The organism is Pseudomonas sp. JL2, from assembly GCF_031570495.1.
Taxonomy (GTDB): domain Bacteria; phylum Pseudomonadota; class Gammaproteobacteria; order Pseudomonadales; family Pseudomonadaceae; genus Aquipseudomonas; species Aquipseudomonas rhizophila.
The window spans coordinates 1-227,590 of the sequence record NZ_JAKUDH010000005.1 but is presented as its reverse complement, the minus strand read 5'-3'; the positions used below and the strand labels follow the sequence as shown (position 1 = coordinate 227,590).

General features: G+C 60.8%; 216 protein-coding genes, 3 tRNA genes and 1 pseudogene (1 of these 220 cut by a window edge). 146 read left to right on the top strand and 74 right to left on the bottom strand.

Translation table 11 applies throughout. From position 1 onward, the window contains the following. The 6 genes from MKS85_RS10160 to MKS85_RS10135 form a co-directional block, all read left to right on the top strand. Positions 1-22 carry the end of a tetratricopeptide repeat protein gene (locus MKS85_RS10160; protein ID WP_047227479.1) on the top strand. Its footprint begins 620 nt before the window's first position, so the window shows 22 of its 642 coding nt (coding positions 621-642); the start codon falls outside the window, past its left edge; its stop codon occupies positions 20-22. Further along, complete coding sequence (gene bamB / locus MKS85_RS10155; RefSeq protein ID WP_047227480.1) at positions 15-1,166, top strand: outer membrane protein assembly factor BamB; 1,152 nt, start codon at positions 15-17, stop codon at positions 1,164-1,166. Before MKS85_RS10160 ends, bamB begins: the two co-directional genes overlap by 8 nt. Positions 1,167-1,365: 199 nt before the next feature. Beyond that, positions 1,366-2,838, top strand: a complete 1,473-nt coding sequence (gene der / locus MKS85_RS10150) for a ribosome biogenesis GTPase Der (protein WP_076386232.1) — start codon at positions 1,366-1,368, stop codon at positions 2,836-2,838. 237 nt (positions 2,839-3,075) lie between these two features. Beyond that, the gene (locus MKS85_RS10145; protein ID WP_139051094.1) at positions 3,076-4,224 is read left to right on the top strand and encodes a pyridoxal phosphate-dependent aminotransferase; all 1,149 of its coding nucleotides are present in this window, start codon (positions 3,076-3,078) and stop codon (positions 4,222-4,224) included. Continuing rightward, on the top strand, positions 4,212-5,003 hold the full coding sequence (locus MKS85_RS10140) for an amidohydrolase (protein ID WP_076386229.1): 792 nt from the start codon (positions 4,212-4,214) through the stop codon (positions 5,001-5,003). Before MKS85_RS10145 ends, MKS85_RS10140 begins: the two co-directional genes overlap by 13 nt. A gap of 70 nt (positions 5,004-5,073) precedes the next feature. Then, positions 5,074-5,490: a hypothetical protein gene (locus MKS85_RS10135; RefSeq protein ID WP_047227483.1), complete on the top strand. Its 417-nt coding sequence runs from the start codon at positions 5,074-5,076 to the stop codon at positions 5,488-5,490. Positions 5,491-5,695: 205 nt separating this feature from the next. On the opposite strand, the gene leuA is transcribed toward MKS85_RS10135, so the two are convergent. The 3 genes from leuA to xseA all read right to left on the bottom strand — a co-directional run bounded on the left by leuA (position 5,696) and on the right by xseA (position 10,046). Further along, positions 5,696-7,375: a 2-isopropylmalate synthase gene (leuA, locus tag MKS85_RS10130; RefSeq protein ID WP_047227484.1), complete on the bottom strand. Its 1,680-nt coding sequence runs from the start codon at positions 7,373-7,375 to the stop codon at positions 5,696-5,698. A 466-nt stretch (positions 7,376-7,841) separates the two neighbouring features. After that, positions 7,842-8,663 (bottom strand): peptidoglycan DD-metalloendopeptidase family protein, encoded by an 822-nt coding sequence (locus tag MKS85_RS10125; RefSeq protein ID WP_047227485.1) that lies wholly within the window; start codon positions 8,661-8,663, stop codon positions 7,842-7,844. A gap of 3 nt (positions 8,664-8,666) precedes the next feature. After that, on the bottom strand, positions 8,667-10,046 hold the full coding sequence (gene xseA / locus MKS85_RS10120) for an exodeoxyribonuclease VII large subunit (RefSeq protein ID WP_139051124.1): 1,380 nt from the start codon (positions 10,044-10,046) through the stop codon (positions 8,667-8,669). Between the two features lie 151 nt (positions 10,047-10,197). On the opposite strand from xseA, the gene MKS85_RS10115 reads away from it, so the two are divergent. The 6 genes from MKS85_RS10115 to tadA all read left to right on the top strand — a co-directional run bounded on the left by MKS85_RS10115 (position 10,198) and on the right by tadA (position 16,820). After that, positions 10,198-10,746 (top strand): sugar ABC transporter ATPase, encoded by a 549-nt coding sequence (locus MKS85_RS10115; protein WP_188251290.1) that lies wholly within the window; start codon positions 10,198-10,200, stop codon positions 10,744-10,746. A 243-nt stretch (positions 10,747-10,989) separates the two neighbouring features. Further along, positions 10,990-12,459, top strand: coding sequence for an IMP dehydrogenase (gene guaB, locus MKS85_RS10110; RefSeq protein WP_047227487.1), 1,470 nt, complete (start codon positions 10,990-10,992; stop codon positions 12,457-12,459). Positions 12,460-12,538: 79 nt separating this feature from the next. Continuing rightward, on the top strand, positions 12,539-14,116 hold the full coding sequence (gene guaA / locus MKS85_RS10105) for a glutamine-hydrolyzing GMP synthase (protein WP_047227488.1): 1,578 nt from the start codon (positions 12,539-12,541) through the stop codon (positions 14,114-14,116). A 137-nt stretch (positions 14,117-14,253) separates the two neighbouring features. Beyond that, complete coding sequence (locus MKS85_RS10100) at positions 14,254-14,778, top strand: AlpA family transcriptional regulator (protein ID WP_188251289.1); 525 nt, start codon at positions 14,254-14,256, stop codon at positions 14,776-14,778. Positions 14,779-14,946: 168 nt separating this feature from the next. Further along, on the top strand, positions 14,947-16,323 hold the full coding sequence (locus tag MKS85_RS10095; RefSeq protein ID WP_188251288.1) for a multicopper oxidase family protein: 1,377 nt from the start codon (positions 14,947-14,949) through the stop codon (positions 16,321-16,323). Beyond that, complete coding sequence (tadA, locus tag MKS85_RS10090; RefSeq protein WP_188251287.1) at positions 16,323-16,820, top strand: tRNA adenosine(34) deaminase TadA; 498 nt, start codon at positions 16,323-16,325, stop codon at positions 16,818-16,820. The genes MKS85_RS10095 and tadA overlap by 1 nt, the downstream gene beginning before the upstream one ends. Positions 16,821-17,080: 260 nt before the next feature. Here the strand turns inward: tadA and cmoB are convergent, their stop codons facing one another. From cmoB to MKS85_RS10050, 8 genes are all read right to left on the bottom strand, one after another. Beyond that, on the bottom strand, positions 17,081-18,037 hold the full coding sequence (gene cmoB / locus MKS85_RS10085; RefSeq protein WP_188251286.1) for a tRNA 5-methoxyuridine(34)/uridine 5-oxyacetic acid(34) synthase CmoB: 957 nt from the start codon (positions 18,035-18,037) through the stop codon (positions 17,081-17,083). Beyond that, positions 18,034-18,777: a carboxy-S-adenosyl-L-methionine synthase CmoA gene (cmoA, locus tag MKS85_RS10080; RefSeq protein ID WP_139051087.1), complete on the bottom strand. Its 744-nt coding sequence runs from the start codon at positions 18,775-18,777 to the stop codon at positions 18,034-18,036. The genes cmoB and cmoA overlap by 4 nt, the downstream gene beginning before the upstream one ends. A gap of 95 nt (positions 18,778-18,872) precedes the next feature. Then, complete coding sequence (locus tag MKS85_RS10075; protein WP_188251285.1) at positions 18,873-19,508, bottom strand: lysoplasmalogenase; 636 nt, start codon at positions 19,506-19,508, stop codon at positions 18,873-18,875. Between the two features lie 2 nt (positions 19,509-19,510). Next, positions 19,511-19,903: a protease inhibitor I42 family protein gene (locus MKS85_RS10070; RefSeq protein WP_188251284.1), complete on the bottom strand. Its 393-nt coding sequence runs from the start codon at positions 19,901-19,903 to the stop codon at positions 19,511-19,513. A 209-nt stretch (positions 19,904-20,112) separates the two neighbouring features. Further along, positions 20,113-22,527, bottom strand: coding sequence for an endopeptidase La (gene lon, locus MKS85_RS10065; protein WP_223194415.1), 2,415 nt, complete (start codon positions 22,525-22,527; stop codon positions 20,113-20,115). A 150-nt stretch (positions 22,528-22,677) separates the two neighbouring features. After that, entirely contained in the window at positions 22,678-23,991 is a 1,314-nt protein-coding gene (locus MKS85_RS10060; RefSeq protein WP_047227498.1) for an MFS transporter, read from the bottom strand. Between the two features lie 172 nt (positions 23,992-24,163). After that, complete coding sequence (locus tag MKS85_RS10055) at positions 24,164-25,405, bottom strand: HlyC/CorC family transporter (RefSeq protein WP_160891612.1); 1,242 nt, start codon at positions 25,403-25,405, stop codon at positions 24,164-24,166. Positions 25,406-25,417: 12 nt separating this feature from the next. After that, positions 25,418-26,230 (bottom strand): inner membrane protein YpjD, encoded by an 813-nt coding sequence (locus tag MKS85_RS10050; protein ID WP_047227500.1) that lies wholly within the window; start codon positions 26,228-26,230, stop codon positions 25,418-25,420. Between the two features lie 207 nt (positions 26,231-26,437). Here MKS85_RS10050 and ffh point away from each other — a divergent pair, with 207 nt between their 5' ends. The 11 genes from ffh to MKS85_RS09995 all read left to right on the top strand — a co-directional run bounded on the left by ffh (position 26,438) and on the right by MKS85_RS09995 (position 37,048). Continuing rightward, positions 26,438-27,814 carry a signal recognition particle protein gene (gene ffh, locus MKS85_RS10045; protein WP_047227501.1) on the top strand — a complete coding sequence of 459 codons (1,377 nt, stop codon included), beginning with the start codon at positions 26,438-26,440 and terminating at the stop codon, positions 27,812-27,814. A gap of 251 nt (positions 27,815-28,065) precedes the next feature. Further along, entirely contained in the window at positions 28,066-28,317 is a 252-nt protein-coding gene (gene rpsP, locus MKS85_RS10040) for a 30S ribosomal protein S16 (protein WP_003198088.1), read from the top strand. Positions 28,318-28,322: 5 nt separating this feature from the next. Next, on the top strand, positions 28,323-28,859 hold the full coding sequence (rimM, locus tag MKS85_RS10035; protein WP_047227502.1) for a ribosome maturation factor RimM: 537 nt from the start codon (positions 28,323-28,325) through the stop codon (positions 28,857-28,859). Then, a complete protein-coding gene (gene trmD / locus MKS85_RS10030) occupies positions 28,841-29,650 on the top strand; it encodes a tRNA (guanosine(37)-N1)-methyltransferase TrmD (protein WP_171061421.1) in 810 nt (269 codons plus the stop codon). Before rimM ends, trmD begins: the two co-directional genes overlap by 19 nt. A gap of 9 nt (positions 29,651-29,659) precedes the next feature. Next, entirely contained in the window at positions 29,660-30,010 is a 351-nt protein-coding gene (gene rplS, locus MKS85_RS10025) for a 50S ribosomal protein L19 (RefSeq protein ID WP_003175895.1), read from the top strand. A 131-nt stretch (positions 30,011-30,141) separates the two neighbouring features. Then, complete coding sequence (gene xerD, locus MKS85_RS10020) at positions 30,142-31,038, top strand: site-specific tyrosine recombinase XerD (protein ID WP_047227504.1); 897 nt, start codon at positions 30,142-30,144, stop codon at positions 31,036-31,038. A 321-nt stretch (positions 31,039-31,359) separates the two neighbouring features. Then, positions 31,360-32,091, top strand: coding sequence for a bifunctional protein-disulfide isomerase/oxidoreductase DsbC (gene dsbC, locus MKS85_RS10015; RefSeq protein WP_092402674.1), 732 nt, complete (start codon positions 31,360-31,362; stop codon positions 32,089-32,091). 132 nt (positions 32,092-32,223) lie between these two features. Beyond that, entirely contained in the window at positions 32,224-33,528 is a 1,305-nt protein-coding gene (locus MKS85_RS10010; protein ID WP_047227506.1) for a homoserine dehydrogenase, read from the top strand. Positions 33,529-33,674: 146 nt separating this feature from the next. Continuing rightward, positions 33,675-35,084, top strand: a complete 1,410-nt coding sequence (gene thrC / locus MKS85_RS10005) for a threonine synthase (protein WP_047227507.1) — start codon at positions 33,675-33,677, stop codon at positions 35,082-35,084. Between the two features lie 120 nt (positions 35,085-35,204). Further along, positions 35,205-36,575 carry a transporter substrate-binding domain-containing protein gene (locus MKS85_RS10000; RefSeq protein ID WP_188251283.1) on the top strand — a complete coding sequence of 457 codons (1,371 nt, stop codon included), beginning with the start codon at positions 35,205-35,207 and terminating at the stop codon, positions 36,573-36,575. Between the two features lie 185 nt (positions 36,576-36,760). Then, positions 36,761-37,048 carry a DUF3509 domain-containing protein gene (locus tag MKS85_RS09995; protein WP_047227509.1) on the top strand — a complete coding sequence of 96 codons (288 nt, stop codon included), beginning with the start codon at positions 36,761-36,763 and terminating at the stop codon, positions 37,046-37,048. A 332-nt stretch (positions 37,049-37,380) separates the two neighbouring features. Here MKS85_RS09995 and MKS85_RS09990 read toward each other — a convergent pair whose 3' ends face one another. Continuing rightward, positions 37,381-38,580 (bottom strand): CaiB/BaiF CoA-transferase family protein, encoded by a 1,200-nt coding sequence (locus tag MKS85_RS09990; RefSeq protein WP_188251282.1) that lies wholly within the window; start codon positions 38,578-38,580, stop codon positions 37,381-37,383. Positions 38,581-38,726: 146 nt separating this feature from the next. Here MKS85_RS09990 and MKS85_RS09985 point away from each other — a divergent pair, with 146 nt between their 5' ends. The 3 genes from MKS85_RS09985 (at position 38,727) to MKS85_RS09975 (ending at position 42,603) form a co-directional block, all read left to right on the top strand. Further along, complete coding sequence (locus tag MKS85_RS09985; protein WP_047227511.1) at positions 38,727-39,269, top strand: YaeQ family protein; 543 nt, start codon at positions 38,727-38,729, stop codon at positions 39,267-39,269. A 171-nt stretch (positions 39,270-39,440) separates the two neighbouring features. Further along, the gene (gene recJ / locus MKS85_RS09980; RefSeq protein ID WP_047227512.1) at positions 39,441-41,150 is read left to right on the top strand and encodes a single-stranded-DNA-specific exonuclease RecJ; all 1,710 of its coding nucleotides are present in this window, start codon (positions 39,441-39,443) and stop codon (positions 41,148-41,150) included. Positions 41,151-41,496: 346 nt separating this feature from the next. Next, positions 41,497-42,603: an NADH:flavin oxidoreductase/NADH oxidase gene (locus MKS85_RS09975; RefSeq protein ID WP_047227513.1), complete on the top strand. Its 1,107-nt coding sequence runs from the start codon at positions 41,497-41,499 to the stop codon at positions 42,601-42,603. A gap of 202 nt (positions 42,604-42,805) precedes the next feature. Here the strand turns inward: MKS85_RS09975 and MKS85_RS09970 are convergent, their stop codons facing one another. Further along, positions 42,806-44,431: a glucan biosynthesis protein D gene (locus tag MKS85_RS09970; RefSeq protein WP_139051083.1), complete on the bottom strand. Its 1,626-nt coding sequence runs from the start codon at positions 44,429-44,431 to the stop codon at positions 42,806-42,808. A 364-nt stretch (positions 44,432-44,795) separates the two neighbouring features. Here MKS85_RS09970 and MKS85_RS09965 point away from each other — a divergent pair, with 364 nt between their 5' ends. After that, positions 44,796-44,981 carry a hypothetical protein gene (locus tag MKS85_RS09965; RefSeq protein ID WP_047227515.1) on the top strand — a complete coding sequence of 62 codons (186 nt, stop codon included), beginning with the start codon at positions 44,796-44,798 and terminating at the stop codon, positions 44,979-44,981. Between the two features lie 267 nt (positions 44,982-45,248). On the opposite strand, the gene MKS85_RS09960 is transcribed toward MKS85_RS09965, so the two are convergent. Beyond that, positions 45,249-46,673, bottom strand: a complete 1,425-nt coding sequence (locus tag MKS85_RS09960; RefSeq protein WP_047227516.1) for a gamma-aminobutyraldehyde dehydrogenase — start codon at positions 46,671-46,673, stop codon at positions 45,249-45,251. A 196-nt stretch (positions 46,674-46,869) separates the two neighbouring features. Between MKS85_RS09960 and MKS85_RS09955 the strand changes: the two genes are divergently transcribed. The 15 genes from MKS85_RS09955 (at position 46,870) to MKS85_RS09885 (ending at position 63,454) form a co-directional block, all read left to right on the top strand. After that, positions 46,870-47,583 carry a tellurite resistance TerB family protein gene (locus MKS85_RS09955; RefSeq protein ID WP_047227517.1) on the top strand — a complete coding sequence of 238 codons (714 nt, stop codon included), beginning with the start codon at positions 46,870-46,872 and terminating at the stop codon, positions 47,581-47,583. 271 nt (positions 47,584-47,854) lie between these two features. Then, the gene (locus tag MKS85_RS09950; RefSeq protein ID WP_076386211.1) at positions 47,855-49,477 is read left to right on the top strand and encodes a methyl-accepting chemotaxis protein; all 1,623 of its coding nucleotides are present in this window, start codon (positions 47,855-47,857) and stop codon (positions 49,475-49,477) included. Beyond that, on the top strand, positions 49,477-50,013 hold the full coding sequence (locus MKS85_RS09945; RefSeq protein WP_076386210.1) for a chemotaxis protein CheW: 537 nt from the start codon (positions 49,477-49,479) through the stop codon (positions 50,011-50,013). The genes MKS85_RS09950 and MKS85_RS09945 overlap by 1 nt, the downstream gene beginning before the upstream one ends. After that, entirely contained in the window at positions 50,010-51,287 is a 1,278-nt protein-coding gene (locus MKS85_RS09940) for a protein-glutamate O-methyltransferase CheR (protein WP_188251281.1), read from the top strand. Before MKS85_RS09945 ends, MKS85_RS09940 begins: the two co-directional genes overlap by 4 nt. After that, the gene (locus tag MKS85_RS09935; RefSeq protein ID WP_047227521.1) at positions 51,284-51,955 is read left to right on the top strand and encodes a chemotaxis protein CheW; all 672 of its coding nucleotides are present in this window, start codon (positions 51,284-51,286) and stop codon (positions 51,953-51,955) included. Before MKS85_RS09940 ends, MKS85_RS09935 begins: the two co-directional genes overlap by 4 nt. Then, the gene (locus MKS85_RS09930) at positions 51,952-54,213 is read left to right on the top strand and encodes a hybrid sensor histidine kinase/response regulator (protein ID WP_310662820.1); all 2,262 of its coding nucleotides are present in this window, start codon (positions 51,952-51,954) and stop codon (positions 54,211-54,213) included. The genes MKS85_RS09935 and MKS85_RS09930 overlap by 4 nt, the downstream gene beginning before the upstream one ends. Beyond that, on the top strand, positions 54,210-55,220 hold the full coding sequence (locus tag MKS85_RS09925; RefSeq protein WP_188251279.1) for a chemotaxis response regulator protein-glutamate methylesterase: 1,011 nt from the start codon (positions 54,210-54,212) through the stop codon (positions 55,218-55,220). The genes MKS85_RS09930 and MKS85_RS09925 overlap by 4 nt, the downstream gene beginning before the upstream one ends. A gap of 46 nt (positions 55,221-55,266) precedes the next feature. Continuing rightward, positions 55,267-56,268, top strand: coding sequence for a diguanylate cyclase domain-containing protein (locus tag MKS85_RS09920; RefSeq protein ID WP_281459512.1), 1,002 nt, complete (start codon positions 55,267-55,269; stop codon positions 56,266-56,268). Positions 56,269-56,524: 256 nt separating this feature from the next. Beyond that, positions 56,525-57,620 (top strand): peptide chain release factor 2 gene (gene prfB, locus MKS85_RS09915; RefSeq protein WP_107321555.1). Its coding sequence is split into 2 segments (ribosomal slippage): positions 56,525-56,596 and positions 56,598-57,620, totalling 1,095 coding nucleotides; the frame shifts between segments, so codons are not numbered across the junction. A gap of 109 nt (positions 57,621-57,729) precedes the next feature. Beyond that, entirely contained in the window at positions 57,730-59,232 is a 1,503-nt protein-coding gene (gene lysS, locus MKS85_RS09910; RefSeq protein ID WP_047227526.1) for a lysine--tRNA ligase, read from the top strand. Between the two features lie 102 nt (positions 59,233-59,334). Beyond that, a complete protein-coding gene (locus MKS85_RS09905; RefSeq protein WP_047227527.1) occupies positions 59,335-60,051 on the top strand; it encodes a TetR/AcrR family transcriptional regulator in 717 nt (238 codons plus the stop codon). Positions 60,052-60,205: 154 nt separating this feature from the next. Further along, positions 60,206-60,760 carry a hypothetical protein gene (locus MKS85_RS09900; protein WP_107321557.1) on the top strand — a complete coding sequence of 185 codons (555 nt, stop codon included), beginning with the start codon at positions 60,206-60,208 and terminating at the stop codon, positions 60,758-60,760. Positions 60,761-60,796: 36 nt separating this feature from the next. Then, positions 60,797-62,074 carry a flavohemoglobin expression-modulating QEGLA motif protein gene (locus MKS85_RS09895; RefSeq protein WP_047227529.1) on the top strand — a complete coding sequence of 426 codons (1,278 nt, stop codon included), beginning with the start codon at positions 60,797-60,799 and terminating at the stop codon, positions 62,072-62,074. A 148-nt stretch (positions 62,075-62,222) separates the two neighbouring features. Beyond that, the gene (locus MKS85_RS09890) at positions 62,223-63,128 is read left to right on the top strand and encodes an alpha/beta hydrolase (RefSeq protein WP_139051075.1); all 906 of its coding nucleotides are present in this window, start codon (positions 62,223-62,225) and stop codon (positions 63,126-63,128) included. Continuing rightward, a complete protein-coding gene (locus tag MKS85_RS09885) occupies positions 63,125-63,454 on the top strand; it encodes a hypothetical protein (protein WP_047227531.1) in 330 nt (109 codons plus the stop codon). The genes MKS85_RS09890 and MKS85_RS09885 overlap by 4 nt, the downstream gene beginning before the upstream one ends. Before the next feature lie 178 nt (positions 63,455-63,632). Here MKS85_RS09885 and MKS85_RS09880 read toward each other — a convergent pair whose 3' ends face one another. From MKS85_RS09880 to MKS85_RS09870, 3 genes are all read right to left on the bottom strand, one after another. Further along, on the bottom strand, positions 63,633-64,421 hold the full coding sequence (locus tag MKS85_RS09880; RefSeq protein WP_188251303.1) for an OmpA family protein: 789 nt from the start codon (positions 64,419-64,421) through the stop codon (positions 63,633-63,635). Positions 64,422-64,472: 51 nt separating this feature from the next. Beyond that, positions 64,473-64,886, bottom strand: coding sequence for a DUF4398 domain-containing protein (locus MKS85_RS09875; RefSeq protein WP_047227532.1), 414 nt, complete (start codon positions 64,884-64,886; stop codon positions 64,473-64,475). 339 nt (positions 64,887-65,225) lie between these two features. Continuing rightward, entirely contained in the window at positions 65,226-65,570 is a 345-nt protein-coding gene (locus MKS85_RS09870; protein ID WP_047227533.1) for a hypothetical protein, read from the bottom strand. A 189-nt stretch (positions 65,571-65,759) separates the two neighbouring features. Here MKS85_RS09870 and ppc point away from each other — a divergent pair, with 189 nt between their 5' ends. The 7 genes and pseudogenes from ppc (at position 65,760) to MKS85_RS09835 (ending at position 73,101) form a co-directional block, all read left to right on the top strand. Further along, positions 65,760-68,390, top strand: coding sequence for a phosphoenolpyruvate carboxylase (ppc, locus tag MKS85_RS09865; RefSeq protein WP_188251277.1), 2,631 nt, complete (start codon positions 65,760-65,762; stop codon positions 68,388-68,390). A gap of 290 nt (positions 68,391-68,680) precedes the next feature. Beyond that, positions 68,681-69,331, top strand: a complete 651-nt coding sequence (adk, locus tag MKS85_RS09860) for an adenylate kinase (RefSeq protein ID WP_047227535.1) — start codon at positions 68,681-68,683, stop codon at positions 69,329-69,331. A 94-nt stretch (positions 69,332-69,425) separates the two neighbouring features. After that, positions 69,426-70,103 (top strand): tRNA (adenosine(37)-N6)-threonylcarbamoyltransferase complex dimerization subunit type 1 TsaB, encoded by a 678-nt coding sequence (gene tsaB, locus MKS85_RS09855; RefSeq protein ID WP_047227536.1) that lies wholly within the window; start codon positions 69,426-69,428, stop codon positions 70,101-70,103. A gap of 261 nt (positions 70,104-70,364) precedes the next feature. Beyond that, the gene (locus MKS85_RS09850) at positions 70,365-70,673 is read left to right on the top strand and encodes a hypothetical protein (protein WP_047227537.1); all 309 of its coding nucleotides are present in this window, start codon (positions 70,365-70,367) and stop codon (positions 70,671-70,673) included. After that, a pseudogene (locus MKS85_RS09845) lies at positions 70,673-71,533 on the top strand (DUF72 domain-containing protein). Before MKS85_RS09850 ends, MKS85_RS09845 begins: the two are co-directional and overlap by 1 nt. 31 nt (positions 71,534-71,564) lie before the next feature. Further along, on the top strand, positions 71,565-72,386 hold the full coding sequence (locus MKS85_RS09840; RefSeq protein ID WP_188251276.1) for an oxaloacetate decarboxylase: 822 nt from the start codon (positions 71,565-71,567) through the stop codon (positions 72,384-72,386). Between the two features lie 16 nt (positions 72,387-72,402). Then, the gene (locus tag MKS85_RS09835) at positions 72,403-73,101 is read left to right on the top strand and encodes an extensin family protein (RefSeq protein ID WP_107321563.1); all 699 of its coding nucleotides are present in this window, start codon (positions 72,403-72,405) and stop codon (positions 73,099-73,101) included. Position 73,102: 1 nt separating this feature from the next. Here MKS85_RS09835 and MKS85_RS09830 read toward each other — a convergent pair whose 3' ends face one another. Further along, positions 73,103-73,723 carry an energy transducer TonB gene (locus MKS85_RS09830; RefSeq protein ID WP_107321564.1) on the bottom strand — a complete coding sequence of 207 codons (621 nt, stop codon included), beginning with the start codon at positions 73,721-73,723 and terminating at the stop codon, positions 73,103-73,105. Between the two features lie 108 nt (positions 73,724-73,831). Between MKS85_RS09830 and MKS85_RS09825 the strand changes: the two genes are divergently transcribed. Next, positions 73,832-74,614, top strand: a complete 783-nt coding sequence (locus MKS85_RS09825) for a class I SAM-dependent methyltransferase (RefSeq protein ID WP_047227542.1) — start codon at positions 73,832-73,834, stop codon at positions 74,612-74,614. 120 nt (positions 74,615-74,734) lie between these two features. On the opposite strand, the gene MKS85_RS09820 is transcribed toward MKS85_RS09825, so the two are convergent. Continuing rightward, positions 74,735-75,379 carry a TetR/AcrR family transcriptional regulator gene (locus tag MKS85_RS09820; RefSeq protein ID WP_047227543.1) on the bottom strand — a complete coding sequence of 215 codons (645 nt, stop codon included), beginning with the start codon at positions 75,377-75,379 and terminating at the stop codon, positions 74,735-74,737. A 94-nt stretch (positions 75,380-75,473) separates the two neighbouring features. Between MKS85_RS09820 and MKS85_RS09815 the strand changes: the two genes are divergently transcribed. After that, on the top strand, positions 75,474-76,574 hold the full coding sequence (locus MKS85_RS09815) for an efflux RND transporter periplasmic adaptor subunit (protein WP_188251275.1): 1,101 nt from the start codon (positions 75,474-75,476) through the stop codon (positions 76,572-76,574). Between the two features lie 6 nt (positions 76,575-76,580). After that, a complete protein-coding gene (locus MKS85_RS09810; RefSeq protein WP_188251274.1) occupies positions 76,581-79,646 on the top strand; it encodes an efflux RND transporter permease subunit in 3,066 nt (1,021 codons plus the stop codon). Positions 79,647-79,782: 136 nt separating this feature from the next. Here MKS85_RS09810 and MKS85_RS09805 read toward each other — a convergent pair whose 3' ends face one another. From MKS85_RS09805 to plsB, 3 genes are read right to left on the bottom strand one after another with little or no spacing between them, the layout of a single operon-like run. Beyond that, entirely contained in the window at positions 79,783-80,472 is a 690-nt protein-coding gene (locus tag MKS85_RS09805; protein WP_076386199.1) for a DUF4197 domain-containing protein, read from the bottom strand. Positions 80,473-80,504: 32 nt separating this feature from the next. Then, on the bottom strand, positions 80,505-80,903 hold the full coding sequence (locus tag MKS85_RS09800; protein WP_047227547.1) for a YbaY family lipoprotein: 399 nt from the start codon (positions 80,901-80,903) through the stop codon (positions 80,505-80,507). Positions 80,904-80,954: 51 nt separating this feature from the next. Then, positions 80,955-83,456 carry a glycerol-3-phosphate 1-O-acyltransferase PlsB gene (gene plsB / locus MKS85_RS09795; RefSeq protein ID WP_047227548.1) on the bottom strand — a complete coding sequence of 834 codons (2,502 nt, stop codon included), beginning with the start codon at positions 83,454-83,456 and terminating at the stop codon, positions 80,955-80,957. A 226-nt stretch (positions 83,457-83,682) separates the two neighbouring features. On the opposite strand from plsB, the gene MKS85_RS09790 reads away from it, so the two are divergent. Then, positions 83,683-83,892, top strand: coding sequence for a cold-shock protein (locus MKS85_RS09790; RefSeq protein WP_003184959.1), 210 nt, complete (start codon positions 83,683-83,685; stop codon positions 83,890-83,892). Between the two features lie 178 nt (positions 83,893-84,070). On the opposite strand, the gene MKS85_RS09785 is transcribed toward MKS85_RS09790, so the two are convergent. The 3 genes from MKS85_RS09785 to dapE form a co-directional block, all read right to left on the bottom strand. Further along, the gene (locus tag MKS85_RS09785; protein ID WP_047227549.1) at positions 84,071-84,448 is read right to left on the bottom strand and encodes a hypothetical protein; all 378 of its coding nucleotides are present in this window, start codon (positions 84,446-84,448) and stop codon (positions 84,071-84,073) included. A gap of 82 nt (positions 84,449-84,530) precedes the next feature. After that, a complete protein-coding gene (locus MKS85_RS09780; protein ID WP_188251273.1) occupies positions 84,531-85,340 on the bottom strand; it encodes a putative RNA methyltransferase in 810 nt (269 codons plus the stop codon). Next, positions 85,340-86,491, bottom strand: a complete 1,152-nt coding sequence (gene dapE / locus MKS85_RS09775) for a succinyl-diaminopimelate desuccinylase (protein ID WP_047227551.1) — start codon at positions 86,489-86,491, stop codon at positions 85,340-85,342. The genes MKS85_RS09780 and dapE overlap by 1 nt, the downstream gene beginning before the upstream one ends. Before the next feature lie 376 nt (positions 86,492-86,867). Between dapE and tcdA the strand changes: the two genes are divergently transcribed. After that, positions 86,868-87,680, top strand: coding sequence for a tRNA cyclic N6-threonylcarbamoyladenosine(37) synthase TcdA (tcdA, locus tag MKS85_RS09770; RefSeq protein WP_003198205.1), 813 nt, complete (start codon positions 86,868-86,870; stop codon positions 87,678-87,680). Between the two features lie 117 nt (positions 87,681-87,797). Here the strand turns inward: tcdA and MKS85_RS09765 are convergent, their stop codons facing one another. The 4 genes from MKS85_RS09765 to MKS85_RS09750 form a co-directional block, all read right to left on the bottom strand. Further along, on the bottom strand, positions 87,798-88,202 hold the full coding sequence (locus tag MKS85_RS09765; RefSeq protein ID WP_188251272.1) for a SufE family protein: 405 nt from the start codon (positions 88,200-88,202) through the stop codon (positions 87,798-87,800). Next, entirely contained in the window at positions 88,199-89,404 is a 1,206-nt protein-coding gene (locus MKS85_RS09760; RefSeq protein ID WP_188251271.1) for an aminotransferase class V-fold PLP-dependent enzyme, read from the bottom strand. Before MKS85_RS09760 ends, MKS85_RS09765 begins: the two co-directional genes overlap by 4 nt. A 76-nt stretch (positions 89,405-89,480) precedes the next feature. After that, positions 89,481-90,515: a 2,3,4,5-tetrahydropyridine-2,6-dicarboxylate N-succinyltransferase gene (dapD, locus tag MKS85_RS09755; RefSeq protein WP_047227554.1), complete on the bottom strand. Its 1,035-nt coding sequence runs from the start codon at positions 90,513-90,515 to the stop codon at positions 89,481-89,483. Between the two features lie 32 nt (positions 90,516-90,547). Continuing rightward, entirely contained in the window at positions 90,548-90,910 is a 363-nt protein-coding gene (locus MKS85_RS09750) for an ArsC family reductase (RefSeq protein ID WP_076386191.1), read from the bottom strand. A gap of 310 nt (positions 90,911-91,220) precedes the next feature. On the opposite strand from MKS85_RS09750, the gene MKS85_RS09745 reads away from it, so the two are divergent. Further along, the gene (locus MKS85_RS09745) at positions 91,221-92,867 is read left to right on the top strand and encodes a Na+/H+ antiporter (protein WP_188251270.1); all 1,647 of its coding nucleotides are present in this window, start codon (positions 91,221-91,223) and stop codon (positions 92,865-92,867) included. Between the two features lie 9 nt (positions 92,868-92,876). On the opposite strand, the gene MKS85_RS09740 is transcribed toward MKS85_RS09745, so the two are convergent. After that, complete coding sequence (locus MKS85_RS09740) at positions 92,877-93,020, bottom strand: hypothetical protein (protein WP_223194414.1); 144 nt, start codon at positions 93,018-93,020, stop codon at positions 92,877-92,879. Between the two features lie 8 nt (positions 93,021-93,028). Then, complete coding sequence (locus MKS85_RS09735; RefSeq protein WP_262927074.1) at positions 93,029-93,196, bottom strand: type II toxin-antitoxin system PemK/MazF family toxin; 168 nt, start codon at positions 93,194-93,196, stop codon at positions 93,029-93,031. Positions 93,197-93,755: 559 nt separating this feature from the next. On the opposite strand from MKS85_RS09735, the gene MKS85_RS09730 reads away from it, so the two are divergent. Then, entirely contained in the window at positions 93,756-94,118 is a 363-nt protein-coding gene (locus tag MKS85_RS09730) for a DUF6124 family protein (RefSeq protein WP_188251269.1), read from the top strand. A gap of 317 nt (positions 94,119-94,435) precedes the next feature. On the opposite strand, the gene dapC is transcribed toward MKS85_RS09730, so the two are convergent. The 3 genes from dapC to map form a co-directional block, all read right to left on the bottom strand. After that, entirely contained in the window at positions 94,436-95,635 is a 1,200-nt protein-coding gene (gene dapC / locus MKS85_RS09725) for a succinyldiaminopimelate transaminase (protein WP_047227558.1), read from the bottom strand. 123 nt (positions 95,636-95,758) lie between these two features. Then, positions 95,759-98,461 carry a [protein-PII] uridylyltransferase gene (locus MKS85_RS09720; RefSeq protein WP_047227559.1) on the bottom strand — a complete coding sequence of 901 codons (2,703 nt, stop codon included), beginning with the start codon at positions 98,459-98,461 and terminating at the stop codon, positions 95,759-95,761. A 42-nt stretch (positions 98,462-98,503) separates the two neighbouring features. Beyond that, positions 98,504-99,286 (bottom strand): type I methionyl aminopeptidase, encoded by a 783-nt coding sequence (gene map / locus MKS85_RS09715; protein ID WP_047227560.1) that lies wholly within the window; start codon positions 99,284-99,286, stop codon positions 98,504-98,506. Positions 99,287-99,636: 350 nt separating this feature from the next. Between map and rpsB the strand changes: the two genes are divergently transcribed. The 23 genes from rpsB (at position 99,637) to ispD (ending at position 125,808) form a co-directional block, all read left to right on the top strand. Continuing rightward, positions 99,637-100,374: a 30S ribosomal protein S2 gene (gene rpsB, locus MKS85_RS09710; RefSeq protein WP_003198231.1), complete on the top strand. Its 738-nt coding sequence runs from the start codon at positions 99,637-99,639 to the stop codon at positions 100,372-100,374. 191 nt (positions 100,375-100,565) lie between these two features. Further along, the gene (gene tsf / locus MKS85_RS09705) at positions 100,566-101,432 is read left to right on the top strand and encodes a translation elongation factor Ts (protein WP_047227561.1); all 867 of its coding nucleotides are present in this window, start codon (positions 100,566-100,568) and stop codon (positions 101,430-101,432) included. A 210-nt stretch (positions 101,433-101,642) separates the two neighbouring features. Next, a complete protein-coding gene (gene pyrH / locus MKS85_RS09700; RefSeq protein ID WP_024779012.1) occupies positions 101,643-102,386 on the top strand; it encodes a UMP kinase in 744 nt (247 codons plus the stop codon). After that, a complete protein-coding gene (frr, locus tag MKS85_RS09695) occupies positions 102,383-102,940 on the top strand; it encodes a ribosome recycling factor (RefSeq protein WP_047227562.1) in 558 nt (185 codons plus the stop codon). Before pyrH ends, frr begins: the two co-directional genes overlap by 4 nt. A gap of 13 nt (positions 102,941-102,953) precedes the next feature. Next, the gene (gene uppS / locus MKS85_RS09690) at positions 102,954-103,709 is read left to right on the top strand and encodes a polyprenyl diphosphate synthase (protein WP_047227563.1); all 756 of its coding nucleotides are present in this window, start codon (positions 102,954-102,956) and stop codon (positions 103,707-103,709) included. Beyond that, positions 103,709-104,515: a phosphatidate cytidylyltransferase gene (locus MKS85_RS09685; protein ID WP_047227564.1), complete on the top strand. Its 807-nt coding sequence runs from the start codon at positions 103,709-103,711 to the stop codon at positions 104,513-104,515. The genes uppS and MKS85_RS09685 overlap by 1 nt, the downstream gene beginning before the upstream one ends. Further along, positions 104,512-105,702 (top strand): 1-deoxy-D-xylulose-5-phosphate reductoisomerase, encoded by a 1,191-nt coding sequence (gene ispC / locus MKS85_RS09680; protein WP_139051058.1) that lies wholly within the window; start codon positions 104,512-104,514, stop codon positions 105,700-105,702. The genes MKS85_RS09685 and ispC overlap by 4 nt, the downstream gene beginning before the upstream one ends. 52 nt (positions 105,703-105,754) lie before the next feature. Further along, a complete protein-coding gene (gene rseP, locus MKS85_RS09675) occupies positions 105,755-107,107 on the top strand; it encodes an RIP metalloprotease RseP (protein ID WP_139051057.1) in 1,353 nt (450 codons plus the stop codon). 74 nt (positions 107,108-107,181) lie between these two features. Continuing rightward, positions 107,182-109,557 (top strand): outer membrane protein assembly factor BamA, encoded by a 2,376-nt coding sequence (gene bamA, locus MKS85_RS09670; protein ID WP_139051056.1) that lies wholly within the window; start codon positions 107,182-107,184, stop codon positions 109,555-109,557. Between the two features lie 45 nt (positions 109,558-109,602). Next, positions 109,603-110,106, top strand: coding sequence for an OmpH family outer membrane protein (locus MKS85_RS09665; RefSeq protein WP_047227567.1), 504 nt, complete (start codon positions 109,603-109,605; stop codon positions 110,104-110,106). A gap of 3 nt (positions 110,107-110,109) precedes the next feature. After that, complete coding sequence (gene lpxD, locus MKS85_RS09660; RefSeq protein ID WP_139051055.1) at positions 110,110-111,165, top strand: UDP-3-O-(3-hydroxymyristoyl)glucosamine N-acyltransferase; 1,056 nt, start codon at positions 110,110-110,112, stop codon at positions 111,163-111,165. A gap of 108 nt (positions 111,166-111,273) precedes the next feature. Next, entirely contained in the window at positions 111,274-111,714 is a 441-nt protein-coding gene (fabZ, locus tag MKS85_RS09655; RefSeq protein ID WP_047227569.1) for a 3-hydroxyacyl-ACP dehydratase FabZ, read from the top strand. Continuing rightward, on the top strand, positions 111,711-112,487 hold the full coding sequence (gene lpxA / locus MKS85_RS09650) for an acyl-ACP--UDP-N-acetylglucosamine O-acyltransferase (protein ID WP_047227570.1): 777 nt from the start codon (positions 111,711-111,713) through the stop codon (positions 112,485-112,487). Before fabZ ends, lpxA begins: the two co-directional genes overlap by 4 nt. Before the next feature lie 2 nt (positions 112,488-112,489). Beyond that, the gene (gene lpxB, locus MKS85_RS09645; RefSeq protein ID WP_173407340.1) at positions 112,490-113,620 is read left to right on the top strand and encodes a lipid-A-disaccharide synthase; all 1,131 of its coding nucleotides are present in this window, start codon (positions 112,490-112,492) and stop codon (positions 113,618-113,620) included. Positions 113,621-113,631: 11 nt separating this feature from the next. Continuing rightward, on the top strand, positions 113,632-114,276 hold the full coding sequence (gene rnhB / locus MKS85_RS09640; RefSeq protein ID WP_160891751.1) for a ribonuclease HII: 645 nt from the start codon (positions 113,632-113,634) through the stop codon (positions 114,274-114,276). Positions 114,277-114,372: 96 nt separating this feature from the next. Then, positions 114,373-117,894 carry a DNA polymerase III subunit alpha gene (dnaE, locus tag MKS85_RS09635; RefSeq protein ID WP_188251268.1) on the top strand — a complete coding sequence of 1,174 codons (3,522 nt, stop codon included), beginning with the start codon at positions 114,373-114,375 and terminating at the stop codon, positions 117,892-117,894. A gap of 151 nt (positions 117,895-118,045) precedes the next feature. Beyond that, positions 118,046-118,993, top strand: coding sequence for an acetyl-CoA carboxylase carboxyltransferase subunit alpha (locus MKS85_RS09630; protein ID WP_047227574.1), 948 nt, complete (start codon positions 118,046-118,048; stop codon positions 118,991-118,993). A gap of 131 nt (positions 118,994-119,124) precedes the next feature. Further along, the gene (gene tilS / locus MKS85_RS09625) at positions 119,125-120,426 is read left to right on the top strand and encodes a tRNA lysidine(34) synthetase TilS (protein ID WP_188251267.1); all 1,302 of its coding nucleotides are present in this window, start codon (positions 119,125-119,127) and stop codon (positions 120,424-120,426) included. A gap of 298 nt (positions 120,427-120,724) precedes the next feature. Next, positions 120,725-122,356: a CTP synthase gene (locus tag MKS85_RS09620; RefSeq protein ID WP_188251266.1), complete on the top strand. Its 1,632-nt coding sequence runs from the start codon at positions 120,725-120,727 to the stop codon at positions 122,354-122,356. Positions 122,357-122,360: 4 nt separating this feature from the next. After that, positions 122,361-123,206 (top strand): 3-deoxy-8-phosphooctulonate synthase, encoded by an 846-nt coding sequence (gene kdsA / locus MKS85_RS09615; RefSeq protein ID WP_188251265.1) that lies wholly within the window; start codon positions 122,361-122,363, stop codon positions 123,204-123,206. 159 nt (positions 123,207-123,365) lie between these two features. Beyond that, a complete protein-coding gene (gene eno, locus MKS85_RS09610; protein ID WP_139051050.1) occupies positions 123,366-124,655 on the top strand; it encodes a phosphopyruvate hydratase in 1,290 nt (429 codons plus the stop codon). Positions 124,656-124,825: 170 nt separating this feature from the next. After that, the gene (gene ftsB, locus MKS85_RS09605; protein WP_047227579.1) at positions 124,826-125,104 is read left to right on the top strand and encodes a cell division protein FtsB; all 279 of its coding nucleotides are present in this window, start codon (positions 124,826-124,828) and stop codon (positions 125,102-125,104) included. Beyond that, on the top strand, positions 125,101-125,808 hold the full coding sequence (gene ispD, locus MKS85_RS09600; RefSeq protein ID WP_188251264.1) for a 2-C-methyl-D-erythritol 4-phosphate cytidylyltransferase: 708 nt from the start codon (positions 125,101-125,103) through the stop codon (positions 125,806-125,808). Before ftsB ends, ispD begins: the two co-directional genes overlap by 4 nt. 135 nt (positions 125,809-125,943) lie before the next feature. On the opposite strand, the gene MKS85_RS09595 is transcribed toward ispD, so the two are convergent. Beyond that, positions 125,944-126,840, bottom strand: a complete 897-nt coding sequence (locus tag MKS85_RS09595) for a LysR substrate-binding domain-containing protein (RefSeq protein ID WP_047227581.1) — start codon at positions 126,838-126,840, stop codon at positions 125,944-125,946. A 107-nt stretch (positions 126,841-126,947) separates the two neighbouring features. Between MKS85_RS09595 and MKS85_RS09590 the strand changes: the two genes are divergently transcribed. The 8 genes from MKS85_RS09590 (at position 126,948) to rpoS (ending at position 134,220) form a co-directional block, all read left to right on the top strand. After that, positions 126,948-128,060, top strand: a complete 1,113-nt coding sequence (locus tag MKS85_RS09590; protein ID WP_139051048.1) for an S-(hydroxymethyl)glutathione dehydrogenase/class III alcohol dehydrogenase — start codon at positions 126,948-126,950, stop codon at positions 128,058-128,060. Between the two features lie 82 nt (positions 128,061-128,142). After that, positions 128,143-128,997, top strand: coding sequence for an S-formylglutathione hydrolase (fghA, locus tag MKS85_RS09585; RefSeq protein ID WP_171061420.1), 855 nt, complete (start codon positions 128,143-128,145; stop codon positions 128,995-128,997). Positions 128,998-129,091: 94 nt separating this feature from the next. Further along, positions 129,092-129,565: a 2-C-methyl-D-erythritol 2,4-cyclodiphosphate synthase gene (gene ispF / locus MKS85_RS09580; RefSeq protein ID WP_188251263.1), complete on the top strand. Its 474-nt coding sequence runs from the start codon at positions 129,092-129,094 to the stop codon at positions 129,563-129,565. Beyond that, complete coding sequence (truD, locus tag MKS85_RS09575; RefSeq protein WP_047227584.1) at positions 129,562-130,620, top strand: tRNA pseudouridine(13) synthase TruD; 1,059 nt, start codon at positions 129,562-129,564, stop codon at positions 130,618-130,620. The genes ispF and truD overlap by 4 nt, the downstream gene beginning before the upstream one ends. Further along, the gene (gene surE / locus MKS85_RS09570; protein WP_047227585.1) at positions 130,608-131,357 is read left to right on the top strand and encodes a 5'/3'-nucleotidase SurE; all 750 of its coding nucleotides are present in this window, start codon (positions 130,608-130,610) and stop codon (positions 131,355-131,357) included. The genes truD and surE overlap by 13 nt, the downstream gene beginning before the upstream one ends. Positions 131,358-131,398: 41 nt before the next feature. Then, a complete protein-coding gene (locus MKS85_RS09565) occupies positions 131,399-132,034 on the top strand; it encodes a protein-L-isoaspartate(D-aspartate) O-methyltransferase (RefSeq protein WP_171061419.1) in 636 nt (211 codons plus the stop codon). A gap of 226 nt (positions 132,035-132,260) precedes the next feature. Next, positions 132,261-133,106 carry a peptidoglycan DD-metalloendopeptidase family protein gene (locus MKS85_RS09560; protein ID WP_047227587.1) on the top strand — a complete coding sequence of 282 codons (846 nt, stop codon included), beginning with the start codon at positions 132,261-132,263 and terminating at the stop codon, positions 133,104-133,106. 106 nt (positions 133,107-133,212) lie between these two features. Next, positions 133,213-134,220: an RNA polymerase sigma factor RpoS gene (rpoS, locus tag MKS85_RS09555; protein WP_047227588.1), complete on the top strand. Its 1,008-nt coding sequence runs from the start codon at positions 133,213-133,215 to the stop codon at positions 134,218-134,220. A gap of 497 nt (positions 134,221-134,717) precedes the next feature. Here rpoS and fdxA read toward each other — a convergent pair whose 3' ends face one another. The 3 genes from fdxA to MKS85_RS09540 form a co-directional block, all read right to left on the bottom strand. Next, a complete protein-coding gene (fdxA, locus tag MKS85_RS09550) occupies positions 134,718-135,041 on the bottom strand; it encodes a ferredoxin FdxA (protein ID WP_047227589.1) in 324 nt (107 codons plus the stop codon). A 142-nt stretch (positions 135,042-135,183) separates the two neighbouring features. Beyond that, entirely contained in the window at positions 135,184-137,763 is a 2,580-nt protein-coding gene (gene mutS, locus MKS85_RS09545; protein ID WP_076386171.1) for a DNA mismatch repair protein MutS, read from the bottom strand. Positions 137,764-138,422: 659 nt separating this feature from the next. After that, positions 138,423-138,782, bottom strand: coding sequence for a DUF6124 family protein (locus MKS85_RS09540; RefSeq protein WP_139051045.1), 360 nt, complete (start codon positions 138,780-138,782; stop codon positions 138,423-138,425). A 645-nt stretch (positions 138,783-139,427) separates the two neighbouring features. On the opposite strand from MKS85_RS09540, the gene MKS85_RS09535 reads away from it, so the two are divergent. The 38 genes from MKS85_RS09535 to recX all read left to right on the top strand — a co-directional run bounded on the left by MKS85_RS09535 (position 139,428) and on the right by recX (position 169,945). Further along, positions 139,428-140,162: an XRE family transcriptional regulator gene (locus MKS85_RS09535; protein ID WP_139051067.1), complete on the top strand. Its 735-nt coding sequence runs from the start codon at positions 139,428-139,430 to the stop codon at positions 140,160-140,162. Positions 140,163-140,677: 515 nt separating this feature from the next. Further along, positions 140,678-141,028 (top strand): phage holin family protein, encoded by a 351-nt coding sequence (locus MKS85_RS09530; RefSeq protein ID WP_047229987.1) that lies wholly within the window; start codon positions 140,678-140,680, stop codon positions 141,026-141,028. A 47-nt stretch (positions 141,029-141,075) separates the two neighbouring features. Further along, positions 141,076-141,588, top strand: a complete 513-nt coding sequence (locus MKS85_RS09525) for a hypothetical protein (protein ID WP_139051044.1) — start codon at positions 141,076-141,078, stop codon at positions 141,586-141,588. A gap of 3 nt (positions 141,589-141,591) precedes the next feature. Next, positions 141,592-142,203, top strand: a complete 612-nt coding sequence (locus MKS85_RS09520; protein WP_076386163.1) for a phage baseplate assembly protein V — start codon at positions 141,592-141,594, stop codon at positions 142,201-142,203. Between the two features lie 11 nt (positions 142,204-142,214). Further along, positions 142,215-142,547: a phage baseplate protein gene (locus MKS85_RS09515; protein WP_047229990.1), complete on the top strand. Its 333-nt coding sequence runs from the start codon at positions 142,215-142,217 to the stop codon at positions 142,545-142,547. After that, entirely contained in the window at positions 142,544-143,539 is a 996-nt protein-coding gene (locus MKS85_RS09510) for a baseplate J/gp47 family protein (protein WP_139051043.1), read from the top strand. Before MKS85_RS09515 ends, MKS85_RS09510 begins: the two co-directional genes overlap by 4 nt. Continuing rightward, positions 143,536-144,171 (top strand): phage tail protein I, encoded by a 636-nt coding sequence (locus MKS85_RS09505; RefSeq protein ID WP_139051042.1) that lies wholly within the window; start codon positions 143,536-143,538, stop codon positions 144,169-144,171. Before MKS85_RS09510 ends, MKS85_RS09505 begins: the two co-directional genes overlap by 4 nt. Further along, on the top strand, positions 144,172-146,316 hold the full coding sequence (locus tag MKS85_RS09500) for a phage tail protein (RefSeq protein ID WP_223194409.1): 2,145 nt from the start codon (positions 144,172-144,174) through the stop codon (positions 146,314-146,316). A 5-nt stretch (positions 146,317-146,321) separates the two neighbouring features. Further along, positions 146,322-146,723: a phage tail assembly chaperone gene (locus MKS85_RS09495; RefSeq protein WP_139051041.1), complete on the top strand. Its 402-nt coding sequence runs from the start codon at positions 146,322-146,324 to the stop codon at positions 146,721-146,723. Between the two features lie 100 nt (positions 146,724-146,823). Continuing rightward, on the top strand, positions 146,824-147,033 hold the full coding sequence (locus tag MKS85_RS09490; protein WP_139051040.1) for a hypothetical protein: 210 nt from the start codon (positions 146,824-146,826) through the stop codon (positions 147,031-147,033). Between the two features lie 2 nt (positions 147,034-147,035). Beyond that, positions 147,036-148,202 (top strand): phage tail protein, encoded by a 1,167-nt coding sequence (locus MKS85_RS09485; protein ID WP_139051039.1) that lies wholly within the window; start codon positions 147,036-147,038, stop codon positions 148,200-148,202. Beyond that, on the top strand, positions 148,202-148,708 hold the full coding sequence (locus MKS85_RS09480; protein ID WP_076386151.1) for a phage major tail tube protein: 507 nt from the start codon (positions 148,202-148,204) through the stop codon (positions 148,706-148,708). The genes MKS85_RS09485 and MKS85_RS09480 overlap by 1 nt, the downstream gene beginning before the upstream one ends. Positions 148,709-148,887: 179 nt before the next feature. Continuing rightward, on the top strand, positions 148,888-149,463 hold the full coding sequence (locus MKS85_RS09475) for a phage tail assembly protein (protein WP_139051038.1): 576 nt from the start codon (positions 148,888-148,890) through the stop codon (positions 149,461-149,463). 128 nt (positions 149,464-149,591) lie between these two features. Next, positions 149,592-151,751, top strand: coding sequence for a phage tail tape measure protein (locus tag MKS85_RS09470; RefSeq protein ID WP_139051037.1), 2,160 nt, complete (start codon positions 149,592-149,594; stop codon positions 151,749-151,751). Further along, positions 151,751-152,134 (top strand): phage tail protein, encoded by a 384-nt coding sequence (locus MKS85_RS09465; protein WP_076386147.1) that lies wholly within the window; start codon positions 151,751-151,753, stop codon positions 152,132-152,134. The genes MKS85_RS09470 and MKS85_RS09465 overlap by 1 nt, the downstream gene beginning before the upstream one ends. Beyond that, positions 152,127-152,339, top strand: coding sequence for a tail protein X (locus tag MKS85_RS09460; RefSeq protein ID WP_047230001.1), 213 nt, complete (start codon positions 152,127-152,129; stop codon positions 152,337-152,339). The genes MKS85_RS09465 and MKS85_RS09460 overlap by 8 nt, the downstream gene beginning before the upstream one ends. 9 nt (positions 152,340-152,348) lie before the next feature. Next, complete coding sequence (locus MKS85_RS09455; RefSeq protein ID WP_076386145.1) at positions 152,349-153,365, top strand: contractile injection system protein, VgrG/Pvc8 family; 1,017 nt, start codon at positions 152,349-152,351, stop codon at positions 153,363-153,365. A gap of 139 nt (positions 153,366-153,504) precedes the next feature. Continuing rightward, positions 153,505-154,089: a hypothetical protein gene (locus tag MKS85_RS09450; RefSeq protein ID WP_139051036.1), complete on the top strand. Its 585-nt coding sequence runs from the start codon at positions 153,505-153,507 to the stop codon at positions 154,087-154,089. Continuing rightward, positions 154,086-154,268 (top strand): DUF2635 domain-containing protein, encoded by a 183-nt coding sequence (locus MKS85_RS09445; RefSeq protein ID WP_047230004.1) that lies wholly within the window; start codon positions 154,086-154,088, stop codon positions 154,266-154,268. Before MKS85_RS09450 ends, MKS85_RS09445 begins: the two co-directional genes overlap by 4 nt. Beyond that, entirely contained in the window at positions 154,268-155,764 is a 1,497-nt protein-coding gene (locus MKS85_RS09440) for a phage tail sheath subtilisin-like domain-containing protein (RefSeq protein ID WP_047230005.1), read from the top strand. The genes MKS85_RS09445 and MKS85_RS09440 overlap by 1 nt, the downstream gene beginning before the upstream one ends. A gap of 67 nt (positions 155,765-155,831) precedes the next feature. Beyond that, positions 155,832-156,179 (top strand): phage tail tube protein, encoded by a 348-nt coding sequence (locus MKS85_RS09435; protein ID WP_003198314.1) that lies wholly within the window; start codon positions 155,832-155,834, stop codon positions 156,177-156,179. Next, positions 156,176-156,472, top strand: coding sequence for a phage tail assembly protein (locus tag MKS85_RS09430; RefSeq protein WP_047230006.1), 297 nt, complete (start codon positions 156,176-156,178; stop codon positions 156,470-156,472). The genes MKS85_RS09435 and MKS85_RS09430 overlap by 4 nt, the downstream gene beginning before the upstream one ends. 130 nt (positions 156,473-156,602) lie before the next feature. Next, positions 156,603-158,177 carry a phage tail protein gene (locus tag MKS85_RS09425; RefSeq protein WP_139051034.1) on the top strand — a complete coding sequence of 525 codons (1,575 nt, stop codon included), beginning with the start codon at positions 156,603-156,605 and terminating at the stop codon, positions 158,175-158,177. Beyond that, entirely contained in the window at positions 158,164-159,402 is a 1,239-nt protein-coding gene (locus MKS85_RS09420; RefSeq protein WP_076386137.1) for a DNA circularization protein, read from the top strand. Before MKS85_RS09425 ends, MKS85_RS09420 begins: the two co-directional genes overlap by 14 nt. A gap of 3 nt (positions 159,403-159,405) precedes the next feature. Beyond that, positions 159,406-160,446 carry a phage baseplate assembly protein gene (locus MKS85_RS09415; RefSeq protein WP_107321591.1) on the top strand — a complete coding sequence of 347 codons (1,041 nt, stop codon included), beginning with the start codon at positions 159,406-159,408 and terminating at the stop codon, positions 160,444-160,446. Positions 160,447-160,697: 251 nt separating this feature from the next. Next, positions 160,698-161,207 (top strand): phage baseplate assembly protein V, encoded by a 510-nt coding sequence (locus MKS85_RS09410; RefSeq protein ID WP_076386133.1) that lies wholly within the window; start codon positions 160,698-160,700, stop codon positions 161,205-161,207. Beyond that, positions 161,207-161,605 carry a phage GP46 family protein gene (locus MKS85_RS09405; RefSeq protein ID WP_047230011.1) on the top strand — a complete coding sequence of 133 codons (399 nt, stop codon included), beginning with the start codon at positions 161,207-161,209 and terminating at the stop codon, positions 161,603-161,605. Before MKS85_RS09410 ends, MKS85_RS09405 begins: the two co-directional genes overlap by 1 nt. Beyond that, on the top strand, positions 161,595-162,635 hold the full coding sequence (locus tag MKS85_RS09400) for a baseplate J/gp47 family protein (RefSeq protein ID WP_139051032.1): 1,041 nt from the start codon (positions 161,595-161,597) through the stop codon (positions 162,633-162,635). The genes MKS85_RS09405 and MKS85_RS09400 overlap by 11 nt, the downstream gene beginning before the upstream one ends. Next, positions 162,623-163,222 carry a YmfQ family protein gene (locus MKS85_RS09395; protein WP_139051031.1) on the top strand — a complete coding sequence of 200 codons (600 nt, stop codon included), beginning with the start codon at positions 162,623-162,625 and terminating at the stop codon, positions 163,220-163,222. The genes MKS85_RS09400 and MKS85_RS09395 overlap by 13 nt, the downstream gene beginning before the upstream one ends. Positions 163,223-163,233: 11 nt before the next feature. After that, entirely contained in the window at positions 163,234-164,403 is a 1,170-nt protein-coding gene (locus MKS85_RS09390; protein WP_139051030.1) for a phage tail protein, read from the top strand. Further along, positions 164,400-164,909, top strand: a complete 510-nt coding sequence (locus MKS85_RS09385) for a phage tail protein (RefSeq protein ID WP_139051029.1) — start codon at positions 164,400-164,402, stop codon at positions 164,907-164,909. Before MKS85_RS09390 ends, MKS85_RS09385 begins: the two co-directional genes overlap by 4 nt. Positions 164,910-164,936: 27 nt before the next feature. Next, the gene (locus MKS85_RS09380; RefSeq protein ID WP_139051028.1) at positions 164,937-166,037 is read left to right on the top strand and encodes a phage tail protein; all 1,101 of its coding nucleotides are present in this window, start codon (positions 164,937-164,939) and stop codon (positions 166,035-166,037) included. 7 nt (positions 166,038-166,044) lie between these two features. Next, entirely contained in the window at positions 166,045-166,605 is a 561-nt protein-coding gene (locus MKS85_RS09375) for a tail fiber assembly protein (protein ID WP_139051027.1), read from the top strand. Between the two features lie 76 nt (positions 166,606-166,681). Further along, complete coding sequence (locus tag MKS85_RS09370) at positions 166,682-167,245, top strand: glycoside hydrolase family 19 protein (RefSeq protein WP_139051026.1); 564 nt, start codon at positions 166,682-166,684, stop codon at positions 167,243-167,245. Further along, positions 167,227-167,763: a lysis system i-spanin subunit Rz gene (locus MKS85_RS09365; RefSeq protein WP_139051025.1), complete on the top strand. Its 537-nt coding sequence runs from the start codon at positions 167,227-167,229 to the stop codon at positions 167,761-167,763. The genes MKS85_RS09370 and MKS85_RS09365 overlap by 19 nt, the downstream gene beginning before the upstream one ends. A 69-nt stretch (positions 167,764-167,832) precedes the next feature. Then, the gene (locus tag MKS85_RS09360; protein WP_047230022.1) at positions 167,833-168,333 is read left to right on the top strand and encodes a CinA family protein; all 501 of its coding nucleotides are present in this window, start codon (positions 167,833-167,835) and stop codon (positions 168,331-168,333) included. An 83-nt stretch (positions 168,334-168,416) separates the two neighbouring features. Further along, positions 168,417-169,469 (top strand): recombinase RecA, encoded by a 1,053-nt coding sequence (gene recA / locus MKS85_RS09355; protein WP_047230023.1) that lies wholly within the window; start codon positions 168,417-168,419, stop codon positions 169,467-169,469. 8 nt (positions 169,470-169,477) lie between these two features. Then, entirely contained in the window at positions 169,478-169,945 is a 468-nt protein-coding gene (recX, locus tag MKS85_RS09350) for a recombination regulator RecX (RefSeq protein WP_107321595.1), read from the top strand. 46 nt (positions 169,946-169,991) lie between these two features. Here recX and MKS85_RS09345 read toward each other — a convergent pair whose 3' ends face one another. Further along, positions 169,992-171,110: a TIGR00730 family Rossman fold protein gene (locus MKS85_RS09345; RefSeq protein WP_188251229.1), complete on the bottom strand. Its 1,119-nt coding sequence runs from the start codon at positions 171,108-171,110 to the stop codon at positions 169,992-169,994. A 450-nt stretch (positions 171,111-171,560) separates the two neighbouring features. Here MKS85_RS09345 and MKS85_RS09340 point away from each other — a divergent pair, with 450 nt between their 5' ends. Next, entirely contained in the window at positions 171,561-171,755 is a 195-nt protein-coding gene (locus MKS85_RS09340; protein WP_160891688.1) for a hypothetical protein, read from the top strand. Here the strand turns inward: MKS85_RS09340 and MKS85_RS09335 are convergent, their stop codons facing one another. Further along, positions 171,756-172,178 (bottom strand): PA3611 family quorum-sensing-regulated virulence factor, encoded by a 423-nt coding sequence (locus tag MKS85_RS09335; protein WP_047230027.1) that lies wholly within the window; start codon positions 172,176-172,178, stop codon positions 171,756-171,758. A gap of 181 nt (positions 172,179-172,359) precedes the next feature. On the opposite strand from MKS85_RS09335, the gene MKS85_RS09330 reads away from it, so the two are divergent. The 3 genes from MKS85_RS09330 (at position 172,360) to MKS85_RS09320 (ending at position 174,413) form a co-directional block, all read left to right on the top strand. Next, positions 172,360-173,103, top strand: coding sequence for a tRNA-uridine aminocarboxypropyltransferase (locus MKS85_RS09330; protein WP_047230028.1), 744 nt, complete (start codon positions 172,360-172,362; stop codon positions 173,101-173,103). Positions 173,104-173,327: 224 nt separating this feature from the next. Then, complete coding sequence (gene erdR, locus MKS85_RS09325) at positions 173,328-173,981, top strand: response regulator transcription factor ErdR (RefSeq protein ID WP_047230029.1); 654 nt, start codon at positions 173,328-173,330, stop codon at positions 173,979-173,981. Positions 173,982-174,050: 69 nt separating this feature from the next. After that, positions 174,051-174,413 carry a diacylglycerol kinase gene (locus tag MKS85_RS09320; RefSeq protein WP_139051022.1) on the top strand — a complete coding sequence of 121 codons (363 nt, stop codon included), beginning with the start codon at positions 174,051-174,053 and terminating at the stop codon, positions 174,411-174,413. A gap of 11 nt (positions 174,414-174,424) precedes the next feature. Here the strand turns inward: MKS85_RS09320 and MKS85_RS09315 are convergent, their stop codons facing one another. After that, on the bottom strand, positions 174,425-175,351 hold the full coding sequence (locus MKS85_RS09315) for a LysR family transcriptional regulator (RefSeq protein WP_160891692.1): 927 nt from the start codon (positions 175,349-175,351) through the stop codon (positions 174,425-174,427). A gap of 121 nt (positions 175,352-175,472) precedes the next feature. Here MKS85_RS09315 and fpr point away from each other — a divergent pair, with 121 nt between their 5' ends. Continuing rightward, complete coding sequence (gene fpr, locus MKS85_RS09310; protein WP_003184787.1) at positions 175,473-176,252, top strand: ferredoxin-NADP reductase; 780 nt, start codon at positions 175,473-175,475, stop codon at positions 176,250-176,252. 206 nt (positions 176,253-176,458) lie between these two features. Here fpr and tsaA read toward each other — a convergent pair whose 3' ends face one another. From tsaA to rimO, 5 genes are all read right to left on the bottom strand, one after another. Beyond that, positions 176,459-177,157 (bottom strand): tRNA (N6-threonylcarbamoyladenosine(37)-N6)-methyltransferase TrmO, encoded by a 699-nt coding sequence (gene tsaA, locus MKS85_RS09305; RefSeq protein ID WP_047230032.1) that lies wholly within the window; start codon positions 177,155-177,157, stop codon positions 176,459-176,461. Between the two features lie 14 nt (positions 177,158-177,171). Further along, complete coding sequence (locus tag MKS85_RS09300) at positions 177,172-177,633, bottom strand: DUF1456 family protein (RefSeq protein WP_047230033.1); 462 nt, start codon at positions 177,631-177,633, stop codon at positions 177,172-177,174. A 62-nt stretch (positions 177,634-177,695) separates the two neighbouring features. Further along, positions 177,696-178,406, bottom strand: a complete 711-nt coding sequence (locus MKS85_RS09295; RefSeq protein WP_047230034.1) for an rRNA pseudouridine synthase — start codon at positions 178,404-178,406, stop codon at positions 177,696-177,698. Positions 178,407-178,479: 73 nt separating this feature from the next. Beyond that, positions 178,480-178,953, bottom strand: coding sequence for a GNAT family N-acetyltransferase (locus MKS85_RS09290; protein ID WP_047230035.1), 474 nt, complete (start codon positions 178,951-178,953; stop codon positions 178,480-178,482). Between the two features lie 157 nt (positions 178,954-179,110). Further along, entirely contained in the window at positions 179,111-180,451 is a 1,341-nt protein-coding gene (gene rimO / locus MKS85_RS09285; RefSeq protein WP_047230036.1) for a 30S ribosomal protein S12 methylthiotransferase RimO, read from the bottom strand. Between the two features lie 334 nt (positions 180,452-180,785). On the opposite strand from rimO, the gene MKS85_RS09280 reads away from it, so the two are divergent. After that, positions 180,786-182,627: a potassium transporter Kup gene (locus MKS85_RS09280; protein WP_370695188.1), complete on the top strand. Its 1,842-nt coding sequence runs from the start codon at positions 180,786-180,788 to the stop codon at positions 182,625-182,627. Positions 182,628-182,826: 199 nt separating this feature from the next. Here the strand turns inward: MKS85_RS09280 and MKS85_RS09275 are convergent, their stop codons facing one another. The 5 genes from MKS85_RS09275 to MKS85_RS09255 all read right to left on the bottom strand — a co-directional run bounded on the left by MKS85_RS09275 (position 182,827) and on the right by MKS85_RS09255 (position 187,643). Next, entirely contained in the window at positions 182,827-184,110 is a 1,284-nt protein-coding gene (locus tag MKS85_RS09275) for a virulence factor family protein (protein ID WP_188251228.1), read from the bottom strand. After that, positions 184,110-186,752 carry a bifunctional lysylphosphatidylglycerol flippase/synthetase MprF gene (gene mprF / locus MKS85_RS09270; RefSeq protein WP_188251227.1) on the bottom strand — a complete coding sequence of 881 codons (2,643 nt, stop codon included), beginning with the start codon at positions 186,750-186,752 and terminating at the stop codon, positions 184,110-184,112. Before mprF ends, MKS85_RS09275 begins: the two co-directional genes overlap by 1 nt. Before the next feature lie 152 nt (positions 186,753-186,904). Then, positions 186,905-186,981: transfer RNA gene (locus MKS85_RS09265), tRNA-Met, on the bottom strand. A 254-nt stretch (positions 186,982-187,235) separates the two neighbouring features. Further along, a tRNA-Met gene (locus tag MKS85_RS09260) sits at positions 187,236-187,312 on the bottom strand. A 254-nt stretch (positions 187,313-187,566) separates the two neighbouring features. Beyond that, positions 187,567-187,643, bottom strand: a tRNA-Met gene (locus MKS85_RS09255). A gap of 282 nt (positions 187,644-187,925) precedes the next feature. Between MKS85_RS09255 and dinB the strand changes: the two genes are divergently transcribed. Beyond that, the gene (dinB, locus tag MKS85_RS09250; RefSeq protein WP_139051016.1) at positions 187,926-188,987 is read left to right on the top strand and encodes a DNA polymerase IV; all 1,062 of its coding nucleotides are present in this window, start codon (positions 187,926-187,928) and stop codon (positions 188,985-188,987) included. A gap of 177 nt (positions 188,988-189,164) precedes the next feature. Here the strand turns inward: dinB and MKS85_RS09245 are convergent, their stop codons facing one another. From MKS85_RS09245 to MKS85_RS09230, 4 genes are all read right to left on the bottom strand, one after another. Continuing rightward, positions 189,165-190,118: a hypothetical protein gene (locus MKS85_RS09245; protein WP_139051015.1), complete on the bottom strand. Its 954-nt coding sequence runs from the start codon at positions 190,116-190,118 to the stop codon at positions 189,165-189,167. A gap of 17 nt (positions 190,119-190,135) precedes the next feature. Beyond that, positions 190,136-191,851, bottom strand: coding sequence for a proline--tRNA ligase (locus MKS85_RS09240; protein ID WP_047228431.1), 1,716 nt, complete (start codon positions 191,849-191,851; stop codon positions 190,136-190,138). A 130-nt stretch (positions 191,852-191,981) separates the two neighbouring features. Continuing rightward, a complete protein-coding gene (locus MKS85_RS09235; RefSeq protein ID WP_047228430.1) occupies positions 191,982-193,547 on the bottom strand; it encodes an AmpG family muropeptide MFS transporter in 1,566 nt (521 codons plus the stop codon). A 44-nt stretch (positions 193,548-193,591) separates the two neighbouring features. After that, the gene (locus MKS85_RS09230; RefSeq protein WP_171061418.1) at positions 193,592-193,972 is read right to left on the bottom strand and encodes an MGMT family protein; all 381 of its coding nucleotides are present in this window, start codon (positions 193,970-193,972) and stop codon (positions 193,592-193,594) included. A 137-nt stretch (positions 193,973-194,109) separates the two neighbouring features. Here MKS85_RS09230 and MKS85_RS09225 point away from each other — a divergent pair, with 137 nt between their 5' ends. Beyond that, positions 194,110-195,117 (top strand): DUF481 domain-containing protein, encoded by a 1,008-nt coding sequence (locus MKS85_RS09225; RefSeq protein WP_047228428.1) that lies wholly within the window; start codon positions 194,110-194,112, stop codon positions 195,115-195,117. Positions 195,118-195,309: 192 nt separating this feature from the next. Here the strand turns inward: MKS85_RS09225 and MKS85_RS09220 are convergent, their stop codons facing one another. Then, positions 195,310-195,519, bottom strand: a complete 210-nt coding sequence (locus MKS85_RS09220; protein ID WP_002554837.1) for a cold-shock protein — start codon at positions 195,517-195,519, stop codon at positions 195,310-195,312. Between the two features lie 354 nt (positions 195,520-195,873). On the opposite strand from MKS85_RS09220, the gene dcd reads away from it, so the two are divergent. Further along, positions 195,874-196,440, top strand: coding sequence for a dCTP deaminase (dcd, locus tag MKS85_RS09215; protein ID WP_003184751.1), 567 nt, complete (start codon positions 195,874-195,876; stop codon positions 196,438-196,440). A 102-nt stretch (positions 196,441-196,542) separates the two neighbouring features. Beyond that, positions 196,543-196,758, top strand: a complete 216-nt coding sequence (locus MKS85_RS09210; RefSeq protein WP_047228427.1) for a hypothetical protein — start codon at positions 196,543-196,545, stop codon at positions 196,756-196,758. A 36-nt stretch (positions 196,759-196,794) separates the two neighbouring features. Here MKS85_RS09210 and pdeM read toward each other — a convergent pair whose 3' ends face one another. The 8 genes from pdeM to MKS85_RS09170 form a co-directional block, all read right to left on the bottom strand. Beyond that, a complete protein-coding gene (gene pdeM, locus MKS85_RS09205) occupies positions 196,795-197,451 on the bottom strand; it encodes a ligase-associated DNA damage response endonuclease PdeM (protein ID WP_047228426.1) in 657 nt (218 codons plus the stop codon). Then, the gene (locus MKS85_RS09200) at positions 197,451-199,937 is read right to left on the bottom strand and encodes a ligase-associated DNA damage response DEXH box helicase (protein ID WP_188251226.1); all 2,487 of its coding nucleotides are present in this window, start codon (positions 199,935-199,937) and stop codon (positions 197,451-197,453) included. Before MKS85_RS09200 ends, pdeM begins: the two co-directional genes overlap by 1 nt. Before the next feature lie 223 nt (positions 199,938-200,160). Continuing rightward, entirely contained in the window at positions 200,161-200,925 is a 765-nt protein-coding gene (locus MKS85_RS09195; RefSeq protein ID WP_047228424.1) for an ABC transporter ATP-binding protein, read from the bottom strand. Between the two features lie 13 nt (positions 200,926-200,938). Further along, positions 200,939-202,057 (bottom strand): succinylglutamate desuccinylase/aspartoacylase family protein, encoded by a 1,119-nt coding sequence (locus MKS85_RS09190; RefSeq protein ID WP_047228423.1) that lies wholly within the window; start codon positions 202,055-202,057, stop codon positions 200,939-200,941. A 27-nt stretch (positions 202,058-202,084) separates the two neighbouring features. Next, the gene (locus MKS85_RS09185) at positions 202,085-202,795 is read right to left on the bottom strand and encodes an ABC transporter permease (protein WP_047228422.1); all 711 of its coding nucleotides are present in this window, start codon (positions 202,793-202,795) and stop codon (positions 202,085-202,087) included. After that, positions 202,792-203,520, bottom strand: coding sequence for an ABC transporter permease (locus tag MKS85_RS09180; RefSeq protein ID WP_047228421.1), 729 nt, complete (start codon positions 203,518-203,520; stop codon positions 202,792-202,794). The genes MKS85_RS09185 and MKS85_RS09180 overlap by 4 nt, the downstream gene beginning before the upstream one ends. Before the next feature lie 57 nt (positions 203,521-203,577). Beyond that, complete coding sequence (locus MKS85_RS09175; RefSeq protein ID WP_047228420.1) at positions 203,578-204,360, bottom strand: transporter substrate-binding domain-containing protein; 783 nt, start codon at positions 204,358-204,360, stop codon at positions 203,578-203,580. Positions 204,361-204,576: 216 nt separating this feature from the next. Next, a complete protein-coding gene (locus MKS85_RS09170) occupies positions 204,577-205,725 on the bottom strand; it encodes an acyltransferase (protein WP_139051010.1) in 1,149 nt (382 codons plus the stop codon). Positions 205,726-206,188: 463 nt separating this feature from the next. On the opposite strand from MKS85_RS09170, the gene MKS85_RS09165 reads away from it, so the two are divergent. Next, positions 206,189-208,099, top strand: coding sequence for a hypothetical protein (locus MKS85_RS09165; RefSeq protein WP_188251225.1), 1,911 nt, complete (start codon positions 206,189-206,191; stop codon positions 208,097-208,099). Between the two features lie 36 nt (positions 208,100-208,135). Here the strand turns inward: MKS85_RS09165 and MKS85_RS09160 are convergent, their stop codons facing one another. The 4 genes from MKS85_RS09160 to MKS85_RS09145 all read right to left on the bottom strand — a co-directional run bounded on the left by MKS85_RS09160 (position 208,136) and on the right by MKS85_RS09145 (position 214,257). Beyond that, positions 208,136-209,827, bottom strand: coding sequence for an ATP-dependent DNA ligase (locus MKS85_RS09160; RefSeq protein WP_188251224.1), 1,692 nt, complete (start codon positions 209,825-209,827; stop codon positions 208,136-208,138). Continuing rightward, positions 209,824-210,849 carry a ligase-associated DNA damage response exonuclease gene (locus tag MKS85_RS09155; RefSeq protein WP_139051007.1) on the bottom strand — a complete coding sequence of 342 codons (1,026 nt, stop codon included), beginning with the start codon at positions 210,847-210,849 and terminating at the stop codon, positions 209,824-209,826. Before MKS85_RS09155 ends, MKS85_RS09160 begins: the two co-directional genes overlap by 4 nt. 154 nt (positions 210,850-211,003) lie before the next feature. Then, positions 211,004-213,454 carry a penicillin acylase family protein gene (locus tag MKS85_RS09150; protein WP_310662819.1) on the bottom strand — a complete coding sequence of 817 codons (2,451 nt, stop codon included), beginning with the start codon at positions 213,452-213,454 and terminating at the stop codon, positions 211,004-211,006. A 158-nt stretch (positions 213,455-213,612) separates the two neighbouring features. Next, entirely contained in the window at positions 213,613-214,257 is a 645-nt protein-coding gene (locus MKS85_RS09145) for a glutathione binding-like protein (protein ID WP_047228414.1), read from the bottom strand. Between the two features lie 140 nt (positions 214,258-214,397). Between MKS85_RS09145 and MKS85_RS09140 the strand changes: the two genes are divergently transcribed. Beyond that, positions 214,398-214,955: a cysteine hydrolase family protein gene (locus MKS85_RS09140; RefSeq protein WP_188251300.1), complete on the top strand. Its 558-nt coding sequence runs from the start codon at positions 214,398-214,400 to the stop codon at positions 214,953-214,955. 181 nt (positions 214,956-215,136) lie between these two features. Here the strand turns inward: MKS85_RS09140 and MKS85_RS09135 are convergent, their stop codons facing one another. The 4 genes from MKS85_RS09135 to MKS85_RS09120 all read right to left on the bottom strand — a co-directional run bounded on the left by MKS85_RS09135 (position 215,137) and on the right by MKS85_RS09120 (position 216,887). Then, on the bottom strand, positions 215,137-215,340 hold the full coding sequence (locus MKS85_RS09135) for an SEC-C metal-binding domain-containing protein (RefSeq protein WP_047228413.1): 204 nt from the start codon (positions 215,338-215,340) through the stop codon (positions 215,137-215,139). A 5-nt stretch (positions 215,341-215,345) separates the two neighbouring features. Next, on the bottom strand, positions 215,346-215,831 hold the full coding sequence (locus tag MKS85_RS09130) for an LEA type 2 family protein (RefSeq protein ID WP_160891705.1): 486 nt from the start codon (positions 215,829-215,831) through the stop codon (positions 215,346-215,348). Between the two features lie 67 nt (positions 215,832-215,898). Beyond that, positions 215,899-216,375: a YchJ family protein gene (locus MKS85_RS09125; RefSeq protein ID WP_047228411.1), complete on the bottom strand. Its 477-nt coding sequence runs from the start codon at positions 216,373-216,375 to the stop codon at positions 215,899-215,901. Between the two features lie 14 nt (positions 216,376-216,389). After that, positions 216,390-216,887, bottom strand: a complete 498-nt coding sequence (locus MKS85_RS09120; RefSeq protein ID WP_047228410.1) for a DUF6231 family protein — start codon at positions 216,885-216,887, stop codon at positions 216,390-216,392. Between the two features lie 192 nt (positions 216,888-217,079). On the opposite strand from MKS85_RS09120, the gene MKS85_RS09115 reads away from it, so the two are divergent. From MKS85_RS09115 to MKS85_RS09100, 4 genes are all read left to right on the top strand, one after another. Beyond that, positions 217,080-217,775 carry an OmpA family protein gene (locus MKS85_RS09115; protein WP_047228409.1) on the top strand — a complete coding sequence of 232 codons (696 nt, stop codon included), beginning with the start codon at positions 217,080-217,082 and terminating at the stop codon, positions 217,773-217,775. A 90-nt stretch (positions 217,776-217,865) separates the two neighbouring features. After that, a complete protein-coding gene (locus MKS85_RS09110; RefSeq protein WP_139051004.1) occupies positions 217,866-218,591 on the top strand; it encodes an OmpA family protein in 726 nt (241 codons plus the stop codon). A 269-nt stretch (positions 218,592-218,860) separates the two neighbouring features. Further along, on the top strand, positions 218,861-219,133 hold the full coding sequence (locus MKS85_RS09105; RefSeq protein WP_139051003.1) for a DUF1145 domain-containing protein: 273 nt from the start codon (positions 218,861-218,863) through the stop codon (positions 219,131-219,133). After that, positions 219,126-219,884, top strand: coding sequence for a collagen-like protein (locus tag MKS85_RS09100; protein ID WP_310662818.1), 759 nt, complete (start codon positions 219,126-219,128; stop codon positions 219,882-219,884). The genes MKS85_RS09105 and MKS85_RS09100 overlap by 8 nt, the downstream gene beginning before the upstream one ends. 124 nt (positions 219,885-220,008) lie before the next feature. Here the strand turns inward: MKS85_RS09100 and MKS85_RS09095 are convergent, their stop codons facing one another. Beyond that, positions 220,009-220,473, bottom strand: a complete 465-nt coding sequence (locus MKS85_RS09095) for a CopD family protein (protein WP_047228405.1) — start codon at positions 220,471-220,473, stop codon at positions 220,009-220,011. 99 nt (positions 220,474-220,572) lie between these two features. Between MKS85_RS09095 and dinG the strand changes: the two genes are divergently transcribed. From dinG to pdxH, 4 genes are all read left to right on the top strand, one after another. Further along, complete coding sequence (gene dinG, locus MKS85_RS09090) at positions 220,573-222,717, top strand: ATP-dependent DNA helicase DinG (RefSeq protein WP_310662817.1); 2,145 nt, start codon at positions 220,573-220,575, stop codon at positions 222,715-222,717. A 161-nt stretch (positions 222,718-222,878) separates the two neighbouring features. After that, a complete protein-coding gene (locus MKS85_RS09085; RefSeq protein WP_047228403.1) occupies positions 222,879-224,024 on the top strand; it encodes a serine hydrolase domain-containing protein in 1,146 nt (381 codons plus the stop codon). 114 nt (positions 224,025-224,138) lie between these two features. Further along, entirely contained in the window at positions 224,139-225,251 is a 1,113-nt protein-coding gene (locus MKS85_RS09080) for an OmpA family protein (protein WP_173407316.1), read from the top strand. A 24-nt stretch (positions 225,252-225,275) separates the two neighbouring features. Next, positions 225,276-225,923, top strand: coding sequence for a pyridoxamine 5'-phosphate oxidase (gene pdxH / locus MKS85_RS09075; protein ID WP_047228401.1), 648 nt, complete (start codon positions 225,276-225,278; stop codon positions 225,921-225,923). Here the strand turns inward: pdxH and MKS85_RS09070 are convergent. Further along, positions 225,920-226,156 carry a hypothetical protein gene (locus MKS85_RS09070; RefSeq protein WP_107321608.1) on the bottom strand — a complete coding sequence of 79 codons (237 nt, stop codon included), beginning with the start codon at positions 226,154-226,156 and terminating at the stop codon, positions 225,920-225,922. The two genes, pdxH and MKS85_RS09070, sit on opposite strands and share 4 nt — an antisense overlap. Before the next feature lie 172 nt (positions 226,157-226,328). On the opposite strand from MKS85_RS09070, the gene MKS85_RS09065 reads away from it, so the two are divergent. Then, positions 226,329-226,793, top strand: a complete 465-nt coding sequence (locus MKS85_RS09065; protein ID WP_047228399.1) for a glycine zipper 2TM domain-containing protein — start codon at positions 226,329-226,331, stop codon at positions 226,791-226,793. The last annotated feature ends 797 nt before the right edge of the window (positions 226,794-227,590 follow it).

Genomic DNA, 227,590 nt, shown 5'->3' with positions numbered 1-227,590 from the left:
CCTGGCCAAAGGGGATGCGTGACGTGATCCGTTGGAAACATGCAGCATTGCTGGCTCTGGCCATTCTGGCCGCGGGTTGCAGCAGCAACAGCAAGAAAGAACTGCCACCGGCCGAACTGACCGACTTCAAAGAAGAAGTCGTGCTGCAGAAGCAATGGAGTCGCTCCATCGGTGACGGCCAGGGTGAAACCTACAACATGCTGGTGCCAGCCATCGATGGCGACACTATCTATGCCTCCGACGTCACTGGCGTGGTGATGGCGATGGATCGCACCAATGGCGACGTCAAGTGGGAGCAGGATCTCGAACTGCCCGTTTCCGGCGCTGTTGGCGTGGGTTACGGGCTGGTCATGATCGGCACGCTCAAGGGCGAAATCGTGGCCCTGGACGCCAGCAGCGGTGAAGAGAAATGGCGCGCTCGCGTGACCAGTGAAGTCCTCGCACCGCCGGCCACCAACGGTGACGTGGTCGTGGTACAGACCCAGGATGACAGCCTGATCGGTCTGGATGCCGCCACTGGCGAGCAGCGCTGGTTGTACGACAGCACCCCGGCGGTACTGACCCTGCGCGGCACCAGTGCGCCGATCGTCACCAACCGCCTCGCGGTGGCCGGGTTGTCGACCGGTAAAGTGGTGGCCCTGGATATTTCCAACGGCGTGCCGGTCTGGGAACAGCGCGTGGCCATCCCACAGGGCCGTTCGGAACTGGAGCGCGTGGTCGACATCGACGGCGGCCTGCTGTTGTCTGGCAGTACGCTGTACGTTGCCAGCTACCAGGGACGCGTTGCGGCGCTGGACCTGGAAAGCGGTCGCCCGCTGTGGCAGCGCGATGCGTCCAGCTACGCCGGTGTCGCCGAGGGTTTGGGCAGCGTCTACGTGAGCCTGTCCTCGGGCACGGTTGAAGGCGTCGACGAGCGTTCCACCACCGCATTGTGGAGCAACGACTCCCTGGCCCGTCGTCAACTGTCGGCCCCGGAAGTGTTCTCCAGCTACGTTGCAGTCGGTGACCTGGAAGGTTACCTGCACCTGCTCAGCCAGGTGGACGGTCGTTTCGTCGGCCGTGAGCGCATCGACAGCGACGGCCTGCGTGCCCGTCCGCTGGTGGTGGGCAACATGATTTATGTGTATGGCAACAGCGGCAAACTGGAAGCCCTGACCATCAAGTAAGACTATGCTTGGGTTAATCCCAAGCGGCTTCATTTTTGTGGGCGCGAGCCTGCTCGCGAATGCGGTGGTCCAGTGGCATGGATGTCGACTGATCCAACGCTTTCGCGAGCAGGCTCGCTCCCACAGGATGGCCCCCGAGCACCAGCCGCTGCCTCGCAGCGGCTTTTGTATTTTCTGAAATAACGAAGTGGAGAGCCGCATGGTTCCCGTAATCGCCCTGGTGGGCCGACCGAACGTCGGCAAGTCCACCTTGTTCAACCGCCTGACCAGGACTCGCGACGCCATTGTCGGCGACTTGTCCGGTCTGACCCGTGATCGCCAATACGGTGAGGCCAAGTGGCAAGGGCGTACCTATATTCTGGTCGACACCGGTGGCATCTCCGGTGATGAACACGGCATGGACGAAAAAATGGCCGAGCAGTCGCTGCTCGCCATCGAAGAAGCGGATGTGGTGCTGTTCCTGGTAGACGCCAAGGCCGGTTTTACCGCCGCCGACCAGATGATCGCCGAGCATCTGCGCAAACGTAACAAGCGTTCCTACGTGGTGGCCAACAAGGTCGACAACATCGACCCGGACATGGCTCGCGCTGAATTCGCGCCGTTGGGCATGGGCCAGGCGATCCCGATCGCCGGCGCCCACGGTCGTGGCATCACCCAGATGCTGGAAATCGCCCTGGCTGATTTCCCCAAAGACGACGAAGACGAACCGGAAGACGGTGAAGAAGAAATCGTTGCCGAAGGCGAGGAAGCCAAGCGCATTCCTGGCCCTAGCGAAAAAGACGGGATCAAGATCGCCATCATCGGCCGCCCGAACGTCGGCAAGTCGACGCTGGTCAACCGCATGCTCGGCGAAGACCGGGTCATCGTGTACGACCAGCCCGGCACCACCCGCGACAGTATCTACATCCCGTTCGAGCGTAACGAAGAGAAGTACACGCTGATAGACACGGCCGGTGTGCGCAAGCGCGGCAAGATCCACGAAGAAGTCGAAAAATTCTCCGTGGTCAAAACCCTGCAGGCGATCAAAGACGCCAACGTGGTGATCTTCGTGATGGACGCCCGCGAAGGCGTGGTCGATCACGACCTGAACCTGTTGGGCTTCGCCCTGGAAGCCGGCCGTGCGTTGGTCATCGCGATCAACAAGTGGGACGGCATGACGCCTAGCGAACGGGATTTCGTCAAGGTTGAACTGCAGCGTCGCCTGTTCTTCGTTGACTTCGCCGACATCCACTTCATTTCGGCCTTGCACGGTACGGGCGTGGGCAACCTCTACGCGTCGGTGCAGAACTCGTTCAAGTCGGCGGTCACCCGCTGGCCGACCAACCGTCTGACCCAGATCCTGGAAGACGCCGTCGGCGAGCACGCGCCACCGATGGTCAACAACCGCCGGATCAAGCTGCGTTACGCTCACCTGGGTGGTGCCAACCCGCCGATCATCGTGATTCACGGTAACCAGATCGAGAAGGTGCCCAAGTCGTACGTCCGGTATCTGGAAAACACTTATCGCCGCGTCCTGAAGCTGGTCGGCACGCCGATCCGCATCGAGTTCAAGGGCGGCGAGAACCCGTACGAAGGCAACAAGAACACGCTCACCGACCGTCAGGTCAACAAGAAGCGCCGCTTGATGTCGCACCATAAGAAGGCTGACAAGAAGCGTCGTGATAAACGCTGATCGATAGTCACCGCAGTTCCACTGTGGGAGCGAGCTTGCTCGCGATAGCGGCAGTACATCAACAGGGATGCATGCTGATCCACCGCCATCGCGAGCAAGCTCGCTCCCACAGGGTATGAGTTGTGTCAGCGTAAGAAGGGTGCCCTTGGTGGCACCCTTTTTCATGCCCGGCGATTGGGCTATCCTCGACCTCTCCCGCGCCGCACCAGAGCCGGGTGTAGACGCAGGGAACCCCCAATGATCACCAGCAAGTTGCCGAATGTCGGCATCACTATCTTCACCCAGATGTCCCAGCTCGCCGCGCAGACCGGCGCCCTCAATCTGTCCCAGGGGTTTCCCGATTTCGATGGTCCGCAGGCCCTGCGCGATGCAGTCGGCCGGCATGTCGCCCAAGGGCATAACCAATACTCGCCCATGACCGGTTTGCCGGCGCTGCGCCAGCAGATCGCGGCGAAGATCGCCCGCAGCTATGGCGTCACCGTCGATGCCGACCAGGAAGTGACCGTGACCCCCGGTGCGACCCAGGCGATTTTCTGCGCCATCGCGGCAGTGGTTCACAGCGGCGACGAAGTGATCGTGTTCGACCCTTGCTACGACAGCTATGAGCCCGCCGTCGAGTTGGCCGGTGGCCGTTGTGTGCATGTGCAATTGGGCCTGGATGATTTCGCCATCGATTTCCAGAAGCTCGCTGAAGCCCTGAGCCCGCGTACGCGCATGATCATTCTCAACACGCCGCACAATCCCAGTGGCGCGCTGATCAGCCGCGCCGAACTCGACCAGTTGGCGGCGCTGATTCGTGACCGCGATATTTACCTGATCAGTGACGAAGTCTACGAACACCTGGTGTTCGACGGCGTCGCCCACGCCAGTGTCCTGGCCCATGAAGAACTGTACCGGCGGGCCTTTGTGGTCAGTTCCTTCGGTAAGACCTACCACGTCACCGGCTGGAAAACCGGCTATGTGGTGGCGCCACCCGCCCTGACGGCGGAACTGCGCAAGGTGCATCAGTACGTCAGCTTCTGCGGCGTGACGCCGTTGCAGTACGCCCTGGCCGACTACATGGCCGATCACCCGGAGCACGTCGAAGAACTGCCGGACTTCTACCAGGCCAAGCGTGACCTGTTCTGCGATTTGCTGGCCCCCTCGCGCTTCAGTTTCAAGCGAGTACCCGGCACCTATTTCCAACTGGTGGATTACTCGCAGATCCGCCCGGACCTCAATGACGTCGACATGGCAGTCTGGATGACCCGTGAGCACGGCGTGGCGACGATCCCTGTCTCGGTGTTCTACCAGAACCCACCCGAAGGCCAGCGCTTGGTGCGCCTGTGCTTTGCCAAACGCGAGGAGACGCTGCGCGAAGCGGCGGAAAAACTATGCGTGATCTGAGTACCTTGCCCAATCTCAATGTTGCGCTGATCCAGACCACCCTGGCCTGGCACGATCGCCAGGCCAATCTGGAACATTTCGAGGGCTTGCTTGCGCAGGCGCGCGGGGCGGACCTGATTATCCTGCCGGAAATGTTCACCACGGGTTTTTCCATGGAGTCCGAGACCCTGGCTGAGCCGGAAAACGGTCCTTCGCACAAGTGGCTCCAGGCTCAGGCTGCGAAGCTCGGAGCGGTGATCACCGGCAGTGTGATTATCCAGGCCGCCGACGGCAGCCATCGCAATCGTCTGCTCTGGGCACGACCGGACGGCGAAGTGCTGCATTACGACAAGCGTCATCTGTTCCGCATGGCCGGTGAGCATAATCACTACACGCCGGGCGAGCGCCAGGTGCTGTTCGAACTCAACGGCTGGCGGATCCGCCCGCTGATTTGCTATGACCTGCGTTTCCCGGTGTGGAGCCGCGACGCCGAGGACACCGACCTGTTGCTGTACACCGCCAACTGGCCCGGCGCGCGGCGCCAGCATTGGAACCGTCTGCTGCCGGCCCGAGCAATCGAGAACCTGTGCTACGTGGCCGCGGTAAACCGCATCGGCCACGACGGCAAGGGCTTTGCCTATACCGGTGACAGTCAGGTGCTGGACTTCCAGGGCGAAACCCTGCTCAGCACCGGTGAGGCCGACGGGGTATTCACTGTGTGTCTGAGTGCGGCGGAGCTGGCGGCTTACCGCGCACGCTTTCCGGCGAACCTGGATGCCGATCGTTTTGAATTCATCTGATTGAAACGTTTCAGCCCTTCAGAAGCGCTGGTGTTTGCCGATAACCGGGGCAGCCAAGGAGAAGTCCCTTATGACCAGCATCAGCGCAATCACGGTAAATCCATACCCTCTCTCTGCACCCAAGGTTTCCATCAAGGGTGCGGAAGACGAAGCAGCAGTCAGCCCAGCGGTATCGACTGACGCCAGCGAAGACAAAGACCGCCAGTTGAAAGTTGACACCAGTGGCGCGAACATCGGCGGTGCTCCAGCCAGCGGCAGCGGCGATGTCATCGAGCAGCTGAAAAAACAGATAGAGCAAACTGAAAAGCTGCTGGCCGAGCAGCAAGCCCAGTTGGCTCGCGTGCAGAAAAGCCAGGCCAACCAGGAGCAGAAAGCCCAGGAAGCCATGGCGATCCAGACTCAGATCATGGCGACCCAGGCCACATTGCAGACCTTGCAGGCTGCTTTGCTGCAGGCGATGACTATTTCGATTGATACCCATGCCTGAGACTTGTATTGCCTGACAGGCCGCCATCGCGAGCAGGCTCGCTCCCACACTGATCTTCAGCGGGTTCAAAATCCTGTGCCCACCTCAGATTCCCTGTGGGAGCGAGCCTGCTCGCGATGAGGCCGGAACAGTCACCCAAGTCATCAGCCAAACAAAAAGGCCCCAGGGTTCACACCCCAGGGCCTTTTGCATTTCAGCTAAACCATCAGGCCGCTTTGGCTTCCGGCTGGCTCAGGGAGCGGTTCAGCGCGCTGAACAGGGCCTTGAAGCTGGCGGTGGTGATGTTTTCGTCGATACCCACGCCGTGCACCGCACGCTCACCGTTGACCCGCAGCTCGATGTACGCCGCAGCCTTGGCGTTGGTGCCGGCGCCGATGGCGTGTTCGTTGTAGTCCATGATCTCCACCGGAATCGGCAGCCCGGCCACCAGCGCTTCCAGCGCGCCGTTGCCCTTGCCGCGCCAGTGCAGGTTGGTTTCGCCCTGGCCCTTGCTGGCCACTTCGACTTCCACGGCGCTGTTGCCGTTTTCTTCCTGCAGACGATGGCTGACCAGCGCGTACGGGGTGTTGGCTTGCAGGTATTCGCTGTGGAGCAGGGCATGGATCTGCTGGGCGGTCATTTCCAGGCCCAGGCGATCGGTTTCGCGCTGAACCACTTGGCTGAACTCGATCTGCATGCGACGCGGCAGGCTGATGCCGTATTCCTGTTCCAGCAGGTAGGCGATACCGCCCTTGCCCGACTGGCTGTTGACGCGGATCACCGCCTCGTAGCTGCGGCCAATGTCGGCCGGATCGATCGGCAGGTACGGCACTTCCCACAGGGTGTCCGGTTTCTGCTGGGCAAAACCTTTGCGAATGGCATCCTGGTGCGAGCCGGAGAACGCGGTGTGAACGAGGTCGCCCACGTACGGATGACGCGGGTGCACCGGGATCTGGTTGCACTCTTCGACCACTTTGCGCACGCCGTCGATGTCGGAGAAATCCAGCTCAGGGTTGATGCCCTGGGTGTAGAGGTTCAGCGCGACGGTCACCAGGTCGACGTTACCGGTGCGTTCGCCGTTGCCGAACAGGCAGCCTTCGACACGGTCGGCGCCGGCCATCAGGCCCAGTTCTGTGGCGGCTACGCCGGTGCCACGGTCGTTATGGGTGTGCAGGCTGATGAGCACGCTGTCGCGACGGGTGATGTTGCGACCGAACCACTCGATCTGGTCGGCGTAGACGTTCGGAGTCGCGACTTCCACGGTGGCCGGCAGGTTGAGGATGACCTTGCGCTCAGGCGTCGGGTTCCAGACCTCGATCACTGCGTCGCAGACTTCCTTGGCGAATTCCAGCTCGGTGGCGCTGAAGGTTTCTGGCGAGTATTCGAACTGCCACTGGGTTTCTGGCTGCTGCGCGGCGTATTTGACGAACAGCTTGGCCGCATTCACCGCGATTTCCTTCACGCCTTCCTTGTCCTGGTTGAACACGATGCGGCGGAACGAAGGGCTGGTGGCGTTGTACAGGTGGACGATGGCTTTTTTCGCGCCGCGCAGGGATTCGAACGTGCGGGCGATCAGGTCTTCACGGGCCTGGGTCAGCACCTGGATGGTGGTGTCGTCCGGGATGTGGCCTTCTTCGATGAGGGTACGCACGAAGTCGAAGTCGGTCTGCGAAGCCGCCGGGAACGACGCTTCGATTTCCTTCACGCCCACGGCGACCAGGGTTTTCCAGAAACGCAGCTTCTTGGCGGCGTCCATCGGCTCGATCAGCGACTGATTGCCGTCACGCAGGTCGGAACTGCACCAGATCGGCGCGGCGGTGATGGTCTTCGACGGCCAGGTGCGATCCGGCAGGTTGATGGTCGGGAAGGCGCGGTACTTGGAAGACGGGTCTTTGAGCATGCTCATCGCAGAATCCTTTTATTGTCGTGGCCGGGAAAAGGCGGCCTGCCGGTGGTTCGAACGGGGTGGCTTTACAGCCGGAACGAGGTGCCGCGATTCAGCCCGGCAGTCGTGCGCTGACGAGGCACAGGCTGCGGTGCTGGCGAAGCTGAATGAGGGTGTGAGAGGTTTTCATGCCTTCAACCCTAACCGCGCGGAGGGCGGATCGCAAGCAGTCGGGAAAAATTGAGATAAGTTCTGTTTTTAGGCGGGTTTGCGCGATTTAATCGCGCAGGTTCGAAGTGTTGATCTTGGAAATTGCGTCGATGTTTTGAGCTTGGCAATTCGCTGGATGGTGGGGATGTGGCTGCCGTCATCGCGAGTAGCCTCGCTCCCACAGGGATTTTCTGTTGGTCACAAATGTTGTGTTCACAAGAGATCCAAGTGTGGGAGCGAGCCTGCTCGCGATGACGGCAGCTTCACCGCAAAAAACTCAGGGCTGGAATGCCCCGATAAAAATCGCCGGATCCACCCGCGCATCGTTCAGGCTGATATTCCAGTGCATGTGCGGGCCAGTTGCCCGGCCCGTGGAGCCGACTTTGCCGACGACCGTGCCGCGCTTGAGCTGCTGGCCGACCTTCACGTCGATCTTCGACATGTGGCAGAACATGCTGATGAAACCCTGGCCGTGATCGACAAACACGGTGTTGCCATTGAAGAAGTAATTGCCGGTGAGGATCACCTTGCCAGCGGCCGGAGTCTTGATGGGTGTGCCGGCGGGCACGGCGAAGTCCAGGCCTGCGTGGGGGTTGCGTTCTTCGCCGTTGAAGAAGCGCCGCACGCCGAACTTGCTCGACATCGGACCATTGACCGGCTTGTCCAGCAGCAGGTTGCTGGGGATGTTCGGGCTGAAGCTGCGATAGGCCTTCAGTTGCACGGCCAGTTCGGCGTTGATGCGTTTGAGGTCCGCCGGGTTCGGATTGACCTGGCGCTTGTTCTTCAGGGTGATGTGTTGCTCGGGGTACTTTTTATAGCCGACCACGAACGGCTGGGTGCTGCCGCCACTGCTGATCTGCTGGGTGCCGGGCTTGACCGTCAGCGGGATGCCGACAATCGCCAGCCAGTTATCCTTTTCCTTGACCACCAGCACCGGTTTGCCCTGGTAACTGGCTTTTGGCGCCTGGGCCGCGCTGCCCAGGTCCACCACGGCCACGCCGCCGGGCACCGGTTTGTTCAGCAGGCGGGTGATGTAACTGTCGGCGTTGGCGTTGAAGGTCAGGCACAGCAAGAGCAATGGGGCGAGATATCGCGGCATGAATCAATCCAATAGAGAAAGGGTGACCGGCGTCAGGTGATTGTCTTCGACCCGCACCAGCAGTTCGCCTTCACCGAGCCGCGCGGTCAGGCGCTGGCCGGTTTGGGTCTGCGCGGCGTTGCGGATCGCCTGGCCGCGTTCGTCCAGCAAAATACTGTAGCCGCGGCCGAGGGTCGCCAGGGGGCTGACAATGTGCAGCGTCTGCATCTGGTTTTGCAGTTGCAGGCGTCGCGCCTTCAGGCCCTCGCGCATGGCCCGGGGCAAGCGCGCGGCGAGGCTGTCCAGGCGTTGGCGCAGCAGTGCCAGGTGCCGCCCCGGATGTTGCCCGGCCAGGCGAGTTTCCAGGCGGATCAGGCGTTCGCGGCGGGTATTGAGGCTGCGCTCGAAGGCCCGGCGCATGCGCATGTCCAGGTCGTCGAGGCGCTGGGCTTGCTGGCGCAGGCGCTCACCGGGGTGGCGCAGGCGTCGGGTCAGGCCTTCAAGGCGCAGTTGATCGCGCATCAGGCGGTCGCGCATGCGCATCACCAGCCGCCGGTGCAGGCTTTCGACCCGGCGCACCAGGTCGCCGGCATCGGGGGCCAGCAGTTCGGCTGCGGCGGACGGGGTCGGGGCGCGCACGTCAGCGACGAAATCGCTGATGGACACGTCGGTTTCATGGCCGACGGCGCTGACGATCGGCGTGACGCAGGCGTCCACCGCCCGGGCCACGGCTTCTTCGTTGAAGCACCACAAGTCTTCCAGTGAGCCGCCGCCTCGGGCCAGGATCAGCGCATCGAACCCCCGGGCATCCGCCAGTTTCAGCGCGCGGACGATTTGCGCCGTGGCTTCGCGGCCCTGTACGGCGGTGGGGATCAGCGTCAGGGAAATCTGCGGCGCACGGCGGCGGAAGACGCTGATGATGTCGCGGATCACCGCGCCGGTGGGCGAACTGATGATGCCGATGCGTTGCGGATGGGCCGGCAGCGGCACCTTGCGCTCGGCGCTGAACAGGCCTTCGGCGCTGAGCTTTTCCTTGAGCGCATCGAAGGCCAGGCGCAGGGCGCCATCGCCGGCCGGTTCCACGGTGTCGAGAATCAGCTGATAGTCGCCGCGCCCCTCGAACAGTGAGACCTTGCCGCGTACTTTCACCGCCAGTCCGTCTTTGAGGGCTTGACGCACCCGCGCGGCATTTTGCCGGAACAGTGCGCAACGCACCTGGGCGCCGCTGTCCTTGAGGGTGAAATACACATGGCCGGAGGCAGGGCGGGCAAGGTTGGAAATTTCGCCCTCGACCCAGATGTTGCTGAACACGTCTTCAAGCAGCACCCGCGCACGGCCGTTGAGCTGGCTGACAGTCAGGACCTCGCGGTCCAGGCCCAGTCGGGCAAAGGGATCTTTAATCATGGGCAGCATGATAAGGGCATTCGCTGCTCAATCTCCATGTTCACCGAAAAACCTTCCGGGAATTGGCGCGGTACAATGCACCATTGCCCATAGGTTCAAGGTGGGCGCGGGCTTGCTCGTCGCCACCCGTAGATTCGCCGCAGGATGTCCCATGAATTCGCAAAGCATCATCGTCCCGAAAATTTCTACCCTGCCGGTCCACGAGCCTCGGGCCCGGGCGGTTGTGCGCTGGCTGGTGCGCAAGAATATCGTCGAAGAACAACTGACCACCTGCGGGCGTACCGGCAATCGCATGGCCCACGCCATCGCCCCCGGCGCCCGCGAGGTGGTCATGCACCCTGAGGCCTTGCCGTTTGGCGAACCGGTCAATGGCTTGGAAATCATCACCAAGCGCTGCATCTATACCCCGGCCAAAGGCTTTCTCGAGGAAGCGGGCTGCGCCGAATGCCGCAAGGAAATCGGCGAGGCGCTGTTCGAAAGCCTGGAAGACTGGATGCCGGCCCGCACCGACAACTTCACTTGCCCAGAGTGTGGGCATGAAGATGACATCAATGGCTTTCTGTTCCTGCAACCGTGTGGCTTTTCCAATTTGGGGTTTATCTTCAACAACTGGCTCGAGGCGGGGTTCAAGCAGGACTTTATCGACGAGTTCGCCGACTGGCTGGATCAGCCGGTGAGTTGGGTGAAGGTGGAGTTGTAAGAGAGCGATTCCCCCCCTGTGGGAGCGAGCCTGCTCGCGATTGGCGTCGGGTCAGTTGGCACGGTGTTGACCGATACACCGCTATCGCGAGCAGGCTCGCTCCCACAAGGGAATGTGTAGCAATCGGGCAGTGTTTAGCCCCTTCAATCACCCCGGCAATAATAGACAGAGTTTTACATTGAGCCAGAGGGGGTGCATGTATATAATGGCGCGCTTCCATTTTCCCGCTCGGGAGCCCCCGCGATGCTGCGTATCAGCCAAGAAGCTCTGACCTTCGACGACATTCTCCTAGTGCCCGGTTATTCCGAGGTACTGCCTAACGAAGTCAGTCTCAAAACCCGTCTTACCCGTGGCATCGAACTGAATATCCCGTTGGTTTCCGCCGCCATGGACACCGTGACCGAAGCCCGTCTGGCCATTGCCATGGCCCAGGAAGGCGGTATCGGTATCATCCACAAGAACATGACCATCGAACAGCAGGCCGCCGAAGTGCGCAAGGTCAAGCGGTTCGAGGCTGGCGTGGTCAAGGACCCGATCACCATCGAGGCTGACGCCACGGTTCGCGATCTGTTCGAACTGACCCGCATGCACAACATCTCCGGCGTTCCGGTGCTGCACGATGGTGACCTGGTCGGCATCGTCACCTCCCGCGACGTGCGTTTCGAGAACCGCCTGGACGCCACCGTCCGTCAAGTGATGACGCCTAAAGAGCGTCTGGTCACGGTCAAGGAAGGCATCGGCAAGGACGAAGTTCGCGAGTTGCTGCACAAGCACCGCATCGAGCGCGTGCTGATCGTCGACGACAAGTTCGCCCTCAAGGGCATGATGACCGTCAATGACATCGAAAAAGCCAAGGCTTATCCGCTGGCCAGCAAGGACGACCAGGGTCGTCTGCGCGTAGGCGCTGCGGTCGGCACCGGCAAGGACACTGGCGACCGCGTCGCGGCCCTGGTCAATGCCGGCGTCGACGTGGTGGTGGTCGACACCGCCCACGGTCACTCCAAAGGCGTGATTGACCGCGTTCGCTGGGTCAAGCAGAACTTCCCTGAAGTGCAGGTGATCGGCGGCAACATCGCCACCGGCGCTGCCGCCAAGGCCCTGGCCGAAGCTGGCGCCGATGCGGTCAAGGTCGGTATCGGCCCAGGCTCGATCTGCACCACCCGCATCGTTGCCGGTGTCGGCGTGCCGCAGATCAGCGCCATCGCCAACGTCGCCGCAGCCCTTGAAGGCACTGGCGTACCGTTGATCGCCGACGGCGGCATCCGCTTCTCCGGTGACCTGTCCAAGGCCATCGTCGCCGGGGCCTCCTGCGTGATGATGGGGTCGATGTTTGCCGGTACTGAAGAAGCACCAGGCGAGATCGAACTGTTCCAGGGTCGCAGCTACAAGGCTTACCGCGGCATGGGCTCGCTGGGCGCCATGTCCCAGGCCCAAGGCTCTTCCGACCGTTACTTCCAGGACTCCTCCGCGGGTGCCGAGAAGCTGGTGCCCGAAGGCATCGAAGGTCGCGTGCCATACAAAGGCACCCTGAGCGCCATCATCCATCAACTGATGGGCGGCCTGCGTTCTTCCATGGGCTACACCGGCAGCGCCAACATTGAAGAGATGCGCACCAAGCCGGAGTTCGTCCGCATCACCGGCGCCGGCATGGCCGAGTCCCATGTCCACGACGTACAGATCACCAAGGAAGCGCCGAACTACCGCGTAGGTTAAGGCCTTCAGCAAAACGTTAATCACCGGGGCTGTTCATTCAGCCCCGAGTTGTTTCTGATTCACTACATGAGAATGAGTCATGGCCCTCGACATTCACGCTCACCGCATCCTGATCCTCGACTTCGGTTCCCAGTACACCCAGCTGATCGCCCGCCGCGTGCGTGAAATCGGCGTGTACTGCGAATTGCATCCGTTCGACATGGATGACGAAGCGATTCGCGAATTCGCGCCTAAAGGCGTCATCCTCGCCGGCGGCCCCGAGTCTGTGCACGAAGCCGACAGCCCGCGTTGCCCGCAAGCGGTGTTCGACCTGGGCGTGCCGGTCTTCGGTATCTGCTACGGCATGCAGACCATGGCTGAACAGCTGGGCGGTAAGGTAGAAGGCTCCGACCTGCGTGAGTTCGGTTATGCCCGCGTCGACGTGGTCGGCAAGAGCCGCCTGTTGGACGGCATCGAAGACCATATCGATGCCGACGGCCTGTTTGGCCTCGACGTGTGGATGAGCCACGGTGACAAGGTCACCAAGATGCCGGAAGACTTCCACATCCTGGCCAGCACTCCGAGCTGCCCGATTGCCGGCATGTTCAACGATGATCGCCGTTACTACGGCGTGCAGTTCCACCCGGAAGTGACCCATACCAAGCAAGGCGGTCGCATCCTGTCGCGCTTCATCCTCGATATCTGCGAGTGCGAAGCCCTGTGGACACCATCGAAAATCGCTGAAGACGCCATCGCCCAGGTTCGCGCCCAGGTCGGCACCGACAACGTACTGCTCGGCTTGTCCGGCGGCGTGGACTCCTCGGTGGTTGCCGCGTTGCTGCACAAGGCCATCGGCGATCAACTGACCTGCGTCTTCGTCGACAACGGCCTGCTGCGCCTGCACGAAGGCGAGCAAGTGATGGCCATGTTCGCCGAGAACATGGGCGTCAAGGTGATCCGCGCCAACGCCGAAGAGCAGTTCCTGAACAACCTGGCCGGCGAGTCCGACCCGGAGAAGAAGCGCAAGATCATCGGCCGCACCTTCATCGACGTATTCGATGCCGAATCCTGCAAGCTGGACAACATCAAGTACCTGGCTCAAGGCACCATCTACCCCGACGTGATCGAGTCGGCCGGCGCCAAGAGCGGCAAGGCCCACGTGATCAAGTCCCACCACAACGTCGGTGGCCTGCCGGAAGAAATGAACCTCAAGCTGGTCGAGCCGCTGCGCGAGCTGTTCAAGGATGAGGTACGTCGCCTCGGCCTGGAACTGGGCCTGCCGTACGACATGGTCTACCGCCACCCATTCCCAGGCCCGGGCCTGGGCGTGCGGATCCTCGGTGAAGTGAAGAAGGAATACGCCGACCTGCTGCGTCGCGCCGACCACATCTTCATCGAAGAACTGCGTAAGGCCGACTGGTACCACAAGGTCAGCCAGGCGTTCGTGGTGTTCCAACCGGTGAAATCGGTGGGCGTGGTCGGCGATGGCCGTCGCTACGCCTGGGTCGTGGCCCTGCGCGCCGTGGAAACCATCGACTTCATGACCGCTCGCTGGGCGCACCTGCCGTACGAGCTGCTGGAAACCGTTTCCGGGCGGATCATCAACGAAATCGAAGGCATCTCCCGCGTGACGTATGACGTGTCGAGCAAGCCGCCGGCGACGATTGAGTGGGAGTGATCCTGACCAGGCCTTGATGACCTGAGCTGTATGGAAGAAAAGCCCTGTGGATAACTTTCCCAGGGCTTTTTTCATTTTCGCTGGCTTTACGCTTTCTTGCCGAAGCGCAGGGGTGGCGTGGTGCCGAGGACTAGGAAATGGAATACACCTTTACCTTGAAATATCAGCTCGCTGGTGATGACTGTCCCGCGGATGAACTGGTCGAGCGGCTGGGTGAGGCTGGCTGTGACGACGCTCTGGTAGGCATTGGGCAACCGGGGCGGCTGGCGCTTGAGTTCACTCGCGAGGCTGCGGATGCGATCAGGGCCGTGCTTAGCGCCCTGGGCGATGTCCGCCGCGCGGTGCCGTCGGCCAAACTGATCGAGGTTGCTCCTGACTGGGTCGGGCTGACCGACGTAGCCGAAATCGTAGGCGTATCTCGACAGAACATGCGCAAGCTGATGTTGGCTCATCCTGGCAGCTTCCCGACGCCTGTGCACGAAGGGAGTTCGTCTATCTGGCACTTGGCAGACATCCTGACCTGGCTGCAGGCCAAGGGCAGCTATTCACTTCCCAAGCACGTGCTGGATCTGGCGCAGGTGGCTTTGCAGATCAACGTTGCGAAAGAGGGGCGGCGGTTACCTGGCTTGGCTGTCAGAGAGTTGGAAGCTTTGGTTGGGTGACGGTCTGAACCGCTTGGGGCGCCATTAGGCGCCCTTGTCGCATCTGACGATCATGGCTCGACCGGGTGGCGCGACAATCCTTCACTTAATATTTCTCAATTGCAGGTGTATCGTATTCGCCTTTTGCGGGCCCACTGGTCCGCCGCAGATTCAAGAGGTGGTCGCTTCATGTCCTTTACCCGTCGCCAAATACTCGGTGGCCTGGCCGGTCTTGTTGTCGTTGGCGTAGGGGCGGGGGGCGCGTCGCGGTATTGGTTGGGCAAGATGGCCGATGCCGAGGCCGGTCACGACTATGAGTTGATCGCCGCGCCCCTGGACGTGGAGCTGATGGCCGGGCACAAGACCCAGGCCTGGGCCTTTGGTCCGTCGGCACCGGGTACTGAATTGCGGGTGCGTCAGGGCGAATGGTTGCGAGTGCGCTTCATTAATCACCTGCCGGTTGCGACCACCATTCACTGGCACGGTATCCGTCTGCCGCTGGAGATGGACGGTGTGCCGTATGTCTCGCAATTGCCGGTGCTGCCGGGTGAATACTTCGATTACAAATTCCGCGTGCCGGACGCCGGCAGCTATTGGTATCACCCCCACGTCAACAGCAGCGAAGAGCTCGGTCGCGGGCTCGTTGGGCCTTTGATTGTCGAGGAGCGTGCGCCCACCGGCTTCAAATACGAACAAACCCTCAGCCTCAAGAACTGGCATGTGGATGAGCAAGGCGAGTTCGTCGCCTTCAGCATTCCCCGTGAAGCGGCCCGTGGCGGGACGGCCGGGCGTCTGTCGACTATCAACGGCGAGCCGCTGCCGGTGATTGATCTGCCGGCCGGGCAGATCACCCGGGTGCGTTTGCTCAATCTCGACAACACTCTCACTTACCGCATCAACATCCCCGGCGTTGAAGCGCAGATCTATGCGTTGGACGGCAACCCTATCGAACCGCGCCCGCTGGGCAAGGAATACTGGCTGGGTCCGGGCATGCGCATTTGTCTGGCGATCAAGGCGCCGGCGGCCGGGGAGGAGTTGTCATTGCGCAATGGTCCGGTGCGGCTGGGCACTTTGCGCTCCGTGCCCAACAACGAGGCGCCGGCCCAGTGGCCGCCTGCGTTGCCACCTAACCCGGTGGCCGAGCCAGACCTGGCCAATGCCGAGAAACTCAACTTCAATTTCGAGTGGGTCGGTTCGGTGTCGGTCAATGTCGACAACGGCAAACCACCGAGTTTGTGGCAGATCAACGGCAAGGCCTGGGACATCACCGACAAGACCTGCGCCGATCGGCCAATCGCCATGCTGAAAAAAGGCCAGAGTTACATTTTTGAATTGAAGAACATGACTCAGTACCAGCATCCGATCCATTTGCACGGCATGAGCTTCAAAGTGATTGCGTCCAACCGGCACAAGGTCATCCCATATTTCACCGACACTTACCTGCTGGGCAAGAACGAGCGGGCGCAGGTCGCGCTGGTGGCGGATAACCCAGGCGTGTGGATGTTCCATTGCCATGTGATCGACCACATGGAAACCGGCCTGATGGCCGCCATCGAGGTGGCGTGATGCGCCAGATTCGCCCCGCCAAAATCATCGACCGCAGCCGTGACCAGGATTTCATGCGCGAAGCCCTGAACCTCGCCGCACAAGGCGCGGCTTTGGGTGAAGTGCCGGTGGGCGCGGTGCTGGTGCAGGACGGTGAGATCATCGGCCGCGGCTTCAACTGCCCGATCAGCGGCCACGACCCCAGCGCCCATGCGGAAATGGTCGCCATCCGCGCCGCCGCCCAGGCCGTGAACAACTATCGCCTGCCCGGCAGCACCCTCTACGTGACGCTGGAGCCGTGCAGCATGTGCGCCGGCCTCATCGTTCACTCGCGCATCGCCCGGGTCGTCTACGGCGCCCTGGAGCCCAAGGCCGGCATTGTGCAGAGCCAGGGGCAGTTTTTCAGCCAGGGGTTTCTGAATCACCGGGTGATGTTCGAGGGCGGGGTGTTGGCTGACGAGTGCAGTGCGGTGTTGAGCGAGTTCTTCAAGGCCCGCAGAGCCAGATCCCAAGACTGACGCTGTACCCTGTGGGAGCGGGCTTGCTCGCGAAAGCGGCGTGTCAGTCACATAGATGTTGAATGGTTCGCCGCCATCGCGAGCAAGCTCAGCTCCCACATGGGGTCCCGGGTGTCCACAGACCCTGCGTTCACCACAATCCCTGTGGGAGCTGAGCTTGCTCGCGATAGCGGTGGGTCAGCTTGCATTCATGTTGAATGTGCTGCCGCCTTCGCGAGCAAGCCCGCTCCCACAGAGGGGGTTTGTGGTACCTGGGCGATTTATTTCCGCGCCACAATCACCGCCCGCATTGGCGCCGGCAGTCCTTCGATAGTTTTGCTGTGGTCGGCGGGATCGAGAAAGTCGCTAAGCGACTGATACTTCATCCACTCGGTGCTGCGCTGTTCTTCCACGGTGGTCAAACTCACGTCCACGCAGCGCACATCGCTGAAGCCGGCGCGGCGCAGCCAGCGTTCCAGGGCCGGTACCGAGGGCAGGAACCACACGTTGCGCATCTGTGCGTAACGGTCCTCGGGGACCAGCACCTGATGTTCATCGCCCTCGATCACCAGGGTTTCCAGGACCAGTTCGCCGCCCTTGACCAGGCAATCCTTGAGCGCCAGCAAATGCTCGATTGGCGAGCGACGGTGGTAGAACACACCCATGGAAAACACTGTGTCGAAGCCTTCCAGCTCCGGCGGCAGCGCCTCGAATGGAAATGGCAGGTGCCAGGCGTTGGGCTGCGCGAGGTAACGCTGCACGGCCTGGAACTGGCAGAAGAACAGCCAGTTGGGATCGACGCCGATCACCGTGTCGGCGCCAGCGCCGAGCATCCGCCACATGTAATAACCATTGCCGCAGCCCACATCGAGAATGCGCTTGCCCACCAGGTCCAGGTGCGGGGCGACCCGCGACCACTTCCAGTCCGAACGCCATTCGGTGTCAACGTGCACGCCAAACAGGTCGAAAGGCCCTTTGCGCCATGGCGACAGGCCCATCAGCGCCGTACGCATTTGAGCTCGGGTTTCGTCGGAGCAATCGGTGTCGAGGGTCAGGCCGTTCAGCAGGTCGATCCGGGTCGGTTGCAGCACCGGCAAGGCATCGAGGGCGCTCTGCCAACGTTCCAGGTCGCCATGACCCTTTTCCATTTTGCTGTCCAGTTGCGTTTGCAACGTCGCGGCCCAATCGGCCAGAGGTGTGCCGGCCAGATGGCGGGCCAGGGGAGACAGATCAATCATGGCAGGGCAATCAACGAGGCAAAATTAAGACACTGGAACCACGGCACGACTTTCGAGAAGCCGGCCGCCAGCAGGCGTTCGCGGTGTTCTTCGAGGCTGTCGGGCTTCATGACGTTTTCGATGGCGCTGCGCTTCTGGGCGATTTCCAGCTCGCTGTAGCCGTTGGCGCGCTTGAACGCCACATGCAGGTCGTTGAGCAGCGCGTGCTCTTGTTCATCGTTAAAGCGCAGCTTCTCCGAGAGGATCAACGCACCGCCGGGCAGCAGGGACTGGCGAATGCGGCTCAACAAGGCGGTACGCTGATCCGGCGCGATGAATTGCAGGGTGAAGTTCAGCGCTACCACCGAGGCCGGCTGGAACGTCAGGGCGAGGATGTCGCCTTCGATCACTTCAACCGGCAGCAACTCCTGGAACATCGAGTCCTGGCCGTTAAGGTACTCGCGGCAGCGCTCGACCATGGCCGCCGAGTTATCCACCGCAATCACCCGGCAACCGTCGGTGCGCACATGGCGGCGCAGGGCCTGGGTCACCGCGCCCAGGGACGAGCCCAGGTCGTAGAGGACGCTGCCCGGCTGGGCAAATTGCGCGGCGAGCACGCCCAGGTTCTCGACGATGGTCGGGTAACCCGGCACCGAACGCTTGATCATGTCCGGAAACACCCGCACCACGTCCTCGTTAAAGGCGAAGTCAGGCACCTGGGCCAGGGGCTGGGCGAATAGACGATCGGGTTCTTTGCTCACGGCAGTTCCAGCGGCATGGGTGGTGAAAAGGCCGGCATTTTAACCAAAAAACCTCTGGGAGCGAGCCTTTGTGAGCGCCGGGCTTGCTCTCTGGTTCAGTGGTTTTTTTGGGTGAAGGCCGACGCCGCAATGCCCCACTGGCCCAGCCAATAACTGATGATGATCAGGTAAGGCGCGGCATGAAAGGGCGCCACGAACCGGTTTATGCCAATGACGCTGTCGGAAAACACAAACGCCAGAGCCCCGGCAGCGGCCAGCCAGGCCGAGCGCTCGGGGACTGCAGTGCCCAATCGCGCCAGCGCACGCCAGAGCATGGCGCTGATGGCCAGGCCGTAGACAATCACCGGGACGAGCAAAGGCCCCAGACCGCTCGATATCAGAATCCCCAGCAGCGTTGCGCCAAGCCCGAATGCCAAAGCCAGCGATAGCAACGCCGGACGGCGACAGTCGCTGAGGTAGGCTTTCAGATAGGCCAGGTGCGCCAGCAGAAACGCGCCAAGGCCGAACACGAACAGATCCCCGGGCCAAGCCAGCAGCACATCGCCCACCAGCGAGAAAATCAGGCCCAGGCTGATCCAGCGTCGATATTCGCTGGGTGGCGCATCGTGCAGCCAGCCGAGCAGGGCCAGCACCGGCATCGGCTTGACCAGCAGGCACAGCAGGGTGGCATGCACAGTGAGCCCGTACACATAGGTGGCCGCGCCCATCAATGCAAGGATCAGCCAACCCATGGTCAATTCACCGAAATGGCGCAGTCGAAGGTTTCCACCGGCGGCACTTCAGGTGCCCAGGGCTGTTGATAAGTCAGGCGCAAGCGACCGGTTCCGGCAGCAAATGCCTGGAAACGCCAGGTTGATACCCCGGCCGCGCCGACGATGCCGGCGTCTTCCGGGTTGCGGTAAACCTCAGGCCCCAAGGCCTTCAGCACGCCGCCAGCCGAATCCTGGACCGCCCAGCGATAACCGGTGCTGGGGTTGCTGGGCAAATTCAGGATCAGGTTCTGGCCGTTAGTGAGCTGCACCGGGCACTGGGTCAGTTTTTCCACGATCACGTTGTGTTTCGGTTGCGTGGCGCAGGCACTCAGCAGGGCGAGGCTGAAAGGGATGAGCAGGCGGGTGAGGGACATAAGGGCTCCGGCATTCACGACGAACGGCGAGCATAACCGAAGATGCTACTGGGTGTGTCAGCGGGGCATGTGTTGGATCTCATGGCCTTATCGCGAGCAGGCTCGCTCCCACAAGGATTTGGTGTGGATCACACATGTTGTGAACAACACAAAGCCACTGTGGGAGCGAGCCTGCTCGCGATGAGGCCCGCACAAGCGCTACAGGACTATCAGAACAACACCTTGGCCACATCGGCAAACCGCTTGGCGAAGTGCACGGTGACGCCTTCCTTGAGGTAGTCCGGCAGTTCTTCGAAGTTGCCCCGGTTGGCTTCCGGCAGAATCAACTCATTGATTTTCTGCCGTCGCGCCGCGATCACTTTCTCGCGCACCCCACCAATGGGCAGCACGTGCCCGGTGAGGGTCAGTTCGCCGGTCATGGCCACGCCTTTTTTCGGCGCCTGGTTGCGAGCCAGGGACAGCAAGGCGCTGGCCATGGTCACCCCGGCACTCGGACCGTCCTTGGGGGTGGCGCCTTCCGGTACGTGCAAGTGAACGAAGGCTTCGTCGAAGAACTTCGGATCGCCGCCAAACTGCTTCAAGTGCGAGCTGACGTAGCTGTGGGCGATTTCCGCTGATTCTTTCATCACCTCCCCCAGTTGCCCGGTGAGCTTGAAGCCGCGATTGAGCGTGTGGATGCGCGTCGCTTCGATCGGTAGCGTCGCGCCGCCCATGCTGGTCCAGGCCAGGCCGGTAATCACACCGATGCCGGACAGCACTTGCTCGTTGCGGAACACCGGCTTGCCCAGCGATGCCTCAAGGTCCTTGGGCCCAAGCTTGATCACGGCGTTCGGGTCATCGATCAGTTTCATCACCGCCTTGCGCACCAGCTTGCCCAGCTGTTTCTCCAGCTGCCGCACCCCGGCCTCACGGGCATAACCGTCGATCAGGGCCTTGAGGGCGCTGTCGGTGATATTCAGGTTGCCTTTGGACACGCCGGCCTTGGCCAGTTGTTTGGGCCACAAATGGCGCTTGGCGATAGCGACCTTCTCTTCGGTGATATAGCCCGACAGGCGAATCACTTCCATCCGGTCCAGCAGCGGGCCAGGGATCGAGTCCAGGGTGTTGGCGGTGCACACGAAGAGCACTTTCGACAGGTCCAGGCGCAGGTCCAGGTAGTGATCGAGGAATTCGACGTTCTGCTCCGGGTCGAGGGTTTCCAGCAGGGCCGAGGCCGGATCGCCCTGGTAGCTCTGGCCCATCTTGTCGATCTCGTCGAGCATGATCACCGGGTTCATCACTTCGACATCTTTAAGCGCCTGCACCAGCTTGCCCGGCTGAGCACCGATGTAGGTACGCCGATGGCCCTTGATTTCGGCTTCATCGCGCATGCCGCCGACGCTGAAACGGTAGAACGGCCGACCCAGGGTTTCGGCGATGGACTTGCCGACGCTGGTCTTGCCCACCCCCGGCGGCCCCACCAGCAGCACGATGGAACCGCTGATTTCGCCTTTATAGGCACCCACGGCGAGAAACTCGAGGATGCGGTCCTTGATGTCGCCCAGTCCGGCATGGTGCTGGTCGAGCACCTTGCGCGCGTGCTTGAGGTCGAGCTTGTCCTGGCCATACACGCCCCACGGCACCGACGTCGCCCAATCGAGGTAATTGCGGGTGACCGCGTATTCCGGCGAGCCGGTTTCCAGGATCGAGAGCTTGTTCATTTCCTCTTCGATGCGCTTTTGCGCCTGGGCCGGCAAGTCCTTGCCCTCCAGCCGTTGCTCGAATTGTTCGATATCGGCGCTGCGATCGTCCTTGGTCAGCCCCAGCTCCTGCTGGATGACCTTCAACTGCTCCTTGAGGAAGAATTCGCGCTGATGCTCGCCAATCTTGTTGTTGACCTCGGCAGAAATCTCCTTCTGCAGCCGCGCGACTTCAACTTCCTTGCGCAGCATCGGCAGCACTTTTTCCATGCGCTTGAGCATGGGGACGCAATCGAGCACTTCCTGCAACTCACTGCCGGTGGCCGAGGTGAGTGCGGCGGCAAAGTCAGTCAGGGGCGACGGGTCGTTGGGGCTGAAGCGGTTGAGGTAATTCTTCAGCTCTTCGCTGTACAGCGGATTGAGTGGAAGCAGCTCCTTGATCGCATTGATCAACGCCATGCCATAGGCCTTGACCTCGTCGGTCGGCTCGCTTGGCTGGTGCGGGTATTCGACTTCCACCAGGTACGGTGGGCGATGGTGCTTGAGCCAGGTGCGGATGCGCACGCGGGTCAGACCCTGGGCAACGAACTGCAGTTTGCCGCCTTCGCGACTGGCGTGGTGCACCTTGACCAGCGTGCCATACAGCGGCAGCGCTGAGGTGTCGAAGTGGCGCGGATCTTCCTGGGGCGTGTCCATGAAAAACAGCGCCAGGGAATGGTGTTCGGATTTGGCGACCAATTCCAGGGTTTCAGCCCAAGGTTCCTCATTGACAATGACTGGCAGCACTTGGGCCGGGAAGAACGGGCGATTGTGGATTGGAATGATGTAGACCTTGTCCGGCAGGTTTTGGCCGGGCAGGGCCAGGCCGGTGCCGGAGGAGGTGTGTTCGATGTGTTCGGAGTCGGCGTATTCGTTCGTGGCTTCAGTAGAGTGCTGGTCGCTCATGGGGCACCTGCGCAATGGAGTATGGGTCTTAGATGGGGCAGGTGAGGGGTGGTTTCAATGGTGGGCGATTGTTAGCTGTTATTTCATTGCAAGGCATTCAGCCTTGTGACAGGTTCGGTGCGGGCCTGTCGCCGGGCCCGCACCGAGGGTTCAGGCGACCCTGTTCAAATCGTTATGGCGCGTCTCTTTCAGGCACAGTACCGCGATCACGCTGAGCACCGCGGCCCCCGAGACATAACCACCGACGTAGCTCAAACCGCCCATTGCCACCAGTTTCTGGGCAAAGAACGGGGCGGCCGAAGCGCCGACGATGCCGCCCAGGTTGTAGGCGGCCGAGGCGCCGGTATAGCGCACATGGGTGGGAAACAGTTCTGGTAGCAAGGCGCCCATGGGGGCGAAGGTCACGCCCATCAGAAACAGCTCGATGCACAGGAACAGCGCCACGCCCAAGGTTGTGCCCTGGGTCAGCAAGGGCTCCATGAGGAAACCCGAGGCAATTGCCAGTACGCCCCCGATAAGCAATATCGGTTTGCGGCCGTAGCGGTCGCTGGCCCAGGCCGACAGCGGCGTCGCGGCGGCCATGAACAGCACCGCAAAGCACAGCAGGCCGAGGAAGGTTTCGCGGCTGTAGCCGAGGGTGGACACACCGTAGCTCAGGGAAAACACGGTCGAGATGTAGAACAGCGCATAACACACCACCATCGCCGCGGCACCCAGCAACGTCGGCGCCCAGTACTGGCTGAACAGCTCGACCAGCGGAACTTTCACCCGTTCCTGGCGGGCCATGGCATCGGCGAAGACGGGTGTTTCATGAAGCTTGAGGCGCACATAGAGGCCGACGATCACCAGCACCGCACTGAGCAGGAACGGGATGCGCCAGCCCCAGGAACGGAACTGCTCGTCGTCCAGGGTCATGGCCAGGGTCAGGAACAATCCGTTGGCCGCCAGAAAGCCGATCGAGGGCCCCAGTTGGGGAAACATACCGAACCAAGCGCGTTTGCCCTTGGGCGCGTTCTCGGTGGCAAGCAACGCTGCGCCACCCCATTCACCGCCCAGGCCCAACCCCTGGCCAAAACGCAGCACGCACAACAGGATCGGCGCCCAGGCGCCAATACTGGCGTAACCGGGCAGTACGCCGATCAGCGTGGTACACACACCCATCAGCAGCAGGGACGCCACCAGCGTGGACTTGCGCCCGATCCGGTCGCCGAAGTGGCCGAACAGCGCCGAACCCAGCGGGCGAGCGAGGAATGCGATGCCGAACGTCAGGAAGGACGAGAGCATTTGTGCCGTGCCTGAGGTTTGCGGGAAGAACACCGGCCCGATCACCAGGGCCGCAGCCGTGGCGTAGACGTAGAAGTCATAGAACTCGATGGCCGTGCCGATGAAGCTTGCGGTCGCCACGCGGGTGGCGGAGTTCGTCGGCGGGGCAGACACAGCTTCGTTGCAAGTGGTCGTTGTCATGCGGTTATCCCTGACAGTCATGTGCTCCGTTGGAGCTAATTATTATGGTCGAACTCCCTCGGCTCGCTGGCGCGCGCTGGATAAGCGGGTTGAGTATAGGAAGGGGGCTAACGATTCAACAAGAGAGCCCGTACACAATAGTGGCGCTTGCGCACAACCCTGTGGCGAGGGCTTAGGACGCCAGCGGCACCGAACTGTTGTGCCACACCAGCACCTGGCTGACGCGGTTATCCACGGTTTCGATGATTTCCAGCCGATAGCGGCCGATCTTCAGGCAGACCGGGCTTTCGGGAATGGTCTCCAGTGCTTCGGTCACCAGGCCGTTGAGGGTCTTGGGGCCTTCGCAAGGCAGGTGCCAGCCCAGGGTCCTGTTCAGTTCGCGGATCGAGGCGGCGCCATCGATCATGAGGCGTCCATCAGGCTGGGGATGGACGTGGGGGTTGTCGAGGCTGTGCTCGCTTTCGAACTCCCCGACGATTTCTTCAAGGATGTCTTCCAGGGTGACAATGCCCAGCACTTCGCCATATTCGTCCACCACCATGCCCAGGCGCCGTTGCTGCTTGTGGAAATTCAGCAATTGCAACTGCAGTGGCGTGCTCTCGGGAACGAAGTAGGGTTCGTGGCAGGCAGCCAGCAACGCTTCCTGGGTCAGGCTCGCATCCTTGAGCAGGTGGCGGATCTGGCGGGTGTTGAGCACCGCTTCGACCTGGTTGATGTCGCTGTGAAACACCGGCAGGCGAGTACGGCGGTTCAGGCGCAACTGTTCAATGATGTCGCCGATGGGGTCGTCGAGGTTAATGCCATCGACCTCACTGCGGGGCACGAGAATATCGTTGACGGTAATGTTGTCCAGGGCATGGATGCCGGAAACCGGATGCGGCCGACCGCTGTTGTGTTCGGGTTCGTGATCGTTGCGCGCGGGTGTGGGCATTTCATCGTCGTTTTGCTGTACCACGCTTGCCTGGCGGGCAAACGGACGCAGCAGCAATTGACTGATGCCATTCAACAGCCAGGCAAATGGATAAAGAATCTTCAAGGGTACGCCAAGCAAGGCGTTGCCCAATGCCAGCACCGCATCGGGATGGCGGGTGGCCAGGGTGCGCGGCAGGTAATCGGCAAAGACCAGCAAGGCCGCACTGGTACCGAGCCACGCTACCAAGGGGCCGTGTTGCAGCCAGGTAAAAATCGCCAGCAGTGTTCCGATCACCACCGCGAGGGCGCGGCAGAGGGTATTGCACAGAATCAGACTGTCCCGGGGGAAACTCAGCTTCGCCAGCGGTTTGTCACCGGCGCGCGAAGCTTTGCGTTGGGCCAGCAAATGTTGCTGGGCGGCTTCGATGGCCGTGAACAGGGCGGACCAGAGGATCAGCACGACCAGTACAGCGAACAGCGGGCCCACGGGCAACATATCCATCAGAGGCGTCCGTCAGACATGCAGAATGTATTCACGAACCAGCTTGCTGCCGAAGTACGCCAGCATCAGCAGGCAGAAACCGGCCAGGGTCCAGCGAATGGCTTTATGGCCGCGCCAGCCCAGACGATTTCGGCCCCACAGCAGTACGCTGAACACCACCCACGCCAGGCACGCCAGCAGGGTTTTGTGCACCAGGTGCTGGGCGAACAGGTTTTCGACGAACAGCCAGCCAGAGATCAGCGACAGCGACAGCAGTGTCCAGCCGGCCCAGAGGAAGCCGAACAGCAGGCTTTCCATGGTCTGCAAGGGCGGGAAGTTGCGGATCAGCCCGGAGGGGTGCTTGTGCTTGAGCTGGTGATCCTGCACCAGCAGCAGCAAGGCCTGGAACACCGCGATGGTGAACAGGCCGTAAGCGAGGATCGAGAGCAGGATGTGGGCCAGGATGCCCGGTTCTTCATCGATGATCTGTACCGTGCCCGACGGCGCGAATTGCGCCAGCAGCACCGTGGCCAGGCCCAGCGGGAAAAGCAGCACCAGCAGGTTTTCCACCGGGATGCGTGAACAGGCCAGCAGCGTCAGGGCGATCACGGCCACGGCAATGAGGCTGGCGGCGTTGAAGAAGTCCAGGCCCAGGCCAATGGGCGTCATCAGGTGGGTATAAAGGCTGGCCGCGTGGCCGAGCACCGCCAGCACGCCAAGCATGACCAGCAGGCGTTTGTTCGCCTTGGCGCCGGTGGCCAGGCGGGAGCCTTGATAGAGGGTCGCAGCGGCATAAAGACAAGCGGCGGCGAGGGAGGCAAGCAAACTGGGTGACAAGGGGAGCATAAATCCTGTTAGGCAGGCCCGAAAGGCGCTGAGTTTGGCATAGAATCCCCATCGCACGAAAGACCAGCGCAACTGACGGCGAGGTGTGCGCCGGGCGCAGTCTTCGCTATAATCCGCGACCTGCCCACGCCGCAGGCTCGCCGAGCACATTTTTTACGGTCTGGGCCGCCATTATCCCGGTCTTATCTGGGCCTGAAAGGATCGCGCATGTTTGAAAACCTAACCGACCGTCTCTCGCAGACGCTGCGCCATGTCACCGGCAAGGCGAAGCTGACCGAGGACAATATCAAAGACACCCTGCGCGAAGTGCGCATGGCGTTGCTCGAAGCCGACGTCGCCCTGCCGGTGGTCAAGGACTTCGTCAATTCGGTCAAGGAACGCGCCGTCGGCGCCGAGGTGTCGCGCAGCCTGACGCCGGGCCAGGCGTTCGTGAAGATCGTCCAGGCCGAACTCGAAAGCCTGATGGGCGCCGCCAACGAAGACCTGAACCTGAGCGCCGTGCCGCCAGCGGTGGTGCTGATGGCCGGCCTGCAGGGCGCGGGCAAGACCACCACGGCCGGCAAGCTGGCGCGCTTCCTTAAAGAGCGCAAGAAGAAGTCGGTGATGGTGGTGTCCGCGGACATCTATCGCCCGGCGGCGATCAAACAGCTCGAAACCCTGGCCAACGACATCGGCGTGACGTTCTTCCCGTCCGACCTGAGCCAGAAGCCGGTGGACATCGCCCAGGCGGCTATTAAAGAAGCAAAACTGAAATTCATCGACGTGGTCATCGTCGATACCGCCGGTCGCCTGCACATCGACGAAGAGATGATGGGCGAGATCAAGGCGTTGCATGCCGCGATCAACCCGGTGGAAACCCTGTTCGTGGTCGATGCCATGACCGGCCAGGACGCGGCCAACACCGCCAAGGCGTTCGGTGATGCGCTGCCGCTGACCGGCGTGATCCTGACCAAGGTCGACGGTGATGCCCGTGGCGGTGCCGCGCTGTCGGTCCGTGCCATCACTGGCAAGCCGATCAAGTTCATCGGTATGGGCGAGAAGAGCGAAGCGCTCGAGCCGTTCCATCCCGAGCGTATTGCCTCGCGGATCCTCGGCATGGGCGACGTGCTCAGCCTAATCGAGCAGGCCGAGCAGACCCTCGACAAGGACAAGGCCGACAAACTGGCCAAGAAGCTGAAGAAGGGCAAGGGCTTCGACCTCGAAGACTTCCGCGATCAGCTGCAACAAATGAAGAACATGGGCGGCCTCGGCGGCCTCATGGATAAACTGCCGAGCATCGGGGGCGTGAACCTGGCGCAGATGGGCAATGCCCAGGGCGCGGCTGAAAAGCAGTTCAAGCAGATGGAAGCCATCATCAACTCCATGACCCCGGCCGAGCGCCGCGACCCTGAGCTGATCAGCGGTTCGCGCAAACGCCGCATCGCTATGGGGTCCGGTACCCAGGTGCAGGACATCGGTCGCTTGATCAAGCAGCACAAGCAGATGCAGAAGATGATGAAGAAATTCTCCGCCAAGGGCGGGATGGCCAAGATGATGCGCGGCATGGGCGGTATGTTGCCCGGCGGCGGCATGCCGAAAATGTAAAGAATCTGCGCCGGCTGTCATGCCGGCGTTGCCCCGCACGGATGCGGGGATCTCCAGCAAACCCGTGCTGCACGGGAGCTGACCTGCCGTTTTTCATGACGGCTCTATGGCAAATCTTGATCGCATGGCGCCAGGCGCCGGAAAAAGACATTTGCAAAAGTCCGGATATTCCTTAGAATATGCGGCCTTTCGGGCACCTATGCCCGCTGTGCATTTAGATTTGCAGCACCGACTACAGGAACGATGTTCACATGCTAACAATCCGTCTTGCCCTTGGCGGCTCCAAAAAGCGCCCGTTTTACCACCTGACCGTAACCGACAGCCGCAACCCGCGTGACGGTTCCCACAAGGAGCAGGTTGGTTTCTTCAACCCTGTTGCCCGTGGTCAGGAAGTTCGTCTGTCCGTGAACCAAGAGCGCGTAGCCTACTGGCTGAGCGTTGGTGCACAACCTTCTGAGCGTGTTGCTCAGTTGTTGAAGGAATCGGCTAAGGCTGCGGCCTGAGCAATATGAACGCGACGCCAAAAGATGCTGATGATTTGATCGTTGTCGGCAAAATCTATTCTGTTCATGGCGTTCGCGGCGAAGTGAAGGTGTATTCCTTTACTGATCCGATCAAAAACCTGTTGGACTACAAAACCTGGACGCTCAAGCGCGAAGGTAGCGTGAAACAGGTTGAGCTGGTCAGCGGACGTGGGAACGACAAGTTCCTGGTCGCAAAGCTCAAGGATCTCGATGATCGTGAAGAAGCGCGTCTTCTGGCCGGTTTTGAGATCTGCGTGCCACGCAACCTGTTCCCTGAACTGACCGACGGCGAGTACTACTGGTACCAGCTGGTGGGTCTGAAGGTCATCGACCACCTCGGGCAATTGCTCGGGAAAATCGATCACCTGCTCGAGACCGGTTCGAACGATGTCATGGTGGTCAAGCCTTGCGTCGGCAGCCTGGATGATCGCGAACGCCTGTTGCCCTATACCGAGCAATGCGTGTTGGCCGTCGACCTTGCAGCAGGCGAGATGAAGGTGGAATGGGATGCGGATTTCTAAACGTGGCTAATTTGCGCGTTGAAGTCATCACGTTGTTTCCCGAGATGTTTTCCGCCATCAGCGAGTACGGCATAACCAGCCGCGCGGTGAAACAGGAGCTGTTGCAGCTTACCTGTTGGAATCCGCGGGACTACACCACGGATCGGCATCACACTGTGGACGATCGCCCGTTTGGCGGTGGTCCGGGCATGGTGATGAAGATCAAGCCCCTGGAAGACGCTCTGGTTCAGGCCAGAACCGCAGCCGGGGAGGGCGCGAAGGTGATTTACCTGTCGCCCCAAGGCCGTCAGCTGACTCAGTCGGCGGTACGCGAGCTGGCAAATTCGGATGCATTGATCCTGATTGCCGGCCGTTATGAAGGCATTGACGAGCGTTTTATTGAAGCTCATGTCGATGAAGAGTGGTCGATTGGCGACTATGTACTGTCTGGCGGCGAGCTGCCGGCGATGGTCCTGATCGATGCGGTTACACGACTGCTGCCTGGAGCTTTAGGGCATGCAGATTCCGCCGAGGAAGATTCCTTTACGGATGGTCTGCTGGATTGCCCGCACTACACCCGACCGGAGGTGTATGCGGATCAGCGTGTTCCCGACGTGTTGCTAAGTGGCAACCACGCGCACATCCGGCGTTGGCGTTTACAGCAGTCCCTTGGTCGGACCTATGAACGACGCGCCGATCTTCTGGAAAGCCGCTCGCTTTCTGGAGAAGAGAAGAAGCTGCTCGAGGAATATATCCGCGAGCGGGACGATAGTTCACAACGTATCGATGGTAAGTCCGACGACTTGCCTTAGGAGCACAGCATGACTAACAAAATCATTCTTGCACTCGAAGCAGAGCAGATGACCAAAGAAATCCCTACCTTTGCCCCGGGCGACACCATTGTCGTTCAGGTGAAAGTGAAGGAAGGCGACCGTTCGCGTCTGCAAGCGTTCGAAGGCGTTGTTATCGCCAAGCGTAACCGCGGCGTAAACAGTGCATTCACCGTTCGTAAAATCTCCAACGGTGTTGGCGTAGAGCGTACTTTCCAGACCTACAGCCCGCAAATCGACAGCATGGCTGTCAAGCGTCGCGGTGACGTACGTAAAGCCAAGCTGTACTACCTGCGTGACCTGTCCGGTAAAGCAGCTCGCATCAAGGAAAAACTGGCTTAAGTCCAGCTTCCGATGCAAAAAAAGCAGCCTGCGGGCTGCTTTTTTGTTGCCTGCGATTTGGTCTTTGAGCACCCTGCATCTCATCATTTCCATTTCGATGCCGCGTACGCACGCATCCCTCATGAGTTTTTATGCCAGCCATTGATCACCCGCTGATAGACCAGTTTCTCGACGCCCTGTGGCTGGAGAAGGGGCTGTCCGACAACACCCGCGATGCCTATCGCAGCGACTTGGCGCTGTTCAATGGCTGGTTGCAGGAACAAGGCCTGGAGCTGGCCAATGCCGGGCGAGAGTTGATCCTCGATCACCTGGCGTGGCGTCTGGAGCAGAACTACAAGCCGCGCTCGACCGCACGTTTTCTCTCGGGTTTGCGTGGGTTTTATCGTTATTTACTGCGGGAAAAGCTGATTGCGGTGGATCCGACCTTGCGCGTGGAGATGCCGCAGCTGGGGCGACCGTTACCCAAGTCCCTGTCTGAAGCTGATGTAGAGGCGCTGCTGGCGGCGCCGGATCTCAGCGAGGCCATCGGTCAGCGCGACCGGGCCATGCTGGAGGTTTTGTACGCGTGCGGCCTGCGGGTCACCGAGCTGATCAGTCTCACGCTGGAGCAGGTCAACCTGCGTCAAGGCGTGCTGCGGGTGATGGGCAAAGGCAGCAAGGAGCGTCTGGTGCCGATGGGCGAAGAGGCAATCGTCTGGGTCGAGCGCTACATGCGCGATGCGCGTCATGAACTGCTGGGCGGGCGTCCCAGTGACGTGCTGTTTCCCAGCCTGCGCGGCGAGCAGATGACTCGCCAGACCTTCTGGCACCGCATCAAGCACCAGGCCAAGGTGGCTGGGATCGGCAAGTCACTGTCCCCACACACCTTGCGCCATGCCTTCGCCACGCACCTGCTCAACCACGGCGCCGACTTGCGTGTGGTGCAGATGCTGCTGGGCCACAGCGACCTGTCCACCACTCAGATCTACACCCACGTCGCTCGGGCGCGGTTGCAGGATCTGCACGCCAAGCATCACCCCCGAGGCTGAATGAAGATCCCTGGATTGATGAGTACCCGATAGCCCATGTGGGAGCGAGCCTGCTCGCGATGACGGTGGCGCATTCAAAATCAATGCAAGCTCACCCACCGCTATCGCGAGCAGGCTCGCTCCCACAGGGAGTTGTGGTGAGCGCCAGATAGGTGAACCCACGCCAGCACACAGAAAAAAGGCATCCATATGCCTTGTATCACCGGCATTCGGCCATGCGGGCCTTATGTGGTAGGCTTTGCCGGTTTGCACAGTGGGCGGTTGGAACCCGAATCTGCCGGTCGGCGTTCCCCGTCCCATTTGTCCGTCTCAGGAGCTCCCATGCGTTTGATCCAGATGTTCACCGCCGCCGCCATTGCGTTGGCCAGTACTGTTGCCATCGCCGACGACGCGGCCGACAAGGCTATCCGCAAGAGCCTGGAAAACCTTCAGATGGAGGTGCCGATCGAAACCATCACCGCCAGCCCCATGTCCGGCCTGTATGAAGTCAAGCTCCAGGGCAGCCGCGTGCTCTACGCCAGCGCCGACGGTCAGTACATCGTCCAGGGCAACCTGTTCGAGCTCAAGGGTGGCAAGCCGGTCAACCTCACCGAGAAGACCGAGCGCCAGGGCATTTCCAAGCTGATCAACGGCATTCCTGTTGCCGAAACCGTGGTTTACCCGGCGGTCGGCGAAACCAAGTCCCACATCACCGTTTTCACCGACACCACCTGCCCGTATTGCCACAAGCTGCACGCCGAAGTGCCGGAGCTGAACAAGCGCGGCATCGAAGTGCGCTATGTGGCGTTTCCGCGCCAGGGCCTGGGTTCACCGGGTGATGAGCAGTTGCAGGCGGTCTGGTGCTCCAAGGACAAAAAAGCGGCCATGGACAAGATGGTCGATGGCAAGGAAATCAAGGCCGCCAAGTGCGAAAACCCGGTTTCCAAGCAGTTCGCCCTCGGTCAGTCCATCGGTGTGAACGGTACGCCGGCCATCGTTTTGGCGGACGGCCAGGTGATTCCGGGCTACCAGCCGGCGCCACAAGTCGCCAAACTGGCCCTTGGTGCCAAATGATCATGGGCAGTGCGTTTATGAAGATCACGGCTCGGCGAAAACCTTCGTCGGGCCGTTAAACACAAAGTCGCGTTGCTGCGCGGCTGTATTTCACGGCCGACCTTGCGTCGGCCGTTTCATGGGGAGTCAAGAGTGAATCCGGTCAAAGTAGGCATCTGTGGGTTAGGTACCGTCGGTGGCGGCACCTTCAACGTACTTCAGCGCAACGCCGAGGAAATTGCTCGTCGTGCCGGGCGTGGAATCGAAGTGGCACAAATTGCCATGCGCACGCCAAAGCCTCAGTTCCAGACGACCGGTATTGCGATTACCAACGATGTCTTCGAAGTGGCCACGAACCCTGAGATCGACATCGTCATAGAGCTGATGGGCGGCTATACCGTTGCCCGCGAGCTGGTACTCAAGGCCATCGAGAATGGCAAGCATGTGGTCACCGCGAACAAGGCGCTTATCGCTGTTCACGGTAATGAGATTTTCGCCAAGGCGCGGGAAAAGGGCGTGATCGTTGCGTTCGAAGCCGCCGTGGCCGGTGGCATTCCGGTGATCAAGGCGATCCGTGAAGGCCTTTCGGCCAACCGCATCAACTGGGTCGCCGGGATCATCAACGGCACCGGGAACTTCATTCTCACCGAGATGCGCGAAAAGGGTCGCACCTTCGAAGACGTGCTCGCCGAGGCCCAGGCCCTGGGTTACGCAGAAGCCGATCCGACCTTTGACGTGGAAGGCATCGACGCGGCGCACAAGCTGACGATCCTGGCGTCCATCGCCTTTGGTATTCCGCTGCAATTCGACAAGGCCTACACCGAAGGCATCACCAAGCTGACCACTGCTGACGTGAACTACGCTGAAGCCTTGGGCTACCGCATCAAGCACCTGGGCGTAGCCCGTAGCACGGCCAGTGGCATTGAGCTGCGCGTGCACCCGACCTTGATCCCGGCCGATCGCCTGATCGCCAACGTCAACGGCGTGATGAACGCTGTGATGGTCAACGGCGACGCCGCGGGCTCCACGCTGTTCTACGGCGCTGGCGCCGGCATGGAACCGACCGCTTCCTCGGTGGTGGCCGACCTGGTGGATGTGGTGCGTGCGATGACCTCCGACCCGGAGAACCGTGTGCCGCACCTGGCTTTCCAGCCGGACTCGCTGTCGGATCATCCGATTCTTCCGATCGAAGCATGCGAAAGTGCCTACTACCTGCGTATCCAGGCCAAGGACCACCCAGGGGTACTGGCTCAGGTGGCGAGCATCCTTTCGGAGCGTGGTATCAACATCGAGTCGATCATGCAGAAGGAAGTCGAGGAGCACGATGGCCTGGTGCCGATGATCCTGCTGACCCACCGAGTGGTCGAGCAGCGCATCAACGACGCGATCACCGCGTTGGAGGCTCTCCAGGGCGTCGTCGGGCCGGTGGTCCGTATCCGCGTCGAGCATTTGAATTGAAGCAGCTACAAGCTCCAAGCTAAAAGCTGCAAGTTAAATCAATACAGCTGCAAGCCATGAGCTGCAAGCTACAAATAAAAGCCCGGCTGCTTTTAACTTGTAGCTTGCAGCTTGACGCTCGAAGCTCAAACCAAAGGTTTGCCCCCATGCGCTATATCAGCACCCGCGGCCAGGCACCGGCCCTGAATTTCGAAGATGTCCTGCTGGCCGGCCTGGCCACGGACGGCGGCCTCTATGTGCCGGAAAACCTGCCGCGTTTCACTCAGGAAGAGATCGCCTCCTGGGCCGGCTTGCCGTATCACGAGCTGGCCTTCCGGGTCATGCGCCCGTTTGTCACCGGCAGCATCCCGGACGCCGATTTCAAGAAAATCCTGGAAGAGACCTATGGCGTCTTTTCCCACAACGCCATCGCGCCGTTGCGTCAGCTCAACGGTAACGAATGGGTGATGGAGCTGTTCCACGGCCCGACCCTGGCTTTCAAGGACTTCGCCCTGCAATTGCTCGGTCGTCTGCTGGACTACGTGCTGCAAAAGCGTGGCGAGCGTGTCGTGATTGTCGGTGCCACTTCCGGCGATACCGGTTCGGCCGCCATCGAAGGCTGCAAGCATTGCGAGAACGTCGACATTTTCATCCTGCACCCGCACAACCGTGTCTCGGAAGTGCAGCGTCGGCAGATGACGACGATTTTCGGCGATAACATCCATAACATCGCCATCGAAGGCAACTTCGATGACTGCCAGGAAATGGTCAAGGCCAGTTTTGCCGACCAGAGCTTCCTCAAAGGTACGCGGCTGGTCGCAGTGAACTCGATCAACTGGGCGCGGATCATGGCTCAGATCGTTTATTACTTCCACGCGGCCCTGCAACTGGGCGGCCCGGCCCGTTCGGTATCGTTCTCGGTGCCTACGGGTAACTTCGGCGATATCTTTGCCGGTTATCTGGCGCGCAACATGGGGCTGCCGATCAACCAGTTGATCGTCGCCACCAACCGCAACGACATCCTGCACCGCTTCATGAGCGGCAACCAGTACGTCAAGGAAACCCTGCACGCTACGCTGTCGCCGTCCATGGACATCATGGTGTCGTCGAACTTCGAGCGCTTGCTGTTCGACCTGCACGGTCGCAATGGCGCGGCAATTGCCGGCCTGATGGACAGCTTCCGGCAGGGCGGTGGTTTCAGCGTCGAGCCTGAGCGCTGGACCGAAGCGCGCAAGCTGTTTGACTCCCTGGCGGTGGATGATGCGCAAACCTGCGAGACCATTGCCGAGGTGTTCGAGCAGAGCGGTGAATTGCTCGATCCACATACGGCCATCGGTGTGAGAGCCGCTCGTGAGTGCCGTCGCAGTCTGGACATTCCGATGGTGATCCTGGGCACTGCTCATCCGGTCAAGTTTCCGGAAGCGGTGGAGAAGGCTGGTGTAGGAAAAGCGCTCGAACTACCTGCACATCTTTCTGATTTGTTTGAGCGAGATGAGCGTTGCACCGTGTTGCCCAATGACTTGAAAGCCGTGCAGGCCTTTGTCAGTCAGCATGGCAACCGCGGCAAGCCTCTCTGAGCGCTGAAACCTGTCACATTTTGAAGCCCGTCTCCTGACGGGCTTTCTTGTTTCTGCATGCCAAACTGATCGGGTTTTCGCCCTTGGAGGGACGGGCGAGTAATCTCGAAGGATATGCAGATGTTGTTTTTTATCAGACGCAAACCAGCCCTGGGCTGGATGATGGGCCTGGTCCTGGTGTACTGGGCACTGGGGGTGGACGCCGCACAGTTGGCGGCCTACGAAACGCCACCGTTCGGCCCCGGCGAGCGGTTGGTGCTGGATCCGCAGGAATTGAAGTGGATCGAGCAAAACCCGCAGGTCATCGTGGCCTCGATGCAGTTTCCGTTGTACCTGTTCAAGAATGAGCATGGGCAGTGGAACGGCCTGAACAACGACATTCTCCAGCGTATTGCGCGCATGACAGGCCTTGAGTTTGTGCATCGGGAGTCGTTCTCCCCTGAACAATTGCTGGCGATGCTGGAAAACGCAGAGGCCGACATGACGACCACGCTGGCGATGAACGACGAACGCAGGGATTTTCTGAGCTTCAGCCACGCCTTTGGCGGTTCCGGCTGGGTATTCGTCGGGCGCGACGGCGAGTCCGTCCCCGATTCGCTGGAGCAGCTCAATGGCAAGATCCTGGCACTGCCGGCACGGCATGCATTGGAGGCGCAGATCCGGCGCGACTACCCGGCCATCGAGTTGCGCACGGTCAAGACTTACGGGGAAGCGAGGGCCTTGGTGGAGAGCCGGGAGGCCCACGCCACCATTGAAAACGAAACCGGGGTGCACCTTTATCCGGCGGGACAGTTGCGCGTAGGAAGAAGTCTGGAGGGCAAGTGGGAACCGGATTATCTGGCTGTACGTCAGGATCTGCTCCCATTGCTGAGTATTCTGAACAAGGCGCTGGAAGCTTTTCCGGCCGAAGAAATGCGGGCGCTGCGTTCCAAATGGATGGCCGGTATCGCCCCTGGCCAGGCGCCATCGGTCTGGTTGCGGCTTTCCCGCTGGGGTTATTGGTGTGTGACGGTGGTCGTGTTGTTCGCTCTGCTGTCCCTGCTCTGGAACCGCCGCCTGCAGACACAAATCGACCAGCGCCTCAAGGCCGAGGCTGTCCTCAATGATCAGTTGATGCTCCAGAGGGCCTTGATGGATGCCATCCCCGATCCGATCTTCATTCGTGACCTGGAAGGGCGCCTGATCATGTGCAACAAGAGTTACGAAGAGCAGTTCGCGACGCGCTTTGAAAAGTTGCGGGGGACCCGGCTGACGGATTCCGCGGTGTTCCCGCCGGCGACTGCCGAGCTGCTGCATGGAGAGGTCATGGAGCAACTGCGAACCGGCCAGTCCCGGTTCGTCGATCGTCAACTGATGTTCAGGAGTGGATTACGCAAAATCTATCATTGGTCGGTGCCTTTTTATGGGGCCGATGGGCAGTTGCGTGGTTTGCTGGGAGGCTGGATCGATGTCGGGCGCCGGTGGAACCGCGCTGAGCCATTGCTGGCTTGATGCAGGCTGCTCGTGAGGAAATTTCTTCAAGCGGTAGCTGTTGTTTGCCTGTCATATTGGACGCGCATGCTCGGTTCAACGGCTTCGAGGTGTACCGGCTCGGTATGCGAACGAACTTTCTGCTGCGGCCCACGGTCATTTACTGTGAATACGCAGTTGTTTTCGGACTATTGAAGGGTGAGCGAATGGAAAGTATCAGCCTATTGCTGGGTGAGGCTTTGAGCCCGTATCAGGTGACGCTGACTCCCTCTGGCGCCAGGGGCGAGTGTCTGGTAACGCTGAAGAATGCCTCCGGGGCCATCATGGTCGAACGCATGTTCAACCAAGCGCAATTGACCGACAGACGCCAACTGACGGACGTGGTCGATGGCCTGCACCGCGACGTGCTGATTGCCGAGGGCCGGCTTGAGCCCTGTGTGATCGCGGCGCTGCGTAATCTGGCACGTGACAAGGTGATGGCTCTCCCGAATTGAACACTATTTCGTGGGAACCTTCCTACGTCCTGATGAGTCAGACCCTTTACCAGCAAGATCAAGCATTGTGCTCCGGTGCTTGTCGCTTGTTGTACGGACCTGAATGGTCACGTTTAACCCCGAGTTGTCTCCCCACTTCTCGGGGTTTCTTTTTGCCCGGCGTTTAAGGTTTTAGCGTGCTCTGGCGCTGAGCGATGCCGAACCCTTGTGGGAGCGAGCCTGCTCGCGATTGCGGAGTGTCAGTCAATATCAAGTCGACTGAACCGACGCTATCGCGAGCAGGCTCGCTCCCACAGTTGATCTTCAGTGGCCACAGACTTTCGTTCACCGCATCAAATGGCGCCGTCGATGCGCAGTTGGGCGATCTGCTGTGCATCGTAGCCAAGCTCGCCTAGCACTTGGGCATTGTGCTCACCCAGCGCCGGCCCCACCCATTCAGAGCTGCCCGGTGTGTCGGAGAGTTTCGGGACGATGCCCGGCATCTTGAACGCCTTGCCGTCCGGCAGCTTGGCCTGGAGAAACATTTCCCGGGCCAGGAACTGCGGATCGCTGAACATATCTTCGGCACTGAAAATCCGACTGGCCGGCACTCCCGCCTGGTTCAAGTGCTCGATAACGGTATCGAGCGGGAGTGAATTGACCCAGCGATCAATGACCCCGTACAGCTCATCGCGGCGGCTGTCGCGCCCGTCATTGCTGGCCAGTTGCGGGTCATTGGCCAGATCCTCACGGCCGATGACCTGCATGAAGCGCTTGAAGATCGCGTCGCCGTTGGCGCCAATCTGCACGTGCTTGCCATCGGCACTGGTGTGGATCGACGACGGGGTGATGCCGGGCATGATGTTGCCGGTGCGCTCACGGATGAAACCGAACACATCGAACTCCGGCACCATGCTTTCCATCATGGCGAAAATCGCCTCGTACAGCGCCACATCCACCACTTGCCCGGTTCCGCCGTTGACCTCGCGATGACGCAGCGCCATCAGTGCGCCAATCACGCCCCAGAGGGCGGCAATCGAATCGCCGATGGATATGCCGGTGCGCACCGGTGGCCGGTCTTCGAACCCGGTGATGTAACGCAGGCCGCCCATGGACTCGCCCACTGCGCCAAACCCGGGTTGATCTTTCATCGGCCCGGTCTGACCGAAGCCCGAGAGCCGCACCATGACCAGCTTCGGGTTCAGCGCATGCAATACATCCCAGCCCAGGCCGAGCTTTTCCAACACGCCGGGGCGAAAGTTCTCGATCAGGATGTCGGCTTCGCCGATCAGCTTTTTCAGAATCGCCAGACCTTCGGGGTGCTTGAGGTTCAGGGTCAGGGATTTCTTGTTCCGCGCCTGGACGAACCACCACAAGGACGTGCCTTCATACAGCTTGCGCCATTTACGTAACGGGTCGCCGCCATCGGGCGATTCGACCTTGATCACCTCGGCACCGAATTCACCGCAGATCCGCGAGGCAAAAGGTCCGGCGATCAAGGTACCGAGTTCGATGACTTTGACGCCCGCAAGGGGTTTGGCAGTAAGCGACATGACGGATCCTGTAGAACAAAGGCAGAACGAAAGAGCGTTTTATCATAGGCCGGCGTCAGTCGCCGCAGGTTGATGGTCGGCAATTCGTGGAATGCCCGCCTCATCGGTTAGACTTGCCGCCTTTCCTCGTATCAAGAAGCCCGTTCATGGCCCAGCCGTCCACGACCTATAAGTTTGAACTGAACCTCACCGACCTCGACCGCAGTGTGTACGAGAACGTGAAGCAGACCATCGCCCGTCATCCTTCGGAAACCGAAGAACGCATGACCGTGCGCCTGTTGGCCTACGCTTTCTGGTACAACGAGCTGCTGGCATTTGGCCGAGGTCTGTCGGATGTCGATGAACCTGCGCTGTGGGAAAAAAGCCTGGATGACCGTGTGCTGCACTGGATCGAAGTGGGCCAACCCGACGCCGACCGCCTGACCTGGTGCTCTCGCCGCACCGAACGCACCAGCCTGCTGGCCTACGGCAGCCTGCGAGTCTGGGAAGGCAAGGTGATCCCGGCGGTAAAGAACCTCAAGAACGTCAACATCGCCGCCGTGCCCCAGGAAGTGCTGGAGACGCTCGCTAAGGACATGCCCCGCGTGATCAAGTGGGATGTGATGATCAGCGAGGGGACGATTTTCGTGACCGATGATCGCGGCCAGCATGAAGTCCAATTGCAATGGTTGCTGGGTGAGCGCGGCTGAGCCATTGACCCGGTATTGAGTGAGCCATTGTGGGAGCGGGCTTGCTCGCGAAGGCGGCAGATCAGTTTGCATTGATGTTGAATGTGCCGCCGCTTTCGCGAGCAAGCCCGCTCCCACCCAAGCTTTCCTTGCCATTACCTTCACGATTTCCAGAGAAAACTTTGTCACCCCATGCGCATAGAACCCCGCCAGCTACCCGACACCCTGCCATTCCTCGGTGACCTGCCGCCCCTGTTGACGCGCCTGTATGCGGCCCGTGGCGTGCAGTCCGAGGCTGAACTGGACAAGAGCCTGGCGCGCTTGATTCCTTATCAGCAACTCAAGGGTATCGACGCGGCCGTGGATCTGTTGGTGGTGGCGCTGGAGCAGCGCCAGCGCATCCTGATCGTCGGCGACTTCGATGCCGACGGGGCGACAGCCAGCACGGTGGGCATGTTGGGCCTGCGTTTGCTCGGTGCGGCCCATGTCGATTATCTGGTACCCAATCGCTTCGAGTATGGCTACGGACTGACCCCGGAAATTGTCGAGGTCGCCCTGACCCGTGAGCCGCAGTTGCTGATCACCGTGGACAACGGCATTTCCAGTGTCGAAGGTGTGGCAGCGGCGAAAGCGGCGGGGCTCAAGGTGCTGGTTACCGACCACCATTTGCCGGGCCTCGAACTGCCGGCGGCGGATGCCATCGTCAACCCGAACCAGCCGGGCTGTGAGTTCCCGAGCAAGGCATTGGCCGGTGTCGGTGTGATCTTTTATGTGCTGATGGCCTTGCGGGCGCGTCTGCGCAGCCTGGGCCGGTACGCCAGCAGCCCCCAGCCAAACATCGGCGAACTGCTGGATCTGGTGGCGCTGGGCAGCGTGGCGGATGTGGTGCCCCTGGACGCCAACAATCGGATCCTGGTGCATCAGGGCCTGGAGCGCATTCGTGCAGGGCGCGCCCGACCCGGCATCAAGGCGATCCTGGAAGTGGCCAGGCGCGATCATTCTCGTATCACTTCCACGGACCTCGGATTTATCCTCGGCCCGCGCCTGAACGCAGCCGGGCGTCTGGACGACATGAGCCTGGGCATCGAATGCCTGCTCACTGACGATCCGGCCTTGGCGCGGGAGATGGCGGCGCAACTGGACGGCATGAACCAGGATCGCAAATCCATCGAACAGGGCATGCAGCGTGAAGCGCTGGCCCAGCTCAAGGACTTGCCGGTGGAGTCCATGCCGTTCGGTCTATGTCTGTTCGATCCTCAGTGGCACCAGGGCGTTATCGGAATCCTCGCCTCGCGGATGAAGGAGCGGTATTTCCGCCCGACCATTGCTTTTGCCGATGCCGGAGACGGCCTGCTCAAGGGCTCGGGGCGCTCGGTGCCGGGTTTTCATATTCGTGATGCCCTGAGTGTGGTGGCGGCGCAACATCCAACGCTGATCAGCAAGTATGGCGGCCACGCCATGGCGGCGGGCCTGACGTTGGCGCAAGAGAATTTTCCACTGTTCGCCGAGGCGTTCGACGCTGAAGTGCGCCGCCAATTGCGCGAAGAAGACCTGACCGGGCGCCTGTTGTCGGACGGCACCCTGGCGGTGGAAGAGTTTCACCTGGAGCTGGCTCGGGCGCTGCGTCACGCCGGGCCCTGGGGCCAGCATTTCCCGGAGCCGATGTTTCACGGTGTGTTCCAGTTGGTCGAACAGCGCGTGGTGGGCGAACGGCACCTCAAGGTCGTCCTCAAAAGCGAATGCGGCTCGGTGAAACTCGACGGTATCGCCTTCGGCATCGACCGCGATATCTGGCCAAACCCCACCGTGCGCTGGGTGGAACTGGCCTACAAACTCGACCTCAACGAGTTTCGCGGCCAGGAAACGGTGCAGTTGATGATTGCCCATATCGAACCGCGGTAGACACGCCGCCATCTTGCGTTCGTACTCTGTGGCGAGGGAGCTTGCTCCCGCTGGACGCGCCAGCGTCCCCTTGCGATGTGATGGCTGCAATGCCGGGGCTGCTTCGCAGCCCAGCGGGAGCAAGCTCCCTCGCCACAGGGGTACACCATTGCGTCACACCGTGGATTTTTAAGTTCTGAACCCTCCCGCCTCCCAGGTTGTCGACTAGGCTCTAAGCACTGCTTGATAGCCCTTGTGACGTCTTGTCGGATTTCTTTGCCCGCGGGGGCGGGTGTTGCACCTTTTGTCACTCGTCGACTTTTCAAACAGAACCCTGGAGCCTGCCCACTGATTCGAGAGGTGCCCCATGAGTCTGCTGCTGGAACCCTATACCCTTCGCCAATTGACCCTGCCCAATCGTATCGCGGTGTCGCCGATGTGCCAGTACTCGAGCGCCGATGGCCTGGCCAATGACTGGCACCTGGTACACCTTGGCAGCCGCGCCGTGGGCGGTGCCGGCCTGGTGTTCACCGAAGCCACTGCCGTTACTGCCGACGGCCGCATTACTGATCAGGACCTGGGGTTGTGGAACGATGAACAGATCGGCCCCCTGCAACGCATCACCCGCTTCATCACCGCCCAAGGGGCCGTACCCGGCATTCAACTGGCCCACGCCGGACGCAAGGCCAGCACCTGGCGACCCTGGCTCGGCAAGCATGGCAGCGTAAAACCGGAAGAGGGCGGCTGGGTCCCGGTCGGCCCGTCGCCGATTGCCTTCGATCCGCAGCACACCCAGCCGATCCAACTGGACGAGGGACAGATCGCCGGTGTCATTCAGGCGTTCGTGGAGGCGGCCAAACGTAGCCTGACGGCCGGATTCAAAGTCGTGGAAGTCCATGCAGCCCACGGTTATCTGCTGCATCAATTCCTGTCTCCCTTGAGCAATCAGCGGCGCGATCAATACGGCGGCTCGTTCGAGAATCGCATCCGGCTGGTGCTGCAAGTGACCGAAGCGGTCCGGGCGGTATGGCCTGAGGAATTGCCGGTGTTCGTGCGCGTATCGGCCACCGACTGGGTCGAGGATGGCTGGAACCCGGATGAAACCGTGGAGCTGGCGCGGCGATTCAGGGCGCTGGGGGTGGACCTGATCGATGTGTCATCGGGCGGCACCGCTGTGAATGCGGAAATTCCCACCGGTCCGGGGTATCAGACGCGCTTTGCCGAACGGGTGCGCAAGGAGTCGGAAATCGCCACCGGCACTGTCGGCATGATTACCGAACCGGCCCAGGCCGAGCACATCTTGCGGACCTGCCAGGCCGACATCATTTTCCTGGCCCGCGAACTGTTGCGTGATCCGTACTGGGCGTTGCATGCCGATGATGACCTGGGGGGCCGTAAGGCCACGTGGCCGGCGCAGTATCAGAGAGCCACGCATCGGGACCAGCCGATTCATGAGTCGGATTTGCGCGATTAAGGGTTAGCTTGAAACAAAAAGCCCCGGTCGTTTTGGCCGGGGCTTTTGTTTATTGGGCTGGATGGTACGGCGTCTGTACTTGCCTCATCGCGAGCAGGCTCGCTCCCACAGTGGATTGGAGTTGTTCACAGAATTTGTGATCCACACCCCACCCTGTGGGAGCGAGCCTGCTCGCGATGGCGTCATCCCTGACGCGCAAGGATCAAGGGTATTTACGCTTATCCGGCGCCGGCGGGAAGTACTGGTACAGCCAGGTCTCGCTCAAGGTCCGGTCATTGGTGCGCAGGAACAGGCGCATCTCCACCGGGTCCACGCGATCGTCGGTCGGGTACCAGTCGAAGGTGATGCGGTAACCCTTGATCGCATCGAGCACCAGCACGTTGAAGTCCTTCACCTCGCCGTGGGAGCAGGTCACTACCGGTTCGATACCGGTGCCAGGGGGGAGCTGATCGAGGCCGCCGCCGTTGAAGTCCACGGCAAAACGTCGGGCCCAGACGGTGGGGTAGTGCTCGCCCGGTGCCCAGCCTTCGATGAAGCCGCCCATGCCTGAACGGGTCGCATTGACCTGGGCCAGCTCGGTGCTCACCGGTGGCAAGGCGCTCCAATAGAGCTTGTAGCCGTAGTTCAGCGATTCACCGGCAGCGACCGGCTTCTTCGGCGTCCAGAAGGCGACGATGTTGTCCAGGGTTTCACCGGTCGTAGGAATTTCCAGCAGATCGACCGAGCCTTCGCCCCAGGCCGTTGTCGGTTCGACCCACAGACTCGGGCGCTTGCTGTACCAGTCCACGGTGTCCTGGTAGCTGGCGAAGTCGTGATCGGTCTGCACCAGGCCGAAGCCTTTGGGGTTGTTGTCGGCGAAGGCGTTGAACTGCAGGGTGGCGGGGTTGTTCAGCGGGCGACAAACCCACTCGCCATTGCCGCGCCACATCGCCAGCCGGTCGGAGTCGTGAATTTGCGGGTGGATGGTGTCGCACATGCGCCGCTCAACGGTGCCGCAGCTGAACATGCTGGTCATCGGCGCGATGCCCAATTGCTCGATGGCGGTACGGGCATTGATGTGCGCATCGATTTCCATCACGACGCGGGTGGGCTGACAATCGATGTCAAAACGATAGGCGCCGGTGGCGCTGGGCGAGTCGAGCAGGGCGTAGACCACGAAACGGGTACTGTTCTTGTCCGGGATTTCGAACCAGAACTTGGTGAAGTCCGGGAATTCCTCACGCTTCTTGGCGTAAGTGTCGATGGCCAGGCCCCGGGCCGACAATCCGTACTGGCCGGTGTTGTCCACGGCGCGGAAATAACTGGCCCCCAGAAACGAAACGATATCGTGCCGGTCCAGCTCCGGCGCCTTGAACACCCTGAACCCTGAGAAGCCCAGGTCACCGGTCAACTGCGAAGTGTTGACCGTGGTTTTCTCATAGTTGAACAACTCCGGGCGGAAGTGCACTTCACGGGCCATGCGGGTCTTGGCATCGACACTGTACATGCGCACCGGTTGCTTGAAGCCCATGCCGACGTGGAAAAACTGCACATCCAGCTGACCGTCCAGCTCATTCCACAGCGAGTGGTTGGCGTCGTAGCGGATGGCGTTGAATTGCAACGGGGACATCATCGCCAGTGTCGGCGGCAAAACTTGCTTGGTGTCGACGTAACGGCTCTTGGCCAGTTCCCGGGCCTGTTCTTTCAACCCATTGAAATCGAAAGGACGGGCCTCGCCGTCGGCGGTCCGGTCAGCAGCCCAGGCGCGTGCAGCCATAAGCCCTGAGGCCGAAAGCCCGGTGTAGGCAGCGAAAGCCATGGACGCCTTGAGCAGATTCCTGCGGTGCATAAATACAACCTTTCTGGAAACAATCCCGAGCCTTTCCTGGCAACAGAGACTGGTAAAGAAGTTCGGACATGCCTTTGGCCAAACGCGACGGACGTTAGAACAGATGCCTGAGAGCTGGATCGGTTCACCGAGGCGCAAAATCATAGGGGATACGTGGCACGGGAGAGAGAGGAAAGCGTGGTTTAGTTAAATTTCCTTACAGATATTTCCTTTTTTAACGGGTAACTCTGCATTTTTTGACTAATTACTCTAAAACTCCCTGTTCACGGTGTGAATCCTCCCTATCCTTTAGCGTGATAGAGGTTGAACCCGCGGATTCAGCAGGTGCTATCGGTCAATTCGACGTACAGAAGGACAAGGCTCAATGACAAAAATACAGGGCATCACCCAATTGCTGGGGATCCTTCCATGCTTGACGAGCGCGCGCCGGACCCGGCCGCTCAGCATGGACGAACTAAGACTGGTGGAACGCTATCGCGAACTGTCGGAAAACGACCGGATCGCCATGCGTTGCCTGATGGATGCGATGCGCAGTGTTTCGAGGTTTTGAATGAGTGCGGATCAGCTCGTAGAGAGCTCGGATTGCGCCTTTATCCATCTTTCTGGTTTCACATCAGCCAGTAGGAGGCGGAAAAAATAACGTGCTGGCCGATTTTTTTATCGGTGCCCATGCGGCTGTGAATGGCCTGCCTTTGCTCACTCGTGATGCCAAACGCTACCGAAGTTATTTTCCCTCAGTGGCGTTGGTAGTGCCGTCATGACACTTGAACCGCCACGACCAGACTCTGCCGTCCGGCCGTGGTAGTCGTTCTTTGGTTCAATGCTTGAACATCACATGCCGCACTACTGTGTAGTCCTCCAGTCCATACATCGACATGTCCTTGCCATAACCGGAACGTTTCTGACCGCCATGGGGCATTTCGCTGACGAGCATGAAGTGGGTGTTCACCCAGGTGCAGCCATATTGCAGGCGTGCCGCCAAGCGATGGGCGCGGCCGATGTCAGCGGTCCAGACTGAAGACGCCAGGCCGTAGTCCGAGTCGTTGGCCCAGGCCAGCACCTGCGCTTCGTCGATGAACGGTGTGACGGACACCACCGGCCCAAAAACCTCGCGGCGCACGATTTCGTCGTCCTGCTGGGCGTCGGCCAATACCGTTGGTTCAAAGAAGAATCCGTTGCCGTCCACGGCCTTGCCACCGGTAATCAGGCGAATATGCGACTGGGCGATGGCCCGTTCGACAAAGCCGGCCACGCGGTCGCGGTGCTGGGCAGTGATCAGCGGCCCCATCTCGGTGTCCGGGGCGGTTTGCAGGCCGTATTTGATGCTGGCCACCGCCGCACCGAGTTTCTCGACGAACCTGTCGTAGATGCCTTGTTGGGCGTAAATGCGGCAGGCAGCGGTGCAGTCCTGGCCGGCATTGTAGAAACCGAAGGTGCGGATGCCTTCCACGGCTGCGTCAATGTCGGCATCGTCGAAAATGATCACCGGGGCCTTGCCGCCCAGTTCCATGTGGGTGCGTTTGACGCTGTCGGCGGTGCTGGAAATGATGTTCGCGCCTGTGGCGATGGAGCCGGTCAGCGAAACCATGCGCACCTTTGCGTGAGTGACCAACGGTTGCCCGACCGTCTGACCACGACCGAACAGCACGTTGAGTACACCCGCGGGGAAAATTTCCGACGCCAGTTCCGCCAGCCGCAACGCCGTCAGTGGGGTCTGCTCCGAGGGTTTGAGCACTACGGTGTTACCGGCGGCCAGGGCTGGGGCGATTTTCCAGGCGACCATCATCAACGGGTAATTCCACGGCGCGATGGAGGCGATCACGCCCACCGGATCGCGGCGGATCATCGACGTGTGCCCCGGCAGGTATTCGCCACCCGCCGAGCCGCTCATGCAACGGCTGGCGCCGGCAAAGAAACGGAACACGTCGGCAATTGCCGGGATCTCGTCGTTCAGCACGGCGTTCAAAGGTTTGCCGCAATTGTCCGATTCGAGCCTGGCCAGTTCTTCGCCGTGGGCTTCGATGGTGTCGGCCAGCTTGAGCAGGAGCAGGGAGCGGTCCTTGGGCGATACCTGGGACCAGCTTTGGAAGGCACTGTCGGCCGCGCGCACGGCGGCATCGACCTGAGCTTCGCTGGCTTCGTTGATTTCCACCAGCACCCGGCCCAGCGCGGGGTTGAACACGGCCTGGCCGGGCCCGTCGCCGTTCACCAGGTGACCATTGATCAGCAGTTTGGTTTGCATGTCCAAGCCCTCGTCAAAGCTGTTTTTGCTGCGGTTTTTCAGTTGATTCGAGTCTATATCGTTTTATCGGGTTCGCCGCAGCCACAGGAAAATTGGCAAGCAACATCTCGAAGCACTCTCACCGACAGACTCGGGCACTTTCGAACTAGGCTGATTGCCTTAATGATCCGGTTACCCGAATGCGTGGAGGCAGCAAATGAACACCCGTGGATTGCTCGATCAGCTTCTCAAGTCCGGTCAGGAAATGTTGCAGAACAAGGCTGGCGGCTCCCAAGGCAAGTCATCCGGCGGCCTGGGCGGTTTGCTCGGCGGTGGTGCTGGCAATTTGGGCGGGATGCTCTCTGGCGCGGGTGGCGGGGCGCTGGCCGCCGGAGCCATGGGCCTGTTGCTGGGCAACAAGAAGGCTCGCCAGTTTGGCGGCAAGGCCCTGACCTATGGTGGTCTGGCGGCATTGGGCGTGATCGCCTACAAGGCCTATGGCAATTGGCAAGCCCAGCAGGGCAGTGCGCCGAAAACTGAACCGCAGACGCTGGATCGTCTTCCCCCGGCCCAGGTCGAGCAGCACAGCCAGGCGATCCTCACGGCCCTGGTGGCGGCGGCCAAGGCCGATGGCCATGTCGACGAGCGTGAAAAGCAGTTGATCGAAGGCGAGTTCACCAAGCTCGACAACGATCAGGAGCTGCAACACTGGCTGCACGCCGAGCTCAACAAACCCCTGGACCCCGCCGACGTCGCCCGGGCCGCCAGCACGCCGGAAATGGCCGCCGAGATGTACATCGCCAGTGTGATGCTGGTGGATGAGGAAAACTTCATGGAGAAATCCTACCTCGATGAACTGGCGCGCCAGCTCAAACTGGAGCCGGGGTTGAAGACTGAGCTGGAGAAGCAGGTACGTCAGGCGTCTCTTTGAGTCAGGCCTGACCCTTGGGTAAACATCACCTCTTGTGGGAGCGAGCCTGCTCGCGATAGCGGTATGTCAGTCGACACTATTATTGACTGATGCATCGCAATCGCGAGCAGGTTCGCTCCCATAGAACTTTTGCATCGACTGCCACATTGATGCCTGGCTTGAGCTGTTTGAACAGCTGAGCGAATCACCAAACTCCTTCCTCACCGCCATACAGCCGCAACGTCGCCCTCGGCTATACTCCCCAGCATTTCAAAATGCCCGAGGTTGTACTGTGAAGAACTGGACGTTGCGCCAACGCATCCTGGCGAGTTTTGCGGTGATCATCGCCATCATGCTGCTGATGGTGGTCGTCACGTATTCGCGGTTATTGAGGATCGAGGCCAGCGAAGAAAAAGTACGCGTCTACGCGGTGCCGGGGGTGTATTACAGTTCCATGATTCGCGGTGGCTGGGTCGACAGCTACGTCAAGACCCAGCAGATCGTCGGCCTCTCGGGCCAGCGGGAAATCACTGCCGAGGACAAGGCCCTCTACCAGGGCTACGAGCAGCATCTGCGCGAGGAAATCCAGCACTATCAAAAGCTGATCCAGGACCCTGCCGATCAAGTCTCCTTCGATGAATTCGAGGTCAATCATCAGGACTTCAACAAGGCCCTGGCGAAGGTTCTGGACCTGTATGAACGCAAGGATTTCGAAGGGGCACAGCTGGCGCTGGAGAAAGAGCTGACGCCGGCATGGCTCGACGGTCGCGGGCATTTGAACCAGATCATCGAACGCAACCGGGAGCTGGCGGAAAAAGCCGCCCTGACCATCAGTCAGTCGGTAACCGCCGCTGAAGTTGCCATGGGGCTGTCGTTTCTCGTGGCGGTGCTCATTGCCATGCTTTGTGGCCTGTTGTTGATGCGCGCGATCATGGCGCCGATGAACCGCATTGTGGAAATCCTCGGCATCATGCGCAGCGGCGACCTGAGCGGGCGCCTGAACCTTGCGCGTAAAGACGAGTTCGGTGCGGTGGAAACCGGCTTCAACGACATGATGGCCGAGCTGACATCGCTGGTGTCCCAGGCCCAGCGCTCTTCGGTGCAGGTCACCACCTCGGTCACCGAGATCGCCGCCACCTCCCGCGAGCAACAGGCCACGGCCACCGAAACCGCCGCTACCACTACGGAGATCGGCGCGACCTCTCGGGAAATTGCCGCCACGTCCCGGGATCTGGTGCGCACCATGACCGAAGTTTCCAGCGCCGCCGACCAGGCCTCGGTGGCGGCCGGTTCCGGCCAGCAAGGCCTGGCACGCATGGAAGAAACCATGCACTCGGTGATGGGCGCGGCGGATCTGGTGAACGCGAAGCTGGCGATCCTCAACGAGAAGGCCGGCAACATCAACCAGGTGGTGGTGACCATCGTCAAGGTGGCCGACCAGACCAACCTGTTGTCCCTCAATGCCGCCATCGAGGCCGAGAAGGCGGGAGAGTATGGCCGCGGTTTTGCCGTGGTCGCCACTGAGGTTCGGCGCCTGGCGGATCAGACAGCCGTGGCGACCTACGACATCGAGCAGATGGTGCGCGAGATCCAGTCCGCCGTATCCGCTGGAGTGATGGGCATGGACAAGTTTTCCGAAGAAGTGCGCCGTGGCATGGCCGAGGTGCAGCAGGTCGGCGAGCAACTGTCGCAGATCATCCATCAGGTACAGGCGCTGGCGCCGCGGGTGTTGATGGTCAATGAAGGTATGCAGGCCCAGGCCACCGGCGCCGAGCAGATCAACCATGCCCTGGTGCAATTGGGCGATGCCAGCAGTCAGACGGTGGAGTCCCTGCGCCAGGCCAGTTCTGCCATCGATGAACTGAGCCAGGTGGCCGTGGGGCTGCGCAGTGGCGTCTCGCGTTTCAAAGTCTGATGAGCGAGTTCGAGGCCAGACGTGGCGCCGTGTCGGCGGCCCGTCAGTCGTTGTTCCTGGTGTTTTGCATCGGCAACGAACGCTACGCCCTGCAAGCCATCGATGTGGTGGAAGTGCTGCCGCGCTTGCCCCTCAAACCGATTGCCCAGGCACCGTCCTGGGTGGCGGGGGTGTTTGCCTGGCGCGGCGCGGTGGTGCCCGTGATCGATCTGTGCACGCTGACCTTCGGTCAGAGCGCCCAGACGCGTACCAGTACGAGACTGGTGCTGGTGCATTACCGACCCGACGCGCAGCAGGCGGGGCAGGTTCTGGGGCTGATTCTGGAACAGGCCACCGACACCTTGCGTTGCGATCCGGCGGATTTCCGACCTTATGGCTTGGATAACCCACAGGCGCCGTATCTGGGCCCGGTGCGCGAAGACGCGCAAGGCCTGTTGCAATGGGTGCGGGTCAATGACCTGCTCGACGAGTCGGTCCGTGCCGTGCTGTTTCCCACGCCGCCCTTGAACTTCGATGACCTCGAGGGACGGGCATGAACAGCGACCAGCGGTTTTTCGATTTTCTCAAGGTGCGCATCGGCCTGGATGTCACCTCCGTCGGCACCGCCATCATCGAGCGGGCCGTGCGCCAGCGCATCATTGCCGTGCCTGGGCGTACGGCAGATGAGTACTGGCAATGCCTGCAACATTCTGCCCAGGAGCAACAGGCGCTGATCGAAGCGGTGATTGTCCCGGAGACCTGGTTCTTCCGTTATCCCGAGTCCTTCGCCACCCTCGCCAGGCTGGCCATCAAGCGCCTGGCCGAGATCAAGCACCTGCGTGCGCTGCGCATCCTCAGCTTGCCCTGCTCCACTGGCGAAGAGCCTTACTCCATTGCCATGGCCTTGCTCGACGCGGGCCTGGGACCGCATCAGTTCAAGGTGGACGCGCTGGACGTCAGTCCGCTGTCGATAGAACGTGCCAGGCAAGCGCTTTACGGCAGGAACTCGTTCCGTGGCGCCGACCTCGGCTTTCGCGAGCGATATTTCAGCGCCGAGGCAGAGGGGTATCGCCTCAGCGAGCGGGTGAGTGAACAGGTGCGTCTGCAAGTGGGCAACCTGCTGGATCCGACCTTGCTGGTGAACGAGGCCCCTTACGATTTTGTGTTCTGCCGCAATCTGCTGATCTATTTCGACCAGCCGACCCAGCAGCAGGTGTTCGAGGTGCTCAAGCGCCTGACCCACCAGGACGGCGTGCTGTTTATCGGCCCCGCCGAGGGCAGTTTGCTGGGGCGGTTGGGCATGCGTTCAATCGGGATTGCCCAGTCGTTTGCTTTCAGTCGCCAAGGTGCCCCGCAGCCACAGCCAGTGCCCGCCTTGATGTCGACGCCACTGCCGGCCCCGCTGCCGCTTGGCCAGGTCGCGCCTCGAGTCATTCCACCGGTGGTCCGGCCTCGGCCGTTCGCAGCCAGCGTGACCCCGATCACTGAGCCGAAAAACAGCGACGCCACTACCTTACTGGCCAATATCGCGGCGCTGGCCAATGCTGGCAAAAGCGCCGAAGCCCGTGCGGCCTGCCAGCAGTACCTGCGCAATCATGCGCCGGCGGCCCAAGTGTTCTACTGGCTGGGGCTGCTCAGTGACATGGCCGGTAGCGCGCTTGAGGCCCAGGGTTTTTATCGCAAGGCGCTCTATCTTGAACCGCAACACGCCGAGGCCCTGGTGCATCTGGCGGCGTTGCTGGCTTCCCAGGGAGACGCGGCCGGTGCCCGTCGATTGCAGGACCGCGCCGCTCGCAGCGGGCGCATGGCTGACAGTGAGCGTAAACAATGAGTGGTTCGGCTAATGACAACCTGACCCATGACGATGCCCAGGCCATCGACGATTGCTGGAATCGCATCGGGGTGCATGGCGATAAATCCTGTCCGTTGCTGGCCGAGCATATTCACTGCCGCAACTGCGCGGTGTATTCGGCGGCTGCCACCCGTTTGCTCGATCGCTACACCTTGCAGCACGACGACCGGGATCTGGCCCACGCGCCGCTGGACACCGATATCGTCACACGATCGCTGTTGATGTTCCGACTGGGCGAAGAGTGGCTGGGCCTGACCACCCGCAGTCTGGTGGAAGTGGCGCCGTTGCAGCCGATTCACTCGCTGCCCCACCAGCGCTCGCGGGCCTTGTTGGGCGTGGCGAATGTGCGCGGGGCCTTGGTGGCCTGCCTGTCGCTGGTGGAACTGTTGGACCTGGAACCCGGCGGGGCAGTGGTGGCCGGCGCGCGGGTCATGCCGCGCATGTTGATCGTCGCGGCCCAGGGCGGTCCGGTAGTGGTGCCGGTGGACGAGGTGGACGGCATTCACGCCATTGATGAGCGCGTCCTGGGCGCGGCCTCGCAATCGGCGGCCAAGTACACCCGTGGCGTATTGAAGTTCAAGGGCCGCAGCCTGCGCTGGCTGGACGAAGAACAGTTGTTGTCCGCCATGACCCGGAGCCTGTCATGACCCCTGATCAAATGCGTGACGCCTCGTTGCTGGAGTTGTTCAGCCTGGAAGCCGAAGCCCAGACTCAGGTGCTCAGCGCCGGCCTGCTGGCCCTGGAACGCGACCCGACCCAGGCCGATTATCTTGAATCGTGCATGCGCGCGGCCCATTCCCTCAAGGGCGCGGCGCGGATCGTTGGAGTGAACGCCGGGGTCAGCGTGGCCCATGTCATGGAGGATTGCCTGGTCAGCGCCCAGGAGCGCCGTCTGGTCCTGCGCGCCGAGCACATCGACGCCTTGCTGCAAGGCACCGACCTGTTGACGCGAATTGCCACGCCAGGCAACAGCATCGGAGCCCAGGACGTCGATGCGTATGTGGCGTTGATGGGGCAACTGCTCGATACTGCCGCTGCGCACACGCCTGCCGGGTCGCCGCGAGTCGAGATGCAAACCGAGACTTTTCGCGTTGAGCCGGCCGAGGCAGAACCGCTCGCGGCAACGGAACCGCTGCCCAAGGGTAAGCGGGTCACCGAAGGGGGCGAGCGGGTCTTGCGGGTCACCGCCGAGCGCCTCAATAGCCTGTTGGACCTGTCCAGTAAATCCTTGGTGGAAACCCAGCGCCTCAAGCCCTGGCTGGCGACGATGCAACGGCTCAAGCGCCAGCAGAGCAACGGCTTGCGGGCCTTGGAAGAGCTGAATGTGCACCTCAAGGAACACGCGTTGAGCTTGCAGGCCGAGGAAGCGCTCAACGACGCCCGCCGTTTGCTGGCCGAAACCCAGCAATTGCTGGCGCAGAAAACCGCGGAGATGGACGAGTTCGCCTGGCAGGCCGGTCAGCGAGCACAGGTGTTGTACGACACGGCGCTGGCCTGTCGCATGCGACCGTTTGCCGATGTGCTATCCGGCCAGGCCCGGATGGTCCGTGACCTGGGGCGCAGCCTGGGCAAGCAGGTGCGCCTGGAGATTGAGGGCGATAAAACCCAGGTCGACCGCGACGTGCTGGAAAGACTCGAAGCGCCGCTGACCCATCTGCTGCGCAACGCCGTGGACCATGGCATCGAATCTCCGGAGCAACGGGTGCTGGCCGGCAAGCCCGCCGAAGGCCTGATCCGCTTGCGCGCCTCCCATCAGGCTGGCCTGCTGGTGCTGGAACTGGCGGACGACGGCGCCGGTGTGGACCTGGAACGGGTGCGGCGCAGCGTCGTCGAACGAGGGCTTTCCCCTGAGCAGACCGCAGCCAATTTGAGCGAAGAGGAACTGCTGACGTTCCTGTTCCTGCCCGGCTTCAGCCTGCGCGACACCGTCACTGAAGTGTCCGGGCGCGGCGTCGGCCTGGACGCCGTTCAGCATATGGTCCGGCAGTTGCGCGGCGCGGTGGTGCTGGAGCAGACAGCGGGCGAGGGCAGCCGCTTCCATCTTGAGGTGCCGCTGACGCTCTCAGTGGTGCGCAGCCTGGTGGTGGAAGTCGGCGGTGAAGCCTACGCCTTTCCCCTGGCTCACATCGAGCGCATGTGCGATCTCGCTCCTGAGGACATTGTGCAAGTCGAAGGGCGCCAGCACTTCTGGCACGAAGGGCGGCATGTCGGGCTGGTCGCCGCCAGTCAGTTGCTCAATCGTCCGGCATCGCAGCACAACAGTCAGGCGCTCAAGGTCGTGGTGATCCGTGAGCGCGAGGCCATCTACGGCGTGGCGGTCGAACGGTTCATCGGCGAGCGCACGCTGGTGGTCCTGCCCCTGGACGAACGCCTGGGCAAGATCCAGGACATCTCCGCCGGGGCCTTGCTGGACGATGGTTCGGTGGTGCTGATCGTCGATGTCGAAGACCTGCTGCGCTCGGTGGACAAGTTGCTCGACACCGGGCGCCTGGAACGCATCGCCCGCCAGAACCAGACGCAGACACCGCGCAAGCGGATCCTGGTGGTGGACGACTCCCTGACCGTGCGCGAGCTGCAACGCAAGCTGTTGCTCAATCGTGGGTATGACGTGGCGGTGGCCGTGGACGGCATGGACGGCTGGAACGCGCTGCGAGCGGAGGATTTCGACCTGCTGATCACCGACATCGACATGCCGCGCATGGACGGCATCGAGCTGGTGTCGCTGTTGCGGCGCGATAACCGTCTGCAGTCGCTGCCGGTGATGGTGGTGTCTTACAAGGATCGTGAAGAAGATCGTCGCCGTGGCCTGGATGCCGGTGCTGACTATTATCTAGCCAAGGCCAGTTTCCATGACGACGCCTTGCTCGATGCCGTCGTCGAATTGATCGGAGGAGCACGCGCTTGAAGATCGCCATCGTCAATGACATGCCCCTGGCGGTCGAAGCCCTGCGCCGTGCCCTGGCTTTCGAGCCGGCGCACCAGTTGGTCTGGGTAGCCGCCAACGGTGCCGAGGCGGTTCAGCGTTGCGCCGAATACACCCCGGACCTGATTCTGATGGACCTGCTCATGCCCATCATGGATGGCGTTGAGGCGACCCGGCGGATCATGGCCGAAACCCCATGCGCCATTGTGATTGTCACCGGTGACAGCCAGCAGAACGTTCACCGAGTGTTCGAAGCCATGGGGCATGGCGCGCTGGATGTGGTTGATACCCCCACCTTGGGGGTGGGCAACCCTGCGCACGCGGCGGCACCGCTGCTGCGCAAGATCACCAACATCGGTTGGCTGATCGGTGAGCGCAATCACCGTGAGCGCGCTGCACCGGCTGCGCAGCGGATGTCGGTGTCACGCAATAGCCTGGTTGCCATCGGGTCGTCGGCGGGTGGCCCGGCCGCGCTGGAGATCCTGCTCAAGGGCCTGCCCCATCATTTCGCCCCGGCCATTGTGCTGGTCCAGCATGTGGACGAAGTATTTGCTGCGGGCATGGCCCAGTGGCTGAGCAGTGCGTCAGGCCACCAGGTGCGCCTGGCCCGACACGGCGAGCCGCCGCAAAGCGGTACGGTGCTGCTGGCCGGCACCAACCACCATCTGCGCCTGTTGAAAAACGGCACTCTGGCCTACACCGCCGAGCCGGTCAACGAGATCTACCGGCCCTCCATCGACGTGTTTTTCGAGAGCGTCGCCCACTTCTGGAGCGGTGACGCGGTAGGCGTTTTGCTCACTGGCATGGGCCGCGACGGGGCCCAAGGGCTTAAACTCATGCGCCAGCAGGGCTATCTGACCATCGCCCAGGACCAGCAGAGCAGCGCGGTGTACGGCATGCCCAAAGCGGCCGCGGCCATCGACGCGGCTGCGCAGATTCTAGCGCTGGACCACATAGCGCCACGGTTAGTGGAGATTTTTACCCAATGAAGAACCCCGGCAGCCTTGTCCACCAGCCGTATTCAGGTGAGTTCCCATGAGTGATTTACAGCTCGACGATTTCAAGCGTGACGAGAACGCGGCCATGGTCTTGCTCGTCGACGACCAGGCGATGATCGGCGAGGCGGTGCGGCGCGGGCTGGCCAATGAAGAGAACATCGACGTTCACTTCTGCGCCGACCCACACCAGGCCATCGCCCATGCGGTCCGCATCAAGCCAACGGTGATCCTCCAGGACCTGGTGATGCCCGGTCTTGATGGCTTGAGCCTGGTGCGCGAATACCGTAACCATCCGGCGACCCGGGATATTCCGATCATTGTCCTGTCCACCAAGGAGGACCCGCTGGTCAAAAGCGCGGCGTTCGCCGCCGGGGCCAACGATTACCTGGTCAAGCTGCCGGACAACATCGAACTGGTGGCGCGCATTCGCTACCACTCGCGGTCCTACATGATGCTGCTGCAACGCGATGCGGCCTATCGCGCCCTGCGGGTCAGCCAGCAGCAACTGCTCGACACCAATCTGGTGCTGCAGCGGCTGATGAATTCCGACGGTCTGACCGGGCTGTCCAACCGTCGACACTTCGATGAATACCTGGAGCTGGAGTGGAGAAGGGCGCTGCGGGACCAGTCCCAGCTCTCGCTGTTGATGATCGACGTGGATTACTTCAAGTCCTTCAACGACAATTTCGGCCACCTGGAGGGGGATGAAGCCCTGCGCAAGGTCGCCACGGCGATCCGTGATGCGTGCAGTCGTCCGTCCGACCTGCCGGCCCGTTACGGCGGCGAGGAGTTCGCCCTGGTACTGCCCGGCACCTCGCCTGGCGGTGCCCGGTTGATGGCCGAAAAGCTGCGCCAGAGCGTCGTTGCCCTGAACATCCCCCACATCACGCCTCATGAGGGGGCGAACCTGACTGTCAGCGTTGGCGTCTCGACCTTCACGCCACAGCAAGGTGGCGATTGCCGCCAGCTGATTTCGGCGGCGGACAAAGGGCTGTACACGGCCAAGCACAATGGGCGTAATCGGGTTGGTATCGAGTAGTGCGTCCGGCCGGCTGGAGAGTTCTTGTGGCGAGGGAGCTTGCTCCCGCTGGGGCGCGTAGCGGCCCCGAAACCAGATAGCTCGGTGAGTCAGGTTGACTGAGCTGTGTTTTTTAGGGCTGCTGCGCAGCCCAGCGGGAGCAAGCTCCCTCGCCACAAGAATTGGTGTCCCTAAAGCCGCCAGGCGGGCTGCCGCTGGCGCTTGATTACGTTATACTCGCCGGCTTTCAAAAGTTCGCCAACGAGTGCTGCCCGCCATGGAAATCAACCCGATCCTGAACACCATCAAGGACCTGTCCGAGCGCTCCGAAACTATTCGGGGGTATCTTTGACTACGATCAAAAGCATGAGCGTCTGACCGAAGTCAATCGCGAGCTTGAAGATCCGAATGTCTGGAACAACCCGTCGTACGCCCAGGAACTGGGCCGCGAGCGCGCTGCGCTGGCGCAGATCGTCGAGACCCTGGATGAAATGTCCAGCGGCCTGGCCGACTGCCGCGACCTGTTGGACATGGCTGTCGAAGAAAACGATGAAGGTGCCGTCGGCGATGTCGTCGCCGAGCTGACACGCCTCGAGGAGGCGTTGGCCAAGCTGGAATTCCGGCGCATGTTCAGTGGCGAGATGGATGCCAACAACGCCTACCTGGACATCCAGGCCGGTTCCGGCGGCACCGAAGCCCAGGACTGGGCCAACATCCTGCTGCGCATGTACCTGCGCTGGGCCGACAAACGCGGCTTCGACGCGACCATCATGGAGCTGTCGGCCGGTGAGGTCGCCGGAATCAAGGGTGCCACCGTGCACATCAAGGGCGAATACGCCTTTGGCTGGCTGCGCACCGAGATCGGCGTGCATCGCCTGGTGCGCAAAAGTCCGTTCGACTCCGGTAACCGTCGTCACACGTCGTTCTCGGCGGTGTTCGTTTCGCCGGAAATCGATGACAACATCGAAATCGACATCAACCCGTCGGACCTGCGCATCGACACCTACCGTTCCTCCGGGGCCGGTGGCCAGCACGTTAACACCACCGACTCGGCCGTACGGATTACCCACGTACCGACCAACACTGTGGTCAGTTGCCAGAACGAACGCTCCCAGCACGCGAACAAAGACACCGCGATGAAAATGCTGCGGGCCCGTTTGTACGAGCAGGAAGTGCAGAAGCGCAACGCGGCGTCCCAGGCCCTGGAAGACACCAAGTCGGACATCGGCTGGGGTCACCAGATCCGTTCGTATGTACTTGACGCCTCGCGCATCAAGGACCTGCGCACCAGCATCGAACGCAGCGACTGTGACAAGGTGCTCGATGGCGACATCGACGAATACCTGATCGCCAGCCTCAAACAAGGGCTGTAACGCGACACCCATGCGGCGGGCAGGCGCGCTTCCACCCAGGAGCGAGGCCTGGCCGCAAACTCCGGCCCGGGGCCGGGGGCAACGAACCTGTGATGGAATCTTTAAAGACATGAGCGACCTAGAACTCGACCCGCAAGCCCTGCAACAGGAAGAAAACTCCCTGATCGCCCTGCGCAAGGAAAAGCTTGCTGCCGAGCGCGCCAAGGGCCAGGCCTTCCCCAACGACTTCCGCCGCGACGCCTACTGCGACGTCTTGCAGAAGCAGTATGCGGACAAGACCAAGGAAGAGCTGGCCGAGGCGGCGATTCCAGTCAAGGTGGCCGGTCGTATCATGCTCAACCGTGGTTCGTTCATGGTGATCCAGGACATGACCGGGCGCATCCAGGTCTACGTCAACCGCAAGACGCTGCCGGAAGAAACCCTGGCCGCCGTCAAGACCTGGGACCTGGGCGACATCATTGCCGCCGAAGGCACCCTGGCCCGTTCCGGCAAGGGCGACCTGTACGTCGAAATGACCAGCGTGCGCCTGCTGACCAAGTCCCTGCGCCCACTGCCGGACAAGCACCACGGCCTGACCGACACCGAGCAACGCTATCGTCAGCGTTACGTCGACCTGATCGTCAACGAAGACGTGCGCCAGACCTTCCGCGTGCGCTCGCAGGTCATCGCCCACATCCGCAGCTTCCTGATGAAGCGTGACTTCCTTGAAGTCGAAACGCCGATGCTGCAGACCATCCCCGGCGGTGCGGCGGCCAAGCCGTTCGAAACCCACCACAACGCTCTGGACATGGAAATGTTCCTGCGTATCGCGCCGGAGCTGTACCTCAAGCGCCTGGTGGTGGGTGGCTTCGAGAAAGTCTTCGAGATCAACCGCAACTTCCGTAACGAAGGCGTTTCGACCCGGCACAACCCCGAGTTCACCATGCTCGAGTTCTACCAGGCCTACGCCGACTACGAAGACAACATGGACCTGACCGAGGAGCTGTTCCGCGAACTGGCGCAGCTGGTGCTCGGGACCACCGACGTGCCGTACGGCGACAAGGTGTTCCATTTCGGCGAACCGTTCGTGCGCCTGTCGGTGTTCGACTCGATCCTCAAGTACAACCCGGACATCACCGCGGCCGACTTGCAGGACATCGAAAAGGCCCGCGCCATCGCCAAGAAGGCCGGCGCCAAGGTGCTCGGCTTCGAGGGTCTGGGCAAGCTGCAAGTGATGATTTTCGAAGAGTTGGTCGAGCACAAGCTGGAGCAGCCGCATTTCATCACCCAGTACCCGTTCGAAGTGTCGCCGCTGGCCCGTCGCAATGACGAGAACCCAAGCGTGACCGACCGTTTCGAGCTGTTCATCGGTGGTCGCGAAATCGCCAACGCCTACTCCGAGCTCAACGACGCAGAAGATCAGGCAGAGCGTTTCATGGCCCAGGTGGCCGACAAGGACGCCGGCGACGACGAGGCCATGCACTACGATGCCGACTTCGTTCGCGCCCTTGAGTACGGCATGCCGCCGACGGCCGGCGAAGGCATCGGCATCGATCGCCTGGTGATGTTGCTGACCAACTCACCGTCGATCCGGGATGTCATTCTTTTCCCGCACATGCGGCCCCAAGCGTAAGTGTTTCAATTAAAAAGCCGCCTCGAACAGGCGGCTTTTTATTGCCTGTCTGGTACAAACGTATCAATTGGTTAATTTTGAAATAGCGAGGAAAGACCTGTCGTGAATCGTGTAATGGCTCCAGAAGGTGCGGCGGGCGTCGCCACTGCTGTCGCTGAAAGTGTTCAGTACCAGGGTCGCAAGGCCAGCCGGCAGGGCAGTGAACAGCGTCGCCAGGAGATTCTCGATGCGGCCATGCGCATTGTGGTGCGTGATGGTGTGCGGGCGGTACGCCACCGCGCCGTGGCCGCCGAAGCGGGTGTGCCGCTGTCGGCCACGACTTATTATTTCAAGGACATCGATGACCTGTTGACCGATACCTTCGCCCAGTACGTGGAGCGCAGCGCGGCGTTCATGGCCAAGTTGTGGACCAACAATGAAGGCCTGCTGCGGGAGATGGTTGCCTACGGAGACGGCAGCGCCGAATCCCGCTCGCAGCTGGCGGACGACATCGCCCGGATGACTGCCGACTACGTGCAGCATCAATTGCACAGCCGGCGCGAATACCTGATGGCGGAACAGGCTTTTCGTCAGGAAGCGCTGCTCAACCCGCGCCTGGCGGAGCTGGTGCGCTCTCACCAGCAGATCCTGTTGCACGGCACTTGTCAGTTTTTCCAGGTTTTGGGCTCGCGTGAACCCCAGCAGGATGCCAAAGTGTTGACGGCGATTATCGGACGGATGGAATATCAAGGCTTGCTCAATGGCGCCGAGCCGGTAGCGGCAGAAGAAATGCTCGGCATCCTGACCCGCTACATGCATCTGGTATTGGCGTCGGTTTAGTTTTTCAGGAGCACCACATGTGGCGAGGGAGCTTGCTCCCGCTGGGCTGCGTAGCGGCCCCTTTTGTGAGCGCTGCGCACTCAAGCGGGAGCAAGCTCCCTCGCCACAAAGGCTCCTCACAAAGACTAGGCGTCGTATGCCATAGGGAGTTCAAATGAAAGCCTGGCGTGCCGTTGTAATGGCCGTGTCGTTGCTGCTGCTCAGTGGCTGCCTGGTGTCCTTCAAGGCGCCGTTGCCCGACAGCGAAGCCGCGCCCCAAGGGCTGGTCGGCCACTGGACCAGTACCAACGCCTGGGGCGAGCCGCTCAACCTGGAGTTGGATGAAGTGGGGCCGCGCCGGTATCAAGCCGTCACCTACTTCAGGGCCAGGCCGCTGGAGCGCGAAGCCATCCCGGTGACCGTCTCCCGTCACGGCAGCCGTTGGTATCTGTCGGCCAAGGTGCCGGCCCGCTATGGAGGGCATTTCGTGATCGCCGGTTTTGAACTGACCGACAAGCAGGAACTGGTGATCTACAACCTGGATATGGATCAGATCAACCAGGCCATCAGCCATAAGATCCTCAGTGGCCAGCCGAACCAGAGCGAAGAAGGTGACGGCGTGCTGGTGGACAGCGACATGGGTACGGTTTTCCGTTACCTCGACGACCCGGCCAACTCCGATGTGTTCTCGGAGGCCGTGCGCTACCAGCGGCTGGTCAAATCCCAATAATTGCAACAAGCGGACGTTTTTTCACAGGAGTTCCGGGTGGACGATTACCAGCAGACGATACGCACCTTGTCCGATCGCATTGTGCTGGCGCAAACGCCGATTCGCATTCTCGACGCAGTAAAGTGGGACGAAAGCATCCGCAAGGGTTTCCTCAAGGCCAAGGGCAAGGAAATGCCCGCCGTGGACCGCGACTATTACCTCAACCGGCCCCTGTCGTTCGATTCCAGCAAAGTGAAACTCGAATTCCAGAACATCGAACGTGACATCACCCGTCAACTCGGGCAGTTCAACCCGGTCGGCCAGATCATGCGTCGCATGTGCAAGGAATACCGCATGGTGGTGCGCATGCTCGAAGCACGCGGCACCGAGGATTTCGGGCTGATCTCCCAGGAGTTGTATGGTGCCGCCTCCGATGCGTTCCATGCCGGCGACCCGACCCTGGCTGACCTGGGCTTGATGCTGTCCGATTACCTGAACAACATTGACGGCCGTGGCGATCTGAAGGATGAGCCGAAGATTCTGACCGCCCAGGACGCTGTCAGCCTGCTGCAGCATCGCCTCAACCGGGTCTTTGGCGAGGCCGAGGAAACCATCCGGGTGTTCGAGTCCGACGGGATCGTGGCCGATGCGGCGGCTGGCGCCGATTACATCAAGATTCGCACCGATGCGATGTTCAACGACCGTGACGTTCGGGCCCTGGAAGTCCATGAGGGTCTGGTGCACGTCGGCACCACCCTCAACGGCCTGAATCAGCCGATCTGCACCTTCCTGTCCAAGGGGCCACCCTCGTCCACGGTGACCCAGGAAGGCCTGGCGATCCTGATGGAGATCATCACCTTCGCCTCTTACCCAAGTCGCCTGCGCAAGCTGACCAATCGCACCCGGGCCATTCACATGGTGGAGGAGGGGGCGGACTTTCTGCAGATATACGAGTTCTTCCGTGAGCAGGGCTTTGAGATGGGCGAAAGCTACGGCAACGCCAGCCGGGTTTTCCGTGGTTCGGTGCCAACCGGTCTGCCATTCACCAAAGACTTGTCCTACCTCAAGGGCTTCATCATGGTTTACAACTACATTCAGCTGGCCGTACGCAAAGGCAAGCTGGAGCAGGTGCCGCTGCTGTTCTGCGGTAAAACCACCCTTGAAGACATGCGCACGATGCGCCAACTCGTGGACGAAGGACTGGTCGTGCCGCCCAAATACCTGCCGGAACAGTTCCGCGACATGAACGCGCTGTCGGCCTGGATGTGTTTCTCCAACTTCCTCAACCACCTGAGCCTGGACCGGATCGAAGCGGATTATTCCAATATCCTCTGAATACAATGTGGTTGAAAATGTGGGAGCGAGCCTGCTCGCGATTGCGATGTTCCAGTCAACATTGATGTTGACCGTTCTACCGCAATCGCGAGCAGGCTCGCTCCCACAGGGGACGGTGTTTCATTTATTTTTTGCGAGGTTTCACCGGATGCGAACCCTCGGCATCTTATGCCTGCTGCTGACCCTGAGCGGTTGCAGTTCCCTGCTGTTCTATCCCGAACGCGGCCTGCCCTTTACCCCGGAACGGGCCAAGCTCGACTACCGCGACGTCACCCTGACCACCGCCGACGGTGTCAGGCTCCACGGCTGGTGGCTGCCGGTCAAACAAGGGGTGGAGGTCAAGGGCACCGTACTGCACTTGCACGGTAACGGCGGCAACCTGGCCTGGCATCTGGGGGGGAGCTGGTGGTTGCCCGAGCAGGGTTACCAGGTATTGATGGTGGATTACCGCGGTTACGGCCGCTCCGAAGGCGAGCCGAGCCTGCCGGCGATCTATCAGGACATCGACGCAGCGTTCAAATGGCTCGACCAGGCGCCACAGGTTCAAGGCAAGCCGCTGGTGCTGCTCGGCCAGAGCCTGGGCGGCGCGCTGGCGGTGCATTACCTGGCCGATCATCCCGAGCGTCAGCCGCAACTCAAGGCCCTGGTGCTCGATGGCGTGCCCGCCAGTTATCGCGACGTAGGGCGTTTCGCCCTGAGTACTTCATGGCTGACCTGGGCATTGCAGGTGCCGCTGTCCTGGCTGGTGCCCGACGGTGACAGTGCAATCGGTTCGGTGGCGCAATTGAAGGGCGTACCGAAATTGATCTACCACAGCCTCGATGACCCGATCGTGCCTCTTTCCAACGGCATCCGTCTGTATCAAGCTGCGCCGCCGCCCCGGGTCCTGCAACTGACTCGCGGTGGGCATGTGCAGACATTCGCCGACCCGGTCTGGCGAACGGTGATGCTGCGCTATCTCGACGACCCCTGGCACTTCGACGGCCTGCGCCGCCTGGGCGAGATCCCGAATTATCCGAAATCATCCGTTGAATCTTCAGAGAGCCCGCAATGAGCGAAGAACGTAACGCCATCCCCCTGATCATCACCGGTATCTGCAGCATCCTCGGCACCGTCGCGGTGCTCTGGTACTACGGCTACCTGCACTTCGCCAAGCCCGAGGATGCGTTGCTGCTCAACGAGTTCACCATGCTCAAGACCGTGCCGGGCGAAGACTACAAAGTCGCCCTGGAGCCGGCTCCGCAAGTTGCCCAGTGCATCGATGGCGTACTGGTGCTGTTCGACACCGAACAGAAAGGCCTGACCGGCGTGCTGATCAATGAGAAGAAGCGTGCGGTGCGCTGCATGGGGCAGGAGACGCCGCAGAAGCTCGAGCCATAACCCAGCCATAATTCCCCTGTGGGAGCGAGCCTGCTCGCGATAGCGGTGGACCAGTCGCAACTGCATTGACTGACCCACCGCTATCGCGAGCAGGCTCGCTCCCACAGGGAAATGTGTTGGCCGATAAAAAAGCCCCGCCTGATCACGTCAGGCGGGGCTTTTGCTTGCAGTCAGCCGATCAGTTGGCGCTCATGGTCGAGCGCGGGGCGACTGGCTGGTTGTCGTTGGAGATGGTCACCTCGACCCGACGGTTCATGGCACGGCCCGAGACGCTGGTGTTGTCCGCCACCGGGAATTCCTTGCCGTAACCTTGGGTCACGATGCGGGATTGGTTTACGCCCATTTTTACCAGCTCGCGTTGTACGGAAGCGGCGCGGCGCTCGGACAGCGACTGGTTGTAGGAGTCCGAACCGGTGCTGTCGGTGTAGCCTTCGATGATCACCTTACGGTCGGGGTTTTCCTGGAGGAACTGGGCCAGTTTATTCACGTTGACCAGGCCGCTGGAGCGCAGCTCGGACTTGTTGGTGGCGAACAGCACGTCACCGAAGGTCACCAGCGTGCCGCGTTCGGTTTGCTTGGCGTTGAGGCTGTCTTGCAGTTGCTTGATCTGCGCGTTACGGGCCTCGAGCAGTGCGCGGGCGCGTTCATCACCGGCGTTTTTCAGCTCGGCTTCGGCGGTGCGCAGGGCGATGGTCTGCTTGGCCACCTCCACGCGCTGGTTGGTCAGATAGGCCAACTGGTCGACCTTGGCTTCATCTTCCTTGTCCATGTAAGCCTTTTCGGCTTTGGCCAGGAAGTCGGCGGCGTCCTTGGTTTCCAGAGCCGCAACCTTGGTCGCCGCCGGGTCAGCCTGCAGACCGTTGTAGTTGGTACGGGCCTGTTCCAGATTAGCGTTCGGATCTGTGGAACACGCGGCCAGCGAGACGCAGGCGGCCAGCAGGGCGGGGATCATCAAGTGTTTGTGCATCATAGTCTGTCGTCCTTTTATCAATGAGAAGTACGTCGCGGCGTGAACGGCTTACTGAAGCTTGTTCATGCCTTCCTGACGCAGTTCCTGAACCCCTTTCTGGGAGTCCTTGAGAGCCTGTTCGGCCTTGGCGGCCTGGGCCTTGCGCTCAGCGACGCGGGCGTCCCACTCGGCCTGCTCGGCCAGACGCTTGGCTTCTTCGTAGTTCTTGTCGTGCATCGCGATCTCGGCCTGCTTGAGCTTGTCCTGGGCCGACTTCATTTCCACGGCGGCGAATTCGGTACCGCCGGCGCTGACGGCGCTGTTGACCGCCGATTGGGTCACCGCGTACTGCTCCGAAGGCGGGTTGCCGGCGCAACCGGCGAGGATGAAGCTGCTACCGATCGCCAGGGCAGCCAACTTCAGGCCGCGCAGGCCAGTGGATGAGGGTTTGGCAGTGCAGGTATTCATAGGCTTCAACTCCATTGGAAAACTCCTGAAAAAACTACAGATCCATGCTGGGACCGAAGCCGGGACGTCTGTTTCGGCGCTGGCGCCGGGGGCGCGTTTATTTAAACGACCGTTCCAGTATGGTTACTCGGTGTGACCTGAGGCGTTTTTCAAAAGTTCAGCGAGGATGGCCAATCGCCAAAAGTTTTACTGACTGATTGGTCAACAGCAGAAAAGCTGAACTTTCAAGGCGCGCAGCGGTATTCCCGGCGTAGGAGGCGTGGGTTTTTTGGGGGCGCGTGTAGGAACTGGCGAAGGTTGCGATCTTTTGACCTGGCGTCTGGGAAAGATCGCAGCCCCCGCTCCTAGAGAAATTTAGTGTTTGGACTTGTCGTTCTGCGAGGAGAGTTGATGCAGATGACGCCGCGACAGAGCGAGAAAACGCGGTGTCGGGCCGACGTCTTCGTAGAGCGGGTCACCCTCTTCATCGGTGGCCACCACTTGCGAGCCCTTGATGTAAGGGAAGCTGGCTTCCAGTTCTTCCAGCGCCGCCCCGATCAATTCGCCGAGCAGTTCCTCGGGTTGGCGCTTGGGGTACATCTCGCAGATCGCCGCCAGTCGTGCGGCGGCCTCCACGTCCAGGTGAATGGTATAGCCGGTCTGGGTCAGGCAACCCTTGGCGTTTTCTTCCCAGTGTTGGGCGAGCTCACGGATTTTCATGATGGCCTCAATAGCCCGCGGATGGCAGGCGCGCAGAGTGACAAGCCGTTGTGTGGCTTACTGTTAAGACTAGCTTTGTCCGACAAGGTTTAATGTCCCCTCGTCGCTTGTCATAAACGTCTTGCGTCGGCACTCTCTGTAAAACGTCTAACCCAAGAGCTGTCCGGACCTTTTGCTGGAGAACTGCTGATGACCGATATCGATGCACGCTTGCGCGAGGATGTTCACTTGCTCGGCGAGCTGCTGGGCAACACCATCCGCGAACAGTACGGGGACAGGTTTCTCGACAAGATCGAGCAGATCCGCAAGGGTGCCAAGGCCGATCGACGCGGCTCCATGGACGCCGAACTGAGCGCCAGCCTCAATCAGTTGGGCGAGGACGAACTGCTGCCGGTGGCGCGGGCGTTCAATCAGTTCCTCAACCTGGCCAACATCGCCGAGCAGTATCAACTTATCCACCGACGCGAAGAGTCCAAACCGGCACCGTTCGAGGCGCGGGTGTTGCCCGAACTGCTTGCTCGATTGCGGGCCGAGGGCCATGGCGCCGAGTCCCTGGCGCGGCAATTGGGACGGCTGGAAATCGAACTGGTGCTCACCGCCCACCCCACGGAAGTGGCCCGGCGCACGCTGATCCAGAAATACGATGCCATCGCCGCGCAACTGGCGGCCCAGGACCACCGCGATCTCACCAGCGCCGAGCGTGCGCAGATCCACGAGCGTCTGCAACGGCTGATCGCCGAAGCCTGGCACACCGAAGAAATACGCCGCACCCGGCCGACCCCGGTGGACGAGGCCAAGTGGGGCTTTGCGGTGATCGAACATTCGCTGTGGCAAGCCATTCCCAACTACCTGCGCAAGGCCGATCAGGCCCTGCATGCCGCCACCGGCTTGCGCCTGCCGCTGGAGGCTGCACCGATCCGCTTTGCCTCGTGGATGGGCGGGGACCGGGATGGCAACCCCAATGTCACCGCTGCGGTAACCCGCGAAGTGCTGTTGCTGGCGCGGTGGATGGCGGCGGATCTGTACCTGCGCGACGTTGATCACCTGGCGGCTGAGCTGTCCATGCAAAAAGCCAGCGAGGCTTTGCGCGCCCAGGCCGGTGACAGCGCTGAACCCTACCGTGCCGTGCTCAAGCAATTGCGTGAACGCCTGCGCGCCACGCGCAATTGGGCGCACGCGTCCCTGAAAGTCACTACCCCAGCCTCTGCCGATGTGTTGCAGAACAACCGCGAACTGCTGGACCCGCTGGAGCTTTGCTACCAGTCCCTGCACGAGTGCGGCATGGGCGTGATCGCCGACGGGCCGCTGCTCGACTGCTTGCGCCGGGCGGTGACGTTCGGGTTGTTCCTGGTGCGCCTCGATGTGCGCCAGGACTCCACGCGCCACAGCGCAGCCATGACTGAAATCACTGACTACCTGGGCCTGGGCCGCTATGAGGACTGGCGCGAGGAGCAGCGCATCAGCTTTCTGCTGGAGGAGCTGAACAACCGGCGTCCGCTTTTGCCCGCTCATTTCAAACCGTCGGCCGATACCGCGGAAGTCCTGGCCACGTGCCGGGAAGTGGCGGCGGCGCCGGCGGCGTCCCTGGGCTCGTACGTGATCTCGATGGCGGGCGCTGCTTCCGATGTGCTCGCGGTGCAGCTCTTGTTGAAAGAGGCCGGCGTGTTGCGACCCATGCGGGTGGTGCCGCTGTTCGAAACCCTGGCCGACCTGGACAACGCCGGGCCGGTGATCGAGCAATTGTTGCTGCTGCCGGGCTATCGCTCGCGGCTGCAAGGGCCTCAGGAGGTGATGATCGGCTATTCCGATTCGGCCAAGGATGCCGGCACGACAGCGGCGGCCTGGGCACAGTATCGGGCCCAGGAGCGGCTGGTGGACATTTGTCGCGAACAGCAAGTCGAACTGTTGTTGTTCCATGGCCGCGGAGGCACTGTGGGGCGTGGCGGCGGTCCGGCTCACGCGGCGATTCTGTCGCAACCGCCGGGTTCGGTGGCCGGGCGGTTCCGTACCACTGAGCAGGGTGAAATGATTCGTTTCAAATTTGGCCTGCCGGACATCGCCGAACAGAATCTCAATCTGTACCTCGCCGCCGTGCTGGAAGCGACACTGCTGCCACCGCCGCCGCCCACTCCTCAGTGGCGTCATCTGATGGATGAACTGGCGGCCGACGGGGTCAAGGCTTACCGCGCCGTGGTGCGGGAAAATCCGCAATTCGTCGAGTACTTCCGCCAGTCCACACCGGAGCAGGAGCTGGGCCGTCTGCCGCTGGGCAGCCGGCCGGCCAAGCGCCGGGCCGGAGGCATCGAAAGCCTGCGGGCGATCCCGTGGATCTTCGGCTGGACCCAGACGCGCCTGATGCTGCCGGCCTGGCTCGGCTGGGAGACCGCCCTGGGCAAGGCGCTGGAGCGCGGGGAGGGTGAGTTGCTGGGGCAGATGCGCGAGCAATGGCCGTTTTTCCGCACCCGCATCGACATGCTGGAGATGGTGCTGGCCAAGGCTGACGCGGACATTGCGCGCTCCTACGATGAGCGTTTGGTCGAACCTGGGTTGCTACCGTTGGGCGAGCATTTACGCGACCTATTGTCGCAGGCGTGCGCGGTGGTCCTGGGGTTGACCGGCCAGTCGCAGCTACTGGCACATAGCCCTGACACTCTGGAATTCATTCGCCTGCGTAACACCTACCTCGACCCGTTGCACCTGTTGCAGGCTGAACTGCTTGCCCGTTCGCGGCAGCAGGACGTTGCCCAGGGCAGCCCCGTGGAACAGGCGCTTCTGGTGTCTGTGGCGGGGATTGCCGCCGGTTTGCGCAACACCGGCTAAGGTTAAGCGGCGTACCGAAACGGCCCGCCCGGTATCCCCCGGGCGGAGGCCGGGTGGGCAGGGAAGAGGTCGGTCGGGCGACAGTTTGTTGTCCGGTTGCGACGATCGCCACCTCCTCCCAAGGTCGCGTCAGGCGCGGGTTCCTTCGACTTTCGGCGGCTTGTGTGGGTCGGGCCTGCTGTGTATCTTGATCAGCCTTTGGCCGTTTGGGCGGTCACGATCCTGTTTTCCGAGATTGGCCCCACGAGGCGAATCCGAGCGTTTACATAAAAAAATTGAGGAGCACATCGATGCGCGTCATTCTGCTGGGAGCTCCCGGGGCCGGTAAAGGTACTCAGGCAAAGTTCATCACCGAAAAATTCGGTATCCCGCAAATCTCCACTGGCGACATGCTGCGTGCCGCGGTCAAGGCCGGCACCGAGCTGGGCGTCAAGGCCAAGAGCATCATGGATGCCGGCGGCCTGGTGTCGGATGACCTGATCATCGCGCTGGTCCAGGATCGCATCGCTCAAGCCGATTGCGCCAACGGCTTCCTGTTCGACGGTTTCCCGCGCACCATTCCGCAGGCCGAAGCCTTGGTTACGGCTGGCGTGGAGCTGGATCACGTTGTCGAAATCGCCGTCGACGACGAAGAGATCGTTCAACGCATTGCCGGTCGTCGTGTCCACGAGCCGTCCGGCCGTGTCTACCACACCGTCTATAACCCGCCGAAACTCGCCGGCAAGGACGACATCACCGGTGAAGCACTGGTGCAGCGCAAGGACGACACCGAAGAAACCGTGCGCCATCGCCTGTCGGTCTACCACTCCCAGACCAAGCCGCTGGTGGAGTTCTACCAGAAGCTGTCCGCCAAGACCCAAGGCAAGCCCAAGTACAGCTACATCGCCGGCGTTGGTTCGGTTGAAGCGATCACCGGCAAGGTGCTTGAAGCACTGAGCTGACAAGTCTGCTGTGCAGCAAATAACAACGGCCCGCTTGCGGGCCGTTGTTGTTTATACTGGCGCACTTTTCCCCATCTGATTTACGGACACACCGATGAGCACCTTGCTGGCCCTGGATACCGCGACTGAAGCTTGCTCCGTTGCCTTGCTGCACGACGGCAAGGTCACGAGCCATTACGAGGTGATCCCGCGCTTGCACGCCCAGAAGCTGCTGCCGATGATCCAGCAATTGCTCAGCGATGCTGGGACCACCTTGCAGGCGGTGGATGCGATTGCCTTTGGTCGTGGGCCGGGAGCGTTCACTGGCGTGCGCATTGCCGTCGGCGTGGTGCAGGGCCTGGCGTTTGCCCTGGAGCGGCCGGTGCTGCCGGTGTCCAACCTGGCGGTACTCGCCCAGCGCGCCTTGCGTGAACAGGGCGTCAGCCAGGTCGCGGCGGCGATCGATGCGCGCATGGATGAGGTGTATTGGGGCTGCTACCGCGAGTCCGAGGGTGAGATGCGCCTGGTGGGCGCCGAAGCGGTGCTCCCCCCCGAAGCGGCGGCGTTGCCTGCCAACGCCAGCGGCGACTGGTTCGGCGCCGGTACCGGTTGGGGCTACGGCGAGCGGATTGCCGTCCCCCTCAGCGGCCAGGACGCCTCGATGCTGCCCCATGCCGAAGACCTGCTGACCCTGGCCCGCTTCGCCTGGGAGCGCGGCGAAGCCATTCCGGCCGACGATGCACAACCGGTGTACTTACGGGACAAGGTTGCAACACCCAAATCCGAACGGTAGACCCAGGCGTTGTGAGAGCAAAGCTTGCTCGCGATACGGGGGCCCCGGTTCTCCGGCGGACCGCGTCATCTTCATCGCGGGCAAGCCTTGCTCCTACAAAGTCATTTGCTCCCCCAAAAGTCACGCCCAATATTACCAGTCGTCATTTTTTCGAGCCGGTTTTAAACCTTTTTGACTTTATGTGCTCTAGTTATCACTTGCGCATTTGCGCGGCTGTGAAAGTGCCGCTAAATTGCCATCATTGATACCGAGCATTCTGTTATGCGTATAGACGGCGTTTCATCCCAGTCCTACCCCATCAAACGCAGGCCTCGTGCAGGCAAAGTTGCTGCGGATGAGTCCTTCGATGACATCGATGGCGAACTGGAATTTCCGTCCGAAGAGCAGTTGGCCGCTCGCGCTGCCAAAGCCTCGGCGCAACGCCTGAGCAATCTTCCGGCCCGTCAGCAAGACATGCTGTATCACCGCGCCATGAGCCGCAGTGTATCCGCGGCCCTGGCCAGCTACCTGAGCACTGCCGGTTTCGTTGACTGGGATATGGAAGTGCTGGGACTCGACCTCTACATCTGATGGGGTTGCCTTACTACCTGGGCTGCCCGTCCTGGAGCGAAAACGCCTGGCGCGATTATCTTTATCCGCAAGACGCCAAAAGCTCCGATTTCCTGAAACTCTATTCTCAAGTGTTCAATGCCGTGGAAGGCAATACGACCTTCTACGCCAGCCCCTCTGCGGCCATCGTTCAGCGCTGGGCGCAGACCATGCCCGAGTAGTTTCGCTTCACCGCCAAGTTGCCCGGTGACATCAGCCACAATGGCGATTTGCGTGAGCACCTGACGGCCATCGAAACCTTCGTGCAATTGCTCAGCCCCCTGGGCGAACGGGTTTCACCGTTCTGGTTGCAGCTATCCAAGGCCTTTACCCCGAATCGCTTGCCGGAGCTGGCGGGCTTCATCGATGCCTTTGAGCGACCCTTGGCCGTGGAGGTCCGTCACGGTGACTTCTTTGCCAAAGGCGATGCCGAACGACAGCTCAACCGCCTGCTCCTTGATCGCGGGGTAGAACGCATCTGTCTGGATCCCCGGGCATTGTTCAGTTGCACCTCGACCGATCCTGCCGTGCTCCATGCTCAATCGAAGAAACCGCGCGTACCGCCCCGGCCGACCGCGTTCACCCACTGCCCGCAGGTGCGTTTCATCGGCCATCCAGTGCTGGAGGCCAACGAACCGTTCCTGACCCCCTGGGTGGAAAAAATCGCCGGGTGGATCGAAGAGGGGCGCACGCCTTATATCTTTCTGCACACCGCCGACAACGTGCTGGCGGCCAAACTCGCGCAACACTTTCATCGCCGATTGATGAGCCGTTTGCCTGGCTTGCCGGCCCTGCCTGAGCTATACAGAGAGCCCGCCGCCGAGCAACTGGGTTTGCTCTGAGGCAAAATTTCTCTGCCCAGGAGTGATTTCCATGGATGCGCAAACCCGTCGAGCCCAGGCCTTCAAAGCCTTGCATGAACGCGAAGGCGCGTTCGTCATTCCCAACCCGTGGGACGCCGGTTCGGCAAAGATGCTTGCCAGTCTCGGCTTCGAGGCCCTGGCCACCACCAGTGCCGGTTACGCTTTTTCCCTGGGACGGCCCGATGGTGCGGCGGGGCTGGATGACACCCTGGCCAATGTCCGGGCGATTGTGGCGGCCACTGACTTGCCAGTGGCGGTCGATCTGGAGAACGGCTTCGCCGATGCCCCCGAGGCGTGCGCCAGCAGCCTGATCCGCGCGGCGCAGGCCGGCGCGGTGGGTGGCTCGATCGAAGATGCCACAGGGCGCGAAGACAGCCCGATCTATGGCTTCGAGCATGCCGTGGCGCGGGTTAAAGCTGCGGCTGACGCGGTGCGCAGTCTGCCGTATCCCTTTGTGCTGACCGCCCGGGCGGAGAATTTTCTGCACGGCAAGCCCGACCTGGATGACACCATTGCCCGCCTGAAGGCGTTCGCCGATGCCGGTGCCGACGTGCTGTATGCCCCAGGCTTGAGCTCGGCCGAGCAGGTGCTGGCGGTGGTCCGGGCGCTGGCGCCGAAACCGGTGAATGTGTTGATGTCCGGGGCGCTGGACCTGACGGTTGCGCAGCTGAGCGAGATGGGCGTCAAGCGCATCAGTGTCGGGTCCGCGCTGGCCCTGGCGGCGTATGGCGAGTTTTTCCGCGCCGCCGAGGAAATCCGCGAACAGGGCTCGTTCACCTTCACCCGTCGTTCGATGCCCTTCAACCAGGCCAACCAATTATTCAAGGGTTGAGGCCCGAGGCATTGTCGTGCGGGTTTTGAAAGGTTTTACGCTATTGGTGCTGGTTGTTGGCGTCGCAGTCCTGGGGGTATGGCGCGGTTGGCTGTCGGTGCCGGCACAATGGAATCCCTGGGCGCCCCTGGACGTCAATGCGCCGCCGAACCTGCTGACCCGTTACAAACTCATGGCCCTGCGCAACGATCCGCAGTTATGCGACCAGGCGCTCGCGACCTCGGGGCTGCGGGCCACCCGCCAGGCCGACAGCAGTCCCCAGGCCAGTTGCCCGCTGAGCAATGTGCTGAGGGTGCAGGGCGGCGAGGTGGCGTTGAGCAGCAGCTTCCTGGCCAGTTGCCCGCTGGCGGTGGCGTTCGCCTTGTTTGAACGTCACGCGCTGCAGCCGGCGGCGCTGGCGACCTATGGGCAGGAAGTGGTGCAGGTCGATCATCTGGGCAGTTTCGCCTGTCGCAATATGTACGGTCGGGAGAGCGGGGCGCGCAGCCAGCATGCCACGGCCAGTGCGCTGGATATCGCCGGGTTTCGCCTGGCGGACGGCCGTCGCGTGAACGTGCTCAAGGACTGGCCGAAGGACAACACCCACGCCCAATTCCTGCGCCAGGTGCGCGACGGTGCCTGTGACGTGTTCAATGTGGTCTTGAGTCCGGATTACAACGCGGCGCACCGCAACCATTTTCATCTGGATGTCGGGCCGTGGTGGATTTGCCGTTGATTCAGGCGGCGATGCGCAGGTTCTGCAACACGATCGGGCGTGCCCAGCGGGTATCGAAGTCCAGTTGCTTCTGCTGTGCCACCAGTTCCTCTTCCGGGAACGGCGGGAACGGCTTGTCCAGCAGGTCCAGTTCGAATTCGGCAATCGGCAGGTGCAGTGGACGTGGCTGAGGCGCAGGTCCCGGTTCTGGCAGCGGTTGGCCGGCGGCAAGCACCAGAGGGCGAACCCAGTTGCTTTCGAAGGTCTGCTGTTTTTGCTGGGTGGCGATTTCTTCCGGCGGGAACGGCGGGAAGGGTTTGTCCAGCAGGTCGAGTTCAAATTCAGCGATTGGCAGGAACAGCGGCTCAGGCGGTTTGACTTGGGTTTCTGTCACTTGGCAGTTGCGCTGGCTGACAATGTGCTCGAGCAATTCGGCGCCGAGGGTCGGTTCAACAGCCTCATCGAGGGCAACTGGCTGGTAGCTGCCAGGCGCCGGTGCGTTATCACCCAGTTGATCGGCCAGGGCCCGGGCAAAAAAATCCTGCCACAGGTGACTGACGCCGCTCAGGGCTTGGGTGTTGCGCAGGCTGTAATCGCCGTAAGGGGAGATGACGCCTATCGATGTGGATTGAATGTCTGACATTTTTCTCGGTCGACGCTCAGCTCTGGCAAAATACCGTTCACCGTTGTTATCGGCCGTTTTTGCCGATCCTTAATTTTTTGAGCATGTTTCCAAGAATGAACAACTTCCATGAGTGATCAACCCGCGGCCTGCCGCATCCATGTTGAGGCCCTGGCCCCGGCCTTCCAGCCGCAGGCCGAGCACTGGGCACAGCGCCTTGACCTGCCGTTGCAGGTGGACGATGGCGAGTTTGCCTTGCAGGTCGGTGAGCAGGGGTTGCAATTGCAGCAACTGGGGCCGGATGCGCCGGGACCGGTGCGGGTGGACTTCGTCGAAGGCGGCGCGGCCCATCGCCGCTTGTACGGCGGCGGTAGCGGCCAGATGATCGCCAAAGCCGTCGGTGTGGCCCAGGGCGTACGTCCGCGTGTGCTGGATGCCACGGCCGGGTTGGGCAAGGATGCGTTTGTGCTGGCCAGCCTGGGCTGTGAAATGAGCCTGATCGAGCGCCAGCCGCTGATCGGCGCATTGCTTGAGGATGGCCTGGCCCGAGGCGCGGAGGACTTCGACGTGGCGCCGATCGTCGCCCGCATGCGGTTGCTCAAGGGCAATTCCATCGAGGTGATGCGCAACTGGCAAGGCGAGCCGCCCCAGGTGATCTACCTGGACCCGATGTTCCCTCATCGTGAGAAAACGGCCCTGGTGAAGAAGGAAATGCGCCTGTTCCGGCCGCTGGTGGGCGACGACCTGGACGCTCCGGCGTTGTTGGCCGCGGCCCTGGCCCTGGCGACTCACCGCGTCGTGGTCAAGCGCCCGCGCAAGGCACCGTGCATCGAAGGGCCAAAACCCAGCCACGGGCTCGAGGGTAAATCCAGCCGCTACGACATCTATCCCAAGAAGGCGCTCAAGGCCTGAGACCGCGTCGCCTCCATCGCGAGCAGGCTCGCTCCCACAGATGTGTGTTGTGTTAACTACACCTTACCCTGTGGGAGCGAGCCTGCTCGCGATGAGGCCCGCCCAGCCGGCGAGAATCTATCAGATGATCTGCGGCCGATAAGCGCGCATAAACAACCCCACCACTTCCTCGACATGAGCCTCGGCCGCTGCGGCTTCCAACGGTGCGCCGCAGCCATACAGCAAGCGGAAATTCGCCGCGCCCTTGATCAGGCAGAAGAAGTGCTCCGCCGCATTGCGCGGTTTGTCGATGCTCAGGGCGCCGCTCTGGTTGACCTTGTTCAGCAGCCTTTCCATGCCTGAGAGCATCCGTTGCGGGCCTGCTTCGAAGAAGATCGTCGACAGCTGCGGGTCCTGACTGCCCAAGGCCATGATCAACCGATGCAGGTTCACCGATTCGTCGCTGTTGATCAGTTGGTGAAAACCACGGGCAATGTTCAGCAACACATGTTCGATCGGCACGCCGTCAGGCCATTCGAAGAAAAGCGGCGGCACTTGCTCTTCACACTTGGCCACAACGGCAGCGGAAAACAGCGTTTCCTTGTCGTTGAAGTGGCTGTAGACCGTCAGCTTCGACACACCGGCCTCGGTGGCGACCGCGTCCATGCTGGTGTTGGCATACCCCAGGCTGACGAAGAGTTTTTTTGCCGCGTCGAGAATGGCCTGGCGCTTGGCCAGATCCTTCGGACGGCCTGGGCCGTTGGGAGGTGAAAGATTGTTCGACATTATTCGCTTTTAATACTGGACTGGTGAGTTTGCTATTAATAACATACTCGTCAGTATAATTATTCCAAGCACCATTAGCGAAAGGTCACTCGCCATGTTCCGCTATGCCTTGCCCCTCGCCCTGCCAGTGAGCCTGGTTTTTTTATTGTCTGCGTGTGGTCAGGACGAACCCGTGTCCCTTGCCGTGCGCCCCGCCATGGTGGTGCAGCCAGAGCCTTCGGGCCAGGCGATGGAAAGTTATCCGGGGGAAGTCAGGGCGCGATTCGAGCCAGACCTGGCCTTTCGCATCGGCGGCAAAGTAAGCCGACGACTGGTCGAGGAGGGCCAGCGAGTCAAGGCCAACCAGCCCCTGGCCGAGCTCGATCCCCAGGACGTGCGCCTGCAGCTGGAAGCCACCCGTGCCCAGGTCGCCGCCGCCGAAGCCAACCTGAACCTGGTGCGCGCTGAACGTGATCGCTACAAAACCTTGATGGAGCGGCAGATGGTCAGCCGCTCCCAGTACGACAGCGCAGAAAACCTCTACCGCTCCGGTGCCGCGCGGCTCAAGCAGATCAAGGCTGAATTCGATGTCGCCAGCAACCAGGCCAGTTACTCGGTGCTGCGTGCGCCTCAGGATGGCGTGGTTGCCCGGCGTTCAGTGGAGGTCGGGCAGGTGGTGTCGGCCGGTCAAACGGTCTTCACCCTCGCCACTGACGGCGAGCGTGAAGTGCTGATCAGCCTGCCGGAGCAGGGCTTTGGCCGGTTCAAGATTGGCCAGCCGGTCTCGGTGGAGTTATGGAGCCAGCCCGATCAGCGTTTCAGCGGGCGCATCCGCGAACTGTCGCCAGCCGCCGATCCCAGATCCCGCACCTTCGCCGCTCGCGTTGCCTTCACCGCCGGCAGTGTTCCGGCTGAGTTGGGCCAGAGTGCCCGAGTGTTTATCCAGACCGGCGACCAGGTGTCGCTGTCGGTGCCGCTGTCGGCACTCACCGCCGAGAACGGCGCCACTTACGTGTGGGTAGTCAACGGCAATAACACCCTGAAAAAAGTCCCGGTGCGCGTCGGCCCGTTTGGCGAAAAAACCGTTCCGGTGCTTGAAGGGCTGAGCCCCAATGACTGGGTCGTCGCAGCCGGTGTGCACGTGCTCCTCGACGGCCAGCAGGTGCGGCCGGTGGATCGCTCCAACCGCGTGGTCAATCTGGCGGCCAAGGAGTAATCCCCGATGGGCTTCAATCTTTCCGAATGGGCGCTGCGTAACCGCCAGATCGTCCTGTTCCTGATGTTGCTGCTGGCAATCGTCGGCGCGCTTTCCTACACCAAGCTCGGCCAGAGCGAAGACCCGCCGTTTACCTTCAAGGCCATGGTCATTCGCACCAACTGGCCGGGGGCTACGGCCGAGGAGGTTTCTCGCCAGGTCACCGAACGCATCGAAAAGAAACTGATGGAAACCGGCGATTACGAAAGAATCGTCTCGTTCTCCCGCCCGGGCGAATCCCAGGTGACGTTCATGGCCCGCGATTCCCTGCATTCGGCGCAGATTCCCGAGTTGTGGTACCAGATCCGCAAGAAGGTCAGTGACATCCGTCACACCTTGCCACCGGGCATCCAGGGGCCGTTTTTCAACGATGAGTTCGGCACCACCTTCGGCAATATCTATGCGCTGACTGGCGATGGTTTTGACTACGGCGTGCTCAAGGATTACGCCGATCGCATCCAGATCCAACTGCAACGGGTCAAGGATGTGGGCAAGGTCGAACTGCTGGGTTTGCAGGACGAGAAAATCTGGATCGAACTGTCGAACGTTAAGCTGGCGACCCTCGGCGTGCCGCTGGCGGCAGTCCAGCAGGCGTTGGAAGAGCAGAACGCAATATCGACCGCAGGCTTTTTCGAAACCGGCAGCGAGCGGGTCCAGCTACGGGTATCGGGAAATTTTCAGACAGTGGAAGAGATCCGCGACTTTCCCATTCGTGTCGCTGATCGCACGTTCCGTATCGGCGATGTCGCCGATGTTCATCGCGGTTTCAACGATCCGCCAGCCCCGCGCATGCGCTTCATGGCCGAAGATGCCATTGGTCTGGCCGTGGCGATGAAGGACGGCGGCGACATTCTGATTCTGGGCAAGGCCCTGGAGGCGGAGTTTGCCCGTATCCAGAACAACCTGCCGGCCGGCATGCAATTACGTAAGGTCTCGGACCAGCCGGCGGCGGTGAAAACCGGTGTTGGCGAGTTCGTCCAGGTGCTGGTGGAGGCCCTGACGATCGTGTTGCTGGTGAGCTTCTTCTCCCTCGGGCTGCGAACCGGGATGGTGGTCGCCCTGGCGATTCCGCTGGTGCTGGCGATGACCTTCGCCGCGATGTATTACCTGGGCATTGGCCTGCACAAGATTTCCCTTGGCGCGCTGGTGTTGGCGTTGGGTCTGCTGGTGGATGACGCGATCATCGCGGTCGAGATGATGGCGATCAAAATGGAGCAGGGCTTCGACCGGATCAAGGCCGCCAGCTATGCCTGGACCAGCACCGCGTTCCCGATGCTCACCGGTACGCTGATCACCGCTGCGGGTTTCCTGCCGATCGCCACGGCGCAGTCAGGCACCGGCGAGTACACCCGTTCGATTTTCCAGGTCGTCACCCTGGCGCTGCTGGCCTCCTGGGTGGCCGCGGTGGTGTTCGTGCCGTACCTGGGGGATAAACTGCTGCCGGACCTGGCGAAAATTCATGCCGCCAAACACGGCACCGCTGATGGCCAGTTCGACCCCTACGGCACGCCGTTCTACCAGCGTGTCCGGCGCTTGGTGGAGTGGTGCGTGCGGCGGCGCAAAACCGTCATCGTGCTGACCGTGCTGTTATTTGTGGGCTCGGTGGCGCTGTTCCGTTTCGTGCCACAACAGTTCTTCCCGGCCTCGGGGCGACTTGAGCTGATGGTCGACCTGAAGCTGGCCGAAGGCGCGTCCCTGAGCAACACCGCCGAGCAGGTCAAGCGCCTTGAAGCGCTGCTCAAGGACCACGCGGGCATCGACAACTACGTGGCTTATGTCGGCACCGGTTCACCGCGTTTCTACCTGCCGCTGGATCAACAACTGCCGGCACCCAGCTTCGCCCAGTTCGTGGTGCTGGCCAAGACCATCGAAGACCGCGAGCCCCTGCGCAGCTGGTTGATCACCACGTTGAACGAGCAGTTCCCGGCCCTGCGCTCGCGGGTCACGCGCCTGGAAAATGGCCCGCCAGTGGGTTATCCGGTGCAGTTTCGCGTGACCGGTGAGCACATCGAACAAGTCCGGGCCCTGGCGCGGAAAGTGGCGACCAAGGTTCGTGAAAATCCCTACGTGGCCAACGTGCATCTGGATTGGGAAGAGCCGAGCAAGGTGGTGTACCTGAACGTCGATCAGGACCGCGCCCGAGCGTTGGGCGTGAGTACGGCTAACCTGTCGAGCTTTTTGCGCAGTTCCCTCACCGGCTCCAGCGTCAGCCAATACCGGGAAGACAACGAACTGATCGAGATTCTGCTGCGCGGCACGGTGCATGAGCGCACCGAATTGTCCCTGCTGCCGAGCCTGGCGGTGCCGACCGACAATGGCACAAGCGTTGCGCTGTCGCAGATCGCGACGCTGGAATACGGCTTCGAAGAAGGCGTTATCTGGCACCGCAATCGCCTGCCAAGTGTGACCGTGCGGGCTGATATCTATGGCAAGGAACAACCGGCGACCCTGGTGCAGCAGATCTTCCCGACCCTGGCCCCGATTCGTGCCGAGCTGCCGGACGGTTATCTGCTGGAAGTGGGCGGTACGGTAGAGGATGCCGCCCGTGGCCAGCAATCGGTGAACGCCGGCGTGCCGCTGTTCATCGTCGTGGTGCTGACCTTGCTGATGCTGCAACTGCGCAGTTTTTCCCGCACGGCCATGGTGTTTCTCACCGCGCCCCTGGGCCTGATCGGTGTCACGCTGTTCCTGCTGGTGTTCCGCCAGCCGTTCGGTTTCGTCGCCATGCTGGGCACCATCGCCTTGTCGGGGATGATCATGCGCAACTCGGTGATTCTGGTGGACCAGATCGAACAGGACATCAAGGCGGGGCTCGCCCCATGGCAGGCGATCATCGAAGCCACTGTGCGACGGTTCCGCCCGATTGTGCTCACCGCGCTGGCGGCGGTGCTGGCGATGATTCCGCTGTCACGCAGCCTGTTCTTTGGCCCGATGGCGGTGGCGATCATGGGCGGGCTGATCGTGGCGACGGCGTTGACGCTGTTGTTCCTGCCGGCGTTGTATGCGGCGTGGTTCAGGGTCAAGAAGACCTGACACGATCCTGATAGCACTGAAGATCGAATGTGGGAGCGAGCCTGCTCGCGATGGCGGAATATCAGTCAACACAGATGTTATGGCTGATACCGCTATCGCGAGCAGGCTCGCTCCCACAGTTGTTTTGCGCTGAATCTCAGAGCGTACCAAACACCTTCTTGGCCAAACTGCTCGCCGCCGCCGCAGGGTTCTGGCGGATGGTGGCTTCCTGTTTACCGATCATCTCGAACAAACCGTCTAGCGCTTGTTCGGTCACGTAGTTTTCGATGTTGGCGCTTTTGGCGTCCAGCACGCCGAAGGTCGCCGCTTGGCCTGCGAACGTGTTGTATTTCTGCGCCAGACCAACCTTGTCGGTGGCTTGCTTGACGATGGGCAGGAACTTGGCGCGGATCTGCTCGCGGCTGCTCTTGTTCAGGTACTGCGTGGCGGAATCGTTGCCGCCGCTCAGGATCCCCTTGGCATCGCTCACACTCATGTTCTTCACGGCATTGACCAGGATCGGCTGGGCCTGGACCACAGCGGCTTCAGCGGCCTGGTTCATGCTGGCTTCCAGTTGTTCGACCTGATCGCCCATGCCAAAGGCTTTCATCTTGCTGGCGACTTTACCGAGCTTGCCCGGCAGTTCGATCTTTACCTCGGGATTGTTGCTGAAGCCACCGGGTGTGCCCAACTGCTTGACGGCTACTTGGGCGCCCTGGGTCAGTGCGTCCTTGAGGCCGCCGGTGGCGTCCTTCTGCGAGAGGTCGGCCAGGGACAGGGCCATGGTGTTGGCGCAGAACAACAGGCCGGCGCACAGGCTGGTGAAACGGAGCGTAGAGCGGAGCATGGCAGCTTCCTTGGAAAAATTAGAAAGAGAAATCAGCGGGCGGCGTTGACGCGGATCTTCAGCGGCTGTGGATCTTTGCCATCGAGCTGCACGGTGTGTTGTTCGGTGGTGATGAACATCAACTGGCCGTCCACTTCAATGCGCGCGCTCACAGCATAGCGATGGCCGGGTTTGACCTGGGCCGGATCATAGCTGAGGTGAAACGGCAGCGGGACCTGGCCCTTGACCGGACCGCTCTGTTCATCGAGCACCACCGCGGGGGCGTCGGCCAGGGACACATCCTGCAGGCTCACGCTTAAGACAGCGGTGGGCGGCAGGGCGATGCGCTGCAGGTAGAACACTTCACCGTCGAGACTGTTTTTGCTCGCCAGCGGTGCGCTGGAGCAGGCACTGAGTAACGTGGCAACGGCGACGAGAAGAAGCTTTTTCATTGGGGGCATTTCCATATTGAGGGCGCCAGAGAGAACCTGGCGCCTGTGGGGTCAGTCCGCAACCACCGGGATGACCTGATCTGCCGCATCTTCACTGCGATGCAACGCCACCTGACGGATCGACAAACGGATCTCCGCCGGCAGGACCCGCTTGGCCGCACCTTCGGCCAGTTCACCCAGCAGCTCGTGATAGCTTAGCTTGCCCGCTTCGTCCCGGCGCAGTACGTCCAGGTCCAGCATTGTCTGGATGAAATGCCGGAACAGGCTCTTGTCGAAGAACTCCGGTGCGTTCAAGCCGTGCAGGATCGACAGGCGCTGGGCCATGACCGTACAGAGGTCTTCCAGTTCTTCGGCGCTGATGCTGTTCTGGCCGCTGTTGAGCAGCAGGGAGACGGTCATGTAGAAGCGCTGCAAGGTCTGCGCGATGCTCTTGGACAACAGGGTCAGCAGCACGAAATGCCGTGAGCTCGGGGCCGGGCGCAGATACAGGTCTTTTTCGAAACGCAGCAGCCCTTGTTCGACGAACGCTTCGAGCCATTGGTCGACCACGGCGTCCAGTTCTTCCAGTGACCAGCGAATGAACAATTCCGATTGCAGATAGGGGTACAAGGCGCGGGTGTAGCGCAGGATCTGTTCGCGGCTCATGCGCGAAGTGCTTTGGAAGAAACTCGCCAGCAACGCCGGCAGGGCAAAGATGTGCAGCACGTTGTTGCGGTAGTAGGTCATCAGGACGGCATTCTGCTCGTCCAGATACAGAATCTTGCCCAGGGCATCGCTCTGTTCCGACAGCAGGTGCATGCCTTTGACGTGCTCGATCAGCGCTCGACCATCGCCCTCGGGCAAGGTGGTGTGAGGCGAGTACGGCACTTTGCGCAACAACGCCAGGTACAGGTCCAGCACCCGGGCCATGGCACGGTCGTCCAGGGCCAGGCGGCTGGTGGACAGCAGCGCCAGGGCGACCAGGTTGACCGGGTTGATGGCCGCCGCTTCGTTCAGGTGCCGGGCCACCCGCTCGCCGAGGCGGTGGGTGGTTGCGTTGAGCCAGGCCGGTTTGAATTGCGGGCCCAGCTCCTGTTGGCGCCAACCCGGCTGTTCGCCGTCGAGAAACTCCGCCAGTTTGATCGGCTCACCGAAGTTCACCGCTACTTGGCCGAAGCGCTGCTTGAGGGCGCCGATGACCTTGAAAATGTCGAAGATCGATTCTTTCTTCTTGCTCGCCCCACGCAGTTCACCCAGGTAGGTGCGGCCTTCCAGGACGCGCTCATAGCCGATGTAGACCGGCACGAACACGATGGGCATGCGCGATGAGCGCAGGAAGCTGCGCAAGGTGATGGCGAGCATGCCGGTCTTGGGTTGCAGCATGCGTCCGGTGCGCGAGCGACCGCCCTCGACGAAATACTCCACCGGAAAGCCTTTGGTGAACAGTGTGTGCAGGTATTCGTTGAACACCGCGGTATAGAGCGGGTTGCCCTTGAAGGTGCGACGCATGAAAAACGCCCCGCCCCGACGCAGCAGACCGCCGATCACCGGCATGTTGAGGTTGATGCCGGCGGCGATGTGCGGCGGGGTCAGGCCGTTGCGAAACAGCAGGTACGACAGCAGCAGGTAGTCGATATGGCTGCGGTGGCACGGTACGTAGATGACTTCGTGGCCCTGGGCGACCTTCTGCACGCCTTCGATGTGGTTGACCTTGATGCCGTCGTAGATCTTGTTCCAGAACCAGCTCAGCACCACTTCCAGGAAACGGATCGCGGTGTAGGTGTAGTCCGAGGCGATTTCGTTGCCGTAACGCAGCGCTTGGGCCTTGGCTTTTTCCGGGGTGATTTTTTCCCGCTCGGCCTCGTCGGCAATCGCCTGTTTGACCAGCGGCTGGTTCAGCAGCCCCTTGACCAGATTGCGTCGGTGGGAAATGTCCGGGCCAATGACCGCCGCTTTCAAGTTGCGAAAATGTATCCGCAGGATCCGCTGGGCCATGCGCACGGTGCGTTCGTGGCCCTTGTCGTGCTCGATCAGTTCGCGCAAATGGATCGGCGCGGAAAACTGCACGCGGGTCTTGCGCCCCAGGATCATGATGCTCAGCAAGCGCCGCAGCCGGCCAGTGACGGCCCAGCTGTCGGCGAACAACAGTTTCCACGGGCTGGATTCGCTGTCGGGCGACTGCCCCCAAAACACGCTGACCGGGATGATCTGTGCGTCTTCGGCGGCGTTGTGGGTCAGGGCATTGACCAGTCGCGTCAGGGTCGGCGGCGCGCCACGTTTGTCCTGCCGGCCGAGCCAGTCCGGCTCCGGGGTCAGGTAGAAAAACGCCGCCGGTTCCAACAGGTTGCCCACGGACACCGGCAGTACCGGGCGGGGCAGGCCAGCCTTGGTGCACTCGGTGTCGAGCACCGCCAGGTCGGTGAGCGAAGGGTTTTGCAGGACGTAGAACACCGGACGACTGCGGTCGAGGTTGAGGGTGAAGGACGACTGATTGATCGTCTCGGAGCGAACCCAGAGGTACAACAGTCGGCGCAGGGTGCCAAACACAAGACGGCGGAACGGGGAACGGGTCATACGGCTTCTGCATGAGTGGATAAGATAAAGCGGCGGCTAGTGTGCCGGATTCGTCGAAAATCGGCAAAAAAGCGCCGAAGTAAAGTCAGTTGAGAGTTTTTACGTCTGTCATATACTCGGGCAGCTGACTGCCTCTGCCTTCCTCGTGGACGGCCGGACGGCGGCGAAGATCGTACGGCTTTCTATCGAAAGGCCGACTTAAAAATAAAAATGGGAGTGAGCAATCATGGCAGCACGCGAAACCGGCAATGTGAAGTGGTTCAACGACGCCAAAGGCTACGGCTTCATCCAGCGTGAAGGCGGGGCGGATGTATTCGTGCATTACCGCGCGATCCGTGGCGAAGGCCATCGTTCTCTGACTGAAGGCCAGCAGGTCGAGTACGCGGTGGTGGAAGGGCAGAAGGGCTTGCAGGCTGAGGATGTGGTGGGGTTGTAACCCGCATTCACTGGCGACACAAAACCCCTTTGTGGGAGCGAGCCTGCTCGCGATAGCGGTGTATCAGGCAATGCATCATTGACTGTCACACCGCTATCGCGAGCAGGCTCGCTCCCACATGGGTTGTGCTTTTACCTTTGTATCTGCGGCGGGCATCGCGAGGGTGGCCCTCAGATAGTCACGCCGTCTTCCAGGTAATCTCTTCTTCCCCATCGGCGCTGATGCGAATCCAGCGATCGGCCGATTCCTCACCTTCTTCCTCCACCCACGACCCAGGTGCGCAGCGCACTTCGACGTTCAGCGCGGCAAAGGCTGCACGGGCGCAGGCGATGTCGTCTTCCCACGGGGTCTGGTCGCTTTCCAGGTACAGGCTGTTCCATTTACCCACAGCCTTGGGTAGCCAGGTCACCGGGATATCGCCGGCCTTGCACTTGTAAGTCTGGCCTTTCTGGACCCAGTCGCTGCACGGGCCCAGGGCCTGGCCGAGCCACGCGGCAATGGCCTTGTGATCGACGTCGGCGTCTTTGAGGTAAATCTCGATATCGGGTTGGCGCATGGATGTCCTCACTGCGGTCTTGAAAAATCCATTCGCGGATTTAACTGGCCTCTGGCGGTTGCCCGAGGCCGGGAATTAAAAGTTATTGAAGAACGAAATAATCGTAGCGCATCGACACGGTGACCTCGAACGGCTCGGCCTGCTCGATCACGCTGGCGCGGCGTTCGGCACTGGCGCGCCAGCCGTGGGGCGTCATCGCCAACAGGTTGGCGCGGTCCTGGCCACTTATGAGTGTGAGCTTGAACTCGAGGGTTTCGCTGTGATCGAGCACCATGCCCGACGGCACCAGGGCCAGGTGTTTGTCATCCGTGTACTGGCGCACTTCGTCGTACAGTCGCTCGCGCAATTCCATCAGGTGGCCGCTGGTCGGGCCGACCTTCATCAGGCCGCCACCGGGGCTGAGCAGGCGTTTGGCCTCCTGCCAGTCCAGCGGGCTGAACACGCTGGCCAGAAACTGGCAGCAGCCGTCCGCCAGCGGTACGCGGGCCATGCTGGCGATCAACCAGGTCAGCCGTGGATCGCGTTTGCAGGCGCGTTTGACCGCCTCGCGGGAGATGTCCAGGGCGTAGCCATCGGCATCCGGCAAGGCTTTCGCGATCTGCGCGGTGTAGTAACCCTCGCCACAGCCGATGTCCAGCCAGCGACCGGGCGCGCGCTCGGCGGCCAGTTCGGCCAGGCGCCGGGCGACAGGGGCGTAATGCCCGGCGTTGAGGAAGTCGCGGCGGGCTTCGACCATCGCCTGGTTGTCGCCGGGATCGCGGCTGTTCTTGTGCTGCACCGGCAGCAGGTTCAGGTAACCCTGCCGCGCGCGGTCAAAGCGATGGCCGGCCGGGCACACCACGCCGTTGTCCACCGCGTTCAGCGGTTCACTGCAGATCGGGCAGGCGAGCATCAGGCGAGCAACTTGATCAGCGTCTTGTAGTAGATCTCGGTCAGCACGTCGAGGTCGGCCGCCAGCACGCGCTCGTTGACCTGGTGGATGGTCGCGTTGACCGGCCCCAGTTCCACCACTTGGGTGCCCATGGTGGCGATGAAGCGACCATCGGAGGTGCCACCGCTGGTGGAGGCTTTTGTCTCGCGACCGGTGACATCCTTGATGCTCGAAGACACGGCATCCAGCAAAGCGCCTGGTTCGGTGAGGAATGGCAGGCCCGACAACGCCCAATCGATGTGCCAGTCCAGTTGATGCTTGTCGAGGATATCGGCGACGCGTTTTTGCAAGCCTTCGACGGTGGACTCGGTAGAGAAGCGGAAGTTGAACACCGCCACCAGATCGCCAGGGATCACGTTGGTCGCGCCAGTGCCGGCGTTGAGGTTGGAAATCTGGAAACTGGTGGGCGGGAAGAAGTCGTTGCCGTGGTCCCAATGCTCGGCGGCCAACTCTGCCAGGGCCGGCGCGGCCAGGTGGATGGGGTTCTTCGCCAGGTGCGGATAGGCCACGTGGCCTTGCTTGCCGCGCACCGTTAGTTTTGCGCCGAGGGAGCCGCGGCGGCCGTTCTTGACCACGTCACCCACCAGGGTGGTGCTCGACGGCTCGCCGACGATGCACCAGTCCAGGCGTTCCTGGCGGGCCTTGAGGCGCTCGACCACGGCCTTGGTGCCGTGGTGGGCCGGGCCTTCTTCGTCGCTGGTGATCAGAAAGGTGATCGAGCCTTTGTGGTCCGGGTAGTCGGCGACAAACCGTTCCGCTGCCACCACCATCGCCGCCAGGCTGCCTTTCATGTCCGCCGCGCCACGGCCACAGAGCATGCCGTGTTCATCGATGACCGCATCGAACGGGTCGAGCTGCCAGGCTTGCACCGGACCGGTCGGCACCACGTCGGTGTGCCCGGCGAAACACAGCACCGGGCCGTCATGCTTGCCATGGCTGGCCCAGAAGTTATCCACATCCTCGATGCGCATCGGTTCGAGCGTAAAGCCCGCGCTGCCCAGGCGCTGCATCATCAGTTTCTGGCAATCGGCATCCACCGGCGTCACGGACGGACGGCGGATCAGGTCGCAGGCGAGTTGCAGGGTCGGCGAGAGGTCGGCGTGGGCCGTCATGGAAAACTCCGAAAGCTGGAAAGGAGATCACAGTCCATGTGGGAGCCGGCTTGCTCGCGAAGCTTTTAGCGTCAGTGATGACGCCTTCGCGAGCAAGCCCGCTCCCACAGGTCCTGAGTTCGACCGTTGGATTGTATTCGGTCGAGGCTTACAAAATGGCGGTTATCTTATAGCAAAACGACCCCGGTGGGCCCCTGGTGCTGGTCAGTTGGACCACGAAACCTGTGGGAGCGAGCTTGCTCGCGATGCGGTGGATCAGTCGACATTGATATTGACTGGACCGATGCCATCGCGAGCAGGCTCGCTCCCACAGAGGTTTTGCTTAAATTGCTACGACAAAGCCCTATAATGCGCGCCGGTTTTTGGGGTAATGGTCATGAGTACAGAAGATCCACGGTTTGCCGGTATCGCCCGTTTGTATGGCATCGAAGGCCTGGAGCGCCTGCGGGCGGCCCATGTGGCGATTGTCGGGGTGGGCGGTGTTGGTTCCTGGGCGGCGGAAGCCATCGCCCGGTGCGGCGTGGGCGAGATTTCGCTGTTCGACCTGGATGATGTCTGCGTCAGCAATGCCAACCGCCAACTGCACGCCCTGGACAGCACCGTCGGCAAACCCAAGGTCGAGGTGATGGCCGAGCGCCTGCGCGGCATCAACCCCGACTGCACGGTGCATGCCGTGGCGGATTTCGTCACCCGCGACACCATGGCCGAATACATCACGCCGAACATTGACTGCGTGATCGACTGCATCGACAGCGTCAACGCCAAGGCGGCGCTGATCGCCTGGTGCAAACGCCGCAAGATCCAGATCATCACCACCGGCGGCGCGGGCGGGCAGATCGACCCGACGCTGATCCAGGTGTGCGACTTGAACCGCACGTTCAACGATCCCCTGGCCTCGAAAGTGCGTTCTACCTTGCGCCGCGATTACGGTTTTTCCCGTACCGTGACCCGCCATTACAGCGTGCCCTGCGTGTTCTCCACCGAGCAACTGCGCTACCCGAAACCGGACGGCAGCATTTGCTTGCAGAAGAGCTTTGTCGGCGATGGCGTCAAGCTCGACTGTGCTGGCGGGTTTGGTGCGGTGATGATGGTCACGGCGACGTTCGGCATGGTCGCGGCGACCAAGGCTGTGGATAAGATTGTGGCGGGTGTGCGGCGGCCGGCGGACCGGGTTAAGCCTCAGGTTTGAGCACTGGGGCTGATGGCCTCATCGCGAGCAGGCTCGCTCCCACATTGGATCTCATGGAACACAAGTTTTGTGTACGACACGGATCCCCTGTGGGAGCGAGCCTGCTCGCGATGGCGATCATTCAGTCAACTCAAGCATCCGCTTCAACACCGCATTCAAACCATTGCTGCGCGACGGCGACAACTGCCGCGACAATCCCAACTGATTGAACCAATCCGGCAAATCCACCTGTTGCAACTCGTCAGCCGACAAGCCGTTGACCCGCGCCAGCAGCAACGCCACCAGCCCACGAATCAACCGCGCATCGCTGCTGGCGGCAAACTGCCAATGTCCGTCCTGCAGCCGTCCCACCAACCACACCTGACTTTCACAACCATGGACGAGATTGGCGTCGCACTTATCCGCATCGCTCAAGGGCGGCAGGCGCTCGCCCCATTGCATCAGCAGCCGGGCGCGTTGCTCCCAGCTCGATGCGTCCTGGAAAATCTGCAGCGCCTCGGCGGCCTCGAACGGCAGGCTCATCGGAGCAGCTCCAAGGCCTGGTCCAGGGCTTCGAAGAAGCGTTCGATATCGGCGGAGTCGTTGTACAGCGCCAGCGACACGCGAATCGCCCCCGACAGCTTCAGATGTTTGAACAGCGGCATGGCGCAGTGATGCCCGGCGCGTACAGCGATGCCTTGTTCGGTCAGCAAGTGGGCCAGGTCGGCGTTGTGCACGCCTTCGACCACGAAGCTGACCAGGGCCAGGCTCGGATTGCCCACCAGGCGGACGCCATTGCGCGCCAGCAGCCCGTGGAGCAGGTAGTCATGCAATGCAGTTTCATGGTCGCTGACTGCCTGCGGGTCGAGGCCGGACAGGTAGTCGAGGGTCGCGCCCAGGCCGATCACACTGGCAATCGGCGGCGTGCCGGCTTCGAAGCCCAGTGGCGCCGGACGGAACGTGGCGCTGTGGTAGTCGGCCTGTTGCACCATCTCGCCGCCGAACTGCCAATGACGCAGTTGATGAAGCGCTTCGGTGCGGCCGAACAACACGCCCAGTCCTTCGGGGCCATAGAGCTTGTGGCTGGAAAATACATAAAAGTCGCAGCCCAGTGCCTCCACATCGTGACGGCCATGAACCACACCCTGGGCGCCATCGATCACCGTCAGCGCGCCTTGGACCTTGGCCAGGGCCAATAGCGCTGGCAAGGGCTGCCAGGTGCCCAGCACGTTGGACAGCTGGCTCACCGCCAGCAGGCGCGTACGTGGGCCGATCAGTTCGGCGGCGGCGCTGATATCGATCACCCCGTCGGCACCCAGCGGCAACACCACCAGCGTCAACGCACGACGCTCGGCCAGTTGTTGCCACGGCAGCAGGTTGGCGTGGTGTTCCAGGGCGCTGATGACGATTTCATCGCCCGGATTGAAAAGATGTTCCAACCCATAGGCCAGAAGATTCAGCGCCGAAGTGGCGCCATGGGTGAAGACGATTTGCCCGCAATCCCCGGCATTGAGCCATTGCGACACTTTGAGTCGGCTGTCTTCGAATGCTTGGGTCGCATGGGCGCCCGGCAGATGCTGTGCGCGGTGCACGTTGGCCGCGCCATTGGCGTAGTAATGCGCCAGGGCGTCCAGCAGGGCTTGGGGTTTTTGCGTGGTGGCGGCGTTGTCCAGGTAAGTCTGGCCTTGCCGTTGCAAGGCGGCGATGGCCGGGAAGTCGGCGCGCCAGGGAGAGGGAATCAACATGCTTTCGGGCCCTGCTGGAGTTACGCCGGACCCTGTGGGAGCAAAGTTGCTCCCACAGGTGATGGTGTGAAGCGGCTTAGTTGTGGGCGTGCAGTGCTTCGTTCAGCTCGATGGCCGATTTATGGGTTTTGCATTCCACCGCGCCGGTCTCGGAGTTGCGGCGGAACAGCAGATCGGGCTGGCCGGCCAGCTCGCGGGCCTTGACCACCTTGACCAGTTGGTTGTTCTCGTCCAGCAGCGCCACCTTGGTGCCGGCGGTCACGTACAGGCCCGACTCCACGGTGTTGCGGTCGCCCAGCGGAATGCCGATGCCGGCGTTGGCACCGATCAGGCAGCCTTCACCGACCTTGATCACGATGTTGCCGCCGCCCGACAGGGTGCCCATGGTCGAGCAACCGCCGCCCAGGTCAGACCCCTTGCCAACGAATACGCCAGCCGATACACGGCCTTCGATCATGCCCGGGCCTTCGGTGCCGGCGTTGAAGTTGACGAAACCTTCGTGCATCACTGTGGTGCCTTCGCCTACGTAGGCGCCCAGGCGGATCCGCGCGGCATCGGCGATACGCACGCCAGCCGGGACCACGTAGTCAGTCATTTTCGGGAACTTGTCCACCGAGAACACTTCCAGCAGCTCGCCGCGCAGACGGGCTTCGAGCTGGTGCTCGGCCAATTCGCCCAGGTCGATTGCGCCCTGGCTGGTCCAGGCCACGTTCGGCAGCAGCGGGAAAATACCGGTCAGGTTCAGGCCGTGAGGCTTGACCAGACGGTGCGACAACAGATGCAGCTTGAGGTAGGCCTCGGGCGTGGAGCTCAGTGGAGCGTCTTCAGCCAGCAGAGTGGCGACCAGCGGCTTGTGGCTCTCGGCCAGACGGGTCAGCAGCGCGGCTTGCGCGGCATCGACGCCCTTGAGCGCGTCAGCCAGTTGCGAAGCCTGTGCGGTGGTGAAGGTGATGGCCTGGTTGCCTTCGCTATAGCCCAGAATCGGCGCGATGGCCTTGACGATCTCGGCCGAAGGGTTGAGCAACGGTTGGGCGTAGAACACTTCCAGCCAGCTACCTTGACGGTTTTGCGTGCCGACACCGAAGGCCAGGCTGAACAGAGTATTGGACATGAAATTACCTCTACAAAATGGACTGGGCAGGCTTACTTGATCTCTGCCGCATAAATATCTGGCTTGAAGCCAATCAGGGTTCGGTCACCGAGATCAAGCACCGGGCGCTTGATCATCGAGGGTTGGCCGAGCATCAGTTCGATGGCTTTCGTCTGGTCGAGATCGGCTTTGCGTTCGTCGTCGAGTTTGCGAAAGGTCGTACCGGCACGGTTCAACACCACTTGCCAGCCATGCTCGTTGCACCATTGGGTCAGGTGCTCACGGTCGATGCCGGCGGTCTTGTAATCGTGAAAGTCGTAGTGCACAGCGTGTTCATCGAGCCAGGTGCGCGCCTTTTTCATCGTGTCACACGCTTTGATGCCGAAAAGGTGCAACGTTTTACTTGAATCGGTCAAGGAATTGCCCCCTTTGCAGGTGCTGGAAATAAAAGGTCAAGGATTATGCCATGACCGGACGGTTTCGCGACGCCAGATCGGCATGCACCCAAACCTGTGGGAGCGAGCCTGCTCGCGATGGCGTCCGACCAGCCTGCATTGGTATCGACCGATACACCGCTATCGTCGGATCGCCGCCCGGAGCAGGCTCGCTCCCACAGGAGGTGGGCTGCGACATAGGTGTAACGGCCAAGTTAATGCTAGGCGGTTAATATGGCACTTCAACGGCAAGCTGTTGCCGGATGTGTGTTGCTGTGAATGGAAACTCGTTATGCAAAGCGCTTATACCGTGCTGATCCTGTTGACGCTGGTGGGTGTTTCGCGGCTGATCGGACGGTTGATTCCGCTGCCGTTGCCCTTGGTGCAGATCGGCGCAGGGGCGTTGCTGGCCTGGCCATCCCTGGGTTTGCATGTAACGCTCAATCCGGAGTTGTTCCTGTTTTTATTCCTGCCACCGCTGCTGTTCTCCGACGGCTGGCGTATGCCCAAGCGCGAATTCTGGCGCCTGCGCGGGCCGATCCTGACGCTGGCGGTGGGGCTGGTGCTGTTTACGGTGGTGGGCGCCGGTTATTTCATTCACTGGCTGCTGCCGAGCATCCCGCTGCCGGTGGCGTTTGCCCTGGCGGCGGTCCTGTCGCCGACCGACGCGGTGGCGGTGTCGGCGATTGCTCGCGACCGCTTGCCCGCCCCCCTGATGCACATGCTCCAGGGCGAAGCGCTGATGAACGACGCCTCGGGCCTGGTCACCTTCAAGTTCGCCCTGGCGGCGGCCATCACCGGGGTGTTTTCCCTGGCCAACGCGAGCCTGACCTTCATGCTGGTGGCGATCGGCGGACTGCTGGTCGGCGTGGCCTTGAGTTGGCTGGTGGGCCGTATGCGGGCCTGGATGATCGGGCGCGGCTGGGACGACCCGGCCACCCACGTAGTGTTCATGTTGCTGTTGCCATTCGCGGCCTATGTGCTGGCTGAACGTTTGGGCGCTTCGGGGATTCTCTCGGCAGTGGCGGCCGGCATGATGCAGAGCTGGCTCGACCTGCTGCCGCGCCAGACCGGCACACGGTTGCTCAACCGCAGCGTCTGGTCACTGCTGGAGTTCGCCTTCAACGGCTTGATCTTCCTACTGCTGGGCCTGCAATTGCCGGACATCGCCAAGGCGGTGACCAGCCACGAAACCACATTGTGGCCGACGCTGTTCTACCGCTGCCTGGACGTGGTGGCGATTTTCCTGGTGTTGCTGGTGCTGCGGTTTGTCTGGGTGCAAAGCACCTGGCGCCTGTCCGGGCTATTGCGCCGCTGGCGTGGCAAGGGCGAGCTGACCCTCGTGCCGACTGCGCGCTCCTGCTGGTTGCTGACCTTCGGCGGGGTGCGCGGAGCGGTGACACTGGCGGGCGTGCTGTCGGTGCCGATGCTGTTGGCGGCGGGCGAGGTGTTTCCCGAGCGAGACTTGCTGATCTTCATTGCCGCCGGGGTCATTCTGCTGTCATTGATCGCCGCCTGCATCGCGCTGCCATTGCTGCTGCGAGGTATCGAGAAAAGCCCCGATGACAAGCGCCGCAACGAAGTGCGCGATGCCTGGCGCAAAACTGCTGAAGCGGCGATCCATGCATTGGAAGTGGACGAAACGAGCGAGGCTGCCAGCGCGCCCGACGCGACCCAAGCGGCGCTGGCGACCGAGGTCAAGGCGCGGTTGATGTCTGAATATCGCCACCAGTTGGAGGTGTTCAACGACTCCGCCGAAGCCCAGGCGCTGGCGTTCGAAATGGACCTGCTGGAACGCCGGCTGCGCTTGAAGGCCTATCGGGCGCAGCGGCTGGAGTTGTATCGCCTCAGCCGTCATCACCAGATTGGGGATGATGTGCTGCGAGAGGTGCTGGGGGAGTTGGATCTGGCGGAGGCGAATTTGGGGTTGGGTAAATAACGGTTGGGGTTAGAGCGGAAGGTAGGCCTTCACACCGGCGATCACGCCTTGCATGTCTTCAGAGCCCAGGCGAGGAACGAAGTACTCTCGGCCCTTGGATCGAGTCTTTTTATGCAGCTTGTCCAGACGTTCAAAACTCACGGTATAAATCATGTCGCACTTCACCCACAGCTCTTTGTAGCCATCGGACTGGAGGGGGTTGGTGCGGAGCAGGTGGTGCCAGTCCTGCTGAGTTTGTGAGTTGTGGAGGAAATCGGCACCACAGTGCAGAGCTTGCGACTGTGTGTGGCAGTAGGAGAGATCACCACCACCTTGCGGATCTTCAGCATTTCAGGCGCAACAAAGCCCCGCGTGAAGTCGCAAAGAAGAACATCGCCTTGCTTGGGATGGTAATAAAGAGGCATTCCTTATCCTCATAAAAAAGCAAAGCCGCCCGAAGGCGGCTTCAATCGACACGCAGTTGAGCTTGCTTCGCCCTTTCTGCGCCGCTGGGTCAACCTCGAGAGGGACCCAGACTCCTGCCAGCTTTCGCTGGTGACGGGGAGGATTATGGCTACAGGGGATAGCGAATTCAAGCCAGCTTGAACCCTCGTAACAGGGTTGAATGAGATCTTTCGGTGTACAAAGTAAGCGAAATCAACGGCTTGGCGTTCGCGGTACGTTTTATGTCTTTTCTTGTCTGAGCAGACAGACCGTGGTCTGTCAGACGCGCCGAAGTTTCCGACAAGTTTTTAAGGTTGTCCGTCGGAAGCGAGGGCTCTAGCCTCTGGGTGTCGCTGCCAATTCAGCGACCGGACGTGAGAATCCGAACAAAACCTCTAGGAGCACGGGCTTCTGCGCTATCCAAGCGCGGGGCTTTACATACTTCAGCTCTAGGGAGCAATTTTGATGGACCACAAAGAGACTCAAAACGCACCAAAGCCCGCATCCACTTTCCCCTACGGCGATTACGCACCCGAAAAACTGCAAGAAGCCGCTGATCGTGTGCTGGATCACTATCTCAAACCTGACGACAGCGAGTCAGAACCCAAGCCCTCAGTGCAGTTATTCACCGTGGCTGACGGTATCGACACCGAAGTGTTGCTGGCCAATCTCAGCGAAACCCTGGCTTCGGCCAATGCAATGCTCAATGACCTTGCCTTCGATCAGGACGGCTCGCGACGACATGTAGCATTGGGAGTGGCCCAGATGATTGAGTTGGGGATGTTGTTGGCGAACAAGTGCCTGGACCGGGTAGAGCTTCGGGCTTGATGTAATAGTGCCGGCCTAATCGCGAGCAAGCTTTGCTCCCACAGGATCCGGTATCGATCACAAACTTTATGAGCAACACCAAACCACTGTGGGAGCAAAGCTTGCTCGCGATAAATCGAAAGGCAAACACAAAAATCCCGGCAGAGCACTAAACCTGTGGCGAGGGAGCTTGCTCCCGCTGGGGCGCGAAGCGGCCCTGAAACCGCACAACTCGGTATGTCAGGCAGATTGAGTTGACTGCTTTGGGGCCGCTGCGCAGCCCAGCGGGAGCAAGCTCCCTCGCCACAACAGCGGTCCGCTTCAGCGGGATATAGCCATCAACCCCGACGCTGAATGAACGCGCGAATCCGCTCCGCCGCTTCCACACATTCAGCCAGCGGCGCGACCAGGGCCATGCGCACGCGTCCGGCGCCTGGGTTGACGCCATCCACTTCGCGGGACAGGTACGAGCCCGGTACCACGGTCACGTGTTCCTGTTCGAACAGGTCACGGCAGAACGCCGCATCATCGCCCGCTACGTTCGGCCACAGGTAGAAGCTACCGTCGGGGCGTTGCACGTCCAGTACCGGGCTGAGGATTTCCAGTACCGCGTCGAACTTTTCCCGGTACAGCGCGCGGTTGGCCCGTACGTGCACTTCGTCGTTCCATGCGGCGATGCTCGCCAGTTGGGTCTGAACCGGCATCGCGCAGCCGTGGTAGGTGCGATACAGCAAGAAGCCCTTGAGGATGTCCGCATCGCCGGCCACGAAACCGGAGCGCAGGCCTGGCAGGTTGGAGCGTTTGGACAGGCTGTGGAACACCACGCAGCGCTTGAAATCCTGGCGGCCGAGCTCGACGCAGGCGCTGAGCAGCCCTGGTGGCGGGGTCTGTTCGTCGAAGTACAACTCGCTGTAGCACTCGTCCGCGGCAATCACGAAGTCGTGCTCGTCGGCCAGGGCAATGAGCCTCTTCAGCACATCCACCGGGATCAGCGCACCGGTCGGGTTGCCCGGGGAGCACAGGAACAGGATCTGGCAGCGTTTCCAGATGTCCGGCGAGACCGCATCGAAATCCGGATTGAAGCCGTTTTCGTCCAGGCACGGCAGGTAGTGTGGCTTGGCCCCGGCCAGGAACGCGGCGCCTTCATAGATCTGATAGAACGGATTCGGGCTGACCACCAGGGCGTCGTCGCCACGGTTGACCACGGTCTGGGTGAAGGCAAACAGCGCTTCACGGGTGCCATTGACCGGCAGCACGTGGCGCGCCGGGTCCAGCCAGCCGTTCGGCACGTTGAAGCGGCGCTCGCACCAGCCGGTGATGGCTTCACGCAATTCCGGGATGCCGAGGGTGGTCGGGTACACGGCCATTTTTTCCAGATTGCTGGCCAGGGCTTCAGCCACAAAGCTTGGCGAGCGGTGCTTGGGCTCGCCGATGGACAGCGCGATCGGGCGTTTGTCCGGGTTGGGCGTGACGCTGCCCAGCAGGGCGCGGAGCTTTTCGAACGGGTAGGGCTGCAACTGGTTCAGAGCGTTGTTCATCGGGGGCCTCTTTTAATGTGGGAGCGAGCCTGCTCGCGATAGCGGTATGTCAGGAAACATCTGTGCTGGATGTTCTGCCGTCATCGCGAGCAGGCTCGCTCCCACAGGGGGAAATTTGTTCGTTCAGATGCTGATCCGTGTCAGGTGAGCATCAGGTTCCTGGTTGACGCTCAACTGCCGGACAATCGCGTCCTGCAAGCGGCTGCACAGCTGCGGATCGGACAGCGGCTGGTTATGCGCGTCAGTGATGAAGAACACGTCTTCCACCCGTTCGCCCAAGGTGGCGATCTTGGCGTTCTGCAACGACAGGTCGAACTCCAGGAATATATGCCCGACCCGCGCCAGCAGGCCAGGGCGGTCCGGGGCGCTGAGCTCCAGCACCGTGACCTGACGCTGGGCGTCGTTGTGGATCGTTACCTGGGGAGCGAAGGCGAAGTGCTTGAGCTGGCGCGGGACCCGGCGCTGGATGATGGTCGGGTAATCCGCCGGGTTGCGCAGGGCCTCGGTGAGACCGTCGCGGATCTGTTTGACCCGCGTCGGGTTGTCGCCAATCGAATCGCCATCGGTGTCGAGCACAATGTAGGTGTCGAGGGTGAACTGGCTGCTGGAGGTAATGACCCGGGCGTCGTGAATGTTGAGGTTGAGCTGGTCCATCGCCGCCACAGTCACGGCGAAGAAGTCGTGCTGGTCCGGGGCGTAGATGAAAATCTGCGTGCCGCCCTCGAACTCGCGCTGGGTGGTTTCCTTGATCAGCACCAACGGCCCGCCATCGGCCGGTTGCTGCAGAATCGCGTCGCTGTGCCAGGCGACGTCGCCGGCAGTGTGGCGCAGGAAATAGTCATCGCCCAACTGCGACCAGAGCTGCTCGACGTCGTCCGGATCGGTGCCGCCGCGCACCAGGATGTCCAGGGCGGCAGTCTGGGTGCGACGGATCTGCTCTTCGCGGTCCACCGGGTTTTCCAGGCCGCGGCGCAAGGCCCGCTTGGTCTCGGTGTAGAGCTGGCGTAACAGGCTGGCGCGCCAGGAATTCCACAGGCTCGGGTTGGTGGCATTGATATCGGCCACGGTCAGCACATAGAGGTAATCCAGACGTGTTTCATCACCGACGATCTGGGCGAAGTCGTGGATCACTTGCGGGTCGGACAGGTCCTTGCGCTGGGCGGTGGTCGACATCACCAGGTGATTCTGCACCAGCCAGACGATCAGCCGGCTGTCCCATACCGGCAGTTGATGGCGCTGGCAGAACGCCTCGGCATCCACCGCGCCGATCTCGGAGTGGTCGCCCTGGCGACCCTTGCCGATATCGTGGTAAAGCCCCGCCATGTAGATCAGTTCGGGCTTGGGCAGCTTGCCCATGAGCTTGCTGGCCAGCGGGAATTTTTCCGATACCTGGGTGTATTGCAACTTCCGCAGGTGCTTGATCAGGTTCAGCGTGTGGGCATCGACCGTATAGATGTGGAACAGGTCGTGCTGCATTTGACCGACGATGAAACCGAACTCCGGCAGGTAGCGCCCCAGAATGCCATAGCGGTTCATCCGCCGCAGGTTGCGATGCACCCCGATCCTGCACTTGAACAGCTCGATGAACAGGCTGGTGTTGCGGATATCGTGGCGGAAGTCGTCATCGATCAGGTGACGGTTTTCCCGCAGCAGGCGAATGGTGTCGGCGCGCACCCCCTTGATTTCCGGCTGCTGGGCCATGAGCACGAAAATCTCCAGCATGGCGAACGGCGTACGGCGGAATACATTGGCGTTGCGCGCTTCGATGTAACCGTCGTGGAGCTGGAAGCGTGAGTTGATCGGCTGCGGCGGTTCTTCGTCTTCGGGGGCGAGGATGACCTCTTCGAAGTGCTGGATGATCAGTTCGCTGAGCTGGGCGATGCTCATCACCACCCGGTAGTACTGCTGCATGAAGTTTTCGATGGACTGCTTGGCATCCTGGCCCTCGAAGCCCAGCAAGCCCGCGATGGAGCGCTGGTGATCGAACAGCAAGCGGTCTTCGGAGCGCCCGGCAAGCATGTGCAAGGCGTAGCGCACTTTCCACAGGAATTCCTGGGACGAGGCCAGCAGGGCATTTTCGCTTTCCACCAGGAAGCCTTCGCCAGCCAGGGCGCGCAGGTTCAGGGTGCCGTACTGGCGACGGGCAACCCACAGGATGGTCTGGATGTCCCGCAATCCGCCAGGGGAGCCTTTGACGTTGGGTTCCAGGTTGTATTCGGTGTCGTTGTACTTGTGGTGGCGGGCCTTTTGTTCGGCGTGCTTGGCCAGGAAAAAGTCCTTGCTGGGCCACATGTGCGCGGTGCTGGTGACTTCGAGCATACGCTGGCGAAGGCGCTCGGGACCGGCGATGGTGCGGCTTTCCATCAGGTTGGTGATCACCGTCAGGTCGGCGCGGGCCTCGTCGGCGCATTCCTGCACCGAGCGCACGCTCTGACCGACTTCCAGGCCGATGTCCCACAGCAGTGTCAGGAAACGCTCGATGGAGTCGCGGAAAACTTCATGGTCGGCGCTGTCCAGCAGGATCAGCAGATCGATGTCGGAGTAAGGGTGCAGCTCACCGCGCCCATAGCCGCCCACCGCCACCAGGGCAATGTCGGCATCTTCGCTCCAGTTGAACTGCTCCCAGGCCTTTTGCAGGATGTTATCGACGAACCAGGCACGGTCTTCGATCAGCCGGCGAATATCCCGGCCACTGCGAAAGCGCTGGTCGAGCACTTCATGAGCCTGGCGGATCGCCTTCTTGAAGGCCGATATGGGGCTTGCCTTCAGGGCCAGTTCAGCCTGGAACTGGCCGCGGTCGAAGAGTTCGGGATCCACCTGCGGCATCGAATGGCTTTCCTTTCTTTCTATCTATAGCTGGGTTGTGGATCAGGCGGAAACGCGAGCGATGGTGTCATCGCTGCGCAGGGTGAAGATCTCGTACCCAGTCTCGGTAACCAGCAAGGTATGTTCCCACTGGGCCGACAGCTTGCGGTCCTTGGTGATGGCGGTCCAGCCGTCGCCCAGTACCTTGGTGTCGGCGCGACCCTGGTTGATCATTGGCTCGATGGTGAAGGTCATGCCCGCTTGCAGCTCCATGCCGGTGCCGGCACGGCCGTAGTGCAGGATCTGCGGTTCTTCATGGAACACTTTGCCGATACCGTGGCCGCAGAATTCGCGCACCACCGAAAAGCCGTTCTTCTGCGCGTGTTTCTGGATCACTTCACCGATGTCTCCCAGGCGGCAGCCCGGTTTCACCAGTTCGATGGCCATGTACATGCATTCCTGGGTGACTTTCGACAGGCGCTGGGCCCATTCCGGCACGTTGCCGACATGGAACATGCGGCTGGTGTCACCGTGGTAGCCATCCTTGATGACGGTAACGTCGATGTTCAGGGTGTCGCCATCCTTCAACGGCTTTTCGTTGGGGATGCCGTGGCAGACCACGTGGTTGATCGAGGTGCAGATCGACTTGGGGAAGCCTTTATAGTTGAGCGGGGCAGGGATGGCTTTCTGCTCGTTGACGATGTAGTCGTGGCAGATCCGGTCCAGTTCTTCGGTGGTAACGCCCGGCTTGACGTGTTCGGCAATCATTTCCAGCACGTCGGCGGCGAGTTTGCCGGCGACACGCATTTTTGCGATGTCCTCGGGGGTCTTGAGGGTGACGGTCATACAGGCTCTCTCTGCGCCCGGCGGCGCTGTTCAAAACGAAATAGGCGGCGGATGATGAGCAGCGCGGCCCTGAAAGAGGCGATTCTAACAGACGATCAGCGCAATGAACCCTATCGCCTGGATGGAACTCTGTGGCGAGGGGATAAAACCCCTTCCACAGGGGGTTTCAGAATCCGTGTTCCGTTTTCGCCCTTGCTGTGGTATAAAATGCGCCGCTTTCCGGGGATGACCCCGCAAGCTTAAATCCACACACGTGTCGACACGATGACCTGGGTGCCTTCGGCTTATATAGGCCGCTGGTTGGTCATTGGGATACGTGGAGGCCAAACCCGACTTATCAAGGAACTATCATGTCCCAAGTCAACATGCGCGATATGCTGAAGGCCGGTGTGCACTTCGGTCACCAGACCCGTTACTGGAACCCGAAAATGGGTAAGTACATTTTCGGCGCGCGTAACAAGATCCACATCATCAACCTTGAAAAAACCCTGCCGATGTTCAACGAAGCACTGACCTTCGTAGAGCGCCTGGCCCAGGGCAAAAACAAGATTCTGTTCGTCGGCACCAAGCGTTCCGCTGGCAAGATCGTTGCTGAAGAAGCAGCACGTTGCGGTTCGCCGTACGTCGATCACCGCTGGTTGGGCGGCATGCTGACCAACTTCAAGACCATTCGCGCTTCCATCAAGCGTCTGCGTGACCTTGAAGTGCAGTCCGAAGACGGTACTTTCGCCAAGCTGACCAAGAAAGAAGCGCTGATGCGCACTCGCGATCTTGAGAAGCTGGACCGCTCCCTGGGCGGTATCAAGGACATGGGCGGTCTGCCTGACGCACTGTTCGTGATCGACGTTGACCACGAGCGCATCGCGATCACCGAAGCCAACAAGCTGGGTATCCCGGTCATCGGCGTTGTCGATACCAACAGCAGCCCGGAAGGCGTTGACTACATCATCCCAGGCAACGATGACGCCATTCGCGCCATCCAGCTGTACATGGGTTCGATGGCTGACGCTGTTATCCGTGGTCGCAACAATGTTAATGGCGGCACCGAAGTCTTCGCTGAAGAAGCTCCGGCAGCAGCCGCTGAGTAATTGACGCCCTGGCGTTGACTCAGTAAGCAAAAAGGGGGCTTGGCCCCCTTTTTGCCACCTCGAAAACCATTTGTCAGCAGCGCAGCTACAGCATCTGTAACGTGCAGCGGCTAACAAAGGTGGTTCGGGAAGAATTGCACGCCCGTTCAATCGGGTGGAATGGTTGAAAACCTATCCAAGAGGATTTTGAAATGGCAGAGATTACTGCAGCGTTGGTCAAAGAACTGCGCGAGCGTACCGGCGAAGGCATGATGGACTGCAAGAAGGCCTTGACCAAGGCTGGCGGCGACATCGAGAAAGCCATTGATGACATGCGTGCTTCGGGCGCCATCAAGGCTGCCAAGAAAGCTGGCAACGTCGCCGCTGAAGGCGCCATCGCCATCAAGGACGACGGCAAGGTCGCCGTTCTGCTGGAAGTCAACTCCCAGACCGACTTCCTGGCTCTGCAGGATGACTTCAAGGCATTCGTCGCTGCCAGCGTCGAAAAAGCCTTTGCTGACAAACTGACTGATGTCGCTCCGCTGATCGAAGCTCGTGAAGCTGATCGTCTGGTTCTGGTCGGCAAGACCGGCGAGAACGTCAACATCCGTCGTCTGGCTCGCGTTGAAGGTGACGTGGTCGGTACTTACCTGCACGGTAACAAGATCGGTGTTGCAGTTGTCCTCAAGGGCGGTTCCGTTGAACTGGCCAAGGACATCGCCATGCACGTAGCGGCCAGCAACCCTGAGTTCCTGCTGCCATCGCAAGTTTCCGCTGAAGCCATCGAACGCGAAAAAGCCGTGTTCATGAGCCTCAACGAAGACAAGATGAAAGGCAAGCCAGCTGAAATCGTTGAAAAAATGATCGGCGGCCGCATCAGCAAGTTCCTGGCTGAAGCCAGCCTGGTTGAGCAAGCTTTCGTCAAGGACCCGGAAATCACCGTGGGTGCCCTGGCCAAGAAAGGCGGCGCTGAAATCGTTTCCTTCACTCGCTTTGCGGTAGGTGAAGGCATCGAGAAGCCAGTCGACAACTTCGCTGACGAAGTTGCTGCTCAGGTAGCGGCTGCTTCCAAGCAATAAGACGGTTTTTTTAACTGTCGCCCTGAAGAGGCTGCCCGCTCACGCGCGCAGCCTCTTTTTGGATGGGATACCGATTTTTATTGGTTTCCTGTCGGAACTGGCTTACAAAGCCGTGTTTCGATGGCGCTGTGTCAGCGTCAAGCTAGAGTGAACGCAGGCTGCAAACAGCCTGAAAGAATTTTCGAAAATACGCCGCAGGAGAGATTCGCAATGGCTCAGCAGGGCAGTGGTTATCAGGCTCGCTATAAACGCATTCTACTCAAGCTTAGCGGCGAGGCCCTGATGGGCTCGGAAGAGTTCGGGATCGATCCGAAAGTGCTGGATCGCATGGCGCTGGAAGTCGGCCAGTTGGTCGGAATTGGCGTTCAGGTCGGCCTGGTCATCGGCGGCGGCAACCTGTTCCGCGGCGCAGCGCTGAGCGCGGCCGGCATGGATCGGGTTACGGGCGACCACATGGGCATGCTGGCCACTGTGATGAACGCCCTGGCTATGCGCGATGCGCTGGAGCGTGCCAATATCTCGGCCATCGTAATGTCGGCCATTTCCATGGTCGGCGTGACCGATCACTACGACCGCCGCAAAGCCATGCGCCACCTCAATGCCAAGGAAGTGGTGATTTTTGCCGCCGGCACCGGCAATCCGTTCTTCACCACGGATTCGGCCGCCTGCTTGCGAGCGATCGAGATCGATGCCGATGTCGTGCTCAAGGCAACCAAGGTCGATGGCGTCTATACCGCTGACCCGTTCAAAGATCCGCATGCCGAGAAGTTCGATCATCTGACCTACGATGAAGTACTGGATCGCAAGCTGGGTGTCATGGACCTGACGGCTATCTGTCTGTGCCGCGACCACAAGATGCCGCTGCGCGTCTTTAACATGAACAAGCCCGGCGCCCTGCTGAATATCGTGCATGGCGGCGCCGAAGGAACACTGATCGAGGAAGTACAACAATGATCAACGAAATCAAGAAAGACGCTCAAGAGCGCATGCAGAAATCCGTGGAATCGCTGGCACACAACTTCGGTCGCATTCGTACCGGCCAGGCGCACCCAAGCATTCTCGAAGGCGTGATGGTGCCGTACTACGGCGCTGATACGCCGATCAAGCAAGTGGCCAACATCACCGTCAAGGATGCCCGGACCCTGCAAGTCGTTGCCTTTGAGCGCAACATGCTGGGCGCGGTCGACAAGGCCATCGGCAGTGCCGGCCTGAACCTGAACCCGACCAACCTGGGTGAGTTGCTGCTGATTTCCATGCCGGCCCTGACCGAGGAAACCCGTAAGGGCTTCACCAAGCAGGCCCGTGATGTGGCTGAAGACGCTCGCGTTGCCGTGCGCAACATCCGTCGTGATGCCAACAGCCAGCTCAAGGATCTGGTCAAGGAAAAGGAAATCAGTGAAGACGAAGAGCGTCGCGCCGCTGGCGAGATTGATGATCTGACCAAGAAGTACGTGGCTAAGATCGATGCGGATTTGGCGCAGAAAGAAAAAGACCTGATGGCCGTATAAGGGTCTCGTTTTCATGGAAAAGACCAAACAGGCCGTGCCGTTTGCGATTCCGCGTCACGTGGCGATCATCATGGATGGCAATAATCGCTGGGCCAAGAAGCGCTTTATGCCTGGCGTGGCCGGGCACAAGGCGGGGGTCGATGCAGTTCGCGCGGTCATCGAGGTGTGTGCCGAGGCCGGGGTCGAGGTGCTGACCCTGTTCGCCTTCTCCAGCGAGAACTGGCAGCGTCCGGCCGATGAAGTCAGCGCCTTGATGGATCTGTTCCTCAAGGCTCTGCGGCGTGAGGCCAAGCGCCTCAACGACAACAGCATCAGCCTGCGCATCATTGGTGACCGCTCGCGCTTTCATCCCGAGTTGCAGGCTGCGATGCGCGAAGCCGAGGCCGCCACGGCGGGTGCCAATCGGTTCGTCCTGCAGATTGCCGCCAACTATGGCGGCCAATGGGACATCGCCCAGGCAGCCCAGCGGCTGGCGCGGGAGGTCCAGGCCGGGCATCTGCGGCCGGAAGACATCACGCCTGAGCTGCTGCAGACCTGTCTGGCCACTGGCGACTTGCCGTTGCCGGACCTGTGCATTCGTACCGGTGGCGAGCATCGCATCAGTAACTTCCTGCTCTGGCAGCTGGCTTACGCCGAGCTGTATTTCTCCGACCTGTTCTGGCCGGACTTCAAACACGAAGCCATGCGCACGGCGCTGGCCGATTTCGCTTCCCGTCAGCGTCGTTTCGGTAAAACGAGCGAGCAGATCGAAGCTGGAGCCCGGGTTTAATGCTTAAACAACGAATCATCACCGCTCTGATCCTGTTGCCCATCGCCCTGGGTGGATTTTTCCTGCTTGAAGGTGCCAGTTTCGCGCTGTTCATCGGGTTGGTCGTGACCTTGGGGGCATGGGAGTGGGCGCGCTTGGCGGGCTTCCCGGCGCAGTCTGCGCGCGTGGCCTATGCCGTGGCCGTGGCGGCGATGCTGTTCGTCATGTACCTGGTGCCGGGTATCGCGCCCTGGGTTCTGGGGGCAGCGGTATTGTGGTGGGCCACGGCGACCTTCCTGGTGTTGACCTATCCGCGGACCACGCATCATTGGGCAGGTGCTGCCGCGAAGCTGGTGATTGGCCTGCTTATCCTGCTGCCGGCCTGGCAAGGGCTGATCTGGATCAAGCAAGGCCCGTTGGGCAACTGGCAGATCATGGCTGTGATGGTGTTGGTCTGGGGGGCGGATGTCGGTGCCTATTTCTCCGGACGGGCGTTTGGCAAGCGCAAGCTTGCTCCCAAGGTCAGTCCCGGCAAGAGCTGGGAAGGGGTCTATGGAGGCCTGGCCTTGAGCCTGGTGATCACAGCGGTGGTCGGCGTCGTGCGGGAGTGGAGTGCCGGGCAGTTGCTGATGGGCCTGTTTGGGGCTGCTCTCATCGTATTTGTATCGGTGGTCGGCGACCTGACCGAAAGCATGTTCAAGCGTCAATCCGGCATCAAGGACAGCAGTAATCTGCTGCCCGGCCATGGTGGCGTGCTGGATCGCATCGACAGCCTGACCGCTGCGATTCCGATCTTTGCCGTGTTGCTATGGATGGCGGCATCGTGAGTCGCCCTCAACAAATTACCGTCCTGGGTGCTACCGGTTCGATCGGACTGAGTACGCTTGATGTCATCGGCCGTCACCCGGAGCGCTATCAGGTATTTGCCCTCAGTGGTTTTACTCGCTTGAGTGAGCTGCTGGCGCTGTGCATACGCCATACCCCGCGTTTCGCCGTGGTGCCTGAGGCTGGCGTTGCCCGAGCCTTGCAGGACGACTTGCGCGCGGCAGGCTTGCCTACCCGTGTGCTGGTGGGGGAGGAAGGGTTGTGTCAGGTCGCCTCCGATCCTGAAGTCGACGCGGTGATGGCGGCGATTGTCGGCGCGGCGGGTTTGCGTCCGACGCTGGCGGCGGTGGAGGCAGGCAAGAAAATCCTGCTGGCCAATAAAGAAGCACTGGTCATGTCCGGCGCGCTGTTCATGCAGGCCGTGCGCAAAAGCGGTTCGGTGCTGCTGCCCATCGACAGCGAGCACAATGCGATTTTTCAATGCATGCCGCAGGACTTTTCCCTCGGCCTGGGCGCAGTGGGGGTCCGGCGGATTTTACTGACGGCTTCCGGCGGTCCGTTCCGGCAGACTCCGCTGGAAGAGTTGGTGCATGTTTCACCCGAGCAGGCTTGTGCTCACCCGAACTGGTCCATGGGGCGCAAGATTTCCGTGGATTCGGCCAGCATGATGAACAAGGGCCTGGAACTGATCGAGGCCTGCTGGTTGTTCGATGCCAAGCCGTCCCAGGTGGAAGTGGTGATTCACCCGCAGAGCGTGATTCACTCCCTGGTGGATTACATAGACGGTTCGGTGCTGGCTCAATTGGGCAACCCGGATATGCGTACTCCGATCGCCAATGCGCTGGCCTGGCCTGCGCGGATTGATTCGGGCGTGGCGCCGCTGGACCTGTTCGCCATTGCCCGCCTGGATTTCCAGGCGCCTGATGAGCAGCGCTTTCCATGCCTGCGTCTGGCGCGACAAGCGGCTGAGGCAGGCAACAGTGCTCCGGCCATGCTCAATGCTGCCAATGAAGTGGCGGTTGCAGCGTTTCTCGACGGACGTGTCCGTTACCTCGAGATCGCGAGTATCATCGAGGAGGTCTTGAACCTCGAGGCTGTGGTTTCGCTCGATGACCTCGATGCGGTATTCACGGCGGACGCCAGGGCTCGTGAGCTGGCGGGCCAATGGTTGAAGCGCCACGGGCGTTGAGGCTGCGGTACGTTAGCCAGGGTTGTCCTGGGCAGGATTGCGGAGAAAACAGATGAGCGCGCTCTATATGATTGTCGGCACCCTGGTTGCATTGGGGGTGTTGGTCACTTTTCACGAATTCGGTCATTTCTGGGTCGCGCGGCGCTGTGGCGTCAAGGTTCTGCGTTTTTCCGTCGGTTTCGGCATGCCGCTGCTGCGCTGGCATGACAAAAAGGGCACCGAATTCGTTGTGGCCGCCATTCCGCTGGGCGGCTACGTGAAGATGCTCGACGAGCGCGAAGGTGAAGTGCCGGCCGATCAGGTCGACCAATCCTTCAATCGCAAGACCGTCCGTCAGCGTATTGCCATCGTGGCGGCGGGGCCGATAGCCAACTTTTTGCTGGCCATGGTTTTTTTCTGGGCCCTGGCCATGCTGGGCAGCGAGCAGGTACGGCCGGTCATCGGTGGGGTGGAGGCCGGCAGCGTCGCCGCCCGTGCCGGGCTGGGTGTCGGGCAGGAAATCGTTGCCATCGATGGGGAGCCGACATCGGGCTGGGCGGCGGTCAACCTGCAACTGGTGCGTCGCCTGGGTGAGAGCGGTTCGTTGCAATTGATGGTGCGCGAGCAGGGTTCCACGGTGGATTCGCCTCGCGAACTGATCCTGGACAACTGGCTCAAGGGCGCCGACGAGCCGGATCCGATCCGTTCCCTGGGGATCAAGCCATGGCGTCCGGCCTTGCCGCCGATACTCGCCGAACTCGACCCGAAAGGCCCGGCCCAGGCTGCAGGCCTGAAGACCGGTGATCGGCTGCTGGCGCTCGATGGCCTGCCGGTCAGTGACTGGCAGCAGGTGGTCGATTCGGTTCGTGTACGTCCGGACAGCAAGATAGTGCTGCGCGTCGAGCGCGATGGTGCGCCGATCGACGTCCCGGTAACCCTGGGCGCCCGTGGCGAGAGCAAGGCGCCGACCGGCTATCTGGGTGCCGGCGTCAAGGCTGTCAACTGGCCGCCGGAAATGATCCGCGAGGTCAGTTTCGGCCCTGTGGCGGCGATTGGCGAGGGCGCGCGTCGTACCTGGACCATGAGCATCCTGACCCTCGATTCGCTCAAGAAAATGTTGTTCGGCGAGCTCTCGGTAAAAAACTTGAGTGGACCGATAACCATTGCTAAAGTGGCGGGCGCTTCTGCCCAGTCGGGCGTCGCTGATTTCCTGAATTTCCTTGCTTATCTGAGCATTAGCCTGGGGGTTCTGAATTTGCTGCCCATTCCGGTACTGGATGGGGGGCATTTGTTGTTTTATCTGATCGAGTGGGCGCGTGGTCGTCCCTTGTCGGATAGGGTGCAAGGTTGGGGGATACAGATCGGTATCAGCTTGGTGGTCGGGGTGATGTTGCTTGCCTTGGTCAACGATCTGGGTCGTCTGTAACGCTTCGCTGAATTGCGAATCTGCCGCATTTTGCGGCAGTTTGTTTATTGCCAGTTGGAATAAGAAAGGACTTCATGAAACGTCTGCTGCTAACTGCGGTTCTCACCGTATTGATGATCGCCGAAGTTCACGCCGAGTCCTTCACTATCTCTGATATTCGCGTCAATGGCCTCCAGCGGGTCTCCGCGGGTAGTGTCTTTGGTGCCTTGCCGTTAAACGTCGGCGAGCAGGCGGATGATCGGCGTCTGGTGGAATCCACTCGCGCGCTGTTCAAAACCGGCTTCTTTCAGGATATCCAGCTGGGTCGTGATGGCAATGTACTGGTCATCACGGTAGTTGAGCGTCCATCGGTTGCCAGTATCGAGATCGAAGGCAACAAGGCGATCTCCACTGAAGACCTGATGAAGGGCCTCAAACAGTCCGGTCTGGCCGAAGGCGAGATCTTCCAGCGCGCCACCCTCGAAGGTGTTCGTAACGAGCTGCAACGCCAGTACGTTGCCCAGGGCCGTTACTCGGCCACCGTCGACACCGAAGTGGTGCCGCAGCCGCGCAACCGCGTAGGCCTGAAGGTCAACATCAATGAAGGCACGGTGGCGGCGATCCAGCACATCAACGTGGTGGGCAACACCGTTTTCCCTGATGAAGACCTGATCGACCTGTTCGAACTCAAGACCACCAACTGGCTGTCGTTCTTCAAGAACGACGACAAGTACGCCCGTGAAAAGCTCTCCGGTGACCTGGAACGTCTGCGTTCCTACTACCTGGACCGCGGCTATATCAACATGGATATCGCTTCGACCCAGGTGTCCATCACCCCGGACAAGAAGCACGTCTACATCACCGTCAACGTCAACGAAGGCGACAAGTACACCGTTCGTGACGTCAAGCTCAGCGGCGACCTGAAGGTGCCGGAAGACCAGGTCACCTCGCTGCTGCTGGTGCAGAAGGGCCAGGTGTTCTCGCGCAAGCTGATGACCACCACTTCCGAACTGATCACCCGTCGTCTGGGTAACGAGGGCTACACCTTCGCCAACGTCAACGGCGTGCCGCAACCGCACGATGAAGACCATACCGTCGACATCACCTTCGCCGTGGATCCGGGCAAGCGTGCCTACGTCAACCGCATCAACTTCCGTGGCAACACCAAGTCCGAAGATGAGGTGCTGCGCCGTGAAATGCGCCAGATGGAAGGTGGCTGGGCGTCGACCTACCTGATCGACCAGTCCAAGACTCGTCTGGAGCGCCTGGGCTTCTTCAAGGAAGTCAACGTCGAGACCCCGGCAGTACCGGGCGTCGATGACCAGGTCGATGTGAACTACAGCGTTGAAGAGCAGGCGTCCGGCTCGATCACCGCCAGCGTCGGTTTCGCCCAGAGCGCCGGCCTGATCCTCGGTGGTTCGATCACCCAGAACAACTTCCTGGGTACCGGTAACCGGGTCAGCGTTGGCTTGACCCGCAGCGAATACCAGACCCGCTACAACTTCGGTTTCGTGGACCCCTACTGGACTGCTGACGGTGTGAGCCTGGGCTACAACGCCTTCTATCGCACCACTGACTATGATGAGCTCGACTCCGACATCTCCAGCTATGCCGTGGACAGCCTGGGTGCAGGCGTAAACGTGGGTTATCCAATCAGCGAGACTTCGCGTCTGACGTTCGGTCTCACCGCACAGCAGGACGAGATCAGCACCGGGCGTTATACCGTTGACGAGATTTTTGACTTCGTTGAAAAGGAAGGCGACAAGTACCTGAACTTCAAGGCGTCTGTCGGTTGGTCCGAATCGACCCTGAACAAAGGTGTGCTGGCGACCCGTGGTCGTTCCCAGAGCCTGGTATTGGAAACTACCACCCCTGGCAGCGACCTCTCGTTCTTCAAGCTCGACTATCGTGGCCAACTGTTCCAGCCGCTGTCTGATAATTACACCATGCGCCTGCACACTGAGCTGGGTTATGGCGACGGTTATGGTTCCACCGACGGCTTGCCGTTCTACGAGAACTACTATGCTGGTGGTTTCAACTCGGTCCGTGGCTTCAAGGACAGCACCCTTGGTCCGCGCAGTACGCCAAGCAAGGGCACCAACCCGGGAACCATACGTGATCCGGACCAGGATCCGCTGCCGTTCGGTGGTAATGTCCTGATCCAGGGCGGTGTCGAGCTGTTGTTCCCGATGCCGTTCGTCAAGGATCAGCGCTCCTTGCGTACCTCGGTATTCTGGGACGTGGGTAACGTATTCGACTCTTCGTGCGAGGACACCACCAACGCCGACGGCACCAGGTCCAATACCAAGTGCAACGACATCAGCCTGAGCAACATGGCAAGTTCCGTGGGCGTGGGTGTGACCTGGGTCACCGCGCTCGGTCCATTGAGCTTCGCCCTGGCGATGCCGATCAAGAAACCGGATGACGCTGAAACCCAAGTGTTCCAATTCTCCCTCGGCCAGACGTTCTAAGCGTCTGACCCAAGATAACGACAATGGATTTTGTAGGAGTACATCGTGCGTAAGTTGACTCAATTGGTTCTCCTGGCGACCTTGATGGTCGCAGGTCCGGCTTTTGCCGACATGAAGATTGCCGTACTGAACTATCAGATGGCCCTGCTGGAATCCGACGCGGCGAAGAAATACGCCGTGGATGCTGAGAAGAAGTTCGGCCCGCAACTGACCAAGCTCAAGAGCCTGGAGAGCAGCGCCAAGGGTATCCAGGATCGTCTGGTCTCCGGTGGCGACAAAATGGCCCAGGGCGAGCGTGAGCGTCTGGAGCTTGAGTTCAAGCAAAAGGCTCGTGACTTCCAGTTCCAGTCCAAGGAGCTGAACGAAGCGAAAGCCGTTGCCGACCGCGAGATGCTCAAGCAGCTCAAGCCAAAGCTCGACCGGGCGGTGGAAGAAGTCATCAAGAAAGGTGGTTTTGACCTGGTGTTCGAGCGTGGTGCAGTGATTGACGTCAAACCCCAGTACGACATCACGCGCCAGGTTATCGAGCGCATGAATCAGCTGAAGTAATCCATGACAGCGATTATCAAGCTCGGCCAACTGGCTGAGTTCCTCGGCGCCACCCTGCGTGGCGACCCGGAGAAGGTCATCACTGGGCTAGCCACTTTACAAGAGGCTGGCCCAGCTCAGTTGAGCTTCCTGGCAAATCCTCAATATCGCAAATACTTGGCCGACAGCCGGGCCGCAGCGCTGTTGCTCAAGCCTGCCGATGCCGACGGGTTTGCAGGCGATGCGCTGATCGTGCCGGATCCCTATCTGGCGTATGCGCGGATTTCCCACCTGTTCGACCCCAAGCCCAAGTCGGCCCCCGGCATTCATCCCAGCGCGGTCATCGCGGCGGATGCGGTGGTTGATCCCACGGCCAGCATCGGTCCTTTTGTCGTCATTGAAAGCGCCGCCCGGGTCGGCCCGGGCGTCACGCTGGGCGCCCATTGCTTCATCGGTGCGCGCTGCGAGATCGGTGAGGGTGGCTGGCTTGCTCCGCGGGTCACGTTGTATCACGACGTGCGTATCGGAAAGCGGGTGGTGATCCAGTCGGGCGCGGTACTGGGCGGTGAAGGTTTCGGTTTTGCCAAGGAAAAGGGGATCTGGCAAAAGATCGCCCAGATCGGCGGCGTGACCATCGGTGATGACGTGGAAATCGGTGTCAACACCGCGATCGACCGTGGTGCCCTGTCTGATACGGTCATCGGCAATGGCGTCAAGCTCGACAACCAGATTCAGATCGCTCACAACGTCCAGGTCGGTGATCACACCGCCATGGCCGCCTGCGTAGGCATTTCCGGCAGCACCCGGATCGGCAAGCATTGCATGCTCGCCGGTGGTGTGGGGCTGGTGGGGCACATTGATATTTGTGACAACGTATTCCTCACCGGAATGACCATGGTGACCCATTCGATCACCGAGCCGGGTGCTTATTCTTCCGGCACGGCGATGCAACCGGCGGCCGAATGGCGCAAGAGCGCGGCCCGAATCCGCCAGCTCGATGACATCGCGCGGCGTTTGCGTCAGTTGGAAAAGCGTGTAGGGGACGTGACCCCTGACGGTAATGCTTCATCAGATGGCTGATACCATTTCCATATCAAGTGTGCACAGCCGCTAGACTGCCTCCTTGATTTGCTAGAGGGGCGCGCGTCGATCGTGCGCTTCCAATCTTTACATAGGCTTCCCCCCGAAATGATGGACATCAACGAGATTCGCGAATACCTGCCTCACCGTTACCCGTTCCTGCTGGTGGACCGGGTGGTGGAACTTGACGTTGAAGGCAAGCGGATTCGCGCCTACAAGAATGTCAGCATCAACGAACCGTTCTTCAATGGTCACTTTCCCGCGCATCCAATCATGCCCGGCGTGCTGATCATCGAGGCAATGGCTCAGGCTGCCGGGATCCTTGGTTTCAAAATGCTCGACGTGAAGCCTGCCGACGGCACGCTTTACTACTTCGTGGGCTCCGACAAGCTGCGTTTTCGCCAGCCGGTCACCCCGGGCGATCAGCTGATCCTCGAAGCCACATTCATCAGTTGCAAGCGCCAGATCTGGAAGTTCGAATGCCAGGCTTCGGTCGACGGCAAGCCAGTCTGCTCCGCTGAAATCATCTGTGCGGAACGCAAACTATGAGTTTGATTGACCCTCGCGCAATCATCGATCCGGCGGCAGTCCTGGCCGCCGATGTCGAGGTCGGCCCATGGTCGATCATCGGCCCAGGTGTGGAAATCGGCGAGGGTACGGTGATCGGGCCCCATGTAGTTCTCAAGGGTCCGACCCGGATCGGTCGGCACAACCGCATCTACCAGTTTTCTTCGGTAGGCGAGGACACGCCCGATCTCAAGTACAAAGGTGAAGAAACCCGGCTGGTCATTGGCGATCACAACGTGATCCGCGAAGGCGTGACGATTCACCGTGGCACCGTTCAGGATCGTTCCGAAACGACCCTGGGCAACCATAACCTGATCATGGCCTACGCCCATATCGGTCATGACAGCGTCATTGGCAACCATTGCATCCTGGTCAACAACACCGCATTGGCTGGCCACGTGCATGTGGACGACTGGGCGATCCTGTCCGGTTTCACCTTGGTCCATCAATATTGTCATATCGGCGCCCACAGCTTCTCGGGCATGGGCACCGCCATCGGCAAGGACGTACCGGCCTATGTCACTGTGTTCGGTAACCCGGCCGAAGCCCGCAGTATGAATTTCGAAGGCATGCGCCGTCGTGGTTTCAGCGAAGAGGCGATCACGGCATTGCGGCGCGCCTACAAGGTTGTGTACCGCCAGGGGTTGACCGTCGAACAGGCCCTTGTCGAGCTGGCCGAGGCTTCGGCGCAGTTCCCGGAAGTCGCGATATTCCGTGACTCCATCCAGTCCTCGACTCGCGGCATCACTCGCTAACCATGGCTAACTTGCGTATAGCACTGGTGGCGGGAGAGGCTTCCGGTGACATTCTGGGTGCCGGTCTGATGCGCGCGCTCAAGGCGCAGCACCCAGCAGTGGAGTTCATCGGTGTCGGTGGCCCCTTGATGCAGGCCGAAGGGCTGGCGTCATATTTCCCCATGGAACGCCTGTCGGTGATGGGGCTGGTTGAGGTGCTCGGACGTCTGCGCGAACTGCTGGCTCGCCGCAAGAAGCTGATCGCGACACTGATCGACGAAAAACCGGATGTGTTCATCGGCATCGATGCGCCGGATTTCACTCTCAATATCGAACTCAAGTTGCGTCAGGCCGGTATCAAGACGGTGCATTACGTCAGCCCCTCGGTCTGGGCCTGGCGGCAGAAGCGCGTGTTGAAAATCCGCGAAGGCTGCGACCTGATGCTCACGCTGCTGCCGTTCGAAGCCCGATTCTACGAAGAGAAGGGCGTGCCGGTACGGTTTGTCGGTCATACCCTGGCCGATACCATTCCCCTGCAAGCGGATCGTGACGCGGCGCGTCAGACGTTGGGCCTGCCCGACGGCCCGCTGGTGGCCTTGATGCCCGGTAGCCGTGGCGGCGAGGTCAGTCGCCTGGGAGGCTTGTTCTTCGACGCCGCCGAGCGTCTGCGAGCGATGCGTCCCGGCGTGCGTTTTGTTCTGCCCTGTGCCAGCCCGCAGCGACGGGCTCAGCTTGAAGCGCTGCTGGCCGGGCGCGATCTGCCTGTCACATTGCTCGATGGCCGCTCTCATCTCGCACTGGCTGCGTGTGACGCCGTGTTGATTGCTTCTGGCACTGCTACCCTTGAGGCGTTGCTGTACAAACGCCCGATGGTGGTCGCCTATCGCCTGGCGCCGTTGACGTTCTGGATCCTCAAACGCATGGTCAAGAGCCCTTACATCTCCTTGCCCAATCTGTTGGCCCAGCGCTTGCTGGTGCCTGAATTGCTGCAGGACGAGGCAACCGCCGATGCGCTGGCCCGTACGTTGTCGCCCTTGATCGACGGTGGCCAGGAGCAGACCCGGGGCTTTGATGACATTCACCGTACCTTGCGCCGCGATGCCTCCAACCAGGCCGCCGACGCAGTATTGACCCTGATCGGCGCCAAACCATGAGTAACGTGAAATTGCAGATGGGCCTGGACTTCAATCTGGTGGCTGAAGTTGAAGAACTGGTGGCCGGTGTTGATGAGGTCGGTCGTGGTCCGTTGTGCGGCGCAGTGGTGACGGCAGCGGTGATTCTCGATCCAAACCGGCCCATTCTGGGCCTCAACGACTCCAAGAAGCTCACCGAAGCCCGTCGCGAAAAGCTCTACGACGAAATCTGCGAGAAAGCCCTGAGCTGGTGCATTGCCCGGGCTGAAGTGGAAGAGATCGACGAGCTGAATATCCTGCACGCCACCATGCTTGCGATGCAGCGTGCCGTGGAAGGCCTGCACATCACCCCGAAACTGGCGATGATCGATGGCAATCGGTGCCCGAAGCTGTCTATGCGCGCCGAAGCAGTCGTTCAGGGGGACGGCAAGGTGCCGGCCATTGCGGCGGCATCGATTCTGGCCAAGGTCAGCCGTGATCGGGAAATGAGCGCCTTTGAATTGATTTACCCGGGCTACGGCATCGGCGGCCACAAGGGCTACCCGACGCCCGTTCATCTGGAAGCGCTGGCGCGCCTTGGGCCAACGCCGATCCATCGGCGCTCGTTCGCGCCGGTGCGGCTGGCTTATGAAGCCCGTGAGGGTTTGATCGTAAGTCATCAGACTGCGGTCTCTTGATGCAGGCTTTTGTGGCAAGGCAATCATGCTGATGTTTTACCCAAGGCTCGGTACAATCCGGGCCTTGTTGTTTTCATGACTTAACGCAGGATCACTATGCCGGCTTCATTCGTTCATCTACGCCTGCACACTGAATACTCCCTGGTCGATGGCCTGGTGCGGATCAAGCCACTGGTCAAGACCCTGGTGGGCATGAAAATGCCTGCTGTGGCGGTCACCGACCAGAACAACATGTGTTCGCTGGTCAAGTTCTACAAAAATGCCATGGGCGCCGGGATCAAGCCGATCTGCGGGGCCGACCTGTGGCTGTCGAACAAAGACCCGGACGCGCCGCTGAGCCGCATCAGCCTGCTGGTGATGAACGCCGTGGGTTACCGCAACCTCACCGAGTTGATCTCCCGCGGTTTTATCGATGGCCAGCGCAACGGCTCGATCATCATCGAGCGCGAATGGGTAGCTGAGGCCAATGAAGGTTTGATCATGCTGTCGGCGGCCAAGGAAGGTGAAATCGGCCTGGCCCTGCTCAGTGGCAATCCAGAAGAAGCCGAAGTGCTGGCCCGCGATTGGATGGCGGTGTTCCCGGACCGCTTCTACATTGAAGTGCAACGCACCAATCGCCCTAACGACGAAGAACACCTGCATGCCGCCGTGGCCCTGGCCGACAAGATCGGCGCGCCGCTGGTGGCGACCAACGACGTGCGCTTCATCAAACAGGAAGATTTCGAAGCTCACGAAACCCGCGTCTGTATCGGTGAAGGCCGGGCGCTCGATGATCCGCGTCGTCCGAAAAACTACAGCGATCAGCAATACCTCAAAAGTGCCGAGGAAATGGCCGAGTTGTTCAGCGACCTGCCCGAGGCGCTGGAAAACACGGTCGAGATTGCCAAGCGCTGCAACATCGAAGTGAAGCTGGGCAAGCACTTCCTGCCCAACTTCCCGATCCCCGATGGCATGACCATCGACGAGTATTTCCGCAAGGTATCCTTCGATGGCCTGGACGAGCGCCTCAGCGTTCTCTTGCCCAAGGACACCACCGAAGATTACGAAGCCAAGCGCCAGGTCTATGTCGACCGGTTGAATTTCGAGCTGGATATCATCATCCAGATGGGCTTCCCCGGTTACTTCCTGATCGTGATGGACTTCATCCAGTGGGCCAAGAGCAACGGTGTGCCGGTGGGGCCAGGCCGGGGGTCGGGTGCAGGCTCCCTGGTGGCTTACGTGCAGAAGATCACCGACCTCGACCCGCTGGAATATGACCTGCTGTTCGAACGTTTCCTCAACCCGGAACGGGTGTCCATGCCCGACTTCGACGTCGACTTCTGCATGGACGGTCGCGACCGGGTGATTGATTACGTGGCCGAGAAGTACGGTCGCAATGCGGTGAGCCAGATCATCACCTTCGGTTCCATGGCCGCCAAGGCTGTGGTGCGTGACGTGGCGCGGGTGCAGGGCAAGTCCTACGGTTTGGCGGATCGTCTGTCGAAGATGATCCCGTTCGAAGTCGGCATGACCCTGGAAAAAGCCTACGAGCAGGAAGAAATCCTGCGGGACTTCATCAAGGTCGATGAAGAAGCCGCGGAAATCTGGGAGATGGCCCGCAAGCTTGAAGGCGTGGTGCGTAACGTTGGCAAGCACGCCGGGGGCGTGGTGATCGCGCCGACCAAGCTGACTGACTTCTCGCCGATCTATTGCGATGAAGAGGGGGACGGCCTGGTGACCCAGTTCGACAAGGATGACGTCGAGGCGGCGGGCCTGGTGAAGTTCGACTTCCTCGGCCTGCGGACACTGACGATCATCGACTGGGCGCTGAAAACCATCAACCGTGATCGGGCCAAGGTCGGCGAAGCGCCGCTGGACATCGCGTTTATTCCGCTGGATGACAAGCCGACCTACAGCTTGTTGCAAAAAGCCGAAACCACGGCGGTGTTCCAGCTTGAATCCCGGGGTATGAAGGAGCTGATCAAAAAGCTCAAGCCCGACTGCCTCGAAGACCTGATCGCACTGGTGGCCCTGTTCCGTCCGGGCCCGCTGCAATCGGGCATGGTGGATGACTTTATCAACCGTAAGCACGGGCGCGCCGAGCTGGCGTACCCGCACCCGGATTATCAGTACGACGGCCTCAAGCCGGTACTGGCGCCGACCTACGGCATCATCCTGTACCAGGAACAGGTGATGCAGATTGCCCAGGTGATGGCCGGTTACACCCTCGGCGGCGCGGACATGCTGCGTCGGGCGATGGGTAAGAAAAAGCCTGAGGAGATGGCCAAGCAGCGCGGTGGTTTCATCGAGGGTTGTGCGAACAACGGCATCGATGCGGACCTGGCCGGTAACATCTTCGACTTGGTGGAAAAATTCGCCGGTTACGGCTTCAACAAATCCCACTCGGCCGCCTATGGCCTGGTGTCGTACCAGACCGCGTGGCTGAAGGCCCACTACCCGGCGCCATTCATGGCCGCGGTACTGTCGGCGGATATGCACAACACCGACAAGGTCGTGACCTTGATCGAAGAAGTGCGGACCATGAAGTTGCGCCTCGACGCGCCGGACGTGAACGCTTCGGAGTTCAAGTTCACGGTGAACGACGAAGGCCGCATCATTTATGGACTGGGGGCGATCAAGGGCGTGGGTGAAGGGCCGGTGGAAGCCATCACCGAAGCCCGTCAGGACGGACCGTTCAAGGACCTGTTCGATTTTTGCGCCCGGGTCGATCTCAAACGCATCAACAAGCGTACCCTCGACGGTTTGATCCGCAGCGGTGCATTGGACCGTCTGGGCCCGTACTTCCAGGATGAACCCAAGGCCTACCAGGCCAACATCGACCGCAACCGCGCGGTGCTGCTGGCGGCCATGGAAGAAGCGATCAAGGCCGCCGAGCAGACCGCCCGGACCCATGACAGTGGTCACGCCGACCTGTTTGGCGGGTTGTTTGTCGAGGAAGATGCCGATGTCTACGGCAATCACCGCAAGGCCAAGGAGCTGACGCTCAAGGAGCGTCTCAAGGGTGAGAAAGACACCTTGGGCCTGTACCTCACGGGTCACCCAATCGACGAGTACGAAGGCGAGATCCGCCGGTTCGCCCGTCAGCGCATCATTGATCTGAAGCCGGCGCGTGACACGCAGACCGTCGCCGGTATGATCATTGCCCTGCGGGTAATGAAAAACAAAAAGGGCGACAAGATGGGCTTCATTACCCTTGACGACCGCTCCGGGCGCATCGAGGCGTCGTTGTTTGCCGATGCGTTCCATTCGGCCCAGTCGCTGTTGCAGACTGACGCGATGGTTGTGGTGGAAGGCGAAGTCAGCAACGACGATTTTTCCGGTGGCCTGCGGCTGCGGGTCAAACGGGTGATGAGCATGGAAGATGCCCGGACCAACCTGGCCGAGAGCCTGCGCCTGAAATTGCAGACCCAGGATCTCAAGGGCGATCAGCTACGCTGGCTGGGGGAGTTGTTCAAGCGCCATCGCGGTGCTTGCCCGATTACCATGGAGTACGTGCGCCCCGACGCCAAGGCTGTGCTGCAGTTCGGCGAAGGCTGGCGGATCGATCCGGCGGATGCGTTGATTCAAGCCTTGCGTGACCAGTTCGGCAAAGACAACGTCTTCCTCCAATACCGTTGACGGCCAGGTGCCACTCCTGAACCTTGGAGCGGCCCTGATCTCGACCCGAATTTTTAATCTCGACCTGAACGCGCCTCTCCCTTAAGGTAGGGCGCGAATAGACAACCGGCCGGCCCAAGCTCTCTTGGACGTCGACCCAAGACGGACGCCTATGAACCCGAATTTTCTAGATTTCGAACAGCCGATCGCCGACCTGCAAGCCAAGATCGAAGAGTTGCGCTTGGTCGGTAATGACAATTCGCTGAATATCGGCGATGAAATCTCTCGTCTGCAGGACAAAAGCCGCACGCTGACCGAAGACATCTTTGGCAAGCTGACCAGCTGGCAGATCGCCCGCCTGGCGCGTCATCCGCGTCGTCCCTACACCCTGGACTATATCGAGCACATCTTCACTGAGTTCGATGAACTGCACGGCGATCGGCATTTCTCCGACGACGCCGCGATCGTGGGTGGCGTCGCCCGTCTGGACGACCAGCCAGTGATGGTCATCGGCCATCAGAAAGGCCGCGAAGTCCGCGAAAAGGTGCGCCGCAACTTCGGCATGCCGCGTCCGGAAGGCTATCGCAAGGCCTGCCGCCTGATGGAAATGGCCGAGCGCTTCAAGATGCCGATCCTGACCTTCATCGACACGCCGGGCGCTTATCCGGGCATCGACGCCGAAGAGCGCAACCAGAGCGAAGCGATCGCCTGGAATCTGCGCGTAATGGCGCGACTGAAAACCCCGATCATCGCCACGGTGATCGGCGAAGGCGGTTCCGGCGGTGCGCTGGCCATTGGTGTCTGCGATCAGCTGAACATGCTGCAATACTCCACCTACGCGGTGATCTCGCCGGAAGGCTGCGCCTCGATCCTGTGGAAAACCGCCGAGAAGGCGCCGGATGCCGCCGAAGCCATGGGCATCACCGCTGAGCGTCTCAAAGGCCTGGGTATCGTGGATAAAGTGATCAGCGAGCCTGTAGGCGGCGCTCATCGTGATCCGGCCGCGGCTGCGGCGCTGATTCGTGCCGAGCTGAGTTCGCAACTGTCGATGCTCAAGAAGTTCGACAACGAGGCGCTGCTGGCCCGTCGCTATGAGCGGCTGATGAGCTACGGTCTCTGATCCGACCGCAATACCCATGTGGGAGCGAGCCTGCTCGCGATACGGTTTAACATTCAACAAATGAGTTGACTGATATACCGCCATCGCGAGCAGGCTCGCTCCCACAGTTGTTTGTGCCAAGGCTGACTCCTATGAACTCAAGCGCGGATCTGCCAACCCGGCTCCTCACACAGCTATCCCCCTGGCGCAACGCCGTCACCTGGCGCATCGCCTTCTCCGGTGGCCTCGATTCCACCGTCCTGCTGCACCTGCTCGCGTCTCTCTCCAAAACCCAAACCCTGCCACCGCTACGTGCTGTCCATGTCCATCATGGCCTTCAGGCTGTGGCCGATGCATGGCCGGACCATTGTCGCTCGGTCTGCAAGGCCCTTGGGGTGCCGCTGGAAGTAGTGAACGTGCAAGTCCGGGCCGGTGCCAGCGTCGAGCGTGCCGCCCGGGAGGCGCGTTATGCCGCCTTCGTGGCGCTGCTCCACAGCAATGAAGTGCTGCTCACCGGTCAGCATCGCGACGATCAGGCTGAAACTCTGTTGTTTCGTTTGTTGCGCGGGGCAGGGGTGAGGGGCTTGTCGGCGATGCCTCGGCAGCGTCCTCTGGGCCAGGGGTACTTGCTGCGACCCTTGCTCGATGTGTCCCGGGCGGAGCTGGAAGCCTACGCGACGCAACAGGGCTTGAACTGGATCGAAGACCCTTCCAACGACGATCACCGGTACGCGCGCAATTTCCTGCGCCAGCGAGTTTTCCCGGTATTGACCGAGCAGTGGCCCCAGGCCTCGACGACCCTCGCTCGCAGCGCTGCGCACCTGAGTGAGGCGCAAGGCTTGCTGGATGACCTGGCGCGAATCGATCTGGATCGAGCCATCACGCCCTGCGCGTTCGACTGGCTTGGGTTGCGGTCGCTTGAGTTGGCCCCGTTGCGAGCCTTGTCGCCGGCCCGTCAGCGTAATGCGTTGAGTCATTGGCTGGTTTCAATGACAACGCTGCCCGACAGTGATCATTGGTCTGGCTGGGACTCGTTGCGCGATGCAGCGGACGACGCCCGGCCGATCTGGCGGCTGGCCGGTGGCGAACTGCACCGCACCGGCGGACGCGTCTGGTGGTTATCCGACCGCTGGCTGCGACCGGCCGCAGGCCCCGTAGAATGGACGCTGACTGCTCAAGCATTGACCCTGCCAGACAACGGCACGGTGACCCTCGACGGTAAAATGCCCGACGGACCGCTCTGCGTCCGCTATCGTCAGGGAGGTGAAGCCATGCTGTTGCCCGGCCGTGGCCACCGGGACCTCAAGCGTTTGCTCAATGAAAGTGGCGTGCCGGCGTTTGCGCGCGGTCGATTGCCGCTGCTGTATCGGGGCGAGCAATTGCTGGCGGTGGCGAACCTGCCAGGACTCGACAGCGGCATTGATGGCAACTGGCAACTGATCTGGCAGCCATGAAACCAAGATCTGGGTTTGAGCTGAAAGGGGCTTTCCGGTAGACTACGCTCCCTTCTTGATACAACTTCTGTGGATTCGCCTGAATTGCAGGAGTTGCCGATTACCAAGCAGTCTTTGCTGGGCGATTCCAAAAAATGTGTAGCGAGCAACGTACCGGTGATTTCACTTCCGGTCTGTCCCAACGCGGCGGTTTTTTTGAAAGGTGCACTGTGATTAATGCAGGTGATCGGGGGCTTCGGCCTTCCTTCGCTTTCCCCGGCGGCTCGGACCGCTTTAACGCAGACTTCTAGGGTTTTTCATGACGCGCTACATATTCGTCACGGGCGGTGTTGTTTCTTCATTGGGGAAAGGCATTGCCTCGGCTTCATTGGCGGCCATCCTGGAGGCGCGGGGACTTAAGGTCACCATGCTCAAGCTGGACCCGTACATCAACGTCGACCCGGGCACCATGAGCCCGTTCCAGCACGGTGAAGTGTTCGTCACCCACGACGGCGCCGAGACCGACCTGGACCTGGGCCACTACGAGCGGTTCATCCGCACGACCATGACCCAGAACAACAACTTCACCACCGGCCGTGTCTACGAGCACGTGCTGCGCAAAGAGCGCCGTGGTGATTACCTAGGGGCGACCATCCAGGTCATCCCGCACATCACCGACGAAATCAAGCGCCGCATCATCAAGGGTGCCGGCGACGCCGACGTGGCGATGGTCGAAATCGGCGGCACTGTGGGTGACATCGAGTCCCAGCCGTTCCTCGAAGCCATCCGCCAGTTGCGTTTCGAAATCGGCGCCAAGCGCGCGATGCTGATGCACCTGACCCTGGTTCCGTACATCGCCACCGCTGGCGAAACCAAGACCAAGCCCACCCAGCACTCGGTCAAGGAACTGCGCTCCATCGGCCTGCAGCCGGATGTGCTGATCTGCCGCTCCGACCACCCGATCGATATTTCTTCGCGGCGCAAGATCGCCCAGTTCACCAACGTTGAAGAGCGTGCGGTGATCGGCCTGGAAGACGCTGACACCATCTACAAGATCCCGGGCATCCTGCACTCCCAGGGCCTGGACGATTTCGTCGTCGAGCGTTTCGGCTTGCAGTGCGCCAGCGCCGACCTGTCCGAATGGGAAGCGGTGGTCGATGCCAAGCTCAACCCGGAACACGAAGTCACCATCGCCATGGTCGGCAAGTACATGGAGCTGCTGGATGCCTACAAGTCGCTGATCGAGGCGATGAGTCACGCCGGTATCAGCAACCGTACCAAGGTCAACCTGCGCTATATCGACTCTGAAGACATCGAGAACCAGGGCACCGGTCTGCTCGAAGGCGCCGATGCGATCCTCGTGCCGGGCGGCTTTGGCCTGCGGGGCGTGGAAGGCAAGATCACCGCTGTTCAATACGCTCGCGAAAACAAGGTGCCTTACCTGGGCATCTGCCTGGGCATGCAAGTGGCGGTCATTGAGTTCGCCCGTAACGTGATGGGCTGGAAGGACGCCAACTCCACCGAATTCGATCGCGCCAGCGGTCACCCGGTCGTGGGCCTGATCACCGAGTGGGAAGATGCCACCGGCGCTGTGGAAATACGCACCGAAGCCTCCGACCTGGGCGGCACCATGCGTCTCGGTGCCCAGGAATGCCTGCTTGAAGCCGGCTCCAAGGTGCACGATTGCTACGCCAAGGATGTGATCGTCGAGCGTCACCGCCATCGCTACGAAGTGAACAACAACCTGCTGCCGCAACTGATCGAGGCCGGCCTGAAAATCTCCGGTCGTTCCGGTGACGGCGCGCTGGTGGAGGTGGTCGAAGCCCCGGATCATCCATGGTTCGTTGCTTGCCAGTTTCACCCCGAGTTCACCTCGACGCCACGGGACGGCCACCCGCTGTTCAGTGGTTTCGTGAAAGCCGCATTGGCTCAACACCAGAAGAAGGCATAAAACGATGGCCCAGAAGATCATTCGCGTCGGCGACATCGAGATTGCCAACGACAAGCCCATGGTGCTGTTCGGCGGCATGAACGTACTGGAAAGCCGTGACATGGCGATGCAGGTCTGCGAGGAGTACGTGAAGGTCACCCAGAAGCTGGGCATCCCTTATGTCTTCAAGGCCAGTTTCGACAAGGCCAATCGCTCGTCCGTGACCTCTTACCGTGGCCCTGGCCTGGAAGAGGGCATGCGCATCTTCCAGGACATCAAACAAGCCTTCGGCGTGCCGATCATCACCGACGTCCACGAGCCTGAGCAGGCCGCGGTGGTCGCCGAGGTCTGCGACATCATTCAGTTGCCGGCCTTCCTGTCGCGCCAGACCGACCTGGTGGTCGCGATGGCCAAGACCGGTGCGGTGATCAACATCAAGAAAGCCCAGTTCCTCGCGCCCCAGGAAATGAAGCACATCCTGAGCAAATGCGAAGAGGCCGGCAATGACCAGTTGATCCTCTGCGAGCGTGGTTCGAGCTTCGGCTACAACAACCTGGTGGTGGACATGCTTGGCTTCGGCATCATGAAGCAGTTCGAATACCCGGTGTTCTTCGACGTGACCCACGCGCTGCAAATGCCCGGTGGTCGTTCCGATTCCGCAGGGGGGCGGCGCGCCCAGGTCACCGACCTGGCCAAGGCCGGCATGAGCCAGTCCCTGGCAGGTCTGTTCCTCGAGGCCCACCCGGACCCGGACAATGCCAAGTGTGACGGCCCTTGTGCCTTGCGCTTGAACAAGCTGGAACCCTTCTTGTCTCAGCTCAAGGCGTTGGACGAACTGGTCAAGAGTTTTCCGACGATAGAAACCGCGTAACGCGGTTTTCTCCGGTAAAGTACCGCTCGATTATCGCTCTGGCCCGCTGGCCGCACTGCTTTTGTGGGAGCATGGCTTGCCAGCGATGACGTCCTTCGGGACCGTCGTCGGCAAGCCTTACTGTTACAGCGTTTCGTCAACTTTGGAGTGTTTACAACAATGGCAAAAATCGTCGACATCAAAGGTCGTGAAGTTCTCGACTCCCGTGGCAACCCCACTGTTGAAGCGGACGTGCTTCTCGACAACGGTATCATCGGCAGCGCCTGCGCTCCGTCCGGTGCTTCCACTGGCTCGCGCGAAGCGCTGGAGCTGCGTGATGGCGACAAGAGCCGTTACCTGGGCAAGGGCGTGCTCAAAGCCGTCGCCAACATCAACGGTCCTATCCGTGACCTGTTGCTGGGCAAGGATCCTGCCGACCAGAAAGCCCTCGATCACGCGATGATCAAGCTCGACGGTACGGAAAACAAAGCCACCCTGGGCGCCAACGCGATCCTCGCCGTGTCCCTGGCCGCTGCCAAGGCTGCCGCCCAGGACCAGGACCTGCCGCTGTACGCACACATCGCCAACCTCAACGGTACCCCGGGTGTCTACTCGATGCCGGTGCCGATGATGAACATCATCAACGGTGGCGAGCACGCCGATAACAACGTCGACATCCAGGAATTCATGGTCCAGCCAGTGGGCGCCAAGTCCTTCTCCGAAGGCCTGCGCATGGGCACCGAGATTTTCCATCACCTCAAGGCTGTGCTGAAGGCCCGTGGCCTGAGCACTGCCGTTGGCGACGAAGGCGGTTTCGCACCGAACCTGGCGTCCAACGAAGACGCGCTGAGAGTGATCTCCGAAGCCGTGGCCAACGCAGGTTACAAGCTGGGCACCGACGTGACCCTGGCCCTGGACTGCGCGGCCAGTGAGTTCTTCGAAGACGGCAAGTACAACCTGTCCGGTGAAGGCCAGGTATTCACCGCCGAAGGTTTTGCCGACTACCTCAAGGGCCTGACCGAGCGCTACCCGATCATCTCCATCGAAGATGGCCTGGACGAGTCCGACTGGGCCGGCTGGAAAATCCTCACCGACAAGATCGGCGAAAAAACCCAGCTGGTAGGCGACGACCTGTTCGTAACCAACACCAAGATCCTGAAAGAAGGCATCGACAAGAAGATCGCCAACTCGATCCTGATCAAGTTCAACCAGATCGGCACCCTGACCGAAACCCTGGAAGCCATCCAGATGGCCAAGGCCGCCGGCTACACTGCCGTGATCTCCCACCGCTCCGGCGAAACCGAAGATTCGACCATTGCCGACCTGGCCGTGGGCACTGCGGCAGGCCAGATCAAGACCGGTTCGCTGTGCCGTTCCGATCGCGTCTCCAAGTACAACCAACTGCTGCGTATTGAAGAGCAGTTGAACGGCAAGGCCAAGTACAACGGTCGTGCCGAGTTTCGCGGTTAAGCGGTAGATGGTAAAAAGACACCGGATGATGTCGAAAAAGTCGCAATAGCGGCGGTTTTGCCTCTAATCTGATGCCTTATCAAGCACAAGCCTGGTTTTTCCAGGCTTCGTGCTATCAGACGCTTCAAAGTGTGGCATGGCTGTCTTTTTCACTGGAAACCTGAGATTCGATGCGCAGTCCCAATTGGTTGTTTCTTGTCTTGCTCCTGTTGCTGGCTGGCCTGCAGTACCGCCTTTGGGTGGGTAATGGCAGCCTGGCGCAAGTGGCGGACCTGACTCAGCAGATTGCCGAACAGCATGCCGAAAACGAGGCGTTGCTGGAGCGTAACCGGGTGATGGACGCCGAAGTCAGTGAACTGAAAAAAGGCATGGAGACCGTTGAAGAGCGGGCTCGCCATGAACTGGGCATGGTTAAAGAGGGCGAAACCCTCTACCAGTTGGCCCAATGAGTATCCGTTTGCCGGCCTTCTGGGCCGTGGTTCCTGCCGCGGGCGTTGGAGCCCGTATGGCTGCGGACCGTCCCAAGCAATACCTGCAACTGGGCGGACGCACAATTCTCGAACACAGCCTTGGCTGTTTCCTCGATCATCCGACCGTAAAAGGCGTGGTGGTCAGTGTTGCCCACGATGACCCTTATTGGCCGACCCTGGCCTGTGCCAGCGATACACGCATCCAGCGCGTGGACGGTGGCGAACAACGTTCGGATTCGGTGCTCAATGCCTTGCTGCATCTTCACGGACAGGGTGCCGATGATCACGACTGGGTCTTGGTGCACGACGCCGCCCGGCCCAACCTGGCCCGGGACGATCTGGACACATTGCTCAGGGAACTGGCGAATGATCCGGTCGGCGGCCTCCTGGCTGTGCCGGCGCGTGACACCCTCAAGCGAGTCGACAAGCACGGCCGTGTAGTGGAAACCGTTGACCGCAGCGTCATCTGGCAAGCCTATACACCGCAAATGTTTCGTCTCGGTGCCCTGCACCGGGCCCTGGCTGACAGCCTGGTGGCCGATGCCATGATTACCGACGAAGCGTCCGCCATGGAATGGGCAGGGCAAGCGCCACGCCTGATCGAAGGGCGGGCCGATAACCTCAAGGTCACACGCCCTGAAGATCTGGAGTGGTTGCGCCAGCGTTGGGCGAATCGCCATTAAGTGGAATCGCCATCGCGAGCAGGCTCGCTCCCACAAGGGACTTTGGCTGTACACAAAATTTGTAGCCGCTGAAGATCCAGTGTGGGAGCGAGCCTGCTCGCGATGGCAATCGCTCAGGTCACATGAAAACCAGTGTTACCCCCGATACTCCGGCCGCTGCGCCAACCCCTCCTTCAAGTAATCCACCAACTTGCGCACCTTCGGCGACAAATGCCGTTGCTGCGGATACAACGCCCACACCGCTGTATTCGGCGGCTGGTGAGCCTCTAACAGCGATATCAACGCCCCGCTGTGCAAATGCTCCAACACGTAATAATCCGGCAACTGACACAATCCCACCCCTTGCAAAGCCGCATCCAGCACCGCCTGCCCGCTGTTACAACGCCAGTTTCCCTGCACTCGTTGGGAAAATTCCCGCCCGTTCTGCTCCAGTTGCCAGAGGTCGGAGCTGCCGATCAGGCAATTGTGGCGGCTCAATTCCGACAAGCTATGGGGGCGACCGTAGCGCTCCAGGTAGGACGCCGATGCGCACAGGTACATGCGCCGTGGCGCCAGGCGCGTGGCAACCAGGCGCGAGTCCTGCAAACGGCCCAGGCGAATCGCCAGGTCCAGGCCTTCGTGAACCAGATCGAGGGGGCGGTTGCTCAGTTCGATGTCCACCCGCAATTGCGGATAAAGCGTCATGAACCGTGTCACCAGCGGCACAATGAACCGCTCGCCGTAGGCCACGGCACAGGTCATGCGCAACATGCCCTTGGGTTCGCTGGTGAGGTCGCCCACCGCTCGCAGTGCTTCTTCACGTCCGTCCTGCAGGCGCTGGCAATGCTGCAAGAACGTCTGGCCGGCCTCGGTCAGGGTGACCCGGCGGGTACTGCGATACAGCAGTCGTGTCTGCAGACGCTCTTCAAGCCGTACGATTTGTCGACTGATGTGGGAAGACGAAACGCCCAGGCGTTCGGCTGCGGCGGTGAATTGGCTGCATTCGGCCACGGCGACGAATTCGTCAATGCCCTCCCAGCGGTTATCGGACATGAATGATTATCCCTGTGCAGCAATAATGTTTTGCTTTTGGTTGGATTATTCATCGTCCGGTGAGGGATTACACTCCCTGTCTTGTTTTTATTTGCTGGAGACTCCCCATGATCAAGTCACGCGCGGCCGTTGCCTTCGAGGCCAAGAAACCCCTGGAAATCGTTGAAGTCGACGTCGCCATGCCCAAGGCGGGCGAAGTGTTGCTGCGCGTGGTGGCCTCGGGTGTCTGCCACACCGATGCCTACACCTTGTCGGGCGCCGACCCGGAAGGGATCTTCCCGTCGATCCTCGGCCATGAAGGCGGCGCCATCGTCGAAGCTATCGGCGAAGGCGTGACGTCGGTTGCGGTGGGCGATCACGTCATTCCGCTGTATACGCCGGAGTGCGGCCAGTGCAAATTCTGTAAGTCGGGCAAGACCAACCTGTGTCAGGCGATTCGCGCCACCCAAGGCAAAGGCCTGATGCCAGATGGCACCTCGCGCTTTTCCTACAAGGGTGAGACGATTTTCCACTACATGGGGACCTCGACGTTCTCCGAATACACCGTATTGCCAGAAATTTCCGTGGCGAAAATCCCCAAAGAAGCGCCGCTGGAAAAAGTCTGCCTGCTGGGTTGCGGCGTCACCACCGGTATCGGCGCGGTCCTCAACACCGCCAAGGTCAAGCCGGGTGACACCGTGGCGATCTTCGGCCTGGGCGGCATTGGCCTGTCGGCGGTGATTGGTGCGGTGAAAGCCAAGGCATCGCGCATCATTGCCATCGACATCAACCCGGCCAAGTTCGAAATCGCCAAGCAACTGGGTGCCACCGATTGCGTCAACCCGAAGGATTTCGACCGTCCGATCCAGGAAGTCATCGTCGACATGACGGACGGCGGCGTGGACTTTTCCTTCGAGTGCATCGGCAATGTGCAACTGATGCGCGCCGCATTGGAATGCTGCCACAAGGGCTGGGGCGAGTCGGTGATCATCGGTGTGGCCGGGGCCGGCCAGGAAATCGCCACCCGTCCATTCCAGTTGGTGACCGGGCGCGTCTGGCGCGGTTCGGCGTTTGGCGGCGTGCGCGGGCGCAGCGAATTGCCAAGCTACGTGGAAATGGCCGAGAAGGGCGAGATTCCGCTGGATACCTTCATCACCCACACCATGGGCCTGGAAGATATCAACAAGGCGTTCGACCTGATGCATGAAGGCAAGAGCATCCGTACCGTTATTAATTTCTAAGGAGCAGCCATGAGCTTCAAGCCACAAGCTGCAAGTCGGTACACCGCCACTTGCCGCTTGAAGCTTGTCGCTTGCAGCTGAAATGCCAATGAACCTTGAAAACATTTCCTGCCAGAAAAGCTTCGGCGGCTGGCACAAGCGTTACCGGCATCGTTCCGAAGTGCTTGGTTGTGACATGGTGTTTGCCGTGTACCTGCCGCCCCAGGCCGAGCAGGGCGGCAAGTTGCCTGTGGTGTATTGGTTGTCCGGGTTGACCTGCACCGACGAGAACTTCATGCAAAAGGCCGGCGCCCAGCGCATGGCTGCCGAACTGGGCCTGATTATTGTCGCGCCGGACACCAGCCCGCGCGGCGCCGACGTGCCGGGCGATCCGGACGGTGCCTGGGACTTTGGCCTGGGTGCGGGGTTTTATCTGAACGCCACGCAGGAACCGTGGGCGCGGCACTATCGGATGCATGACTACGTGGTGCAGGAATTGCCGGCCTTGGTCGAAGCGCATTTCCCGGCCTCGGATAAGCGCGGCATCAGTGGTCACTCCATGGGTGGCCACGGCGCGCTGGTCTGCGCTTTGCGTAACCCAGGGCGTTACCGCTCGGTGTCGGCATTTTCGCCGATCAACAATCCGATGGATTGCCCGTGGGGCCAGAAGGCGTTTTCTCGTTATCTGGGGGAAGACCGCTCGAAGTGGCGTGAGTGGGATGCCTGTGCATTGATCGCCGAAGCTGGCGAAAAGCTGCCGTTGCTGGTGGATCAGGGCGATCGCGATGATTTCCTGGCCAACCAGCTCAAGCCCGAAGCCTTGCAGCAAGCGGCCAAGGCTGCCGGTCATCCGTTGGAGCTGCGCCTGCAACCGGGCTACGACCACAGCTACTTCTTCATCGCCAGCTTCATTGAGGATCACTTGCAACATCATGCCCACGCTTTAGGGGGCTCTTAGTCCGTTTCCCCTTGGCGAGGGAGCTAATTGAGGGCGCTCCCCACGCTGAATGCAGGTAGAATCACGCCCTGACAAAAATCGGGGCGTTTTTTTTATGCGTATTGGCCACGGCTACGATGTTCACCGTTTCGCTGAAGGCGACTTCATTACTCTGGGCGGCGTGCGTATTGCACACAGCTTCGGGCTGCTCGCGCATTCTGACGGTGACGTCCTGCTGCACGCCTTGAGCGACGCCTTGCTTGGCGCGGCCGCGCTGGGGGATATTGGCAAACATTTCCCCGACACCGACCCGCAGTTCAAGGGCGCCGACAGCCGGGTGCTGCTGCGCCATGTGGTCTCGCTGATCCAGGCCAAGGGCTGGAAAGTCGGCAATGTCGATAACACCATCGTCGCCCAGGCGCCAAAAATGGCGCCACACATCGAAACGATGCGTCGGTTGATTGCCGAGGACCTGCAAGTTGAGCTGGACCAGGTCAACGTGAAAGCCACCACCACCGAGAAACTTGGTTTCGTCGGTCGCGAAGAAGGCATTGCCGTTCATAGCGTTGCCTTGTTGCTGCGCCCATGACCGAACTGGAACTATTAGGCCCCCGTGCCTACGGCGAGTCGCTGGGCAGCGCAGTACTCAAGGCCACTGCTGAAGATTTTCAGGTCGACGAAGTGCTCGACATCCCGCTCACGGGCGAAGGCGAGCACTTATGGATCTGGGTTGAAAAACGCGGTTTGAACACTGAAGAAGCGGCTCGGCGAATTGCCAAGGCCGCTGGCGTATCGTTGCGCACCGTCAGTTATGCCGGTCTCAAGGACCGCCAGGCGCTGACCCGCCAGTGGTTCAGCGTCCAGTTGCCGGGCAAGGCCGACCCGGACCTGTCGGCGGCAGAAAACGAAACGCTGAAGATCCTCAAGACCGGTCGCCATAAACGCAAGCTGCAACGCGGCGCGCACTCGGCCAATGGCTTTACTTTGCGCCTGACCCAGTTCAAGGGCGACCCAGCGGCGATCGATGCGCGTCTGCAACAGATCGCCCGTCTGGGCATTCCCAATTATTTCGGCGCCCAGCGCTTCGGGCATGACGGCGGTAACCTCGTCGATGCCCGCGCCTGGGCGGCGCGCAAGGCTTTGCCGGAACAGCGCAATGTGCGTTCGCGGCTGTTGTCCACCGCCCGCAGCTTTCTGTTCAACCGGGTGTTGGCGGCTCGGGTGGCCGATGGCACCTGGCAGCACGCGCAAGTGGGCGACTTGCTGGCGTTCACCGACAGCCGCAGTTTTTTCCCCGCCGGCGAGGCCGAGTGCAGTGACCCACGCCTGGCGATTCTCGACCTGCACCCCACCGGGCCGCAGTGGGGCGAGGGACCTTCGCCTGCCGCCGGCGCGGTCCATGATCTGGAGCAGGCCATCGCCGAGGCGGAGGCCGATCTGCGCGACTGGTTGATAAACGCGGGAATGAGTCACGAACGTCGCATCCTGCGACTGCCCATTGGCGGCCTGTCGTGGCATTATCCCTCGCCTGACATTCTGCAACTGGAATTCGTCCTGCCGGCCGGATGTTTCGCCACTGTCTTGGTGCGCGAACTCGTCGATCTGGTGCCGGTGGGGCAGACGGACAGCCCATGCGTATTCTGATTTCTAACGACGACGGGGTGACAGCACCCGGCCTTGCCGCGCTTTATGCTGCGCTGGCGGATTTTGCCGAATGCGTGGTCATCGCCCCGGACCAGGACAAAAGCGGCGCGAGCAGTTCGCTGACGCTCGACCGACCATTACACCCGTGCTACCTGGATAATGGTTTCATCAGCCTCAACGGCACCCCGACCGACTGCGTGCACCTGGGCCTGAACGGCTTGCTGGAGCGCGAGCCGGACATGGTGGTTTCGGGCATCAACCTGGGGGCCAACCTGGGGGATGACGTGCTTTATTCCGGCACCGTGGCCGCCGCCCTTGAGGGCCGTTTCCTCGGGCATCCGTCGTTTGCCTTTTCGTTTGTTTCGCGGCAAGTCGATAATCTGCCTACTGCCGCCTACTTCGCCCGCAAGTTGGTCGAGGCCCATGGCGAGCTGGACCTGCCACCGCGCACGGTGCTGAACGTGAACATTCCGAACCTGCCACTGGATCACATCCGAGGCATCCAGCTCACTCGCCTGGGGCATCGTGCCCGCGCGGCCAAACCCATGCAGGTGGTCGATCCCCGGGGCAAGGCCGGTTACTGGATCGCCGCCGCCGGTGATGCCGAGGATGGCGGGCCAGGCACCGATTTTCATGCAGTGATGCAAGGCTATGTCTCGATAACGCCGTTGCAGCTGGATCGGACCTTCAACGATGCTTTTCGAACGCTCGATGGCTGGCTGGAGGGGCTGCGCTGATGGCTCGCGAGCAAGACGATATACTGCGCCGCGGAATCGGCATGACCTCCCAGCGTACCCGGGAGCGCCTGATTCAACGGCTCTATGAAGAAGGCCTTTCCAACGCCCAGGTGCTGGAAGTGATTCGCCGCACCCCACGGCATTTGTTCGTCGATGAAGCCTTGGCCCATCGCGCCTACGAAGACACCGCATTGCCGATCGGCCACAACCAGACCATTTCCCAGCCTTATATGGTGGCCCGCATGAGCGAGTTGCTGCTGGAGGCGGGGCCGCTGGACAAGGTGCTGGAGATTGGCACCGGTTCGGGTTACCAGACGGCGGTGTTGTCGCAGCTGGTGGAGCGGGTATTTTCCGTGGAGCGGATCAAGGTGCTGCAGGATCGCGCCAAGGAACGCCTGGTGGAACTGAACCTGCGCAATGTGGTGTTTCGCTGGGGTGATGGCTGGGAAGGCTGGCCGGCCCTGGCACCTTATAACGGCATCATCGTGACCGCCGTTGCCACTGATGTGCCCCAGGCCTTGCTGGATCAACTGGCTCCCGGCGGCCGGCTGGTCATTCCGGTGGGGGCTGGTGAAGTCCAGCAGTTGATGCTGATCGTGCGCGAAGAACAGGGTTTTTCTCGCCACGTGCTGGGGGCGGTTCGGTTCGTTCCGTTGCTTAACGGGCCATTGGCCTGAGCATTTATAAACAGACGCTGAATTCCGTGGCGTGGGTTGTGTCTTACACCGGCGCTGATCAATTTACCGTTGATTGGTTAAACGGATTGCAACGGCGTCGAGCAAACGTGTGCGGCAGCACCTCGCGCTTCATTAATAGAGGTGGGGTTGCGGCCAGCTGTATTTGTAATACCGTTGCCTGCACAGGCAGTTTCCAATTTTTCAACCACCACAAAGGGAGCGGCGGGTGAGTCTCACAGTCATTGCGCAGCGTATGGGTATCACGAGCTTTCAGCGCCTGGTGACTGGCCTTGTCTTGAGTACCTTGCTGGTCGGTTGCTCCAGTACCCCGTCGGGTAACGTCCGGGTTGTCGATCGCACCAACGCAACGCCTCAACGTCCTACAGTAACGACCGGTCAGTATGTAGTCCGTCGCGGTGATACGCTGTTTTCCATCGCTTTTCGCTATGGCTGGGACTACAAAGCCCTCGCTGCGCGAAACAACATTCCTGCGCCCTATACGATTCATCCGGGTCAGAGAATTCGCTTTGATGGGCGCAGTGGTTCAACGCCTACCGCGGTGGTGACTCAGTCCGGTTCGACGGCTTCGTCGTCGAGTAGAACCACGGTGATTCAACGTCCGGTCGGTGCCGCAACGGCAACAGTACCGTCCGTCGCGAGCAAACCGACACCTGCTCCTACCCCCGCGCCAGGCCCCAGCCCGAGCGGCTGGGGATGGCCTTCTAATGGCGTTCTTATTGGAAAATTCTCTTCAAACGGTAGTTTGAATAAAGGAATTGATATCGCCGGGGATTTGGGACAGCCTGTTTTAGCCGCGTCTGATGGCACGGTTGTGTACGCCGGGAGTGGTTTAAGGGGCTACGGCGAACTCGTGATCATCAAACACAGCGATACCTACGTCAGTGCCTACGGTCACAACCGCAGGCTGTTGGTTCGGGAGGGGCAGCAGGTCAAGGTCGGGCAAAAAATTGCCGAAATGGGATCAACGGGAACGGACCGGGTGAAACTGCATTTTGAGATTCGCCGACAAGGTAAGCCAGTCGATCCGCTGCAATTCCTGCCACGTCGTTGATTTGATTGTCAGCCTGTTCCGTCACGTAGAGGGAACAGGCTCCAGCGTTGCCAAGGATAAAGGCGTCGCTTGAGCTTGAGGTCGAACTCACCAAAGGACTATAACAATGGCTCTCAGTAAAGAAGTGCCGGAGTTTGACATCGACGATGAGGTTCTCCTTATGGAGACCGGCATCGCTATGGATTCGATGTCGAATGATGAAGGGGCGACTCCACCTTCCGTTCGTGCCAAATCCAGACACTCCGCTTCGCTTAAACAACATAAGTACATCGACTACACACGGGCGCTGGACGCCACTCAGCTGTACCTCAACGAAATCGGCTTCTCGCCGCTGCTCTCCCCCGAGGAAGAAGTTCATTTTGCGCGTCTGTCGCAAAGTGGCGACCCGGCCGGGCGAAAACGCATGATTGAAAGCAACCTGCGCCTGGTGGTGAAAATCGCCCGACGCTACGTCAATCGTGGCCTATCGCTGCTGGACCTGATCGAAGAGGGTAACCTGGGGCTGATTCGCGCTGTCGAGAAATTCGACCCCGAGCGAGGCTTCCGTTTCTCGACCTACGCGACCTGGTGGATTCGCCAGACCATCGAGCGGGCGATCATGAATCAGACCCGGACCATCCGGTTGCCGATCCATGTGGTCAAGGAGCTGAACGTCTACCTGCGGGCTGCCCGTGAACTCACCCAAAAGCTCGACCACGAACCCTCACCCGAAGAGATCGCCAACCTGCTGGAGAAACCGGTGGGCGAGGTCAAGCGCATGCTTGGGCTCAACGAGCGGGTTTCTTCGGTTGATGTCTCGCTGGGTCCGGACTCGGATAAGACCCTGCTGGACACGCTCACCGATGACCGACCTACCGACCCGTGCGAGCTGCTCCAGGACGATGACTTGTCCCAGAGCATCGACCAGTGGCTCTCGGAGCTCACGGACAAGCAACGGGAAGTGGTGATTCGCCGCTTCGGCTTGCGCGGTCATGAAAGCAGCACCCTTGAAGATGTGGGCCTGGAAATTGGGCTGACCCGTGAGCGGGTCAGGCAGATTCAGGTCGAAGGCCTTAAACGTCTTCGGGAGATCCTGGAGAAGAACGGCCTGTCGAGCGAGTCGTTGTTCCAATAACGGGAACGCACGCGTAATAAGAAAAGCCCCGACTGGTTCGGGGCTTTTTCGTTTCTTTGGCGGCTGTTGCAGCGCTTACTCTGTTTGCCGGCTTGGCGTGTAAGCTTTTGCCTAGTGTTGCGTAAGCGTTTGGTTTCCCGTCGAAGGGATAGACGACTATAAAGGTCGTCGTATTTTTCGTATGTTGTTGATATATAACTATATTTTTATGTATTTCAGTCCTGTGACGAGGCGCAGCGACGGCGTTTGGCCAATTGCACTCGCTGGGGAAAATACTAATATCAGTCCTGTGTCGACGGACAGACACACCTGTCACGGACGATGGGGAAGGAAGGACATCGCAGGATGCGATTCATCAGGACGATGAAAAGGATCAAAGGGATTAGGGAAAAAATGTGGGCGGGTCAAACCGCCCCTTTCTTTTGCCTGCGATTTATTGAATCCGAGAAAACAAAAAGGCCCGCAAGGGGCCTTTTTCAACGAGCGCAGGGGTGATATCAGCGTTCGAGTTCTTTGAGCTTGTCTGGCTTGCCATCCCACTCATCGGCTTCTGGCAGCTTGTCTTTCTTTTCGGTGATATTTGGCCAGATGTCCGCCAGTTCGGCGTTCAGCTCGATGAAGTTCTCCATGCCGGCCGGCACTTCGTCTTCCGAGAAGATGGCAGTCGCCGGGCATTCCGGTTCACACAGGGCGCAATCGATGCACTCGTCCGGGTGAATGACCAGGAAGTTCGGCCCTTCGTAAAAGCAGTCCACCGGACAGACTTCTACGCAGTCGGTGTACTTGCACTTGATGCAGTTGTCGGTGACGACGAAGGTCATTTCTAATTCTCTCCTCAGGCGGCGGCAGCGGAACCCCTTCACGGTGGGCTCGCCAGGTTCGGGAGCGATAGTCTGTGGACCAGGCTAATAGTCCGCAGCATCCCAAACCGCGCGAGATTCTACCAGCTTGAACGCCAGTGCGTTAGATCCGTGTCTTCAATGAATAAAGCAATTCAAGTGCCCGACGTGGCGTCAGGTCGTCCAGATCCACTTTGGCCAGTTCATCAAGCACCGGATGCGGCAGGCTGGCGAACAGGTCGCTCTGCTGCGGAGCCGCCGGTTTGCCTTTGCTCGGGCGCGGTGTTTCGTGGGGCAGGCTGGTGGTTTCCAGACGGCTCAGGTGCTCGCGCGCACGGCTGATCACTTCGCTGGGGACGCCGGCCAGTTGCGCCACCGCCAGGCCGTAGCTCTGGCTGGCCGGGCCGGGAAGCACATGGTGCAGGAATACGATGCGCTCGTTGTGCTCGGTGGCATTGAGATGCACGTTAGCCACCAGTGGCTGGCTTTCCGGCAGTACGGTGAGTTCGAAATAGTGGGTGGCAAACAGCGTGTACGCCCGCAGGTGCGCCAGCCGTTCGGCCGCTGCCCAAGCCAGGGACAGGCCGTCGAAGGTGCTGGTGCCGCGTCCGACCTCGTCCATCAGCACCAGGCTGCGTTCGGTGGCGTTGTGCAGGATGTTCGCGGTTTCGCTCATTTCCACCATGAAGGTCGAACGCCCGCCGGCCAGGTCATCGCTGGAACCGATGCGGGTAAAGATCCGGTCCACCAGGGACAATTCGCAACTGGCTGCCGGTACGAAACTGCCAATGTGGGCCAGCAGCACGATCAAGGCGGTCTGACGCATGTAGGTGGATTTACCGCCCATGTTCGGACCGGTGATCACCAGCATGCGGGTGTTGTCATCCAGGCTCAGGTCGTTGGCCACGAACGGCGTGGTCAATACCTGCTCAACCACCGGGTGACGACCCTGGGTGATGCGCATGCACGGCTCGCTGACAAACCGCGGGCAGTTGAGGTCCAGGTTCAGCGCGCGTTCGGCCAGGTTGCTCAGCACGTCCAGCTCCGCCAAGGCGCCGGCGGTGTCCTGCAGCGGCGGCAGTTGGCTGATCAAGTCTTCGAGCAGCGCCTCATAGAGCATCTTTTCCCGGGCCAGGGCGCGGCTCTTGGCCGACAACGCCTTGTCTTCAAACGCCTTGAGTTCCGGGGTGATGAAACGCTCGGCGCCTTTGAGCGTCTGGCGACGAATGTAGTCAGCTGGCGCCTGTTCGGCCTGTTTGCTCGGCAATTCGATGAAGTAACCGTGGATACGGTTGTAACCGACCTTGAGATTGGCCAGGCCGGTACGGGCTTTTTCCCGGGCTTCGAGGTCGATCAGGAACTGCCCGGCGTTCTCGCTCAGCGATTGCAACTCGTCGAGTTCGGCGTCGTAGCCGGTTTTCAGCACACCGCCGTCACGGATCACCGCTGGCGGGTTGTCGATAATGGCCTTTTCCAGCAGCGCAGCCAGCTCCGGGTAAGTGCTGGTGGTGCGCGCCAGTTGTTGCAGGTGCGGCGCTTCCAGGTCGGTCATCGCCACCTGAAGCTCGGGCAGGGCGCCGAGGGCATCGCGCAGGCGCGCCAGGTCACGGGGGCGGGCGTTGCGCAGGCCGATACGCGCCAGGATCCGCTCGATGTCCCCGATTTCCTTGAGTTGCGGTTGCAACTGCTCGAAGCGATAACGATCCAGCAGGCAGGTAATAGAGCTCTGACGCGCCAGCAGCACCGTCAGGTCTCGCAGCGGACGGTTCAGCCAACGGGTCAGCAGACGGCTGCCCATGGCGGTCTGGCAGCGATCGACCACCGATTGCAGGGTGTTGTCGCGCCCGCCGGCCAGGTTGGTGTCCAGCTCCAGGTTGCGTCGGCTCGCGCCGTCCAGCACCACGGTGTCATCCAGGCGCTCATGACGCAGGCTGCGCAAGTGGGGCAGGGCGGTGCGCTGGGTTTCCTTGGCGTAAGCCAGCAGGCAGCCGGCAGCGCCAATGGCCAGGGTCAGGTTTTCGCAACCGAAGCCTTTAAGGTCCTGAGTGGAGAACTGCTGGCAGAGACTTTTCAGCGCCGAGTCGCGCTCAAAATCCCACGGCGCCCGGCGCCGCACGCCACGGCGTTTTTCCGCCGGCAGGTCTTTGGGCCAGTCATCCGGGATCAGCAACTCCACCGGATTGACCCGCTCCAATTCCGCCAGCAGGTTTTCCCAGCCCTTGATTTCCAGCACCGAGAAATTGCCGCTGGTGATGTCCAGCACCGCCAGGCCGAACAGGCGCTCATCGCCCAGCACGGCGGCGATCAGGTTGTCCCGGCGTTCATCCAGCAAGGCTTCATCACTGACCGTGCCCGGCGTGATGATCCGTACGACTTGGCGTTCCACCGGTCCTTTACTGGTAGCCGGGTCGCCGACCTGCTCGCAGATCACCACCGACTCGCCGAGCTTGACCAGCTTGGCCAGGTAACCTTCCGCCGCGTGGTAAGGAATCCCACACATCGGAATCGCCATGCCCGCCGATTGCCCACGCGCCGTCAGGGTGATGTCCAATAGCTTGGCGGCTTTCTTCGCGTCCTCGTAGAAGATCTCGTAGAAGTCGCCCATGCGGTAGAACATCAGCTGATCGGGGTGCTGATTCTTCAGGCGCCAGTATTGTTGCATCATCGGCGTGTGGCTGGAGAGGTCGTTTACGGCTGTATTCATGGGTGTCAGGGAGGCTCGTTGAAAGGTGTGGGGCAAAAGGAGGGGCATTGGCCCGGCTTTTCCGCGATGGGCGCAAGGTTAACATGGGCGGTCGGGGGGGACCCAGGGATGAGTGTTGTTGGGATCGTATGTATATCCGTTGCTGCGGTAACGGCTGCTTATGGTTCCGCCCTTACGGCGGGTCACTTTCGAAAAGCGCGAAAGTAACCAAAGCGCTTCTGCCCCACCACTCGGTGCCTCGCTTAGGCTCGGCATGCCTGAACGAAGGCATTGCTCCGTGGGCCGCCGCGAAGGGCCATCCATGGCCCAGCGCGGCTAACCCGGCATCCATGCCGGGTTGCCCACTGCGCAATGCCTTCGTTCAGCCAGCGTGGTTAATGGGGCGCCGAGATCAACGTCCACCGCGAGGCGGCCTGATAGCCGACCTGGTTCTTGGTGGGTTCGCGTTTCTCCTGAGGGAGCGAGCCTGCTCGCGAAGGCGGTCTGACAGCCGGCCTGGTGCTCTGGCTGTACGCCGATCCAATTGTGGGAGCGAGCCTGCTCGCGATGACGGCTGCCAATACAACTTAGTTGTAACTGGACTACCGCTATCGCGAGCAAGCTCGCTCCCACAGTGATTACTCGGGCTTCTCTTAGGTCTCGGCTTGCATCGTGAATGCCTACCTCGGCTCAACCACATCCAGCGTCCGATTCGCCAGCAACTGCCCCAGTTCGATCATCTGCTGGACCCCCAGCGCGATATGCCGTCGCGAGCCCTCCAGGTCGAATGCCAGATCACTGACCATGGCGTTGGCCGAGGCCAGGGTTTCGCTGTGGTTGGCGAGCAGGCACTCGGCGTCGATGTTCGGAGCGATGACGTAAAGGGTATCGAGTGTGTCGGATGTTTCTTTGTCGGCTGGCGGCTTGAGGTAGTAGTTCAGAGCGCGGGTGGCGGCTTCGTCGAGTTTTTTGGCTTTGGCCGATTGGGTGCGGGCGATGTGATCGTCTGAAGTTGGGGGATTTGGAGTGTTCTTGAACATGCTTTTGGATCCTTGAGATTGAGCCACCACTCACTCGCGACTAAACGAGGGGGGGGCAGCTGTACGCAGGTTAGTCGACCGGGGATCCAAGGAACCGGCGCGCCCGAGGGCGCCCTGCGCACAGCCACCATCAAGTGCAGGAGTGGGGATACCTGACTGAATGGAGCAATGAGCACCTTGGAATACCGAGCGACTAAACCCGATCACTGATGGGCAGTGACGGGATCAAAAGTACTAATTGGATCCAAGGTGGACAAGCCGGCGGATTCTGGCGCAGTTGTAGGCAGAGGCGCAAGGCGACGTAGCCCGGCCTCGCAAATTTGAAGGACGCAGATCGGGCGGTTTCCCACGAGGTTGTAGGGGGTTTCCAAGCGCTGACAATAGCTGACACCAGCCCAGCGCGTTAGGGCCGTCTGCATCGGTGTTGAATGTTCCGCCGTCATCGCGAGCAGGCTCGCTCCCACAGTTTTACCGAGTCGTTCACAGAACTCGCATACACCCCAAATCCCCTGTGGGAGCGAGCTTGCTCGCGATAGCGGTGGTTCAGCTTGCATTGATGTTGGACGGAAACACTTCATCATCGATATGCATACTTATGCAAAACAGCATTTGTCTTCTGCAAAAAGAACCCGCATCATGCGCGCTATGCAAAAACGCAACGTTTCTTCCGTATTAAGAGCATTGCTCGATCAGCACGGGATCTCCCCCACGGAGCTTCACCGTCGTACCGGCGTGCCTCAGTCAACCCTGTCGCGGATTCTCAGCGGCAAGATTGTCGACCCTTCGGATAAACACATCTCGAAGATCGCCGAATACTTTGCCGTGAGTACCGATCAGTTGCGCGGGCGCGCGGACATTGCGTCTGCCGGCCATCCGCGCCGCGACGAGCCGCATTCCGAACTCAAGGACATAAGCCTGTGGGATGACGACACCCCCGTCGAAGAAGACGAGGTGTCGGTCCCTTTTCTGCGTGAGGTTGAATTGGCTGCTGGATCAGGAAGATTCGTCATCGAGGAAAGCGAGCGCTCAAGTCTGCGCTTTGGCAAGCGCAGCCTGCGTCATAACGGCGTGCAGTTCGACCAGGCCAAATGCGTGACGGTACGCGGCAACAGCATGTTGCCAGTGCTGCGCGATGGCGCCACGGTCGGGGTGAACGCAGGCAAATGCGGGATCGGCGACATCGTCGACGGCGATCTCTATGCCATCAACCACAACGGTCAACTGCGGGTGAAGCAGCTTTACCGCCTGCCCACCGGCATCCGCCTGCGCAGCTTCAACCGCGACGAGCATCCAGATGAGGACTACACCTTCCAGGACATGCAGGATGAGCAAATCGTCATCCTCGGCCACGTCTTCTGGTGGGGAATGTACGCCCGTTAACCCCTCCGCTGTCAGATAAAACCCGCCATCGTGCGGGTTTTTTTACGCCTGTGAAAATCCCCTGACCCCTGTGTTTGCTGGGCTTTATGCGTCTATGCATTCGCCGCGCATAAATAAATGCATTTACGCATTGACTGTATATGCATCCATGCATATTCTGTGTCCAAGCCGCTCGACAAAGCGGCTGGCAACGAAGCTCTTTAGTTCCACCAACAGGCAGCGATGAACCGGCCTTAACGGTTCAGAGGGTTGGCAACTGACCCGGGTGTGCAGCGTAAAGCACCAGAAGCAGTTATCCGGCGGGCAGGGACCGCGGTCGGAAAAACAATATGAATGGATCCGTACCGCGCCAGTCGCGCCGAAAGATCAACTTCCTTCTGGCCATCGGCCAGGGAAGGCGAAGGACCGCATTACTGAAAAGCCCGGTTCACCCCGGGCTTTTTGGAATGCCTACCTCAAGAGACATCGTTTGAACCCAACACACATTTCTCATCCATCACCCCAGGAGGCGTGACATGACAAACGAGCAACAAGCGTTGCTGGACATGCCGATCTGGCTGGTCATCGTGCTCGCCCTGGTGGGCGGCGTGACCGGCGAGATGTGGCGTGCCGACAAAGAGGGCGCCCGCGGCTGGTCGCTACTGCGTCGCCTGGCCCTGCGTTCCGGCGCCTGCATGGTCTGCGGCGTCTCGGCGATCATGCTGTTGTACGCCATGGGCCTGTCGATCTGGGCCGCAGGAGCCTTCGGTTGCCTGACGGCGATGGCCGGGGCGGACGTGGCCATCGGGCTTTACGAACGCTGGGCCGCCAAGCGGATGGGCGTCAGTGAGCTGCCGCCGCGTGATTCCCGTTCCGACCAACATTGATCCCTCGCTGCTGATCTTCGTGCCGCCATAAAAAACAGGAGACCTTGATGCCTGCCGCCCTCGAAAAACCGTCGCAGCTGTTCTTCGCCATTGCCCAGACGCTACGCGCCACTTATCCCACTTTGAAAATCGGCAGCCCCCAGGAGTTCGATGGCACCGACGACCAACCCTGGGTGCTGATTGCCCTCGAACGTGATGCGTCAGGCAACCGCGCCAACGACGGACGTATCGCCCATGTCCTGACGGTTTCCCTGCAAGTGGTCATGGCCGTTGCGGGATGGGAGGCGTGCGATCTGGCCGGTGAGCTGAAACATCTGGTGGTGGATAACCGCTGGGGGCTGTCGGGCGATCAATGTGATCTGCCCACGGAGATCGATGGCCGTGCATCCACGTTCACCCACGAAGCCCGGGCATACACCGCCTGGACCCTTTCCTTCACTCAAACCCTGTACCTCGGCCCGACGCTGCTGGAGGACCCGTTGGGCATCCCGAAATTTGCCCGGACCTGGGAAGTCTCGAACATCGATGACCCGGCTCAATACACCGCACTTGAGGGCTGACCCATGTTTGATGCGCTATTACGGATGCATCTGGGGCCGCTCATCGAGCGTCTGGCCGAGATGGAAACCGAGCTGGAAGACCTGCATCGGCGCGCCGACAGTTTCTGTCGCATCGGCGTTTGTCAGGAAGTCGACGCGGCCAGCAACACCTGCAAGGTCAGCCATGGCGAATTGCTGACCCCCGCGATCCGTTTTTTCAATCCCAGCGCTGGCGAACAGAGCGAGTCGCGGATTCCCTCCGTGGGCGAGCAGTGCCTGCTGCTGAACCATGGCGGCGGTGAGAGCGGTGGGCAGTCGGTTGCGTTGTTCGGCCTCAATGGCGGTCAATTCCCGCCCGTCTCCACACAGGCATCACTGACGCGACGCCGCTATCAGGACGGCACGGAAAACGGCTACGACCACGCCAGCCATGTCCTGCACTGGCAAAACGGCCCGACGGCATTCACCGGTTCCCGTGAGTCCATCGACTTAAGCATTGGCCCGGCGAGGCTGGCGATGACGCCGCAGGCCATCGAATTGCAACTGGGCGCCGTCGGCATACGGCTCGACGCGTCCGGTGTGCACCTGAGCGGCCCGGTGGTGGATCACCAGGGGCGCGTCATCAGTACCGCATAAGAGATTTCCTCATGATTGGAATCGATCGAAATACCGGCGCCACGGTCGACGACTGGCTGCAGTTCGTGCAGCGCGCCACCCGTGCATTGACCACGCCGTTGGGCACTCGCCAGAAGCGCCCTCTGTATGGCTGCGCCCTCACGCAATTGCTCGGGCAGAACCTCGGCGATGACCTGCTGATCCTTGCCCAGAGCCACGCGGCCCAAGCGTTCTACAACCCGGACAACGGCATCGGCGACTTCGAGCCGCAGGTCATTGTTGCCAGCCGACACGGCGCCGGCTTGTTGTTGCGCTTCGCCGGCACCTGGAAAAACCGCAAACAGACTTTCGAGGTGGTGACATGAGCATGTTGATACCCGGCCAGAACCAATTGGCCGAACCGGCAATCGTCACTGTCGAAGCGTTCGAAGACTTGCTCGCAGAGTTCAAGACCTTCGTGGTCGAGTACGTCGCCGCACGCTCTCCCGCCAGCGCGGCGAAGCTGGTGGACAGCCTCGAAAACGAAAGCGAATTGCTGACCCTGGCCCTGGAGGCGTTCTGCGTCCGCCTGCAAACCCACGAACGCAAATACAACGCCCGCATCAAGCAGATGCTGGCGTGGTGGGCCACGGGGACCAACCTCGATGCCCGCCTCGCGGACATGGGCCTCGAACGCCAGTTGCTCGATCCTGGCGACCCGGCAGCATTCCCGCCCATCCCTCCGGTTTACGAGAGCGATGATGACGCCCGCTTGCGCTATTACCTTGCGCCCCATGCCCCGGCGGCCGGCTCGCGCATGCAGTATCGGCGGGAGATTTTTACCCTGGGTGAACGGCCCGTCGTGAAGGTGGAAAACGCCTCGGCCGGTGTCGTGACGGTTACCTACACCTTCAACCCGGATGGCTATGCGGCGCAGGTCAAGGACGGCAACGGACGCCGCACCGCGCCGGGCGAAGTCACGGTCACGGTGCTGTCCCGGGAGGGCGATGGCACACCGTCCGAGACACTCCTTGAGGGTGTTCGTCAGCACTTCGCTCGTCCTGATGTGCGACCGGAGACGGATCACGTCATCGTCCAGGCTGCGCAAATCAAACCCTACAAAATCCGCGTCGTGGCGAAGATCAATGCCGGCCCGGATTCGGGTTTGACCCAGGTTGCGGCACAACAGCAGCTGCAGGCGTACGCCGAGGCCTGTCATCACTTGGAGGGCCGGGTGGACCCGAGTTGGATCGACTACACGCTGCACAGCGCGGGGGCGGTTCAGCTGCAGATTCTCGAACCGCTCGAGCCGATTGTGACAACGGCTTTTCAAGCTCCGTACTGCACGGGTGTCGAGGTCGAGGTGGATACGTTATGAGTGACGACACACCTCGCCCAAGCCTGCTGCCGGCCAACAGTTCGCCGCTGGAAAGGGCGCTCGATCTGGGTTTCGCCCGGCTGCTGGAGCGTATCGATCCGCCGTTTCCCGAGTTGATGAATCCGGCAGCCACGCCTTTGGCGTTCCTGCCCTATCTCGCGGCGGATCGCGGGGTCAGTGAGTGGAGCTCTGCGGCGCCCGAAGCTGAAAAGCGCCTGACGGTTGAACTGGCCTGGCCCACCGCACGGCAAGCCGGGACGCGAAAGGCGCTGGAAAACGCCGCCAAGGGTTTGCAACTGATGCCTGAGGTGCGCGCTTGGCATGAGCAAACGCCCCCCGGCCCGCCCTACAGCTTTTACGTCAGGGCGTTTACCGAACAGCCCTACAGCGAAGCCATCGACGCCCGTCTCGACCGCCGTCTGGCCGACGCCAAAAGCGAGCGCGACACCTTGACGGTCTCTGTCGGCTTGAGTGCGTTCGGCCGTCACGTCATCGGCGCCGCCACGGTGTGCGGCGAACTCACCACGGTTTATCCGATTGTCATCGAAGGGCTTGAAGCCTCGGGCCAGGCCTTCAAGGCCGCCGCGCTCTACACCGTCGAAACCTCCACTATTTATCCACAGGGGTCCTAAATGGCCGACTACTACACCCTGCTCACCGATGCGGGGATCGCCTACGAAACCGCCTGCAAGGCGGCGGGCACACCGATCAAGCTGTCGCAGATTTCTGTCGGTGACGGCGGCGGCGAAGTTTACAACCCGGCCGCAACCGCCACGGCGCTCAAACGCGAAGTGTGGCGCGGGCCACTCAATGCGCTGTTCCAGGATGAGAAAAACCCGAGCTGGTTGCTCGCTGAAGTCACCATCCCGCCCGACGTGGGCGGCTGGTATGTGCGTGAGGCCGGGATCTGGACCGATACCGGGGTTCTGTATGCGATCGTCAAATATCCGGAGTCGTTCAAGCCGGTGTTGGCGACGTCGGGTTCGGGGAAAGAGTTTTATATCCGGTCTATTTTCGAGACCAGTAATGCTGAGTTGGTGACGCTGCTGATTGATGACACGGTGGTCAAGGCGACGCGGGCTTGGGTTGCCAGCTACGTCGCTGATGAGCTGGCCAAGCTCGACAGGAAGCAGTCTGTGCGGGTGGCGACGACGGCTAACATTGTTTTGAGTGGTGCCCAGGCGATTGACGGTGTTGCCGTGGTTGCCGGGAATCGGGTGCTTGTTAAATCCCAGACCTTGGCGAAAGACAACGGTATCTACGTTGCTGCGAACGGCGCTTGGGTTCGGGCAAAGGATGCTGATGCGAATGCCGAGGTTACTTCAGGATTGAGTGTTCCGGTCGAAGAGGGGGCGACGCTTGCTAATACGATTTGGCAGTTAGTTACGGATGGTGGGATTGTTCTGGGCACTACGGCGTTGAGTTTTCAGAATGTGACGCAGGGGTTTGCGCCTCTTAATTCCCCGGCCTTGTCGGGCACACCAACGGCCCCGACAGTAGCGGGAACCGACAACAGCTCCCAGATTGCTACGTCAGCGGCGGTTCGGGCCATCATGGCTCAGTTTGGTTTGGGTGCTACCGCATTCAACTATGCCGGGAACCTCGACACTCTCTCGCTGACTGGCGTGTACATGGTCACCACCAGTACAACCGGTACCAAGCCAGTTTATCCAGAGCCGCAAGGCACGGGGGCAATCCCGAACGGTACTGTGTTTCACATGGAGCGCGGCAATAGCAACATGGCTACGCAATTTTGGGATTCATTGGTGAACGCCATTCTGCCGATCACCTGCATGCGCACGCGTACTGCTAACGGTGTCTGGACTCCCTGGACGCAGATATGGAGTAGCGGCAACACGCCAAAACAGGCTAACCCGCTCGATTTAACTCCGGGCGCCATGCTTGGCACAGGGTCGTTTGGGGTCGGCCGGGCAATCGTCGGTACAGCGCAGGATTTGAATGACTACACAGTGCCTGGTGATTACCTGACAGCCGCGGCTGGCCAGCTCAACCTCCCACCTGGTTGGAGTCCTACCAGACGTTACGGTCTCAAGGTTTCTGGCCTTTCCAATGTTGGCGAGCGTCTGACGCAAACGCTGATCTCGGGAATGTCGGGGGATGAGGTTGGCATGGCGATCCGTGCACGTCGTGAGGATGGGCAGTGGAAAGACTGGGAGGAAATCACAACCAGTCGACACGGCCCTTTCAAGGCGACTCAGACCTACAAGGCCGCAGGGGTGTTTACCTGGGCGGTGCCAGCCGGGGTTAAGAAGGTCTGGGTTACGGTAATTGGGGGTGGGGGCGGCGGCGGTCGTGCAAGAGTCTCCGGGGCAGGATCAGGTGGCGGTGGTGGCGGTGGTTGGGCGCAAAAGTTAGTTGATCTCTCGAACGTAACCAGCGTTACCGTGACTGTAGGCGCTGGTGGCGATGGCGCTACCGTGGAGGGAAGCATCGGTGAAACCGGCGCAACATCGTCGTTTGGAACCTATCTATCCGCAACCGGTGGGATTGGTGGCATAGGCAACGCGGCGGCGGGTTTGGCGAATGGACCTGGGAATGGCGGGGTCGGTACTGGTGGGGATTTCAATACGTCTCTTGGGGTTGGGCACGTTAGCTATGGGACTGTGGGCGGCTCAGGTGGCGGACCCGGCGGTCGATGCACGCAAGGGCCATATCCAGGTAACGGGGGTATGGGGCCTGGCGGCGGTGGGTCAGGTGCGTACTTCGGCTACAACGGCGGCCCCGGTGCCGCCGGCAACGTAATTATTCAGTGGTGATCAGCATGTGGGCAAGAATCGAAAACGGGACGGTAGTCGAAACTACCGACGTTGATCCAACGGAACGCTTCCACCCCGATCTGTTGTGGCGGGCTTGTCCCGAGGATGTTCGGCCGGACTGGACGTTAACGGACGGCGAGTTTTCTCCGCCACCGGCAATTTCTACTTCCGAGCAGGTCGATACCGAGCGGGTATGGCGTAACTATGAATTGCAAAGCACGGAATGGCTTGTAACACGACACCGCGATGAACAGGACATTGAGCACGAGACCACGCTTACGGCCGCTCAATATTCTGAACTACTTGGCTACCGGCAGGCACTTCGGGATTGGCCGCAAACAGTTACTTTCCCAAGTACTGAGTCGCGGCCGATTGCACCCCCTTGGCTCGCTGACCAACCCCAATAAAACGCCCCGCACCGACGGGGCGTTTTCTTTTCCGCAACATCACAAAAACCTGACAACAGCCCCGCACACACGGGGCTTTTTCGTATCTGGAGAACCCCAAATGGCACTACGCCAAACCTACACCGTGCTCCTCCCATTCCCCACCGGCGGCGGCCATTGGTCGAGTGTTGGGCAGGAACTCGACCTGCTCGACGTCGAGGCCAACGCTTGGCATAGCGCTGGTCGTCTGCAGTTGAAAAAAACCGAGGTCGCCGAAGCGGCTTCTGCATCCACCCCGGCCAAAAAGGCCACAACCAAAAAGGCTGAATAACCATGGCTGAGGTTTTGAACTTCGAGCACAACGGCATCACCGTCAATGCCACTGAATCTCCCGAGGCCATGGGTGGCCTGGGCGACAACGTCATCGGGCTGGTCGGCACCGCGCCGAATGCCAACCTGTTGATTCCGAAAAACACCCCATTTCGCATCAACAGCTTCACCACTCAGGCCCAGTTGGACCCGACCGGTGCTGAGGCGGGGACGCTGTTTCAGGCGGTTTACCAGATCCTCAAAGTGGTCAAGGTGCCGGTCTACGTGGTCATCGTCGAAGAGGGTGCCACACCGGCCGACACGCAGAACAACGTGATTGGCGGCATCGAGGCCGAGACCGGGCGCAAACTCGGTCTGGCGGCGCTCAGTGGGGTCGCTGAAGACCTGACCATCATCGGCGCGCCAGGCTTCACCGGCACCAAGGCGGTAGCGAGCGAGTTCGCCTCGTTCGGCAAGCGTATCAAGGCGCGTGTGGTGCTCGACGGCAAGGACGCTGCGGTTGCTGATCAAGTGACCTACAGCCAGGAACTGGGCGGCGCGGAACTCGGTTTCGATCGTTGCCTGGTGGTGCACAACATGCCGGCGGTGTACTCGAAAGCGGCGAAGAAAAACGTCTTCCTGGCGCCGTCGAGCCTGGCCATCGCCGCACTGGCCAAGGTCAAGCAATGGGAGAGCCCGGGCAACCAGGTGACCTATGCCGAAGACGTCTCGCGCACCGTGGAATACAACATCCTCGACACCTCCACCGAAGGCGATCTGCTCAACCGTTACGGCGTTTGCTACTACGCCCGGACCATTCTCGGCGGCTTCTCGCTGCTGGGTAACCGCTCCGTCACTGGCAAGTTCATCAGCTACGTCGGCCTGGAAGATGCCATCAGTCGCAAGCTGGTGAAAGCCGGCCAGAAGGCCATGGCCAAGAACCTGACCAAATCGTTCATGGATCAGGAGGTCAAGCGCATCAACGACTGGCTGCAAACCCTGGTCGCCGACGAAACCATCCCCGGCGGCAGCGTGTACCTGCACCCGGAATTGAACAGCGTCGAGAAGTACAAGAACGGCACCTGGTACGTGGTCATCGACTACGGCCGCTACGCGCCGAACGAACACATGATTTATCAACTCAATGCCCGCGATGAAATCATCGAGCAGTTCCTGGAGGACGTTCTCTAATGTTTACCAACCGCGTAAGACAGGCCATCGCGGCCACCCTGCAAGGCCTGCCGTTGTCGGCGACGGTGGAAGAGTTCACGCCGCCGAAGATCGAGTTCGACATGGAGGCGATGGTCGGTGGACGCTTCATTGCCGAAGAAATGGCCAAGAGCGGCAAGGTGCTGAACGCTACCCTCGTACTGCAAGGAGCCGGGCCGGAAATCATGCTCGCCCTGGGTGTGCAACTAGGCGATGACATTCTGCTGAACGTGCGTGAAGCCGGTCAGGATCAGGATGGCAACACCTGGTTCACCTACCACACCGTCGGCGGCAAGCTCAAATCCCTGGAGGAGGCCAAGCTGAAGATGGGCGACAAACCCACCACGACACTTGAGCTGGCCTGCCGCACCTACAACCGTCTCGAAAACGGTGTCCCGGTGATCGACATCGATGTGCGCACCCAGAAGTTCGTGCTCAACGGCGTCGACATCCTCGGTGATGCGCGCCGTGCGGTGTTGTTGCCCTAAGCAAATGTCTGGCAACTGAACGCAGACCGGTGGGAGCGAGCTTGCTCGCGATAGCGGTGTGTCAGACACCTTGATGCTGGGTGTACCGCCGCCATCGCGAGCAGGCTCGCTCCCACAGGTTGCGTCCTCCACTGACCGGCACCGCGCAACCTCCCATGATTGACCAAGGAATTCATTTCATGTCCTGGACACCTCCTGTTCACGTCTTGCTGTCGCCGATTACCGGTGATGACGGGGCGCAAATCGAGCAGCTTCAGCTCAAGCCGCTGCACTACGCCGCACAGAAAGATGCCCTGGCCCGTGCCGGCGACGATGAGGACGATCAGTTTTTCGAGCTGGCCAAAATGGCCACTGGCCTGTCGGTCAAGGAGCTGGATCAGCTCAAGCGCCCGGACTACGTGAGCATTGCGCAATACGTGCACGAAATGTCCACTCGCCCGACGTCCCACTTTCTGGAATCGACGGAAGGCGCAGCAGTCGACCCCGACCAGGTGCAACTGCTCCAAACGCTCAACGTCGCTGGCCGCAGCCTGACCTCGCTGACCCTGGAAATGCCCGTGCTGCGAGCGACCAAGGCGATGAAAAAACTGAAGACGGCCAAGGAACGCGCCGAGTTCATCACCGCCCATTGCACCGGCCTGATGATTCCCGATCTGGACCTGCTGACCGTGCCCGACTGGACACAGCTTCAGGTACGCATCGACGATTTTTTAAACAAACCGGCGGACTTCTTTCGGAGCGCGACATCGAAGTGATCCTCGATGTGGTGCCGCTCATTTACCCGGTAAGTGAAGCGGAAATTCTGGAGTGGGACGTCGGCAAGGCATTACGTCGTTACGACATCGCGATGACTCGCCTTGGCGTGAAAAAGGAGTAGGGCCGGATGGCGGACGATAAATATTCGCTCAAATACGCAGCCTTCAATGAGAGCGGGCTGGCGTTCGGTAATACCAGCCTCACGAGTGGTGTGGCAGCGCAAGGTGCGTTCGCCGGGGATCAGCTGTCGAGCCTCGATCGGGTGCTGGAAAAACTCGGGCTCAAACTCGGGTTGTTGACCACGGCGATTGAGTCGCTGACCGTGAAACTGTCGGCGCAACGATTGTTCTCCCAAACGATGGGCGCCGGCGCCAAGGGTGAGTCAGCCAGTGAGCCTAAGGGTAAGTCGGGTGGCGGTATCGAACCACCGGTGCTGCTCAAACCGGCGATAGCGATGGATTCGGCCATGGCCGATCTGAAAAAGGCCAGCCAATTCGGGCCGCGCCAGATTCAACAGGTGGGTGAGTCAACCCAGCAGATCGCCACCGCACCGCTGGTGGCGGCCGGGGGCACCACGGCGGTTGACGTGGTGAGGATGCAAAGCCTGGCGGCCAGGAAAGGCATCGGTAGCGATGTGCACGATGCCTCGGAGCGACAGTTGGTCCTGTCGAACTTCGCCTCGGATGCTGGCGTCACCGCGGCGGCGTTCGAGATGCCGGCCATGAAGGCCGCCGAAATGCTGGCCGACTGGCGCATCTCCATGAAGCTCAGCGGCGCGCAAGCCTTTGACTTGGCGGATGCCGCCAACCAATTGGGCAAATTACCCAACGGTGCGAAAGCGGCTGAGATTGGCGCGGTCTTGCAGCATGACGGTGCCGCTGCGACGACGGCGGGCCTGGCCCCTGCACAAGCCGCCGCGTTGACGGCGGCATTGCTCAATACCGGTACCCAACAAGCTGAAGCCGGGGTGGCGCTGGATAGTTTCACGACGGCCCTGGGCAAGGGTGACCAGGCCTCCGCCACCGAGCAAACGGCCTGGAAACAGCTGGGTCTGGCGCCCACGGCGGTGGCGAGCGGCTTGCGTGACCAGGACACGGCGTCTGGCACGGTGATGACGGTGCTGGCGGCCTTGAACGCGCAACCGGCCGACAAGCGCTCGGCCCTTGCCGGCACGCTCTTCGGCAATGGCGATGAGGCGGTGCTGCGCATGGCGCAGAAACTGCCTGATGTGAACGCAGCCTTCTTGCAGGTGAAAGACCCAGGCCAATATGCCACGTCGCAATTGGGCAACGACGGCTCGGTGCGGCAGGACGCGTTGGCGCTGTCGAAAACCCAACAAGGCCAGCTGAACATCCTCAACGCCCGTAGCGAGCGTTTGTCGGTGGCTACGGGAAATGCCCTGATGCCTTCGGCGGATACCTCGTCCCAGTGGCTGGGTTCGCTGGCCGATGGCATGAGTGAATTGGCTGAATCCTCACCTAAAGCCACCGCTGCAATTGTGCTTGTTGCCGCAGCGATCAAACCGCTGGTGGGTGTGCTGCTCAAGGCCGTAGTGGATGAAATGTCCAGTCAGGTGGCCAAGCGAGTGCTGGGTAGGGCCGCCCCGCACCTTCCCGGCCGATTGGGTGAGGTGATCTCCGAAGATTTCAGAAATCCTCGTGTGGGCAAGCTGGATACAAGCAATGCCAACCAGCGTCCCGAATCCACGAGAAGGCCACGAGGCTCACAGGGAGGCGCAGGGCGTTTTTCACTCGCGCCAACGGCCTCATTGCGCTCGATGACTCGCGAGGCGCCCGGCCCGTTGAAAGTCGTCGGCGCCGTCGCTGATGTAGCCGAGGGAGTGCTCACCGGCGACAAACGGATGATGGGCGCAGGCCTGGGAGCCGCAGGTGGCGGCTGGGCAGGCGCTGCCGCAGGTTCCGCGGCCGGTGCCGCTTTGGGCAGCGTCGTTCCGGTGATCGGCACTGCCATTGGTGGGCTGATCGGCGGACTGCTGGGCGGTTGGTTGGGGAGCGATGCCGGGGCGTCTCTGGGCGAAAAACTCGTCGCACCCACCGACAGACTCGCCGCTCCAGAGCAGGTCAGCAAAGACCTGACCAGCACCCCGACAACCACTCATCAGAACACCATGACCGCAAACATCTACATCAACGGCCAGGACCAGGCCAGCGCCAGTCAGTTGGCCAACCTGGTTGTGCAACAGCTCTCGGGCCAGTTCGGCCTGACAACCATGCCCAACTCACTCGCCATGCGCAGTGACGCGGCGCTGACTGACGGAGGTACGTGATGCGTCAGCAAATGGCACTGGGCAGTTTCATTTTCGGTCTGTCCAGAAACTTCGCCTACCACTCCTTGGTCCGCACCTCGGATGGCGGTTGGAAAAGCATCGACATCCTCACCAGCAAACCCAAATCCAGTCAGGTCGGTCAAGGGCTGCAAGCGCTGACGATCACCGGCAAGTCGATGTACGCCACTGCCATGGACCGACTCGATGAGCTGCGTGCATTACAGGCCCGACGCGCTCCGGTGCCGTTGGTTGACGGCATCGGCCGCAACTGGGGGCTGTGGCAGATCAACAAGGTGTCGGAAACCCAGACCGAGGTCATTGATGACGGCACCGCGATGGTGGTCGGCTGGGTGATTGAATTGACGGAGTTCGCCAATGCGTAGGGTTCGAAGTATCGCCGGTGATTCGGTGAATCTGTTGCTGTACCGCGAGCTTGAGCGTTGTGACGATGCCGCCGAAGAGGCGCTCTGGCGACTCAATCCGAAGCTGGCCGAGTGGGGGCCGGTATTGCCGGCGGGTGTATGGATTGTCCTGCCGGAAGTGGATCTACAACCCGTCGCACCCACACCGGTTTCGGCCTGGGATTAAGGAGGCAATATGTCACTGGGTTTCACGCCAGCGGTGGAAATCTACGGTGCGAACGCGGCGCTGCTCAACGAACGCTTGCTCAGTTGGACGCACATCGACGCGGCGGGGATTGAGTCCGATCAACTGACGCTCACCATCAGCCTGGAAGGGCTTGAAGGATTGCCCAGCCTGGGCGGGAAAATCGGCCTGCGGGTCGGTTATCTGGAGTCGGGGCTGGTGGATAAAGGCGAGTTCGTCGTGACCCGGCGCACGCCGACGCTGTTTCCCCTGCGCCTGACGCTTGTCGCGACGGCGGCGCCGTTCAGTGCGGCCGATCAGACCGGTTTCAAGCAGCGCCGATCCGTCAGTCATGGCCCGACGACCCTGGGCGCGCTGTTTCGTCAGTTGACCTCCAGACACGGGTTTTCCCCGCGTGTGGCGCCGGACCTGGCGCTGATAAAAATCGAGCACATCGATCAGTCCAACGAAACCGACATGGGTTTTCTGACGCGACTGGCTCACCGTTATGACGCCGTCGCCAAGCCGGTCAACGAGCTGTATGTGCTGGCGCGCCGGGGGCAGGCGAAGTCTTTGTCGGGCAAAGTCCTGCCCGAGACAAAACTGTCGGTGACGACGAATAACCGCCCGGGCGACAACGCCTTTATCTCCGCCGTCCTGGATGACACCGCCCGGGCGAAATACCAGGGCTGCAAGGCCAGTTGGTGGGATGCGGCGGCAGGAAAAATGCGGGTCGAGGAGAGCGGCATCGCGCCGTTCAAGACCCTTCGCCAGCGCTTTCAAAGCGCCAACGATGCTCGCGCCGCCGGTGAAGGCGAGGTACGCCGGATGATGCGCGAAGCACTCAAGGTGGCGATCGAGTGCCCGGGCAATCCAGGTTTGTGTGCCGAAGGCATCGTGCTGTTGGACGCCTCCTGGCCGGACTTCATGCGCGGGCGCTGGTCGATCGACAAAGTCACCGCCAGCGGCGATCGGGAAAAAAGCTATCGCAGCAGGATTGATGCAACCTGCCTGGATGCCAGGGCCTAAACACCACTCCCCTGTGGGAGCGAGCCTGCTCGCGATGAGGCCGTCATAGCCAGCATTGATGTTGCCTGACACACCGCCATCGCGAGCAGGCTCGCTCCCACAGTTCTGACTGCGCCTTCCATACAACTGGAGCACCTCCATGAAGATCACTCCGATCCTCACGCAACTGCGTGGGCAATGTCCGACGCTCGGCAATCGCGTGGCGGCAGGTTTTGACCTCGTCACGTTGCAAGCCGACACGCCGCTGCAAACCCCCTGCGCCTATGTCCTGCCAAGCGCCGACATTGCCAGCAAGAACGCCGCCCAGAACGCCACGCTGCAAGCGGTGCGTGACCGTTTCGACACCGTACTGGTGCTCGACGCCACCGATGCGACAAAAGCGCTGGATCTGTTGCACGACCTGCGCGCCGAACTGTGGCGGGCGCTGGTGGGGTTCAAGCCCGGTGGTGACTACACCGGCATCGAGTACGACGGCAGTGAACTGGTTTCCATCAACAGCAGCCGCGTGTTGTACCGGCTGCACTTTTTCGCCGAGTTCCAGCTGGGCCGCAATCTGGCGAGCCAGCCTGCCGAAAGCTGGCACGAGCGTGAACTGGACGGCTTGTCGTCCTTTACCGGGGCCACCGTGCGGGTCGATGCCATCGACCCGGCGGACCCCAACCTGAAACGTCCCGGCCCTGATGGGCGCGTGGAACTGACCTTCTCTGGAGACGTAACCCCATGAGCAAACGCATCACCGTGCTGCCGGCCCCGGGCCGTGCCGTACCGGACCCGGAAGCGGGCGATCTGTTGCCCCTCGAGGGCCGTGAAGTACCGGACAGCGCCTGGTGGCGTCGACGTCTGGCCGATGGCGATATCACTACCAAAACCGTGAAAGCGGCAAAACCACAGGGAGCCAAATAATGGCGATCGGATTCAGCAACATCCCCGCGGACATTCGTGTTCCGCTGTTCTACGCCGAAATGGACAACTCGGCGGCCAATAGCGCGTCGTCGGCCATGCGCCGTTTGATCGTGGCCCAGGTCAACGACAACGTGGCCCCGGCCGAGGTCGGTAAACTGGTGCTGGTGTCCAGCGTTGCGCTGGCCAAAAACATCGGCGGTCAAGGTTCGATGCTTGCCTCGATGTACGAAACCTGGCGCAAGACCGACCCGCTGGGCGAGATCTGGTGCCTGCCGCTGCACAACGTCGAAGGTGCCATTGCCCAGGGCGTGCTGACCCTGACCGGCGCCGCCACTCAAAGCGGCATGCTCAATCTGTATGTGGGTGGCGTGCGTGTTCAAGCGGCTATCGTCAATGGAGCGACGGCCGCTCAAGCCGCCACTGCGCTGGCCTTGAAGATCAACGCGGCGGCCGATCTGCCGGTGATTGCTGCGGCTGCCGAGGGTGTTGTGACCCTGAGCGCCAAATGGACCGGCGACAGCGGTAACGACATCAGCCTGCAATTCAATCGCCTGGGCAAGAGTAATGGCGAAGACACCCCGGCCGGCCTGACCACCGCCATCACGGCAATGACCGGTGGGGCCGGTGTACCGGACCAGACCGCCGCCGTCGCGGCGCTGGGTGACGAGCCGTTCGAATTCATCGCGATGCCGTGGTCCGATGTGGCAAGTCTCAACACCTGGCAAGCGGTCATGGACGACAGCACTGGTCGCTGGTCCTGGGCCAAGCAGTTGTTCGGCCATGTCTACAGCGCCAAGCGCGGCACCATCGGCACCCTGGTGGCGGCCGGTCAGGCGCGCAACGACCAGCACATGACTATCCAGGCCCTGGAATTGGGTGTGCCGCAACCGTTCTGGGTCCAGGCCGCTGCATTGGCCGCCCGTACTGCGGTGTTCATTTCCGCCGACGCCAGCCGTCCGACCCAGAGCGGCAGTCTGCCAGGCCTGGATCCGGCGCCGGCCAGCGAACGTTTCACCCTGACCGAGCGTCAGTCGCTGCTCAACTACGGTATCGCCACGGCCTACTACGAAGGTGGCTACGTGCGCATCCAGCGTTCGATCACCACCTATCAGAAGAACGCTTTTGGCCAGGCTGACAATTCCTACCTGGACAGCGAAACCATGCACCAGTCGGCGTTCATCGTGCGTCGCCTGCAAAGTGTGATCACCAGCAAATATGGGCGCCACAAACTGGCTGCCGACGGCACCCGTTTCGGCGCCGGCCAGCCCATCGTGACGCCGAGCACCATTCGCGGCGAGTTGATCGCCCAGTACGCCAAGCTGGAGCTGGAAGGCCACGTGGAAAACGCCGAGCTGTTCGCCGAGCACCTGGTTGTCGAGCGTGACAGTCAGGACCCGAGCCGGGTCAATGTGCTGTTCCCGCCGGACTACATCAATGGTTTGCGGGTGTTCGCACTGCTCAACCAGTTCCGTCTGCAATACGACGACGCCGCCTGAAAGTCGCGTTTGAACGTATGAACTGCGCCCACCTCGTGTGGGCTTTTTATTTGAAGGGAGAAACACCATGGGTCAACTGATTGCGGGCACCTGCTACGTCAAAGTGGACGGCGCTCAACTGACCATCAACGGCGGCTGCGAAGCGCCACTGATGTTCACCAAACGCGAAACCGTCGTACCGGGTTTCTATAAGGAAACCGACATTGCCCCGTCCTTCAAGGTGACGGCGCTGCACACCGCGGACTTCCCGCTCAAGCAACTGGTCGCCGGCACCGACATGACCGTCACCTGCGAATTCAACAATGGCAAGGTTTACGTACTGGCCGGCGCCTACCTGGTGGAAGAGCCGGTGTCCAAGGGCGACGACGCCACCATCGAACTGAAATTCGAAGGCATCAAGGGGACCTGGCAATGAGCGATGTCGTGACGCTGCGCGTGGCCATCGAGGCCCACGGCGAGCCGCTGAGCGAACTGACCCTGCGCCGTCCGACGGTGCAGGAGGTCCGGGCGATCAAGGCGCTGCCGTACAAGATCGACAAGAGCGAGGAGGTGAGCCTGGACATGGACGTCGCGGCCAAATACATCGCGGTCTGCGCCGGCATCCCGCCGTCGTCGGTCAACCAGTTGGACCTGGCTGACCTCAACGCATTGAGCTGGGCCGTCGCGAGTTTTTTCATGAGTGCGGCGTCGCAGCCATCGGCGACCTGATCGCAGCCGCCTATGACCTGGCCTGGTTCTGGAAGGTTGACCCCGAACAGATGATGGCCAGGCCACTGGATGTGCTCCGCGAGTCCCTGGAGCACGCGCAACGGATCAATGCGATGCAGCAGGTGCAGTGATGGCAGAGACACAAAAGGTAGAGAAAAAAGCAGTGCTGCTGACCGGCATCGATGAGCTGTCGCCCAAGCTTGCCAGCCTTCGAGCGAAGGTCGCCAGCTTCAAGCAGAACCTCGATGCCACGGGCCTTGGCAGCCTGGATATTTCCGCTCTGCTCCCCGAGGGCGGCCTGGCCAAACCGTTCATGGAGGGGCTCACGTCAGCAGAGGCTTTCAAAGGTGAAGTGGGCGCGGCGAACGCGGCGGCCAGCAGCTTGAAGGCACCTGAAGCGCCGCGTGTGGCGGCACAAAGCCTGGATGGATTGAAGACTTCCATCAGCAATGTGTCGGTGCAGTTCGGTTCGGCCCTGGGGCCGGCGGTCAACGCGGCGGCAGCCAGCTTGCAGCCGATGGTCACGGGTGTGGCCCAGGTGCTGCAGGATAACCCGCAATTGGTGCAGGGCCTGGCGACTGGCGTCGTGGCGTTCAATGCGATTCAAACGGCGGTCAGTGGTGCGAGCCAGGCGCTGGAAGTGGTCAACCTGGCCTTGAAGATGAACCCCATCGGCTTGATTGCCATGGGCATCGCCTTGGCGGCCGGAATGATCATCGCCCATTGGACACCGATTTCGGCGTTCTTCGCCGGGCTCTGGCAGAAGCTAGCGCCGATCGTCTTGCCGATGGTCGAGTTCTTCAAGACGATGTTCGCCTTCACCCCGATGGGGTTGGTGATCAGCAACTGGGGCCCGATCAGCAGTTTTTTCGGCGCGCTCTGGAATGTGATCGTGGCGGCGGCAACGCCAGTCATCGGTTTCATGCAGACGCTGTTCGCCTGGTCACCGTTGGGTTTGATCATCAGCAACTGGGCGCCCCTGACCGGGTTGTTCGCAGCGATCTGGGATCTGCTCAAGGCGTTGACTGTGCCGGTAATGGACGCGCTGAAAGGTCTGTTCGACTGGACGCCGCTGGGGCTGATCATGGCCAACTGGGGCACGATTGGGGAAGTCTTCGCCGGGATCTGGGAAGGCATTCGCAATCAGGTATCGATCATGCTGGCGGTGTTCAGCGGCCTGTTCGACTGGTCACCCATCGAGGGCCTGACCCGACAGTGGGGGCCGGTGGGTGAATGGTTCAGCCAGTGGTGGGACGAACTGCAGGGCGTGATTGCACCGATCAAGGCGTTCTTCAACGGCGGCTTCGGTGAAATTATCACCTCGTTCACCGGCAAGGTCGAAGGGTTGACCGAGGCGCAGCGCCAGACCAATGCCGAAGGCAAGGGCGAGCTGGCGCCGGCGTTTTTTGGTGGGGCCAGTGAGCCGCCAGCGGGCCTGTCTTCCAGTCTTGCGCCGGCGTCCGGCAACCTGCCGATGAAAACCTCATTGACGCCAGGCGCATTGCCGCAAACCTCCAGCGCCCTGGTGCAACAAAGCGCCGCCAACAATCGTACGCAGCTCGAAGGCGGCCTGACCGTGCGCTTCGAAAATGCGCCGGCCGGTTTGCGCGCCGATCCACCACAGACCAATCAACCGGCCCTGGCGGTGAGTTCGCGCATCGGCTATCGCTCACTTTCCACAGGAGGTTCCAATGAGCTGGCGTGATCGTTTGTTGCCGGCGTCGTTTCGTGGTGTCGGGTTCTGGGTCGATCAGGCGAAAACCCCGGTCGGCCACAAGGGCCAGTTGCATGAATATCCCCAGCGTGACCAGCCGTTCTTCGAAGGTCTCGGTCAGCAAGCGAAGATTCATGAGCTGACCGCGTTCATCGTCGGCCCCGATTGCCTGGAGCAGCGCGACAAGTTGCTCAAGGCCCTGGAGCAGGGCAGCGGCGAACTGGTGCATCCGTGGTTGGGGCGCCTGCAGGTCAAGGTCGGTGAATGCGACATGACCCACACCCGCCAGGACGGTGGCCTGGTGACCTTCGCCCTGAAGTTCTACCCCGACCAGCCGCTGCAATTCCCGTCGGCCGCGATCAACAGCCAGAAACTGTTGCTGGTGTCGGCTGACAGTTTCCTGGGTGCGGCGGTGCGGCGCTTCGAAGACGCGATGACGCTGATCAAAGCCGCGCGGATCGGCATCGCTGACCTGCGCAACAGCCTCAAGGATGTCTACGGCGTCATCGAGCAGGAACTCAAACCGTTGATCGAGACTTATCGGCAACTCAGCGATCTGGTCAAGGCGGTGAAGGAGCTGCCCAAGGAAGTGGCGGCCGAGTTCAAAGGGTTGCTGGGGGACATCCGGGAATTGAAGGACTTTGCCCGTGACGGCTATCGCGGCGTGATTGCCAGCGTGTCGCAACAGGTCGAGGCGATTCGCAAGGCGGACGCCCCCAAACTCACCACTGGCAAGGACACCACGGCGGCGGCCCAGGCCGTAGCCGATCTGGTCCAGGACACGCTGCTGGTGCAGGCCGCGCAATGGATTGCGGCGATGCCGGTGGCCGCACCGGCGGTCAAGTTGGGCGCCACCCCATCGGTGGCGCAGCAGGCGGTGCAGCCGGTCCAGCGTCGTGACGTGCCGGTGGCCGACGATGTGCTGGCCCTGCGCGATGCCCTCAACGAGGCCATCTGGCAAGCCTCGCTCAAGGCCGATCCGGATCACTACCAGGCAATGAACAATTTGCGTCAGCAGATGGCCGCGCACCTGACGGCGGTAGCGTCGTCGGGCGTAAGGCTGATCAACCTGTCGTTCAAGCAAAGCCTGCCGGCGTTGGTGGTGGCGTATCAGCAATTTGCCGATGCTACCCGGGTCACCGAAGTGACCCAGCGCAATGGCGTGGCTCACCCTGGTTTCCTGCCGCCCAACGACCTGAAAGTCTCGGGGGAATAAACCATGAACGAGCTCGACAACGCAGTCTCGCTCACCGTCGGCGGGCTGGATTACGGCGGCTGGAAAAGCGTGGAAATCAGTGCGGACCTGGAGCGGCAGTTCCGCACCTTCAAACTCGACATCACTTGGCAATGGCCAGGGCAGACCCAGTCGGTGCCAATTCGTCCTGGGGATGAATGTCAGGTGCGCATCGGTGCCGACCTGGTGCTCAGCGGCTACGTGTTCAAAGCCCCGGTCAGTTATGACGGGCGCCAGATCAGCCTGAGCATCGAGGGTGGTTCCAGGACCCAGGACTTGGTGGACTGCGCGGCGATCAATCGCCCGAGCCAATGGCGCGGGCAAACGGTGCTGAGCATCGTCCAGGCCCTGGCCTCGCAATATGGCGTGGGAGTGATCAGTGAGATCCCTGAAACCGCTCGGTTGAGCGAACACAGCATCGTGCCGGGGGAAACGGTCTTTCAATCCATCGACCGTCTGCTGACGTTGTTCCGGGTGTTTTCCACTGACGATGCCGAAGGCCGCGTGTTGCTGGCCAAACCCGGGAGTGGCGGGCGAGCCAGTGATGTGCTGGAACTGGGGAAAAACATTCTCTCGGGCAATGCACCGATGGACTACAGCCAGGTGTTCTCCGAATACCGGGTCATCGGCCAGCACAAAGGCAGTGATCAGCAGAGCGGGGCGGCGGTGAGCGAAGTTTCCGGCATCGCGACCGACCTGGGCTTCAAGCGCAAGCGGGTCACGGTGATCAGCGAAAGCGCGCAATTGACCTTCGAGCTGGCCCAGCAACGAGCCGATTGGGAAAGCGCTATCCGCACTGGCAAGGCCCTGACCACGACCTACCGCGTGCAGGGCTGGCGTCAGGCCAATGGTGATTTGTGGCGACATAACACGCTGGTGCGAGTGATCGACCCGGTGCTGGGGTTTGACGGCGACATGCTGATCTCCAAAGTGACGTATTCACTCTCCGCCCAAGGCTCCGTCACCACCCTGCAAGTCGCCCCGCCCCATACGTTCGACGCGAACCCGGTGCCGCCCAAAACCTGAGCCCAACGCAAAACTCCTTGTGGGAGCGGGCTTGCTCGCGAAAGCGGTGGGTCAGCTTGCCTCAATGTTGAATGAGCCCGCGCCATCGCGAGCAGGCTCGCTCCCACAGGGGGATCTTTGCCGAATACAAAACTTGATCCACTGGATATCTCTTGTGGGAGCGAGCCTGCTCGCGATGGCGTCGGTACAGCCAACAGAAGTTATGGCCAATAAACACCGCTTTCAAACTTCCGATTCCGAAGGAAACCTCAATGAGCCTACTGACCCGACTCCTGGCGCGCGGCACTGTCGTGCTCGCCAATTCGGCCACCAAGTTGCAATCGCTGCAAATGCGCCTCACCGCCGGTGAAGTGAACGACGATATGGAGCACTTCGAACCCTACGGCTTCACCAGCAACCCGTTGGCGGGTGCCGAGGGCATCGCCACGTTCCTGGGCGGTGACCGTTCCCATGCCGTGGTGCTGGTGGTCGCCGACCGTCGTTTCCGCCTCAAGGCCCTGGCCCCTGGCGAAGTGGCGATCTACACCGATGAAGGCGACAAGATCCACTTCAAGCGCGGTCGGGTCATCGACATCGACACCGCGACCTTGAACATCCGCGCCAGCAGCGCGGTGAATATCGACAGCCCGGTCATCAACCACACCGGCAAGCTCGTTTCCCAGGGCGACCAGATCGCCGGCGGCATCAGCCAGATCAAGCATGTGCACGTCGGCGTGCAGGCCGGCAACGGCCAGACCGGCGTGCCGGCGGGGGGCCAATGATGTTCATCAGCCAGAACCTGCACGCCGCGCTGACCCGCTCGGTGCTGATCAGTCTGTTCACCTGGCGCCGCGCCGCTGACGACGATGCCGTGGATGACGAGCAACGTTTCGGCTGGTGGGGCGACACTTTTCCCACCGTCGCCGACGACCGCATCGGTTCGCGGCTATGGCTGTTGCGCCGGGTCAAGCTGACCCGGCAGACCCAACTTGACGCCGAATTCTATGCCCGCGAAGCCTTGCAATGGCTGATCGACGACGGCCATTGCAGCGCCATCGACATCATCAGCGAACGCCTCGACGCCCAGCGCCTGAATCTGCGCACGGTTTTGACCCTGGCCGACGGCGAGCGCCTGGACATCAACCCCGATAACAGTTGGCAGGTGACCTATGCCGTTTGAAACCCCTTCGCTGCCGGTGCTCATCAAGCGCGCCCAAAGCGACCTGGCCAGCGATTCGCTGCGCCAGTCCGATGCCCAAGTGCTGGCTCGCACCCTGGGTGGCGCCGCCTATGGCCTGTATGGCTACCTGGATTGGATCGCTGAGCAGATCCTGCCAGACAAGGCCGACGAATCCACCCTGGAGCGCATCGCCGCCCTGCGCCTGAACCAGGCGCGCAAAGCGGCCCAGGTGGCCAGCGGCAGTGTCAGTTTCACCGCCACCGCGGGTGCGGTGCTAGATGTCGACACGCTGCTGCAATCCAGCGATGGGCGCACCTACAAAGTGACCAGCGCCCGCACCACCAGCAATGGCCTGAACAGCACCACTGTCGCCGCGTTGGACGCCGGCAGCCTGGGGAATGCCGATGCCGGCCTGGTGTTGACGCCGGTGCAGCCGATCCTTGGGATCGGCAACAGCTTCACCGTGCTCGCGCCCGGGTTGACCGGCGGCCTCGCCCGGGAAAGCCTCGAATCCCTGCGAGCCAGAGTGATCCGCTCCTACCGCATCATTCCCCACGGCGGTTCCGCGCAGGACTATGAAACCTGGGCCCTGGAATGCCCTGGCATCACCCGCGCCTGGTGTCGCGGCAGTTACCTGGGGCCCGGCACCGTTGGCGTGTTCGTCATGCGTGACGACGATCCGCTGCCGATTCCCAACGCCGAACAACTGGAAGAAGTCCGGGCCTATATCGAGCCGCTGCGCCCGGTCACCGCCGAGGTGCATGTGCTGGCGCCAACCCAGGTGCCGGTGACCTACCGGCTGCGCATTACCCCGGACACCAGCACCGTGCGCGCCGCCATCGAAGCGCAACTGCGCGACCTGCATAACCGCGAAGCTGGCCTCGGCGAAACCCTGTTGCTGACCCACATCGCCGAAGCCATCAGCAGCGCCACCGGCGAAACCGACCACAAACTCACCGCACCCATCGCTGACGTGGTCGCTGCCAGCAATCAGTTGCTGACCTTCGGAGGCTGCGTATGGCTGGAATAAGAACCGCCGAGCAGTACCAGGCCCAACTGCGCAGCCTGCTGCCCAGCGGTCCGGCATGGGACCCGGAGCGTGTGCCGGAACTGGAAGAGGTGCTCGAAGGCATCGCCCAGGAACTGGCGCGTCTCGACGCCCGCGCCGCCGACCTGCTCCACGAAATGGACCCGGCGGGTGTGAGTGAGCTGGTGTCGGATTGGGAGCGGGTGATGAACCTGCCCGACCCGTGCCTCGGCGCTACACCGCTGTATGACGATCGCCGGTTGGCGGTGCGTCGGCGATTGTTGGCGGTGGGCAGTCAGGCCATCGCTTATTACGTGGAAATCGCCAAGAGCCAGGGCTACCCCAACGCCACCATCACCGAACTCAAGGCTCCCCGCATGGGCCGCGCCCGCTTCGGCGAAGCGCACTTCGGCACCTGGCAGGCGCAATTCATGTGGACCCTCAACACCGGCGGCCGCCTGCTGCTCGGCCGACGTTTTGGCGCCAGCTATTGGGGGGAGCGTTTCGGCGTCAATCCGGGTTCGGCGCTCGAGTGCCTGATTCATCGTAGTGCGCCGGCGCATACGAAGGTTCACATCAATTATGACTAGGGAGTAGATGAATGGATTATCCGAAGAGTGTGCCCAGCGCCGGGCTGGTGAATGGGAAGTTCGTGGATGAAAACCCGTTGACCGGGACGCCGGGGTCGTTGATTCCGGCGGCCTGGGGGAATGGGGTGACGCAGGAGATTGTGAATGTCATCAAGGCGGGGGATCTGGCGCCAGATGAAACCCAAAACGATCAATTACTCGAAGCGATTCAGTCGGTCGCCGCCAAGGGCTGGAACCAGGATCTCGCGCTTCCGATCGCCGCTTTGTCGCTGCCGACGATTGCAACGGCGGATGCCCGTCTGGCAGTAACGCCTACGGCCGTGTCCACCAGCGGCGGCCGCGTTTCGATTCCGATGGGTGTGTACATCAGCATCGGACAAGACGTGGTGAGTGGACGGTTGGGCCGTTCACGTACCTACGTGACGACGGCGTGGAGCAGCGCCGATCTGTTGCCCAGCGCCAGCTATTTTCTAAGAGCACAGGTCATAGGCGGCGCACTGACATTCTATGTGCAGCGTGGAAGCCTGTATGACCTCCCGCCGGAGTCCTTGAAGGGGACTGTCAACGGCGCGTCCGGCGGTGGGTTTGCGTCGACGCCCCTGGACATCTGCCTGGCCTGGGTGATGACCGGGGCGCCGGGCTCCTTGCCGACGATTCGCACGATCTATAACCGTGCTCAATTGACCTGGACGCAAACTTTAAATGGGACTGGGGTGGTTTATTTGCCGCTCGATCCGCACGCCCGGGCGGCGCGGCTTGTGGCGGGTAATCCTACTCCTCCACCGAATGCAGTGACGTCGCTGACATTCGTTCAGGCTGGGTGGGTCGGGGGCAATTACAGCTACCTGTCACCTGTCTCAGTAACTCCCGGCAACAACGCGATGGGTTGGGCTAATCCCGCAAGTGCGCCAATGGCAATGTGCGTGTTGTTCTCCAATAACGTTGTCAATGATGTAACGGTCGCCACAGTTACAGCCAGTTTTGACCATGCCCAGTCGCGTTCGCTTTGGCAGTCGTACCAGGCCGAGCACACATTGGGCGCCACCAATGCCGATAGCGACGAGTTGCTATTGAGCATGGGGATCAAGGGGCACCAGGCCCTGACGGATTACAGCGTGGGCATCGCCGTCAACTTTACCAACGCAGTCAATGTTCACCTGTCTTGGGAGCTGATCCGATGAAAGTCATTCAAGAGCTGCACCAATACGAAGATGGACTTCGCTCGCCTGCGCCTTCTTCCGCCCATATCTGGGAGGACGGTACGTGGGTGCTTACCGAAGAGAATGCCGCCGAGCAGTTGCGTCAGGAAGCCGAACGCTTGTGCGCCACGGTCGATACCGCTGCCGACAGCGCCCGCCGCACGTTGGCCGGTGATCCCTTGCGTGCCTTGGAATACCAACAAGCCGCCCTGGAGGCGCAGGCCTTCAAGGATCAGGGCTACCCGAAAAAATTGGTTCCGTTGTCCGTTTCTGCGTGGGTCGTCAAAGGGCGCACAGCCAAGCAGGCGGCGGATCAGATTCTCGCCAAGGCCGCCGAATTTGAAGCAAACCTGCTGGCGCTTCGCGAACTGCGTCTCAAGGCCAAGGCACAGATTCGCGCACACATGGCCAAAGGCAAGGCGGATCTTGCCAGCCAAGCCGTTGATGATGTGCTCACGACTATCCGAGCGCTACCTCTTCGCGCTTGAGCCCCATCTCATAGAGAGTAATAAAACATGGATTATCCAAAAAGTGTTCCCAGCGTCGGGCTGGTGAACGGTCGGTTTGTGGATGAAAATCCGCTGGCGGGCACTCCCGGGTCGTTGATTCCAGCAGTATGGGGAAACAGTGTCACTCAGGAAATCCTGGGCGTGATCTCCGCGGCCGGCATGACGCCGTCCGAAGCGGATAACGGTCAGTTGATCAAGGCACTGCAAACCATTCTCGGGCGTAGTAGTCCGATGCGTTCAGTTGTCACGCGGCTTACCACATCAAAGGTGTTGGCCGCCGACGAGTTGGGGCTGGTGCTGATTGATTCAAGTGCTGGTGCGAGCACAGTAACCCTACCTGCGGCCAATGCGGTGCTCGGTGTTCGCGATGTGATTGTGCGTCGCGTGGATAACAGTGGTAACCGTCTGATGGTGCGCGCTTCCGGTACCGATCGGATCCGCTTTCATACCCACCTGGCGGCCAGCGGCTATCCATTTCTGGTATTGATGGGCAGTGGCGATTGGTGGCATTTGCGCAGTGATGAAACCGGAGCTTGGTGGCCGGTAGGCCGGTTTGATGCAACGGCGCTGGGGCGCGTTTCTTTCGAGAGCACTCGCCAAGTCATTCCGGGTGGGTATGCAGTGCTTAACGGAAACCTATTGGTGCGTAGCGATTGGCCGTGGCTGTGGGATCACGCGCAATTGTCCGGTGCGTTGGTGAGCGAAGCCAGTAGGTCGGGAAATGAAGGCGCGTGGACGAGCGGTGATGGGGCTACAACGTTTCGGATTCCCGATATTCGCGGCGAGTTCTTGCGCGTATTGGATGAGGCACGAGGGGTAGATATTGACCGTTCGGCGGGCAGCAGACAGATGTATACCCTTGAAAGCCACAACCATTATTTGCCCACCAGCTCGGGAAGTGCTAATCGCCCTGGTCCTGCTATTGCTGATGCGTCTTGGGACGTCACCCGCGATGTCAATGCTGCGCCTGCAACAGGGATAGTCGGTACGACTTATCCAAATCCACTGTTTTTTTCCAGTCCGGCCATGGTCGGCAATATAGGGAGCTTCGGCACTGAAACCCGCCCCAGGAACATCGCCTATCCCGCCCGAATCAAGCTGATCTGAGGTGACTATGTTTATTTATCTGTTTGACGACGCCGGTGTTCTATCGGGGCCGGTAGACCTTTTCGTGACCCCAGGGATGGGGATTCAGATCCCTGGTAACGGCATCCAACTTTCCTTCGAACTACCTCCCGCCCAAGACCATCATTCTTGGGTCATGGTCAATGGCGTTCCTCGAGAAATGGTGGACTGGCGTGGTTCGGTGTATCGCAAGGACAACGGCGCTCTTCTGGAGTGGACCGAGTTCGGTGAGTTGCCAGATACCTACACAGCCGAGCCGTGGCCGGGCAATTACCATGTATGGCACGAGAACCGCTGGGTATTCGACGAGGCTCTACAGCAGGTCGATCTCAAGCGCGAAGTCTTGGCAAGACGCGATAAATTGCTGCGTGAAGCGGTTCAAAGAATTGCTCCCTTCCAGTACGCCGAAGACATCGGGGATGCGAGCGATCAGGAGCAACTGACGCTGATGGAGTGGAAACTCTACAGCGTTGAGTTGAATCGCATCCAGCATCAGGTCGGTTTTCCTAGCGATATCAACTGGCCGGCCTTGCCCGAGCCCGCCCTGTAATACCGTCACCGCAAAATGGCAAACACTCACTCCGGTTGGCCGGGCATTTCAATAACGTGTTTTCGATGATCTGATCATGGACGTTACACCGCAGCAACTCATCAACATCATGCCCAACGCCCGCTCTCAAGCGGGCGTTTTTATTTCCGCGCTGAACACCGCCATGTCGCACCATCGCATCGACACACCCAAACGCATGGCCGCGTTTCTGGCCCAGATTGGCCATGAATCAGGGCAATTGCGCTACGTGCGCGAACTTGGCAGTGAGCAATATCTCAGCAAGTACGACACGGGATCGTTGGCCGTTCGCCTGGGCAATACGCCCCAGGCCGACGGTGACGGTCAGCAATATCGTGGTCGCGGCCTGATTCAGATTACCGGGCGTGACAATTATCGACGTTGCAGCTTGGGTTTGTTCGGCGATGAACGACTGTTGGCGTTGCCGCAACTGCTGGAGCAACCGCAATGGGCGGCTGAGTCTGCCGCCTGGTTCTGGAATCAGAACGGTTTGAACGAACTGGCCGACCGCGATCAGTTCAACACCATCACCCGCCGTATCAACGGCGGTTTGAATGGCTTGCAGGATCGTCTGCAACTCTGGGCGCGGGCGAGGGCGGTGTTATGTCAGCCTTCGGTTTGATGCCTTTTTTTTCTCGCTCCTTTGGTGTTGCTGTGTTGCTGGCGTTGGTGGCCGGCGGCCCGGCGGTGTTGGCCTGGCAAGTCCAGGCGTGGCGTTATGACCGGCAACTGGCGCAAGCGGCTCAGGTCCAGGCGCAGACGCTGAATCAAATCACCCAGGCAGCAGCGATTCAACAGAAGGCCGAGCAAGACAAGCGCCTGGCCCTGGAACAACAACTCTCCGCCAGCGAACAATCCCATTACCGAGCCTTGAGCGATGCCCAACGTGACCAGGATCGCTTGCGCGATCGTCTTGCTACTGCCGATGTCCGGCTGTCAGTCCTCCTCGACGCCGACGATGTTGCCGCCGGTTGTGCAGTGCCTGCCACCGCCGGCGCCGGCGGCGTGGATCATGGCCCCCCACGCGCCCGACTTGACCCGGCGCATGCTCAACGAATTATCGCCATCACCGACGCAGGGGATCGTGGATTGATCGCTCTGCAAGCCTGTCAGGCGTACGTCAGGGCATTGGGGCGCTGATCCGGCGAGCCTTGCAAGCCTGGAATGCTCGTGTACGGTAGGGCCCTTGCATCGAATCAGGAGAGCATCATGGACGACATTACCGAATTGGCCGCTGAACTGGGCCGACGCCTGCAGCGGGTCAATGCCCATGTGAGCACGGCCGAATCCTGTACCGGAGGCGGGATTGCCGAGGCGATTACCCGCATTCCCGGGAGTTCGGCGTGGTTCGAGGCGGGTTATGTCACCTATTCCAACCGCCAGAAGACTCAGCAGCTGGGTGTGCCGGCCGAGCTGTTCGCAACGGTGGGGGCGGTCAGTCGCGAGGTGGTCGAGGCAATGGTGCGGGGCGCGCAGCAAAAAAGTCTGGCGCGTTTTGCCGTGGCGGTCAGCGGCGTGGCCGGCCCCGATGGTGGTACGCCGAACAAACCAGTGGGCACTGTATGGCTGGCCTGGGGCGTTGGCGAGACGGTCATCAGTGAGCAGCGATTCTTCCCGGGTAACCGCGACGAGGTCCGCCGACAAACGGTGAAGGCCGCGCTAGAGGGGCTGTTGCAACATGCCGCTGTAGAAATCTCAAATCAGGGGTAGGCGATCCTCAATCGCTGTGGAATAATACTGGCTACTTATACAGGTGTTGGCCGTCAGGCCTTATTGATTACGTGAGGACTTTAATGGACGACAACAAGAAGAAAGCCTTGGCTGCGGCCTTGGGTCAGATCGAACGTCAATTCGGCAAGGGTGCCGTAATGCGTATGGGCGATCAGGACCGTCAGGCTATTCCTTCCATCTCCACCGGCTCCCTGGGCCTGGACATTGCGCTTGGCATCGGCGGCCTGCCAAAAGGCCGTATCGTTGAAATCTATGGTCCTGAATCTTCCGGTAAAACCACGCTGACCCTGTCCGTGATCGCCCAGGCTCAAAAAGCCGGTGCGACCTGCGCCTTCGTCGATGCCGAACACGCCCTGGACCCGGAATATGCCGGCAAGTTGGGCGTTAACGTCGATGACCTGCTGGTTTCCCAGCCGGACACCGGTGAGCAGGCCCTGGAAATCACCGACATGCTGGTGCGTTCCAATGCCGTTGACGTGATCATCGTCGACTCCGTGGCTGCACTGGTACCAAAAGCGGAAATCGAAGGTGAAATGGGCGACATGCACGTGGGCCTCCAGGCTCGTCTGATGTCCCAGGCCCTGCGCAAGATCACCGGTAACATCAAGAACGCCAACTGCCTGGTGATCTTCATCAACCAGATCCGCATGAAGATCGGCGTGATGTTCGGCAGCCCGGAAACCACCACCGGTGGTAACGCGCTGAAGTTCTACGCTTCGGTTCGTCTGGATATCCGCCGCACTGGCGCCGTGAAAGAAGGCGATGAGGTTGTCGGCAGTGAAACCCGCGTCAAGGTTGTGAAGAACAAGGTCGCTTCGCCGTTCCGTCAGGCGGAGTTCCAGATTCTTTACGGCAAGGGTATCTACCTTAATGGCGAGATGATCGACCTGGGTGTGTTGCACGGTTTCGTCGAAAAATCCGGCGCCTGGTATGCCTACAACGGCACCAAGATCGGTCAGGGCAAGGCCAACTCGGCCAAGTTCCTGGCGGATAACCCGGAAATTGCAGCAACCCTCGAGAAGCAACTGCGTGACAAGCTTCTGAGCCCAGTTGCGGACGTCAAGTCGGTGGCTAACCGCGAGACTGCAGACGACCTGGCTGACGCTGACATCTGATCGATTCGATGACCGTCGTACTCGATAACCTCGTCGCGGTGCGGCGAACCGCGATGGACCTGCTCGCCAGGCGCGAGCACGGTCGAGTCGAGCTGACGCGTAAGCTGCGTCAGCGCGGCGCTCCAGATGAGTTGATCGACACGGCCCTCGACCGTTTGACGGAAGAGGGCTTGTTGTCGGAGTCTCGTTACCTTGAGAGCTTTGTCTCTTATCGCGCTCGCTCTGGATACGGCCCCTTGCGAATTCGTGAGGAACTCGGTCAGCGTGGCTTGCAGCGCCCGGATATCGAACTGGCCTTGCGCGAAAGCGGTATCGATTGGCAGGCGCAACTGATGGACACTTGGCGCCGCAAGTTCTCAGGGCATCTGCCCATCGATGCTAGGGAGCGAGCCAAGCAAGGACGTTTCCTGGCATATCGAGGATATTCCATGGAAATGATCAACCGTTTATTCAGCGGTCGCGGCATGGACGACTAAACAACAATGGCCCGCTATTTTGATAGCGGGCCGTTTTTTTATGGACTCAGGTCACCTTGATCGGCTCCCAGGTGAGGGGTTGGGCCTTGGTGGCGGGCTGGGCCCAGTTTTCCGACAGGTTGATGTAATCCACCAGTTCCCTCAAACGACCGTGATCGCGGGCATTGAAGGTAAAGGCCAGTCGGGTCAGATGGCTGAAACGGGCCTCGTCGTGTTCCTCGCCGGCGTAGGCGTGTTGATGAAAACAATCGTTGAGGCACAGGTCGGCAAACTCCGCCTGCAAATGCCCAAGGGCCTGCTCGTTCAGCTTGTGATTCATACGGATCACGAATTGATGTTTGAGCCAGCGGCTGGAGTGGAAGTTGTTGTAAAACTGATTGATCTCCTCTACTGCCTCTTGAGCGCTGTACACCAGGCGCATCAACTTCATATCGGTGGGCAGGATGTAGCGGTTTTCTTCCAGTTGCTCACGGATGAAGTGCAGGGCGCCTTGCCAGAACTTGCCTCCCGGTACATCCAGCAGCACCACCGGCACCAGCGGGCTTTTACCGGTTTGCACCAACGTCAGCACTTCCAACGCTTCATCGAGGGTGCCGAAACCGCCCGGGCAGAGCACCAGTGCGTCGGCCTCTTTGACGAAGAACAGCTTCCGGGTGAAGAAAAAGTGGAACGGCAGCAGATTCTGCGTGCCGTCAACGGTCGGATTCGCATGCTGTTCGAAAGGCAAGGTGATGTTGAAACCCAGGCTGTGGTCCCGGCCAGCGCCTTCATGGGCGGCCGCCATGATGCCACCGCCGGCGCCAGTGATGACCATCATGTCCGAGCGTGCCAACTCCGCCCCCAGTTCCCGGGCCAGGCCGTACAGCGGATGTTCGATGGGCGTTCGGGCCGAACCGAAGACCGTGACCTTGCGTCGGCCCTTGAATTGTTCGAGCGTGCGAAAAGCGTGCTCCAGTTCTCGCAAGGCCTGCAGCGTGATCTTGGCATTCCAGCGGTTGTGATCTTCCTGGGCCATGCGCAGGACGGTCAGGATCATGTCTCGGTAGATGGGGAGGTTCGGGCTGTTGGGGGAGACCAGGTTGAGTTGCTCTTCGACCTTGCGGGTGAGGTCGTGTCCATGGTTCTCAAAATGACGACTCAGCAAGTCATTCGGTTTGTAAGGCATTCAGCTTCTCCTTCTTGGCAAAACCCCAGCCCGAACGAGAGATTCGTCAGGGCCACGACACTCCGTGTGTCGTTGTCAGCCCAGGACCGTGCCTGGACGTTCGACCTGGTTCGACGCGGCGTGCGACAGGCGACCAAGCCATCCTGCGGGTTCTGCGTTTCCCTTGTATGAAAGAACTGTCACGCGCAAAGGTGTCGGTAGGGCAGCCTCGTTCTGCCTTAAGCAAAGAGATACTTTTGAATCTAGTCCCTCGCGCTGATCTTCGCTGTCTTGATCATGGCGCTCAAAAAATATCGTTGGCAACCGCTCAAATGTCATGCCGCTCGTCAGATTGCCAACTAGGTGCGTGCCGCTCTGATTAACTGATTAGCAAGCATTCAATGCTATGGCGCGTCCAGGACTGGACGCTGCGCGATGGATTGAAGTGGATCGGGCATGGAGGCGGGACTGATGACCAGAGTAACTTTGGAGCTCGACAAGCAGTTATACCTGACGCTGTTGAAAGCGGCTCATGCTAATCGGGTAAGCCTCGAGGAGGAGTGCTGTCGCCGGTTGGAAGGCCGAGCATGGCGCTCGCGCTACCTGCAGGCGCTGGTGGCGGAACTGCGCGCCGACGATGAGCAGCGGCGCGCCAGTTCGGGTTGATTATTTTTTGGTCTTGGCCGGTTTCGGGCAGTCGGATTCCTGGAAGCGCTCAGTCGCAATGGGGCGATTGGTCTTAACTTCGGTGAACTCGTAGCGCATGGTCGCGCCTTGGGCCATCAATTTGCGCAAGCCTGGGTTGGTACACACGGTGGCACCCAGCTGGAAATAGACGGCCTTGGGGTCGGCCCGCATTTTCTGGGCGTGGCTGCTTTGCACGCTCAGATGATTGATCAGCTCAGTGCCTTCTACGGTATAGCCCTGGTCGAGAATGTCCTCGTTGATTGCCCGGGGCGTGCCGGCGCTGCTTTGCGCGGCTACATTGCGCAGCATCTTGTTCAGTTCGAGTTCTTTCAGCGAAGCGGCCTGTGCGGTGACGGACGTCGCCAGTAGCACGGCAACGGTGGGGACGATAAGGCGCAGCATGAAACTCTCCTGGTTCAGTGACTGGTGGTTCGACCGGTCACATGGCTGTGCGTTCAGTGGTGGCGAATTATAGGGTAGGCCGGGTGGACGGTACAGGTTTGCGCGCTCTGGTAGACTGCCGGCCTTTATCCTGCCGAGTCTTGTTCGTGTCGATTTTCCCTGCCTGTCGGCGTCGCCTGCGATGAACCATGCCCCTAACGCCGTAGCCCGTCTGCGCGACCTGCGCATCGATGAAGGTATCAAGCCGATTCAGGCCCGTGGCTGGCGCGCGCCCCGTTGCAGCGCCTGCCGGGTGATCGAGAGCCATTGCCTGTGCGCCTGGCGTCCGAGCGTCGAGGCTCGTTCGGGTGTCTGCCTGATCATGACCAACAAGGAAGTGTTCAAGCCGAGCAACACGGGTTGGCTGATTGCTGACGTAGTGCGCGACAATCACGCGTTCATCTGGTCACGCACCGACGTCGACGAACAACTGCTGGCGCTGCTCAACGACCCGCAATGGCAGCCATATCTGGTGTTTCCCGGTGAGTATGTCGAACCATCGCGGGTCACACATACCGTCAACCTCGATCAGGGCAAGCGTCCGTTGTTCATTCTGCTGGATGCGACCTGGACCGAGGCGCGCAAGATTTTCCGTAAAAGCCCGTATTTCGACCGTTTGCCGATTCTGAGCCTGCTGCCCGACAGGCTGTCGCGCTACCGCTTGCGCCGCTCGACTCGCAGCGAGCATCTGTGCACCGCCGAAGTGGCGGCGTTATGTCTGGAACTGGCTGGGGACAGTGACGCTGCCTCGGCCCTGGATGCCTATTTCGATGTGTTCAGCCAGCATTACCTGGGTGCCAAACGACAGCAGGAGATGGATGTGTCCACTGCGGCCCACGCTGAGTTGCAGCCCTTTATTCGTACGGCGCAGCCAGTGTTGGCTTAATAGTGGCCCATACTGAACACGGTAGCGGCCGTGCTGCTTGACCACCCCGGTTTCGCTGGGCATGCTTGGCGCCGATTAGGGTACGGCCAAGGTTTGAAACGCCGTGTTTTTACGTGTTGGCGTTGAACGTACCCCTTTGATGCCGCGGCATGTCGGTATCTTGAGTTGCTTGGGCAAGGCGTGAGTGCATCAGGCCTGCCATTAAAAACAGGATCATTTGAAAAATGGCCACATACGAAATCCTGATAGCCGATGACCATCCGCTCTTTCGCAGCGCGTTACATCAGGCGGTGACCATGGGGCTGGGCCCCGATGTCCGACTCACGGAAGTGGCCAGTATTGCGGAACTGGAGGCCCGGCTGACTGAAAAGGCCGATTGGGATCTTGTGCTGCTGGATCTGAACATGCCGGGCGCTTATGGTTTTTCCGGGCTGGTCTTGCTGCGCGGCCAATACCCGCAAATTCCTGTGGTGATGGTATCGGCCCAGGAAGAAGCTTCGGTGATGGTCAAGGCCCGGGAGTTCGGCGCCAGTGGCTTCATTCCTAAATCCAGTTCCCTTGAGATGATCCAGGTAGCCGTCAAGGCGGTCCTGGATGGCGATGTGTCCTGGCCTCCCCAGGCATTCGAAGCAGTGAGCGTATCCGACGAAGCCAAGGCCGCCAGCGAAGGGCTGGCCAGCCTCACTCCGCAGCAGTTCCGCGTGTTGACCATGGTGTGCGAAGGTCTGCTGAACAAGCAGATTGCCTATGAGTTGAACGTGTCCGAAGCCACCATCAAGGCCCATGTCACTGCAATCTTTCGTAAACTGAATGTGCGCACCCGGACCCAGGCGGCCTTGCTGCTGCAGCAACTTGAGTCCATTTCACCGCAATCGTAGCGTTTTGTTCACGCTTTTTTGACCGGGTTTGAATTAGTTTCTCCACCCCTTTTGATCAGTTGCCCACTTATGTCGCCTTTTAAAGGCCAAACCGGCCTGAAACGCATCCTCAACGCCTCCGGCTATTCTCTGGACGGCCTGCGCGCGGCCTTCGTTGGTGAAGCCGCGTTTCGTCAGTTGGTCTTGCTCAACGTCATCCTGATTCCGTTGTCGTTCTTCCTGAATGTCAGCCGTGTCGAGCAGGCGCTGCTGATTGCGGTCTGCCTGCTGGCATTGATCGTGGAGTTGCTCAACTCGGCGGTGGAGGCGGCCATCGACCGCATTTCCCTGGAGCTGCACCCGTTGTCGAAAAATGCCAAGGACATGGGCAGTGCCGCTCAGTTCGTTGCTTTGAGCATGATTGCCTTGGTGTGGGGCCTGATTTTGCTCTAGTGCCCCGGCGCTCAGGCAATGGGGGGCAGGACGATTTCGTCGCTGCGCTGCACGCCAGCGGTGAATGCCCGGCACAGTTCGAGGAATTCGCGCATGGCCGACGTCTGGTATTTTTGTTTGTGCCAGATGAAATAAAACTGCCGGGCCAGGTCCATGTCCGGGGTTTCCACGGCTACGAGACTGCCGCGCCGGAAGGCGTCACGCAGGGCCAGGCGTGAAATGCAGCCAATCCCCAGGCCCGATTCCACGGCTCGCTTGATGGCTTCGGTGTGTTCCAGTTCCAGACGCACGTTCAGCGCACTGCGATGGTGACGCATGGCCTGGTCGAAGGTCAGGCGGGTGCCGGAACCTTGCTCCCGCAGAATCCACGCCTCATGGGTCAGTTCCTCCATGCTCGCCTGGCCGCGTTTGGCCAGCGGATGCTGAGGGGCGCAAAACACCACCAGTTCATCCTCGACCCAGCTCTGGACCTCGATGTCCGGATGGCTGCAGTCGCCTTCGATTAGACCCAGATCAATTTCATAGTGAGCAACCTGGTGCACGATATTGGCAGTGTTTTGCACATGCAGCTTCACCTGGCTTTCCGGATGACGCTGCATGAAACTGCCGATCAGCAAGGTCGCCAGGTAATTGCCGATGGTCAGGGTGGCGCCCACCGCCAGTGAGCCGAAACCGGACTTGCCGTTGAGCAGGTCTTCGATCTCCTTGGATTGGTCCAGCAGCGCCACCGCCTGGGGCAGCAGTTGTTTGCCCAAGGCATTGAGACTCAGGCGTTTGCCGGCGCGGTCGAACAATTGGCAGCTGGACTGGCGCTCCAGTTCGGTGATGGAGGTGCTGGCCGCCGACTGCGAAAGATTGAGCAGGCCCGCGGCACGGGACACGCTCTCTTGCTGGGCGACGGCGACGAAGACTTGAAGTTGACGTAGAGTAAATCGCATATCGATATAACCGATAACCCTTATCTTAATAATTCATTTAACAGATATTGTCGCCGCCATTAGAATGCGATGCAATTGCGCAAATTAACGACGCAGGCATCATTCCCAGGAGTCCCCGTACATGAGCAACATGAACCACGAGCGTGTCCTCAGTGTTCATCACTGGAACGACACTCTGTTCAGCTTCAAGTGCACCCGTGATCCGGGCCTGCGCTTCGAGAACGGTCAGTTCGTGATGATCGGCCTGCAGCAGCCCAACGGCCGCCCGCTTATGCGCGCTTACTCGATCGCCAGTCCGAACTGGGAAGAGCATCTCGAATTTTTCAGCATCAAGGTGCCTGACGGCCCGTTGACTTCCCAGTTGCAGCATCTGAAGGAAGGCGACGAGATCATCATCAGCAAGAAGCCCACCGGCACCCTGGTGCTGGACGATCTCAAGCCTGGCAAGCATTTGTACCTGCTGAGCACCGGCACTGGGCTGGCGCCATTCATGAGCGTGATCCAGGATCCGGAAACCTACGAGCGTTTCGAAAAAGTGATCCTGTGCCACGGCGTACGGTACGTCAATGAAGTTGCCTACCGCGAGTTCATTACCGAACACCTGCCGCAGAACGAATTCTTCGGCGAAGCGCTGCGTGACAAACTGATCTACTACCCGACCGTTACTCGCGAACCATTCGAGAACGAAGGCCGCCTGACCGACCTGATGCGCAGCGGCAAGCTGTTCCGCGACATCGGCCTGCCGCCGATCAACCCGCAGGACGACCGCGCCATGCTGTGCGGTAGCCCGAGCATGCTCGACGAGACCAGCGAAGTGCTCAACAGTTTCGGCCTGACTGTTTCGCCACGCATGCGTGAGCCGGGTGATTACCTGATCGAGCGGGCGTTTGTAGAGAAGTAAACCTCGGTTTATGCGGTGTTGATCGATCGCCATCGCGAGCAGGCTCGCTCCCACAATGGAATATGTGGGAACACAAATCTTGTGGCCACTGAAGTTCAAAGGTGGGAGCGAGCCTGCTCGCGATAGCCGCAACCCGGTCTGCAGTTACCCATGAAAAAGCCCGCGCTACCTGAAGAAGGCAGCGCGGGCTTTTTCGTTTCTGGCGGTTACGATTTCGCCGGAATCACTTCCAGCACCTTGATCACCCCGGGCTGCGGATAATGCCAACGCACATCCAGATCCCAGAACTGCGCACCATATTCCCGTTCGGGCGTGGGAATCTGGTACGCCGGACGTGGGTCTTGGGCCAGGCACTGTTCGATCAGCTCCACCAGGGGTTCTTCCAGGCGCTTGGCGTGGTCGCGGGCCTGATGCAGGGCAGAGCTGGCCCATCGCACCGCAATCAGCTCAGGCGCTGCGCTGGCGATGTTGTTGTGCGCCGAGCCGATGATGTCTGCGTAGGGCACGTAGGGTTTGATATCCAGCACTGGGGTGCCGTCCAGCAAGTCGATGCCCGAGATCCACAGGCGCCCGGCTTCGACCCGCTCCAGTTTCACCACCGACTGGCCGATGCCGTTGGGGCGATGGGTGGCGCGAGTGGCGAACACCCCCATGGACTTATTGCCGCCCAGACGCGGCGGGCGCACTTTCAGCCGTGGCTTGTCTTCCAGGGCCTGGTGGAACAGGAACAGCAGCCAGACATGGCTGACCTGCTCCAGGCCCTGCACCGCATCGCCCTGATCGAATGGCGCCACCAACTCCAGCACACCGCGCGCGGCCGGGGCCAGTTGCGGTTGACGGGGAATGGCGAACTTCTCCTTGAAGCAGGAGCGGACGTAGCCGATGGGGGAGACGTTGTAGGTCATGGTTCGGCGGGAAATCAGCCGCGAACGCGCAGCGTCAGGCCCTTGAGGAAGTTGCGCAGTAACTGGTCACCGCACGGGCGGTAGTTGGTGTGGCCGAACTTGCGGAACAATGCGCTCAGTTCCGGCTTGGACACCGGGAACTCCGCGGCCTTGAGGATGGCGTGCATGTCGTCTTCCTTCAGTTCGAAGGCCACCCGCAGCTTCTTGAGGATGATGTTGTTGGTGACCGGCACTTCGATTGGCTGCGGTGGACGGCTTTCGTCCTTGCCGCGCTTGAAGATCACCAGGCCGTCGAGAAAATGCGCCATGACTTCGTCAGGGCAGAACACGAAGCCTTCTTCCTCGTCTTTCTTGAGGTAACCCACCAGATCCGCCATGGGCACTTCCAGGCCACCCAGCTTGATGATCTCGATGACTTTCTTGTCGCTGATGTCGAGCATGTAGCGCACGCTGCGAAGTACGTCGTTGTGAACCATGTGTGCAATCCTGATCAATCGGCAGTGGGCACCGCAGCTCGGTGCGGCGCCGGAAAAAGAAACTAGAACTTCTCTTTGGTGGACAGGTAACGCCACTGGCCCAAGGGCACCTTACCGATGGACACGCCGCCAATGCGGATGCGCCGAATGGCCACCACCTTGAGGCCGACCGCCTGGCAAAACAGCGCGATCACCCCCGGTTGCGGGTTCTTCATGGCAAAGCGCAAGCGGTTCTCGTTCTGCCAGCTGGCCTTGACCGCCGGCAACTCCTTGCCTTTGTAGGTCAGGCCATGGTTCAGGCGATTGAGGCCATGGGCGACCATTTCGCCTTCGACTTCCACCACGTATTCCTGCTCGATCTTGGCGGCGTCGGCGGTGAGCTTGCGCAGAATCTTCCAGTCCTGGGTGAACACCAGCAACCCACTGGCGTTGGCCTGCAGGTCGGCACTGGCGGTCAGACGCAGAAAATGGCCCTTGAGGGGGCGCTTGCCGAAGCGGTGTTCTTCGCTCAGGGTCTGTGGTCCAAGGGACGCCATCGCCGTGTCTGCATCCATGCCCGCCGGGGCGTTCAACAGGAGGGTGACCGGCTCTGGCGCGGTGGCCTTGGCCTCGGGGTCGAGTTCGACTTTCTGGGTGGTGACCTTGAACTGCGGTTCGTCGATCACTTCGCCGTCCACGGTGACCCAGCCGCCCTCGATGAACAGCTCAGCCTCCCGACGGGAACAGCCGACGAGTTCGATGAGGCGTTTGGAGAGACGAATCGGGTCAGTCATGACAGGGCCGTAACAAAAAGAGGGTGGGCATTGTACCTGCCTGGCGCCGGTTAATCGCGGGTCCATTTGCCTTTTAGCCGCGTTGGACCTTCAGGTCGGGCTGTTTGTAGCGCATGTGCAGCAACGGGTACGGCTGGTTCATGCCGTCCTTTGCCGAACGGCCGACCACTTCGAAGCCTTGCTTGAGGTAAAAACCCAAGGCTTGCGGGTTCTGTTCGTTGACATCCAGCTGATCGGCGTTCATGTGCTCCATGGCATAACGCAACAGCTGTTTGCCCAGGCCCTGGCCACGGTGTTGCGGGTCGATGAAAAGCATCTCGATCTTGCCGGCTGCGACGCCGGCGAAACCGGTAATGCGCTGGCGAGTGTCCCGGGTGCAGATGAGCATGACCGCGTCCAGATAACGGGTGAGCACCAGGTTCTTCAACAGTTCGATGTAGCTGTCCGGCAGAAAATCGTGGGTGGCGCGTACCGAGGCCTCCCAGACCCGGGTCAGTTCCTGATAGTCGCTGGATTTCGGTGTGTGGATGACCGAATGCTGACGCATGCCCGCCTGCTCCTTGTGCTGGATATCTCCATACGATAGCTGCAAAAAAGCCTCGCATCTTGTGAGGATGGCGAGGCTCTTCAATTTTTCGGCCTGTAAAAGAACCTGTGGGAGCTCGGCTCCCACAGGTATCACATTGAGTCTGTGAAGCAGCAGCTCAACCGATCTGTTCAGCCCACAGATCGTATTCGTCAGCGTCGGTCACCTTGCACCAGACCTTGTCGCCCGGCTTGAGATTGCTGCCGTTGTCGATGAATACGTTGCCATCGATTTCCGGGGCGTCGAAGAAGCAGCGGCCCACGGCGCCTTGTTCATCCACTTCATCCACCAGTACTTCGATTTCACGGCCGATGCGCATTTGCAGGCGCGCCGAGCTGATGGCCTGCTGGTGCGCCATGAAACGCTCCCAACGATCCTGCTTGACCTCGTCCGGCACCACATCCAGGTCCAGGTCGTTGGCCGGTGCGCCTTCGACGGGCGAATACTGGAAGCAACCGACGCGGTCGAGCTGGGCTTCGGTCAGCCAATCCAGCAGGTACTGGAAGTCTTCCTCGGTTTCGCCAGGGAAGCCGACGATGAAGGTCGAGCGAATGATCAGGTCCGGGCAGATCTGGCGCCAGTTCTTGATGCGGGCCAGGGTCTTGTCTTCGAAAGCCGGGCGCTTCATGGCCTTGAGGACTTTCGGGCTGGCGTGCTGGAACGGGATGTCCAGGTACGGCAGGATCTTGCCGGCGGCCATCAGCGGGATCAGTTCGTCGACATGCGGATACGGGTAGACGTAATGCAGGCGGACCCACACGCCGAGGGTGCTGAGGGCTTCGCACAGTTCGGTCATGCGGGTTTTCACCGGCGCGCCGTTCCAGAAACCAGTGCGGTATTTCACGTCGACGCCATAAGCGCTGGTGTCCTGGGAGATCACCAGCAGCTCCTTGACGCCGGCCTTGACCAGGCGCTGGGCCTCGTCGAGCACATCACCCACCGGGCGGCTCACCAGTTTGCCGCGCATCGAGGGGATGATGCAGAAGCTGCAACTGTGGTTGCAGCCTTCGGAAATCTTCAGGTAAGCGTAGTGGCGCGGTGTCAGCTTGATGCCTTGCGGCGGCACCAGGTCGATCAGCGGGTTGTGGTCCTGGCGGGGCGGCACTACGTCGTGCACGGCATTGACGACCTGCTCGTACTGCTGCGGACCGGTCACGGCCAGCACGCTGGGGTGCACGTCGCGGATATTGCCTTCTTCCACACCCATGCAGCCGGTCACGATGACCTTGCCGTTTTCCTTGATGGCTTCGCCGATCACTTCCAGGGACTCGGCCTTGGCCGAATCGATGAAGCCGCAGGTGTTGACCACTACCACGTCGGCGTCCTGGTACGTGGATACGACGTCATAACCTTCCATGCGCAGCTGGGTCAGGATGCGCTCGGAGTCGACCAGAGCCTTCGGGCAACCCAGGGATACGAAGCCAACCTTGGGGTTGGCCGGCGCGGTAGTGGTGGACATGTCTAACCTCGGTGTAGGGGAGATCGTCTCTTGTGGAGACAGGACGCTTGACGCGCCTCTGATCAAAAAGTGCGCAATTCTAGCGGTGCTGGAAGCGCTTGACCAGCTTTATACGGGGAAAAACGACGAGTGCTGCGCTATGCTTCGCGCCGTCCAGCGCAACTGAATCTCTACAGTCAATCATTTGTCTGTAACAGGAAGTAAGGTGGCGTGGGCGCAAGGTCAATCAGGGTGCTTCTTTCCAGCGGCGCGGATCAGGTAGTGGGAGTGTTGGATGGAGCAGGCAGAGAGTCAGGTGTCGGGTGCCGGGCATGCAGCGGCCAGGCCCGTGGGAATGTTGGTGGCCGCCGCGGGGGTGGTCTATGGCGACATCGGCACCAGTCCCTTGTACACCATCAAGGAAGTGTTTTCCGGTCAATATGGTGTGCAGGTCAACCATGACGGAGTGTTCGGGATTCTGGCGCTGATCTTCTGGTCGCTGGTCTGGGTCGTCTCGATCAAATACGTGCTGTTTATCCTGCGCGCCGACAACCAGGGCGAAGGCGGCATCATGTCGTTGACCGCGCTGGCCCGGCGGGCGTCCACCCCTTATCCCCGGTTGCGTTCGGTGCTGGTGATTCTCGGGCTGATCGGCGCCTCGTTGTTTTACGGTGACAGCATGATCACCCCGGCCATTTCCGTATTGTCGGCCGTGGAGGGTCTGGAAGTGGCCTTTGATGGGCTGGATCACTGGGTTGTGCCGATGGCGCTGGTGATTCTGGTGGCGCTTTTCCTGATTCAGAAACACGGGACCGATCGGATCGGTAAATTGTTCGGGCCGGTCATGGTGCTGTGGTTCGTGGTCCTTGGCGGCCTGGGCATTCATGGCATTGTCCAGCATCCGCAGGTGCTCGAGGCGTTGAACCCGGCCTGGGGCGTGCGCTTTTTCATGGTGCATCCGGGGGTTGGCGTTGCGATCCTGGGGGCCGTGGTACTGGCCTTGACCGGCGCCGAAGCCTTGTATGCGGACATGGGGCATTTCGGCCGCAAACCGATTGCCCGGGCCTGGTTCGTCCTGGTGTTGCCAGGACTGGTGCTCAACTATTTCGGTCAGGGCGCCTTGCTGTTGGAGAACCCGGAGGCCGCTCGTAACCCGTTTTATCTGTTGGCCCCAGGCTGGGCGCTGGTGCCGCTGGTGGTGCTCTCGACCTTCGCCACGGTGATCGCATCCCAAGCGGTGATTTCCGGCGCGTTTTCCCTCACACGCCAAGCCATCCAGCTCGGCTATATCCCGCGCATGTACATCCAGCACACCTCCAGCGCCGAACAAGGGCAGATCTACATCGGCGCGGTGAACTGGGCGTTGATGGTTGGCGTGATCCTGCTGGTGCTTGGCTTCGAGTCGTCCGGCGCGTTGGCCTCTGCCTATGGCGTGGCAGTGACCGGCACCATGCTGATCACCAGCATCCTGGTGTCGGCGGTGGCGTTGCTGCTGTGGAAATGGCCACCTCTGCTGACGGTGCCGTTGCTGGTCGGTTTTCTATTGGTGGACGGCCTGTTCTTTGCCGCCAATGTCCCGAAAATCCTGCAGGGTGGCGCATTTCCGGTGTTGGCGGGGATCGTGTTGTTCATTCTGATGACCACGTGGAAGCGCGGGAAGGAACTGTTGGTAGATCGGTTGGATGAAGGCGCTCTGCCGTTGCCGGTATTTATCAGCAGCATCCGTGTCGAACCTCCCCATCGGGTCAAGGGCACGGCGGTTTTCCTCACTGCCCGCCCGGATGCCGTGCCTCACGCGCTGCTCCATAACCTGTTGCACAACCAGGTGCTGCACGAGCAAGTGGTGCTGCTGACGGTGGTGTACGAAGACATCCCCCGGGTGCCGCCGCAACGGCGCTTCGAGGTGGATTCCTACGGCGAAGGTTTCTTCCGGGTGATCCTGCACTTTGGTTTCACTGACGAACCGGACGTGCCACAGGCGCTCAGGCTGTGTCATCTGGATGAGCTGGACTTCAGCCCGATGCGCACTACCTATTTCCTCAGCCGCGAGACGGTCATCGCTTCCAAGCTTGAAAGCATGGCCCGTTGGCGCGAAGTGCTATTCGCCTTCATGCTGAAAAACGCCAACGGCAATTTGCGCTTTTTCAATTTGCCGCTGAACCGGGTGATTGAACTGGGGACCCAGGTGGAAATGTAGCCCAAACAAAAAAGCCCCCGTTGCCTTGTGGCAGCGGGGGCTTTTTGGTGGATCACACAATACCGATACCTACGCTAAACCCTTGTGGGAGCGAGCCTGCTCGCGATAGCGGTGGATCAGTTGATGGCGATGTTGACTGTGCTGTCGATATCGCGAGCAGGCTCGCTCCCACCTGGGTGGATCAAATAAACCCATCTGCTCACGGTTGGGTCGCCTTGTTCTGACGTTTGTTGATTTCGTCCACCAGGCGCTTGGCCAGCGCCGGATAGTTCTCGTCGAAATGATGGCCACCAGGCAGCTGGATGGCTTCGCCCACCGCGGTCTTGTCGGTGCAGCCACTTTCAGCCGCTTCTTCTACGCCGTAGATGCACACCACTTTGTCGGCGGGCAGCTTGGCCATTTCCGGGCCCGTGGCAGCTTCGGTGCCGGCATTGCCGAGCCAGCCTTCGACTTCGATCTCGAAGCTGCCGGTGCGCGCGAAGGCCAGCAGGATGATTGCGTCGACCCCTTGCTGCTCGCTGGCCGGAAGGCGATTGTAGATTGCCGGCAGTACGTCGGCGCCAAAGGAATAACCGGTCAGGATGAAGTGCTTGGTGCCCCAGACCTGACGGTAGTGCTGCATCAGTTCGGTGAGGTCCTGGGCGCTTTGTTCCGGGCTCTTGTGCTGCCAGTAGTAGCGCAGGGTGTCGATGCCGACGACCGGGTAACCGATCTTGGCCATTTCTTCGGCCACGTCCCGATCCAGATCCCGCCAGCCGCCGTCTCCGGAGAGAAACAGCGTCACGGTGTCCCGGGCCTGGCTGGCCGGCACTTCCACTACGGGAATGCTCAGGCCGCCCTGGTCGGTGCCTACCAGGATCTTGTGCAGTTCGTTGTTCAGCACCTGTGGCAGGTTGATGTCGTAGTTGCTGATGCTGGTTTCAGCGTTCGGTTGATCCCGTACGAAACCGGCGCTGGTGTCGTCGGGGTTGTCATTCCAGGCCACCAGCCAGTGGCCATGGGCCGCACTTTTAGGCAACAGGTGGGTGCAGCCGGGTTTTTCCAGGGCCAGGTCCACCGACACGGCCTGGGCCTTGTCGTTCTTCTGCTCAGCCAGCCAGCGCCAGGCCAGCACGGCTCCGGGGCCGATACCGCTGACCAGCGTTGCCGGCCCCTGGAGCTGCTTCAGGCCGGCCTGCAGGGCACGGCCTTGCAGCATGCAGTCCTTGGGCAGGATCACCTGGACGATTTGCGCCGAGCCGCTGCGGCTGAGGGTCAGCAATTGCGTGTCGCTGAGTTTCTGCTCTTCGTTGACCGCCACCAGCACCTGGGCGCGGGGCGGGGTGCCGGGAATGATCCGGGTCATGGGGGCACCGTCGACCGGCGTCAGCTGTTCAAGGGTCGGTTGCGGGGCAGGGCGGTTCCAGTACCAGTAACCGCCACCGAGAATCACCGCCACCACCAACAGGGTGGTCACTACGTATCGCCAGGAGCGTTGCATCATCAGCGTTTCACCAATCCAGTCAGGCCGCCTGCAATCAGGGCGGCGGTATCGGCCAGGGCTACCAGCGGATCGAGTCCGGCGGGCACGGCCATGTAACGAGGTTCCCAGTCAGGCTGGAATTTATCTTTGAAACGGCGCAGGCCCTGAAAGTTGTAGAGCTGTTCGCCACGGCGGAACACCATCGAACCCAGACGCTGGGTCAGCGGTGCGCCGCGTCGCGGTTGCAGGCCCGACAGGGGGACCATTCCGAGGCTGAAGCGGGCATAGTCATGGGCTTTGTAATGCTGAATCAGCCCGACCATCATGAATTCCATGGTCAGTTTGGGGGCGTCGGGGTGGGCGCGCATCAGGTCGAGGCTGGCCAATTCATGGCTGTGCGTCTCCAGCAGATTGGCGAACGCCACCGGGCGGCCTTCGAAACGAATCACGGCGATGCGAAAATGCTTGAGGTAGTCATCACTGAACCGGCCAAGTGAAAAGCCTTTTTCCCGCACGTTCTTGCCGGTCAGCCAGGCGTCGGAAATGACCTTCAGCTCATCCATCGGCGCCTGGCCCGGTTCGTGGATCTCCAGCGACAGGCCGTCCCGGGTACCGCGGTTCCAGGTGTAGCGCAAGTCCTTCATCTCTTTGCCCTTGGCTTCGAGATCGAAATGCTTGAGGTCGACCCGTGCTTCTTCACCCAGCTTGATCGCGGTCAGGCCGATGTCCATGTAATACGGCAGGTTCTCGGCGCGAACCTGATAGAACACCGGGCGCGCATGATGGATATCGCACAGGTCGCGGAACTGCCAGATCATTTCTGCGCGTTGCTGGGTAGGGCCGATCGGGTCGTACAATGCCACCAGACTGCGGCCACGGCGGGCATACATCAGAAATGCTTCGTCGTTGGGATGAAACAGCAATGCCTTGTCACCGGTCAGGGCCAGGCCGCCATCGGCTTGTGAAGAGGCCATGAGAATCTTTTTGGCTCGCTCCAGTTCTTCTGCCGCCGGCAGCTGGATCACCGGGCGGGCGGTACGCAGCAGCCAGGTAAGGGACACCACCACCAGCAGCACCGCCGCGCCCAGCAGTGAGCGCAGACCACGAGGGGCGTCGGCATCGAGGGTGAATTGCCACCACAGTTCATGGCTGTAGGGCACGTCCTGGTATGCAAACAGCAGCAGCCAGATTGACGCGCCGAGCACGCATAGGCTGGCAATCAGAAACAGCGGCGAAAATGGCAACTCGGTCAGGCGACTCGGACGATAAAACGAACGCCGGAACACCGCCAACAAACTGGCCGTCAGCGTCAGCAGCGTGGCCTCTTCCCAATCGAAGCCCTTGAGCAGTGAGAGCAGGGCGCCCACCAACAGTAAAACGGTGGTCAGCATCCAGGCGGCGGACAAGCGACGGCGCAGACCCTGAGCGAGCAATAGGCACAACACGCCCACAAGGCTGGCGCCCAGGTGCGAGGCGTCCACCAGCCGATGAGGGATCAGGAAACCAATGTGCTCCAGGCGAGTATCGATTTCCGGGGTCACGCCGGAAAACAGCAGCACCACGCCCGAGAGGAACACCAGCACCGCCAGGATCGGCGCCGCCAGGCCCGACGCTACCCGCAGGGACTGGCGGGCCTGGAACAGCCGTTGCGCCTCATTGATCAGCAACAACACACAGGCCACCAGCATCGGCAGCAGGACATAGATCAAGCGATATAAAAGCAGGGCGGCGGCCAAAGGCGCGGCCCCTAGTGTGTCGGCGAAGGCCGCCAGCAGGATCGCTTCGAACACCCCGACCCCGCCCGGTACATGACTGAGTACGCCGGCTGCCAACGCCAACAGGTACACCAGCAGGAAGGCGCCGAACGGTGGTGTTTCGGGCAACAACAAGTACAGCACCGTGGCGGCCGCCGCGACATCCAGCGTGGTGATGATCAGTTGCAGGAGCGTCAAGCGTCGGCCCGGCAGGCGCAGGGTGCGGCGCCCGGCCTTGATCAGCAGGCTGTCCCGATAGGGCTGTTCTGGCAGGCGCCGACGATAGATGCCGATAGCCAGCGCACAGGTGAGTAGCAGCACCGCGATGCAGATCGCTCCCAGCCAGGTGGCCGGCAAGTGCAGGGCGGCGGAAGCGGCGGGCAGATCACTGAGGGTTGCCAGGGCTGCCAGCGGCGGCAGTGCACAGCCCAGGGACAGGCTGGCGAACAGGGTCATGTGGGCGACATCTGTCGCGCCCAGGCCATGGCGGGCATACAGCCGGTAGCGAACCGAGCCCCCCGACAATAACGAGAGCCCGATGGCGTTGCCGATGGCAAAAGCGCTGAATCCGCCCAGGATCAGCGTTTTCGCGGGCAATTTCACACCGGCATAACGGCTGGCGGACCATTCATAGCCCAGCAAGATGACGAATCCGACGACCGTCGCGGCGACTGCACCGAGCAGGGCTGAGCGCGGCACCTGCATGATCGAGTCGTGCAGGGCGTACAGATCGAGCTCGCTCAGCAGGTGGCGACAGGCAATCAATGCAAGGGCGAACAACAACAGTGTGACGGCGAGGCCGATAGGCTGACGGTACTGACTGATACGCTCCAGCCAGCGCAAGCGCCCGGCCTTGATCGGTTGTACCGCAGTAACAGTGTCTTGTGGGGCAGACGAGTGAGCGCGCATCAATCACCTCTTGAGCTATGCGCGACAGGATGGGGGCAACCCGCTCAGTTACCAATCCCTGCTGAAAAAAATAATTACAAAATATTTGTCATGAAAACTTTTTTCGACAGGCGCAAAAAAGGCCACTCTTTCGAGTAGCCTTTCTTGATGTTTGGTTGCGGGAGCCGGATTTGAACCGACGACCTTCGGGTTATGAGCCCGACGAGCTACCAGACTGCTCCATCCCGCGTCTGTGTGGCGGCATTCTACAGGCGAACGCCTGAGTGTCAACCGTTAAAAGGTGGTGAGGTCAAATAAACGGCCAATTCGTCGCCAACCGAGCTAAACACAAGAAATCAAAAGGAAATTGTCCTACAAGCAGGCAGTCTGCATTGCGTCGCCGTGGGGTTGGGCGAGGTTCGCAGGTCTTCTCTTCACGGCGCCCTGCTCAAAAACAAACGGCCACAAAAAAGGCCACTCTTTCGAGTAGCCTTTCTTGATGTTTGGTTGCGGGAGCCGGATTTGAACCGACGACCTTCGGGTTATGAGCCCGACGAGCTACCAGACTGCTCCATCCCGCGTCTGTGTGGCGGCATTCTACAGGCGAACGCCTGAGTGTCAACCGTTAAAAGGTGGTGAGGTCAAATAAACGGCCAATTCGTCGCCAACCGAGCTAAACACAAGAAATCAAAAGGAAATTGTCCTACAAGCAGGCAGTCTGCATTGCGTCGCCGTGGGGTTGGGCGAGGTTCGCAGGTCTTCTCTTCACGGCGCCCTGCTCAAAAACAAACGGCCACAAAAAAGGCCACTCTTTCGAGTAGCCTTTCTTGATGTTTGGTTGCGGGAGCCGGATTTGAACCGACGACCTTCGGGTTATGAGCCCGACGAGCTACCAGACTGCTCCATCCCGCGTCTGTGTGGCGGCATTCTACAGAGGATCGGCTGGCTGTCAACCCTGGCGCCAGGAAAATCTGTTCAGCTTCAATTGCTTAGCCTAAGTCCTGAGCATTGTGACAGCGCTGTGACGCAAGCCTGGCAAGGGCTGGCGCTCTATTGGACGCTTCGCAACGATTGAAGAAATAAATTCACGTAGGCTTTTTCCAGCCGCAGTGAAGGATCTTTTCAACTACTGGTGCTATATACAGTTGTCGGTGCGATACTGGCGTTCCGACTTGTCGCACATCCGCTTCTCTTATGACGCAACGCAAAATCATCCACGTCGACTGTGACTGCTTCTACGCCGCTATCGAGATGCGCGATGACCCGCGGCTGGCCGGCAAACCCCTGGCGGTCGGTGGTTCGGCGGACCGGCGCGGGGTCATCGCGACTTGTAACTACGAGGCTCGGGCCTACGGTGTGCGCTCGGCCATGTCATCCGGGCACGCCTTGAAGCTCTGCCCCGACTTGACCATCGTCAAGCCGCGGATGGACGCCTATCGGGAGGCGTCGAAGGAAATTCATACGATCTTCAGCGATTACACTGACTTGATCGAGCCGCTGTCCCTGGATGAGGCCTACCTGGATGTCTCCGCCAGTACCCATTTCGGTGGGAGCGCCACCCGCATCGCCCAGGACATTCGGCGGCGGGTTTCCAATCAACTGCACATCACGGTGTCCGCCGGCGTCGCCCCCAACAAGTTTCTGGCCAAGATCGCCAGCGATTGGAAAAAGCCCAACGGCTTGTTCGTCATTACCCCGGATCAGGTCGAAGACTTCGTTTCGGCCCTGCCGGTGAGCAAGCTGCATGGGGTGGGTAAAGTGACCGCCGACAAACTGAACAGGCTCGGCATTGTCGATTGCCTGCAGTTGCGTCAATGGGACAAGCTGGCGCTGGTGCGCGAATTCGGCAGTTTCGGTGAGCGCCTCTGGAGCCTGGCCCGTGGGATTGATGAACGTCTGGTGCACAATGACAGCCGTAGACAGTCCATCAGTGTGGAAAATACCTACGACGTCGATCTGCCTGATCTGACAAGCTGCCTCGATAAACTGCCGGAGCTGATGCAGTCCCTGAGTGGGCGCATCGCCCGGATCGACAGTAGTTATCGACCGGGCAAGCCGTTCGTCAAAGTGAAATTCCACGACTTCACTCAGACCACCTTGGAGCAGGCCGGGGCAGGGCGCGATCTGGGCAGTTACCAGTTGCTATTGACCCAGGCATTCAACCGCGGCGGCAAGCCGGTGCGTTTGTTGGGGATAGGGGTACGGCTGGAGGATCTGCGAGGCGGGTTTGAGCAGTTGGAATTGTTTGAGCGGTGAGGCTGCCACTTACATGAAGGCTTTGCCGGCTCTTGTGGCGAGGGAGCTTGCTCCCGCTGGGCTGCGCAGTAGCCCCAGAAACAGTTGATTCAACTTATCTGGCACACCGAGGTGGCAGGTTTGAGGGCCGCTGCGCGCCCGAGCGGGAGCAAGCTCCCTCGCTACAAGGTTTTGCTGCTAGTTCGCTCCTGGATCCGCCACCAAGCGCCCGCCATCATTGGTCAGGGCTTTGAGGAATTCGGTCTGTAACTCCGGATCATTGCGGGTCAGTTCGATCAGGCTCTGTTCCAGCTCGCTGGCCTCTTCTTCAAGCCCCAACTCCGACAGCCGCTTGACCCGATGAACCCACTGGCTCACCTCGTCATCTTCCAGATCGTCGTAGATCAACCCATGGGCTTCCACCAGCTTGCTGCGCAACGTGCTGCTGATGCTCAGGGACGAGTCGGTGTGTACCTCATCCAGGGCGTCCGTCACGCTGATCTGCAACTTGCCGAAGTGGCTCAGATCATGCTCGGCGAACGGGCTTTCCAGCAGATTCAAACGCAACACGCCATTGCGGTCGGTGCTCAGTTCGAAGGTTTGCCGGGCAGCCTTGACCTGTACCGGGCGTTCGCTCCAGGGCAGGCTCGTGTGTTCGACGCGTTTGTCGCGTTGCACTTCGTCGATTCCGGCCAGGTTCTGCTGGGCGCGGCCATGGGACGGCACGTTCATGAATGGATTGAGCCCGGCGAAGCCGTAGCTGATCCAGTCTCGAGTCGCGCTCTCTGGGAGGTTGCCAAGAGCGAACACATTGACCACATTGGCGCCGACACCCGCCACCACTGCCACCGCGCCCAGCGGAATTTCGTAAACTTCGCGCCAGGGCTGATACGGCGTATAGCGATCATAATGGCGGGTGACTTCGAATTCGGTGACTTCGAAGGTCTTCTGCTCATTGATCCGCACCCGACGTTGCGGCAGTTCGAGTACTTTGGGCTCGCCCACTTCGATATGCAGGCTATGGTCGAGCAGTTTGCGCTCGACCCGCTCTTCGTGCTCGCTGCGTTGCGACATTTGGTTGGCACAGCCGCTGACCAGCAGGGCGCCGCACAGCGCGGCGCCCCCGAGGCCTAAGGTGTTTCGCTTGAACATGACGTCTCTATCTGGTGTCAGCGGCGGATACGGGCCTGGAGGAACGACAGCACGTCAGCGACCGGCAGCGCTTGCGGCTCGGCCTCGGTGCGACTTTTGTATTCCAGGTTGCCTTCGGCCAGGCTGCGGTCACTGACGACGATCCGATGCGGGATGCCGATCAGCTCCATGTCTGCGAACTTGATGCCGGGGCTGGTTTTTTTGTCGCGGTCGTCCAGCAGCACTTCGAAGCCGGCCGCCGTCAGTTCGGCGTAGAGCTTGTCGGTGGCTTCGCGAACCAGTTCGGTCTCGTAGCGCAGCGGCACCAGGGCAATCTGGAATGGCGCCAGGGCGTCGCTCCAGATGATCCCTTTCTCGTCGTTGTTCTGCTCGATGGCCGCGGCGACCACGCGGGATACGCCGATGCCGTAGCAGCCCATTTCCAGGGTCACCGGCTTGCCATTCTCGCCCAGCACTTCGCACTTCATGGCTTTGCTGTACTTGTTGCCCAGCTGGAAGATGTGCCCGACTTCAATGCCGCGCTTGATTTCCAGGACACCTTTGCCGTCCGGGCTCGGGTCGCCGGCCACAACGTTGCGCAGGTCGGCCACGGCCGGAACCGGCAGGTCGCGCTCCCAGTTCACGCCGAAGTAGTGCTTGTCATCGATGTTGGCGCCGATGGCGAAATCGCTCATCAGCTCCACCGAGCGGTCGATGATGATCGGCAGCGGCAGGTTCAACGGGCCGAGGGAGCCGGCACCGGCGCCGATGGCGTCGCGCAGTTCGGCGTCGGTGGCCATGACCAGGGGGCTGGCAACGCCAGGCTGGTTGCCGGCCTTGATTTCGTTCAGCTCGTGATCGCCGCGGATGATCAGGGCGATCAACTTGCCTTCTTCTTCGGCGCGCACGATCAGGGTCTTGATTGTGCGTTCGATCGGCAGGTTGTAGCCTTCCACCAGTTGAGCGATGGTCTTGGCGTTTGGCGTGTCCACCAGGCGCAGTTCTTCGGTCGGTGCAGGGCGGGAGGTTTCCCGTGGCACGGCCTCGGCTTTCTCGATGTTGGCGGCGTAGTCGGAGCCGTTGCTGAAGACGATGTCGTCTTCGCCGGACTCGGCCAGTACGTGGAACTCGTGGGAGCCGGCGCCTCCGATGGAACCGTTGTCGGCTTCAACCGGACGGAATTTCAGGCCCAGGCGGGTGAATACGTTGCAATACGCCTGGTGCATGCGGTCGTAGGTGACTTGCAGCGACGCCAGGTCGGTGTGGAACGAGTAGGCGTCCTTCATGATGAATTCGCGGCCGCGCATCAGGCCGAAGCGTGGACGGATTTCATCACGGAATTTGGTCTGGATCTGATACAGGTTGATAGGCAGCTGCTTGTAGCTGCTCAACTCGTTGCGCATCAGGTCGGTGATCACTTCTTCGTGAGTCGGGCCTGCGCAGAAGTCACGACCGTGACGGTCTTTGATGCGCAGCAACTCAGGGCCGTACTCTTCCCAGCGCCCCGATTCCTGCCACAGTTCGGCCGGCTGGGTGCCCGGCATCAACACTTCCAGAGAGCCGGCGGCGTTCATTTCTTCGCGAACGATGGCTTCTACCTTGCGCATCACACGCAGACCCATCGGCAGCCAGGTGTACAGGCCCGAGGCGAGTTTGCGGATCATGCCGGCGCGCAGCATCAGCTGGTGGCTGATCACGACGGCGTCGGAAGGCGTTTCTTTCTGTGTGGCGAGCAAAAATTGACTGGTGCGCATGGTTGGCCGTTGTCGGTTGCTGATGACGAGAAGTGACGGAGCATTGTACGGGCGAGATGCCTTGGCGTACAGGCGCGTGGCCGGTCGCCAGGCATGAGCGCCGGTTTCGCCGGCGCTTGCTGGAAGTTTCCTACGATTCTTGCGCAGGTCGCGTGGGTGTCGGCTCCGGCTCCGAAGCCGAGCCTGAACCCTGGCGGCGGTTTTCCTGATACCAGTGCAAGGCAATCAGTAACAGGGTCGGAACCCCCAGCAAGGCGGTGATCAGGAAGAAGTCGTGATAGCCGAATTTCTCCACCATCACCCCTGAGTACCCGCCGATCAAGCGCGGCAGCAACAGCATGATCGAACTCAGCAGGGCGTATTGGGTGGCCGAGAACTTCAGGTTGGTCAGGCTCGACAAGTAGGCGACGAACGCCGAAGTGGCCAGGCCGGAGCTGAAGTTGTCCAGGGAGATGGTGACAACCAGCATCTGCAGGTTGGCGCCCATGTCGGCGAGCATCAAAAACAGGATATTGGTGCCGGCGGAGGCAACGCCGCCGATAAACAGGATCGGCAGGATACCGAAACGCACGATCAACAAGCCGCCCATGCCGGCGCCGACGAGCGTCATGATCAGCCCGAAAATCTTGCTGACGCTGGCGATCTGGTCCTTGGTGAAGCCTTGGTCGATGTAGAACACGTTGGCCATGACGCCCATGACCGTGTCGGACATCCGGTAGGTGGCAATCAGCCCAAGCAGCAACAGGGCCTGCCAGCGGTAACGCAGGATGAAATCGTTGACCGGTGTCAGCACCGGTGCCAGCCCGCGACGCCCCATGGCCGACAGGCACAGGGCGGTCAGGGTGATATAGAGGATGGCCCGCAGGAAGGCGCGGTCTTCGAGCAGCAGGTCCAGCAGGCTGACGCCTTCGAACAGGACACTGGCAAAGTCGGTGTTATAGAGCTGGGTGAACATCGCCGGTACCGACACCAGCAGCACGATGAGTACGAACACCGAGGCCAACTGGTGGACGAAGCTATAGCGACCGGCCTGCAGCTGGGTGCGTAGCGGCACCGGCGGTTCGCGCATGAATAGCGAGGTGAGCAGCGCAGGGACCATCAGCACGCCGAACAACAGATAGGTGCCTGCCCAGGCCGAGTGCTTATAACTGAAACCGGTGGAGCCGAACCCTTCGGCGAAGAACAGTGCGCCCGCGGTGGCCAGCAATGCCGCGATCCGGTACCCGGACATGTAGCTGGCGGCGAGGGCCGCCTGGCGGGTGTCGTCGGCGATCTCCAGGCGATAGGCATCGACGGCAATGTCCTGGGTGGCCGACGCGAAAGCCACGATCACGGCGATGGCGATCAACCATGACAGGTGCTTTTGCGGGTCGCAGAAGCCCATGCCGATCAGGCCGAGGATCACCAGGGCCTGGGAGAGCACCAACCATGAACGCCGACGGCCGAGTTTGCCCAGCAGCGGCAGGCGCCATTGGTCGAGCAGGGGCGACCAGACCCATTTAAAGGCATAGGCCAGGCCGATGAGGCTCGCGTAGCCAATAGTCTCGCGGGCCACGCCAGCTTCGCGCAACCAGACCGAAAGCGTGGAAAACACCAGCATGTAGGGCAGGCCGGCGGCGAAGCCAAGCAGCAACAGCACGAGCGTCGAGGGACTGGCATAGGCGGCGAGGGCGGCGCGCCAGGTTTTACGGGGCATGGGCTGGAGTCTGCCTCAAAAATTGCGAAAACAAAGCGCGCACTCTAACCGCTGTGCTCTACCGGGCGCCAGCCATGGCGCTGAATATCAACACGATTATTCAGGACACTCACCCCTTCCGTGCGCAGGCGCGCGCGTTGTTCATCCCCTGAGGCGCTGCCGGCCGGCAGGCTGATCCGACCGCCGGCAGCCAATACTCGATGCCATGGCAGCTTTGTGTCGTTCGGCAACTGACTGAGGGTACGCCCTACCCAGCGCGCCGCTCGGCCCAGACCGGCCATCTCGGCGAGCTGACCATAGGTCACGACCTTGCCGGCCGGCACTTGTGCCAGGGTCAGGTACAGGGTGGTGCGGCGGATCTGGGCGGCGTTCTCGGGGGCCGCGGGAGCATCAGTCACGTTCAGGTGTCCTGGGCAAGGGCGTATTGCCGTTTGTAGATTAAATCCCACAAGGCTGGTTGAGAAATGAACTCATTACAAATACTTCGGTCAGTCCTTGCTAAGGTGTCGTCCCGGGGGATAATGCCGCCTTTTTACCGCAAACTTGAGCTCTTTATACGCTTATGTTGTCTAGAACCCTGCTATGCCTAGCTGTCACCAGCGCCTCCATGCCATTGCTTGCCGATACCGTCTGGTTGAAGAACGGCGACAAGCTCAGCGGCAAGATCACCGTTTTCGATGGCGGCAAGTTGCTGATCCAGACCGATTACGCCGGCGCGATTCCCATCGACTGGAAACAGGTCAAGACCCTTGAGAGCGACCAGCAATTGCTGGTCAAGCAGGATGCCTACACCGGCGAAAAAGCCAAGGCGCTGCAGGCTGCCGAGGACGGCAAGGTGACCCTGGCCAACGGCGACGGACCCAAAACCGTCGAGCTGGCCAGTATCCAGCAAATCCTCAAACCCAAACCGGTGGTCGAGGATCTGGTGTGGAAGGGCAATATCGACGCCGCACTGGATTATCAGCGCGCGGAAAACGATACCGATGATTACGACATCGATTTCAAGACCTCGGCACGCCACGGCAGATGGCGGCATACCGCCGAAGGCGAATACAACCGTGAGTTCCAGGATGACGTGGTTTCCACCGACAACTGGAGGTTGGAGTATTCCCTCGACCGCTTCCTGACGGAAAAATGGTTCTGGCAAGGGCGCCTGAATTACAAGCGCGACAAAGTCGAAGAGCTGGCTCGCCAGCGCGTGGTGGGTACCGGTCCGGGCTACCAGTTCTGGGATGACGAACTGGGGGCTTTCTCGTTGGGTTCGCTGTTCAACCGCACCGATTATGAATACCGCGACGGTGGCACCGACAACTTCTATTCCATCGCCATGAAGTGGGACTACAACCGCTACCTGATTGGCAAGCGCGTCGAGTTCTTCACCAATGGCGAAGTCGGCAAGCCGCTGTCCAGTGTTGCCGAATATGCCTACGACGCCGAGGTGGGGCTGCGCTACAAAGTTACCGACTGGGCTTCGCTCAACCTCAAGGCCGAGAAAGATGTCATTGAGGGCACCGAAGACAGCGACTTGAGCAAGACGCGCTACACCGCAGGGTTTGGCGTGACCTGGTAATCCCGGGCTAGCAACCAACCCGTGTGGGAGCGAGCCTGCTCACGATAGCGGCGGATCAGCACATCAACGTTGACTGACACGCCGCTATCGCGAGCAGGCTCGCTCCCACTTTTTTTGTGCGTGGGCAAAAACACACAGGCACAAAAAAGCCCCGCTTTTGAGGGCGGGGCTTTTTACTAAAGCAAGGACAAGTTAGATAACTTGAACTTCTTCAGCTTGCATGCCTTTCTGACCGCGGGTAGCGATGAAAGAAACCTGTTGGCCTTCTTTCAGGCTTTTGAAGCCGTCGGATTGGATTGCTTTGAAGTGAACAAACAGGTCGTCACCGGATTGTGGAGTGATGAAGCCGAAGCCTTTTTCATCGTTGAACCACTTAACGGTACCAGTTTGGCGATTAGACATGGTGTAACTCCTTGAACAAAGATAACTGCGACTCAGGAAGAACCCTGGCCGAGACTGAGTGCAAAGAGCAGGAAAAATTCTTGTAGATGGTTGGATCGAAATTCAACATATCGTGTAGAGATTCTCAGTGACACAAGCAACACAGTGACGTCACCTTAACCCTTTTTCCTGAATGTGCCAATGGTCTTTGCGAAGGTTTCTCGGTTTTGGTGACTGACGGCCAGCGGTATTGCCGTCAGGACCAGGAAATCAAGGTGGATCGGCGAGATTTACGTCCCGCACTTTGAACCCGGCCTCGCGCCCCGGTAAGATGCCGGACGTATTTTTTCCACCTCGCTATTTCAGGAAACCGCCATGAGCATCAAATCGGACAAGTGGATTCGCCGCATGGCGCAAGAGCACGGCATGATCGAGCCCTTCGTCGAGCGCCAGATGCGTGGCGAAGGCGCCGATCGGCTGATTTCCTTCGGCGTCTCCAGCTACGGCTACGATGTGCGCTGCGCCGATGAATTCAAGGTGTTCACCAACATCAACTCGGCGACCGTGGACCCGAAGAACTTCGACGAGAAGAGCTTCGTCGACGTCAAGAGCGACGTCTGCATCATTCCACCGAACTCATTTGCCCTGGCACGCACCGTCGAGTATTTCCGTATCCCGCGCAACGTGCTGACCATCTGCCTGGGTAAAAGCACGTACGCGCGCTGCGGCATCATCGTCAACGTCACGCCGCTGGAGCCTGAGTGGGAAGGGCATGTGACCCTGGAGTTCTCCAACACCACGACCTTGCCGGCAAAAATCTATGCCAACGAGGGTGTGGCGCAGATGCTGTTCCTTGAGTCCGATGAGGAATGTGAAGTGTCCTACAAGGATCGTGGTGGTAAATATCAGGGCCAGCGCGGCGTAACGCTGCCGCGTACCTGATTCTGACGAACAGTTTGAATTCCTGGGCGGGCAGGCACTCTATGGGGTGTACTGCCCGTTTTTTTGCCTCAGCGCAGCGGGCCTTCGCCCAGGAGTTGCTCTATGAAGATCGATCCGCGAATCAGTGCCGAACTGGCAAAGCTTGAGCCCAATCAGATCGGTGTCATGGCTTGGTCATTGCTGGCCCACCCTGCCGAAGCGGCGGGCGGTATTCCAGGCCAGCCTGATCCCGATACCCCCAACGAACAGCCCCTAGAACCCAGCGAACCCGGTGAACCCACCCTGCCGGATGAGCCGCCTCCTGCGCCTGTTGCCTGATCGCAAAATGGCCCGTCAGTGGAAAGCACGTGTGCTTCAACTGACGGGCCATATTTCGTTATCCCCAATGACAAAGATCCTGCAGTCATTGTCCTGTTCGACCCGATGACCCCCTGTGAATGCGCCAAAGGCCGGTAGCAGGCTGATGTCGCTGGCGAGCCGGAAGCAGGCCAGGCGCAGCCGTTGCCGTCCTTTGCCGCTCAGGTGGTAGACGGGATGGACATGGCCCGCCAGGACGTGGCGGCTGGGATGCGGATCGGGCTCATGTTGTACGGCGAAAGGTCCGAGCAACAAAGGCTCCGGCACGACCCGGATGTTCAGCGCTGGCGGCGGGTCGCCGGCACGTTTGTCGTGATTGCCGCGAATCAGCGTCATGGCCAGGTGCTGATGTCGTTCACGCCAGCTACAAAGGGCCTTCAAGGTGCCTGGGGCATGGGAACCTGGACCGTGGAGAAAGTCGCCTAGGAAGATCAGTTGGCGACATGGCAGGCTCGCCAGTAGCCCGTCCAGCACGGCGATGTTGCTGGCCGTCGTGCCATGGGGCACCGGTTGGCCTAGGCTGCGATAAGCAGCGGCCTTGCCGAAATGCACATCGGCGACCATCAGGGTTTGCTGGGCAGGCCAGTACAGGGCTTTTTCCGGCAATAACCAGAGTTCTTCGCCGGCCAGGCTGACGGGATAGGGCGCCGGCATCAGGCGTCACCACGATCAGCGGTCGTTTCCAGTTCGCTGACCATCCGCCGGATGCGATCGGCGAGCTTCTCCGAACTCATGCTTTCCCTGAATCGCTCCACCAGCAAGGGGAATCCCAGTGGGGTGGGCCGTTTAATGGCATGCAGGTCGAGCTTCAAGGTATTGAGGCGTTCCAAGGTCTGCTCCAGTCGCCGTATATCCAATTCTTCACGCAGGACTTCTTCCCCGGCCTGGGCCAGCAAGAGGTTGTCGGCGTCGTATTGCTTGAACACCTGAAAGAACAACCCGCTGGACGCCTGGACTTGGCGGGTGCTTTTGGGTGCGCCGGGATAGCCGGCAAATACCAGTCCGGCGATCCGGGCTATTTCGCGAAAGCGTCGAAGCGCCAGCTCTCCGGCGTTCAGGCTCGCCAGCACATCGCCCAGCAGGTTGTCGACGCTCAGGAGTTCCGGCCCCAGGTGCTGCGTCCAGTCCAGTGTCGTGGCACTGAGCAGTTCCAGGCCGTAATCGTTCACCGCGATGGAAAACGTCACCGGCTGTTGTTGGCTGACGCGCCAGGCCAGCAGGCTCGCCAACCCCAGATGAACCTGGCGCCCGGCAAAGGGATACAGAAACAAATGCCAGCCCTCGCGGGATTTGAGGCGCTCGGCCAACAATGTTTCTTGCGTGGGTAAACCGGACCAGCGTTGTTGAATCGATAACAAGGGCTGTACGGTGCTCATCTCCGGGCCCTCGAAGCGGCCTGTGGCGGCCTCGCTCAGACGGGCCACGACGGCGCCGGCCAGCTCGCTGGAAAGCGGCATCCGCCCGCCGTTCCAGCGCGGCACGGCGGCTTTTTTGGCCTGGCTGCGTCGCACGTAGGCGGTCATGTCTTCGACGCGGACCAATTCCAGCAAGCGTCCGGCAAACAGAAAACCATCTCCAGGCCGCAGGCGAGCGATGAAGCCTTCTTCCACGCTGCCCAAGGTCTTGCCGCCACCGCCTTTGCTCCAGAACTTCAATTGCAGGCTGGCGTCGCTGACGATGGTGCCGATGCTCATGCGATGTCGTCGGGCCAGTCGCGCATCGGGGACTCGCCACACGCCGTGTTCGTCCGGCTCGACCCGCCGGTAGTCGGGATAGGCGGTCAATGACAGCCCACCATGGCGCACGAAGGCCAGGGCCCAGGCCCATTCGGCTTCGTTGAGGTCCCGATAGGCCCAGGCGCCGCGCACTTCCTCAAACAGCTCGTCAGGCAGGAAACCGCCGCCCAGGGCCATGCTGACCAGATGCTGGACCAATACATCCAGCGGCTTGTGGGGCGATTCCCGGGGTTCGATGCGCCGCTGAGCCACGGCGTCTTGTGCGGCGGCGGCTTCGATCAGCTCCAGGCTGTGGGTCGGCACCAGCGTGACCCGCGAGGTCCGCCCCGGCGCATGACCAGAACGCCCGGCGCGCTGCATCAGCCGCGCCACGCCTTTGGCCGAGCCAATCTGCAGGACCCGTTCGACTGGCAAGAAGTCCACCCCCAGATCCAGGCTGGAGGTGCAGACCACCGCCTTGAGCTGCCCGTCCTTGAGGGCCTGCTCTACCCAGTCGCGAGTTTCCCGGGACAATGAACTGTGATGCAGCGCGATCAGCCCGGCCCAGTCCGGCCTGGCTTGGAGAATGGCCTGATACCAGATTTCCGATTGCGCCCGGGTGTTGGTGAAAACCAGGCAACTGCTGCTGGCGTCTATTTCAGCAATGACCTGGGGCAGCATCTTCAGGCCGATGTGGCCGGCCCACGGAAAACGTTCGAGGGCCGGGGGGAGCAGCGTATCGACCCGTAGCGCCTTGCCGTTGGCCCCCTGCACGCTGATGCCATTGCCTTGCGGGATTAATACCTGTTCGGCGTGGGCCTGGTTACCCAAGGTGGCGGACACACCCCAGACGATGAGTTGGGGATGCCAGCGCCGCAAGCGCGCCAATGCCAATTGCAACTGCACCCCCCGTTTGTTGCCGAGCAACTCGTGCCATTCATCCACCACGACCATGCGCAGCGTCGAAGTGGCCGTTTGCGCATCGGCACGGGCGAGCATCAGGGTCAGGCTTTCGGGCGTGGTGATCAGCGCGGTGGGCAGACGCCGACCCTGGCGGGCGCGTTCGCTGGCGCTGGTGTCGCCGGTGCGCAGGCCGACGCTCCATGGAATCTGCAGCTCTGCCAGTGGTGTCTCGAGGGCTTTGCCTGTATCGGCGGCCAGCGCGCGCATCGGCGTGATCCACAGGACCGTCAGCGGTTCGGTCACTGGTTTGCGTTTACGGGGTTTATCCGGCGGTGGCGCCGAGCGGGCGAACCGGTTGAGCGCCGCGAACCACACGGCGTAGGTCTTGCCGGCCCCGGTGTTGGCGTGCAACAGCCCGGATTCGCCGCGTTTGACGGCAGCCCATACTTGTTTTTGAAAGGCGAACGGCTTCCAGCCGCGGGCGCTGAACCACTGGTTTGCGTAGTTGTTGGATGTCGCCATACCCGCCGCGTGCGCCCTGAAAGTCCTCTTTCAGTGACCGCGGTGAGGGATGAAAGGTTTAATGAAGAAAATCGTGGCGAGGGCGCTTTTGTGGCGAGAGAGCTTGCTCCCGCTGGACGCGCAGCGTCCCCAGCAGTGTGTCATCCAGCGCCTGGGGGCTGCTTCGCAGCCCAGCGGGAGCAAGCTCCCTCGCCACAGAAGCAGTCTTTCAGGTTTGTCGGGTTTATTTCAGGTTGCCACTGAGAAACTGCTGGAGCCGCTCGCTTTTGGGATTGCCCAGCACGTCTTCCGGCGCGCCTTCTTCTTCCACCAGGCCCTGGTGCAGAAACAGCACCTGATCAGACACCTTGCGAGCGAAGCTCATTTCGTGGGTCACCATGATCATGGTCCGGCCTTCTTCGGCCAGGCCCTGAATCACCTTCAAGACTTCTCCCACCAACTCCGGGTCAAGGGCCGAGGTGGGTTCGTCGAACAGCATCACCTCCGGCTCCATCGCCAGTGCGCGGGCGATGGCCACGCGCTGTTGCTGACCACCGGAGAGGAACGCCGGGTACTGTTCGGCCACTCGCGCCGGCAGGCCGACCTTGTCGAGATAACGACGGGCACGGTCTTCGGCTTCCTGCTGACTGACGCCCAACACCCGGCGCGGCGCCATGGTGATGTTTTCCAGTACGCTCATGTGGCTCCACAGGTTGAAGTGCTGGAAAACCATGGCCAGGCGGGTGCGCAGGCGCTGCAGTTCCTTTTCGTCGGCCACGCGCATGCCGTGGCGGTCGTTGATCATGCGGATCGCCTGGCCGTCCAGGCTCATTGCGCCGTCGTTGGGTTGTTCCAGAAAGTTGATGCAGCGCAAAAAGGTACTTTTGCCCGAGCCGCTGGCGCCGATCAGGCTGATGACGTCGCCGGTCCTGGCCTTGAGCGAAACGCCTTTGAGCACCTGATGTTCGCCATAGCTCTTATGCAGGCCTTCGATGGTCAGTTTGTACATGGGGCATGCATCCTCAAGGCGAAAGTAGGTAGCCGCTGCGGTAGGCTTCGGCGCCGGCGACATGGGCGATCACCATGCCGGCAGTGGCCATGCGACGCAGCGAGCGGGCGTACAGCAGCCCGGCATTGCAGCAATGAACGGGGGTGACGGTGTCGTTGATGGGGTCGATGATTTGCGCCACCAGTTGCCCCGCCTCCAGGTACTCCCCGGGCACGGCGCTGTAGACCAGCAGGCCGCCGACCGGTGTCGCCACCGGCTCCACGCCGGCCAGCGGCGTAGCCGGGTAGGGCAGGTCGGGCAAGGGCATCGGTTCGCCGTCAATGGCACCGAAGCGGATCAGGTATTCGATCAGGGCCTGGCAGTCGAGACTCGCCAGGTCGTGGGTGACGTCGCCCTGGCCGCGCAGTTCGACGGTGACCGAAAAACTGCCCAGGGGAATCTCGAATTGTTCGCCGAAGCGCTCCTTGAGTTGCCACCAGAGCAGGGTGAAGCATTCATCGAACGACTGACCGCCCGAATCCGTTGCCAGCAGGCTCGCTTCGGCGCCGATGTAGCGGGCCAGCGGCTCGACCTGGGGCCAGGCTTCGGGGGTGGTGTAGAGATGAGCGACCGCTTCGAAATCACAATGCAGGTCCAGCACCATGTCGGCGTCGCAGGCCAGCCGTTGCAGGACCAGGCGCTGGGATTGCAATTGCGTGCTGGCGGTCTGGCGGGCGAGGGCGTCGCGCAGGTGTTCGCGGATCAGCATCAGGTTGTGCTGTGGATCATCCGTGAGCTGGCCTTCGATCTGGTTGCCGATCTCTTCGCTCAGGTCGACGAACCGGCGGTTGAAATTCTGCCCGCTCTCCATTTCGTAGCGGCCCAGCGGCACGTCCATCAGCACTTGTTCCAGGCCGATGGGGTTGGCCACGGGCACCAGCACGATTTCGTGCCGCAGGTGACCGGATGCCTCAAGCTCGGCCAGACGCTGCTTGAGGTGCCAGGCCACCAGCATGCCGGGCAACTCATCAGCGTGCAGGGACGACTGGATGTAGATTTTGCCGACGGCTTCTTCCGGGCCGAAGTGAAAGCTGTGGATCTTGCGTGCGGTCCCCGGCAGTGGGGCCAGCAGGTCATGAATCTGGTGGCGCATTTGCGTGTATGTCCTGGAACAGAAGCCCTAGTGAGTCGGCCCGAGAAAGGCCAGCCAGCGGCGTTCGGCGAGGCGGAAAAGGCCCACCAGTGCAAAGGTCACGGTCAGGTAGATCAACGCGGCGATACCGAACGACTGGAAGGTCAGGAAGGTGGCCGAGTTGGCATCCCGGGCGACTTTGAGCACGTCTGGAACGGTAGCGGTGAACGCCACGGTCGTCGAGTGCAGCATCAGGATGACTTCGTTGCTGTAGTACGGCAGCGAACGTCGCAACGCAGACGGCATGATCACGTACGCGTACAGCTTCCAGCCCGTCAAGCCATAAGCCTTGGCCGCTTCGACTTCGCCATGGTTCATGCTGCGAATCGCCCCGGCGAAGATTTCCGTGGTGTAGGCGCAGGTGTTCAGGGCGAAGGCCAGGATCGTGCAGTTCATCGCATCGCGAAAGAAGCTGTCGAGCAGAGGCTGGGCGCGCACGGCTTCGAGGCTGTAGATGCCGGTGTAGCAGATCAATAGCTGTATGTAGAGCGGCGTGCCGCGGAACAGGTACGTGTAGAACTGCACTGGCCAGCGTACGTAGACCTTGGGGGAGACCCGGGCGATGGACAGCGGGATCGAGATCACGAAGCCGATCAGCAGCGAGGCGCTGAGCAGCCACATCGTCATGGCCAGGCCAGTGATGTGATTGCCGTCGCTGTAGAGGAACGGTCGCCAGTATTCCTGAAGAAGTTCGATCATCGCACCGCCTCCCGTGCACCGGCGGCGTAACGGCGTTCAAGCCAGCGCAGCACGACATTGGACGCGCTGGTGATCAGCAGATAGATCAGCGCCGCGAGCACGAGGAAGTAAAACAGTTGGTAGGTGCTTTTGCCGGCATCCTGGGCTGCCTTGACCAAATCGGCCAGGCCGATGATCGACACCAGCGCGGTGGCCTTGAGCATCACCATCCAGTTATTGCCGATGCCCGGCAGGGCAAAGCGCATCATTTGCGGAAACACCACGAACCGGAAACGCTGGCCACGCTTGAGGCCATACGCCGTGGCGGCTTCGACCTGACCCCGGGGCACCGCGAGAATCGCCCCGCGAAAGGTCTCGGTGAAGTACGCGCCATAAATGAAGCCCAGGGTGATGACCCCGGCGCCGAATGGGTTGATCTCGATGTATTCCCATTCCATGAAGTCGGTAAAAGAGGTCAGCCAGGTTTGCAGGCTGTAGAAGATCAGCAGCATCAGCACCAGGTCCGGCACGCCGCGAATCAGCGTGGTGTAGAGCTGGGCCGGGATACGCAGCAGTTTGACGCTGGACAGCTTGGCGCTGGCCCCCAGCAGGCCGAGCAAAACGCTCAGTAACAAAGACAGGACCGCCAGCTTGATGGTCATCCAGGTGCCCTGCATCAGCAGCGGGCCGAAGCCCTGCAGGCTGAAGGCGCTGAGCCCCAGATTTTGTAGGAGTTGTTCGAACATGGAAGAGGCCTTTGGCAGAAAAAAAGCGCCCATCCGAGGCCGGATGGGCGCTGCGCATTATTTGCCGCTGTACAGATTCAGATCGCCAAAGTGTTTCTTCTGGATCTCGGCGTACTTGCCGTCTTCGTGTAACGCTTTGATACCTTTATCCAAAAGAGCCTTCAGCTCTTTGTTACCTTTCTTGATACCGATGGCGGTCTTGGAAGGCAGCAGTTCGCTGTCCACGGGTTTGCTGACTTCATAGTCACCACCTTTTGGCGATTTCAAGAAGCCCAGTTCGGCCTGCAGCATGTCCTGGATCGACGCATCGAGGCGGCCGGAGGTCAGGTCGGCATAAACCTGGTCCTGGTTCTGGTAGGCCTGGGTCTTGACCCCAGCCTTGTCCAGTACGGTTTTGGCATAGGTTTCCTGGATGGTGCCTTGCTCGTAACCGACGGTCTTGCCTTTGAGGGACGCGACATCTTCGCTCAGGCCGGAACCCTTCTTGAACACATACGAGGTCGGGCCGGAGAACAGCTCGTTGGAGAAGTCGATGACTTTTTCCCGGGCCGGGGTCACGGTCATGGACGAGATCACGCCGTCGAACTTATTGGCCTTCAGGCCAGGGATCATGCCGTCGAAATCGCTTTCGACCCAGCGGCACTTGACCTTCAATTCTTCGCAGATTGCATTGCCCAGGTCGATATCGAAACCTACCAGGCTACCGTCGGCGGCCTTGGATTCAAACGGGGCATAGGACGGGTCGACACCAAAACGCAGTTCCTTGTATTCCTTGGCCGTGGCGACGCCGGCGGCCATGCACAACGCCAGTGCAGAAAGGGTCAGCAGTGCTTTTTTCATTATTCAATCCCTAAAACCAATATGAGCGCTTGTGGCGCGTAAGTATTGTTACCGGTGAAGGCGAGAACGGTATGACGGCATAAAGGTAGCAATTTCCGAACCAGAGTGCCGAACAAGCGTTTTAAAAACTTTGGCGGCAGCCAGCGGGACGTGATGGTGCGCGGGGATGAGCAGGCTTTAAAAGATGCACCAGGATGGCGCGGACGCTGCTGTTTTTTAGGCCTCGGTATCAGGTCTCAATACCGGACCGCTGTGCGAGGGGGTGTTGCTAAGCGCTCGGCCAAGGGATTGCCCGGTCATTTCGACATATCGGTAGGTGAACATCGACACCAGGACTACCGATCCCGCTACCAGCAAAGCGATGAGGTTGTTGAGCAGTACATTACCGAGGTCCAGGTAGCGAGTCCCGTCGATCACCGGTGCAATGTCAACGCCAACGATTTTCTTCGCCACCATGAATGCCGACACTACGCAAAACAGAACGGCCGCGTGGGTCAGGTAGATGGAATAAGACAACTTGCCGAGAAAACCGAAGCCACGGCCCGCCAACAGCCGCGACACGGCGCCACGATCAAAGGCGAATATCACAACGATGACACCGAACAACGGACTGGCCCACAACTGCTTGCCTGCAAAATCGTTGATCACGAAAATCAGCGCCACTGTCACTGCCGCCACTTCAAGCGTGCTCAATAACCAGGTCTGGGCCCGGCTGGGCTGGGGGAGCCTCAGGTACACGGCGTAAGCCAGACAGCCAGTGAAAAAGTAAGCGAGGCCACGCAGCGACTCGATGGTGAAGAAGGTATTACCGGCATACATCAGCGCCAAGGCCAGGAGCATCACCGTCGCCCATATCCATGTCCTGATGCCGAAAGCGATACACACGATCAGGGCGAAGATCATGTAGGTGTAATACTCGATACTGATGCTCCAGGACGGATAGTTGAATGACAGTGGGTTAGTCAAATGCGTCCAGGATTGCAACAGCAGTGCATTCGGCAGGATTTCAGAAGGGGCGAACTTTCCTGAGAATGGCGCATTGTTGAAGTCCATGCCTTTTTGCGCAGCCCAATATCGACCGCACTCTAACAGTATAAAGACGCCCAACATAAAGAGGTGCAAGGGAAGCAAGCGGAAGGTTCGTGAAATGAAGAACTTTCTAAAGTTAAATTTTACCGAGCTGCCATAGGCGTGCGTCAATACAAAGCCACTCAATACAAAAAAGAAAGATACAAATACTTCAGCGTGACGGAATAACAACCATTCGGTGAAACTACCGCTGACGCGCAAGTGATAGAGCATTACTGAAATGGCCATCAACCCCCTGAAACTGTCCAGTGAATGAAACCGCTGCTCTGCGCGCATGTCAGGCTCCCTTGCTTGTACGATTGGCACGTCTTGGGTTTCACTCCGGTCGCCACGTCATTGGGGCAGCACCCTGGGGAGGGCGGCTGCCCACTCCCTGAATGATGGTATCCCCGTCACTGTTGCATGAAGGGCCTGGCGCAGGATCTGGACGGTTTAAGACACTTAAATAAATAGTGGGCTCTGATGTCACGTTAGCATTGCTCTTTAAAAGAGCAAGTCGGTTTTTTATTGTCGTGATAGATACCCTGATGACGCAATTACGGCGTCAGAAAAACTGCTAGTGGGCGGGACATCAATAGTTTTTTTAGAAACGCATAAAACGCCATCTGAATACATATCTTCAAATGCCGTTCATCGACGATTCACACTATTTTTCTCACGCCTGTTACACAGCGACTACTGTATAGAGCGATGATGGCAGAGCGCCAACGCGCCTCAGTTAGATGGTGAAAAGGACATTATGAAACGCATCGCCGTGATATTAACGCTGGCGTTCAGCAGCCTGGCCCAGGCCGCGCCAATGCGCTGGGGCGATGTGCGTGACGGCAGCCTCTATTTGCAGGCAGGGCGCGACGACACCTTGCGCGTCAGTTGGGTGCCGGCCTGGCAAACCGACGCTAATGAAGAACGCATCTACTTGCTCGACGGCCAGGGGCAACTGCGCGACGAGCGTTTTATTCCCGCCAGCGAAGGGAGCGGCAAACAAGACTGGGCATTGCCCGCCAGCGCCGCCAGTTACCGTGTCGAAGTCCCGGGCTATAGCTTCAGGCGCTATCGCTTCGAGCACGACGACAAGACCGTCGCCCTGTTCGCGCCGACGAAAGTGCACTTCAGCGTCGAGGCCGCCGCCAACGTCGAGTTGTATTTCAAGGTCCGCGGGGGCGAGCAGGCGATCTTGGCGGGCAAGTATTTCGGCGGCGTCAGGGCTCTGAATGCCGAGCGCCTGGGCGATGGCAAAACAGTCGAACTGAGGCTCAAGCCCTACCAGGAGTACCCGACGTTCGACCAGGTTGCCTTACCCGTCAGCGATAGGGATCAAGACTGGCGCTTGCGCCTGCAAGGTAGAGGCAAAGCGGCCTTCTGGCTGGACGGCACCGCCAACCTGTTCGCCCAGCGCCCGCAGCACCTGCAGCCGCTGCGGCAGGACAGCGGCCGCACCGAGCTGGCCCTGCACCCCGACATGTTGGGCCCCACGCCGCGCTTGGGCTTGGCCTTGCCCTACCTGCTTCCACCGCCGGCAAGCTACAGCGCGCTCGACGCGCTCAAGCCCCGTGCGGGCAGCTTTTACAGCGCCGTCGACATCATGGCCGCTGACCCCCATTACGAAGATGCCTTCAGACGTTTTTATCTGGAACGCGGTGGCATTGATACGAACATCACCTTGCTGGCCGCCACTGGGCGTAAGGCCGACCTGAAGGCCAACAGCCAGAGCAACGCCGGCCTGAACGCCTGGCTGGCGGCCACCGTAGCCCTGGGTAGCGGCACGCACTACCTCTCGTTTGCCGACGAACCCAACTACAACTATCCCGACTATGCGACGTACAAGCACTTCTTCGACGCCATGTATCGCCAGGTGCTCGACTACCCGGGGGCGCGGGAGGCCGGCGTGCGCATCGCCATGCCCGCCAGTTCGCGTTTCGTCAATGGACCGTTTACGCGACGAGGCGCCCAGCACCGTGGCATCGACTGGGCTCGGCGGATGCTCGACGAATCGGCAGCACAAATCGATGCCTTGGCCTGGCACGAGTGGATGATTCGCGACCTGCTGGCCACGCGGGTCTACCGCGACTCCGTGCGCCGAGCCGCCGAAGTCGTCGGCCTGCAAGCCAATGGCCGGCCACGCAAGGCGCTGTTGCTGGACCAGACCAATATCTCCAGTGGCTCAAGCGTGAGCCCCTACGAACAGGAGACGCACTTCGCATCGCTCTGGTGGGCCTCGGTTGCGATCAACTCAGCCCAGGATGGTTTGCTCGACGTGCTCAACTGGTTTCAGGCCGCTGACGATCCGCACCACCTCAAAGGCATGATCCGCCTGCCAGGACCCGATCGCTTCGAGCTCAAACCGGTAGGCTTGGCGCAGCAATTCATCCAGTCGCACTGGCTCGATCAGGTTCTGCGTATGGACAACAGCGCGTTCGAGGTCGATGCCCTGGCGATGGCCCGCGGCAACGAACGCAGCGTGCTGGGGGTAAACAAGGGCGACCGTCTGCAACGGATCAGCCTGCAGGGCGCAGGCACTGCCTGCCCATCCCTCGCCCTTTTCGGTCCTGATAGCCGCCAGCGCGATGCCCCTGTCCAGTGCCGGGATGGACGCATACGTTTTGAAGTACCGGGTGAAAGTATTTTCGCCTTGATGTGGAGGGCGTCATGACACGGGCCGACGCTGGCCCTGTTCGGAGGAGAACGGTCAACCTTTCAACAGATCCTGAAGCGTCGCCAGCGTGTCAGCCTCCTCGACGCTTTTGTCCTGGCGCCAGCGCAGCATCCGCGGGAAGCGCACGGCGATCCCGCTCTTGTGGCGTTTGGACAAGGCTATACCTTCGAAGCCCAGCTCAAAAACCAGGGTCGGCGTGACGCTGCTCACCGGGCCGAACTTCTCCACGGTGGTCTTGCGCACGATGCTGTCGACCTGACGCATTTGGTCATCGGTCAGCCCCGAATACGCCTTGGCGAACGGCACCAGTGTGCGTTCGCGGCTGCCCGGCGGGTTGTCCCAGACGGCGAAGGTGTAGTCGCTGTACAAGCTGGCGCGGCGGCCATGCCCGCGTTGCGCATAGATCAGTACCGCGTCGACACTGAATGGGTCGATTTTCCACTTCCACCACACGCCCATGTCCTTGGTCCGGCCAACGCCGTACAGCGCGTCGCGGGCCTTGAGCATCATGCCTTCGACGCCGAGGCTGCGGGACGCTTCGCGCTGCCGGGCGAGGTCGAACCAATCCTTGCCGGTGATGATCGGGGAGGGCAGCAGCACCGCGCTGCGGCAGTGGGCAATCAGGGTCTGCAGTTGTTCGCGGCGCTCGGTCTGCACACGACTGCGCCAGTCCTCGCCTTGCCATTCCAGCAGGTCGTAGGCCATCACCACCACGGGGGCGTCTTCGAGGACTTTCTTGCCCAGGGTTTTGCGGCCGATGCGTTGTTGCAGCAGGGCAAAGGGCTGCACCCTCGGTTCCAGCGGCGTATCCGGATCGAAGGCATCCGCAGTGGATGGCGGCGCGGCTTTCCATACCACGATTTCGCCGTCGATCACCGTGCCGTCGGGCAACGCCTGCGCCAGGCTGTGCAATTCGGGAAAGCGCTCGGTGACCAACTCTTCGCCCCGGGACCAGACCCACAAATGGCCATCGCGCTTGACCACCTGGGCGCGGATTCCGTCCCACTTCCATTCCACCTGCCAGTCACTGGCCGGTCCCAGCGTCGTGTCGAATTGCTCCACCGCTTGCGATAACGCATGAGCCAGGAAGAACGGATAAGGCTGGCCGCCGCGCTGGGCGTGCTCATCAGCGGATTCGGCAGCGATGAGCTTGAGGTAGCCTGCAGCGGTCGGACGATGGGACAGGTCGGTATACCCCACCAGCCGCTGGGCGACCCGTTTGCTGTCCAGCCCGGCCATGGCCGCCAGCGCGCGTGTGACCAGCAACTTGGACACGCCCACGCGGAAACTGCCGGTGATGAGTTTGATGCACAGCATCAGGCTGGCTCGGTCGAGTTGCGCCCACAACGCCGGCAACCGCACCGCCAGCACCTCGGGCGATTCACCGCGCAGCGGCAGGAGTTTCTCTTCGATCCACAGCGCCAGGCCTTCGTCGGAACGCTGAGGTGATTCTGGCAGGACCAGTGAGATGGTTTCAGCCAGATCACCCACGGCTTGATAGCTTTCTTCGAACAGCCACAGCGACAACCCGGATATCTGCACCGCCAGTTCCCTCAAGGTCTTGACCGGCACCAGTTGTCGCGGGCGCCCTCCAGACAGGAAATACACGGCCCACGCTGCGTCCTGGGGCGGGGCCTTGGTGAAGTAATCCTGCATGGCGGCGAGCTTGGCATTGCTGGAGGTGGTGGCGTCCAGTTCGGCATACAACTGGGCGAAGGCTTTCATGACGCGTCCTCGTCGGTGGCGCTGCCTGAGTCTTCTTCATCGTCACCGTATTCGGTGCTGAAGCCTTGGGCATCCAGGCCTTGCTCGCACAAATGGCGCACCAGTACGCCCACTGAACCGTGGGTGACCATCACCCGCTCGGCGCCGGTCTGTTCGATGGCCCAGAGCAAGCCGGGCCAATCGGCGTGGTCGGACAGCACAAAGCCGCGATCCACGCCGCGTCGCCGACGGGTGCCCCGCAGGCGCATCCAGCCGCTGGCGAAGGCGTCGCTGTAGTCACCGAAACGGCGCATCCAGGTGCTCCCACCGGCAGAGGGGGGAGCGATGATCAGCGCCTGGTTCATGATTGGGTCGTTCTTTTTGATGTCGCCGGCATAGATCGTCGCTGGCAAACGGATCCCGGCCTCGCGATAGACCCGGTTCAGGGGTTCTACCGCACCGTGGGCCAGGATCGGACCCAGGCTCGCGTCAATTCCGTGGAGAATCCGCTGGGCTTTGCCGAAGGAATAGCAGAACAGCACGCTGGCCCGGCCGACGGCAATGTTGCCGCGCCACCACTGATTGATTTCGTCGAAGACCTGCGCTTGAGGCTGCCAACGATAGATCGGCAGGCCGAAGGTGGATTCGGTAATGAACGTATGACACTTCACCGGTTCGAACGGCGCGCAGGTGCCGTCGGGTTCGACCTTGTAGTCCCCGGACGCCACCCAGACCTCGCCTTTATATTCCAGGCGCACCTGGGCCGAACCCAGCACGTGGCCGGCAGGATGAAAACTCAAGCTCACGCCGTGGTGCAGCAAGCGCTCGCCGTAGGCCAGGGTTTGCAGGTTGATGTCCTGGCCCAATCGCGAACGCAAAATGCCTTCGCCGGGGGCCGCTGCCAAGTAGTGTTGGTTGCCACCACGGGCGTGATCGCCGTGGGCGTGGGTGATGACCGAATGTTCCACCGGGCGCCAGGGGTCGATGTAGAAATCTCCGGGCGGGCAGTACAGGCCTTCGGGGCGGGCAATGACAAGATCCATGCATTCACCGGGAAGATGGGCTTGTCTGGTAGAGGCGGGGGCGGGAGGAGAAGTTCTATCGGGTTTGGTGCGGCAGGATCAGGTGGCAGGGCGGACAAATGTGGCGAGGGGGTTTAGCCCAGCGGGGATAAATTCCCTCGCCACACAGGACAGCCTACTTACCGGGCACCAGGGTCAAGCGCGCCTTGCCGTACGCCCGCTCAAAGTTCTGCGGCTGCAATGGCAGGTTCTGATAGTTCCCCTTGATCCACGGATCAATGCCATTGATGTAGTTCGGGCTGGCGGGGTTGCCAGACTGGCCGGTGCCGCCCTGGATCATCAACGGCTCGGGCTGGCCGAAGTCGACGATGAACCGCATGGCCGGCGCCAGGGTGGTGTTGAAACTCTCGCCCCAGGCGAATGCCGAGCTGTTGAGCGTGGAGGCATCGCCGCCGGCGGGCAGGGGGCCGCGCACGATTTGGCCGCTGCTGTTCTTCCATTCGTAGCGATGCAGCTTGCCCCACTGCCAAGCCTTGTGGTCACCGCCCAACTGGCTGTCGCCAGCAGTGATGGCCGCTGCCAGGCTGCGGGCCAGGATCACGGATTTGTCTTCCTTCTGCGGTGTGCGCACGTCATCCCAGAACGGGCTGTCTTCGCGACCGAGCAAGTGATCGGCCTGGGCCGAGTAGGACAACTGACCGTTGGCGAGCAGCGCTTTCCACGCCGGGCTGCTGTCCGGACCCAGTTCGTCGAGGAAGATCTGCTTCATGCTTTCCTGCAGAAACAGTTCATAAATCGCGGCGTCGGCGGAGCTTGGGCTGAGCCGGCCATCGAAAGCCATCAGCCGGGTATAGGCCTCGCGAGCCTTGGCCCGGTCCGCCACTGTTAGCGCATCGATCGCCTGCTTGAGCGGTTGGGCCATGCCCGGGGCTTCGAAGACTTTCTTGAGCTTGGCGGCAAAGGTCGTGGTCTGGTCATATTGCATGGCAGTCAGGCTGCGGCTGTCGTGCTTGCCGGCCCCGGCCAGCTCGGCTATACGCTCGCCGCGCTCCGGTGCGCCCCAGGAATTGGACAACTGCATGCCGTAGCCGTCGGGAATGACTCGCTGGTTGGCGGCGCCGAGCCAGCCCTGGGCCGGATCCTGATCGTAGGGGTGCAGCATCGGGTCGGCGTAGCCATCCCAATCGTAGCGACCTTCCCAACCGGGCGATGGCAACAGGCCTTCGCCTTCGCGGCGGTTCGGATAGCGCCCGGTAACTTGCCAACCAATGTGGCTGGCGTCGGCAAAGATCATGTTCACCGCGATGGCGCGGATTTCACGGCTGGCATCGGAGGCTTTCTCGACATTCTGCGCTCGGGACAAGTCAAAGAACGCGTCCAGGGTTTTGTCGTCGCTAAAGCTCGGCGTCTGTAAGGCCAGGCCAAGACCGTTGGCCATGGCCGAGCCCTGGACACTGTTGAGCAGCGGGCCGTGGCGGGTCTCATACACCGCTTCGCGAATCGGTCGCTGGCCTTTGATGAAGTAGGTCTCGTTGCGGACCATCACCGGCTGCCATTTGCCGTTGACCTCGTAGGACAGACCATTGCCCTGGCGTCGGATTTTTTCCAGGAACAGGTCCTGGTTGTCGCCCAACACGCTGCTCATGCTCCAGGCCACTTTGCCGTTGAACCCCGCCAGAATCATCGGGATGCCCGCCACGGAAACCCCGGCGGCCTGATACTTGGGCGCACGAATCTGCACAGGAACCCACAGTGACGGCACGCTCAATGGGCCATGGCTGTCGCTGGCCAACAGACTCTTGCCGTTGCGGCTGCGCTGCGGGGCGATGGCCCAGTTGCTGGAGGAAGCAATATTCAGCAAATTCAGTTCGGACAACTGAGCGCTGGCCTTGCTGACTTCGTTGAGGCCCGGGACCTGACCGCTGAGCCGCAGGCCCTGGAGCTTATCGGCCTCGGCCATCGGCAGTTGTTCATCCGGGTACGAGGGGCTCAGCCAGGCCAGCTTGTCCTGGGTGACCGTCTGGGCCAGCACCAAGGCGGCGATTTCTTCCGGCAGGTTGGCCGATTGGCTGAAATTGAGCAGGCAAAACATCAGCGCCGAATCTTGCGGTTTCCAGTATTCGGGTTTGTAGCCGTTGGCGGCCAGATCCGGCGGCAACTTGTCGCGATAGCGGAACAGGTACGCGTTGACGCCGCGGGCATAGACTTCGAAGAAGCGTTTGAGCCGCGGCGAGGAGGCTTTGTACAGCTCGTCGGCGCTTTTCTTCAGGTTGACCGCACGCATGTAGCGATCGACGTCCAGTCGTTCGGCGCCGGACATTTCTGCCAGACGACCCTGAGCCAGCAGGCGCATGGTCACCATCTGGCTGATGCGGTCGCTGGCATGGACGTAGCCGAGGCTGAACAGGGCGTCATGGAAATTGTTGCTCTCGATCAGTGGCATGCCCATGGCATTGCGTCGAACCGAGACGTTCTGCGCCAGCCCCTTGAGCGGTTGCACGCCGGACGTCGGAGGAACCGTGTCCTGGGCGTTCCAGGTCTGGCAACCGCTCAGACCGAGCACACTGGCCACTGCGGCGGCAACGCCGAGCCGGGGGAAGGGAAAAATAGAGGCTGGCGAGGCCATGGCAAAGCTCCTGCGGGAGGGGGGGGCACCGATAAAGGCGCTACGTTAGTGAGCAGGAGGAGGGCGCGCAAGCGGGGGCAGGGGTTATTTGTTGATTTGGCGATGAAAGCCTGCTGTGAGGCTTACCCACAGCAGGGTTTTGGGTGTATCAGGAGGGCTCAGGGCTTGGGCGGGTTGACCTTGTCCACCAGGGCATAGGCCTTGGCAGTGGCCGGGCGCTCCTTGATGCGATTGAACCAGCGCTGCACGTTCGGGAAGTCTTCCAGCCGCTGGCTTTGCCATTGGTGTGAAACGGTCCAGGGATAAATCGCCATGTCGGCAATGCTGTACTCGTTGCCCGCTACAAATTCACGGTCCGCCAGGCGGCGATCCAGCACACCATACAGACGAGCGGTTTCGTCGACATAGCGTTTGATCGCGTAGGGGATTTTTTCCGGGGCGAACCGGCTGAAGTGATGATTCTGCCCGGCCATCGGCCCCAGGCCGCCCATCTGCCAGAACAGCCACTGCAACACTTCTTGCCGTCCGCGCAAATTCTCTGGAATGAACTGGCCGGTTTTTTCCGCCAGGTACAGCAGGATCGCGCCCGACTCGAACAGCGAAATCGGCTCGCCACCATCGGCGGGTTTGTGGTCGATGATCGCCGGAATGCGGTTGTTGGGGGCGATTTTCAGGAAATCGGGCTTGAACTGCTCTGCCTGGCCGATGTTGATCGGGTGCACCTTGTAGGGCATGCCGGCTTCTTCAAGGAACAACGAGATTTTATGGCCGTTGGGCGTGGTCCAGTAATACAGGTCGATCATGGAGGGCTCCAGATAAGACAGCGTGATGGATGGACAACACATGACGGCGGGAGGTCGTCCTGATTGCCGAAAGGCTTGCCTGTAGGAAGAGGTGATGCTCAAGTGTGGAAAATTCAATGACCGAACACGAGAAAACCGGCATGGAGTTACAGAAAAACGCAGCGTTGATTCTTATCGATCAACAAAAAGGCATCCTTCACCCCAGGCTAGGCCCTCGCAACAACCCCGATGCGGAACTGCACATGCTCCAGTTGCTCGATTTCTGGCGACAATCGGCACGGCCGGTGATTCATGTCCACCACCTGTCCCGCTCGCCGGACTCAGTGTTCTGGCCCGGGCAATCGGGCGTGGAGGTTCAGGAGCGGTTCGAGCCGTTAGCCGGGGAAAGGCTGGTTCAAAAGCAGGTGCCGGATGCGTTCTGCGGCACGCGCCTGGAGGCGGACCTGCATGAAGCGGGGATTGGGCAATTGGTGATCGTGGGCGTGGCGACGAACAACTCGGTGGAGTCCACGGCGCGTACGGCCGGCAATCTGGGATTCGACACTTGGGTGGCCGAAGACGCGTGTTTTACCTTCGACAAGGCTGACTATTTCGGCCATGCCCGTTCGGCTGGCGAGGTCCATGCCATGTCGCTGGGCAACTTGCATGGCGAGTATGCGACGGTGGTCAGCGTGAAGGAGATTCTTGCGGCGGGTTGAAACCGAGTGTGTAGGGTTGCCCCAGCCGGTATGGATTAGCCTCAAACGCCCCATCGCGAGCAGGCTGGCTCCCACAGGGCTCAGTGGTGAATCCGGATTTTGTGGTCGCCGCAGGCCCCTGTGGGAGCGAGCCTGCTCGCGAGGACGATTCAACAGGCGAAGATTATCTTCGCCCGGATCATCAAGCGCCGTGACACTTCTTGAATTTCTTGCCATTGCCGCATGGGCAAGGGTCGTTGCGGCCGACATCCTTCAGGGTATTGCGCACCGGTTCCTGGTGGGCGTGGCCACAGTTGGGGCCATGGACATGTCCGTGATCATGATCGTGGTGATGGTCATGATCGTGGTTGCAGTCAGGGCCATGGACGTGGGGTTGCTGGGTCATCGGGGTTACTCCGCAATAAAATCGGCGGCGATTATCACGCCATTGCGCCTCAGGTGCACGTAGTGGGCGATGAATAAACCGGTTTCCAGCTCACCTTCCAGGCGATAGGGGATCTGCTGGCGGGGTTTTTCGAGCATTTTCACCAGCTTGCGTACCTGCGGCCACAGGTTGGTGCGGATCGGAACCCTGAAGTAGCGGCTATGCCCGGGACGCACCGTGAACCAGTGCTCGTGCTCTCCTTCGGTCAGCAACAGGTCGCCCAGATGAATGCGGTAGGTTATGCCGCGCACGGTCAAATCACTGTCGTCGGGGTTGTCCACACGAAAGTGCAGCATGAACTTCTGCTCCACCAGCCGCGCCCGTACCACCTCGACCTTGGTCAGATGCACCTGCGGTTCAGGGGCCTCACCACCTCGCCAGGACGCACAACTGCCGAGCCCGATGAACAGCAGCAGGCAAGTGATGCGCAGCAGATGTGATGAAAGGGTCATGTCCGTGCCTCTGGTTTATCCCAGTCTAGCCTGCTGGCGAGCGCAGCAGTGTCGGACGATTCCGATATCAGCGATTAAAGTAGCCTGCGCAGCACTTCTTGAATTTGTGCCCACTGCCGCACGGGCAGGTGTCGTTGCGTCCGGTCTTGACTGGCACTGTCGGGTCGATGAAGTACCAGCGTGCGCCGTTCTGTACGAAGGATGACTGTTCGCGGTGGCTGTGTTCCCCCTGGCCGTCGTGCCAGCGCGCGGTGAAGGTGACAAAGGCGTGTTCGGGTTGGCCACCGAATACTTCGCTGCTTTCCACCTCCAGTCCGAGCCATGTGCTTTTGGCGCTCCACTCGCTGATGGATTGGCGATCCAGGCCGTCCTGCTGGGCGGGCAAGGTCGTGGCTACCAGATAGTCCACCAATCCCAGCACGTAGGCACTATAACGCGAACGCATCAAGGCTTCGGCGCAGGGCGCCGGGTGACCATCGTGGTAATGGCCGCAGCAGGCGTCCAGTGGGTTGCCACTGCCGCACGGGCAAATGGTTGTGTGCATGCTTGTGTTCACGGCTACCACCAGTATTTTCCAAAGTTTTCCGGGTTGGCCCAAAAGCGTGAGTTGAGCCAGTCAGGGACTTGTTTGTATTCAAGCAGATCGTAGGTAAACAGGGTCAGCACCTGCTCCTCGCGCTGGAATCGCTCACTGGCCTGCAGGGCCAGGGAAAAGAAATCAGTTTCTTGCCAGCCGCAGGCATTGAGGTCCGCCAGCACGGCGATACGGCTGGCGTTGAGATTGCGGATGCCACCCAACAGGTTCAGACCGTCACGTTTGGGCAAATGCTCCAGGCAATCAAGCGCCAAGGCCAGGTCGAAACGCCGCGCCGCCACGTCCGCCGCAAGGGCGCCAGGGGCGGCGTGGACCACTTCAGTATCAGGATGCGCTTGCTGGAACGCCTCAAGGGCAGGGAAGCTGCTGGCCCCGATCAACAGCAGTTTTTTCGGGGCATAACGGTCCAGCACGGCAGCCAGGGCTTGCTGGGGCGTACGGGAAGAAATGGCAACGGTCATCGAAGTTCCTCTGTCAGAGCCGCCACGATAGCCTGCGCGGACCCCATGGCCTAGAGCGGTTTGTGCTTAAACGTATCGATCTACGGCAAATAGGGGGCAAAAACCGCGATAGCGTGATGCTGGCGCGGATGCGGAGTCGGGTCTTTACTCCCCTGAATCGGCGCAAAGCCGATCCCACAAGGAGAAAACCCAATGAGCATAGTTCGCACAGCGTTACCCTTGGTTCTGCTGACCGGTGTGTTGACTGGTTGCGCAGGTTTGCAGAAAACCGATTGGCCGACCTGCGCGGCGGTTGGCGGTGTGACGGGCGCTGGATTGGGCGCCATCGAAAGCACCTCCTGGGCCGGCGGTGGTGCATTGTTTGTCGGCACCATGGCGGCGGCTTATTGCTGGGTGCATGGCGACGGCGATGAGGATGGCGATGGCGTGCCGGACAGCCGCGACAAATGCCCGGGCACGCCTAAGGGCGTGCAAGTCGATGCCGACGGCTGCCCGCCACCGGCACCGGCGCCGATGGTTGAAGAAGTCGTGGTGGTCCAGGAAGAAACCATTGTGATCCGTGACGTGCATTTCGAATTCGACAAGGCCACGCTGACGGCGGCAGACAAGGAGGTCCTGAGCACGATTGCAACCCGACTCAAACAGGAAACGTCCACCGCGCAACTGCGCGTCACCGGCCACACTGACAGCGTCGGCAGCGATGCCTATAACCAGCGCCTGTCTGAACAACGGGCCAACGCGGTGGTGCAATACCTGGTTGAGAGCGGCGTGCCCCGTTCCAGCTTCGTTTCGGTGGAGGGTGCCGGTGAGAGCCAGCCGGTGGCGGACAACAGCACCGCCGATGGTCGGGCCATGAACCGCCGCACGGAGATCAAGATAAATCGCTGAAGCCCCCGTCATCCGCGGCTTGTACAGTCGCGGATGCGGGTCTTTACTCCTGTGTGACCGGTATGGGCCGGTAACACAGGAGCATTCACCATGAACGTTCTACTCAGGGCCGCCTTACCGGTACTGCTGGCGGGCAGTCTGTTGTCAGGTTGTGCCACTCACAGCGATGGCGGCGCACCGCTCAATCAACGCACCTGGCCAGTCTGTAGCTTGATCGGCGGTCTGGTTGGCGGCGGCCTGGGAGCCCTCGAAAGCAGCGGTTGGGCGGCGGGCGGTGCTGCGCTGGGGCTGTTGACCGGCGGCCTGATCTGCTACGCCCAGGATGGCGACGAGGACGATGACGGCGTGTTCGACCGCCGTGACCGTTGTCCCGACACGCCGGCCAATACCCCGGTTGAACATCATGGTTGTCCGTTGCCGCAATACCCGGCCAGCGCTCCGCCGGTTGAACCTCAGGCACCGGCCACGGAAGTGATCACCCTCAACGATGCCGGCAAGGTGCTGTTCGACTTCGATAAATCCGATCTCACTCAAGACGCGCGAAGCCAACTCGATGGGCTGATGAGCAAATTGAGTCATGCCAATGTCGCCAGCATCCGCGTGGTGGGGCACACCGACAGCGTCGGCACTGATGCCTACAACCAGGGGCTGTCCGAGCGCCGAGCAAGCAGCGTGGTGGAATATCTGCTTACTCAGGGGCTTTCACCGGACAAGCTCACCAGTGAAGGCAAGGGTGAAAGCGAGCCGGTGGCCGACAACGAGACCGATGAGGGGCGGGCGCAGAATCGTCGGGTTGAGTTGCATATCCAGCGCTGAGCCGCGTGCCAGAGCCGTCGGGTCGCCAGTGGGGCGACCCGACGAGTCGAGGTTTGCGTCAGATTAAATTTGCCCTGGCCTCTGGCTTATTCTGCGCGCAAGCCGTTACTGTGCGTGCAAAGAATAATACTTACCGGGGGGATGTATGAAGCTNGGGGCGCCCCGACGAGTCGAGGTTTGCGTCAGATTAAATTTGCCCTGGCCTCTGGCTTATTCTGCGCGCAAGCCGTTACTGTGCGTGCAAAGAATAATACTTACCGGGGGGATGTATGAAGCTGTTATGGGCGCTGGGGCGCTTGTTGACCCTGCTGTTCTGGCTGGTGGTGCTGGTCAACCTGGTCATGCCGTTCGTTCATCCGCTGCATCTGCTGGTCAATTTTGGCGCAGCGATATTGCTGGCGATCCATTTGCTGGAACTGGTGTTGTTTCGAGCCAGCTTGCGCGGCCGGCCAGCTTCAGGCCGTGATCGCCTGCGAGTGCTGCTGTTCGGCATCTTCCACCTGCAAACCCTCCCGATCGCCGCCGAGGCTTCCCATGCGTAAATTGTGTCTGCTTGTCGCACTCGTGTGCCCCTGGGCCAGTGCCCAAGTGATCCAGGTCGAAACCCATTCCTTGATGCGTCTGCCCAATACCACCAGCGCCCTGACACTGGAACGGCTGGAGGTGGCCGATTACGGCACGTTGCTGGTGCCTGCCAACGTCACTGAATTGACCATTGGCCAACTGCACCTGGGGCGCGAAGCACGGATCGCCATCGTGCCTGGGCAACAGACACTGCAGATAAAAGTTGCCGAGGGCGAACTGGCCGACGGCAGTCAGATCACGGCTCGGGGCGCGCCCGGAACCTATACCAAAGCGGCACGACCGGGACGTGATCTCAATCTGCGCTTCAATGCCTTGAATGCGCCATTGTTGTCGGTGGATGCCCGCGGTGGAACCGGTGCGCCAGGTTACGTGGGCCTCGATGGCGCCAACGGCCAGGCGCCGGGTTGTACGTGGGGGGCAGCCGGTCGCGGTGCCGACGGCAGCAATGGCAGTGACGGCCAGCCGGGTGCGGCGGGTGCGCAGGTGCGTCTCGAACTGCCCCGTGATTATCCCGATGAGCAGATCAAGGTTACGGTGGAGGGTGGCGCGGGCGGCGCCGCTGGAGCCGGAGGTAAACCCGGCGCTGGCGGCAAGGCCAAGGGGTGCTTCGTCTATACCGCCGACGGTGGCAAAAGCGGTCGCCCTGGTGCCGATGGCCAGCCGGGACCAGCCGGAGCAGCGGGGGCGGTGACGGTGCAGCGATTCTAAGAGGACTGAGCTCGAGAACTGTGGGAGCGAGCCTGCTCGCGATGGCAGGGTATCAGTCAACCTTGATGTGACTGACCCACCGTTATCGCGAGCAGGCTCGCTCCCACCAGGGGATACGCTAAGTTCAGAACATCGGCCGCGCCGCGCCAATCGCCACCACCAGCAACCCGATCAACAGATTAATCCCCACCAACTGCCGGATTTTCCCCAGTACCGCCGCGCCCGTCGGCCAGTCCTGGGCTGCTACGGCCTTGCGCAGGGCCGGCAATTGCAATCCCTGGATGCGGATAAACAGCGCCGTCATCACCACATACAAGCCGATCATGATCTGCACATAACGTGGCGCGGTCTCGAAGCCGGCAAAGCGCATGTGGATCAGGCCTACGCCGCTGATCGGCAAAAGCACCACTGCGACCCAGACCCAAACGAAAAAACGCTGAAACACTTCTGTCCATAATTTGAGCCGGGCCGGCCCCTCAAGGGCCGCGATTGCGGCGGGGCGCAGGATCATCCAGGCGAAGAACATACCGCCGACCCAGACCAGGGCCGCCAGTAAATGCAGGGTGTAGACGAGGGCAAAGGGTGTCATTGAGTTACTCCGTTCTGCGCAGGATTGATTAGCGGGGTATGATAGCCGCCGATCCGAACCACTGAAAATTTATCCAGCGTTTTTAGCGCCCGACCATTCATGATCAGCACCGAACTCAAAACCACGATCCAGGGCGCCTATTCGCGTTTTCTCGAAGCCAAGAGCCTCAAGCCGCGATATGGCCAGCGCCTGATGATTGCCGAAGTGGCAAAAGTCCTGGGTGACATCGACACCGACGACGAAGGCCGGCGCAGTGGCGAGCCTGCCGTCGTGGCGGTGGAGGCCGGCACCGGCACCGGCAAGACCGTGGCCTACAGCCTGGCGGCAATCCCCACCGCCAAGGCCGCCGGCAAACGCCTGGTGATCGCCACGGCCACGATCGCCTTGCAGGAGCAGATCGTTTTCAAGGACCTGCCTGACCTGATGCGCAACAGCGGGCTGAATTTCAGCTTCGCCCTGGCCAAGGGTCGTGGGCGCTACATGTGCCTGTCCAAGCTCGACATGTTGCTTCAGGAAGGCCAGGCGCAGACCGCCACGGCCCAGTTGTTCGAGGAAGAAGGCTTCAAGATCGAAGTCGATGAGGCCAGTCAGAAGCTGTTTACCAGCATGATCGAAAAGCTGGCCGGCAATAAATGGGACGGCGACCGCGACAGCTGGTCCACCGCCCTGGAAGACGCCGACTGGTCACGCCTGACTACCGATCACAGCCAGTGCACCAACCGTCATTGCCCGAACTTCGGCCAGTGCGCCTTTTACAAGGCCCGCGAAGGCATGGGCAAGGTCGACGTCATTGTCACCAACCACGACATGGTCCTGGCCGACCTGGCCCTGGGCGGTGGCGCGGTGCTGCCGGATCCGCATGACACGATCTATGTGTTCGACGAAGGTCACCACCTGCCGGACAAGGCCATCGGCCATTTCGCCCATTACACCCGGCTGCGCTCCACCGCTGACTGGCTGGAAACCACCGCCAAGAACCTCACCAAGCTGTTGGCCCAACACCCGCTGCCGGGTGACCTGGGCAAGTTCATCGAGCAGGTGCCCGAGCTGGCCCGTGAAATCAAGACGAACCAGCAGTTCATGTTCAGTGCCTGCGAACAAGTGGCGGATTTCAAGCCCGGCGAAGACGTCGAGGGTCGTGATCGACCTCGCCATCGCTTTGTCGGCGGCGTCATACCCGAGCACATGCGCGAGATGGGCATCGAGCTCAAGAAAGGCTTTGCCCGTCTGACCGACCTGTTCACCCGTCTGACCGACCTGCTCAAGGAAGGCATGGATGGCGAGGTCAATATCGGTATCGCCAGCAACCAGGCCGAGGAGTGGTACCCGTTGTTCGGCAGTCTGCTGTCCCGCTCCCAGGGTAACTGGGAGTTGTGGACCGCGTTCACGACTGAAGACCCGGAAGACAACCCGCCGATGGCGCGTTGGTTGACCCTGGCCGAAAGCGGCTCGCTGTTCGACATCGAGGTCAATGCCAGCCCGATCCTGGCGGCGGAAATGCTGCGTCGCAACCTGTGGAATGTGGCCTACGGCGCGCTGGTGACTTCCGCCACGCTGACCGCCCTGGGCACGTTCGACCGTTTCCGCATGCGCGCCGGCCTGCCGAAAAAAGCCGTGACCGCCGTGGTTCCGAGCCCCTTCCATCATGCCGACGCCGGCGTGCTGCGGGTCCCGGACCTCAAGGCTGATCCGCGGGATGCCGCCGCCCACACCGCGGCGATTATTCGCGACCTGCCGGAACTGGTGGAAGGCTCGCGGGGCACCCTGGTGCTGTTTTCCTCGCGCAAACAGATGCAGGACGTGTTCGACGGCCTCGACCGCGACTGGCGCAAGCAAGTGTTCATCCAAGGCAACCTGTCCAAGCAGGAAACCCTGAACAAGCACAAAGCGCGGGTCGATGGCGGCGATTCCAGCGTGCTGTTCGGCCTGGCGAGTTTTGCCGAAGGCGTGGATTTGCCCGGTGCCTACTGTGAGCATGTGGTGATCGCCAAGATCCCGTTTTCGGTTCCGGACGACCCGGTGGAAGCCGCGTTGGCCGAATGGATCGAGGCCCGCGGTGGTAACCCGTTCATGGAAATCTCCGTGCCGGACGCCTCGCTGAAACTGGTCCAGGCCTGTGGTCGATTGCTGCGCACCGAAGAAGACCGCGGCACCATCACCTTGCTCGACCGCCGACTGGTGACCCAGCGCTACGGCAAGGCGATCCTCAACGCCCTGCCACCGTTTCGGCGGGAGATATCCTAGCCTCCCGGTGATTTTTGACTGAGGAGGTCTCTGTGGCGAGGGGATTTAGCGAAACGGGCAGTGTCAGTCCGGTCAGCCGTCTTGCGGCGGTTCCCAAAAACCTCAATGGCTGAAACAATGCAGGCCACTTCAAAAAAGTGTTTGTTTCAAGGGAGTTGCGGGTGCAGATTCAAGGCCATTATGAGCTTCAATTCGAGGCGGTGCGTGAAGCCTTCGCCGCGCTGTTCGACGATCCTCAGGAGCGCGGCGCGGCGTTGTGCATTCAGGTTGGTGGCCGCACGGTCATCGATCTGTGGGCCGGCACGGCCGACAAGGATGGCAGTGAGGCCTGGCACAGCGACACCATCGCCAATCTGTTTTCCTGCACCAAGACGTTCACCGCCGTCACCGCCCTGCAACTGGTGGCCGAAGGCAAGCTGCAGCTGGACGCCCCTGTCGCCCGCTACTGGCCTGAGTTCGCGGCAGCCGGCAAGCAAGCCGTCACGCTCCGTCAGTTGCTTTGCCACCAGGCCGGGTTGCCGGCGTTACGTGAATTGCTGGCGCCCGAAGCACTTTATAACTGGCAGACCATGGTCGATGCTCTGGCCGCTGAAGCGCCCTGGTGGACGCCGGGAGACGGTCACGGCTACGCGGCGATCACTTATGGCTGGCTGGTCGGCGAACTGCTGCGCAGGGCTGACGGTCGTGGGCCGGGGGCATCCATCGTGGCCCGTATTGCCAAGCCGTTGGGCCTGGATTTTCACGTCGGCCTGGCTGATGAAGAGTTTCATCGCGTGGCCCACATCGCTCGCGGCAAAGGCAATGTGGGGGATGCGGCGGCCCAGCGCCTTTTACAAGTAACGATGCGCGAACCCACGGCCATGACTACCCGGGCCTTTACTAACCCGCCCTCGATCATGACCAGCACCAATAAGCCAGAGTGGCGGCGCATGGAACAACCGGCGGCCAACGGCCATGGTAACGCCCGTAGCCTGGCCGGGTTTTATGCCGGCCTGCTGGACGGCAGCCTGCTGGAGGGCGAAATGCTCGACGAACTGACTCGCCAGCACAGCTTCGGCGAGGACAAGACATTGTTGACCCAGACCCGTTTCGGCCTGGGTTGCATGCTCGATCAGCCGGATGTACCGAACGCGACCTACGGCCTCGGCCCTCGGGCATTCGGTCATCCTGGGGCAGGGGGCTCCATCGGTTTTGCCGACCCGGAGCACGATGTGGCTTTTGGCTTTGTGACAAACACCCTCGGGCCATACGTTTTGATGGATCCGCGGGCGCAGAACCTTGCGCGGGTACTTGCCACTTGTCTATAAAACGTTAGCGAAGGCGGCGGGCACAGGAACCTCGTGTTCCTTTCAGTTTCCAACCGTCTGTTTATGCGGCCCGAACATGGCCTTTGTTTTTTTACATCATTTTGTGGATATCCAATGTCATTGAATAAATCTTTCGCTCTGGCGCTGTGCTTCGCTATCACCGGTTGCGCACAAACCCCACAAAATGATGCCGAGGGCGGCAGTGGCTGGTGGCCGTTCGGCGCCTCCGACAAGGTCGCGGCCAAAGAACCGACGTCAGCGGCGCCGCTGAAACCGGCTGCCGTCGCGCCACAAGCCAAGGCCGAGGGTGCCACTCACTGGTGGTGGCCGTTTTCTTCCGATGACGCCGCCGACGGCGTCGCCAAAAAAGTCGACGCCAAACCTGAAGTCAAGACGCCGGTTACCGTCGCCAAGGCTGAAGCTGAAAGCAACGGCAAGTGGTGGTGGCCATTCGGCGGTAAAGATCAGGAAACCGCCAAGACGGTGCCGATGCCGGATCCGAAAGTCACCCAGGCTTGGCTCGACGACTACGAGCCGAAATTGCGCACGGCCATCAAGGACAGCAAGCTCGAACTTGAACGCCGCGACGACGTGCTGGTGGTCACCGCACCGGTGGACGGCTCCTTCAACCCGGATCGTCCGGCCATGCTGCTGCCGGTGAGCCTCGGCCCGTTCACCCGCGTTGCGAAAATTCTGGAAGCTGATCCGAAAACAGCCGTGCTGATCCTCGGCCACGCCGACACGTCGGGCGCCGCGCCGGTCAACCTGAAGCTCAGCCAGGAACGCGCCCAATCCGTGGCGGCGATTTTCCGTCTCAGCGGCTTGCAGCGTGATCGCCTGATGCTGCGTGGCATGGGTTCGGTTGCGCCCCGTGCCGCCAATGACAGCGTTGAAGGTCGCGCTTTGAATCGTCGTGTCGAGCTGCTGGTCACGCCGCAAAACACCATGGTTGCGCTGCTGAGCAAGTACAACATGCCGGCCCCGGCGCCAGTAAGGTTGGTGGCGGTCCAGGACGTGAAACCTGCGGCTTTGGCGCCAGCGCCCGCGCCGGCGGCTAACAAGTCCAAGGCTGTTGCCAGCAAAAAAGCGCCGGCCAAGAAGGCTGTCGCCAAGGCTCCTGCCAAAAAAGCCCCGGCCAAGAAAGCGCCGGTGGCGAAGAAGCAGCAACCGACCAAAGCCGCTACCGATGCCAAGAAAGTCGCGGCTGCCGATGCATCCAAGCAGTGATGGGCTAACTACAAGGAACGCGCCATGACCCAGACGCTGGCTGATATGCGCCGCGACTACACCCGCGATGGCCTGACCGAGGCGCAGGCCCCGGCCGAGCCGTTCGCGCTGTTCCACCAGTGGTTCGCCGACGCGGTGAAAACCGAACAGGCGCCGGTGGAGGCCAACGCCATGACCTTGGCGACCGTGGATGCCGATGGGCGCCCGCACTGCCGGATCCTGCTGCTCAAGGGGCTCGATGCCCAAGGCTTCACGTTCTTCACCAACTACGAGAGCGCCAAGGGTCAGCAACTGGCCGCGAACCCGTTCGCGGCCATGACATTTTTCTGGCCGACGCTGGAGCGTCAGGTGCGTATCGAGGGCAAGGTGCAGAAGGTCACGGCGCAAGAGTCGGACGCCTATTATCAGGTACGGCCATTGGGCAGTCGCCTCGGGGCCTGGGCTTCACCTCAAAGCCGGGTGATTGCGGGTCGAGGTGAGCTGGAAGACTTGCTCAAGGCCACCGAACAACGCTTCAGTGACAGCCAGCCTCACTGCCCGGAGCATTGGGGGGGCTATCGTCTGCTGCCCGAGCGTATCGAATTCTGGCAGGGACGGGCCAGCCGTCTGCATGATCGCCTCAACTACCGCCTGCAAGAGGCGAGCTGGATCCGCGAGCGTCTGGCGCCTTAGCCCTGGGTATACCCTGCCGCCGCGGCCTGAAGCCATTGCGGCAGGTCGCGCCGCTTGATCCCTTGCTTCTGGGCGTGGGCCAATTGTTGCAGCATGTAAGTTTTTTTCAGCTCATCCTGCCCCGCCAAAGACAGCGCCAGATCGCGGTCCATCCAGCGTTTGATCCGCACGTACAGCCACCAATGAAAGTACAAACCGGCGACGGTGGTAGCGGCTATGATGAAATAATCCATGAGAAATCCTCAGGCCAGTGACGCGGATAGCGGAAATTGGCGCTACTGTTTGGGTGAATTTTTCGGGCGAGTCTGTATCCCACCTGAATGAAAACAATTTTATCCCGGCGAGGCCGTGACAGGCGTCAAGCTGCGGAGTTTAATGAATACCTGTCTTTTGGAGTTTGATGCTATGCGTAAGTCTGTTTTGCTGGTTGCTTCCTTTTCCACGATGGCGATGTTGCTCACTGGCTGTCAGTCGAGCCTGACCGGTGACTCCTATTCCCGTGACGAAGCGCGTCGCGTGCAGACGATTCGCATGGGGACCATTGAAGCCTTGCGTCCGGTCAAGATCGAAGGCACCAAGACCCCGATCGGCGGCGCGGCGGGTGCGGTGGTAGGTGGTGTGGGTGGCAGCGCCATCGGTGGTGGCCGTGGCAGTATCGTTGCTGCCGTGATCGGCGCCGTGGCCGGCGGCCTGATCGGCTCCGCGACCGAAGAAGGCCTGACCCGTACCCAGGGTGTGGAAATCACCGTTCGCGAAGACGACGGCAGCATGCGCGCCTATGTGCAGCAGGTTCAGGAAAACGAAGTGTTCCGTGTGGGTGAGCGGGTTCGTATTTCCACTGTGGATGGTACGAGCCGCGTATCGCACTAAGCTGGAATCGCTAAGAGAAAATCGCGCTTTTTCCTGAACGGGGAGGCGCGATTTTTTTTATGGCTTCGTTTCGGGGGGCGCGCGGCGTGTATATCCGTTTCTTCGGTAACGGCTGCTTATGGTTCCGCTCTTACAGCGGCTCACTTTTGAAGAGCGCAAAAGTAAGCAAAACGCTTCTGCCCACCACTCGGCACCTCGCTTAGGCTCGGTGTGCCTGAACGAAGGCATTGCTCCGTGGGCCGCCGCGAAGGGCCATCCATGGCCCAGCGCGGCTAACCCGGCATCCATGCCGGGTTGCCCACTGCGCAATACCTTCGTTCAGCCAGCGTGGTTAACGGGGCGTCCAAGATCAACGTCCACCGCGAGGCGGCCTTATAGCCGGCCTGATTCTTGGTGGGACCGCGTTTCTCCTGTGGGAGCGGGCTTGCTCACGCAAGCGGTATCACAGTCGATGAAGATGTTGGGTGTGTTGGCCTTTTCGCGAACAAGCCCGCTCCCTCAGTGGTTCTGTGTTGGATATAAATTTGTGCTCACTGAAAGATCGAATGTGGGAGCGAGCCTGCTCGCGATGACGGCATCCAATTCAATCGCTATGTAACTGAACTATCGCAAGACTGAGAAGGCGGCTACACAGTTGACGAAGATGTTGCATGTGTCGACCTCTTCGCGAGCAGGCTCGCTCCCACAGGAAAAACGCGATCATCAAAAAAAACAGGTCGGCTATAAGGCCGCCTCGCGGAGGACGTTGATCTTGGACGCCCCGTTAACCACGCTGGCCGAACGCAGGCATTGTGGAG

Coding starts and splice junctions, on each gene's coding strand:
- pdeM (WP_047228426.1), bottom strand. CDS start 197,451: ATGCCGGCGCCCTATCCCGTCAGCCTGGCCGGCGAAGAACTCTGGTTA.
- MKS85_RS09095 (WP_047228405.1), bottom strand. CDS start 220,473: ATGACACCCTTTGCCCTCGTCTACACCCTGCATTTACTGGCGGCCCTG.
- tsf (WP_047227561.1), top strand. CDS start 100,566: ATGGCAGAGATTACTGCAGCGTTGGTCAAAGAACTGCGCGAGCGTACC.
- MKS85_RS09630 (WP_047227574.1), top strand. CDS start 118,046: ATGAACCCGAATTTTCTAGATTTCGAACAGCCGATCGCCGACCTGCAA.
- MKS85_RS09880 (WP_188251303.1), bottom strand. CDS start 64,421: ATGCACAAACACTTGATGATCCCCGCCCTGCTGGCCGCCTGCGTCTCG.
- dnaE (WP_188251268.1), top strand. CDS start 114,373: ATGCCGGCTTCATTCGTTCATCTACGCCTGCACACTGAATACTCCCTG.
- MKS85_RS09800 (WP_047227547.1), bottom strand. CDS start 80,903: ATGAAAAAGCTTCTTCTCGTCGCCGTTGCCACGTTACTCAGTGCCTGC.
- MKS85_RS09280 (WP_370695188.1), top strand. CDS start 180,786: ATGTTGGTGGCCGCCGCGGGGGTGGTCTATGGCGACATCGGCACCAGT.
- MKS85_RS10100 (WP_188251289.1), top strand. CDS start 14,254: ATGGAATACACCTTTACCTTGAAATATCAGCTCGCTGGTGATGACTGT.
- MKS85_RS09475 (WP_139051038.1), top strand. CDS start 148,888: ATGTCCTGGACACCTCCTGTTCACGTCTTGCTGTCGCCGATTACCGGT.
- MKS85_RS09405 (WP_047230011.1), top strand. CDS start 161,207: ATGTTCATCAGCCAGAACCTGCACGCCGCGCTGACCCGCTCGGTGCTG.
- MKS85_RS09410 (WP_076386133.1), top strand. CDS start 160,698: ATGAGCCTACTGACCCGACTCCTGGCGCGCGGCACTGTCGTGCTCGCC.
- xseA (WP_139051124.1), bottom strand. CDS start 10,046: ATGATTAAAGATCCCTTTGCCCGACTGGGCCTGGACCGCGAGGTCCTG.
- MKS85_RS09345 (WP_188251229.1), bottom strand. CDS start 171,110: ATGCCTTACAAACCGAATGACTTGCTGAGTCGTCATTTTGAGAACCAT.
- fabZ (WP_047227569.1), top strand. CDS start 111,274: ATGATGGACATCAACGAGATTCGCGAATACCTGCCTCACCGTTACCCG.
- MKS85_RS09380 (WP_139051028.1), top strand. CDS start 164,937: ATGGATTATCCAAAAAGTGTTCCCAGCGTCGGGCTGGTGAACGGTCGG.
- MKS85_RS09810 (WP_188251274.1), top strand. CDS start 76,581: ATGGGCTTCAATCTTTCCGAATGGGCGCTGCGTAACCGCCAGATCGTC.
- MKS85_RS09365 (WP_139051025.1), top strand. CDS start 167,227: ATGTCAGCCTTCGGTTTGATGCCTTTTTTTTCTCGCTCCTTTGGTGTT.
- MKS85_RS09425 (WP_139051034.1), top strand. CDS start 156,603: ATGGCAGAGACACAAAAGGTAGAGAAAAAAGCAGTGCTGCTGACCGGC.
- MKS85_RS09805 (WP_076386199.1), bottom strand. CDS start 80,472: ATGCTCCGCTCTACGCTCCGTTTCACCAGCCTGTGCGCCGGCCTGTTG.
- MKS85_RS09220 (WP_002554837.1), bottom strand. CDS start 195,519: ATGTCTAATCGCCAAACTGGTACCGTTAAGTGGTTCAACGATGAAAAA.
- MKS85_RS09295 (WP_047230034.1), bottom strand. CDS start 178,406: ATGACTGACCCGATTCGTCTCTCCAAACGCCTCATCGAACTCGTCGGC.
- MKS85_RS09510 (WP_139051043.1), top strand. CDS start 142,544: ATGAGCATGTTGATACCCGGCCAGAACCAATTGGCCGAACCGGCAATC.
- MKS85_RS09240 (WP_047228431.1), bottom strand. CDS start 191,851: ATGCGCACCAGTCAATTTTTGCTCGCCACACAGAAAGAAACGCCTTCC.
- dcd (WP_003184751.1), top strand. CDS start 195,874: ATGAGCATCAAATCGGACAAGTGGATTCGCCGCATGGCGCAAGAGCAC.
- MKS85_RS09890 (WP_139051075.1), top strand. CDS start 62,223: ATGCGAACCCTCGGCATCTTATGCCTGCTGCTGACCCTGAGCGGTTGC.
- MKS85_RS09840 (WP_188251276.1), top strand. CDS start 71,565: ATGGATGCGCAAACCCGTCGAGCCCAGGCCTTCAAAGCCTTGCATGAA.
- MKS85_RS09875 (WP_047227532.1), bottom strand. CDS start 64,886: ATGGAGTTGAAGCCTATGAATACCTGCACTGCCAAACCCTCATCCACT.
- tsaB (WP_047227536.1), top strand. CDS start 69,426: ATGAGCACCTTGCTGGCCCTGGATACCGCGACTGAAGCTTGCTCCGTT.
- tadA (WP_188251287.1), top strand. CDS start 16,323: ATGCGCCAGATTCGCCCCGCCAAAATCATCGACCGCAGCCGTGACCAG.
- MKS85_RS09080 (WP_173407316.1), top strand. CDS start 224,139: ATGTCATTGAATAAATCTTTCGCTCTGGCGCTGTGCTTCGCTATCACC.
- guaB (WP_047227487.1), top strand. CDS start 10,990: ATGCTGCGTATCAGCCAAGAAGCTCTGACCTTCGACGACATTCTCCTA.
- MKS85_RS09500 (WP_223194409.1), top strand. CDS start 144,172: ATGGCCGACTACTACACCCTGCTCACCGATGCGGGGATCGCCTACGAA.
- MKS85_RS09210 (WP_047228427.1), top strand. CDS start 196,543: ATGAAGATCGATCCGCGAATCAGTGCCGAACTGGCAAAGCTTGAGCCC.
- MKS85_RS09820 (WP_047227543.1), bottom strand. CDS start 75,379: ATGTCGAACAATCTTTCACCTCCCAACGGCCCAGGCCGTCCGAAGGAT.
- adk (WP_047227535.1), top strand. CDS start 68,681: ATGCGCGTCATTCTGCTGGGAGCTCCCGGGGCCGGTAAAGGTACTCAG.
- rpsB (WP_003198231.1), top strand. CDS start 99,637: ATGTCCCAAGTCAACATGCGCGATATGCTGAAGGCCGGTGTGCACTTC.
- MKS85_RS09960 (WP_047227516.1), bottom strand. CDS start 46,673: ATGCAAACCAAACTGCTGATCAATGGTCACCTGGTGAACGGCGACGGG.
- MKS85_RS09830 (WP_107321564.1), bottom strand. CDS start 73,723: ATGTCAGACATTCAATCCACATCGATAGGCGTCATCTCCCCTTACGGC.
- fghA (WP_171061420.1), top strand. CDS start 128,143: ATGCCAATGAACCTTGAAAACATTTCCTGCCAGAAAAGCTTCGGCGGC.
- MKS85_RS09145 (WP_047228414.1), bottom strand. CDS start 214,257: ATGATCGACCTGTATTACTGGACCACGCCCAACGGCCATAAAATCTCG.
- thrC (WP_047227507.1), top strand. CDS start 33,675: ATGCGCTATATCAGCACCCGCGGCCAGGCACCGGCCCTGAATTTCGAA.
- MKS85_RS09165 (WP_188251225.1), top strand. CDS start 206,189: ATGAAACGCATCGCCGTGATATTAACGCTGGCGTTCAGCAGCCTGGCC.
- MKS85_RS09470 (WP_139051037.1), top strand. CDS start 149,592: ATGGCGGACGATAAATATTCGCTCAAATACGCAGCCTTCAATGAGAGC.
- MKS85_RS09440 (WP_047230005.1), top strand. CDS start 154,268: ATGGCGATCGGATTCAGCAACATCCCCGCGGACATTCGTGTTCCGCTG.
- MKS85_RS09190 (WP_047228423.1), bottom strand. CDS start 202,057: ATGCGCCACCAGATTCATGACCTGCTGGCCCCACTGCCGGGGACCGCA.
- frr (WP_047227562.1), top strand. CDS start 102,383: ATGATCAACGAAATCAAGAAAGACGCTCAAGAGCGCATGCAGAAATCC.
- MKS85_RS09460 (WP_047230001.1), top strand. CDS start 152,127: ATGCGTAGGGTTCGAAGTATCGCCGGTGATTCGGTGAATCTGTTGCTG.
- MKS85_RS09175 (WP_047228420.1), bottom strand. CDS start 204,360: ATGAAAAAAGCACTGCTGACCCTTTCTGCACTGGCGTTGTGCATGGCC.
- MKS85_RS09450 (WP_139051036.1), top strand. CDS start 153,505: ATGAAGATCACTCCGATCCTCACGCAACTGCGTGGGCAATGTCCGACG.
- MKS85_RS09465 (WP_076386147.1), top strand. CDS start 151,751: ATGCGTCAGCAAATGGCACTGGGCAGTTTCATTTTCGGTCTGTCCAGA.
- MKS85_RS09360 (WP_047230022.1), top strand. CDS start 167,833: ATGGACGACATTACCGAATTGGCCGCTGAACTGGGCCGACGCCTGCAG.
- MKS85_RS09140 (WP_188251300.1), top strand. CDS start 214,398: ATGGAGTTACAGAAAAACGCAGCGTTGATTCTTATCGATCAACAAAAA.
- ispD (WP_188251264.1), top strand. CDS start 125,101: ATGAGTATCCGTTTGCCGGCCTTCTGGGCCGTGGTTCCTGCCGCGGGC.
- MKS85_RS10000 (WP_188251283.1), top strand. CDS start 35,205: ATGTTGTTTTTTATCAGACGCAAACCAGCCCTGGGCTGGATGATGGGC.
- MKS85_RS09780 (WP_188251273.1), bottom strand. CDS start 85,340: ATGCTCGCCTGCCCGATCTGCAGTGAACCGCTGAACGCGGTGGACAAC.
- surE (WP_047227585.1), top strand. CDS start 130,608: ATGCGTATTCTGATTTCTAACGACGACGGGGTGACAGCACCCGGCCTT.
- MKS85_RS09275 (WP_188251228.1), bottom strand. CDS start 184,110: ATGATGCAACGCTCCTGGCGATACGTAGTGACCACCCTGTTGGTGGTG.
- pdxH (WP_047228401.1), top strand. CDS start 225,276: ATGACCCAGACGCTGGCTGATATGCGCCGCGACTACACCCGCGATGGC.
- MKS85_RS09155 (WP_139051007.1), bottom strand. CDS start 210,849: ATGGATCTTGTCATTGCCCGCCCCGAAGGCCTGTACTGCCCGCCCGGA.
- MKS85_RS09825 (WP_047227542.1), top strand. CDS start 73,832: ATGAGTGATCAACCCGCGGCCTGCCGCATCCATGTTGAGGCCCTGGCC.
- MKS85_RS09990 (WP_188251282.1), bottom strand. CDS start 38,580: ATGTCGCTTACTGCCAAACCCCTTGCGGGCGTCAAAGTCATCGAACTC.
- ftsB (WP_047227579.1), top strand. CDS start 124,826: ATGCGCAGTCCCAATTGGTTGTTTCTTGTCTTGCTCCTGTTGCTGGCT.
- MKS85_RS09530 (WP_047229987.1), top strand. CDS start 140,678: ATGACAAACGAGCAACAAGCGTTGCTGGACATGCCGATCTGGCTGGTC.
- MKS85_RS09515 (WP_047229990.1), top strand. CDS start 142,215: ATGATTGGAATCGATCGAAATACCGGCGCCACGGTCGACGACTGGCTG.
- MKS85_RS10095 (WP_188251288.1), top strand. CDS start 14,947: ATGTCCTTTACCCGTCGCCAAATACTCGGTGGCCTGGCCGGTCTTGTT.
- recJ (WP_047227512.1), top strand. CDS start 39,441: ATGCGCATAGAACCCCGCCAGCTACCCGACACCCTGCCATTCCTCGGT.
- ppc (WP_188251277.1), top strand. CDS start 65,760: ATGACCGATATCGATGCACGCTTGCGCGAGGATGTTCACTTGCTCGGC.
- MKS85_RS09445 (WP_047230004.1), top strand. CDS start 154,086: ATGAGCAAACGCATCACCGTGCTGCCGGCCCCGGGCCGTGCCGTACCG.
- MKS85_RS09525 (WP_139051044.1), top strand. CDS start 141,076: ATGCCTGCCGCCCTCGAAAAACCGTCGCAGCTGTTCTTCGCCATTGCC.
- MKS85_RS10060 (WP_047227498.1), bottom strand. CDS start 23,991: ATGACAACGACCACTTGCAACGAAGCTGTGTCTGCCCCGCCGACGAAC.
- erdR (WP_047230029.1), top strand. CDS start 173,328: ATGGCCACATACGAAATCCTGATAGCCGATGACCATCCGCTCTTTCGC.
- rseP (WP_139051057.1), top strand. CDS start 105,755: ATGAGCGCGCTCTATATGATTGTCGGCACCCTGGTTGCATTGGGGGTG.
- MKS85_RS09815 (WP_188251275.1), top strand. CDS start 75,474: ATGTTCCGCTATGCCTTGCCCCTCGCCCTGCCAGTGAGCCTGGTTTTT.
- eno (WP_139051050.1), top strand. CDS start 123,366: ATGGCAAAAATCGTCGACATCAAAGGTCGTGAAGTTCTCGACTCCCGT.
- MKS85_RS09390 (WP_139051030.1), top strand. CDS start 163,234: ATGGATTATCCGAAGAGTGTGCCCAGCGCCGGGCTGGTGAATGGGAAG.
- MKS85_RS09480 (WP_076386151.1), top strand. CDS start 148,202: ATGTTTACCAACCGCGTAAGACAGGCCATCGCGGCCACCCTGCAAGGC.
- MKS85_RS09235 (WP_047228430.1), bottom strand. CDS start 193,547: ATGCCCCGTAAAACCTGGCGCGCCGCCCTCGCCGCCTATGCCAGTCCC.
- MKS85_RS09400 (WP_139051032.1), top strand. CDS start 161,595: ATGCCGTTTGAAACCCCTTCGCTGCCGGTGCTCATCAAGCGCGCCCAA.
- recA (WP_047230023.1), top strand. CDS start 168,417: ATGGACGACAACAAGAAGAAAGCCTTGGCTGCGGCCTTGGGTCAGATC.
- MKS85_RS09100 (WP_310662818.1), top strand. CDS start 219,126: ATGCGTAAATTGTGTCTGCTTGTCGCACTCGTGTGCCCCTGGGCCAGT.
- MKS85_RS09340 (WP_160891688.1), top strand. CDS start 171,561: ATGACCAGAGTAACTTTGGAGCTCGACAAGCAGTTATACCTGACGCTG.
- dinB (WP_139051016.1), top strand. CDS start 187,926: ATGACGCAACGCAAAATCATCCACGTCGACTGTGACTGCTTCTACGCC.
- MKS85_RS09110 (WP_139051004.1), top strand. CDS start 217,866: ATGAACGTTCTACTCAGGGCCGCCTTACCGGTACTGCTGGCGGGCAGT.
- pyrH (WP_024779012.1), top strand. CDS start 101,643: ATGGCTCAGCAGGGCAGTGGTTATCAGGCTCGCTATAAACGCATTCTA.
- lpxA (WP_047227570.1), top strand. CDS start 111,711: ATGAGTTTGATTGACCCTCGCGCAATCATCGATCCGGCGGCAGTCCTG.
- MKS85_RS09885 (WP_047227531.1), top strand. CDS start 63,125: ATGAGCGAAGAACGTAACGCCATCCCCCTGATCATCACCGGTATCTGC.
- MKS85_RS09195 (WP_047228424.1), bottom strand. CDS start 200,925: ATGTACAAACTGACCATCGAAGGCCTGCATAAGAGCTATGGCGAACAT.
- MKS85_RS09975 (WP_047227513.1), top strand. CDS start 41,497: ATGAGTCTGCTGCTGGAACCCTATACCCTTCGCCAATTGACCCTGCCC.
- MKS85_RS09730 (WP_188251269.1), top strand. CDS start 93,756: ATGGACCACAAAGAGACTCAAAACGCACCAAAGCCCGCATCCACTTTC.
- MKS85_RS09245 (WP_139051015.1), bottom strand. CDS start 190,118: ATGTTCAAGCGAAACACCTTAGGCCTCGGGGGCGCCGCGCTGTGCGGC.
- MKS85_RS09620 (WP_188251266.1), top strand. CDS start 120,725: ATGACGCGCTACATATTCGTCACGGGCGGTGTTGTTTCTTCATTGGGG.
- MKS85_RS09385 (WP_139051029.1), top strand. CDS start 164,400: ATGAAAGTCATTCAAGAGCTGCACCAATACGAAGATGGACTTCGCTCG.
- kdsA (WP_188251265.1), top strand. CDS start 122,361: ATGGCCCAGAAGATCATTCGCGTCGGCGACATCGAGATTGCCAACGAC.
- MKS85_RS09335 (WP_047230027.1), bottom strand. CDS start 172,178: ATGCTGCGCCTTATCGTCCCCACCGTTGCCGTGCTACTGGCGACGTCC.
- MKS85_RS09070 (WP_107321608.1), bottom strand. CDS start 226,156: ATGGATTATTTCATCATAGCCGCTACCACCGTCGCCGGTTTGTACTTT.
- guaA (WP_047227488.1), top strand. CDS start 12,539: ATGGCCCTCGACATTCACGCTCACCGCATCCTGATCCTCGACTTCGGT.
- MKS85_RS10145 (WP_139051094.1), top strand. CDS start 3,076: ATGATCACCAGCAAGTTGCCGAATGTCGGCATCACTATCTTCACCCAG.
- MKS85_RS10140 (WP_076386229.1), top strand. CDS start 4,212: ATGCGTGATCTGAGTACCTTGCCCAATCTCAATGTTGCGCTGATCCAG.
- rimM (WP_047227502.1), top strand. CDS start 28,323: ATGAACGCGACGCCAAAAGATGCTGATGATTTGATCGTTGTCGGCAAA.
- bamB (WP_047227480.1), top strand. CDS start 15: ATGCGTGACGTGATCCGTTGGAAACATGCAGCATTGCTGGCTCTGGCC.
- MKS85_RS10075 (WP_188251285.1), bottom strand. CDS start 19,508: ATGGGTTGGCTGATCCTTGCATTGATGGGCGCGGCCACCTATGTGTAC.
- MKS85_RS09900 (WP_107321557.1), top strand. CDS start 60,206: ATGAAAGCCTGGCGTGCCGTTGTAATGGCCGTGTCGTTGCTGCTGCTC.
- MKS85_RS09945 (WP_076386210.1), top strand. CDS start 49,477: ATGAGCGAGTTCGAGGCCAGACGTGGCGCCGTGTCGGCGGCCCGTCAG.
- fpr (WP_003184787.1), top strand. CDS start 175,473: ATGAGCAACATGAACCACGAGCGTGTCCTCAGTGTTCATCACTGGAAC.
- MKS85_RS09160 (WP_188251224.1), bottom strand. CDS start 209,827: ATGAAAGCCTTCGCCCAGTTGTATGCCGAACTGGACGCCACCACCTCC.
- MKS85_RS09685 (WP_047227564.1), top strand. CDS start 103,709: ATGCTTAAACAACGAATCATCACCGCTCTGATCCTGTTGCCCATCGCC.
- tcdA (WP_003198205.1), top strand. CDS start 86,868: ATGAGTACAGAAGATCCACGGTTTGCCGGTATCGCCCGTTTGTATGGC.
- MKS85_RS09540 (WP_139051045.1), bottom strand. CDS start 138,782: ATGTTCAAGAACACTCCAAATCCCCCAACTTCAGACGATCACATCGCC.
- dapD (WP_047227554.1), bottom strand. CDS start 90,515: ATGTCCAATACTCTGTTCAGCCTGGCCTTCGGTGTCGGCACGCAAAAC.
- MKS85_RS09790 (WP_003184959.1), top strand. CDS start 83,683: ATGGCAGCACGCGAAACCGGCAATGTGAAGTGGTTCAACGACGCCAAA.
- MKS85_RS09375 (WP_139051027.1), top strand. CDS start 166,045: ATGTTTATTTATCTGTTTGACGACGCCGGTGTTCTATCGGGGCCGGTA.
- MKS85_RS09420 (WP_076386137.1), top strand. CDS start 158,164: ATGAGCTGGCGTGATCGTTTGTTGCCGGCGTCGTTTCGTGGTGTCGGG.
- MKS85_RS09520 (WP_076386163.1), top strand. CDS start 141,592: ATGTTTGATGCGCTATTACGGATGCATCTGGGGCCGCTCATCGAGCGT.
- MKS85_RS09495 (WP_139051041.1), top strand. CDS start 146,322: ATGTGGGCAAGAATCGAAAACGGGACGGTAGTCGAAACTACCGACGTT.
- dsbC (WP_092402674.1), top strand. CDS start 31,360: ATGCGTTTGATCCAGATGTTCACCGCCGCCGCCATTGCGTTGGCCAGT.
- mprF (WP_188251227.1), bottom strand. CDS start 186,752: ATGCGCGCTCACTCGTCTGCCCCACAAGACACTGTTACTGCGGTACAA.
- MKS85_RS09065 (WP_047228399.1), top strand. CDS start 226,329: ATGCGTAAGTCTGTTTTGCTGGTTGCTTCCTTTTCCACGATGGCGATG.
- MKS85_RS10070 (WP_188251284.1), bottom strand. CDS start 19,903: ATGTCCCTCACCCGCCTGCTCATCCCTTTCAGCCTCGCCCTGCTGAGT.
- MKS85_RS09330 (WP_047230028.1), top strand. CDS start 172,360: ATGAACCATGCCCCTAACGCCGTAGCCCGTCTGCGCGACCTGCGCATC.
- MKS85_RS09985 (WP_047227511.1), top strand. CDS start 38,727: ATGGCCCAGCCGTCCACGACCTATAAGTTTGAACTGAACCTCACCGAC.
- MKS85_RS09595 (WP_047227581.1), bottom strand. CDS start 126,840: ATGTCCGATAACCGCTGGGAGGGCATTGACGAATTCGTCGCCGTGGCC.
- MKS85_RS09745 (WP_188251270.1), top strand. CDS start 91,221: ATGCAAAGCGCTTATACCGTGCTGATCCTGTTGACGCTGGTGGGTGTT.
- MKS85_RS09965 (WP_047227515.1), top strand. CDS start 44,796: ATGACAAAAATACAGGGCATCACCCAATTGCTGGGGATCCTTCCATGC.
- MKS85_RS09315 (WP_160891692.1), bottom strand. CDS start 175,351: ATGCGATTTACTCTACGTCAACTTCAAGTCTTCGTCGCCGTCGCCCAG.
- MKS85_RS10135 (WP_047227483.1), top strand. CDS start 5,074: ATGACCAGCATCAGCGCAATCACGGTAAATCCATACCCTCTCTCTGCA.
- MKS85_RS09935 (WP_047227521.1), top strand. CDS start 51,284: ATGAGTGGTTCGGCTAATGACAACCTGACCCATGACGATGCCCAGGCC.
- rimO (WP_047230036.1), bottom strand. CDS start 180,451: ATGTCCACCACTACCGCGCCGGCCAACCCCAAGGTTGGCTTCGTATCC.
- lysS (WP_047227526.1), top strand. CDS start 57,730: ATGAGCGACCTAGAACTCGACCCGCAAGCCCTGCAACAGGAAGAAAAC.
- MKS85_RS09760 (WP_188251271.1), bottom strand. CDS start 89,404: ATGTTGATTCCCTCTCCCTGGCGCGCCGACTTCCCGGCCATCGCCGCC.
- recX (WP_107321595.1), top strand. CDS start 169,478: ATGACCGTCGTACTCGATAACCTCGTCGCGGTGCGGCGAACCGCGATG.
- MKS85_RS09455 (WP_076386145.1), top strand. CDS start 152,349: ATGTCACTGGGTTTCACGCCAGCGGTGGAAATCTACGGTGCGAACGCG.
- MKS85_RS09125 (WP_047228411.1), bottom strand. CDS start 216,375: ATGCACACAACCATTTGCCCGTGCGGCAGTGGCAACCCACTGGACGCC.
- MKS85_RS09430 (WP_047230006.1), top strand. CDS start 156,176: ATGAGCGATGTCGTGACGCTGCGCGTGGCCATCGAGGCCCACGGCGAG.
- MKS85_RS09115 (WP_047228409.1), top strand. CDS start 217,080: ATGAGCATAGTTCGCACAGCGTTACCCTTGGTTCTGCTGACCGGTGTG.
- MKS85_RS09955 (WP_047227517.1), top strand. CDS start 46,870: ATGAACACCCGTGGATTGCTCGATCAGCTTCTCAAGTCCGGTCAGGAA.
- MKS85_RS09185 (WP_047228422.1), bottom strand. CDS start 202,795: ATGATCGAACTTCTTCAGGAATACTGGCGACCGTTCCTCTACAGCGAC.
- leuA (WP_047227484.1), bottom strand. CDS start 7,375: ATGAGCATGCTCAAAGACCCGTCTTCCAAGTACCGCGCCTTCCCGACC.
- cmoB (WP_188251286.1), bottom strand. CDS start 18,037: ATGATTGATCTGTCTCCCCTGGCCCGCCATCTGGCCGGCACACCTCTG.
- MKS85_RS09735 (WP_262927074.1), bottom strand. CDS start 93,196: ATGCTGAAGATCCGCAAGGTGGTGGTGATCTCTCCTACTGCCACACAC.
- MKS85_RS09135 (WP_047228413.1), bottom strand. CDS start 215,340: ATGACCCAGCAACCCCACGTCCATGGCCCTGACTGCAACCACGATCAT.
- lpxD (WP_139051055.1), top strand. CDS start 110,110: ATGACAGCGATTATCAAGCTCGGCCAACTGGCTGAGTTCCTCGGCGCC.
- MKS85_RS09320 (WP_139051022.1), top strand. CDS start 174,051: ATGTCGCCTTTTAAAGGCCAAACCGGCCTGAAACGCATCCTCAACGCC.
- MKS85_RS09105 (WP_139051003.1), top strand. CDS start 218,861: ATGAAGCTGTTATGGGCGCTGGGGCGCTTGTTGACCCTGCTGTTCTGG.
- plsB (WP_047227548.1), bottom strand. CDS start 83,456: ATGACCCGTTCCCCGTTCCGCCGTCTTGTGTTTGGCACCCTGCGCCGA.
- MKS85_RS09290 (WP_047230035.1), bottom strand. CDS start 178,953: ATGCGTCAGCATTCGGTCATCCACACACCGAAATCCAGCGACTATCAG.
- trmD (WP_171061421.1), top strand. CDS start 28,841: ATGGGATGCGGATTTCTAAACGTGGCTAATTTGCGCGTTGAAGTCATC.
- MKS85_RS09200 (WP_188251226.1), bottom strand. CDS start 199,937: ATGGCGACATCCAACAACTACGCAAACCAGTGGTTCAGCGCCCGCGGC.
- MKS85_RS09395 (WP_139051031.1), top strand. CDS start 162,623: ATGGCTGGAATAAGAACCGCCGAGCAGTACCAGGCCCAACTGCGCAGC.
- MKS85_RS09590 (WP_139051048.1), top strand. CDS start 126,948: ATGATCAAGTCACGCGCGGCCGTTGCCTTCGAGGCCAAGAAACCCCTG.
- mutS (WP_076386171.1), bottom strand. CDS start 137,763: ATGAATACAGCCGTAAACGACCTCTCCAGCCACACGCCGATGATGCAA.
- MKS85_RS09150 (WP_310662819.1), bottom strand. CDS start 213,454: ATGGCCTCGCCAGCCTCTATTTTTCCCTTCCCCCGGCTCGGCGTTGCC.
- lon (WP_223194415.1), bottom strand. CDS start 22,527: ATGAGCGACCAGCACTCTACTGAAGCCACGAACGAATACGCCGACTCC.
- map (WP_047227560.1), bottom strand. CDS start 99,286: ATGACCGTCACCCTCAAGACCCCCGAGGACATCGCAAAAATGCGTGTC.
- lpxB (WP_173407340.1), top strand. CDS start 112,490: ATGGCTAACTTGCGTATAGCACTGGTGGCGGGAGAGGCTTCCGGTGAC.
- MKS85_RS10125 (WP_047227485.1), bottom strand. CDS start 8,663: ATGCCGCGATATCTCGCCCCATTGCTCTTGCTGTGCCTGACCTTCAAC.
- uppS (WP_047227563.1), top strand. CDS start 102,954: ATGGAAAAGACCAAACAGGCCGTGCCGTTTGCGATTCCGCGTCACGTG.
- bamA (WP_139051056.1), top strand. CDS start 107,182: ATGAAACGTCTGCTGCTAACTGCGGTTCTCACCGTATTGATGATCGCC.
- MKS85_RS09505 (WP_139051042.1), top strand. CDS start 143,536: ATGAGTGACGACACACCTCGCCCAAGCCTGCTGCCGGCCAACAGTTCG.
- MKS85_RS10050 (WP_047227500.1), bottom strand. CDS start 26,230: ATGCTCCCCTTGTCACCCAGTTTGCTTGCCTCCCTCGCCGCCGCTTGT.
- MKS85_RS09720 (WP_047227559.1), bottom strand. CDS start 98,461: ATGCCGCAGGTGGATCCCGAACTCTTCGACCGCGGCCAGTTCCAGGCT.
- dapE (WP_047227551.1), bottom strand. CDS start 86,491: ATGACGGCCCACGCCGACCTCTCGCCGACCCTGCAACTCGCCTGCGAC.
- MKS85_RS09970 (WP_139051083.1), bottom strand. CDS start 44,431: ATGCACCGCAGGAATCTGCTCAAGGCGTCCATGGCTTTCGCTGCCTAC.
- rpsP (WP_003198088.1), top strand. CDS start 28,066: ATGCTAACAATCCGTCTTGCCCTTGGCGGCTCCAAAAAGCGCCCGTTT.
- MKS85_RS09565 (WP_171061419.1), top strand. CDS start 131,399: ATGACCTCCCAGCGTACCCGGGAGCGCCTGATTCAACGGCTCTATGAA.
- MKS85_RS09180 (WP_047228421.1), bottom strand. CDS start 203,520: ATGTTCGAACAACTCCTACAAAATCTGGGGCTCAGCGCCTTCAGCCTG.
- dapC (WP_047227558.1), bottom strand. CDS start 95,635: ATGAACAACGCTCTGAACCAGTTGCAGCCCTACCCGTTCGAAAAGCTC.
- MKS85_RS10055 (WP_160891612.1), bottom strand. CDS start 25,405: ATGGATATGTTGCCCGTGGGCCCGCTGTTCGCTGTACTGGTCGTGCTG.
- rplS (WP_003175895.1), top strand. CDS start 29,660: ATGACTAACAAAATCATTCTTGCACTCGAAGCAGAGCAGATGACCAAA.
- MKS85_RS09995 (WP_047227509.1), top strand. CDS start 36,761: ATGGAAAGTATCAGCCTATTGCTGGGTGAGGCTTTGAGCCCGTATCAG.
- MKS85_RS09300 (WP_047230033.1), bottom strand. CDS start 177,633: ATGGTTCACAACGACGTACTTCGCAGCGTGCGCTACATGCTCGACATC.
- MKS85_RS09130 (WP_160891705.1), bottom strand. CDS start 215,831: ATGACCCTTTCATCACATCTGCTGCGCATCACTTGCCTGCTGCTGTTC.
- MKS85_RS09940 (WP_188251281.1), top strand. CDS start 50,010: ATGAACAGCGACCAGCGGTTTTTCGATTTTCTCAAGGTGCGCATCGGC.
- MKS85_RS09930 (WP_310662820.1), top strand. CDS start 51,952: ATGACCCCTGATCAAATGCGTGACGCCTCGTTGCTGGAGTTGTTCAGC.
- fdxA (WP_047227589.1), bottom strand. CDS start 135,041: ATGACCTTCGTCGTCACCGACAACTGCATCAAGTGCAAGTACACCGAC.
- MKS85_RS09370 (WP_139051026.1), top strand. CDS start 166,682: ATGGACGTTACACCGCAGCAACTCATCAACATCATGCCCAACGCCCGC.
- tilS (WP_188251267.1), top strand. CDS start 119,125: ATGAACTCAAGCGCGGATCTGCCAACCCGGCTCCTCACACAGCTATCC.
- MKS85_RS09435 (WP_003198314.1), top strand. CDS start 155,832: ATGGGTCAACTGATTGCGGGCACCTGCTACGTCAAAGTGGACGGCGCT.
- MKS85_RS10115 (WP_188251290.1), top strand. CDS start 10,198: ATGAATTCGCAAAGCATCATCGTCCCGAAAATTTCTACCCTGCCGGTC.
- MKS85_RS09740 (WP_223194414.1), bottom strand. CDS start 93,020: ATGATTTATACCGTGAGTTTTGAACGTCTGGACAAGCTGCATAAAAAG.
- der (WP_076386232.1), top strand. CDS start 1,366: ATGGTTCCCGTAATCGCCCTGGTGGGCCGACCGAACGTCGGCAAGTCC.
- MKS85_RS09120 (WP_047228410.1), bottom strand. CDS start 216,887: ATGACCGTTGCCATTTCTTCCCGTACGCCCCAGCAAGCCCTGGCTGCC.
- MKS85_RS09765 (WP_188251272.1), bottom strand. CDS start 88,202: ATGAGCCTGCCGTTCGAGGCCGCCGAGGCGCTGCAGATTTTCCAGGAC.
- MKS85_RS09785 (WP_047227549.1), bottom strand. CDS start 84,448: ATGCGCCAACCCGATATCGAGATTTACCTCAAAGACGCCGACGTCGAT.
- dinG (WP_310662817.1), top strand. CDS start 220,573: ATGATCAGCACCGAACTCAAAACCACGATCCAGGGCGCCTATTCGCGT.
- ffh (WP_047227501.1), top strand. CDS start 26,438: ATGTTTGAAAACCTAACCGACCGTCTCTCGCAGACGCTGCGCCATGTC.
- MKS85_RS09170 (WP_139051010.1), bottom strand. CDS start 205,725: ATGCGCGCAGAGCAGCGGTTTCATTCACTGGACAGTTTCAGGGGGTTG.
- MKS85_RS09485 (WP_139051039.1), top strand. CDS start 147,036: ATGGCTGAGGTTTTGAACTTCGAGCACAACGGCATCACCGTCAATGCC.
- MKS85_RS09850 (WP_047227537.1), top strand. CDS start 70,365: ATGCGTATAGACGGCGTTTCATCCCAGTCCTACCCCATCAAACGCAGG.
- xerD (WP_047227504.1), top strand. CDS start 30,142: ATGCCAGCCATTGATCACCCGCTGATAGACCAGTTTCTCGACGCCCTG.
- MKS85_RS09535 (WP_139051067.1), top strand. CDS start 139,428: ATGCAAAAACGCAACGTTTCTTCCGTATTAAGAGCATTGCTCGATCAG.
- MKS85_RS09920 (WP_281459512.1), top strand. CDS start 55,267: ATGAGTGATTTACAGCTCGACGATTTCAAGCGTGACGAGAACGCGGCC.
- MKS85_RS09225 (WP_047228428.1), top strand. CDS start 194,110: ATGTTGTCTAGAACCCTGCTATGCCTAGCTGTCACCAGCGCCTCCATG.
- MKS85_RS09415 (WP_107321591.1), top strand. CDS start 159,406: ATGAACGAGCTCGACAACGCAGTCTCGCTCACCGTCGGCGGGCTGGAT.
- MKS85_RS09490 (WP_139051040.1), top strand. CDS start 146,824: ATGGCACTACGCCAAACCTACACCGTGCTCCTCCCATTCCCCACCGGC.
- ispF (WP_188251263.1), top strand. CDS start 129,092: ATGCGTATTGGCCACGGCTACGATGTTCACCGTTTCGCTGAAGGCGAC.
- MKS85_RS09870 (WP_047227533.1), bottom strand. CDS start 65,570: ATGAAAATCCGTGAGCTCGCCCAACACTGGGAAGAAAACGCCAAGGGT.
- rpoS (WP_047227588.1), top strand. CDS start 133,213: ATGGCTCTCAGTAAAGAAGTGCCGGAGTTTGACATCGACGATGAGGTT.
- tsaA (WP_047230032.1), bottom strand. CDS start 177,157: ATGACCTACAACGTCTCCCCCATCGGCTACGTCCGCTCCTGCTTCAAG.
- truD (WP_047227584.1), top strand. CDS start 129,562: ATGACCGAACTGGAACTATTAGGCCCCCGTGCCTACGGCGAGTCGCTG.